This is a genomic window from Mesorhizobium sp. CA15, assembly GCF_020165215.1.
Lineage (GTDB): Bacteria > Pseudomonadota > Alphaproteobacteria > Rhizobiales > Rhizobiaceae > Mesorhizobium.
Genome location: NZ_JAIUHQ010000010.1, coordinates 1 through 187,920, shown reverse-complemented (window position 1 = coordinate 187,920; position 187,920 = coordinate 1). Strand labels below are relative to the sequence as shown.

Below are 187,920 nucleotides of genomic sequence, written 5' to 3'. Positions count from 1 at the left end.
TTCCTCTACCCCGTCGATCGGGGGAGAGGTGTCGAGGCGAAGCCGAGACGGAGTGGGGGGTCGACCAGCGCTACATTAGCCAATGCATGCGCAAAGCTGCCATGCACGCTATCGCCAACCTGCGCTTACTGGTCGCCGTTGTTGCCCTTGGTCAGGATATCGTCGGCGAGCGAGATCGCGGTCCGGCGATCGGCCTCGCCGGCCGCGGCGAAAGCCTCTTCCTGCATGTTGCGGATCCAGGGCTGGTCGGCCGCCGGAGCCCGCGCCAGCGCCGCGGTCATCATCGCCAGGCCGCGCACGACCTTGCCGCTCTGGAACAGTAGATTGCCGAGCGTCGCCTGCGCGCCGGCATGGCCCTTCTCGGCCGCGAGCTGCAGCCAGCGGCCTGCCTGCTTGACGCTGGCCTTCACGCCACCCTCGCCCTTGAGGAACATTTGGCCGATCTCGAACTGGGCGTTTGGATTGCGGTAGTTAGCGGCGGCGCGCATGTAATATTCCTGCGCCGCGACGTCGTTTTCCTCGACCGGGGTGCCGGGAATGCCCTTGCGAAGATAGTCGCCGAGCGCCACCAGCGCGTCCGACACATAGCTTTCTTCCGGCGAGCCGGGCTCGACATCCTGATCGACGATTTCCGAGAAGAACTTGAAAGCGGCGTAATCGTCGCGCGTCACGCCGTCGCCTTCGGCATACATGCGCGCAAGCTTCCAGGTGGCGCCGATCTGGCCGTTCTCGGCGGCGTATTTATAGGCCTCGACCGCCTGATCCTTATGGCCGCTCTTGTAGGCGGAGAACCCGAACTGGAACACCGCCCAGGGGCTCGACTGCGGCTTCACGCCGGTCTTGTCGTCGAACACCTTGTCGTCGAAGGCCATGGCCTGCCCGACGGCGCCCAAGGTCGCCAGAGCGACCAGTGCCGAAAAGACAGACGACCTCAACACCTCAGATGTCCGCATAGCAGTGCGTTTCTTTGGCGGCGCCCGGATGGGTCACCGCGCCGTCGCGGGCCGATCCTACGGCCTGCGCATATTTCCAGATCGCGCCGGACTGATAGTCGGTCTCGCGCGCCTTCCAATTCTTTGCCCGGGTCGCCAGTTCGGCGTCCGACAAGGCCACCTCGATCGTGCCTTTCACGGCGTCGATCGAGATCACGTCGCCGTCCTGGATCAGCCCGATCGGCCCGCCGACCGCCGCTTCCGGCCCGACATGGCCGATGCAGAAGCCGCGCGTGGCGCCGGAGAAGCGCCCGTCGGTGATCAGCGCCACCTTGCCGCCCATGCCCTGGCCGTAGAGCGCCGCCGTCGTCGACAGCATCTCGCGCATGCCCGGACCGCCGCGCGGCCCCTCGTAGCGAATGACGAGAACCTCGCCTTCCCGGTAGTTGCGCTGCGTGACCGCCTCGAAGCACTCTTCTTCCGAATCGAAGCAGCGCGCCGGACCGGAGAATTTCAGTTCCGACATGCCCGCGACCTTCACGATCGCGCCTTCGGGGGCAAGGTTGCCCTTCAAGCCCACAACGCCGCCTGTCTTGGTGATTGGCCGATTAGCGGGACGCACAACATCCTGGCTTTCATTCCAGGAAACGTGCTCCATATTTTCGGCCAAAGTGCGGCCAGTGACCGTCAAGCAGTCGCCATGCAGATAGCCGTGGTCGAGCAGCGTCTTCATCAGAAGCGGAATGCCGCCGGCCTCGAACATATCCTTGGCGACATATTTGCCGCCCGGCTTGAGGTCGGCGATATAGGGCGTCTTCTCGAAGATCGCCGCCACGTCGAACAGGTCGAACTTGATGCCGGCCTCATGCGCGATCGCCGGCAGATGCAGCGCCGCGTTGGTCGAGCCGCCGGTCGCCGACACCACGGTCGCCGCATTCTCCAGCGCCTTGCGCGTGACGATGTCGCGCGGCCGGATGTTCCTGGCGATCAGCTCCACGACCTTTTCGCCGGAGGCGAAATTGAAGCGGTCGCGCATCTCGTATGGGGCCGGCGCGCCGCAGGAATAGGGCAGCGCAAGACCGATCGCCTCGGCAACGGTCGCCATGGTGTTGGCGGTGAACTGGGCGCCGCAGGAACCGGCCGAAGGACAGGCCGCCTGCTCGATCTCGAGCAATTCGGCGTCGCTGATCGATCCGACCGAATGCTGGCCGACCGCCTCGAACACGTCCTGCACGGTGATCTGCCGGCCGCGATAGCTGCCGGGCAGGATCGAACCGCCATAGATGAAGATCGACGGCACGTTGAGGCGCACCATCGCCATCATCATGCCGGGCAGCGACTTGTCGCAGCCGGCGAGCCCGACCAGCGCATCGTAGCAATGGCCGCGCATGGTGAGCTCGACCGAATCGGCGATGACCTCGCGCGACACCAGCGACGACTTCATGCCCTGGTGGCCCATGGCGATGCCGTCGGTGACGGTGATGGTGCAGAACTCGCGCGGCGTGCCGTTAGCGGCCGCAACGCCCTTCTTCACCACCTGCGCCTGGCGCATCAGCGAGATGTTGCAGGGGGCAGCCTCGTTCCAGCAACTGGCGACGCCGACCAAAGGCTGCGCGATCTCGGCCGCCGACAGGCCCATGGCATAAAGATACGAACGATGCGGCGCCCGCGCCGGACCTTCGGTCACGTAGCGGCTGGGCAGCTTGGCCTTGGAGATTGCCTTGGCGTCCATCATCGTCCTTGCCGCACACCCCGCGGCCCGTCCCATCGCCGCGCCAACCTGGCACGCATCCCGGGACATATCTCGGGTGCTCCGGGTTTATGGCGGGAAATGGGCAGTCCCCTCTCTCTGACTTCTACAGCAGGGGTTGTTCATAAACTGTTGCTGAAACGTCACAATCCTATCGGGGGCTAGTGGTGCAGCGGATCTGCAACAGCGTGCGGGAGGGCGAAGCCATAGTGGCATTCACGCAACGAAAAAGGCCGGACATTGCCCGGCCTTTTTTATTGCATTTTCAGCGGCTTAGAACTTGATCTTGATTCCGCCCGAAATCGCCGTGACCAGATCGTTACCGACGTCATATGTAGCGTCTTCGCCTGCGGTATAGCCATTCTCGTCGGTGAGTGTTCCAGAGTGGCCGCTGGTCATGACGCCGATGGCACCGGCCAAGCGAAGCTCGACGTTTGGCTGAGGCGTATAGGCGACGCCGCCGCCGAGCGTCCAGGTATCGGTTTGGACACCATAGCCATGTGAGGTGCCGCGATCCCAAGTGAGCTGACCAGCGGCACTCCATTGATCATTGAACTTGTGGCCGATACCGCCGGAAACGGTCCACCCGTCACGATACATCAGGTCAAGCGAAGTCGGTCTGACAGCCGGGTTCGTCACGCCGCTGTTACATGCCGCACCGAGCGCCTTCGATTGATCGGTACAAATCGGGACGATCTGGAGAACGCTCCAATTCACCCATTTGACCGAACCGAAAGCGAGCCAACCGGGCGCGATACCCGACTGCAGTTTGAACTCAAGCGTGTCCGGCATGGATTGCGTTGGGGCGTAGATTGGGGTGGAGACGACGCCACCGATGTCCAACGTGCCAGAAATGTTGTCGAGCTTCACCTGCGAATTGTAAACAAGGCTGGCACGCAATGCGATGTCCGGGATTTCATACGCAATACCCGCACGCCACCCCCAACCGCTGCTGTCAAGATCGACACGCCCGACCATGGGGCCAAAGCCGATATTTGTTAACCCTTCCTTGAAGCCGTAGACCTTCTGATAGAATACACCGCCGAGGAACCGAAGCTGGCCTTTGCCCGCGTCAAACTTGTACGAGCAGGTCGCGGCGTAATTGTCGCTCTTGATGTCGGTTTCAATGTTCGAAACCGCGCCGTTCCAGTTACTACCTGGCGCGGTATGGGCGCCCCAAGGCTGCGAGTAGTCAAACATGCAGTCGACACCCTGAACAACCTGGGCTTTGACCCCGATGCGCGGCACCCAATAAGGCTCCGCCCCGTCCGCCGTCGAGCTAAAGCCCGGGCCCAGCGGAGCACCGCCTGGACCAAGTGCATTTTTGTACTTGCGATCCGGCATCACATATGTGGCTTCCGCTTCCGTCGCGACCGGCGCCGGATCGAACAGCAGATCGATGTCGTAGCCGCCGCGTTCGAGGCCGCCGGCATGCGCGGGATGCATCGCGCCGCCCATCAAAGCGATCGAAAAGCACCCTGCCCCCAGCAGCGCTTTGACTCGCAAAATGTTCATGGAAATCCCTCCCCAAAATACAAGTGGCTCAAGCTAGAACCAATTCGGGTTAATGACGCAACAACGATTTCAGAAGCTGTACATGTACATCTTGACAGCACGTATTTTTGCCATGGTCATCGACGCCGCAATCAGCGCCTAAGTCGCGCGAACCGGCGTCAAAGGATCGAAAAAATCCGGGGAAACTGCCAAAAACGGGTTAAAAACAGCCGGTTTTGGGGCTGACGGCCCCCATTGTTACATTATGGCAACAATGGGGCGCAAACTTTCCGTTTACGTCAAAATTAACGTAGCGGCAGCCGCATTTTCGAGGCAGCTAACGTACCGGAAAGCGCCTTCGGAGCGGCGGCGAATCTTGCCGTTCAGCCGGCGTCGCGCACCCTGGTCAAAGCCACCGAAAGCTTCTCCTGCGCCTCGCGATATTCGGCGAGTTTCTCGCGCTCTGCCTCGACCACTTCTTCCGGCGCGTTGGCGACGAACTTTTCATTCGAAAGCTTCTTGTGCAGGCGGGCGATCTCCTCGGTGACCTTCGCCAGTTCCTTCTGCAGCCGCGCGGCCTCGGCCTGGAGATCGATCAGGCTGCCGAGCGGCAGGCTTACCGTCGCCTCGTTGATCACGATCTGCGCCGAACCTTGCGGCGGCGCATCGCCGAGCGCGATATTGCCGACACGCGCCAGCCGCTTGATCGCCTGCGCGTGGCGCTCCAGCCGCTCCTGCGTCAGCGTGTTGGCGCCGATTACCGTCAGCGGCGCGATTGCCGCCGGCGGCACATTCATCTCCGAGCGCACCGAGCGGACGCCCGAGACGAGATCGACCAGCCAGTTGATGTCGGCGGCGGCCTCCTCATCCTCGAAATCGGGCGACGGCCATGCGGCGTGGCAAAGCAGCGACGAGCGCTCCTTGCCATCGCCCGCGGTCTGCGCCCAAAGCTCCTCGGTCATGAACGGCATCATCGGATGCAGGAGCTTGTAGATTTCGTCCAGCACGAAGGCGACGCAGGCCCGGCTCTCGGCCTTGGCGGCCTCGTCCGTGCCCATGAACACCGGCTTCAACAGTTCCAGGTACCAGTCGCAGAACAGGTTCCAGACGAAGCGGTAGGCAGCGCCCGCCGCTTCATTGAAACGATAGCTGGTGATGCCTTCAGTGACGGCGCGCGCCGCCCGCGTCAGCTCGGTCAGGATCCAGCGGTTGACTGGCAGCTTGGCGTCGTTCAGCCAGAACTCGTCGTTGCGCGCGACGTCGTTCATCTCGGCGAAGCGCGTCGCGTTCCACAGCTTGGTGCCGAAATTGCGGTAGCCGGCGATGCGCGCCGGATCGAGCTTCACGTCGCGGCCTTGCGCCGCCATGACGGTCAGCGTGAAGCGCAGCGCATCGGCCCCATATTCGTCGATCAGGTCGAGCGGATCGATGACGTTGCCTTTCGACTTCGACATCTTCTGCCCGTTCTTGTCGCGCACCAGCGCGTGTACATAGACGGTGTGGAACGGCTCCTCGTCCATGAAGTGCAGGCCCATCATCATCATGCGGGCGACCCAGAAGAAGATGATGTCGAAGCCGGTCACCAGCACGTCGGTCTGGTAATAGGTCTTGAGCTCCGGCGTCTGGTCGGGCCAGCCGAGCGTCGAGAACGGCCACAGCGCCGACGAGAACCAGGTGTCGAGCACGTCCTCGTCGCGGGTCAGGATCTCGCCCGGCTGGAAGTTCTCGAGCTTGTCCTCGACCCAGGCCTTCCACGGCCCTTCCAGCGCCAGGTAATATTCGATTGCCGCAGCGAGCGCCTCTTCCTCGGTTTTCTCGACGAAGACGTGCCCGTCCGGTCCGTACCAGGCCGGAATCTGGTGACCCCACCACAGCTGGCGCGATATGCACCAGGGCTGGATGTTCTCCATCCAGTCGAAATAGGTCTTTTCCCAATTCTTCGGCACGAAGTTGGTACGGCCCTCGCGCACCGAGGCGATCGCCGGCTTGGCGAGCTCGGCGGCGTTCACGTACCACTGGTCGGTCAGGAACGGCTCGATCGGCACGCCGCCGCGGTCGCCATGCGGCACGGTGTGCCGGTGCGGCTCGATCTTGTCGAGGAAGCCGCCGGCCTCCATCAGCTCGACGATCTTCTTGCGGGCAGTGAAGCGGTCGAGCCCATCCAGCTCGTCCCACACCGCCTGGCGCTCCGGCGTGACCTCTAGGCCGGCCAGGAAGTCCTCATTGTCCTTCAGCTTGATGGCCGCTTCGACCGTCAGGATGTTGATCGCCGGCAGTTTGTGACGCTTGCCGACCTCGAAGTCGTTGAAGTCATGCGCCGGCGTGATCTTGACCGCGCCGGAGCCTTTTTCCGGATCGGAATACTCGTCGGCGACGATCGGTATCTTGCGGCCGACGATCGGCAGCACGACGTTGCGGCCGACCAGACCGGAGAAGCGCTCGTCATCGGGATGCACGGCCACGGCCGTGTCGCCGAGCATCGTCTCGGGACGCGTCGTGGCGACCGTGATGAAGGTCTTCGGGTTCTCAGGGTCGAACGCTTCGCCGTCGATCGGATAGCGGAAGTGCCAGAGATTGCCGTTCACCTCGTGCTGCTCGACCTCGAGGTCGGAAATGGCGGTGAGCAGCTTCGGGTCCCAGTTCACAAGGCGCTTGTCCTTGTAGATAAGGCCTTCCTTGTAGAGGGTGACGAAGACTTCGAGCACGGCCTTGGACAGGCCTTCGTCCATGGTGAAGCGTTCGCGCGACCAGTCGGCCGAAGCGCCGAGCCGCTTCAGCTGGTTGAAGATCGCGCCGCCGGATTCGGCCTTCCACTCCCAAACCTTCTCAATGAACTCTTCGCGCGTCAGATCGCGGCGGTGGATCTGCTTTTCCATGAGCTGACGCTCGACCACCATCTGCGTGGCGATGCCGGCGTGATCCATGCCGGGCTGCCAGAGCACGTTCTTGCCGCGCATGCGCTCGAAGCGCACCAGAATGTCCTGCAGCGTATTGTTGAGCGCATGGCCCATATGCAGCGAGCCGGTGACGTTCGGCGGCGGGATGACGATGGTGAAGGCTTCGGCCCCTTCCTCCGCGCCGGCGCCGGCCCGGAAGGCGTCTGCCTCTTCCCAGATTTTGGCGATCTTCGGCTCGACGGCTTTGGCGTCGTAGGTCTTATCAAGCATGGAGGAGGTCCGAACTGTCGGGAACAAGCGTCCGGTGTAAATCGGAAGGTCTTGGCCGAGTCAACCGCGAGAGCAGCGATCGCTTTCCACAGATAGGTCTGCCGCGGCCAGCGGCAATGCCGGCTAAGCCAGGACAGACGCGTTCATCCAAGCACCTTAAACAAAAGCGCCGCCCCAAGGCGGCGCTTGTCAGCCTGCATGTTGCGGCGGTTACTGCGCCCCGCGCGCCACGCGCTCGATCTCCTCGCGTACCAGCCTTTCGACCAGCGTCGGCAGGTTGTTGTCGAGCCAATCCTGCAGCATCGGCCGCAGCATCTCCTCGGCCATCTCGTCGAAGCTTTTCTTGCCGCGGCTGGCAAAAGCATCGGAAAGCTCGCCAAAGGCTGCTGCGACCTGCCGGCCCGTATGCTCGGAAAGGATCGCGGGCCGGGCCGGCTGCGCCTCCGGTTCGGAGGCCCGGGACGCGCCTACAGGCGCGGAATCTTCGAACGCCGGCTCTTCCTTCTCGACCTTGGCCTTCGGCGCGGCTTCCGAGACCCGGATGGCCGGTCTCGCGGTGACCGTGCTGCCGCCGACCGCCGCTATTTCGCGCCGCCAGTCGGCGACAATGGTCTCGGCCGTCTGCGGCGCATTTGCCGCGGCTGGCTTGCCTGCGGCCGCTTGCGCGCCCGGCGGAGTACTCTCAAGCTCAACCGTCGGCGCAGCCGTAGGCGCAGTCTTTACCGGCTCGGCGCGGGCGGCGCGCGGCAGCACTGGATCGGTCGCCGCAAGCTGGGCCTGGACCTCGGCCAGCGTCGGCGGCTTGCGGGTGTCGGCATGCAATTCGGAACGAAAGGCATCAACCTCGACAACCGGCGCGCCAGCCGCGGCCGGCTCCAAATCCTGGCGCAGCTCGCCGGCCTCGGCCGGTTGCTTGCGCCCGGTGTCGCTGTCTTCGATGATCCTTCGGATGGAAGCCAGTATCTCTTCCATGGAAGGTTCGCGCTGCGCGCTGCTTGCCGTCGCCATCGTCACATCCGCCGCCCTAGTGACCTGTCCAAGAACTTGACCTGTTCCAGAACCGACCGTTCAAGAACTTGACCCGCCCAAGAATTCCGTCCTGCCCGGGCCGGAATTCGAATCAATGGAAACAGCGTAACCGACCGATCGTCATCCGAGAATCCCCAATCTGGGGACACGTTGGATTTCAACAGATTAGGCGGCGCGCAGCCGAATGAGTCTCCCGGAAAGACAAACGCCGCGCGTCCATCGGACACGCGGCGCTCGCAGGAAGCATGCTGTCGGCAATCAGCGCCCGTCGGGCGTGCGCAATCCGATCCACTTGTCCTTGACGGCGTTGTAGTGCTCTTCCGGCCGGTATTTGGCGACTGCCAGGCCAAGACGGTCGACCGACAGCCGGCCCATCGCCGACAGGATGGCATAGCTCGCCACCACCACGTCGCGCTCGGAACTGGCCTGGTTGATCTTGGCAGTGATGACGGCGTTCTGCGCGTTCAACACGTCCAGCGTCGTGCGCTGGCCGACATTGCGCTCCTCGATGACGCCGTTGAGCGCCAGTTGCGCGGCATCGATCACCTGCCTGTTGGCATCCACGCTCTGGCGCGCGGCGACATATTGCGTCCAGGCCGAGACCACGGCCTGGCGCACCTGGTCGCGGCTGACATCGACCTGGATGCGCGCCTCGCCCAGTGATTCCTTGCTCTGCCGCACCAGCGCCGAGGTCCGGCCACCCGAATAGATCGGAATGGTGAGCGAAGCGCCGATATTGGCCGATGTCGAACTACCGTTAGGACTGGTGATGGAACTGGGAACGGTGTGGGTGTAGTTGTCCGAAACGCCGGCGGAAGCCGTAAGCTGCGGCAGCAGTGCGCCTTCCGACGACTTCACCGCAAAAGCCGCGGCATCGACGAGGTGCTGTGTGGCAAGAATGGCGGGATGTTCGGCGGAAGCGATGGCCAAGGCGGAATCGACGCTACCCGGCAGCAGCTTGCCAAGCGGCGAGGCTGCCTTGAGCTTGCCCGGCTCGTCGCCGACGATCTGGTGATAGGTGGCGGCGCTCGCCAGCGCCGTCGCGCGGGCGGCGCTCAGCTGCGCCACGGCCGTCGCGCGCGAGGCATCGGCCTGGGCCACGTCGGTGCGGGTGCCCTCGCCGACCTCGAAGCGCGAGCGGGCGGCGCGCGCCTGCTCGGTCAGGAACTGCAGGTTTTGCTCGGTCAACGCCGCGACCTGGCGGTCGCGAATCACGTCCATATAGGCGCTCGCCGCATTGAACAGGATATTCTCTTCGGTGTTGCGCAGGCTTTCGACCGAGGCCTTCACCTGCGATTCGGCGGCGGCGACATTGTTCTTGGTCTGAAACCCGTCGAACAGCGTCTGGTTGATCTGCACTCCGAAGCTGCCCGTCGTTAATCTCCGGCTGGTGCCAAAGCCATGTATGTTGGTGTAGTCGATGTTAGCCGAACCGGTGACGGTCGGGCGCCAGCCCGACTTGGCGATGGCCACGCCCTCATCGGTGACGCGAACGCCGGCGCGGGCCGCGTTGAGCTGCGAATTGTACTGATAGGCTTTGGCGAGCGCGCCCGTGATGGTTTCGGCGGAGGCGGCCAGCGGCGAAAGCGCGGTGGCCGAAACAAGGATAGCTACTAAAATACTCTTGCGTAGAGGCGGCACGTTATATCCCTCATTCGTTTTGCATGGGAACCACGCCACGCCAACCTACCCTTACGGATCGGCCAGCGCCGCGTTGTTTATCGTTCCCCCGCTGACGGCCTCCCAAAAACACCCGGTTAACCAAATCAGCAACGATTGTCAGGCGCAAGCGATCATGACAGCGCCTTCGCTGCAAGGCAAAAACGCTCAGAATTCAAATGCGTGAGCACGTTCGAAGCCCGGTAGTGGCTTAATTGCCGCATTAAAGGCACGCCTTCCGGTTACGACCCCCCCTGCCTTGACAAACAGCCGGGCCACGCCAGAGTTGCCACGCCCTTCGACCGCAACCAGGCGTCCATCTTCCGCGAGCTGGTCGAGCAATGCCTGCGGCACTTCTTCGACGCTGCCGCCGATGAAGATGACGTTGTAGGGCCCTTTGGCGGCATGCCCTTGCGGCAGCGGCCCGGTAACGACCGTGACGTTTTGGCAGCCAAGGCTGGAAAGTGTTGATTTCGCGGCCTCCGCCAGCGCTGCATCGCTCTCCAGCGCGACGACGGAACGCGCGAGCCTGGACAGCAACGCGGCGGAATAGCCGGTGCCGCAACCGACATCGAGCACCGAATCGCTCGCGTCGATCTCGGCCAGCTGCAAAAGCTTGGCGAGCGGCGACGGCTCCATCAGGTAGCGTGCGCCGCTGCCATTGGCGCCGTCGGAAATGCGGATGTCTTCGTCGATATAGGCCAGATCCTGCTGTCCGGCGCCGACAAAGGCCTCGCGCGGAACGGTTAGCATCGCTTCGATGAGCGGCGCGCTGGTCACGTCTGTGGTGCGGATCTGGCCGTCGACCATCTTCACGCGGCGTTCGGAGAAATCAGCGTTCATGTCCCAACAATCCGCTCCCCGCGCCAGGCGCGCGGCCAAAACTTCAACCGGAACCCCGCTCCGGCGCGATTGCGCTGGAGCCCGCAAGCATCTGGAGGCCTCGCCCGGAATCGAACCGGGGTCCAAGGATTTGCAGTCCTCTGCGTAACCACTCCGCCACGAGGCCTCGCAATGCTCCCGGCGTTCCGAGCGAACTCATTATGTTGGCGCTCAAAGGTCGTCAAGCGCTCGCGCGTCATTCCCGGCGCTTTCGCATCGAGCGCCAAAGTGGTGATTACCAATCGGTTTCATGGGTCCGGAATCACTGCAGCGGAGCCGCGGCGTGCTCTCAGTCTGGGCGCCGCCGGCGTTCCCACCAGACGACGAAACGCCGCCGGTGGCGTCGGATCATCGCGAATTCATAGGATAGAACCAGGAGACCGAGCGGAATCATCCAGAAACCGAGAATCGGCAGAAAGCCCAGAAGCCCGCCGAGCGTAAGCAGCATGCCGATCGCGATTCGCCAGCCGCGCGAGCGCGGCATGGTGAACTCGCGGCCGAAGATCGAAATCTTCCGCGCCGGGGCGTTGTCATCATCCGCTGCGGTCATTCAAGCCAGATCCCATCTGCTGCCTAAGCCATATCAAGACGACAACCGGCCGCCTTGTTCCGCGCCGGTGTGAAGCCCTTCATATGTGGGCGCGCCGGACGATGGCACAAATAGCCGCATCAAAAACTGGAGAAAAATTGCGAAATGCTTCTTTGCAAAGCCGAAAGGTGTTTGCTATAGGCTGCGCCACTCACGTCAGAGCCTCCGTTCCCCGGTAGCTCAGTGGTAGAGCAACCGGCTGTTAACCGGTTGGTCGCTGGTTCGAATCCGGCCCGGGGAGCCAAGTTCCACTCGGAACGCCTTGTATCTCGACGTTTTCAAAGCCCGGCCTTTCCCAGCGGTCCACATTCCGGCACGCTCGAGGTTCAACCTCAACGTAATGTCCGTCAAGCGCATCCACGACTGTGCCGAAACCGTCTAATTGTTGTCTGTTTCCAGATGCTGGCGATGCAGAATTGAGGGCAGGCGCCCGCCAAAAACCCGCCGCCCATGGCAAGGCAGCGGGTTTTAAACGGCGGCCGCATCCATGCGGAATCGACCGCCTCAACCCGTCACCCGAGCGCATTGGGATCATTCCCTAGCGGGAGAACGGTGTGATGTGCTCATAGAGGGGAGGCTTCAGCCTCCCATCTTCTTGGCCATCGCGCAGAAGTCCGCGTGCGCCTTGTTGATGGTTGCGTCGCCGCAGTCTTTCAAAATCGCTGTACGCTCATCCGGCTTCATGGCCATCCAGGCAGTCTTGAAATCCGCCTCGGTTCTCAATGTTTTCATGCCAGCGTCGGTGAAGAACGGCGACATCTTGGCCGGGTCGTCGAGCGCAGACGTGCCGGTGCTACTACCGGCCATCGCGGCACTACCCATCATTGCGAGCGCAACTGCGCTCATGCAGAGCATCTTGATTTTCATTTGAATATCCTCCGGTTAGGTCCCAATGAAATGTGACCGTGACGAAAGAACGCGCAGTCATTCGAGACGTTCCCACGCGTTGCAAACAACCAAGGCGGTTGCGCCCGAATTACAGTGACGGTGCAGCCTCACATTGCTCCAGGAGCGCTGGCTCTGATCATTAGCCACCGTAATTCCGCCAAATCTGAAGCCTGGCATCTCGATTGCTCACCAATTGAACTAACGCAGACAACGACGTTAGGCCCAACGGAATGGGCATTCAGTCCAAATTGCTGGTCTTCACGAGGCCAAATAACCTTGCGAAGGAAAGGCAGGGGCAAAATGGCCTGGAAACGAGCGATTGCTGTCAAAGACTGGTCTTGCGCCATGAGTGACGAGATTGGCCGCGTGGTCTTGGCCATAAACTCGACCGAAGGTGAAACGACCTACGTTCTGATGACAACCTTCCAGGCGGCGAAAATGGCTCAGGAGCTGCGGTCGCCGAAGATGGTCCCCCGATACGACATGTAGCCAGTCCAGCGGGGTTCCTAACGCATGATTGTTGAATTCGCAGGTCCGGCTGGGTCAGGCAAAACGACATTTGCGCATGCGCTTTATGAACAGTTGCGGGCTCACGGACACCCTGCACGGATTGTTCTCACTGACCGGCGGGTTGTTCACCGATCCATGCTGGACCCCGGCGGCATTGTCACTGCGATGTGTCGAGTCGCTCGCGCGGCTGCACGCTCGATTGGCATGGCCTGTCGCCCATCCGCAAATGCCGTCGACTTCAGAATTCGCGCAAACCTGGTGCACACACTGCCTCCCAGAAACGTGATCTGGCGCATCAGGCTAAGTCAGTACGTTCTCCGCCTTGCCCGCGCATGGCGCCAATCTGCCGCGAGCGAGGAAATTCTTATTTTCGACGAAGCCTTCGTTCAGGCGGTTTCGATGCTCGCCTGCTTCAGTGGAACAGCAGATGAGACGTGCCTTGCACACGCGCTGGATTTCATCCCGGAGTCGGACGTGGTGGTTAGAATCGACGCCTGCGAGCAACTTCTCATCGAGCGGCTTGACCGGAGACAGAAGAGCCACACCTTTGCCGAGCGTTTGTTCGAAACCGGATTGGACAAAAGGCTTCAGTCGGCCACCGTCGTGGCGCGCGTATGCGGCTTGCTGACGGCACGCGGCCGGTCGATCATTGATGTCGACGCCAACAATCAACGTGCACTAACGCTGGCGATCGACGAAATCGAAGAGGAAATCTTGGCGAGGTACAAACGCAGCTTGCACTCAGCAGCCTATCCGCCAATCCCGTTGGATTGAGTGGCGGCCTACAACGGACTTCCATTCACCGTCGGCGAAGACGGCTGCAGCCGCCAAACGTCTACACCCGCACGGGCAGTTCGGTCACCGTAGTTCCAGGAACAACCGTCGATTTATTGGCAAGGCGGGTCTTGGTTCCCACTGGCTGGCTAGGCATCCTCCATTCGTATGGCAAGAATCTTGGGTCGGGCTGATAGGCTCGATCTCAGCCGGAGCGTTGCGAGCCTTGCTGGTCAGGCCCGGCCTGACTGGTTCTACCCCGCCAGCCTTGCCGGGCCGCTTCGCCGAGGTGACGACCCGCTGTCGTCGCCGGCTAGGCCTCGTCCTCTTCGATGCCAATGCTGTCCCCATCGCCATGGACCTTTTTCCGGTCCCATTCGTTGGTGTTGTCGGGCGGCAGCATTTCGGATTTCGCGTTGCTTGTCCTTGCACGGCTTGGGACCTGTCAGATCGCGCGATGATTTAGGGTCGATTGAGCTTATCCCCGCGGTCGAACAGAATGCCAACGGCAGGCGGGCTCGAATGTCCTGCTGTGGGATGCAGCCGCCTGACTTGTAAGCGTTCGCCGCTGCTTGCCAGGGCCGGCGGCCCCGGTGCGAGGCTAGCAAGCCAGGTGGCTTGGGAGCGCGGCGGTTCGCCGTCGATGTCCGTCGTCGCCTTCATTCAACAGTTCCAGCAGCGCGGTACAATCGATCAGATCGTGAAACTGGGCGCTTGGGTCAAGCCGAAGGCAGGAGCCGTAAGATCGCAGGCTTCGCAGCCCCTGCATTTTTTGCAGCCTGGCCCGACGTTCCGCTTCTCCCGGCAATGGCCGAGTTGAGCTTTTGTCCTTTTCCATCGGAGACTGCATGAGCAGCCCCTCCCTGACGTTTCGGTCGCAGCGACGATCCTATTACTCGCGCAGCGACGCTGCCATCATCCATTTGCAGGCCAATGCCTCCGGCGGGACTGAGGTGAACCCGGCATCCGGCGACAGGAACCTTTGCGGAAAACACCCGTTGACCCTGCTGCGAGAGGGGTCGACGATATCTGGGATCCGTTGCCTTGGACGCAAAAACTGACAGAAAAGAGCGCGAAACCGCTCCCGCCGAAGAATCGCGTGCTCAGCCGCGGTCCGATCGGCAGCAACGCCCGCCGGGCGACGACAAGCGCGTCGAAGACAGACCCGTAGAAGACAAGCGCGACGACGAGCAGGCGCAAGACAGGCAGGCGAATGACGGTTCGCCCGACGGCAACAAGCCCGGTCTCATCAAACGCCACCCCTACATAGCCACGCTCATCGCGATCCTCGTCTTGTTGGTCGTCGCGGCGGTGATGATCTGGTGGATCAACGCACGGCACTATGAATGGACCGACGACGCCTTCATCGACGCGCGAACGGTAACGGTCGGCGCGGAAATTGCCGGGCGCATCACCGACGTTGCCGTGACCGACAACCAGCCGGTCGAGGCCGGCGCCGTGCTTCTGCGCATCGACGACAGCGACTACCAGGCCTCGCTCAAGCAGGCACAAGCCGGCGTGGCGGCGGCGCAGGCCGAGATCGCCAACGTCCAGGCCCAGACCCAGGCGCAGAACGCCAAGATCGATGTCGCCGGAAAGCAGGTGGCCCAGGCGCAGGCCGCGTTCGAATTCGCCAAATCCGAGGACCAGCGCAACCGCGAGCTGCTCGCCAAGGGCACGGCGACGCAACAACAGGCACAGCAGGCCGCTTCGACCTTGCGCCAGGACCAGGCAGCGCTCGATGCCGCCAACGCCAATGCCGAGGCGGCGAAAAGCCAGGTTGCGGTTCTGCAGGCACAAGGCAAGAGCGCCGAGGCCAAGCTTCGGCAGGCTGAAGCCACCGAGGATCAGGCCAGGACCACTCTCGCCCGCACGATGATCACGGCGCCCGTGGCAGGCCATGCCACCAACATCCCGGTGGCGAAAGGCACCTATGCGCAGCCCGGCCAGGTGCTGATGATGTTCGTGCCCAAGGACGTCTGGGTGAAGGCGAACTTCAAGGAGACGCAGCTCGACCTGATACGGCCGGGCCAGCCCGTCGACATCGCCATCGACGCCTATCCGGAAAAGACCTTCCATGGCCATGTCGACAGCGTCCAGGCCGGCAGCGGCACGGCGTTCAGCCTGCTCCCGGCCGAAAACGCCACCGGCAATTTCGTCAAGGTGGTGCAGCGCGTGCCGGTCAAGATCGTCTTCGACCAGCCGCCAGGCGTCTATCTCGGTCCCGGCATGTCTGTGGTGCCGACGGTCAAGGTCAGATGAGCGATGCCGCAACAGTCCAGGGCGACCAAAGCCGGTCGGCGGCCGGCGGGCGCAACCCATGGCTCATCGCGATCGTCGTCTCGATCGCCACCTTCATGCTGGTGCTCGACACCTCGATCGCCAATGTCGCGCTGCGCAACATTGCCGGCAGCCTGGCCGCCGGCATGGATGAAAGCACATGGGTGATCACCACCTACCTCGTCGCCAACTCCGTCATCATCCCGGTCAGCGGCTGGCTCGCCAGCGTCATCGGCCGCAAGCGCTATTACATGATCTGCGTGGCCACGTTCACGCTCGCATCGCTGCTGTGCGGGCTGGCCCCCAATCTGCCGACGCTGATCGCCTTCCGCATCCTGCAGGGACTCGGCGGCGGCGGCATGGCGCCGAGCGAGCAGTCGATCCTCGCCGACACTTTTCCGCCGGAGAAGCGCTCCCAGGCTTTTGCCCTCTATGGCATTGCGGTCATCGTTGCGCCAACGGTCGGCCCGACCATCGGCGGCTGGCTGACGGACAATTTCTCGTGGCACTGGATCTTCTTCATCAACGTGCCGTTCGGCATCATGTCGCTGGCGCTCGTGCAATGGCTGGTCATCGAGCCCGACATTCTCGAGCGCGAGCGCCGCGAGCGGCTGCGCAAGGGGCTGAAGGTCGACTGGATCGGCTTCATCCTGGTGGCGATGGCGCTCGGTTGCCTCGAAGTCTTTCTCGACGAGGGCCAGCGCAACGACTGGTTCGCCTCGACCTTCATCACCACCTTTGCCGTGATCTCGGCGGTGTCGTTCCTGCTGCTTGTTCCTTGGGAGTGGACGAGGCGCGATCCGATCGTCGACATCCGCCTGCTTTTCAGCCGTCAGTTCGGCATGTCGTTCCTGGTCATGATGGCGGTGGGCGCGGTGCTCTTCAGCACCACGCAGCTTTTGCCGCAGCTGCAGCAGACGACCTTCGACTACACCGCTACCCTATCCGGCCTGTCGATGATGCCGGGCGGCATCGCCATGCTGATGCTGATGCCGATTTCGGGCTTTGCCGCCGGTATCGTTCAGCCGCGCTATCTCATCATGCTGGGCATGTCGGTGGTCGCGGTCGCGCTCTGGCACACGACTTCGCTGACGCCCGATGCCAGCTTCGGTTTCTTCGCCTATGCGCGCGTCTATATGATGATCGGCCTGCCGTTCCTGTTCATCCCGATCTCGACCGCCGCCTATGTCGGCCTGCCGCCGCAGAAGACCGATCAGGCGTCCTCGCTGATCAATGTCGCGCGCAACCTCGGCGGCAGCATCGGCGTGTCGCTGTCCAACACGGTGATTGCCCAGAACGCCCAGCTCCATCAGTCGGTGCTGGTCAGCCACACTGCACAGTCGAGCGACACCTATCAGCAGACGCTTCGCCAGGTGACGGACCATTTCGTCGCCGAAGGCTCGCCGCTGGCGGAAGCCAGGCAACAGGCCGTGGGTTGGATCGGCCAGGAGATCGGCCGCCAGGCTTCGCTGCTCGCCTATGTCGATGTCTTCTTCTATTGCGCAGTAGCGACGGCGCTGCTCGTGCCGCTCGCCCTGCTGTTGCGGCCGCCGAAGTCTGGGACAGCCAAACGGCAGGACAGCCCCGCCGTGTAACAGAGCCGCTTGCAAAAGGATGCTTGTGCGTCAATGTCGGGCGATGGTGCGGCAATTTGGAGGGGACTATGCGCAACATCACAATACTGGCATTGCTGGCGATAGCCGCCGTCTACGCGACCGCGGCCAACGCCTTGGACAGCGGCAACACGCCGGTCGTGGTGACGCCGCTGGCGGCGAAGACGACGACCGCATCGGGCCAGCCGATCACGCTGCCGCAAAAGAATGTCGAGGTTCAAGTCTCGTCATACCAGATAGCCCCCGGCGCTACCCTGCCGGTGCACAAGCACCCCTTCCCGCGCTATGCCTATGTCGAGCAAGGCACGCTCAGGGTCGCCAATGTCGAGACCGGTGCCGCCAACACCTACAAGACCGGCGACTTCATCGTCGAGATGATCGGCCAGTGGCACCAGGCCACCAATATCGGCACCGATCCGGTGAAGCTGCTGGTGATCGATCAGGTCGAGCAAGGCGCCAAGAACACGATCCTGAAACAATAGCCGGCGAGGGGCCCGCTTCAGAGCGGGCGCCCTCCTTCCACCTTATCTCCAGGCGCCCACGAGTTGCCGCGTGGTGGCGTTCAGGCGGTTGAACGCATTGATCAGCGCGATCTGGATCACCAGGGCGGCGAGCGCCTTGTCGTCATAGTGACGCGCGGCCTCGTCCCAGACGTCGTCCGGCACCGCGTCGGAGCGGTCGGCCATGCGCGTCGCGGCTTCAGCAAGCGCAAGCGCCGCGCGCTCTGCGTGATTGAAATAAGGCGTTTCGCGCCATGCCGAAACGGCGAAGATCCGCTCGTCCTTCTCGCCGGCCTTCTTCAATTCACGCGCATGCATGTCGACGCAGACGGCACAGGCATTGATCTGGCTGACACGCAGATGAACGAGCTTGCGCGTCACATAAGGCAAGCCGCCGGCTTCGGTCGACTTGTCGAGCGCCAGCAGCGCCTGCAGCGCGCCGGGAATGAGCATCACCGGGTTCTTCAATCTTGCTTCCATCGTCGGTCTCCTTCAGACGTTTTTCTGCGAGCCCCGGATGCAGACGCATCAGGGGACTTGCACCACATGCCGGCGCAAATGTCGGGATCAGCCCAGCCGGGCGGCAACCTGCTCAAGCCGCTCCAGGATGCGCGGCCAACCGCTTCCCATGCCTTTGTAGCCAGGCTCGTCCTGCGGCCTGAAGCCGGATTGCTCCATCCGTACCCGGGTGGCATCGCCTTCTGGCGTCAACGACCATGTTACCACCGTCTTCAGGCCACTGTCGGACTCGCTGCCGTCGCCCCAGCTGTAGGCGAGCAGCCTTGGCGGTTCGACCCTCAGCACCACACAGTTCGTCACGCCCGACCAGCCGGGCACGGGCTTTGCGCGAAAGGTGAAGCGATGGCCTTCGACCGGCGCGAAGTCGTTCTCCATCAGCCATTCGGCAACGAGATGCGGAAACGTCAGCGCACGCCAAATCTTGTCGGCGCCGTGTGGAATGAGCCGCTCGACAACGATCGATTTGGTTTCATCCTTCGTCGGGTCTTTGGCGATACCGTCCATGGCATCCTCCTTGTCCAATTGTTCCAACAATTTCAGCAAAGCCGCGAGACAGCGCTTCCAGTGACGGCTGGCGCGTCGACAGCTCTGCGCATCACGCGGCCTGAAGCCCGATTGTTCCACGCGCAGATGGGTGCCGGTTTCGGTCGGCGTCAGCGTCCAGGTGACGACAGTCCTCAGGCCGGTCTTTGTGCGATCCTCTTCACCATCTCCAGGCGGCACGCCGTCCTTCCCATTACATCAATAACTCACCAGCTATGGGTCATCTATAACCTGACAGTTATGAATGTCAACGGCATTCTGCACCAAGCCCCGATAATCACCGCCGGACCCTGGATCGATCGTTGCGGCTTTCGCGGCAATCGCCGCGATGCTAGGGCTGGCGATCTGTTGAAATATGGATGGACATTGGTGACCCACGCCCGACTCCCCCTGATCGAAATCTGCGTCGAAGGCATTGACGGGCTGCTCGCCGCGCAGGCCGCCGGCGCCGACCGGGTCGAGCTCTGCGCCAGCCTGATCGAAGGCGGCATCACACCGAGCCTGGGCACGGTGCGCGCCGCGCTCGAAAGCGCGACCATTCCCTTCCATGTCATCGTGCGCCCGCGCGGCGGCGACTTCCTCTACAGCGAGGCCGAATACCGCTCGATGCTTGCCGATGTCGAAACGCTGCGCGAGCTGGGCGTCGCCGGCGTCGTCGTCGGCTGCCTGACCGCCGACGGCGCCATCGACGAGGCGCGCATGAGCGCATTGGTTGAGGCCGCCGGCCCGCTCAACGTCACCTGCCACCGCGCCTTCGACATGACGCGCGATCCGGCTGAGGCGCTCGAAGCCTTGATCCGCTGCAAGGTCGGCCGCGTGCTGACCAGCGGCCAGCGCGACACGGCGGTCGAAGGCGTCGGGCTTCTGGCGGAACTCGTTCGCCAGGCCGGCTCGCGCATCATCATACTCGGCTGTGGCGCACTCGCCCCCGACACAATTGGCGAGGTCCGCAGGCGTACGGGACTGACCGAGATGCATTTTGCAGCACTTGCGGACGTGCCGAGCGCCATGCGCTACCGCAACCCGAATGTAGGCATGGGCGGCAACGACCTCGACCGCGAATACCGCAACACGGTGACCGATCAAGCCAAGGTGGCTGCGATGATCGCGGCCGCGAGAGCTTGATGGCGCAAGTGATGAGCAAGGAATTGCTGCCGATCGAACGCGTCTCACCCGCCGACGAGCCCGCGATCCTCGCGCTCAACAACCAGCATGCGGCGGAGCTGTCCTGGCTCGAGCCGGAACGGCTTTCCTTCCTGCTCGGCGAGGCTTTCTACACCCGCCGGATCGGCGCGCTCGAAGCCTTCATCCTATGCTTCGACCAAGACGCAAGCTACGACAGTCCGAACTTCCTCTGGTTCCGCGAGCGCTATACGCGCTTTGTCTATGTCGACCGTGTGGTGGTTGCGGCCGGGGCGCGCGGCCGTGGCCACGCCCGACGACTTTACGAGGATCTGTTCGAGCATGCCCGGCGCGCCGGCCAAGCAATCGTCACCTGCGAGGTCAACGCTGATCCGCCCAATCCGGCTTCCGACGCCTTCCACGCAGCGCTCGGCTTCGCCGAAGTCGGCGATGCGGTGATCCACGGCGGCAAGAAGTCGGTGCGCTATTGGGCGAAGCCCGTCGCCTGAAGGAGAGCCTGCGTAGTGTCTCACGCGGGCAATGGCGGCTGGCGTTTCGCAGACGCTTTGGTCGATGGACGATCTGTGCGAGAAGATGGAAGCCATTGCGCCTAAGCCAGGAAAGCGTGGTCCCTATCAGAAGCAGGAACAGCGAGTTTCATGAAAGCGGAGTATAAGGGTCATAGGATTGTGCACGCCGATAAACTCGCGTTCGATCTCTCTACATGGCGTCCGTCCGATCCAACTGATTTTTCGGTCACCATTGATTTCTACGCGGGAGAAGAGGGCAAAGAAGGGTCGGATGCTTTCACGGCCACGGTGTGTTCGCCGACATGGTTTCTTCGGTCCCACACAGAAGCGGTATTTTCTGGTGAAAGCGTGATTTTCATGCGGACGTTCGATCACCTTCAACTGGAAAAATTTCTCGTCGGTCGATGTGCTTCGGCTAAGGGCAATAGCTGGAATGAGATAGCCTTTGAGCTTTCGCGGGTCGGGCTATGGGAATTCGAATACAAGCTCTGAATTTCAAACTGAGACACTACCAGAGCCTGAGCCCGCTGGTCAGCAAAACAAGCAACAGCTAATATAGCCGCTCCGCTGTTTGGGGACGACATCATGGCGAGCAATGTCTTCCGCTTCGACGAGAGCTGGGACATCCCGGAAGGCACCCCGCAGGAAGTGTGGGACGTGCTGTCGGACGCGCAGCTTCTGCCGCTCTGGTGGGGCGATGCCTATAAGGAGGTCGAGCCGCTCGACAGGAAGGGCAAGGGCGTCGTCGGTGCGCGCGCCAAAGCGAGAGCGCGGGGCGCCCTGCCCTATGAGCTGAACTTCATCATCGAGGCGGCCGAGCTCGACTCCGGCCGGCTGGTGGTGGTGAAGACCTTCGGCGATTTCGACGGCTTGTGGCGGGCGGAGCTGTCGCCGTCCGGAGGAGGCACCCATGTCGATCTTACCTGGCAGGTCACGGTCGAGCGGCCGCTCCTCAAGCTGCTGGCGCCGATTCTGAGACCAGCCTTCGCCTGGAATCATCGCTGGACCACGCCGCGCGGCGAAGCCGGGCTTCGCCGCTATCTCGCCGCGCAGAAGGCGGCCACGCCAGGCTGAGAGCGCTCACCAATTGCGGTTGAGCCACCCGCGCGCGGGCTTTTCAACGATGTAGTAGCTCGCGAGCGCGCAGGCGAACGCGGCCGCCAGCATCGGGATTGTCGCGCTGCCGCGCTCATCGACGAATTTGTAGAAAGGCTGCTGCCACAGATAAAGCGAATAGGACCAGAGCCCCAGCATCACCATCGGCCGCGACGACAACGGCCCCGTCAGGTAGCCCCCCGCCAAGTCGAGCGTGTTGACGGCGAGCGCCAGCAGCGGCACGCCGACAAGATAGTGGATCGTGGTCGGCACCGGATCGAGGAACAGCAACACGCCGCCAACCGCCGCCGCAAGCGCCACATGCTGGTTTTGCAGGAAAGCCGGCAGCCGCCCGTCGGCCTTGAGCAGGCAGATCGCGGCCGATAGCAGGATCGAGGCGATATGCACGTCCGTGCGCCAGTAGGTAGTCTCGTAGCCCATGCCGAGAACCCCGTACGAAATGGCGCCGTTGGCCATCGCCAGCAGCGCCAGCACCACCAGCAGCCGCACGACATTCGCCCGACCGGTAACCACCACGCTGATCAGCGCCAAAAGGATATAGGAATGCTCCTCGACGCAGAGCGACCAGATGTGGTCGAGCGCGCCGGCGCGGGTGATCAGGACGCCGGCGTAATTGTAGGTGAAGGTCAGCGCCGTCAGCGCCGCTTTCCACTTGAAGGCGATGAAGGTTCCGGTCAGGCCGATCATGGCGGCAATCACGAAGATTAGCAGCGCTGGATAGATGCGCGAGAAGCGGCGCTTGAAGAATTTCTTCAGCGGAAAGCGCTCGATGAACAGGATTTCACCCATCAGCCGGCCGCTCAGCACGAAGAAGAACTCGACGCCGAGCACGCCGAGATTGAGCCCTGGGACCGGAAAGAAATGGCCGACCAGCACCATGGCGATCGACAGGCCTCGCCAACCGTCGAGATAGGCCAGTCTTGCCCTGGCTTCCCTGTCGGTCGCGGCCCGCGGCAGGACAACGGACGCTGCGGAGATGTCGGTCATACCGTGCCTTCGCGACTCGAGGTCCGCATGCGAAACATTGCCCGCAGCCTGGACCATCTGGTATTCCCGCCAGATTTATTTTGCAGTGCGGGATAACTTTGTGCAAGCGCGAAGCCGCAATTCGACAGGCGTTTGCGCCTAAACCATTGCCGCAGCGAAAGAAAAAGGGGCCGCGAGGCCCCTTCTTTCATGCATGGCGTCGCCGTTCAGGCGTTGGCTGCGGCCACGGCGCGCTTGGCCATCACCGCGATCAAATTGGCGCGGTAATCGGCGGAAGCATGGATATCGCTCATCAGCCCCTTTGCCGACACTTTGAGGTCGCCGAGCGCCGCGACATCGAAATTCTTCGCCAGCGCTGCCTCGATTTCCTTGGAGCGGAAGACGCCGTCCTCGCCGGCGCCTGTCACTGCCGCCCTCACCCCGTCCTTGCCCTTGGTCACGAACACGCCGACGATGGCGTAGCGCGAAGCCGGGTTGCGGAATTTCTGGTAGGCCGCCTTGGCGGGAGCGGTAAAGCTCACCGCCGTGACGATCTCGCCGTCCTTCAGCGCTGTCTCGAACAGGCCCTTGAAGAATTTGTCCGCCACGATCTCGCGCTTGTTGGTGACGATCGTCGCGCCCAGCGCCAGCAATGCCGCCGGATAGTCGGCCGCCGGATCGTTGTTGGCGATCGAGCCGCCGATCGTGCCCTTGTAACGCACCGCCGGGTCGCCGATCAGCGATGCCATATGTGCAAGCGCCGGGCAGGCCTTCCTCAGCTTCTCGTCGGTGGAGACGTCGTAATGCGTCGTCGCGGCACCTATGGTCACGGTCTTGCCGGACACCTTGACGCCCTGCAGGTCCTTCAGCCGCGAGACGTCGACGAGGTCCGACGGTGCCGCGAGCCGCGTCTTCATCGCCGGGATCAGCGTCATGCCGCCGGAGAGCAGCTTGGCGTCGCCGTTCTTCAGCAGCCTTGCGGCGTCGGCGACGGAGGAAGCGCGATGGTAGTTGACGGAATACATGTCTCTTTTCTCCCTTCGGGGAAAAAGCGAATAGGGAGTAGCGAATAGCGAGTAGGATTACTTATTCGCCGCATCGCTCTCCTCTTCCCTGTTCGCTACTCCCTATTCGCTATTCGCTTTTCAATGCTTCGCCCGAATGGCCGACCACACCGTGGCGGGCGACGCCGGCATGGCGATGTCGACGACGCCGAGCGCATCGGTGATGGCGTTGATGACCGCCGGCGGCGAACCGATGGCGCCGGCCTCGCCGCAGCCTTTGACGCCGAGCGGATTGCCCGGGCACGGTGTGTTCGAGGTCGAGACCTTGAAGGACGGCAGGTCGGCCGCACGCGGCATGGTGTAGTCCATGTAGCTTGCCGTCAGGAGTTGGCCGCTGGCGTCGTAATGCGCGCCTTCCAGCAACGCCTGGCCGACGCCCTGGGCGATGCCGCCATGCACCTGCCCTTCGACGATCATCGGATTGATGATGTTGCCGAAATCGTCGGCCGCGACGAACTGGATGATCTCCGTCATACCGGTTTCCGGATCGATCTCGACCTCGCAGATGTAGCAGCCAGCCGGGAAGGTGAAGTTGGACGGATCGTAGAAGGCCGTCTCCTTTAGCCCTGGCTCCATGCCCGCCGGCAAATTGTGGGCGGTGTAGGAGGCAAGCGCCACCTGGAACCAGGGCAGGCTCTTGTCGGTGCCCGCGACCTTGACCTCGCCATTCTCGATGACGATGTCGCCCTCGTCAGCCTCCAGCAGATGCGCGGCGATCTTCTTGGCCTTGGCCTCGACCTTGTCGAGCGCCTTGACGATGGCCGACATGCCGACGGCGCCGGAACGCGAGCCGTAAGTGCCCATGCCCATCTGCACCTTGTCGGTGTCGCCATGCACGATCGAGACGGAGTCGATCGGCACGCCGAAGCGCTGGGTGACCAGTTGCGCGAATGTCGTCTCATGGCCCTGGCCATGGCTGTGCGAGCCGGTGAGCACCTCGATCGTGCCGGCGGCATTGACGCGCACCTCCGCCGATTCCCAGAGGCCGACGCCGGCGCCGAGCGAGCCGACCGCCGATGACGGCGCCAGGCCGCAGGCCTCGATATAGCAGCTCATGCCGATGCCGCGCAGCTTGCCCTGGTTGGCGGCGTCGGCGCGACGCTTGGTGAAGCCGGCATAGTCGGCGGCTTTCATCGCCGCATCGAGCGAAGCGTTATAATCGCCGGCGTCATAGTTCATGATCACCGGCGTCTGGTGCGGGAAGGACGTGATGAAGTTGCGGCGTCGGAGTTCCGCCGGCGACACGCCAAGCTCGCGCGCCGCGGTCTCCATCGTGCGCTCGAGCACATAGGTGGCCTCCGGCCGCCCAGCTCCGCGATAGGCATCGACAGGCGCCGTGTTGGTGTAGACGGCGCGCACATTGGCGTGGATCGCCGGGATGTCGTACTGGCCCGACAGCAGCGTCGCGTAGAGATAGGTCGGCACGCAGGACGAGAACAGCGACATGTAGGCGCCGAGATTGGCTATCGTATCGACCTTGAGAGCGGTGATGCGGTTGTCCTTGTCGAAGGCCATCTCGACGGTCGAGACATGGTCGCGGCCATGCGCGTCCGACAGGAAGCTCTCGGTGCGGTCGGCCACCCATTTGACCGGAACGCCGGTCTTCTTCGATGCCCACAGGCAGACGATCTCTTCCGGATAGATGTAGATCTTGGAGCCGAAGCCGCCGCCGACATCCGGCGCGATCACGCGCAGCTTGTTTTCCGGAGCGACGTTGTAGAAGGCGCTCATCACCAGCCGCGCGACATGCGGGTTTTGCGACGTCGTCCAGCAGGTATAGTGGTCTTCCGCCTTGTCGTAATGCCCGAGCGCCGCGCGCGGCTCCATCGCATTCGGCACCAGCCGGTTGTTGACGATCTTCATGCGCGTGACATGGGCCGCCGACTTGATCGCCGCGTCGGTCGCCTTGGCGTCGCCGAGCTCCCAGTCGAAGATCAGATTGTTCTCGGCCTCGGCATGGATCTGCGGCGCGCCGGGTTGGATCGCCTTCGTGGCATCGACCACGGCCTTCAGTTCCTTATAGGTGATCTCGACCGCTTCGGCCGCGTCGCGCGCCTGGCCCTTGGTCTCGGCGACGACGACCACCACGGCGTCGCCGACATAGCGCACCTTGTCGACCGCGAGCGGCGACCACGCGCCCATCCTCATCGGCGTTCCGTCCTTGGAATGGATCATCCAGCCGCAGATCAGATTGCCGATGCCGTCGGCCTTGAGCTCCTTGCCCGTCAGGACGCCGACGACGCCCGGCATGGCCTGCGCCTTCTTAACGTCGATTTTCTTGATCTGCGCATGCGCGTGCGGGCTGCGCACGAATACCGCATGCTTCATGCCGGGGACCACCATGTCGTCGACATAGCGGCCGCCGCCGGTGATGAACCTCTTGTCTTCCTTGCGCGCCACGCGGGCGCCGACGCCTTCGATACCCATTGCGGAAATTCCTCCGGAATTTAGGGGAGTAGTGAGTAGCGAATAGTGAGTAGGAAAAGATTGGAGTAGGGGTCGGTCACAAAGACGCCGACCATTCGCTACTCACTATTCGCTACTCACTACTCACTCATCTCACGCTGCCTGCTTCGCCTTGCCCTTGGCGCCCTTTGACATCGCCTCCGATGCGGCGAGGATCGCCTTCACGATGTTGTGGTACCCCGTGCAGCGGCAGATATTGCCGTCGAGCTCGGCGCGCACAATCGCTTCGTCGAGGCCTTGCGGGTGACGCGCGATCATGTCGGTCGCGGCCATGATCATGCCCGGCGTGCAGAAGCCGCATTGCAGCCCGTGATGCTCCTTGAACGCGGCCTGCACCGGATGCAGCTCGGCGCCGTCGGCCAACCCTTCGATGGTGACGATGCTCGAGCCCGAAGCCTGAACGGCGAGCATGGTGCAGGACTTCACCGCCCGGCCGTCGACATGCACGACGCAGGCGCCGCATTGCGAGGTATCGCAGCCGACATGCGTTCCGGTGAGGCCGAGATGTTCTCGCAGGAAATGCACCAGCAACGTTCGGTCTTCGGTACTACCGCTGACCCGTTTCCCATTCACAGTCAACGACACGTCCGACATGCAGCCTCCCTGGGTATTAACCTTGGTCCTCACCTTGCCGATGCCGTGCCTGTGCTTCGGCAGCGCGCTATTTGCGTACCGTACAACGGGCAAAACAGTGCTGCCAGCGCTCCGCCCCTTGTACTTTCGGTCATGGCCGACAAGCTGTTGAGCGTGCCGCCCGGCCCATTGCCAAATCAGGGATTGAGGGCAAAGATGCCCTCGACGCGAAGCGTGCCTGACACGCATAAGAAAAGACACGCATAATAAGCGTTGGAGGAAATTGCGGAGAAGGCGGCTGGCCAGTTCTAGCACACGCTATGCATCGGGCCTTTCGGCGCTCACCACGGATGAGCCCGACCCGAACGTTTTTGCTCGGGCCATCGCGGCCGAAGCGGCGATCGTCGACGCCGGCTTCGCGCTTTTGTTCTTCTCCCAGAGCCTGGTCGACGCCGCGGCGCTCGCGCAGGCGTTGAAGGTACACGCGCCGTCGCTTGCCTATGCCGGCTGCTCGACCGCCGGCGAGATCACGCCGCAGGGGCTGGAGGAAGGACATGTCCTTGCCCTGCTTCTGCCGTCGGCATCGTTTTCGACCGTCGCCACCATGGTCGAGAACCTCTCCTCGTCGGGCATGGACCGGATCACCGGCGAGGTCGCCTCGCTGCGGCGCCTGCTGCGCGGGCGCGTCGGCCAGGATCGGGCCAAGAACATATTCGCGCTCTGCTTCATCGACGGGCTGTCCTATGCCGAGGAAGCGGTTACCTCGGCCATCCACTGGGGGCTGGACGACATTCCGCTGATTGGCGGCTCGGCCGGCGACGACCTGAAATTCGAGACGACGAGGCTGATCGCCAACGGCACGGTCGCGTCCGACAGCGCCATCGTCGTGCTGGTCGCGACCGAGATCCCCTTCCACGTCTTCAAGACCGACAATTTCATTCCGACCGACGAGAAGCTGGTGGTGACGGCGTCCGACCCGGACCATCGTGTCGTGCGCGAGTTCAACGCCACCAACGCGGCGGAAGAATATGCCGCCTCCGTCGGCATCGTGCCGCAGACGCTGACGCCGCTGAGCTTTGCCTCGCACCCCGTGGTGGTGAAGGTCGGCGGCGAATATTATTGCCGCTCGATCCAGCGCATGCACCCTGATGGCTCGCTGTCCTTCTTCTGCGCCATCGACGACGGCGTGGTGCTTTCCATAGCTCAGCCCAAGAACATGGTGGAAGCGACGCGCACCGCTCTCCAGGACGTCGAGCATCGTCTCGGCGGTATCGACATGATTCTCGGTTTCGACTGCGTGCTGCGCCGGCTCGACGCGCGCAACCGCCAGGTTTTTCGCGATATCTCCGAGCTCTATCGGACCAATAAGGTGATCGGCTTCGGCACCTATGGCGAGCAGTATCGCTCGATGCACCTCAACCAGACCTTTACCGGCATCGCCTTCGGCGAGCGCCAGGCGGCCGAGTGAGCGCCGATGCCGCTTCGCGACATCGACGACCTCGAAAGGCTGAAGAAGATCAACGCCGCGCTGGTCAGCCGCGTCGAGCGCTCGATGGACCAGCAGGGCAACGCCTTCTCGCTGTTCCAGACCGCGATCTCGCTGGAAAACCGGGTGCGCAACCGCACCGAGGAACTGCACGCGACGCTGCGCCGGCTCGAGCAGTCGAACATCGACCTCAGCGCGGCGAAGGAGAGCGCCGAGCTGGCGAACCTCTCCAAGACCAGGTTCCTGGCCGCAGCCAGCCACGATGTGCTGCAGCCGCTGAATGCCGCGCATCTGTCGGTCTCGGCGCTGGCAGAGGTCCAGGCCAGCGATGAAGGCAGGAAGCTGGTGCGCCAGGTCGAGCGCTCGCTGGAGACGATGGAAGACCTGCTGCGCACGCTGCTCGACATCTCCAAGCTCGACGCCGGCGTGGTGCAGCCCGAAATCGTCGACGTCAGCCTGGAGGCGCTGTTTTCCTCGCTGCGCTCGGATTTCCTTCCGGAAGCGGCAAAGAAAGGCCTGTCGCTTAAATTCCGCCCCGTCAATGTCGCGGTGCGTTCCGACCGCACGCTGCTCAGGCGTATCCTGCAGAACATCCTCTCCAACGCGCTGCGCTACACCCGCTCCGGCGGCGTGCTGGTCGGCACAAGGCATCGCGGCGACACCATCCGCATCGACGTCGCCGACACTGGCTGCGGCATCCCCGAGGACCAGCGTGAGGCGGTGTTCGAGGAATTCCACCGCGGCACGTCCACGCTTGCCGACGCCGGGCTCGCCGGCGGGCTCGGGCTCGGCCTCGCGATCGTGCGCCGCATGGCGGCCGCCCTCGGCCATCCGGTGACCTTTTCCTCCAAGGTCGGGCGCGGCACCATCTTCCATATCGATGTGCCTGTCGGCATGGCCGCGGCCGAGCCGGCGATGGCTGCCGCCGACATTGAGCGGCCGCGCGGCTACGGCCTGTTCGGCACCAAGGTGCTCTTGGTCGAGAACGACGCAGACGTGCTCTCAGCAATGACCTCGCTGCTCGAGCGCTGGCAATGCCTGGTGCGCGCCGCGACCTCGACAGACGATGCGCTCGACCTGCTCGGCGACACCGCCTGGGTCCCCGACATCATAATCGCCGACCAGCATCTCGACGGCGGCGACCTCGGCACGTCAACGATAGCCGAAGTGCGCGATTATCTCGGCCGGACCGTGCCGGCGCTGATCGTCACCGCCGACGGCTCCGAGCCCGTCGCCAAAGCCGCCCGCGCCGCCGGCATAGAGCTGATGCGCAAGCCGCTGAAGCCGGCGCAACTACGCGCGCTGCTGGCGCATTTGCTGGCTTAGAAATACCGCCTCAAAATCCCGCCTGATCCCGAAACAGTTCCGCATTGTCGAGCTTCGACACCTCGATCACCGCTTGCGTGCGGCTGTAGACGTTGAGCTTGCGCAAAATCTCCGAGACATGCGCCTTCACCGTGGTCTCGCCCACCTGCAGCTCGTAGGCGATCTGCTTGTTGAGCATGCCCTGGCGCAGCATCTGCAGGACCCTGAGCTGCTGCGGCGTCAGCTTCGCCAGGCGCTGCACCATGTCGGCGCGGTCGGTGCTGTCGGGCTCCGGCGGCTGGCCCTCGTAATTTTCCGGCACGTAGACGGCGCCATCCATCACCGAGCGGATAGCGGCGGCGAGATCGCTCTTCCGGGCCGATTTCGGGATGAAGCCGGCCGCACCATAGGACAGTGCCTCGGAGATGATTTTCGGCTCCTCATAGCCCGACACGATCACCACCGGCAGCCGCGGGTAGCGGGTCCTGAGCTGCAGCAGGCCCTCGAAGCCATGCACGTCGGGCATGCTCAAATCAAGCAGCGCGAGGTCGAACGGCTTGGCGTCGGCGAGGAGCTCGATCGCTTCCGTGATCGAGCGCGCCTCGACCGTGTCGACATCCGGATAGGCCATCTGCACCGCGCTGTGCAGCGCCTCGCGAAACAGCGGGTGGTCGTCGATGATCAGGAAGCGGGCGCGGTCGCTGACGGGGGTCATTGCACGGGTTCAGGCTTCGGTTCGGTTTCAGCAGGCACAGGATAGTCTCGTGACCATGGCCAGATTATTGGCAAATAGTATACGCCCAATGATACGGCCTATTGTCGCTGAAACGACAGGCCGACGTGCCGGGACGCCCGAGTCTTGCCCGCCCGGCAAAATCGGCGGAAGGTGGATGCGATTCATGCCAACGCAGAGAAAAACCATGCCAGAGTTCGTCCTTCCGCCCCCGGCGATTGCTTCGGTTGCCGTCGCAGGCTCGGTGGAGCGGTTTGCCGTGCGCCGCATCTTCTGCGTCGGCCGCAACTACGCGGCGCATGCGCGCGAGCTCGGCAATGACGAGCGCGACCCGCCCTTTTTCTTCACCAAGCCCGCCGACGCGGTTGTCGACAGCGGCGCCGAGATCCCCTACCCGCCGCTGACCTCGAACCTGCATCACGAGATCGAGCTGGTCGTCGCCATTGGCAAGGCCGGCTTTCGCATCGCGCGCGCCGGCGCGCTCGCCCATGTCTGGGGTTATGGTGTCGGCGTCGACCTGACCCGCCGCGACCTGCAGGACCAGGCGAAGAAGGCGGCGCGTCCCTGGGACTGGTCGAAGGCCTTCGACCAGTCCGCGCCTTGCGGACCGCTGGTCCCGGCCGCGAAATCGGGACATCCGGGGAAAGGCCGCATCTGGCTCGCCGTCAACGGCGCGGTGAAGCAGGACGGCGACCTGGCCGAGCTGATCTGGCCGATCGCCGACATCGTCTCGATCTGCAGCGAGGCGGTCGACTTGCAACCAGGAGATCTGATCTTCACCGGCACGCCGGCCGGCGTCGGCGCGGTCCAGCCGGGCGACAGGATCACCGGCGGCGTCGACGGCATCGGCGAGATCGAGGTGACCATCGGGCAGCCAAGGCGATGAGCGACCTCGTCCTCCACAATTACTACCGCTCCTCCACCTCCTACCGGGTGCGGATCGCGCTGGCGATGAAGGGGCTGGACTACACCTATGTGCCGCATCATCTGCGCCACGGCGAGCATCTCGAGCCCGCTTATCTCGCTGTCAATCCGCAAGGTCTGGTGCCGGCGCTGGTGCTGGATGGCGGCCGGCTTTTGACGCAGTCGCTGGCGATCATCGAATATCTCGACGAGATTGAGCCCGAGCCGCCGCTGCTGCCGAAGGATGCGCTGGGCCGGGCACGGGTGCGGATGCTGGCGCAGATGATCGCATGCGACATCCACCCCGTGAACAATCTGCGCGTGCTGACCTCGCTGCGCACCTTGTTCGGCGCCGGCGACGAGGACGTCGTCAACTGGTTCCGGCACTGGGTGAACGAAGGTTTCCAGCCGCTTGAAAAGATTCTCGCCTCCTCGCCCGAGACCGGCACGTTCTGCCACGGCGACGCGCCGGGCCTCGCCGACATCTGCCTCGCCGCCCAGGTCACCAACAACGCCCGCTTCGGCGTCGACATGGCGCCCTATCCGGTGATTGCCCGCGTCAACGCCGCCTGCATGGCGCTGCCGGCGTTCCAGAAGGCCGCGCCGCAGAACCAGATCGATGCCGAGTAGCCCGGCTTAGCGCCCTACCTTGGCGTCAGCGTCCAAAATGCAAGCGCCATCACTGGCAGAATCGATTTCCGGTCGACCGCTCGCGGAATCGGCTATCGTCATCTCAAAACGCGGGAGTTTGCCAATGAAAGCTGTCGTCTTCGAGAAATTCGGCGAGGCGCCGACGATCCAGACCGTTCCCGATCCGAAGCCCGCCCCGGACGGCGTGGTCATCAAGGTCGAGGCTACCGGTCTTTGCCGCAGCGATTGGCATGGCTGGATGGGCCATGATGACGGCATCACGCTGCCGCACGTCCCCGGACATGAGTTGGCTGGCGTCGTCGTCGCCGCCGGCAAGCAGGTCGGCCGCTGGAAGGCCGGCGATCGCGTTACGGTCCCCTTCGCCGTCGGTTGCGGCCGCTGCTTCGAATGCACGTCGGGCAACCATCAGGTCTGTGAGCATCAGACGCAGCCGGGCTTCACCGGCTGGGGCTCATTCGCCGAATATGTCGGCATCGAGCACGCCGACACCAATCTGGTGCGCCTGCCCGAAGAGATGGAATTCGCCACCGCCGCCAGCCTCGGCTGCCGTTTCGTCACCTCGTTCCGCGCCATCGTCGACCAGGGCCGGGTGACGCCGGGCGAATGGGTCGCGGTGCATGGCTGCGGCGGCGTCGGCCTCTCGGCGATCATGATCGCCAGTGCCATGGGCGCCAATGTCATCGCCATCGACCTCACCGACGAGAAGCTGGAATTCGCTAAAAAGATCGGCGCGGTCGCGACCATCAATGCCTCGACGACGCCGAACGTCGTCAAGGCCGTCAAGCAGATCACCAATGGCGGGGCGCATATGTCGATGGACGCGCTCGGCCACCCGACCACCTCCTTCAACTCGATCTCAAACCTGCGCCGTCGCGGCCGCCACGTTCAGGTCGGGCTGATGCTGGGCGAGCATGCCCGCCCGCAGGTGCCGATGGACAAGGTAATAGCCTTCGAGCTCGAGATCCTCGGCAGCCACGGCATGCAGGCCTACCGCTATTCCGCGATGATGGAGATGATCCGCACCGGCAAGCTGAAGCCCGAATTGCTGGTCGGCAAGAAGATCAGTCTCGAAGAGGCGCCGGCCGCGCTGATGGCGATGGGCGGCTTCGAGGGCATCGGCATTGGGGTGGTGACGAAGTTCTGAGCAATTCCAGGAAAAGTGTGAAACGGTTTTCCGTCCGGAATTGCGTCAAAACAAATCCGTAGGCGCTTTACCGCGCGAACTTCTTCGCCCCGAACACGCAGGCCACGACGCCGAGCGTGACGACCACCATCATCGGGCTGACCTTTTCGTGCAGCAGACTCGCCGCCAGCGCCAGGCCGAAGAAGGGCTGCAGCAGCTGCAGCTGCCCGACGGCGGCGATGCCGCCTTGTGCCAGGCCGCGATACCAGAACACGAAACCGATCAGCATGCTGAACAGCGAGACATAGCCGAGACCGATCCAGGCGCTCGAACCGATGGCGGCGAAGGATGGCGGCAGTGTCGCGAAGCTCAACGCCAGCATCACCGGCAGCGACAGCGCCAAGGCCCAGCAGATCACCTGCCAGCCGCCGAGCTTGCGCGACAGCTTGGCGCCTTCCGCATAGCCCAGACCGCAGACGATGATGGCGCCGAGCATCAGGCCGTCGCCGACCGGCGACGCGGTCACGCCTTGCGCCAGAGCGAAGCCCGCCACTAAAGCGCTTCCCAGGCACGAGAACAGCCAGAAAGCCGGGCGCGGACGGTCGCCGCCGCGCAACACGCCGAAGATCGCAGTCGCCAGCGGCAGCAGGCCGACGAAGATGATGGAATGCGCCGAGGTGACATGTTTCAGCGCCAGCGCCGTCAGCAACGGGAAGCCGACCACGACACCCAGCGCCACGACGACGAGCGAGATCAAGTCGCTGCGCTCCGGACGCTTCTCGCGAAACAGCAGCAGCATCGCAATCCCGAGCAGACCGGCAATCGCCGCCCGGGCCGCCGTCAGGAAGGTCGGGTCGAAATCCATCACCGCCACCCGCGTCGCCGGCAGCGATCCGCTGAAGATCAGCACACCGATGAAGCCGCTGAGCCAGCCGTCAAAACTCTTTTCCATCATATGCTCCGTTTGCGCTTTCGTACCGGTGCGGGCCATGGTGTTGCCAGAGACAATGAGGTACAATTCTACAAAACTGTAATGGTCGGCAGGGAAGTACAGATGGACGCATCAGGCCCAAATGGAAGCGGCGCCACCCTTGTCGAAACCGTCATGGCGGCAATCCGCCAGCGCATCGCGGCGCGCACGCTGACGCCCGGAGCCCGTCTGCCGTCGATACGGGCCATGGCCAGATCCATGCAGCTTTCAAAATCGACCGTGGTCGAAGCCTATGAGCGCCTCGCGGCGGAAGGCACGATCCGTTCGCGGCCTGGCTCCGGCTTCTACGCCGCCGGCCAGCTCGCGCCATTGTCGCTCGCCGAAATCGGCCCACGGCTGGACCGAGCCGTCGACCCGCTCTGGGTGTCGCGGCAATCGCTCGAAGCCGGCGAGGAGATGCTGAAACCCGGCTGCGGCTGGCTGCCGGCGTCCTGGATGCCGCAGGCCGCCTTGCGCCGGGCGCTGCGCAGCGCAGCCCGCGCCGACGACGTGACGCTTGCGGACTATGGCACGCCGTTCGGTCTGCCGCCGCTGCGCCAGTTGCTGGCAAGGCGCATGGCCGACCATGGCGTCGAGGCCTCGCCGGACCAGATCATGCTGACCGACTGCGGCACCCAGGCGATCGACCTTCTGTGCCGCTTCCTCATCGAGCCCGGCGATGCGGTCCTGGTCGACGATCCCTGCTATTTCAACTTCCATGCGCTGCTGCGCGCACATCAGGCCAAGGTTGTCGGCGTGCCTTACACGCCTTCGGGGCCGGACATCGAGCTTTTCGCCGAGGCGCTCGCCGAGCACCGGCCACGCCTCTACATCACCAATTCCGGCATCCACAACCCGACCGGCGCGATCCTGTCGCCGGTCATCGCGCATCGGCTCCTGAAGCTCGCCGACCAGGCGGACCTCACCATTGTCGAGGACGATATCTTCGCCGACTTCGAGCATAGCCCTGCTCCGAGGCTCGCGGCCTTCGACGGGCTGCAGCGCGTCGTCCAGATCGGCTCCTTCTCCAAGACGCTGTCGGCCTCGGTGCGCTGCGGTTTCATCGCCGCGCCACCCGACTGGATTGAGGGCCTGACTGATCTCAAGATTGCCACGACATTCGGCGGCACCCGGCTGGCGGCCGAACTGGTGCTGACCCTGTTGAAGGACGGAAGCTACCGCAAGCATGTCGAGCAGCTGCGCACGCGCCTGTCGCGCGCCATGGCCGAGACCGCCGGCAGGCTGAAGGCGATGGGCATCGTGCCTTGGATCGACCAGCCTGCAGGCATGTTTCTCTGGTGCCGCCTGCCCGACGGCATCGACGCCGCCGACGTCGCACGCCATGCGCTTTCGGACAATGTCGTGCTGGCGCCCGGCAACGCCTTCAGCCTCTCGCACACCGCCGGCCACTTCATGCGCTTCAACGTGGCGCAATGCGAAGACCAGCGCATTTTTAGGGCCCTTGACAAAGCGATGGCGGCATCCCGCCGCAAGGCGGCGTAGCGCGACTGTCGATTGCCCAAGCGATCTCGCGGGCTCAATCCGGATGCCGGTTGCGCTTGCCTCCCGCCCTCCGGTCCTCGACAATTGACAGGCCTGGTCGCGCAAGGCATGGATAAACAGACCTGTCTCACTACCGCTGCTATCATGACCAAACCGACCAAAACCGACAAGCGCCAGCACATCGTTAAAACCGCCTATGCGTTGTTCAAGCGCGTGGGCTTTCACGCCACTGGTATCGATCGCATCATCGCCGAAGCCGACGTGGCCAAGATGACGATGTACCGGCACTTTCCCAGCAAGGATGATTTGATGGTCGAGGTCCTGTCATACCGTGCGGAGCGCTTCGAGCATCAACTCGACCGTCTCGCAGAACAGGCGGCCACGCCCGAACGGAAAATCAGCATAATCTTCGACTGGTACGGTCGCTGGTTCCACAGCGCCGACTTCCACGGCTGCCTGTTTGCGCATGCCCTGGCCGAGTTCGGCGATCCGGCGCACCCGGTGTTCCAGGCCGCCGCCAGGCAGAAGAACGATCTCAAGCGGCGGATGCGGCTGATCCTCGAAGAAATGATGCCCCCCGAAGAGGCCGACAGCATTTCCGCTGCCCTGCTGATGCTGATCGAAGGCGCGACGCTGATGGCCCGGATGGGGCAGCCAGACTTGGCCATTCGCGACGCCCGCAAGGCGGCAATGGCCATCCTCGCCGCGCGGGGGAGACCGCAATGAGCGCGACAGTCATCGGCCTGGCATTGTTCGCCGCGATCCTGCACGCCAGTTGGAATGCCTTCTTGCGAACCGGCAGCGACAGGCTGTGGACCGTCACGGTCATGAGCTTCTCGGCAACGATCGCCGCCGTTCCGCTGGCGCTCTTTCATCCCCTGCCGGTGTCATCGGCCTGGCCCTATATCGTTCTCTCGGCATGCCTTCAGGTCGGCTACAGCCTCTTTCTGGTGGCAGCCTACCGTTACGGTGAATTGGGGCAGGTCTACCCGATCGTTCGCGGCTCGGTGCCGCTCCTGGTAGCGATTGGCGGTTTCGTTCTGGCGGGCGAGCGCCTGAGCACGCTTCAGACCCTTGGCGTCGTTCTTGCCGCGCTCGGCATCATGAGCCTTTCGCTTGGCAAGGGGCGCGCGGCAACCACATCGATCCTCTATGCCCTGGCGACCGGCGCGATCATCGCCGCCTATGCGACAGTCGATGCCATCGGCGTCCGATCGGCGGGAAGCTCAGGCGCCTACACGGCCTGGGTCCTGTTGGTCTACGGCGCGCTGCTGCCGGTCACCTTCATTCTCTGCCGCGGCAAGCTCACCGTGGACTTTCGTTCGCCCGACGCGCTGAAGGCGCTTGGCGGCGGGATTTTCGCCCTGATTGCCTATGGCGCCGTGGTTGCGGCCTTCGCGCTCGGGCCGGCCGGTCCGATCACGGCCATCCGCGAGACGAGCGTGGTTTTCGCGGCGCTGATTGGACGGCTTTTCCTGGGAGAACCGCTGACGCCGAAGCGCATTGCGGCCTGCGGCGTTGTCGCGCTAGGCGCGATCTGCCTTGGCTATCATGGATGACTACGGCCGAGAGGGTGTTTCGAAATTCGCTCTGGCGATGTCCGCCGGAGTAGAATTTCCAAAAGGCCTCTAAGCGCCTGCCCGTTTGCGGCGCTCATACATCATCACCAGCGTCTCGGCGGTCAGCGCCGGCTTCTGCTCACCTTCGATCTCGACGGTGTTGGCGGCCTTCATCAGATACTGGCCGGGGCCGCGATCTTCCATGGAAAGCAGTGTGGTGCGCAGCCTGATGCGCGCCCCGGCCTTGACCGGCGCCAGGAAGCGCACCTTGTCGAACCCGTAATTGAAGGCGGCCTGGGTGTTTTCCGGCACGATGCCCATCTCCAGCGCCAGCGCGCCGATGATCGACAAGGTCAGATAGCCATGCGCGATCGTGGTGCGGAATGGGCTCTGCCGTTTCGCCCTTTCCGGATCGACATGGATCCACTGGTGGTCGCCCGTGCACTCGGCGAACTGGTCGATGCGCTGCTGGTCGACCGTCGTCCAGTCGGACACGCCGAGCTCCTGCCCGGACATCATGCGCAACTGCTCGAAGGTCGGCGGCGTTCTCGGCCGTGTTTCCGTCATTCCGGCTTTCCCATCACTCTTGCTGTCTCCCGACCATGAAGCGGCGGCCTCTGTCAATTCGCCGCCCCGCGATTTTCGCCGGTAGAGTTGATGCTTTGGGGCAGGCCGAGAACGCTCGGACGCCTGCGCCGGTTGCATCGCATGTCGGTCGGTGATGGGTCCGAAATCGCCAGGTAGCCTATTTCTTTTCGTAGCCGGCGCGGATTTCCGCCATCGCATCCCGGATCCGGTCGCGCAGGATCTCGACCGATTCGGTGCTGGATTTGCGCACAAGGTCGGCCACTTCGCTGGCATTCTTCAGCGTCGTCTCGAACGACCTGCGGGCAAACTCCGCCTGCTTGCTCATCAGGTCCTGCGGATTGCCGGGCGTCTGATAGTTCTGCGCCATCCGCGTGATCTCATGCAGGGCATTCTGGACCATCTCATGCTGCCTCGCCAGCACCGAGGATGCGCCGGCCGCACTTGCCCTCGCCGATTTTTCCAGGGCTTCGAGGTTCTTGCGGTGATGGTCGAGGATCGCCTGGACGTCGACATTCGGTAGCTTGAGGTCGCGGCCGAACCTGCTGAACATGTCGAGGAACGAGTCCGGTTCCGGTTGTCTTGCCATGCTCTGCCTCCCTGCCGGCCGCCATAGGGCGCCCTTGAACGAGAATAGTGCTCCGTGGGCCGGCGTCAATTGACGAGGAATAGCCGCTCCGCCGTATGGAGCGCCAGCCCGGCAAGCCCGCCGACGATCATGCCATTGAAGCGGATATATTGCAGGTCCCTGCCGATGTTCAGCTCGATCAGCCGCGTCAGTTGCGCCAGGTCCCAGCGCTTGACCTGGTCGGCGATGAATGTCGACACCCCGCTCTTCTGGCTCTCGACGAACGAAGCCAGCGCCACGACAAAACCCTGGTTCATATCGGCCCTGATCTGGGCGTCGTCGGCCAGATGCCTGCCGATTTCGACGAACATGTTGGCGAGGTGCTCGCGGATCGTCGAATTCGGCGCATTGACGTCCTGCTCGATGAACAGGCGCAGGCTTGTCCATGCATCGCCGGCCAGCGCCCGCACCTCCGGACGTCCGAGGAAATCGCGCTTCAGCTTCTCGGCGCGCCTTGCATATTGCTTCGAGGTCCTGAGCCGCTCGATGAAGCCAAGTACGAAGCCGTCGAATTCGGCACGCATCGGATGGTTGGGATCGGACCGCACCTCATCGAGCAGCGAGCCTGCCGAAGCGACGATCTTCTTCAAGAGATAGGCGTCGGCGCGAAACAGGTTGAACAGCGACGGCAGTTCCTCGCGGATCTTTTCACGCATCGTCGCCAGCGCCTGCTCGTCGTTGAGGAAACGCCCGACGACCCGGATGAATTCGTCGAAAAGCTTCTGGTGGCGACGATCGTCGGTCAGCGCCGACAAAAGATCGGCCGCGAGCGGCGCCAGCGGCACCTTCTCGATCTGCTCCAGCATGCGGCTGGTGACGAAGTCACGGAGGCCTGATTGTTCCACCGCCGTCAATGTCTGCGGCACCAGGCGTACGACGAATCGCGACAGATCGGAGGCGCGTTCGGCGTCGGCCAGCCAGTCGGCGACCAAAGCGGCGAAATCGACGTCGGTGAGCTTCTCGCGCACCGGCTCCGGCGCCAGGAAATTGGCCTCGATGAAGCGGCCGAGATTATCGGCGATCCGGTGCTGGTTCTCCGGAATGATGGCCGTGTGCGGGATCGGCAGCCCGAGCGGCCGCCGGAACAGCGCCACCACGGCATACCAGTCGGCGAGGCCGCCGATGGTCGCCGCCTCGGCGAAGGCCGCGACGAAGCCGAGCCACGGATGGCCGCCCTCGAAGGACTTGGCGAGCGCAAAGACGAGGATGCACAGCGCGAGCGCCGCGGCGGCGACGAACTTGGTCCGCCGCAAGGCCGAGAGCTTCGCCTTGGCATCGGCGTCGAATCGAACCGGCGCGGGGGCCGAAGCTGACTGTGACATGGAAAAGGCCGTTTCCTGTTTGCACCCGCTTCTATCTAGTGTCCGCGCCGGCAAAACGCTCGTTCGAAGCGCGGGAGCACGATATGCGCCGGCATGCACAAAAAGTTGACACGATTATTCAGCTATGTGCCGGTCCAGTCTGGAATTGTTCCAAACTATGGGCCATATTCGGCTTCAAGCTAATATTTCGCGAGGATATCATGCGGCTCACGCGCCAGACCAATTATGCGATGCGCATCCTGATGTATTGCGCCGCTAACACCGAAAGGCTGAGCCGCATCCCCGAGATCGCCGCCGCCTATTCGGTGTCCGAGTTGTTCCTCTTCAAGATCCTGCAGCCGCTGGTCGAGGCCGGCCTGGTCGAGACCGTGCGCGGCCGCAACGGCGGGGTGCGGCTCGGCCGCTCGGCGGAACAGATCAACCTGTTCGACGTCGTGCGCGTCACCGAAGAGAGTTTCGCCATGGCCGAATGCTTCGAGAACGACGCAGCCGAATGCCCGCTGGTCGACAGTTGCGCCCTGAATTCGGCGCTGCGCGAGGCGCTCAACGCCTTCTTCGCCGTGCTTTCCCGCTATACGATCGCCGACCTCGTCGCCGCGCGCCCGAATGTGCGCAGCCTGCTCGGCATCGACCTTCTCGAGCAGCGCGCCCCAGCGGCGTGATCGGGCCCTGGCGGCTTGGTTCTCGAGGAAGGCTCGTCAACTTCGTCATCCACGGGCAGAGCGGGAGCGAAGCGGACGCGGCGACCCGAGGATCCATTCCGTTACATCGAACAAAGAATACAGCGATCCAGAAGAGGCACTGGCTCTTTAGGGTCGCTATTTCTGCATCGTCGCGGCGCACGAAGGTCACGGAATGGATTCTAGGGTCTGCGCGCGTCGCTGCGCTCCTTGCTCCGCCCTAGAATGACGAAGTCATGAGCGATGGCGCCCCTCTCGCCGCCAAGCCTACGCCGCCGATTGCGGCAGCACGAACGGCATGTTCGCGGCAGGCAGTGCGCCGACCGTCAAGCGGCAGTCGAACACCCTTTCGATCAGCTCGTCATTGAGCACGTCCGTCGGCGACCCCGCGGCGGCCAGCTGGCCGCCATGCAGCACGAAAATCCGGTCGGCATACATAGCCGTCAGATTGAGGTCGTGCAGGATCGCTACCACGCCGCCGCCGCGCCGGGCAAAATCGCGCGCGATGTCCATGATGATGAGCTGGTGCTTGATGTCGAGGCTGGAGACCGGCTCGTCGAGGAACAGATAGCGCGGCCGCCCTTCGAGCATCGGTGCCCAAACCTGGCAGAGCACGCGGGCAAGCTGCACGCGCTGCTGTTCGCCGCCGGAAAGTTCCTGGTAGAAACGGCCGGCAAAACCGTCGAGATCGACACGCGCCAGCGCCCGTTCGGGCAAACGCGCATCCTCGCCGGGCAGCACGCCGGAGCGTCCGCCGATCAGGCCGAGGCGCACGATCTCGCGCACGGTGAACGGGAAGGACAGCGTCGTGGCCTGCGGCAGCACCGCGCGCAGCGTGGCTGCCTCGACCGGCTTCATGACCGACAGGTCGCAGCCGTTGAGGGTGACGGTGCCGCCATAGGCGAGCTCGCCCGTCAGCGCCTTGAGCAAAGTCGTCTTGCCGGATCCGTTTGGCCCGACGATGGCTGTCACCTCGCCGGGCCGCGCCGCGAAATCGACATGCGAAACGATGCGCTTGCCGCCGATCGCCACCGAAATGTCGCGCGCTTGGATCATGGCGAACTCATAGATCAACGACGCCGCGCTTGCGCAGCAGGATCCAAAGGAAGAACGGCGCGCCGGCGACCGAGGTGACGATGCCGATCGGCAGTTCGGCGGGCGCGACGATGGTGCGGGCGACCGCGTCGGCGATGAGAAGCAGTGATGCGCCGAGCAGGGCCGAGGCCGGCAGCAGATAACGGTTGTCCGGCCCGATCGCCAGCCGCAGGACATGCGGCACGACAATGCCGATGAACCCGATGCCGCCGCTGACCGCGACCGAAGCGCCGACCGCCGCCGACACCGCGACAACAGCCGTGTATTTCAGCCGCTGCACCGCAATGCCGAGATGGCCCGCGGTCGCTTCGCCCAGCGCCAGCGCGTTGAGGCCGCGCGACAGGAACGGCGTCGCCGATAGCGCCAGCGCGATCACCGGACCCACGGTGCCGATCTTCGGCCATGTCGCGCCGGCAAGCGAGCCGAGCTGCCAGAACGTCAGGTCGCGCAGCTGCCGGTCGTCGGCCATGAAGATGAGGATGCCCGTCGCCGCCATAGCAAGAGCGCTGATGGCGATGCCGGCAAGCAGCATCGTCGCGACCGACGTCCGTCCCTGGCGCGTGGCGATGGCGTAAAGCAGCAATGTCACCGCGAGCCCGCCGAAGAATGCCGCGAGCGGCAAAGCGAGCGTGCCCAGCGCAAGCGTGACGGGCGCAAGCCAGGTCGTGCCGACCACGATGATCGCCACCGCACCGAGACTGGAGCCGGCGGAGACGCCGATCAGGCCGGGATCGGCAAGCGGGTTGCGGAACAGCCCCTGCATCACCGCGCCGCAAACAGCCAGCGCCGCGCCAATCAGCACGCCGAGCAGCACGCGCGGCATGCGGATATCATAGACGATCAACTGGTCACGCGCGGCCAACGCCGCGTCGGCAGGCATGGTGCCCGTAAACCAGCCGCGGATGACGCGGACTGCGGAGGCGTCGGAGGCCCCCGATGTCAGCGACAGGAATACGGAAAGGGCCAGCGCCAGGCACAAGAGCGCTATGACGAACCTTGCCCGGGCCGAGCGGTCGCCATCGGCCGCCATCATCCTGCCCGCGCCGGCAATGGACTGTTCGGCCATCGCCACTCAGTCCGCGACCTGGTTGCCATAAAGCGAAACGGCAAGATCATGGATGGCTTCGGCCGTGCGCGGCCCGAAGCCGAGCAGGTAGCCGCCCCCCATGCTGATCATCTTGCGGTCGGCGCCCGCCGGTGTTGAAGCGACGGCAGGGTTGGCGAACAGCTCCTCTTCTGAGATCGGCGGTCCGCCGCCCTTCATCGTCAGGATGACGTCCGGCCTGGCGCTGACGATCGCCTCGTCGGTCATCGACTTGTAGCCGGAAAAACCCTCGACCGCATTGACCGCGCCGGCCAGCTTGACGATGCCGTCGGCCGCCGTGTCGCTGCCGGCGGCAAGGATCTTGCCGCCCTGCGTCGACAGCACGAACAGCACGCGCTTGCGATCTTTGATCGCAGCCGTCTGCTTTTCGGCCGCCGTCAGCTTCGCGTCGGTCTCGGCGGCGAGCTTCTCCGCCTTGGCCTCGACCCCTAGCGCTTTTCCCACGACGCGGATCTTTTCGAGAATGCCCTCATGATTGTAGTGGTCCGGCACCTCGACGAAAGGCACGCTCGACTTCTTCAGCACGTCGACCGCCTCCTTCGGGCCGCTGCCCTGCAGCGCCAGGATTCCGGTCGGATTGACAGACAGGACGCCCTCTGGCGACAGCGCGCGCATATAGCCGACATCCGGCAGCTTCGCCGCCGCCTCGGGATAGCTGCTGGTCGAGTCGCGGGCAACGAGGCGGCCTTCCTCGCCGAGCGCATAGACGATCTCGGTGATCGAGCCGCCTATGGAGACGATCCGCGAGCTGTCCGAAAAGACTGTCATGCCTTCGTCCGCCTTGGCCGGCAGTAGGGCGACGGTAAGCAGGACGCCGAGCATCGGCGCGAGCGCTGCGCGGAACCTGAGAACAAAGCGCATTGGGTGCTACCTCATGCAGCGGTCGGATTGGGAATGCGGGGCAGGTTCTCGGCGAGAAAACGCCAGTCTTCCCGCTCGCCTTCGCCTTCATGGCGCTTGCCGAAGAACTGGATGATCATGCCGCCATTGGCGTCATAGGCCTCCAGCGAGGTGACATGGCCATCCTTGGTGGGTTTGCGCACCGCCCAGACTTCGCGGATGTGGTCGGTCCTCAGATGCAGATGGAAAGTCTCATCGAGCACGTTGAGCCACGGGCCCATCGGCTTGACCGATTTGATCGGGCCGGAATGGATCTGGATGCAACCGCGGTTGCCGACGAAGCACATGATCGGCATCTCGCCTGCCGCAGCGTGGTGCAACATGGCGCTGACCGCATCATTGTCGAGCAGCCAGGCATAGTCCTGGCCCACCATGCGCACGGCCTCGCGGCGGCTGAGCTTCAGCGTCTTCAGCATGCCGAAGAACTGATGCACGTCGGTAAGCCGGCTCCAGCGGTCGCGCAGATCGCCGATCGAGGCAGCCGCGCCCTGCCCTTCATCCTCTCCTTCCGCGGCGCGTGGGAGGATCGCGACGGTCGGTTCCTGGTTCGACGATTCGAGGCTCGCCACCAATTTCTGGTAAGCGTAGAGATTGGATGCGGGCTTCAGATGCACCTTGTGCACTGCCTCGCCCGCCGCGTCGAAGAACTGCAGGCTGCGTCGGATCTCGCCGCCGTCGCGCTTTTCGACGGCAAAGCCATGCGCCCAGGCCTTCGGGAAGATGCGCAGGTCGATGTTCTCGCCAAGCACCATGGCGTTGTGGTTGCCGGTGACGACCTTGTCGTAGACGCCGATCTTCTCGTGCACAGCGCTTTCGTTCCGGGTCAGCGCCATCACCTCGCCGACCGCCTCGAGGCCGGTCAAAAGGTCGTTGACGCGCGGCTCGACACGGACAGTGCCGAAGCCGCAGTGCGCTGCAACCAGTTCCGCTTCCGAAATGCCCAGTTGCGCCGAGAGATCGCGCTCCCGCATTTTCGGATTTTCTTCTCGCGCCCGCCGGATTTCCTCCGGCGATGGCTTCACGCGCTGGTCCATTTCGTCCACCTGTATCGTCTGATCTCTGCTCGTCTGCCGCCCGCCGGTTCCGATCACTTGTTGAGGATCAGCTTGCCCTGGCGGGTGATCTTCAGGCGGTAGAGCGCGCCGTGATGCTCGATGCCGATCTCGTGCTCGCCCTGGAACAGCGTGTTGCTGGAGAGCGTCCTCACCGCCAACGGTACCCTTTCGTAATGCATCTGCGTGTCTTCCGGGCGGCGGACGCGATAGCGGAAATCGTTGGGATTGTGCGTGTTCATCGGGTCGGTCCTTTCCTCTGACGGCCACCTTGGCCGCAGCCTCATAAAATGGCGATTCAATTCTTGACTATAATGATCATGTTTACTAGTCGTGCATTACCGGAGTAAATGAGTCAAGATTTAAGACGCCGGATGTGATCAAAAATGCGAGCGAGCCACCGGCCAGCCAGCTGCGAGCCTGAAATCTGGGAGTTGGGGCATGGGGTTGGTGACTTGGGGACGGACGGGCCTGGCGCGCGACAGCGCGGATCCCGGCTTCCGATCGATGGTAAGCGGCATTGCCGTCTTGATGGCCGGAGCGGCGGCGATCGCGCTCAGCGCGCACGCCGCCAAAGCGCAGCAAGCCGCGCAGCCGGTCAACCAGCAGCAGGCCGATCAGAAAAAGAACGCTGACGAGAAGGCCGCGACCGAAGGGACGCTTCTCGACAAGATCCTCGTCATCAGCCGCACGGGCGAAACGGCGATCCAGTCGCTGGCTTCCGCCAGCCATGTCGACCAGGAGCAGCTCGACCGCCGCATGGCGACGACGCCGAACGAGATGCTGCTCGGCGTACCCGGTGTCACCGTGCAGGCCGACGCGCGCCGCGTCAGTTCCAGCATCAACATCCGCGGATTGCAGGATTTCGGCCGTGTCGCGGTGATCGTCGACGGCGCAAGGCAGGATTTCCAGCGCTCGGACCATGGCACGCAGTCGACCTTCTATGTCGATCCCGAGCTGATCAAATCCGTCGACGTCATCCGCGGCCCGACCGCCAACACCTATGGCTCCGGCGCCATTGGTGGCGTCGTCTTCTTCGACACAAAGGACGCGGCGGATTTCCTCAAGCCGGAAGAGACCTGGGCCGGATCACTGACCGGGCGCTATGACAGCAACGGCAAGGGCTGGACCACCAGCGCCACCGGCGCCTACAAGATCAACGAGAACTGGGATGTTCTCGGCAACATCGTCTACCGCGACTACGACAACTATAAGAACGGCGGCGGCGACACCGTTGCCGGCACCGGTTTCAATGTGCTGAGCGGCCTGCTCAAAACCACCATACGCCCGACCGAAAACAGCGAATTGAAGCTCGGCTGGGTTGGCTCCAAGGACGGCTGGACCGAGACCAGCGGCGGCGTGCCGGCGAATGACGTCGACCTCAAGTCGAACGCTTTCACAGCTCGCTACAACATCACCGACGATGTCAGGAGCTGGCTCGACCTCCACATCAACGCCTCCTACAACAGAACCAATCTCGACCTGACGACGCTTACCGCGCAGAACCGCTTCGATCCGGTCACCGGCCTGCCCGTGCTGCTGCCCGCCGGCTCGCTGTCCACCTTCGATGTCGGCACGACCGGCATCGACATCTGGAACACGTCGCGCTTCGAGACGGCGAGCGTCGCCCACGAACTGACCTATGGCGGTGACCGGGTCGGCGACGACGTCGATACCGGCGGCACGGCCGGCGGCGACTCCTTCTACACGCCGTCGGGCAAGCGCAACGTCTCCGGCGCCTACATCCAGGACAAGCTGACTTGGGAGTGGCTCGAGGTCATTGGCGGCCTACGCTACGACCATTACAGCCTGGAGGACGACACGAATGAGACCTCCGGCGACCGGGTCTCGCCGCGCATCACGGTCGGCGTCTCGCCCTTCGAAAGCGCCGGTCTCGCCGGCCTGCAATTCTACGGCACCTATGCCGAGGGTTATCGCTCCCCCTCGCTTACCGAGACGCTGATCAGCGGCAACCATCCGGCCGGCGTCAGCTTCCCGTTCCTGCCCAATCCGAACCTCAAGCCCGAGACCGGCAAGACCGTCGAGTTCGGCGTCAACTACCAGCAGAACGACATCATCGAGGGCGGCGACGCGCTGCGGCTCAAGGCAGCCTACTTCCACAACAATGTCGACGATTATATCGACGGCGTGACGCTCTCGCCCTTCGATCCGACCAGCGGTTGCCCGTTCGGCCCGGGCATTCCGATCTGCTTCCAGTACCAGAACTTCGCCAAGGCCAAGATCAATGGCTTCGAGCTGGAAAGCGTCTACGACGCCGGCTGGGGCTATGCCGGCCTGTCGGCCTCCATCATCGATGGCCACACCATCTCCTATGAAGGCGAGCGCGCCGACCTCGCGACCATCCCCTCCTCGCAGGTGACGGCCCAGCTCGGCCTGCGCTTCCTCCAGGACAAGCTGACCGTCGGCGGCGAGGTCCAGTACAACGGCAAGCCCAAGGGCAATCCGGTTGCCAAGGATTTTACGCTGGTCAACGCCTTCGCCAGCTACCAGGCGACGGATAATCTCAAGCTCGACTTCCGCGCCGACAATCTCTTCGACGTCAAATACACCAATCCGCTCAACGGAAGCACCACCGCCGTCCTCTACGAGCCCGGCGTCACCCTGAAGCTGGCGGCAACCATGCGTTTTGGGGGCTGAGGAATGAAAAGCTTGACGGCATCGTTTGGCCTGCTGACCTCGGCGCTGGCGATGTCGCTCGGCCTGGCGCCGGCGTGGGCCCAGTCTGCGCCGACTCCGGCCCGAGGCGCTTTCGGCGTATAGGGATGGGATTGCATCCGGCCATTCCGCATGGCGCCGTGGCGTGGCCTGCTTCCGATCCACCGCCATGGGCGGCAACCGATCTTGATTTGACAATTCCTTCTCGCGTGCGGCAGGTCTCGGCGCGAGACATGCAGGACATCAATCACCCTTCCGATGCAGGCAATGAACCGGCGATCAAGCCGGACGCGCCGCTCATGCAGACGCGGCAATCCGCGGGAGACCGCAGGTGGGCAGTGGCGATCATCGCCTCCGGCCTGCTCCATGGCGCCGCCGCGGCGGCGTTCCTGATCGCACCCGCGGGGACATTCGATCCTGCAGACGCGATCAGGGCCGAGGGCACCGACCAGTCCGGCACCAACGTCATCGGCAGCGCCTTGGACGACCAGGCTTCCGGCGCGGTGGATGTTACGCTGGTGCCGGATCCGCAGCCGGTGAAACGCCAGTCTGTCCAGCCCGTTCCGCCGGCCGAGGCGCCGCAGCCGGCAAGTGAGCAAGTGGAGCGCCAGCCTCCGCCGGAAGCCGTCAAGGAACAGGCCTCTACACCAGATATCCTGGCGGCCGCCGCACCGCGCCAGGATGATCAGAGCGTCCCCACGGGCAGCAAGCCGACGCCCGCGATCGAGCCGCAAAGCACACAAGCGCCCCCTGCCGAGCCTGAGCAGTCGCCGGCCCCGAGCGCGACATCGAGCGCATCAGCCGCGCCGGCGCGGCCAAGCGAAACCGTTGAACCGCGAGGCACGGCGGATGGCGATACGCGCGACGCGCCGGTCGTCGCCAGCAAGGGCAAGAAACACGCCGCCGGCAATGCTCTGGAATCCCGCTACAGTGGTGAAATCCAGAAGAAGCTTGCCCGCGCCAACCGTCGCGTTTCCAAATCGATCCAGGCCAAGGCTCGCAACAATGCCAGGGTGGTTTTCGTCGTCGCGGCCGACGGCAGCGTCAGCGACCTGCAGCTCGCCGAAAGTTCAGGATCCGCCGAGCTCGATCAGTTCGCCTTGACGCTGGTGCGCAAACAGGCACCGTTCCCTCCCATTCCACCCGAGACCGGAAAATCGAGCTGGGTGTTCAAGGCGCGGATCGGCCCTTTTTAAAACTTTCGCCATCTCAAGAATTCGTGCATTTCGAAAGGAAACCAATGTATATCGCCATGAACCGCTTCAAGGTCCAGAACGGCTCGGAAGAAGCCTTCGAGAATGTCTGGAAGAACCGTGATTCAAGCCTCTCCGGAATGCAGGGTTTCAGGGAATTCCACCTGCTGCGCGGCCCGGTCAACGAGACCGAGGGCTACACGCTGTTCGCCTCGCACACGGTCTGGGCAAGCCAGGAGGATTTCGTCGCCTGGACGAAATCGGAGAACTTCCGCGCCGCCCATCGCAATGCCGGCGGCTCGAAGGTGCACTATCTGGGCCACCCGCAGTTCGAAGGCTTTTCGGTAGTCGAAGGCGCCTGAACATGCCTTTGCCAACGAGACTGTTTCGCGCCAGCTAGTTCCTCGACACAGGGATTCTCAAAGTTGTCGGCGGGTCAACCTCGTCATCCCAGGGCGAAGCAGCCGCGAAGCGGCGTCGCGGAGACCCTGGGATCCATTCCGTGACCTTATCGACGGGTGCAGCGCAGCAGAATTCTGCACCGCTGCAACGCTCATATGTAACGGAATGGATCCTCGGGTCAACGCTCGTCGCTTCGCTCCTTGCTCCGCCCGTGGATGACGATCGCGATGAGCGTTCCGGCCAATCGCCAAGGCATGTAACTGCCTACGCAGACATAGCCGACTGGCCAAAATCGCCGTGCTGGGGAACTATGCCGCCGCCAGCAAACTGGCATTGCCGCCCGCCGCCGTGGTGTCGACGCAGACCGCGCGTTCATGCGCGTAGGCCGCCGGGTTCAGCACCTCGCTGACCAGCGGCACGATCGGCCCGGCGCGCTCGGCAATCACCTTGCGCACGATCCGCGCCGCCTCCGGCGTGCCGGAAAAAGCGACGACATCGACCCGCAGCGAACGCGCCTCGACCGGATCGGGCCGGCCGTCGATCGCCGCGAGTGGCAGGCCCTTGCCGGTCAGCGCCGACAGCGCCGCTGGCGCGCCCGGCGCCACCGCCAGAACCGCATTGCCGGCCGCAAGCGCCTGGATCGTCTGGGCCAGCAGCGTCTCGGCATCCGGGCCTAGACACAGCACTCGGCCACGCGGTGCCAGCGACAGTGTGTTGGCCTCGCCGGTGGGCCCGGGCAGGTCGACCTGGCCGAAATCGAGGCTGGCAGCGGCAGCGATCGCCGCCGCGCCCTTGCCGCGCAGATGCTTGCGCAGAATTGCAACGCGATCCGGCCGCGTCGACCACCCGCCCAGCGCCGGATCCGGCAGATTGTCGGCAAGCTCGGTCGCGGTCACCTTGTGGCCCTCGCCAAGCTCGGTGCCGGCCTCAGGCCCCTTGCGGAACCGGCGCAGATAATGGGGTCCTCCGGCCTTCGGGCCGGTGCCCGAAAGCCCCTCGCCGCCGAAGGGCTGCGAGCCGACGACGGCGCCGATCTGGTTGCGGTTGACATAGATGTTGCCGGCATGGATGCCGTCGACGAAATGCTGGACGCGGCCTTCGATGCGCGTGTGCAGACCGAAGGTCAGCCCATAGCCCTTGCGGTTGATGGCGGCAATCACCGCGTCGATCTCGTCGGCATCGAAGGTCGCAACATGCAGCACCGGTCCGAACACCTCGCGCTCCATTTCCTCGATGCCTTTGACGCGGAACACATGCGGCGCCACGAAACGGCCGGTTGCCGGCGCTTCCAATCTCGCGATCAGCCTGCCTTCCAGCCCCTTCTTCTTGCAATAATCGCTGATCGACGCTTGCGCCTCATCGTCGATGACGGGGCCGACATCGGTCGAGATGGCCCAGGGATTGCCGACATTGAGCGCTTCCATCGCGCCCTTCAGCATTTCCAGCATCTTCTTCTCGACGTCCTTCTGGACGTAGAGCACGCGCAGCGCCGAGCAGCGCTGGCCGGCGCTCTGGAAGGCGGAGGCGAGGATGTCGCGCACCGCTTGTTCCGGCAGCGCGGTGGAATCGACGATCATCGCATTCAGGCCGCCGGTCTCGGCGATCAGCATCGCATCGGGCGCCGCGGTCTCGGCCAGTTGCTTCTCGATCAGCTTGGCGACCTCGGTCGAGCCGGTGAAGCAGACGCCGGCAATGCGCGGGTCGGCCGTCAGCGGCGCACCGACCGAGGCGCCATCGCCCGGCAAAAGCTGAATGACGTCTTCCGGCACGCCGGCCTCGCGAAGCATTTCCACGGCGCGGAAGGCGATTAGCGGCGTCTGCTCCGCCGGCTTCGCGATCACCGAATTGCCGGTAACCAAAGCCGCCGCGATCTGGCCGGTGAAGATCGCCAGCGGGAAATTCCACGGCGAGATGCAGACGATCGCGCCGCGCGCCTGCGTGCCGGCTTCGGCATTGGCCGCCTCGGCCGCGTAGTAGCGCAGGAAGTCGACCGCCTCGCGCACTTCGGCGACGCCGTCGGCCAGCGATTTGCCGGCCTCGCGGGTGGCGAGAGCGAAGAACTCGACCGCATTGGCCTCGTAGAGGTCGGCGGCGCGATTGAGGATCGCGGCGCGCTCGGCAACCGGACGCTTCGCCCAGGCGGGTTGCGCGTCGACGGCGATGCGCACGGCGGTCGCCACCTGCTTGGCTGCCGCCTCATGCACCGTCCCGACGATCTCGTCGGGCTTGGCCGGATTGACGATTTGGCGCGGCTTGCCGTAGCCGGCGGCGCGCGTGACCGGCTTGGCGTGCCAGCGATCCGCGCCGGCGAACGCCGCCCGCGCCTTGTCGATAGCCGCGAGCGTCACCGGATCGGTGATGTCGAAGCCCTTGGAATTGCGGCGCCCGGCGCCGAAGATCGCGGCCGGGCGCGCGATCGCCGGATTGGCGGCCGGCCCCTGCGTCTCGACCACCGCGAGCGGATCGCGCGCGATCTCCTCGGGCTCGACCTCCTCGTCGGTCAACTGGTGAACGAATGAGGAGTTGGCGCCGTTTTCCAGCAGACGGCGCACCAGATAGGCGAGAAGGTCCGAATGCGCGCCGACCGGCGCATAGATGCGGCAGCGCGTGCCTTCGGCCTGCCGCACCGTCTCGTGCAGCGCCTCGCCCATGCCGTGCAGGCGCTGGAACTCGAAGCTGTCGCGGTCCTTCGCCATCGATAGGATGGCGGCAACCGTGTGCGCGTTATGTGTGGCGAATTGCGGATAGATGCGGTCGGTCATCGACAGCAGCTTCTTCGCGCAGGCGAGATACGAAACATCGGTGTTGGCCTTGCGGGTGAAGACGGGATAACCGGACAAGCCAAGCATCTGCGCCCGCTTGATCTCGGTGTCCCAATAGGCGCCCTTCACCAGCCGCACCATGATTTTGCGATCGTATTTCCTGGCAAGCGCATAGAGCCAGTCGATGGCGAAGGCCGCGCGCGGGCCATAGGCCTGGATGACGACGCCGAAACCGTCCCAGCCGGCAAGCTCCGGCTCGGCCAGCACGCGTTCGATGACGTCGAGCGACAGGTCGAGCCGGTCCGCCTCCTCGGCATCGATGTTGAGGCCCATGCGCGAATGCCGGGCGGCAAGCGCCAAGGACAGCAGCCGCTCGGCCATCACCGGCAGCATCGTCTCGCGCTGCGCCACCTCGTAGCGCGGATGCAGCGCCGAGAGCTTGACCGAAATGCCGTGATTGTAACGGATGTCGGGACCGTTCGACCCGGCATCGAGCGAGGAGATCGCGTCGGCATAGGCGCGGTGGTAGCGCAGCGCGTCGGCTTCGGTGCGGGCCGCCTCGCCCAGCATGTCGAAGGAATAGAGGTAGCCCTTCTGCGTCATCGGCCGGCCGCGCTTGACGGCCTCGGCGATGGTGCGGCCAAGCACGAACTGCTCGCCCATCTCGCGCATTGCCGCGGCGACCGCCTTGCGGATCACCGGCTCGCCAAGCCTGCGCACCATGGCGCGCAGCGTGCCTTCGATGCCGCCCTCGCCTTCGTCGAGCACGCGGCCGGTCAGCATCAGCGCCCAGGTCGAGGCGTTGACGAAGATGGAGCTCGAGCCGCCCGAATGCGCCGACCAGTCATGCGGCGCGATCTTGTCGGCGATGAGATCGTCCATCGTCTCGGCATCGGGCACCCGCAGCAGCGCTTCGGCCAGGCACATCAGCGCCACGCCTTCCTTGGTCGACAGGCCGTAGGCCGAGAGGAAGACCTCCATCAGCCTTGGATCGGTCGAGCCGCGCACCGCACGCACCAGATCGGCCGCGCGCACCGAGATCGCCTTGCGCTCTTCGGCTGACAAGCCCGCCGCCGCCGATAGGCGCTTCACCGCCTCGTCTTCGTCGGGCAAATAATTGGCGCGGATCTGCTGGCGGATGGCGTCGAGCGGCATGTCGGGGTCCATGAAAGCGAGCGTGAGCGAACGGTCTGGCGGTCGCCGGACCGAATGGCGCAAGCTAGCACAGCTGCGGATTCCAGTCGGTCCAAAGAAATCGACATGGCAGACTGATCGATCTAACATATAGCGACTAGTCCCATCATTTCGACTGCAATTTTGATGACCGAAGACCAATTGGACCGCATTGACCGCAACATCCTGTCCGCGCTCGGGCGCGACGGTCGGCTTTCGATGTCTGAACTCGCTTTGAAGGTGGGCTTGTCGAAGACGCCGGTGCAGGCGCGCGTGAAGCGGCTGGAGAAGGACGGCTACATAAGAGGCTATCGCGCGGTCATCGACCGCGAGCGCATGGGCGAAGGCCATGTCGCCTTCGTCCAGGTGAAGCTGTCAGACACCCGCTCGGCAGCGCTCGACGCCTTCAACCGCGCGGTGCAGGGCGTGCCGGAGATCGAGCAATGCCACATGATGGCGTCGAGCTTCGATTATCTGTTGAAGGTCCGTACCACCGACATCGCCGCCTACCGCCGGGTGCTCGGCGAGCGCATCTCCGCCTTGCCCCACGTCGCCCAGACGTCGACCTTCGTGGCGATGGAGACGGTGAAGGATCGCTAACCTACTCGGACAAGGTCTTGAGGAAAGCCACCAGCGCGGCCCGCTCGCGCTCGGACAGGTCGAGCGGGTGCACTTCGGAGACCCCTTCCACGCTGGGCGGCGCCTTCGAATAATGCGCCACCACCTCCTCGAGTGTCGCGAACTGGCCGGCATGCATGTAGGGCGGCCGGCTTGCGGCCCCCCTGAGCGACGGCGTCTTGTAGGCACGCGTGATTTGCGGACCGTCCTTGACCATGAAACGCAGCTCGCGGCAGGCGCTCTCGTCGCCGTCGCGGAACTTGCCGAGACAGTTGAAAGGATCGGCCCCGACCTGCGCCACGGCATCGACGCGCCCGCGGTCAGGCGGCAGGCCGTCGACCGGCGGCACGCCGGTGTTGTGGAAGGAGTTGTCGGTGAAGCGCGGGCCGTTGTGGCAGGTCACGCAATTGGCCTTGCCGATGAACAGCTTCAGCCCAAGGACTTCCTCCGGCGAGAATGCCGCGTCCCCTTCCGGCTTGGCGCCGGTCGCCAGATCGATGGCGAAGCGGTCGAAGCGCGTCTGCTCAGGCTCGATCGAGCGCTCGAAGGCGGCGATCGCTTTGCCGATATTGGCGAAGACGCGGTTGACGTCGTCTTGCCGGCCGGCAGGCATGGCGTTCCACGCGGCCTTGTCGGCATCGCTGCCGAGCGGGGTGGCACTGGCCGGCACGCTGGAAAGGTCCGGCAGCGGTCCGAAGATGCGCTCATAGCGCTCGCCGAACCGCTTCTTGATATAATGCGCGAAGGCGGCCCGATTGCCGGCCTGCTCGAGCGGGTTTTCAAGCGGCGTCAGCGCCTGCGCCCACAGGCTGTCGCGCCTGCCGTCCCAGAAGAACCATGGATCGCGCGCCACGCCCGCCAGCGGCATCGTGCGGCGGTTGGTGTGGCCGACGCCGACCGCCTGCGGCAGGTCGTCCTGGAACTGACGGTCGATCTTGTGGCAGGTCGAGCAGGACACCGTGCCGTCGCGGCTCATGCCGGCATCGAAGAACAGCGTCGAGCCGAGCGCGGCAGCCGCCGGCACATCCGCATACTGGTTGGTGGTGTCGAGTTTGAGCGAAGGCAGCGTGTTCAGCGCCAGCGACGCGATGGTCTTCTTCTCGGCGTCGCTGAACTGCGGCTCGCCGCAGCCGCCCAGCAAGGCGAGAGCGGCTAAGGCCGAGAGGCTCGCAACGCTGATCAGCCGCCTCATCGCCCGCTCACAACACGATGTTGAAGACGACGGAATCGGAGCCCGCCGCCGCCGAGATACCGAAGTGCAGCTGCCACCAGCCGCTCATCGTGAACTTCACGCCATCGATGCGGTAGCGCCCCTGGCCCAAATAGTCGGTCGCCTGCGGACTGGTCGGCAGGCCGTGATCGTGCCGCGGCATCCCGCCGGAAACGGTGATGGCCGCTCCTTCCACCGGCGCGCCGGCGGCGGTCTTCAGCGTCAGCAGCCAGGACTGCAGCTCGCCCTGCCGGACGACGCCGCGCTCCGGCTCGAAGCTCGCGACGAACAGGCCGTTCGCCGTCTTTTTCGAGCGCGACAGGTCCGGTCCGGGCGCCGATTGCGGCAGCGTCAGATAGACTGCGGCCACGATGCCGACCAGCAGCACGGCAAGACCGAGACCCGCAAGAATGTAACGCCATATCGATGCCAAGCCCGTTCCTCTTCGGCTGCTAACGTCGCGGGCCGCTTGTCGCGTCCCGCCCTGCCTGTGGGAAATCGCTTCTGGCGCAAAATTCGCCGGTAGCCAAGCATGGCGCTGCCGGCCGCAAAAAGCTACAGCAACAATATCTTAGGAAGGGATAAGTCCGCATGGTCAATGGTATCGCATCGATCGGCGAATGTATGCTGGAACTGTCGGGCCAGGCCGGCCCGAACTGGCGGATGGGTTTTGCCGGCGATACCTTCAACACGCTCTGGGCGTTGCACGCCTTGAGCCCGGATCGGCCCGCGACCTATGTGACGGCCTTCGGCGACGATCCCTTCTCGCACGACCAGATCGCTTTCTTTGCCGAGAACGGCATCGGCATAGGCAACAGCCCGGTCATTGCTGGCGCGCGCCCCGGCCTTTATGCCATAACGCTGACAGGAGCCGAGCGCGCCTTCACCTACTGGCGAAGCGACGCGGCCGCGCGCCAGCTCGCCTCGGATCCGACAGCACTGGCAAAAAGCCTTGAAAACCAGGCGCTCGTCTATTTTTCCGGAATCACCCTGGCAATTCTGGACGCGGCGGCGCGCCAAACCCTCCTCTCGGCCGTGGCGACTGCCCGCAAGGCCGGCTCGCTCGTCGCCTTCGACCCGAACTACCGGCCGCGTCTGTGGTCGAGCCGCGAGGCGGCGCAGGCCGCGATCCTCGAAGCGCTTGCGGTGGCCGACATTGCGCTTCCGACTTTTCCGGACGAGCAGATGCTGTTCGGCGATGAGACCCCGGAGGTCACAGCCAAGCGCCTGGGCAAGCTGACCGGCGAGGTCGTGGTCAAGAATGGCGAGCAGCCGGCCCTGATTGCGCTGAACGGCGCTTCACAAGCTGTCGACGCGGTGCATGTGGCTGTCCCCGTCGATACCACGGGGGCCGGCGATTCCTTCAACGGCGGCTATCTCGCCGCCCGGCTTGCCGGCCACGCGCCTGCCGACGCGACACGCCGGGCGCACAAAGTCGCCGCCGCGGTGGTGCAGGTTCGCGGCGCGCTGGCGCCGTTTGAGACCTTGCGGATCGCCTTCGGTAGTTAAGCGCTATCGAAGCTTGGGTGGACTTCACTTCAATATTGGAAAACTTTAGGGCAAGCGGAACCGATATTCCGTCACCTGATGATAGATCTGCCCGGGCCACAGCGTCGCCTGCGGGAAATAAGGCCGGTTCGGCGCGTCCGGCCATGTCTGCGCTTCGAGGCAGAGGCCTGAAAACGCCTTGTAGCGGCGGCCGTCGAGCCCTGGCGATGTCGGCGCGACGAACTGACCGCTATAGAGCTGCAGTCCTGGTTCGGTGGTCCAGACTTCCATCTCGACGCCGGAATTGGCGCCTTGCACCCAGGCAGCCTGGTGCAGCGGCCCGCGGCTGGAGGCCAGGCAGTAATTCAGGTCATAGCGAAGCTGCTCGCCTTCCATTTCCATGCGCAGCGGCCGAGCCTGCCGGAAATCGTAGGGCGTGCCGTCGACCGGCTTTACCACGCCGGTCGGGATCATCTCGTCATCGACCGGCGTGTAGGCGCCGGCGTTGAGCATCAGCCGGTGGTCGAGGATGTCGCCGGCGCCGCCGTCGTCGAGATTGAAATAGGAATGCTGCGCGAGGTTGCAGAGCGTCGGCTCCTCGCAGGTCGCGGTCAGCTCCATGCTGAGCGTGCCTGGGATCTTCAGCCGATACGTGCAGGTGACGTCGAGCGCGCCGGGAAAGCCCATCGCGCCGTCCGGATCGTGCAGCGTCAGCGTTACGAAATCGCGGCCATGCAGCGAGACGGCCCATGGCCGGCGGAAAAAGCCTTCCGAGCCGCCATGCAGCGTGTGCTTGCCGAGAAAATTCTGCTCGGCCTGGAAGCGGTTGCCGGCGATGGTGAAGCGGCCGCCGCCGATGCGGTTGGCGAAGCGGCCGACGACGGCGCCAAAGAAGGCGCGGTCGGTCTCGTAGGGCTCGAATCGGTCGTAGCCCAGCACCAGCGGCGCGTCATGGCCGCTCAGCCTGAGGTCCTGAATGATGGCGCCGAGCCCGATGATGTTGGCCGTGATGCCGCCGCCGCGAATGGTGAAGCGGCGCACGGCCTCGCCCGCCTGCGTCGTGCCGAAGACCTCGCCGTCTTTCATTGCCATGCCCGAAATGTCATTTCCGATCCGTGGATTTAGGCCGGCTGCGTATCATCCGGCAAGCGCAGGCTAAGGCAATTCCAGGAAAAGTGCGCAGCGGCTTTGCGCCAAGACAAGGCGATAGAGCAGTCCACCGTTGTCTGAAACGGTGGACTGCTGGGCGCGCCTGCCCCTGTTCCGGGGATCGATATCAGAGCCCTAGGCCGCCGAAGCAGGCATATTTGGTGTCGAGATAGTCCTCGATGCCCTGATGCCCGCCTTCTCGGCCGAGACCGGATTCCTTGACGCCGCCGAACGGTGCCTCGGGCGTGGTGATCAGGCCTTCATTGACGCCGACCATGCCGTATTTCAGGCCTTCCATGACGCGGAAGGCGCGGCCGAGATCGCCGGTGTAGAAATAGGCGGCAAGGCCGAACTCGGTGTCGTTGGCCAGCGCGATCGCCTCTTCCTCGGTCTCGAACTTGAACACAGGCGCGATCGGCCCAAAAATCTCCTCCTTCATGAAGCGCATGTTCGGCGTGGCGCCAGAAATCACCGTCGGCTGGAAGAACGAGCCGCCCAGCGCATGGCGCTTGCCGCCGGCGACGACCTTGCCGCCCTTCGACGTCGCATCGGCGATGAATTCCTCGACCTTCTCGACCGCTTTCTCGTCGATCAGCGGCCCCTGCTGCACGCCTTCCTCGAGGCCCGAGCCGACCTTGAGGTTATTGCTGGCGGCGGCGAGCTTCTCGACGAATTTGTCATAGATGCCCGCCTGCACGAGGAAGCGGTTGGTGCACACGCAGGTCTGGCCGGAATTGCGGTACTTGGCCGTGATGGCGCCGGCAACGGCGCGATCGACATCGGCGTCGTCGAAGACCAGGAACGGCGCGTTGCCGCCAAGCTCCATCGACACTTTCTTGACCGTCGAGGCCGACTTCTGGATCAGGATCTTGCCGACCTCGGTCGAGCCGGTGAAGGTGATCTTCTTGACCAGCGGGTTGGCGCAGATCTCGTCGCCGATCTCGCCGGCCGAACCGGTGACAACGTTGACGACGCCTTTCGGGAAACCGACCTCCTCGACAAGCGCGCCCCAGGCGAGGCCCGAATAAGGCGTCTGCGAGGCCGGCTTGACCACCGCGGTGCAGCCGGCGGCCAAAGCCGGGCCGATCTTGCGGGCAAGCATCGAGGACGGGAAATTCCACGGCGTGATGGCGGCGATGACACCGACCGGCTCCTTGGTCACCAGGATGCGGCGGTCGCCCCATGGCGACGGAACGATGTCGCCGTAGACGCGGCGGCCTTCCTCGGCGAACCAGAGGATATAGCTGGCGGCCGAGCCGATCTCGCCCTTGGATTCGGTGAGCGACTTGCCCTGCTCGATGGTCAGCAATTCGGCGAGCACGTCCTGATTGTCCATCATCGCGTCATGCAGCTTGCGCAGGAGCTTCGAGCGCTCGAGCGCGGTGGTCTTGCGCCAGCCCTTGAAGGCTTCCTCTGCGGCTTCGATCGCGCGGCGGGTCTCGGCCTTGCCGGCCTTAGGCACGGTGCCGATCTTGAGGCCGGTCGCCGGATTGTTGACGTCGATGGTCTGGCCGCTGTCGGCCTGCACCCATTCACCATTGATGAGGTTGGCCTGGCGCATGAAATGGCTGGTTTTCTGAAGCATGGTCTGGCCTCCGTTCGGCGCGCTGATCGGCCGTTTTTCTGGATATCCGTTGAAGCGTGCTTCAAGAGCCGCACGCCGGCGCATTGCTCTTACCTAGGGAAAGGCGGGCAAGCAATCACAAGATGGCATATAGGGGTTGGGCCAGCAAAAGCGAGCCGCGTTCAGCGGCTCTATCCGAAGACGTGGATCACCACCGTCAGCCAGAACGAGGTGGTTACCACCGCGCTTGCGGTGGCAAGCGTCATCTGGTTCGAGGCCAGCGCCTGGCCGGTGTTGAACTGGACGGCGATCAGATAGGAATTGATGCCCGAAGGCAGTGCCGCAACCACCACCGCGACCTTGGCCGTCAGCGGCGGCAGGCCGAGCAGCCAGACGAAGGCCAGCACCAGCGCCGGCATCAGGAATAGCTTCAGCACCGACAGCGCCAGCGCCGGCCTGATATTGCCGGAGATGCCGAAGCGGCACAGGCTGAGCCCCATGGCGAACAGCGCTACCGGACCGGCCGTGTCGGCGAGCGTATTGACCAACCGTTCGACGAGATCCGGCAGCGGCGCGCCGGTGAGGCGCCAGGCGAGCCCCACCAGGATGCCGATGATCAGCGGATTGAGGAACAGGCGCCTGAGGAAGTTTTTGACGACGCGCAGCGGATGCACCGTCTCGCCGCTGCCGCGCCCGAACATCTCGAACAGCACGATCGAGGCCATCATCATGATTGGCAGGTGGACCGAGACCAGCAGCGACAGCACCTCGAAGCCGCTGGCGCCGAATATGCCGAGGACGAAGGGCGCGCCGAGCAGCACCACATTGGAATAAGCCGAGGACACGCCGCCGACGATGCCCGCGCGTGCATCTCGCTTGAAAACGCGCGTCATCATCAGATGGCCCGTGGTCCAGGTGATGGCGGCGGCCGCAAAATAGGCGCCCCACAGCGACCAGGGCGTTACGCCATGGAAATCCGATTTGACCATGGTCCGGAAGAGCAGCAGTGGCATCGCCATGCTGACGGCGAATTCCGAAATGCCCTCCCCGCTCGCCGGCTTCAGATAGAAGGTGAGCCCGGTCAGATAGCCGAGCGCCACAAGGCTGAAGACGAAGAGGACGGTTTCGGTAAGTGGAGTCATTTCTTGGGCGGAGACATTTTTCCCGTGATAGGCGGGCCCTGAGTGCGGTGCAATCGCACCGAACGGAACGGCGCTCCATTTGCTCTGCTGCCCCGCTGCTTGTCTTTCAGCCTGCTTTGCGGTCCCTATATGCCAATCACCACCTTGCCTTTGCGGGCTGCCATAGGACTTCCGATGCTGCGACTTGCCCTGGCGCTCTTCCTGCTTGCCGTTCCCACGCTGGCTCACGCGACCGATGCGGGCTGGGCGTTGCTGCGCGACGGCGGCCATGTCGTTCTGCTTCGCCATGCCTTCGTCACCGGAGCTGCCGACCCGGCCAATTTCGACATCGACAATTGCGCCACGCAGCTCAACCTGTCGGAGCGCGGCAAGCAGCAGGCAAGCCGCATCGGCGCGCTGTTCGCGGCGCGCTCGGCGCCGATCGATCATGTGCTCTCCAGCCGCTACTGCCGTTGCCTTGATACTGCCCGCATCGCTTTCGAATCCGAGCCGCAGCCTTTCGCGCCGCTCGATCTGCTCAAAACCGACCCGGCCGAAAAGGCCGCGCAAATGGCCGCGATCATGAAGGAGATCCGTGGCTATTCCGGCTCCGATAATCTGGTGCTGGTCACGCATGTGGAAAACATCGAGGCGCTCACCGGCGTAGCGCCGCGCGAGGGCGAGGCCGTGGTGGTGGCGCCGGACGGTGATGGTCTCAAGGTGCTCGGACGGGTCACGTTCTGACTAGGCGTGGTTGGCCATCCCATTCTTCAATAGCCAAGCGTTGATCTCGACCTTCCACGTTTCGATCATATCCCTGAAGGCATCCTCGGTCAGCTTTGACAGATAGGATTGTCCCTGCTCACCGAGCGCCGTAAACGTGTAGGCGATACAAGCCTGCGTGCCGTCCGGGCCACTATCAAGACAGGTTACTTCGACAAATCCGAAACGCGATCCCGGCGTCACCCTAACATAGCGCACGCGGTGTTCTTTCGGCTGCCAATCCGTGCAAGCCCAGAGCGTGAGCTCGTCACCCTGGCCGGTTCGGAACACCATCCCTTCTTGCGTCTCGCCGTTTCGCGGATGCAGAAATTCAGGATTCCAGCCATCGACCCACAGCGTTTCTCCCATCGGCGTGAACAATGGGAAGACGCGCTCGATAGGACCGGCAAGATCGATCCTGTGGCTGCGCTCAAGATGGCTCGTCACTGGACTTCTCCCTCATTTCCATCAACCCGTGGCTATCCGCCGCGCGGAGCTCCAGTCCGTAGATGCGCTTCAGCTGGTCGATTGTTTCGAGCGTCGCCGGTGAAAACGGCGCCTGCCCCTCGAAGGCATGCAGCACGATGCCCTCGATGAGATCGCCAAGACTCATGTCGCGATGCTCGGCCAGAGCCTTGAGCACCTTCACAAGCTTTTTCTCCAGCCGCACGCCAGTCTGTAGGCGTTCTATGATCATAACGTTTGTTACCATGGTACATTGGTACAAACAACAGCTGCGATCGCTGACAATGTTGCCGAAATGTCACAATGGAAAGAAGCCGCAAATCCGCCGCGACAATGCCGCTTGCGACAACCCGTCGCAGGGTCTATAGGCGCGCTCCCGGTCACGAAAACCGAAGCGAGCACAACGGTTGGAGCTTTCGTCTCCGCCCGCGCAGCCGGCTCTGCCGCGCTGTGTACGGCGCCGTTTCGGGTGTTGGGATCGCCGATGTAGCTCAGAGGTTAGAGCGCCGGATTTAGGTCCGGAGGTCGAGGGTTCGAGTCCCTTCATCAGCACCACGGATAGCTCAGTTTGGTTAGAGCATCAGATTTGTCATCTGACTGTCGAAGGTTCGATTCCTTCTCCAACGGCCTGATAAGCCGACACCTTCAGGTGGTGTTATCCAAAACGGTCCGGGGACCGGAATGCGAGGACTTCACGGACGGCAAGGATTCGGCCTCGCCGGGCTGCGACGTCCTGCGCCATCGGCTCGCGGCCAGGCCCGCGGTGACGATCAAGGCGCGACGCGGCCGGCAAAGGAAGCTTCGGCTTCCGGCGCCCGCTTCGCCGCCCCGCGATCCGCTCCCGCGGGCCCGCCACGCGCCGATGCCACCGGTCCCCGGATCATTCGTGCCCAGGACAATGAAGTACGACGACGTGAAACGAGAAACGAAAGGATGATCGACGCATGACGTGACGCCTCACATGGGGCCATGCCCGACAGGAGTAAGACAATGAAGACCATTCTCGAAAAGCTTCTTGGACGCCAGCGCGTCCTCGTGAAGGAAAATGAACGTGCCGTCGCCCTCTACAAGGGCGAGATCCAGGCGATCCTGATGCCGGGCGAGCATTGGCTCGCCAACCGGCGCGGCAACCTGGAAATCTCCAGGCACGACCTGAAGAACCCGGAATTCGTTTCGGCTTACGAGAAGGCGTTGTTCGACAAGCTCCCGGATGTGGCCGCGCGTCACCTCACCGTCATCCGCACCGGGCGTACCGACGTCGCCGTCGTCGAGCGCGACGGCGCCTTGCATGCCGTGCTCAACCCGGATCGCAAGCTCGTGCTGTGGACGGATGCCGGCCCGTGGAAGGTCACGTCCGTCGACACGGCGGCCGATCTCGCCGTCGATCCGGCCTTGATGCGCCGGATCGGCCAGGCCCGGAAGACGGAACATGTGTTCCTCTATCCGGTCGTGGACGGCCAGGTCGGGTTGCTGTTCGTGGATGGCGTCTACACCCGCACGCTTGCCGCGGGTGTGCACGCCTTCTGGAATTTCGGGCGCATGGTCCAGGTGAAGGTCGTCGACATCAAGCGCCAGTCGCTCGATGTCGCCGGGCAGGAAATGCTGACCAAGGATCGCGTGACGATCCGCGTCAACATCGCCGCCGAATACCGGGTCGTCGATCCGGTGACGGCGGTGAGCACGGTGAAGGACTTCTCCGAAGCCCTCTACCGCGCCCTGCAGTATGCCTTCCGCAAGACGCTTGGCGCGCTCACGCTCGACCAGATCCTCGACAAGAAGGTCACGGTCGACGAGGACGCGGCTGCCAAGGTGCGCGACGACATGGCCGTGATCGGCGTCGAGGTCAGCGATATCGCTCTCAAGGATGTGATCCTGCCGGGCGACATGCGCGAGATCCTCAACCAGGTGGTTTCGGCCGAGAAGCAGGCCGAGGCCAACGTCATCCGCCGCCGCGAGGAGACGAACGCCACCCGTTCGCTGCTCAACACGGCCAAGGTGATGGCCGAGAACCCGGTGATGCTGCGACTGAAGGAGCTCGAGGCTCTCGAGGCCATCGCCGGCAAGGTCGAGCGGCTCACCGTCCACAACGGAACGGGCGGGTTGCTCAACGACCTGGTCAAGCTCCGCGACTGATGCATGTCGCCCAAAGTGGTTCCGGCTTTGGGAAGACGGCATGCGACACAAAGCTGACGCAGCGTCAAATGGGAGGGGCCGCCGGGCAGGCCGGCGGCCCTTCTTGCGCTCCCAAAGCCCACATCCCATCTGCCCCGGCGCGTCAGGCCTTTTCCTGCCGGGAAAAACCGATTAGACAGCGCCCAAACAAGATGCGGACAGATTCCGCCCGCAACCCGAAGGAAGAGCCCTTGTCCACCACGTTCGAGAAAGTCGCCAAGATCATTGCCGACACCAGCGAGATCGATATCGACACCATTACGCCCGAGAGCCACACGATCGACGATCTCGGCATCGACAGCCTCGATTTCCTCGACATCGTCTTTGCCATCGACAAGGAATTCGGCATCAAGGTGCCGCTCGAGAAGTGGACGCAGGAGGTCAATGACGGCAAGGCTTCGACCGACGATTATTTCGTCATGAAGAACCTGTGCGCCAAGATCGACGCTCTGGTCGCGGCCAAGAACGCCTGATGTCCGCAGAGCGCGCGAACTTGACGCGCTCAGCGCGTGACCCCGAAATCGGCATCGATTTTCGGAAGGGATCATGCGCAAGATCAAAAAGCCGCCTGACCCGCAACAGCCACCCATGAGTTCCCACGACGTCGTCATTACCGGCATCGGCCTTGTCTCGTCATTGGGAGAAGGCCCCGACGCGCACTGGCAGAAGCTGACGCACCCTGGTTTCCAGCCGGTGCTCGAGGCAGAGCGCTTCGCGCCCTACACCATCCATCCCCTGCCCGAGATCGACTGGAACCTGCAGATCGCCAAGCGCGGCGACCAGCGCCAGATGGAAACCTGGCAGCGTCTCGGCACCTACACCGCCGGCCTGGCGCTCGACGATGCCGGCATCAAAGGCAATGACGAGCTTTGCGCCACCATGGACATGGTGGTGGCGGCCGGCGGCGGCGAGCGCGACGAAGCCGTCGATGCCGCGATCCTTGCGGCCTCCGAGAGCCGCAACGACCGCGACGTGCTGCTCAACGAGAAGCTGACGACGGAACTGCGGCCGACTTTGTTCCTCGCCCAGCTCTCCAATCTGCTCGCCGGCAACATCTCGATCGTCCACAAGGTCACCGGTTCGTCGCGCACCTTCATGGGCGAGGAAGGCGCCGGCGTCTCGGCCGTCGAGACGGCGGCCGCGCGCATCCGCTCGGGACAGTCGACCCATGTTTTGGTCGGCGGCGCCTTCCAGACCGAGCATTCCGACATGCTGCTCGGCTATGAGCTTGCCGGCTACCTGCATCGCGGCCCATGGAAGCCGGTCTGGCAACGCCAGGGCTCAGAAGGCGGCGGTGTGGTGACGGGCTCCGGCGGCGCCTTCCTGGTGCTCGAGCAGCGCGAGCACGCAAAAAACCGCGGCCGCAAGATCTACGCCGAGCTTGGCCCCGTCGTCTCCGGCCGCGCCAGGCGCCGGCAAGGCGAGTTGAATTCAGAGATTGCTGCGCTGCTGAAGCAGGCCGCCCTTCCCGACGGGGATCTGCTCACGATTTCCGCCGCCTCCGGCGCCCACGCCGCTACTGCGGCCGAAAAGGCTGTTCTCGAAGCCAACCCGGCTTTGGCAGTGCGCGCCTTCTCGACGTTGACCGGCCACATGAAGGAAGCGCAATTCCCCTTTGCGGTTGCGCTCGCGGCGATGGCTGTCGACCGCGGGGCCGGTTATCCTGCCTTCGATGCCACGGTGGAGCGCCCATTCGAAGGCGCCCCCGATCCCGTCCTTGCAACCGCGATCGGCTATCACCAATTCGAGGGCCTGGGGCTGGTTAAAGCCGCTTAGATCGGTTTTTCGCAATTCCCGGACGGAAAACCGCTACACACTTTTCCTGGAATTGCTCGATAACGAGGCAGACAAAAGCATGGCCAATCTTCGCGACCACATGGGCAGGCCTATCGTCGCCGTTACCGGTATCGGCGTGGTGACCTCGCTCGGCGTCGGCAAGGCCGACAATTGGGCGGCGCTGACCTCGGGCAGATCCGGCATCCATCCGATCACCCGCTTTCCGGTTGACCACCTCAACACCCGCATTTCCGGTATGGTCGACTTCCTGCCCTCGAGTTCGAAGGGCGCCAGCCACCTAACCTACGAACTGGCCGAGACGGCGGCCCAGGAGGCCGTCTCGGAAGCTGGTTTGGAGTCCGGCGATTTCGGCGGCCCGCTGTTCCTGGCCTCGCCGCCGGTCGAGCTCGACTGGATCGACCGCTTCTCGCTTTATAATTCCGACAAGCAGGACGCCGGTGCCGAAAGGTTGCTGCGCGTGGCGCGCGGATTGAAGGAGCTGGATGTCTTCGAGACCACGCAGTTCGGCTCGATCGCCGATCGCCTGGCCGACCGCTTCGGCACGCGTGGTCTGCCGATCACGCTGTCGACCGCCTGCGCCTCGGGCGCCACCGCCATCCAGCTTGGGGTCGAGGCGATCCGGCGCGGCGAGTGCGACAAGGCGCTGTCGATCGGCGCCGACGGCTCGGCCACCGCCGAAGCGCTGATCCGCTTCTCGCTGCTCTCGGCCCTTTCCACCCACAATGATATCCCCGAAAAGGCCTCAAAGCCCTTCTCCAAGGATCGCGACGGCTTCGTGCTGGCTGAAGGCTCCGGCGCGCTGGTGCTGGAATCGCTGGAAGGCGCCCTTGCGCGGGGCGCGACAATCCTCGGCATCATGCGCGGCTGCGGCGAGAAGGCCGACGATTTTCACCGCACCCGCTCCAAGCCCGACGGCTCGCCTGCGATCGCGGCGGTGCGCGCCGCTCTTGCCGATGCGGGCCTCGGGGAAGACGAGATCGACTACGTCAATGCGCACGGCACCTCGACGCCCGAGAACGACAAGATGGAGCACCTGTCGCTGTCCACCGTCTTCGGCGAGCGCATCGGCTCGATGCCGATCTCGTCGAACAAGTCGATGATCGGCCACACCCTGTCGGCCGCCGGCGCGGTGGAGGCCGCCTTCTCGCTGATGACCATGCGCGAAAGCGTCATCCCGCCGACGATCAATTACGACAATCCAGATCCGGCCATCGTGCTCGACGTCGTGCCGAACAAGAAGCGCAACGCCGAAGTCGGCACGGTTTTGTCGAATTCCTTCGGCTTCGGCGGCCAGAACACCTGCCTTGTCATGGCGCGGGAACCGGTCTAAGCGGACTTTTTCCGCTCTTACAGACCCGACAGGCCACATGCGCGCATTGCAACTTATCGAGGACCGCCGCCTTGAAACGGTGGACCTGCCGCCTCCCCCGCCGCCTTCGCTGGGCGAAGTGACGCTCCGCATCAAGGCGGTGGCGCTCAACCATATCGACGTCTGGGGTTGGCGCGGCATGGCGTTTGCCAAGCGCAAGCTGCCGCTGGTCGTCGGCGCCGAGGCCGCCGGCGAGGTCGAGGCGGTCGGCCCCGGCGTCTCCAACCTGCTGCCGGGACAATTGGTGTCGATCTACGGCGCGCGCACCTGCGGGCTTTGCCGCGCCTGCCGCGAAGGCCGCGACAATCTCTGCGAGCATGTTTCCGGCGTCCATGGCTTCCATCTCGACGGCTTTGCCCAGGAAAAGATCAACCTGCCGGCGCGTCTTCTGGTGCCCGCGCCTCCCGGCGTCACCGAGATCGGCGCGGCGGTCGCGCCTGTCACCTTCGGCACGGTCGAGCACATGCTGTTCGACAACGCCAGGCTGGAACCGGGCGAAACCGTCCTCGTCCATGCCGGCGGCTCCGGCATCGGCTCCGCTGCCATCCAGCTCGCAAAGAAGATGGGCTGCACTGTCATCACCACGGTCGGCTCGAACGACAAGATCGACAAGGCCACGGCGCTTGGCGCCGACCATGTCATCAACTACCGCGAGGACCGTTTCGAAGGCGTCGTGCGCAAGCTGACCAAGAAGAAGGGTGTCGATGTGGTGTTCGAGCATGTCGGCGCCGATACCTTCGCGGGCTCGATGCTGTGCTTGAAGCGCGGCGGTCGCCTCGTCACCTGCGGCTCGACCTCGGGCGTGTCGACGCAGGTCAACCTGATGCAGCTCTTCCAGCAGCAGCTGAAGCTGCTCGGCTCCTTCGGCTGCCGCATGGAGAACATGGCCAATGCCATGCAGAAGATGGCGGCCGGCCTCGTTGCCCCGGTCATCGATACCGAAGTCGGCTTCGACGACATCGACGCCGCGCTGAAGCGCATGGAAGGCCGCGACGTCTTCGGCAAGATCATCCTGCGCGTTTCCTAAGACAGGATGGTCGGCAAGGTGTTCAGGAAAGCCCGCCGGGACTTCATGTTCCGCTACGGCCGGCGGCTGCGCCAGCTGGAGCATTGGGTGGTCGCCAAGCTCGCCATCGTGTTGCTCTCGCTGCTGCGCCTGTTGCCGCCGGACAGCGCGCTCAACTTCGCCGACCGTGTCGCCCGCCGCATCGGCCCGATGGTCGGGCGCCACCGCGTTGCGGTCAACAATCTGCGCCTTGCCTATCCGCAAAAGAGCGACGCCGAGATCGAAGCCATCGCGCGCGACATGTGGGGCAACATGGCCCGCCTCGCCGCCGAATACATCTTCCTCGACGCGCTGTTCGACTTCGATCCGAACGCTTCGAAGCCGGGCCGGGTGGAGGTGCGCGGCGTCGAGCATTTCCACGAGATCGCCGGCGAGAAGAAGCCGCATATCCTGTTCACCGGCCATCTCGGCAATTTCGAGTTGCTGCCGGTGGCCGCGGCCACCTTCGGCATGAACATCACGGCGCTGTTTCGCCCGCCGAACAACCCCTATCTCGCCGATTACATCCACTCGACGCGCCGCTCCTCGATGGGCGCCCTGCTGCCCTCCGCCGCCGGCGCATCTTTCGCCCTTGCCGCCATCCTCGAAAAGGGCGGCAATATCGGCGTGCTTGTCGATCAGAAATTCTCGGGCGGCGTAGACACGACCTTCTTCGGGCGCCCATGCCAGAGCAATCCGATGCTCGGCATGCTGGCCCGCCACTATGACTGCGATGTCTACCCCGCCCGCTGCGTCAGGCTGCCGGGCAACCGCTTCCGCCTGGAAATCGAGGACAGGCTGACCTTGCCGCGCACCGAAGGCGGTAGCGTCGATGTCAGCGCCACCACCCAGCTGCTCACCGATGTGGTCGAGCGCTGGGTGCGCGAGGACCCCGGCCAGTGGATGTGGTTCCACAAACGCTGGGAAATCAGCGGCCGCCGCCGTAAGCGCGGACAGTCGAAGGCGACAGTCGGCCTTTAGGTCAGTTGGTGACGACAATCCGCGTGTTGCCGAAGCCGACTTCCTTGACCATCGAATAAAAGGCCGCGGCGTTAGCCGGATGCAGGCGCACGCAGCCATGCGATGCCGGTCGTCCGAGATTTCTCACCGACCCGGTGCCGTGAATGGCGTATCCGCCATGGAAGAACACCGAATAGGGCATCGGCGAGTTGTCATACTTGCGCGAATACCACATCCGGGCGGTCCATTGCGGCCGGTAGCTGCCGCGCGGCGTGAAGTAGCCCTTGCGCGCGGTCGACACGCTCCAGCGATAAACCACCTGGCCGTATTTGCTGACGGTCATGGTCTGTGACGAGACGTCGATATTGGCCACCAGCGCGGCCGCCCGGCTTGCGATGGACATGCCGAACAACGCGGTTGCCAGCACGGTTGCCATGAGAACGAACTTTTTCATGCGATCAAACCCCTTTGATTGCCCCTGCCATTCGCGCGGTTCTTCCATCTTTTTGCCGGCAGATGCGTTAAGTACCACACACTCCTTGACGAATCCGCCAATGCAATGCGGTGAATTTGAACGATTTTCGCGGTATAGTTGCTGCCGCACCACGCACCCTCTGAAGTTTAGGCGAGGCGTTGGTCCATGCTTCGGTCGTTGTGTGGCAATGAGCGACTGGTCGCTTGCAAAAGCACCGCGTTCCTTCTTCAATCCGCCGGATGAATGAACGACTTCTCAAGGCGGTCGAGGATCGGGCCGACGACCTCGTTGCGCTGACCGCCGACCTGATCCGCTTTCCGACCGTAAACCCGCCGGGCGAAGCCTACCGGCCATGCGCCGAGTTTCTCGGCGCGCGCCTGAAGAAACTCGGCTTCGAGACCGAGTTTATTCGTGCCGAAGGCGCGCCAGGCGACAGCGACCGCTACCCGCGCGTCAATGTCGTTGCCCGTTTCGAGGGCCGCTCGCCCGGCCCCTGCGTGCATTTCAACTCGCACATCGACGTGGTCGAGACCGGCGACGGCTGGACCGTCGATCCCTTCGCCGGCGTGGTGAAGGACGGCAAGGTCTATGGCCGCGGCGCCTGCGACATGAAGGGCGGTCTGGCGGCCTCCGTCATTGCCGTCGAAGCCTTCATGGAAGTCTATCCCGATTTTCCCGGCGCCATCGAGATATCAGGCACGGCGGACGAGGAATCGGGCGGTTTCGGCGGCGTCGCCCATCTGGCGAGGCTCGGCTATTTCTCGAAGCCGAAAGTCGACCACGTCATCATCCCCGAGCCGCTGAACAAGGATCGCATCTGCCTTGGCCATCGGGGCGTCTGGTGGGCCGAGATCGAGACCAAGGGCGAGATCGCGCATGGCTCGATGCCGTTCCTCGGCGACAATGCAGTACGCCACATGGGCGCCGTTCTGCGGGCCTTCGAGGAGGAATTGTTCCCGGCGCTCGACCGCAAGATGACGCGCATGCCGGTGGTTCCGGAAGGCGCCAGGCGCTCGACCATGAACATCAATTCCATTCATGGCGGCCAGACCGAGGATTTCCGGCCGGGGCTCCCCTCGCCCAACGTGCCCGATTGGTGCCGGCTCACCATCGACCGGCGTTTTCTGCTCGAAGAAGACATCGCCTCCGTCAAAGGCGAAGTCACCGGCATCCTCGAACGGCTGAAACGCGAGCGCGAGAAATTCGACTACGAGATCCGCGATCTGATGGAGGTGCTGCCACTGATGACGGAGCGCGACGCGCCGGTGGTGAAGGCCGTCGCGAAGGGCATCATGGAGGTCTTCGACCGCGAACCGGATTATGTGATCTCGCCCGGCACCTACGACCAGAAGCATGTCGCGCGCATCGGCCACCTCTATGACTGCATCGCTTATGGCCCGGGCATTCTCGACCTCGCCCACCGGCCGGACGAATGGGTCGGCATCGCCGACATGTTGGAATCGGCCAAGGTGATGGCTATCGGCCTCAATGTGCTCTTGCGCGGTACAACCGGCTGATCCGCAAAAACATTCCGCCTGGCGCCGCCCGGCAGCACGAAACGCAATTTACTCGCAGGCCAAATCACGCTTCTATCCGCCAGCCTGAGCACGTTTGAGCAATGGGAGTTCAGCGATGAAATTGTGGAAGACCATCCTGGCCGCGGCTACGCTGTCGCTTGCCGCCGCCACGTCGGCCCTTGCCGCACGCACCGACCTCACGCTCGGCATCGTGCTTGAGCCGCCGCATCTCGATCCGACCGCCGGCGCGGCCGCGGCCATCGGCGAAGTCACCTATGCCAATGTCTTTGAAGGGCTGACGCGCATTGACGACAACGGCCAGGTTCAGCCCGGTCTCGCCGAGAGTTGGGCCGTCTCCGACGACGGCAAGGTCTACACGTTCAAGCTGCATTCCGGCGTGAAGTTCCACGATGGCTCGGCCTTCGGCGCCGCCGACGTGAAATTCTCGCTGGACCGGGCGCGCGCCAAGGATTCGCTCAATCCGCAAAAGCCGCTGTTTGCGCATATCACCGATGTCACAGCGGTCGATCCGGCGACGGTGAAGGTCACGCTCGACGGTCAGCAGGGCGATTTCCTCTATGACATGGGCCAGGTTGCGGCGGTAATCGTGGCGAAGGCATCGGCCGACGGCAACAAGGACAAGCCGATCGGTACCGGTCCGTTCAAGCTCGATCATTGGGCCAAGGGTTCCGAGATCACGCTGGTCAAGAATCCGGACTACTGGGGTACGCCCGCTGCGCTCGACAAGGCGACGTTCCGTATCGTGCCCGACGCGGCCGCGGCTGTCCCCGCATTGCTCTCGGGCGACATCCAGGCTTTCGCCAACATGCCCGCACAAGACGCGCTTGAGCAACTTCAGTCCGATCCGCGCTTCAGCGTCGTGATCGGCTCGACCGAGGGCGAGACGATCCTGTCGATCAACAACAAGAAGCCGCCCTTCGACAAGCTCGCGGTGCGGCAGGCGCTCGCCTCCGCAATCGATCGCAGCGCCATCATCGCCGCGGCCTCGAACGGTCTTGGAAAGCCGATCGGGTCTCATTTCTCGCCAGGCGATACGGGCTATGTCGATCTCACCGGCGTCTATCCGCACGACATCGCCAAGGCCAAGGAGTATCTGAAGGAGGCGGGGCTGGAGAACGGCTTTTCGGCCACGATCAAGCTGCCTCCCGTACCCTACGCACGCGACGGCGGCCAGGTGATTCAGTCCCAACTGAAGGACATCGGGGTCAATCTGCAGATCATTCCGGTCGAATGGGCGGAGTGGCTGAGCCAGGTCTTCACCAACAAGGACTACGACCTGACGATTGTGTCCCATGTCGAGCCAAACGACATCGATATCTATTCGCGGCCCGGCTACTATTTCCAGTATGACAATCCGAAGTTCAACGATGTCATTAAGGAGCTCGGCACCACGGTCGACAAGGACAAGCGGCTGGAGTTGCTGGGCGAGGCGCAGAAGATTCTCGCGCACGACGTGCCCGCCGTCTACCTGTTCGAGCTGCCCAAGATTGGCGTCTGGGATGCCAAGCTGCAGGGCATGTGGACGAACTGGCCGATCGAGGCTGACGATCTGACCAAGGTGAAGTGGACGGATTGAGGCCGGCGCGATCGCCCGATCGCCTCCCATGACCGCCTATCTCCTGAAACGCATCATCATCGCCGCGCTCACCCTGGTGCTGGCCTCGATCGTCGTATTCGCGGTCATGGAGATCCTGCCCGGCGACCCGGCGCGCCTGATGCTGGGCCTCAATGCCAGCGCCGATCAGGTCGAGGTGCTGCGCAACCAGATGGGGCTGAACGCGCCACTGGTGCTGCGCTATCTCCACTGGGCGGCAGGCTTGCTCAGCCTCGATTTCGGCCGCTCCTACACCTATTCGGTGCCCGTCATCGACCTGGTGCGCGAACGCGTCGTCGTCTCCCTGCCGCTGGCGCTGATCGCGCTGGCGCTCTCGACCATCATCGCCATTCCGGTCGGCGTGTTCTCGGCCAGCCGTCAGGGCCGCGCGGGCGACACGCTCGTCATGGGCGCGGCCCAGCTCGGGGTCGCGGTGCCGAATTTCTGGTTCGCGCTGATGCTGATCTACCTGTTTGCCGTCTGGCTCCGGCTGGTGCCGGCCGGCGGCTTTCCGGGCTGGGGGGCCGGTATCTGGCCGGCGCTGAAATCCCTGATCCTGCCGGCCATCGCTCTTGCGCTGCCGCAGGCGGCGATCCTGGCGCGCGTCGCCCGCTCCGCGCTGATCGAGGTGCTCAACGAGGACTATATCCGCACCGCGCGCGCCAAGGGCCTGCCCTACCGCGCCGTGCTCTGGCGCCACGCGCTGCGCAACGCCATGATCCCGGTGCTCACCATCCTCGGCCTGCAATTCGCCTTCCTGCTTGCCGGCACCATCATCATCGAGAATGTCTTCTACCTGCCTGGTCTCGGCCGGCTGATCTTTCAGGCGATCACGCAGCGCGACCTGATCGTGGTCGAGAGCATCGTCATGCTGCTGGTCGCCGCCGTGATCCTCATCAACCTCCTCGTCGATTTCTCCTACGCCCTCGTCGACCCGCGCCTAAGAGCAATTCCAGGAAAAGTGCGTAGCGGTTTTCCGTCCGGAATTGCGCCAAAACAAATACTGAGAGCGGTTCAGCGATTCCGCGAGACGCGGAACCGCTCGAGAGGCCGGCAATGACCATGCGCGTCGACCTGCCCGAGGAAACGCTTGCCGGCGTGCTGGCCAAGGCCTTCGGCAACCGCTCCTTCCTGATCGGTTTGATCATCACGCTGCTGGTTGTGGCCGTCGCGCTCCTCTCCTTTGCCTGGACGCCTTACGACGTCACCAGGCTGGTGATCGCCGACAAGACGCAGGCGCCCTCCTGGGCGCACTGGTTCGGCACCGACCATTTCGGCCGCGACATCCTGTCGATGATCATGGTCGGTGCCCGCAATTCGATCGCCGTGGCGCTGGTCGCGGTCGGCATCGGCATGGGCATCGGCGTGCCGCTCGGCGCCGTCGCCGCGGCGCGCGGCGGGATAGTCGACGAGGCGCTGATGCGCCTCAACGACCTGGTCTTTGCCTTTCCGGCGCTGCTTTCGGCAATCATGATCACCGCTATCTTCGGCCCGGGCGCCGTCAACGCCATCATCGCCATCGGCATCTTCAATATCCCTGTCTTCGCGCGTGTCGCCCGCGCGGGCGCGCTGGCCATCTGGCCCCGCGAATTCATCCTTGCCGCGCGCGCCGCCGGCAAGGGCATGACACAGATCACCGTCGAGCACATCCTGCCCAACATCGCGACGCTGCTGCTGGTCCAGGGCACGATCCAGTTCGCGCTGGGCATCCTCGCCGAAGCCGGGCTTTCCTATGTCGGCCTCGGCGCCCAGCCGCCGATGCCGAGCTGGGGCCGCATGCTGTTTGACGCGCAGACGCGCATGGTGACCGCGCCCTGGATGGCGATCTTCCCCGGCATGGCGATCGTGATCACCGTGCTTGGACTGAACCTGCTCGGCGACGGCATTGCCGACATCCTCGATCCGAAATCGCGGCGGCGTAGATGAACCTGCTCGAGATCGAAAACCTGTCGCTTTCGATCGGCGATACGCCGATCCTGAAAGGCGTCGAGCTGACAATCGCACCGGGCGAGGTCGTGGGCCTCGTCGGCGAATCCGGCTCCGGCAAGTCGATGACGGCGCTGACAATCATGCGGCTGCTGCCGCATCTGGCCCGCGCCGAGGGCCGCGTCGCCTTCGACGGCATCGACATCCTCGGCGCGAGCGAGGACCAGATGTGCGCCTTGCGCGGCGACGATATCGGCATGGTCTTCCAGGAGCCGATGACGGCGCTCAACCCGGTCAAGACGATCGGCGAACAGGTCGCCGAAGGCATCCGCTGGCACACCAAAGCGAGCCGCGCCGAGGCCGAGGAGCGCGCGCGAAAAATCCTCGACCGCGTCGGCCTGCCCGAGGCCAAATTCCCGCTGTCGCGCTACCCGCACGAACTGTCCGGCGGCCAGCGCCAGCGCGTCGTCATCGCGATCGCCTGCGCGCTGAAACCGAAGCTGCTGATCGCCGACGAGCCGACGACGGCGCTCGACGTGGTGCTGCAGGCGCAGATTCTTGATCTTTTGCGCGACCTGGTCAGCGAGAACCGCATGGGGTTGCTGCTCATCTCGCACGACCTCGCCGTGGTGACCGAGATGGCCGATCGCCTGATCATCCTGCGCAACGGCGAAGTGATGGAAGCCGGCGACACCGCCCGGACCTTGTCGGAGCAACAGCATCCCTACACGCGCGAGCTGGCGCTGGCCTCCACGCACGTGCCGGCGCGCCCGAAACCGCACCTTGCCGGATCGGCAAAACCCTTGCTCGAAGTCCAGGGCGTCGGCCGGGACTATCCGGGGCGGCGCAAATCGCTATTCCGGCCGGCACAACCGATCCGCGCCGTCGACGATGTCTCGCTCACCATCGAGCCCGCGCAATCGGTGGCGCTCGTCGGCCGCTCGGGCTGCGGCAAGTCTACGCTTGCCCGCATGATCCTCGCCTTGGACAAGCCAACGGCGGGCACGATCCGCTTTCGCGGCGAGCCCATCACCGGCAAGCCGGAGTCGACACTAAAGCCGGCCCGGCGCGACATGCAGGTGGTGTTCCAGGATCCTTACGGCTCCTTCGACCCGCGCCAGAAGGTCGAGAAGCTGATGGCCGAGCCGCTGCATCTTCTGGAAAAGCAGCCGGCAAAGGCCGAGCGCCGCGAGATGGTCGCGCATGCGCTGCATGAAGTCGGCCTTAGCCAGCGCGACATGGACAAATACCCGCATGAATTCTCCGGCGGCCAGCGCCAGCGCCTGTCGATCGCCCGCGCCATCATCACCCGTCCGAAGCTGGTAGTGGCCGACGAGCCGGTATCGGCGCTGGACGTCTCGATCCGCGCCCAGATCCTCGACCTTTTCGCCGAGCTCAACCAGAAGCTCGGCATCGCCTATCTCTTCATCACCCATGACCTGACGGTCGCCCGCGCCATGGCGGACGAGGTGCTGGTCATGCATGAAGGCAAGATCGTCGAACGCGGCCGGGCGGCCGAGGTGCTCGACCATCCGCGCTCAGAGGCGGCGCAGGCGCTGGTCGCGGCGGCACCCGACCTTCACCGCGCTATCGCGCGCAAAATGCAGGAACAGGGGTAGTTCAGCTCTCCGGCTTCACCAAATCGACGGGGCTGATGTCGAGCAGGTCGAGCGTGCGGCGCAGCAGCTTCACCTCGCTCTCCGCCAGCTTGGAATCGGCTTTGGCGATCTCAGCCATGTGGCGCGCAAGCAGCTTCCGGCGCTCGACATCGAGGTCGCGGAACAGCGCGATCGCCTGCGAGCCGTTGGTCTCGTAGCCATAATCGTTGAGATATTCGATGACGCTGTCGATGCTGGCCTCCGGAATGCCGAAGGCTTCCTTGCAGATATGCCGGAAGACGACCATCTCGCTCTCCGAGACCGAGCCGTCGGCCAGGATCATGCGGAACAGCATCAGCAATTCCGCCGACAGCACAGGGTCGTCCGCCACCTTGCGCACACCCGGGTCACCGTCGAAGATCGAACGTATCTGGTCGAGCAGCGCCATCGCCACCAAGCTCCCTTTGCGAGTCTGATCTGATTGTTAGCTTGGAATCGCTCTTGCGCAAACGGGGCGAGCGTGATGGAAGCTGCGGCTCCCTCCTCGCCTCACTCCAGCCCGATGGTCGACCTTAGCCTGCAGTCCGTCTTCATACTCACTGCCGCCGCTTTTGCGGCGGGTTTTGTCGACTCGATCGCCGGCGGCGGCGGGCTGATCACCATCCCGGCGCTGCTGCTCGCCGGTTATTCGCCGGTGGCAGCACTTGGCACGAACAAATTGCAGGGCATGTTCGGGTCCGGCTCGGCTACCATCCACTACGCCGCCAAGGGTCAGGTCGACCTGCGTCGCCAGCTGCCGTCCGCCGCGCTGGCGCTTGCCGGCGGCGCGGTCGGGGCGCTTTTGGCGACCGTCGTGCCGGGCGATTTCCTGCGTGCCCTGCTGCCGCTGCTGCTGATCGCCATCGCGCTCTATTTCGCGCTGAAGCCGAACATGGGCGACGTCGACCGCGCGGAGCGGCTGTCGCCCTTCCTGTTCGGGCTGAGCGTCCCGCCGCTGATCGGCTTCTATGACGGGCTCTTCGGTCCGGGCGCCGGTTCCTTCTACATGCTCGCCTTCGTCACCCTTGCCGGCTACGGCGTGCTCAAGGCGACGGCGCACACCAAGCTGCTCAATTTCGCCTCCAACATCGGCGGCTTCGTCGTCTTCGCCGCCGTCGGCGTCATCGACTGGAAGATCGGCCTGATGATGGGCGTGGCGCAGTTCATCGGCGCCCGCGTCGGCGCAAGCCTGGCCATCCGGATCGGCGCGAAACTGATCAAGCCGCTGCTGGTGGTCGTGTGCATGGCGCTCGCGATCAAGCTAATGGCAGACCCCGCCAATCCCTTACGCCAACTGGTTGGTGTGTGAGGCCTCCTCCTGTTAGAGTTCTGGTGTTGCGAATCATGTTGGAGGGACCAGACATGAATCTCAGTGCGCCCACCCAGATCGTGTTCATTATTTCGTTGGTTATCGCCGTCATCGGCCTTCTCGCCGCTCTTGGCCTGCTTGCATTCATTCCGATTGCGTCCGTTTGGATCATGCTCATCGCCTATATCGTGCTTGCCGCCGGCTGTTTGATGCGGGGCGCTTGAAATTCGCAGATCTCAGGCAACTCGGAGCGCCCGGCCCTGCCGGGCGCTTTTGATTTTTACGAACCTGTTCTGCTAGGCTCGCGTCATGTCCGACGAGACAGAGCGCCATCGCCAGGATAATCGCTCTCCCGCCCTCCATTTCGAGATGCTGCGGCGCAAGCCTGCTGCCTTGCTTACGGGCATCGTCACGGATATCTGCGGCTACCGCGAGACCCGCCCCGGCCATTTCCGCATCGTCGAATATGCTTCGCTGACCGTGCCGCTGGTGATCAGCTTCGCCGAAGCCTTCGCCATCGGGCTCGGCCACAGCCCGGGCGACAACGATCGCTACGCCAGCTTCGCCGCCGGCCTCTATGCTGGGCCGGTCATGATCGAATCCTTTGGCGGCGCCTGCTGCGTTCAGGTCAATTTCACCCCGCTTGGCGCCAGGCAGTTCTTCGGCCTGCCGATGAGCGAGTTGCGCGATCGCATGGTCGGGTTGGACGATGCGCTGGGCTTTGACGGCATCGCATTGCGCGAACGGCTCGGCGAGGCATCGGATTGGAACGCGCGCTTCGACATTGCCGAGGGATTCATTACCAGCCGCCTTGTCGAGGCGAATGCGCTTTCACCGGAAATCGCCTGGGCCTACAGGGCGGTCATTGCGTCAGGCGGCCGCACCCGCATTTCGACGCTCGCCGGCGAGATCGGCTGGAGCCGCAAGCATCTGGCGGCGAGATTCACCGACGCGATCGGCATCGGCCCGAAGACATTGTCGCGCATCGTACGCTTCAATCGCGCGCTGTCCCTGTCGAAGCGACAGGACGATGACTGGGCCGGCATCGCCGCCGATTGCGGCTACGCCGACCAGGCGCATCTGGTGCGCGAGTTCCGTCAGTTGGCCGGCGAAACGCCGACCGGTCTCGCGGCGTCGATGTAGGCCTGACCCAGGTAACATTTCTTCAAGACGCCGAGACCGCCTTTGCACAGACTGGCATTCATCAACCGACCAGGGAGATTGTCATGCCGACAGCAAACGAAGCACCCCGTCTATACCCGGCTCTGCGCTACAGGAACGCCGCCAAGATGATCGACTGGCTCAGCGAGGCCTTCGGCTTCGAACTGCGCGCCCGCTATGGCGAGGGCGACATTGTCCACCATGCCGAGCTCACCTTCGGGTCCTCGATGATCATGCTGGGTACGGCACGCGACGACGATTACGGCAAGATGGTCGGCGCGCCCGGCGGTGGCGGCGGCAAGTCGATCTACATCGCCGTCGATGACGTCGACGCCGCCTATGCGCGTGCCAAGAAGGCCGGCGCGAAAATCATCCAGGAACTGGTCGACCGCGACTATGGCAGCCGCGAGTTCATCTGCCTCGACCCGGAAGGCAATGTCTGGTCCTTCGGCACCTATTGGCCGAAGGTGGAGGAGGAGGCGTGAACCTCAGCGCGCGATGGCAAAAATCGCGTCGCAGTCGAGATGCCTCTCCAGCTCGGCCGCGACCTCGTCCAGCGCCTTCTCGACATCCGCGCGATAATCGATACCGCCTCCCCTGACGCCAAGGCTCTCCAGGTATGCGGCGCGAAAAGCGTCGGCGGAAAACAGTCCGTGCAGATAGGTGCCAATCACCTTGCCGTCCGCGGAGACCGCGCCGTCCTCGACGCCGTTGAGGATCGTCGAGGGCCGCGCCGTGTCCGGGCCGGTGGTGCGGCCGAGATGGATCTCGTAGCCTTCGAGCGGCAGGCCGAACTGCACTGACTGCGCGCTTGAATTGCGCACAGTCTTCTCAGGCTCCATCACCGTTTCGATGTCGAGCAAGCCAAGACCTTCGGCCTCAGTGACGCTGCCTTCGATGCCGTCGGGATCGCGCACCATGCGGCCGAGCATCTGATAGCCGCCGCAGATGCCGACGACATGGCCGCCGCGCTTGCGATGGGCGAGGAGATCGCGATCCCAGCCGTTCTCGCGGAATTTCAGGAGATCGCCGATCGTCGATTTGGAGCCGGGGATGACCACCAACCCGGCATCTTCCGGCAGCTTCTTGCCCGGCGGCACGAACACCACCTCGACCTGCGGCTCGGCTTTCAGCGGATCGAGATCGTCGAAATTGGCGATGCGCGCCAGCATCGGCACCGCCACCTTCAGCGCCCGCTTCTCGCCGGAAGCGAGGCGTTCGAGCACCACGGAATCCTCGGACGGCAGCCGCCCGGCCGCCTTCAGCCACGGCACGACGCCGAAGCAGCGCCAGCCGGTAAATTTTTCGATCGCGCTGATCCCGTCGTCGAACAACGAGACATCACCGCGGAACTTATTGATGAGATAGCCGGCGATCATGCGCCGGTCTTCCTCCGGCAGGATCAGGTGCGTGCCGGCCACGGACGCAATCACGCCGCCGCGGTCGATGTCGCCGACCAGGATCACCGGCACATTGGCGCGCGTGGCAAAGCCCATATTGGCGATATCGCGGCTCCTGAGATTGATCTCGGCGGGCGAGCCCGCGCCCTCGACGATGACCAGGTCCGCGCCCGCGCCGACCTTCGCCCAGGAATCCAGCACCGCGTCCATCAGCCCGGCTTTCATCGCCTGGTAGTCGCGCGCCCGCGCCTCGCCATAGACTTGGCCCTGCACCACCACTTGCGAGCCGATATCGCTCTGCGGCTTGAGCAGCACCGGGTTCATGTGCACGGTCGGCCTCACGCCGCAGGCCAGCGCCTGCAGCCATTGCCCGCGGCCGATCTCGCCTTCGCCGGCCTTGTCGTCGCCCGGAATATCGGCAACGGCAGCATTGTTCGACATGTTCTGCGGCTTGAATGGCCTAACCTTCAGCCCGCGATTCTTCGCAACGCGGCAAAGCCCCGCCACCAGCACGGTCTTGCCGACATCCGAGCCGGTGCCCTGCAGCATGATCGCTTTCGCCATCAGCCCCTGCCCCCTGAGCCAATGGTCGATTTCTGTGCCAGCGGCCCGCCGCGCCAGAGATAGAGCGCCATCAGCGGTTCCTTGCCCGTGCGCATGGCATGGCTGACATTGGAAGCGTGGTGAATGACCTCGCCGGCGTCGCGCATATGAAAGTTCTCCTCGCCCATCCGCCACTCCGTGCCGCCGGTCAGCGGGATATAGATCTCCTCGGCGAGGTGATGATGGTCGGGATAGACGATGTTGGGCCCAAGGATCAGCAGGCCAGCCGCGACCTCGTCATTGACGAAATGCCCGCGCGTGCCGAACACTTCCAGCCAGCCGTAATTGTCGACAAAACTCTGCCCGAAATCGGCGGCGCTATAGGTCTGCCCCCAGCGCAACTCGTCCCGATGGTCGGCAACAAATCGCGTCAATGGCCCGGCATCAGCCGGAGCCAACTCGGCGATGCGATCGAGATGGCTAAGGCAGACAAGCCCACGCGGCTTGAGAGAACGCGCAGACATGTCCCAGCCGATGCGCGCGACTTCATCCGTCACCAGATCGTTGTCGACGCCCGCGAGACAGGCTTGGAATCGCTCCAGCAACTCATCGAAAAGTGTTGGCACGCAAGAGCTCCGTTCGTCATTCCATGCACAGCCGGTTCTCAACGGCCCGGGTTGCGCGGCGGCATCATTGGTCTAGATTGAACGGCGCGCAAAGCCAAAAACGACAGGCCAGAAGGCCTGAACGACAGGGAGCACGCCATGGACGCGGCAGTCGATGCGGGCACTGGCCAGTTCGAACTCAACGAGGAACAGCGCGCCATCCAGGAGATGGCCCAGGCTTTCGCGGCCGACCGCGTCGCGCCCAATGCGCTCGACTGGGACAAGGCAAAGCACTTCCCCGCCGATGTGATCCGCGAGACCGGGCCGCTCGGCCTCGGCGGCATCTATGTGCGCGACGATGTCGGCGGCTCGGCGCTGGGGCGGCTGGATGCCGTGCTGATCTTCGAGGCGCTTGCCCACGCCGATCCGGCATTCTCCTCTTTCATTTCCATCCACAACATGGCGGCCTCGATGATCGACCGCTTCGGTAGCGACGAGCAGCGCCAGCGCTTCCTGCCGAAACTGACCTCTATGGAGTGGCTGGCGAGCTATTGCCTGACCGAGCCCGGCTCGGGCTCGGATGCGGCTGCGCTGAAGACGCGTGCGGTGAAAAGCGGCGGCGATTATGTCTTGAACGGCGCCAAACAGTTCATCTCCGGCGCCGGCGACAGCGACCTCTATGTCGTGATGGCGCGCACCGGCGGCGACGGCCCGAAAGGCATTTCGACCTTTGTCGTGCCCAAGGATGCGGCCGGCCTTTCGTTCGGCGCCAACGAGCACAAGATGGGCTGGCACATGCAGTCGACCCGCCAGGTCATCTTCGAGGACTGCAAGGTGCCGGCCGAGAACCTGCTCGCCGCAGAAGGCGCAGGCTTCGGCATCGCCATGGCCGGGCTCGACGGCGGGCGGCTCAACATCGCCGCCTGTTCGCTCGGCGGAGCGCAGTCGGCGCTCGACAAGGCGCTTGCCTACACGGCCGAGCGCAAGGCCTTCGGCTCCAAGATCAACCAGTTCCAGGCGCTGCAGTTCAGGTTGGCCGACATGGAAACGGAACTGCAGGCGGCCCGCATCTTTCTCTACGCCGCCGCTTCCAAGCTCGACCGCAAGGCGCCGGATGCCGGCAAATGGTCCGCGATGGCCAAGCGCTTCGTCACCGATATCGGCTTCGACATCGCCAACCAGGCGCTGCAATTGCACGGCGGCTACGGCTATCTGCACGATTACGGCATCGAGAAGCTGGTGCGGGATCTGCGCGTCCACCAGATCCTCGAAGGCACCAACGAGATCATGCGCGTCATCATCGCGCGCTCGTTGATTGGGCGCTGACGCAAAATCGGGAGAAAACGATGGCAACCATCGCCTTCATCGGCCTCGGTAATATGGGCAATCCCATGGCCGCCAACCTCGTAAAGGCGGGGCATGCGGTGCTGGGCTTCGACCTTGTGCCCGAAAACCTTACGGTCGCGAAAGAGCATGGTGTGACCGTCATGGCGAACGCCGTCGCCGCGGTGAAGGACGCTGACGTCGTCATCACCATGCTGCCGGCCGGCAAGCATGTGCTGTCGGTTTATGAGGACATCGCGCCCAAGGCCCGGAAAGGCGGGCTGTTCATCGATTCCTCGACCATCGATGTCGAATCGGCGCGCAAGGCGCATGCCATTGCCGCGAAGCATGGTCATCCGTCGATCGACGCACCCGTCTCCGGCGGCACGGGCGGCGCCGCGGCCGGCACGCTGACCTTCATGGCCGGCGGCTCGGATCAGGCGTTTGCCGCCGCCGAGCCGATCCTGAAGCCGATGGCCGGGCGCGTCGTTCATTGCGGCGGCGACGGCGCCGGCCAGGCCGCCAAGATCTGCAACAACATGATTCTCGGCATCTCGATGATCGGCGTCGCCGAAGCCTTTGTGCTGGCCGAAAAGCTCGGCCTGTCGCACCAGGCGCTGTATGACGTCGCCTCCACTTCCTCGGGCCAATGCTGGTCGCTCACCACCTATTGCCCGGTGCCCGGCCCTGTTCCGGCCTCGCCGGCCAACCGCGACTACAAGCCGGGCTTTGCCGCCGCGCTCATGCTGAAGGACCTGAAATTGTCGCAGGAAGCCGCGCAGAACGCAGGCGCCGTGACCCCGCTCGGCGCCGAAGCCACGCAGCTCTATGCTTTGTTCAACGCGCAAGGCCACGCCGGCGCCGATTTTTCCGGCATTATTAATTTCCTGCGCGGAAATCCGGCATAAGTCTCTGCTTTTGAAGGGTTATTTCCAAGATTTGCCGCTACGAAGCCGGCAAATTTAGATTTGCTTAAGGTCTTGCTAACGCACCGGTAACGATGTGCCTTTAAAACGGACTGCGAGGCGGACATCGCGTCTGCCCGGCGCTCCGGATCAGGTCTCGCGTACCGGAGCCCGTAAATTTCGCAAGTATTCTCGTAGCGAAATGCCATGTGTATCTGGCAAAGCCGCGTTCCCGCAGGGACGCGGTTTTTGCGTTTCGGAGACGCCCTCCACGAGCCGTCCAGGAATGGACCGGGCGCTTAGAGCAATTCCAGGAAAAGTGTGAGCGGTTTTCCGCCCGGAATTGCGTCAAAACAAGGAGATAGGGCATTTCGCCGTTTCCGTGAAACGGTGAAATGCTCTAGCCAGGAGCGCCCGGAGAATATCCGCTTAGCGCTTGCGCAAATCGGCATCCGCGAGATCGAGTGCCCTGGCGATGCGTTCGCAAGCCATGTCGATCGTGTCGCGCGTCCAGATCAGCGGCGGCGAGAGAATCATAGTGTCGCCGGTGGCTCGCAGCATCATGCCCTGCGCGATCGCGTGGTCGCGAACGACGACCGCCGCACTTCCCGATGGCAAATAACGTTCCTTGGTCGCCTTGTCCTTGACGATCTCGATCGCGCCCATCAGGCCGATCGAGCGCACCTCGCCGACCAGCCTGTGCCTGGCGATCCGCTCCTGCAGCGCCTGCGCGAAATAGGGACCGGTGTCGTTCTTGACGCGCTCGACCAGGCCTTCCTTCTCGATGATCTCGAGGTTCTTGAGCGCCACCGCGCAAGCCACCGGATGACCGGAATAGGTGTAGCCATGGTAGAACTCGCCGCCTTTCTCGACCAGCGTCTTGGCGATGCGGTCGCCGACCAGCAGCGCCGAGAGCGGCTGGTAGCCCGAGGTCAGCGCCTTGGCGGTGGTGATGGTGTCGGGCTCGATCCCGAACGTCTGCGCCGCGAACCATTCGCCGGTGCGACCATAGCCGGTGATGACCTCGTCCAGCATCAAAAGCACATCGTATTTGCGGCAGATGCGCTCCACTTCCGGCCAATAGCTCATCGGCGGGATCTTCACGCCGCCCGCGCCCATCACCGGCTCGCCGATGAAGGCGGCGACCTTGTCGGCGCCGGCTTCGAGGATCGCGTCCTCGACCGCCTTGGCCGCGCGGATGCCGAAATCATGGTCGCTTTCGCCGGGCAACGCGAGCTCATAGGCATAGGGCATCATCACATGGACGATGTTGGGCACCGCGCCGCCGAGCTGCTTGTGCATCGGCTCCATGCCGCCCAGCGACGTGCCGGCGACGGTCGAGCCGTGATAGGCCGACTTGCGCGAGATGACGCGGTTCTTCTCGGGCTTGCCTTCAAGCGCCCAATAGTGGCGCACGAGCCTGAGCGCCGTGTCGTTGGCCTCCGACCCGGACGAACCGTAGAAAACCTGGCTGACATGCGTCGGCGCCAGCTCCGCCAGCTTCTTCGACAACAGCACCGGCGTCGGCGTCGAGCATTTGAAGAAGGAGTTGTAGTAAGGCAGCTCCTTCATCTGCGCGTAAGCCGCCTCGGCCAGCTCGTCACGGCCGTAGCCGACATTGACGCACCACAGGCCCGCCATGCCGTCGAGGATTTCGGTGCCGTCGGCATCGTAGATGAACGGGCCGTTGGCATGGGTGATGATGCGCGAGCCCGTCTCGCGCAGCTCCTTATGGTCGGTGAAGGGGTGCAGGTGATGCGCGGCATCGATCTGCTGAAGCTGCTTCAGCGAATAATTCTGATAGGTCATGGATTTGATCTTTCCTCTTGAATCAATCCGGCAGCGGCCGGGGCGGATTCGTCAGAGGAAGCGGGGCGGCGAATAGCCGATGCGGGCGCACAGCCGCAGCAGCTCGGCGCGCAGCGTGCGCGGTGACGGCGTCACCGCGACTCCGAAGGCGCCTGATGTGCTGAAGCGGATCATGGCGGCAGCTTATGCCGGCTGAGGCCTAGAATTCAAGCTGTTCCGGTTAGCGCCCGCTGCAGGAATATGTAGCGCATCGCCGTCTGCGCCGCCTGCGGCCGGCGGTCGCCGCGCCCGCCATGGCCGCCTTCGGTCTCCTCGAAGAACAGCGTCCTGCCGTGACCTGTCTCCTGCAGCCGCGCCGCCATCTTGCGCGCATGTCCGGGATGGACGCGATCATCGGCGGTCGATGTCATCAGGAGCACCGGCGGATAGGCAGCGCCCGCCTTAACATGCTGGTAAGGCGAATAGGCGCCGAGCCAGGCCGCCTCTTCCGGCTTCGACGGATCGCCATATTCGGCGATCCACGAGGCGCCGGGAGGCAGTTCGGTGTAGCGCAGCATATCGAGCAGCGGCACGTCGATGATGACGGCGCCGAACAGCTCCGGCCGCTGGGTCAACGACGTGCCGGTGAGCAGGCCGCCATTGGAGCCGCCTTGGATGCCGAGCTGCGCCGCCGTGGTGATGCCGCGCCGGACCACGTCCTCGGCCACGGCCGCGAAATCGTCGAAAGCGTTCTGGCGCTTGCCCTTGAGCGCCGCCTGATGCCAGGCCGGACCGAACTCGCCGCCGCCGCGGATGTTGGCCTGGACATAGGCATTGCCCTTGTCCAGCCAGAGCTTGCCGCGAATGCCGGCATAGCCGGGTAGCAGCGGCACTTCGAAGCCGCCATAGCCGTAGAGCAGCGTCGGCACCGGCCCTTTCTGGTCGCGCCGCCGCACCACGAAATACGGGATCATCGTGCCATCCTTCGAGCGCGCCTCGAACTGCTCCGAGATATAAGGCGAGGCGTCGAAGCGGGCCGGCTGCGATTTCACGGTTTGGAGTGTCTCGCCATCGTCGTCCGACCAGATGATCGAGCTCGGCGTCAGGAAATCGGTGAAGGAGAAGGAGACGCTCGAGCCGAAATGCTCGACATGGCTGATGCCGACATTGCCGTTGTCGGGCAGCGCTATCCGCTTCAGCGACCAGCTTTCTGCGGCGCGGTCGCAGGCGATGATCTTGCCGCGAACATTGTCCATCAGGTTGATGAACAGCCGGTCCTGCGTCCTGGCGAGGCCGGCGATCGAAACGCGGTGCGCCGGCTCGAGCACGGTCTGGAACGGACCGAAGGCACCGTTCTCGATCCAGCGATCGAAATCGACCGAATAGAGCCCGTCGGGCAGGCAGCGCGTGCCGTCCGGCGCCGTCCAGGGGCTGCGCACGCCAAAGATCAGTTGGCCCTTGAAGACCACCGTGTCGGTGGCGTCGTCAGGCAGCGGGATGCGCCGGTTCTCACCCGAAGCCAGCCGCAGGAAACTGTGCGAAGTGAAGAAGTCGAGCGTCTTGCCGAGCAGCACGTGCCGCTTGTCGCCGTCATATTCGACACCGCCGCCGACCGCGAGATGTTGTTTCTCGCCTTCGAGGATCGGCGTGGCGTCCTCGAGCTCGGCGCCGCGCCGCCACAGCTTGATCACGCGCGGATAGCCGGACTGCGTCTTGTCGTCTTCCTCGAAAGCGGCGGAGACGATCACCGTGTCCTTGTCCAGCCAGGAAAAGCCCGACTTGGAAGCGGGAGCGCGAAACCCGTCCTCGACGAAGGATTTCGTCACGATATCGAATTCGCGCATCTCGCTGGCATCGCCGCCATCGGGCGACATGTAGAGCAGGCAGCGGTTGAAATCGGGATAGAGCCGGCTCGCCCCGCCGAACACCCACTTCACGCCTTCCTTCGCGGAAAGCTGATCGAAATCGTCTCCCAGTCGGGCTTGTCGGTCTTGTAGGACGCGACCGTCGTGCGCCGCCAGAGACCCAGCGCATTGGTCTTGTCCTGCCAGAAATTATAGACATAGCCGGCAAGCGCGGTCCCGACCGGCATATTGTCCTCGGCGGTCATCAGGTCGAGCACGGTCTCGAACGCGGCCTGATAGGAAGGATCGCCCTGCAGTTCGGCGACCGTCAGCGCATTCTGGCGATGAACCCAGTCCAGCGCTTCCTTGCCGTTGCGATCCTCAAGCCAGAGGTAGGGATCGTTGGCGGTCAATTCGAGCTGGGTTTTGGTCATCGTGCTGGTCATGCAGGTCTCCATCCGGCGGCCCCGCCTACATCGCGTTGGCTGCCTTGATATTCAAGAGCCATTGGGGTCGATTACAAAACCCGCCGTCGAACAACTGTCGCCGCCGCCAGCGCCGCGCAGATGGCGCCCAGCGTGACCGGCAGGCCGGCGGCGCCGATGACATCCATGACGCCGCCGGTGAGCGGCGGCACGACGATGCCGCCAAAACCCCACATCAGCGAGAAGGCGGCATTGCCGGCAACCAGCGCCGACCCGGTGAAGCGTTCGCCGAGCTCGATGATCGACATCGTGTAGATGCCGTAGGAAACGGCGCCCCAGATAAAGACGCAAACCCAGATCAGCGGCGTCTCGATCAGCGCCGGCAAAGCCACGCATCCAAGGACGGTCACCGCCACGCAGCCGAACCGCACCAGGCGCGCCGTCAATCTTTCGGCGAGCAGACCGAGCGGCACCTGCATGGCGATGTTGCCGGCGATCATCACGGAAAGCAGCGCCGACATGCGCGCCTCGGGAATGCCGTGATGCGTCCCGTAGACCGGCAGCAGCGCCAATATCGCCTGCTCGAACCCGGCTGCGACGATCACGGCCGACATAAGCAGCCAGGCCATCGGTATGAAGCCCAGCACCGAGACCTTGTTCTCGGCCTCGTCGACCTTCGGCAGCCGCTTCACCACCACGGCCAGGCAGCCGCCGCAGAAGAGGAAGGCAAGAATGCCGACAAGGAAAGGCGGCCAACCTTCCGTGCCGACGCCAAGCAGGCAGAGCGGCCCGGCCGCGAAGCCCGCCGAGATGATGGTTGAATAGATGCCCATGACGCGGCCGCGCCGCGCCGGCGGCGCCAGAGCGATCACCCAGATTTCACTCAAGACATAGAGCGGGTTGGTCACCACGCCGATCAGGAAGCGCAGCGGGAACCACAGATAGACATTTTGCGTCCAGCCGATCAGCGCCAGCACCAGCGCCGAAAGCGCTGCGCAGGTCAGCGCGGTCCGCCCTGCCCCGAACCGGCGCGCCAATCCCGGGATCAGCGGCGAGGACAGGATGAAGCCGACCGGCGTCATCGCCGCCGACAGCCCGATCATCGCCGGCGAAACGCCCTGGCGCTGCAGGATAAAGCTCAGCAGCGGATAGGAAAGCCCTTGCGCAATGGCGAAGACGGAAACCGTCGCGATCACGCCGGTGATCGCCGCCCACTGCACCGTCTCGTCGCTTTCCGAACCCGCCAGCGCCATCATTGCCGCTCCAATCTTCGGAGCCTTAGCCGCTACCGGCGACAGCCGTAAGGGCCAACGGCGGCTAAAGCGCATGCTCCAGCCAGTCCCTGTCAGGAGCGCTGGCGCTGCCAGGATCAGCACAAGGTAGCGGCACCCAGCAAGCATCGAGCCCGACGATGACGGCAGGCAGCCGAGCGGCCGATCGCCTGCGGCCGCCTCCCCTTCCGTCATGTCGCTTCCCTCGCCCTAGTGGTCGCCGCCTCCTCACCGGCTGCATTGCTGCCAGTCCATTATGCCGGCCAAATTCGCATCCTCACGAGGCTTCTCATGACTGCCGCCCTTCATCCCGCCGAGCCGGCACTGGCAACCGATCGCGCCCGCCGTGGCGGCCGCGCGGGAAAGCGCGCCGGCGGCTCGGCCGCCTTCGAGCAGCCCGCCTTCCGGCAGCTGAAGAACCCGCTGACGCCGACCAGGCTGGTGTCCGACGACGAGCTGGAATCGATCCACCTCGCCTCGCTGCGCGTGCTGAGGGAAATCGGCGTCGACGTTCTGCACGATGAAGCCCGCCGAATCATGAAGGCGCATGGCGCCGACGTGCGCGAAGGCTCGGAGCGCGTGCGCTTCGACAGCGACATGATCCTCGAGCTTGTCTCGCACTGCCCGTCGGAATTCACGCTGCATGCCCGCAACCCGGCGCATAATCTGCGCTTCGGCGGCAACAACGTCATCCTGTCGATGATGGCTTCGGCGCCGAACTGCTCCGACCTCGACCGCGGCCGCAGGCCCGGCAACCAGGCCGATTACCGCAACTTCCTGCGCCTGGCGCAGATGCACAACATCCTGCACTGCACCGGCGGCTATCCGGTCGAGCCGATCGACATCCATCCGTCGGTGCGGCACCTGGAATGCATTCGCGACCTCGCCATGCTGACCGACAAGGTCTTCCACATCTATTCACTCGGCAAGGAACGCAATGTCGACGGCATCGAGATCACCCGCATCGCGCGCGGCATTAGCCGCGAGCAGCTGATGCAGGAACCGTCGGTCTTCACCATCATCAACACCAATTCGCCGCTCAAGCTCGACGTGCCGATGATGGAAGGCATCATCCAGATGTCGAGCATGGGCCAGGCCGTGATCGTCACGCCCTTCACGCTGTCCGGTGCCATGGCGCCCGTCACCGTCGCCGGCGCGCTGGTGCAGCAGAACGCCGAGGCGCTCTCCGGCATCGCCTTCGCGCAGATGGTGAAAAAGGGCGCGCCGGTCGGCTATGGCGGCTTCACCTCCAATGTCGACATGAAGTCCGGCGCGCCGGCCTTCGGCACGCCCGAATATATGAAGGCGCAGCTCGTCGGCGGCCAGCTTGCCCGCCGCTATCAAATTCCCTACCGCACCTCCAACACCTGCGCCGCCAACACGGTCGACGCCCAGGCCGCCTATGAAAGCGTGTTCTCGCTATGGGGCGCGATCCAGGGCGGCGGCAATCTGATGATGCATGGCGCCGGGTGGCTGGAAGGCGGCCTGCGCTGCTCCTATGAAAAGACCATCCTCGACATCGACCTTTTGCAGATGGTGGCCGAATTCCTCACCCCGCTCGACCTCTCCGAGGATGCGCTCGGCTTCGAGGCCATCCAGTCGGTCGGTCCTGGCGGCCATTTCTTCGGCACCCAGCACACGCAGGAGCGCTACAAGACCGCCTTCTATTCGCCGATCGTGTCCGATTGGCGCAATTTCGAGACATGGGCCGAGGCGGGTTCGCCGACGGCGATGGAGCGGACCAACAAGGTCTGGAAGGAGCGCCTTGCCTCCTACGAGGAGCCTTATATGGATCCGGCCATCCGCGAGGAGCTCAACGATTTCGTCGAGAAACGCCGCGCCGAAGGCGGCGCGCCGACGGATTTCTGACCATCTGTGTTGAGGATGAATAGTCGACCCCCACTCCGTCGCGCTTCGCTCGCCACCTCTCCCCCGATCGACGGGGGAGAGGAAAGGCGCGCGGCGATTCCAGCTGGCTCCTTTCCTCTCCCTCCGGAGGGGGGAGAGGTGGCGCCGCGAAGCGGCGACGGAGTGGGGGAAGGCGCTGTTCAAACGCGAAGCCGTCGCAAACGAGGCACGACCAAGCGCGCAAGAAATCTCCGGCAAGCCGGCAATCAAGCGGAAGCTTTGCTTTGGCTTGAATTGAAGTCACGCAAGCTCGGCGGCTATCGCTTTACGCGCCAGTTTTCCATCGGACCGTTCTTCGCCGACTTCGCTTGCCGCGAGCGTTGGCTCGTCGTCGAGGTCGATGGATCCCAACACGCCGACAGCTCATATGACCGCCGCCGCGACCACTTCATGCAGGCTCAGGGCTACTCGATCCTGCGCTTCTGGAACCATGACGTCCTGAAACATCGTGCTTCCGTCTGTGAAACCATCCTCGCCGCGCTCGACGGCAGGCTGGCCGAAAACATCGCGGCATCCGATCTCCGCTTTGTTTTCACACCTCGATCCCTCGATTCAGTATTTTCAAACACGGATCTATCTGCATGAAATCCCACGTGAAAGCGGTTGTCATCGGCGGCGGCGTCGTCGGCTGCTCGGTGCTCTATCATCTCGCCAAGGCTGGCTGGACCGACATCATGCTGATCGAGCGCTCGGAGCTGACCTCCGGCTCGTCCTGGCATGCGGCGGGCGGCTTCCACACGCTGAACGGCGACCCGAACGTCGCCAAGCTGCAGGCCTATACGGTCCAGCTCTATAAAGAGATCGAGGAACTCTCCGGCCAGTCCTGCTCGCTGCATTTGACCGGCGGCGTCATGATGGCCGATACGCCTGAGCGTATGGACTTTCTGCGGCTGGCTCACGCCAAGGGCCGCTATCTCGGCATGGATACCGAGCTGATTACGCCCTCGGAAGCCAAGGCGATGTTCCCGCTGATGGATGAGACGAACTTCGTCGGCGCCATGTGGGATCCGGTCGAAGGTCATCTCGACCCTTCGGGCACCACCATCGCCTATTCCAAGGCGGCAAAAAAGCTCGGCGCCGAGATCGTGCTGCGCAACCGCGTCGTCGACCTCACTCAGCAGCCGGACGGCACCTGGAACGTCGTCACCGAGCAGGGCACGGTCCATGCCGAGCACGTCGTCAATTGCGGCGGCCTGTGGGCGCGCGAGATCGGCCGCATGGTCGGCGTCGAGCTGCCGGTTTTGGCCATGGAGCATATGTATCTTTTGACCGAGCCGATGCCGGAGGTCGAGGAGTTCAACAAGTCGACCGGCCGCGAGATGATCGGCGTGCTCGACTTCAAGGGCGAGATCTACACCCGCCAGGAGCGCAACGGCGTCCTGCTCGGCACCTACGAGAAGGCCTGCAAGCCGTGGTCGCCGGTCAACACGCCGTGGGATTTCGGCCATGAGCTCCTGCAGCCCGACATCGACCGCATCGCTCCGTCGCTGGAGATCGGCTTCAAGCATTTCCCCGGCATCGAGAAGGCCGGCATCAAGCAGATCATCAATGGCCCCTTCACCTTCGCGCTCGATGGCAATCCGCTGGTCGGCCCGGTGCAGGGCCTGACCAATTTCTGGTGCGCTTGCGCCGTCATGGCCGGGTTCAGCCAGGGCGGCGGCGTCGGCCTCGCGCTCTCCAACTGGATGGTGCATGGCGATCCGGGCTTCGACGTCTGGGGCATGGATGTCGCTCGCTTCGGCGAATGGGCGAGCCTGCGCTACACCAACGCCAAGGTGCGGGAAAACTATTCGCGCCGCTTCTCGATCCGCTTCCCGAACGAAGAACTGCCCGCCGCCCGTCCGGCGCAGACGACGCCACTCTACGACACCATGCTCGCCAACAACGCCGTCATGGGCGATTCGTGGGGCCTGGAAACGCCGCTCTGGTTCGCGCCGAAGGGCACGGAGCCGAAGGACATCGTCTCCTTCCACCGCTCCAACGATTTCGGCCCGATCGGCGAGGAAGTGCGCGCCACGCGCGACAGGGTCGGCGTCACCGAGATCGCCAACTTCGCCAAATACGAGGTGTCCGGTCCGGGCGCGGAAGATTTCCTCAACCGGCTGATGACCAACCGCATGCCGAAGGTCGGCCGTATCGTGCTGACCCCGATGGTCAACGAATTCGGCAAGCTGATCGGCGACTTCACCATCGCCAAGGCCGGCCCAAGAAATGGAGAAGAGCGCTTCATGATCTGGGGCTCGTCCGCAGCGCAGAAATATCACATGCGCTGGTTCGAGAAGCACCTGCCGAAGGATGGCTCGGTGCGCATCCACCGCTTCGACCAGACGCTGGTCGGTCTCTCGATCGCCGGGCCGAAATCGCGCGACCTGCTGCAGAAGCTCGTCGATGTCGACGTCTCGACAAAGGCCTTCCGCTTCATGGACTTCCGCGAGATGGCGGTTGGCGGCGCGCCCTGCATGGTCAACCGCATCACCTACACCGGCGATCTCGGCTACGAGATCTGGATGGCGCCCGCCTATCAACGCCTCGTCTACAAGGCGATCAAGGAAGCCGGCGCGGAATTCGGCATCGTCGATTTCGGCATGCGTGCGCTGCTCTCCATGCGCCTGGAAAAGAATTTTCCGACCTGGTTCCGTGAATTGCGTCCGATCTACGGACCGTTCGAAGGCTCGATGGACCGCTTCATCAAGCTGGAGAAGAACGACTTCATCGGCCGCGAGGCGTCCGCCCGGGAGCATGCCGAAGGGCCGAAGCTGCGCCGGGTCTCCTTCATCGTCGACGCTGCCGATGCCGACGTGATGGGCGACGAGCCGATCTGGGCCAAGGTCGGCAAGGATTACGGCACAGTCGAGAAGCCGCATGGCTACGGCGCGCCGCGCTTCGACACGTCAGGCAAGGAAGTGCGCGGCTCGAAGGCCGCCGAAGGCGCTTCGGCCGTGCGCGGCATCGTCGATGGCGACTGGCGCGTCGTTGGTTGGGTGACCTCGGGCGGCTATGCGCATTACGTGCAGAAGTCGATGGCGCAGGGCTATGTGCCGGCCGCTCTTGCCGAGGACGAAAGCGCCGGCCTGTTCGAGATCGAGATTCTCGGCCACCGCCGCCCGGCCCGCATCAATGTCGAACCGCCTTTCGACCCGAGCGGCGAGAAGATGCGAACCTGAAACCCGAATTGTTGGATTGCGTCGGTAGCTATGGCATGGTCCGAGCCCACTACCGGCGCATCAGCATGAGAAGATCGTCCCTTTGCGGCAACTAGAGAAATGGACCGATTGGCTCTGCGATGAACGGGTCGGCCCATTCAGCGCGGCGGTTGCGTCGGTCCTCCTCTACTGCCTGACCCAGATCGTCATGATGGCCCTGCTGTCCCATGTTGCGGGCACGGGCGTCGGTGTCGACGATGCAGAGCAATTGACGGAAATGCGATTCCTGGCCGCCGGCTACGGCAGCTCGCAGCCGCCTCTATACACCTGGCTGGCGACGCTTGCGGCCTCGCTGGTCGGAACCAGCGTCCTTGCCCTCAAGATCGTCAAATACGGCCTGCTGGCCGCGGGGCTGGTCGCCTATTTCACCGCCATACGCCGCCTCGGCTACTCGAACCGTGCCGCGGCGGCCGGCATGTTCGGATTGCTGCTGTTTCCTCAGATCTTCTGGGAGATGCAGCACGCCCTCACCCACTCGGTCGCCATATTCTGTTTCACCTCGGTGCTGCTTCTGGCGCTGGTCGAGGTGGAGAGGCGGCGATCGGCCGTTGCCTATGCGTTTTTCGGCCTGGCGACGGCGGCCGCGATGCTGTCGAAATACAACATCGTCATCTTCCTTGCCGCCCTGTTCCTGGCATCTCTCTCGGTTCGCGAAACGCGTGAGGCGATCTTCGACCGCCGTTTCGCAATCAGCGTGGCGGTGGCGGTCCTTGCCTGCCTGCCGACGCTTTATTGGAGCCTGACACATCTGGAAGACCTGCTCGCGCACCAAGGGGGCCTGGGCGTCGCCGAAGGCGGCAGCGTTGCGAAAACGGCGCTTCTCGGCATCCGCAGACTGGTCAACGCGATCGTCAATTTCGCTGGATTGCCGGTCGTGATTTTTGCCGTCGCCTACGTCCTGGCGACAAGAAAACGGACGGATCCGCCTCAGCCGGTACGGTGGCCGGAAAAGCTGTTGTGGCGGGCGATCGTCCTTGGTTTTGTGGTCATGGTCACAGTCGTGTTGGCGGCCGGCATCACCCAGTTTCGCGACCGCTGGATGCTACCGATCTTCATCCTCTTGCCCGCGGCGCTCGCCATGCGCTTCGACGCCATGGGCCAGAAAGGCCGAAAGACGCAAGCCACCATTGTCTTCGTCGGCGCTCTCCTTGCCATATTGGTGCTGCCGCTGAGCTGGTACATGCATCTGCACGGCGGCGACAGCCGCGGCAGCATCGTGCGCATGGATTACCGCTCGCTTTACGACCAGATCAACGCCGACGGACCGGTCAAGACCGTGGTCTCGAGCTGGTTCTGGGTCGGCAATCTGCGCCTGGTCGATGCCGATCTCATCGCGCTCGATGACGAGACGCCGGACTTCGCCAGGTCGATCCGCGAGCCGGCGGTGCTCGTGCTTACCGATGACAGGGAATCGTCCTCGGAGGTTTTCGAAGAGTTGGCGAAGGTCGGCTACGTGATGGACACCATCCACCGCACGATTGAAGTGCCGCAGGCACTCGGCTTTCCGCCCCGCAAGGTCACGATTACCAGACTGCACAAGAAGCCCGCGCAGTAAGCTTCAGGTGGGACGAATGGACAAGCTAGGCTTCGGCCGCCATCGCAAGATCATGCCCTTCGAGCCAAGCTCGGTCGAAGCGCTGCGCGAGGCCTCGCGTGAAAAGGCGGCCTCGCTCAACCAGCATCTGCTGGGCTATGGCGCGACCGCCGAAGCCGAGTGGGCGACGGCGGGCGTCGCCGCGCCGGACTTGGCCGAAATGCGCAGATACCGGCTGGACCGCATCCGCGCCGAGCTGAAACGCCGCGACTATGCCGGCGCCCTGCTCTACGACCCGGTCAACATCCGCTACGCGACGGACTCGACCAACATGCAGCTCTGGGTCGCGCACAATTCGACACGCCACTGTTTCGTCGCCGCGGAAGGGCCGGTAGTGCTGTTCGACTATTTCTCCTGCGAGCACCTGTCCGACCATTCGGGCGTCGTCGACGAGGTGCGCCCTGCGGTATCGTGGATATATCTCTACAGCGGCGAGCTCACCGAGCAGAAAGTCCGGCGCTGGGGTGCCGGTATCGCCGAGCTCGTTGCCGAGCATGGCGGCGGCAACCGCCGCATTGCCGTCGACCGCATCAACCCGGAAGGCGTTGAGGAACTCGCCCGCCGCGGCATCGCGATAGGCAATGGCGAGGCGGTGATGGAGAATGCGCGCCTCATCAAATCGCCGGACGAGATCCTCGCCATGCGCCGCGCCATCGTCGCCTGCGAGGCCGCGATTGGCGAGATGGAGACAGTGCTGAAGCCCGGCATCTCCGAAAACGAGCTCTGGGCGGAACTGCATCGCGGCAACATCGCGCGCGGCGGCGAATGGATCGAAACGCGTCTTTTGTCATCGGGACCGCGCACCAATCCCTGGTTCCAGGAATGCTCCTCGCGCGTCATCGAGAATGGTGACCTCGTCGCCTTCGACACGGACCTGATCGGACCCTACGGGTTCTGCGCCGATCTTTCGCGCACATGGCTTTGCGGCGACGGAAAGCCGTCGAACGAGCAGCACGACCTCTTCCGCATCGCCGCCGGTCAGATCGCTCATAACACCGAACTGATGCGGCCGGGCATCTCCTTTCGCGATCTCGTCGAACGCTCGGCGGTGCCGCCGGACGACTGTTATCCGACGCGCTACGGCGTGCTCTATCACGGGGTCGGCTTGGCGGACGAATATCCGACGCTGCCGCATGCCGGCGACTGGACCGACGACACGCCGGACGGCGTGCTCGAACCCGGCATGGTGCTTTGCGTCGAAAGCTATATCGGCAGGCTTGGCGGGCGCGAAGGCGTCAAAATCGAGGAGCAGATCCTGATCACCGAAACCGGCAACGAGAAGCTTTCAGCCTACAAGCTGGACGAGCGGCTGCTCTGATCCGCTTTCGACAGCCGCGACGGCGTCGCGCATCGCGGCAACGATTTTTTCCGGCGTCGTTCGGGCGGTGATATAGGGCAGGCCCTTGCGCCGCGCCGTCCAGCCGACCACCTTCACGCCTCTCGCCGCCGGCTCGAAACGTTGCGCCAGCGCCCAGCTTTCGCAGTCGATGGCCGCGACCTCGGCCCTGCCTTCCGCGACGGCCACAATCGACGACCGGTGGCCGCCGCTTTCGCCGCGCGAGGCGAAGATGTCCAGGCTTTCGCCCATCGCCTCCAGGTCGCGCTGCAGGCCGATCAGCCCGGACATCGAATCCGGATTGTTGAAGGTGAAGCGCCTGCCGCGGAGAAGGTCGATCGGGATGAGGGCCTTGCCGTCCGCGGGCGAGGCAATCCCCGGTCCGCCATCCGCCGGCATCACCAGCGCGCTGGAATAGAGCTCTCCCTGCCCGCCCTCGAACGCATCGTAGCTCGGCTGCGCAACCACCTGCACATGCCGCGCAAGACCGAGTTCCATCGGCCCCCAGCAGGTTTGCCCGAAGAGCAGCGCCGGGCTCAGCCAGAGCTGGTGAAAGTCCAATTCTTCCGGGGGCAGCGTCGCCGGGTCGGGTGCGATCGGCTTGCCGGCGCCGTCGAGTATGCCGCCGGGAACTCCTGGCAGCTCGCGATTGCTGCGCACGACCGCCTCCGGCGCATCGATGCCCCTTTGCCGGAAAGCATCGCGGAGCCGCGCCCATTGCGCGTCGACTTGGCCACGCGCTTCGGACCAGTCATACATAGGCAGGGCCGCAACGAACTTGCTCATGTCGAATAGCTTTCAAAGGCAAGCGGCCTTCGGCGCCTGTGTTCCGCCGCGCAAAAAGCGTCGCGGAAAGTCGAAATTACTCCTTCGGCGGCTCGGCGGGAACCGGCGCCGTGCCAAGTCCGCTGACATTGCGCGCCCTGACGCGCGGCTTGAAGGCGCGGCCCGGTTCCGGCGTGCGCCGCAGCACCGGATGAACGATCGGCTCCTTGGCCCTGAACGCATGGGCCTTCAGCATCGCAAAATAGTTCGGATAGGCATAACCGTTGTTCATCCGCAGCCATTCCTCGCGGCGCTCGCGAAAGAGCTTCGGCAGCCGGTACCAGGCAATGGTCGGGCTCTTGTGATGAACGAAATGCAGATTGTTGTTCAGGAACAGGAAGGAGAGCGGCGAGCGCTCGACGATCACCGTTCGCCCCTCCGGATGCTCCGACCACTGGTGCTCGGCATAGGTGCGGATCGAGATCAGCGACTGGCCGAGCCACACCGGCACCAGGATATAGAGCCACAGCGGGATGCCAAAGCCGAACGTGACGATCGGCGCCACAATCGCGAGGCCGACGGCATGCAGCAGCCAGGCCTTGCGGATCGCTTTGTCGCCGGCAAGGATCTGCTTGGCATCGTCGATGAAGAAACCGACCGAGGACAACCACGGACCGAGGACGAGGCGGCCAACCATGGTGTTGTTGATCTTGAGCAGAAGCTTCATTGTCGGCGGCAGGCCCTCATGCATCCAGAGCGCCTGATAGTAGCTCTCCGGATCGTCGAGCGGATCGGTCAGGCGCTCGTCTGCATGATGGCGAAGGTGGATGGTCTTGAAGCGGCGGAACGGCCAGACCATGCCGATGGGCAGGAAGACGAAGGCTTCATTGATCCTGGCGTTGCGGGTCGGATGACCGTGCAGCACTTCGTGCATGATCGACGATTGCAGAGCCAGGATAAAGGGCAGGACGGCAAGCGCCAGAAGCGGATGGGATGGCCAGACAAGGAAACCGGTGGCGAGCCATGCGCCGTAGCAGAAGACTGTGAGGGAGACTGTCGGCCATTCGACAGCCGGTGTGCTGCTAGGTCTCTTTTTCGTGCCGGTATTCACGCTTGCCATGCTCTCGACCACTGCCCCCCAGTCGCCGGAACCAACTCGATTCCTGACAACATTGTGTCAGTAGCCTGCCGTTACATCAACGCGACAATGCGCACAACCCGTTGCGAATGCGCATTTTTGGCGGCATATGTTATACATTGTAAACAGACATCGGGATTCATTTCCGCCTGAGCCACGTTCAAAACGGCTCCGGCGCAAATTTTTCCTCTCCGACACGGAAGCAGCGTGATGGACAAGCGCGATCTGTCGATGACCTTTCGGGAGCGCCTGAAATTGCTCTTGACACGGTCCGACCTGAACCAGTCGGCCTTCGCGACGGCGGTCGGCATCGACCGTTCGGCGCTGTCGCAGCTCCTCTCCGGCGCCTCGACCCGCCTGCCCCGCGCCGAGACCCTCCTCAACATAGCCGCCGAGTTCAAGGTATCGCTCGACTGGCTGCTGGGCCTGAGCCAGGACGAAGGTGTCACCGGCGAAATCAGAGAAAGCCTGGAGATCGAAGAGGCGCCCGACGGCTTCGACCGCACGCTTTTGGCCAAATGGCATGCCGAGGCGGCCGGCACCAAGATCCGCTATGTGCCCGCGGGCATTCCCGACCTTCTGCGGACCGAGGCACTGGTGGAATATGAGGCCGGCATTGCCAACAAGAGCCGTGAGGCGCAGGCAGGCGAAACGCAATATCGCATCGACTACAACCGTCGGCCGGAGACCGACATGGAAGTCTGCATGCCGCGCCACACGCTGGAGATCTTCGCGCGCGGCCTCGGTGTCTGGGATCGTTTCCCCGAGGCCGAACGGCGCAAGCAATTGCTGCACATGGCGGCGCTGCTTGACGACCTTTATCCGACCTTTCGCCTGTTCCTCTATGACGGCCGCATTCGCTATTCGATCCCCTATACGATCTTTGGCCCCTATCGCGCCGCGATCTATGTCGGCGACATGTATCTCGTGTTGAGCGCCACTCAGCCGATCCGCACGCTCACCAGCCATTTCGACAACCTGATCCGGGCCGCCGACATCAACGCGCACGAGGCCGCGAGCTTTGCGCAAAAGCTGGCCGCAATGTCCTTCCCATCAGGCTCTGCCTGATCGCGCGCATTGATATCGTCTTCGCCGCCCGTCATCGTTCCAGGGAAAACCCCATGGCCTTTCGCGGCCGCAAATTCGTTGACTGGACATAAAGACTTCTTTATATCGTTATTTGAATTTGAACGCGAAAGCCATTCCAGGCAGGAAATTCAGGGCCATGACCGCGACCAACCCGATTGACGCACTGCTTGCCGAAAAAGGCGTGCTTTTGGCCGATGGCGCCACCGGCACCAATCTGTTCGCGATGGGTCTTGAGGCCGGGGAAGCGCCTGAGCTGCTCAATGAGACGGCGCCCGAGACCATCGCCAGCCTGCATCAGAACTTTGTCGACGCCGGCGCCGATATCATTCTCACCAACTCCTTCGGCGGCACTCGCCACAGGCTGAAGCTGCATCACGCGCAGGATCGCGTCCACGAGTTGAACAAGCGCGCCGCCGAGATTGCCCGCTCCGTCGCCGACAAGGCCGGCCGCAAGGTGATCGTCGCCGGCTCCGTCGGCCCGACCGGCGAATTGCTGGTGCCGCTTGGCGCCATGACCTATGACGAGGCGGTCGAGGCCTTCGCCGAACAGATCGAGGGCTTGAAGGCCGGCGGCGCCGAAGTCGCCTGGATCGAGACCATGTCGGCGCCGGACGAGATCCGCGCCGCGGCTGAGGCCGCCATCCGGGTCGGCCTGCCCTATACCTACACCGGTTCCTTCGACACGGCCGGCCGCACCATGATGGGCCTGCTGCCGAAGGATATCCACGCCGTCGCCGATGGCCTGTCGCAGGCCCCTCTCGGCGTCGGCGCCAATTGCGGCGTCGGCGCTTCCGATATCCTGGCTTCGCTGCTCGACATGACCGATGCGAAGCCGGACGCGACCGTGATCGTCAAGGGCAATTGCGGCATTCCGGAGTTCCGCGGCGCAGAGATCCATTATTCCGGCACGCCGGAGCTGATGTCCGATTATGTGCGGCTGGCGGTCGATGCCGGCGCCAAGATTGTCGGCGGCTGCTGCGGCACCTCGTTCGCGCACCTTGCTGCCATGCGCAAGGCGCTGGACGCGCACACCAAGTCGACCCGCCCGACCGTCGAGACGATCGTCGAGCGCATCGGCCCGATGCGCAACAAGGCGGCGACGGCAAACACCGCCGAGACCAGCGAAGCCCGCCGCGAGCGCCGGCGCAGCCGCGCCTGATACGTTTTCTACTTGCTGTTTTCAGCGTAGCGCGACAGCGCGGTATTGAGATCGGTGCCGGCACTGCCCTGGTTGTCGGCGCCCATCGTCATCAGGGCGCCCGATGCGCCGGGGTCGCTGATCTGCTCAAGCATCGAGCGAAAACGGTCGTTGTTGAGGGCCGAAAGCGCTGTGTTGCGCGCCGCGTCGACATCGTTCCTGATTCGCGCGGCTTCCGCTGAAGCAGCGGACGGTCCGCGCACCGGGGCATTGGCCGCCGTCGAGTTCACGTTCCCCATTGTCGTGATATGCACTGCTGATCCCTCAAACCCTTGTCAGCACCGACTAACAGAAGCTCGTTGCGGCGAGGTTCCGGAAAACCCGTGCAATTTAACGATCGAAAAAAGGCCGGCAGGATCTGTCCCGCCGGCCTTTCCTTCAGTCCGCAATGGCCTACTTGTTGCCGTCCAGCGATGAGGCCAGCCGCACCAGCGACAGGAACTCCGCCCGATAGCCGAATGGATCGGCGCCGCGCGCGGCATTGGCGATCTCTGCGATGCGGTCATAGCTGAAATTCGCGGTCTGATCCTCGTCGCGCAGCTTCTGCCCGAAGGCCGCGACGGCAACCGAAAAACGTTGGTCGGCGCCGGCCGCATCGAAGGACGAGACCTCATTGGCGGCGGTCACCGGCGTGGTGATGAGCTTCGAGACGTTCTCGTCCGGCAGCTTGTAGCGGATCTTGACGAAGGCATATTCGCCGGCATTGGCGACGCCGCCATTGTCGACCTTGGCCTGGCCGTAGCGCAGCGGATCGACCTGCTCGCCACCGCTGCCTTTAGGCGTGATCTCATAGACCGCGGTCACCGAATGGCCCGAGCCGATATCGCCGGCATCGACGCGGTCATTGTTGAAATCCTCGCGCTTCAGCGCGCGGGTCTCATAACCGACGAGACGGTATTCGGAGACCGTGGCTGGGTTGAACTCGACCTGAATCTTGACGTCTTTGGCGATGGTGAACAGCGTCGAGGAGGCATCCTCGACCAGCACCTTCTCGGCTTCGGCCAGCGTGTCGATATAGGCCGCCGTGCCATTGCCGTTCTGCGCGATGGTCTGCATCATCTGGTCGTTCAGATTGCCGCGGCCGAAGCCGAACACCGAGAGGAACACGCCCGTCTTGCGCTCCTTCTCGATCAGCCGCTTGAGGTCGTCGTCATCGGTCTGGCCGACATTGAAGTCGCCGTCGGTGGCAAGCATCACACGGTTGACGCCGTCCTTGACGAAGGATTGCTGCGCAAGCTTGTAGGCCTCGCGGATGCCTTCTTCGCCGGCCGTCGAGCCGCCGGGCGCCAGATTGTTGATTGCCGCAAGGATCTTCTGCTTTTCCGCCCCCTTGGTCGGCATCAGCACCGTGCCGGCATTGCCGGCATAGGTGACGATCGAGACGGTGTCGTCTGGCTTCAGCTTGCTCACCAACAAGCGGAAGGCGGATTTCAGCAGCGGCAGCTTGTCGGGCTCGTCCATCGAGCCCGAGACGTCGATCAGGAAGACCAGATTGGCCCTCGGCTGCTCAGCCGGCTTAACGTCGAAACCCTTGATCGCGACATGCATGAGCTTGGTGTGCTCGTTCCACGGCGTCGGCATGACGGTGACGGTCGAGTTGAACGGCGTCTTGGTCGAATCCGGTCCCTTCCAGTCATAGGGGAAGTAGTTGATCATCTCCTCGACGCGGACCGTGTCCGGTTCGGGCAGACTGCCTTCCTTCAGCGAGCGCCGCACGAAAGAATAGGAGGCGGTATCGACGTCGATCGAGAAAGTCGAGACCGGATCCTGGGCTGTTTCATGCACCGGATTGGTTTTGAAATTCTCGACGCGATCGCGGTTTTCCTCCTGCGGCTGCAGTTGGTCGACCGGCATGGGCGCGGGCTGCACCATCAGCTTGGAATCGGCGACGGCGGGCGGAGACGCCGGAACGGCGGCCGCGCCGCCTGCCGGCGCCTTGTCGGCCCGCTCAGCCTCATCGACGCTAGGCGGTGTCATCGACATGATCACTCTGTTTGACGACCCGTCCTTGCCGCCGGCCGCGAGTTGGCCGCTCTCCGCCGGCGCAGGCTGCAGGGCGCGCTTGCTCTCCGGCGCAGCCTCCTGCTTGAGCAGGCCGTCGACCTCTGTCGCCGGCTTCGGCGCCGCCACTTGTGAATTGGCCCGAGTCTCGGCGTCGGCGTCTGTCTTCTTCTCCTTGGCCGGCGCCGCTGCCAGCGGCTCGTTAATCGCGGGCTGTTCCAGCGCAGGCTTCTGCGCCGCTGGCTTGTCGGCCAAGGTCTCGGTGACCGTGCCGTTGCCGCCGACGACGGGCGGGTGGTCCTTCAGCATCTCGAAAGCGGCATAGCCGGCGATAGGCAGCGCGACCAGCGCGGTGATGGCCGGCGTGGCGATGAGTTTCCGTTGCATGATGTCTCTCCAGAGCATTCTTGCTCGCTCCGTGAGACGAAGGCCTGCGAACGTTCCTTGGCGAACAGGCGAGATTTTTTTGTCGAGGTCGAAAGCCTGCATCGCGGCGGCGAACGCGCGCGCCTTCGCCTCGCCGTCCGGCGCCGGTACCGCGATATCGCGCAGCCTTTCGAGTTCGTTGTCGTCGACCATGGTCACACTTCCCCGGCTGAGCGCATCAGCAGCTTCAGCCGTTTCTTCGCTTCATGGATGTGCCAGGACACCGTCGTCTCCGAGATCGCCATGATCTCGCCCGCCGCCGCGTGGTTGAGACCTTCGCCATAGACCAGCAGCACCGCGTCGCGTTGCTTGTCGGGCAGCATCCGCACCGCCGCCCACAGCGCCTCGGCCGGATCGTCGATCTCCGCCGACGCGTCGCCCGCGATCAGCGCATAGGCGCCGTAGGCATCGGTCTTGGCGTTGTCGCGGGCGCGCTTGCGCATCATGTCGCGCGAAGCGTTCAGCGTCATGGCATAGAGCCATGTCGTGAAGGCGCCGCTGCCCTGATAATCGCGGATCGCGCGGCCGAGCCGCACGCAGACGTCCTGGGCGATGTCCTCGGCGTCGGCTTTGCGGCCGCACCAGCGAAAGGCGGCGCGATAGACGAAGCCGTAATGCCTTTCGAGCAATCTGCCGAAAGCACCCCTGTCTCCGCCCCTCGCCCGCCCGATCAGTTCGGCATCGGAGGCTTCGCCGTCGTCCAGCATCATCGCCATCATTTGCCTGTTGGACGAAGGCTAATGGCCAATCCTTGGGGCGATGGAAAGATTTTTTTGCGGAGGCGCATTTCCTTCTGCCCGTTCACGGGGAGAAGGTGCCCGAAGGGCGGATGAGGGGCAGCGCGAACATTCGAAGGCTCGCGCTGCACGACGCCCCCTCCGCGATCTGCGAAAGAAGGCTAACCCAGCGTCTCTTTGAAAAACGTCGTCAGCCGCTTCCAATGCCTCTCAGCGCCCGCCTCGTCATAGACGCTGTGGTCCTTGACGCACCAGCCGTGGTCGACGCCGACATAGTTTTCGATGACGTGGTCAACCTCTGCCACCCTGAGCGCCTCTGCCAGCCGCGCCGACTGCTCCGGCGGGAAGCTGCGGTCGACGCCGGCGACGCCGACATAGACGCGCGCCTTGATCGAGGCCGCCCTGCGGTGCGGGCTGTCGGCCGCGTCGCTGGCGAGATTGCCGCCATGGAAGCTCGCCGCGGCAACGATCCGGTCCGGATAGCTCGCCGCCGCGTTTAGCGCCCGCGCGCCGCCCATGCAGTAGCCGACGACGCCAGTCGGTCCGGCGATCCCCTCGGCGGCCAGAGCATCGAGGAACGCGCTGCCGTCGCGGATGGTCATGCCCTGCGTCGTGCCGCCGCTCAGCATCAACAGCAGGGCCTTGGTCTTTTCCTCGGCAAAGGCGGTTTTGGGATCGAACGGACCATAGGGCGCATAGCGGTAGAAGAGATCGGGCACCAGCACGGCATAGCCATGCTCCGCGAGGCGCTCGGCCATCTGGTCGAGCGCCGGGCGCGGGCCGAAAATATCCATATAGAGGATGACGCCAGCCTTGGCCGGCGCGGCTGGACGAAACAGCCGTGCCTTCGCCGTGCCGTCCAGGGTCTTGATCTTGATGTCCTGCCTCGTCATTGCGCGCTCCGCCGGTTGCCAGGCGATAGATATCCGCACCGCCCGGCAGGGCAAGCCGCAACCTCTCGATCGCGGTCAAGTTTCCGTGCGGTTCGGAAGAATGCCTACAGTCCGGCGAACGCCGCCATATGGAAAGCCTGAACATCGGCCGGATAGCGATACTCAGCGCCATAAGGACAGGCGTTGCGGTCGAGGCAGCCGCCGGCGCGGCAGGGCGCACCATCCGTGCCACGCACATGCACCAGGCACGCCCCGTGCGCAAAGCCATCCACCGAATATGCGCCGACCGGACAGCATTTCAGGCAGGGTTTTTCGACGCATGCGTCGCAAAGGTGAATCGGCTGATGAGCTTCTGGAAGAGAAATCTCGTCCTCGAACAGCAATGCGGCGCGATAGGCATGCCAAAGTCCATAGGTCGGATGCATGAGGATGCCGAGCGGCGACGGCTTCAGCCCCTCCGCCCGCATCGCCCATTGCTGGAACGGCAGATAGGGCCGGTCCGAAGGCGACACCGCGCGGGCGCCGAATTCTTTCGCCACCGCGCCGATCACCTCGCGCGACCAACTGTCGAGTGGGTTGGCGATGTCCCTCGCCTGTCGTTCCCGCCAGCGCTGGAAATGCGGCCAGGGCGCCGCGCCCGCCTGTCCGACAAGCAGCACGGATTTGGCCGGCGCGCCGGAAGGCCCGGCTGGCGCCACCTCATCGTCACCGAAGCTGAAACCGCCGCGGAGAATCAGGCCGTTGGCCGCGAGTGCGGCCGCAATCTCCTCGACCGTGCCGCGGAAAAAAGTCATCCCTTCCGGTCCGGGTCGGAGAACGCGCTCCGCCAGACTTCCTTGTGGATGATGTCGGCCACTTTAGCCCGGCCTGACTCGGGCTCCTTTCACGTGAAGGCGTCGGCCATCGAGCCCTTCTTCCTGGCGATGAAGTCCTTCAGCGCCTCGTCGATGGCCGGATCGAGATGCGGCGCCTCGTAGCTTTCCAGCCAGCGGCGTGCGAGCTCGTTGGCGCGCTGCGGGGCGGTCTTCTCGCCTTCGGCCAGCCACTGCTCGTAGGAATTGTTGTCGGCGATGCTGGAACGGTAGAAGGCCGTCTGGAAATTCGCCTGCGTGTGGTCGCAGCCGAGATAGTGGCTGCCCGGACCGACCTGGCGGATGGCGTCCATCGCCTGGCCGTTTTCCGACAGGTCGACACCTTCGGCAAACTTCTGCTGCATGCCGAGCTGGTCGATATCCATCATGAATTTTTCGTAGCAGGACGCGAGACCGCCCTCGAGCCAGCCAGCCGAATGCAGGACGAAATTGGTGCCGGCAAGGATCGTCGAGTTGAGCGTGTTGGCGCTCTCATAGGCTGCCTGCGCGTCCGGGACCTTCGAGGCGCAGAGCGAGCCGCCGGTGCGGAACGGCAGGCCGAGCCGGCGCGCGAGCTGCGCGGCGCCGTAGGAAACCAGCGACGGCTCCGGCGTGCCGAAGGTCGGCGCGCCGGACTGCATCGAGATCGACGAGGCGAAGGTGCCGAACAGCACCGGCGCGCCAGGCCTGATCAGCTGGGTGAACGAAGCGCCGGCGAGCACTTCGGCCAGCACCTGCGTAAGCGTGCCGGCGACGGTTACCGGACTCATCGCGCCGGCCAGGATGAACGGCGTGACGATGCAGGCCTGGTTATGGCGCGAATAGACTTTCAGCGCGCCTAGCATGGTCTCGTCGAACACCATCGGCGAGTTGGCGTTGATCAGGCTGGTCAGCACCGTGTTGTTCTCGACGAAGTCGTCGCCGAACACGAGCTTGGCCATCGCCACCGTGTCCTCGGCCCGTTCCGGAGCCGTCACCGAGCCCATGAACGGTTTATCCGAATACCGGATATGCGAGTAGATCATGTCGAGGTGGCGCTTGTTGACCGGCACGTCCACCGGCTCGCACACCGTGCCGCCCGAATGGTGGATCGAGGGCGCCATATAGGCGAGCTTCACGAAATTCTGGAAATCCTCGATCGTCGCGTAGCGGCGGTTGCCGTCGAGGTCGCGCACGAAGGGCGGGCCGTAGACCGGTGCGAATACGGTCGCGTTGCCGCCGATCTGCACCGAGCGCTCCGGGTTGCGCGCGTGCTGGGTGTAGATCGAAGGCGCGGTCTTCAACAGCGAGCGGCAAAGACCTTTCGGAAAATGCACGCGCTCGCCCTTGACGTCGGCGCCCGCGTCCTTCCAAAGCGCCAGCGCCTCGGCATCGTCGCGAAAAATGATGCCGATTTCTTCCAGCACCGTGTCGGTATTCTTCTCGATCAGCGCCAGTCCTTCCTCGTTGAGGACCTCGTAGACGTTGATCTTGCGCTTGATGTAGGTGAGCTGTGTGCCCGGACCGCCGCCCGAGCGCGCCGCGCGCCGGGCCGCCGCGCCGCCGCTGGCACCGCGCCCACGCCGTGCGTTTGACGCTTCCTGGTCGACTGCCGCGTTCTCGCTCATGATCGTGCTTCCTATAAAACCTGGTCTGGATTGGCTCGCGGCCCGTAACCGCCGCTTCTCGCCGGATCGTAACCATGCACCCTATTGGAAACGGCCCGCCAGCGCCAACGCCTGTCGCAAAATCGACAAGAAAAGCGCCAACTTTCCAGTCGCTTTCCTTTTGCGGGAAGTCGCAAATCAGCTATGGCTAGCTTGCCCTCGCGGGTTAGGTATTGGCGCATTGATTTTTAGGCTGCCGCAGTCATTCCGAGCAGCAAGGAGCCCGAGAAAATGTCCGACGACGAGATCATCCTTTCCGAGCTTTCCGACGACGAGCTCGTGCAGCAGATGCACGACGACCTGTATGACGGCCTGAAGGAAGAGATCGAGGAAGGCACCAACATCCTTCTCGAGCGCGGCTGGGCGCCTTACAAGGTGCTGACCGAGGCGCTGGTCGAAGGCATGCGCATCGTCGGCGAGGATTTTCGCGACGGCATCCTGTTCGTGCCGGAAGTGCTGCTCTCCGCCAACGCGATGAAGGCCGGCATGGCGATCCTGCGCCCCTTGCTCGCCGCCACCGGCGCGCCCAAGCAAGGCAAGATGGTGATCGGCACCGTCAAGGGCGACATCCACGACATCGGCAAGAACCTCGTTGGCATGATGATGGAAGGCGCCGGCTTCGATGTCATCGACCTCGGCATCAACAACGCCGTCGAGAAATACCTGGACGCCATCGAGCAGCACCAGCCCGACATCATCGGCATGTCGGCGCTGCTCACCACCACCATGCCCTATATGAAGGTCGTGATCGACACGATGAAGGAAAAGGGCATCCGCGACGACTATGTCGTGCTGGTCGGCGGCGCGCCGCTCAACGAGGAATTCGGCAAGGCCGTCGGCGCCGACGCCTATTGCCGCGATGCTGCGGTGGCGGTCGAGACCGCCAAGGACTTCATGAAGCGCAAGCACAACGTTCGCGCTTCCGCCTGACCCAAGGCATCAGGATGGATCGACAAGAAAAGCCGCGCCTTGCAGCGCGGCTTTTTTGTACCCAGATGATAGGCGAGGCTGCCGATCAGTTGACGGTGTCTTTGACCGCCCTTGCCGTCGATTTGACGTCCTTGCCGACGCCCCGGATGGTGTTGGCGCAGGCCGTGAGTGCAAGCGCGCAGGCCAGGATGGCGATCGGCGCGATGCGTAGCAGTTTCATGGACGGTGTCTCCCTCGACAGATATTAAGCCCCGCAGCGAAAGCCGGCCCGACTTGGTCAAGACGCAAAAAACGGAACCGAATCAAACAGACAGGCTGCTCGTCATCGCCTGCGGGATGATTGCGCGCGAAGTTTTGGCCGTCAAGCAACAGCTAAAGCTCGACCATCTCGATCTGACCTGCCTGCCGGCCGAGTTCCATTTCTATCCGGACCGCATCGCGCCGGCGATGGACAAGGCGATCGAGAAGGCCAAGGCGGAAGGCTACCGGCACATCTTCGTCGGCTATGCCGATTGCGGCACCGGCGGCCTGCTCGATCGCGTCATCCAGAAGCACGGCGTCGAGCGCATGGCGGGGCCGCACTGCTTTGCCTTCTACCAGGGCATGGACGCCTACGCCAAGGTCGCCGACGACGACATGATGTCGTTCTACATGACTGATTTCCTCTGCCGCCAGTTCGAGGCCTTCTTCATCAAGCCGCTCGGCCTCGACCGGCATCCCGAGCTGATCAAGGATTATTTCGGCAATTACGAGAAGCTGATCTATCTCGCCCAGACCGACGATCCGGAGCTCGACAAGGTCGCCGAGAAAGCCGCCGCCATGCTTGGCCTCGCCTATGAGCGCCGCTCGACCGGCTATGGCGACCTGACCGGCGAGCTGGCGCGGACGGCACAGGGCGCCGCCCGAGACGGCTAGCCGTCACGCCTGTTCCAGCGCTGCAAGCACATCGGCGAAGCTGGTCCTGCAGACGAAGCCCAGCCGCTCCCTCGCCCGCGACGGATCGTAGACGCGGTCGATCGAGGAAAACATCGTCCAGCCCTTCCTCGCATAGAGCCTCGAATAATTCGGGAAATAGCGCGCGACGACCGTCGGCGCGTCGGCGATCAGCTCGGCGCAATCCTGCGGCCGGAACGGCGTCGGCGCCGAGATGATGAAGATGTCGAAGCCAAGGCTCGGCGCCTTCTCCAGGGCCGCCACATGGGCTTCCGCCGCATCCTCCACCGTCAGTCGCCGGAACAGCAACTCGTTGGCCTTGGTGTTGGCATCGGACTGCTCGATGGCATGCGCCATGTCGTCCGCCTCGGGAAAGAAGCGTGCCGTGCGCAGCACCACGACCGGCAGTCCGTGTTCAAGGTGGTAGAGGCGGCACAGATGCTCGGCCGAGAGTTTCGTCACGCCATAGATGTTGCGCGGTTCCGGCGACATCTCTTCCGTCAGCCAGGCGGCCTTGCGCGCGCCGCTCTGGAAGCCGGCGCGGATCGCCTGCGCGATCATGAGCGACGTCGTCGAGGTGAAGACGAAGCGTTGCACGCCGCAGGCCACGGCAGCATCGAGCAGATTGAGCGTGCCTTGCACATTCGTGGCGATAAAGGCTGTGTTCTCATGGTGCTCGATATTCGGCTTGTGCAGCGCCCCACTGTGAATGATGGCCTCGATGCTGTTCTCACGGACGGTCTTCAGGACAAGATCGCGATCCGCGATCGAGCCGACGACCTGCGTGCGCGCCGAGGCAACCGGATCGAGACCGACCACCTCATGGCCGAGCGCTTCGAGCCTTGGCTGAAGCGCGCTGCCCAACCAGCCGGACGATCCCGTGAGCAAAATTCGCATCGATCAACCGCCATTTTCTAGAGCATGATGCCGAAAAGTGTGGAGCGGTTTTCGGACGACATCATGCTCTATCTCTTTGATTTGGAGCCGGATTCAGATTTCAGGTCGACCCGACCTGAAATCATCCGGCTCTGGCTGACGCTGTAAAGCACGGATGACAGGTGAGCGCGAACCGGTAAGTTGTGCGCCAGCGATAGAAAGAACTTTGTTCCAGCTATTGATTTGAGGAAACACGTTCATGATGGCTCGCCTGTTCCTTGCCGCCCTCGGTGTCGTAGCCCTCACTTTGCCGTCCCTTGCCGACGGCGAAGTGCAGAAGCTGATCACCGCCGCCGACAAGACGCGACTGGATAGATATGGCGAGACGCGCAAGGCGGCTCTCGAGGCGGCAAAAGCCAGCGATCCGTCCGAGGTCAAGCAGTTGGACGAACTGCTCGCCAGACCTCTTGTCGCCTTCTCCGACAAGGATCTCACCGGCAACTGGAAGTGCCGCACCATCAAGGCGGGCGGCCTGAGCCCGCTCATCATCTATGGCTGGTTCAAGTGCAAGGTGACCGACGACGGCTCCGGTTGGCGCCTCGCCAAGATCAGCGGCTCGCAGCGCACAACCGGCCGCTTCTTCGACGACGGCGAGAAACGCTCCATCTATCTCGGCTCGTTCTCGGTCAATGATGACAAGGCCAAGCCCTATGGCAGCGGTCCCGAAAGCGACCAGGTCGGCTACGCCTTCCGCAACAGCGCCACCGAGTGGCGGATCGAATTCCCGGCGCCCTATTACGAATCGAAACTCGACATCATGGAATTCAAGCGCTGAGCCCGTCCTCTGCTGCCTCGTTGAAACGGCGCCGTCACACCAAGGATTAACCTGCTCCGCATAGCATGCGCGCGATTTCAAGCGGGTGGGTGCCGTGGCAGCGTCGGACTCGAATACGCGACCGATCGTGGTCGTCACCGAAGGTGGCCCGCATATCTGGGCCATCATCAATGCGCTTGCCGACCGTGTCGGTCCCGTCAGCGTCATCCTCGAATCCGCCGAATCCAAAAAGCGCCTGCTCATCCGCCGTGCGCGACGTCAGGGCTGGATCTCGGCCATAGGCCAGCTCGGCACGATGGTGCTGACCAGGCTCGGCAAGCGGTTCCTCGCCGGTCATGCCGAGAGGCTGATCGCCGAGGAGAAGCTCGACACTGAACCGCGGCAAGGTCAGGTGATCATCCATGTGCCATCCGCCAACGGGCCCGAATGCCTCGAGGCGGTCGCCAGGATCAATCCGGGCGTGGTGCTGCTTGCCGGCTGCAGGCTGTTGTCGAAGGAAACGCTGGCAAGAATGCCTTGCCCAGTGCTCAACTACCATGCCGGCATCGCGCCGAAATATCGCGGCATGAATGGCGGCTACTGGGCGCTGGCCTTCGGCGATCAAGGGAATTTCGGCACCACCGTTCACCTGGTCGATGCCGGCGTCGACACCGGCGGCGTGCTGAAGCAGGCGCGCGGCAGGCCCAAGACCGGCGATACGATCGCCAGCTACGCGCTGCGGCAGGCAGCCTTTTCGCGCGATATCTGCGTCGAGGCGGTCGGCAATGCGCTGGCCGGCAGACTGGAAACGATCGATACGGGCCTGCCATCGAAGCAATGGTATCACCCGACGATCTGGTTCTATCTCTGGACCGGCCTGACCAAGCGCGTCTGGTGATCAGTCGCAACGGATTTCAGCATTCGCTTTGCGCCATCGCCAGCGTCGCTTTTGAAGGCGCGCGCGTCGTCCCATAACAAGCGGCTCAACCACGCATGCGGCAATGCTCCATGACTTCGAGGAGTTGAGAATTCATGGCCGATCTGATCGTCGTCTACTGGCGCGACATCCCAGCCCAGGTCATCGTCAAGAAGGGCCGGCAGAACGCCAAGCGCGAATTGCCGCTGCGCTTCACTGAGGCGATAGACATGTGCGCCATGCGCACCGGCGCCGGCGGCACCGACGACTATCTGGCGGAATGGCGCAAGGCCGACCCGGTTCCGGTCGGCGACGACATCGAGGCCGAGGTTGAGAAAGCCTATCAGGAACTCGACGCGAAATATGACCGAGAGCGGCTGGTCGCTCTGGTCAAGGCTGGCGGGAAAGAAAATGTCTGAGCAACAGCCGGCGGTCACCCAGGCCACCTTGGTCAAGAAGGCCGCGCCGAAATCCGATTACAAGCCTGCCGACGTGTCGCCGCAGCGCCGCGTTCAGCGCACTTTTGCCGTGCGGCTTTGGTCGGTCCGGCACTCGCGCTTGCTCGAATGGTTCTACAGCCGGTTCGCCGACGTCTTCCTGCTCTTGCACCCTCTTTGGAAAGGCATCGGCTACGGCCGCGTCGAAGCCCCGGTGAAATTCGTCGAGAAGCGGGTCAAGGGCTTCATGTTCGACTGCCGCATGTGCGGCCAGTGCGTGCTCTCCTCCACCGGCATGTCGTGCCCGATGAACTGCCCCAAGCAACTGCGCAACGGTCCTTGCGGCGGCGTGCGCGCCAACGGCAATTGCGAGGTCGAGCCGGACATGCCCTGCGTCTGGGTCAAGGCCTGGGAAGGCTCGCGCAACATGGTCCACGGCGACAAGATCCTCACCGTGCAGAAGCCGGTCGATCAGTCGCTGCGCGAAACCTCGGCTTGGCTCCGCGTGACCGCGCAGGCCGCCGCCGCGCGCGAAGCGGCCAAGAATCCCGGAGCTTCGGCATGACCATCCGCCAGATCGACGAGAACCCGGCCGGCATCCACCTGCCGCTCGAGCCCCTGCCCGGCCACACGTCGCGCGGCCGGCTGGAGCGCGTGCTCCGCCGCGGCGAGTTTGCTGTAACGACCGAGCTCAATCCGCCCGACAGCGCCGATCCCGAAGACGTCTACAATCGCGCCAAGATCTTCGACGGCTGGGTCGACGCCATCAACGCGGTCGATGCCTCGGGCGCCAACTGCCACATGTCCTCGGTCGGCATCTGCGCGCTGCTCACCCGCATGGGCTACGCGCCGATCATGCAGATCGCCTGCCGCGACAAGAACCGCATCGCCATCCAGGGCGACGTGCTGGGCGGCGCCGCGATGGGCGTCGCCAATATGCTGTGCCTCACCGGCGACGGCGTGCAGGCCGGCGATCAGCCCGGCGCCAAGCCGGTGTTCGACCTCGATTCCATGTCGCTGCTCGAAACCATCCGCATCATGCGCGACAACGGCAAGTTCCTGTCCGGCCGCAAGCTGACGACGCCGCCGCAGGTTTTCCTCGGCTGCGCGGTCAATCCCTTCGCGCCGCCCTACGACTTCCGCCCGATCCATCTCGGCAAGAAGATCGCCGCCGGCGCGCAGTTCGCGCAGACCCAGTACTGCTTCGACGTGCCGATGTTCAAAGCCTTCATGCAGAAGGCGCGCGACCTCGGCCACACCGAAAAGCTCTTCCTGCTCTGCGGTGTCGGCCCGCTCGCCTCCGCCAAGACCGCGAAATGGATCCGCTCCAACGTGCCGGGCATCCACATCCCCGATGCGGTTATCAAGCGGCTGGAGGGCGCGCAGGATCAGAAGAAGGAAGGCAAGCAGCTCTGCATCGACATCATCAACGAGGTGAAGGAAATCCCGGGCGTCGCCGGCATCCATGTGATGGCCTATCGCCAGGAAGAATATGTCGCCGAGATCGTCGATGAATCCGGCGTGCTGAAAGGCCGCCAACCTTGGAAGCGGGAGATCCGCCGCGACGACCAGCTGGTCGCCGACCGGCTCGACCACCTGCTGCATGACGAGATAACCGAAACCCAGGTGGATATGGTGAAGACCGCGCATTGATGTATGTCGCCCCAAAGTGGGAACCGGTTTGGGCAACGACATACATGAACTTAGAGTCTAAGAGCCCGGACGGCACGCATTCACTTGAACCAAATCAGATAACGATATAAAGAAGTCTTTATATCCCGACGGAGAGATCGCATGACCCGCACCATCGTCGCCTCGGCGACCCGAGAAATCGTCATCGGCTTCGATCAGCCCTTCTGCGTGATCGGCGAACGCATCAACCCGACCGGCCGCAAGAAGCTCGCCGCCGAGATGGTGGCCGGCAATTTCGAGACCGTCATCAAGGATGCGCTGGAACAGGCCGCCTGCGGCGCCACCATGCTCGACGTCAATGCCGGCGTCACCGCCGTCGACCCCAATGCGACCGAGCCGGCGCTTCTGGTGCAGACGCTGGAGATCGTGCAGGGTCTGGTCGACCTGCCGCTGTCGATCGATAGCTCGGTCAGCGCCGCGATCGAAGCCGCGCTGAAGGTCGCCAAGGGCCGCCCTCTGGTCAACTCCGTCACCGGCGAGGAAGAAAAGCTCGAGGCAATCCTGCCGCTGGTCAAGAAATACAACGTTCCGGTCGTCGCCATCTCCAACGACGAGACCGGCATCTCGATGGACCCGGACGTCCGCTTCGCCGTCGCCAAGAAGATCGTCGAGCGCTGCGCCGATTTCGGCATCCCGGCGCATGACGTCGTCGTCGACCCGCTGGTGATGCCGATCGGCGCGCTGGGCGATGCCGGCCGCCAGGTATTCGCGCTGCTGCGCCGGTTGCGCGAAGAGCTCAAGGTCAACACCACTTGCGGCCTCTCCAACATCTCCTTCGGGCTGCCGCACCGCCACGGCATCAACGCCGCTTTCATCCCGATGGTGATCGGCGCCGGCATGACCTCGGCAATCATGAACCCGGTCCGTCCGCAGGAAATGGAAGCCGTGCGCGGCGCCAATGTGCTGAACGGCACCGACGAGAACTGCACCAACTGGATCCGCACCTACAAGGATTATAAGCCGGCCGAAGGCGGCCAAGCGGTTGCGGCTCCGACGGCCGTCAATGCGCCGGGCGAAGGTAACGGCAATGGCGGCCGGCGCCGCGGCGGCCGCGAAGCCCGCATGGCCAGAGGATAAGCGCGCAATCGTGAGCCGCACCGCAAACAAGGCTGGTCCGATCGCATCGTGGATGCGGCCGGACAGCTCTGCTTTGCGTTCAGGCCACGCCCAATATGGCGTCGAACAACGCCATTCCCGCCCACGATCCGAAAATGCCTGTCACGCCGCCGACGATGAAATCATCGTCATAGGCGGGCCAGAACGCGTGCAGCAGCAGCGCACCGACGATCGCGCCGAGGATCCCGGTGGCGAGATATTGCGGATTGCGCAGCCACGAGCCCTTGATCACGCGCACCATGGTGAACGCGGTGAAGATGGCGGAGAGCAACAGATCCGACATGGTTGGCCCCTGGACCAACGGACTCTCCGCCCAATAGTAAAACGATCCGTTAAATGGCATCGGCGATTGCCATCGAGACACGTGCCAGCATGAATCCTCCCCCCAACATCACCGATCCGCTCGTGCTGTTCATGCCATCCGGCAAGCGCGGCCGCTTTCCGGTTGGCACGCCGGTGCTCGATGCCGCGCGCCAGCTCGGCGTCTATGTCGAAAGCGTTTGCGGCGGCCGCGCCACCTGCGGCCGCTGCCAGATCGAAGTGCAGGAAGGCAACTTCGCCAAGCACAAGATCGTCTCGTCCAATGACCACATCTCGCCCAAGGGCGCCAAGGAAGAGCGCTATGAGCGCGTGCGCGGCCTGCCCGAGCGGCGCCGCCTCTCCTGCTCGACGCAGATCCTCGGCGACCTCGTCATCGACGTGCCGCAGGACACGGTCATCAACGCCCAGACCATCCGCAAGGACGCCGATACCAGGGTGATCGCCCGCGATACGGCGATCCGCATGTGCTATGTCGAGATCGAAGAGCCCGATATGCACAAGCCGCTCGGCGACCTCGACCGGTTGAAGATCGCCCTGTTGAAGGACTGGGGTTTAAAGAACCTCGAATTCGACTTCTATCTCATGCCGCAGGTGCAGGGCATTCTGCGCAAGGGCAACTGGACCGCCACCGCCGCCATCCACAAGGACGCCGACAGCGATATCGCGCGCGTCATCGCGCTGTGGCCCGGCCTGAAGAACGAGGCGTACGGCCTTGCCTGCGACATCGGCTCGACCACCATTGCCATGCATCTGGTGTCGCTGCTGTCGGGACGCGTCGCCGCCTCTTCCGGCACGTCCAATCCGCAGATCCGCTTCGGCGAGGATCTGATGAGCCGCGTCTCCTACGTGATGATGAACCCGGACGGCCGCGAAGGCATGACGGTCGCCGTGCGCGAGGCGATCTCCGGCCTCGTCGACAAGGTCTGTGCCGAAGGCAATGTCCAGCGCAACGACATCCTGGATTCCGTCTTCGTCGGCAATCCGATCATGCATCATTTGTTCCTCGGCATCGATCCGACCGAGTTGGGCGGCGCGCCTTTCGCGCTTGCCGTCTCAGGCGCCGTACGCATCAAGGCCTCCGACATCGGTCTGAAGCTCAACCAGGGCGCGCGTCTCTATATGCTGCCTTGCATTGCCGGCCATGTCGGCGCCGACGCGGCCGCCGTCACCCTGTCGGAAGGCCCGCATCGTCAGGACGAGATGATGCTGATCGTCGATGTCGGCACCAACGCCGAGATCGTGCTCGGCAACTCCACGCGCGTCGTGGCGGCCTCCTCCCCGACCGGCCCGGCCTTCGAAGGCGCGGAGATCTCCGGCGGTCAGCGCGCGGCGCCTGGTGCCATCGAGCGCGTTCGCATCGACCCCGAAACGCTGGAACCGAAATATCGGGTCATCGGCTCGGAACTGTGGTCCGATCAGCCTGGCTTCACCGACAGCGTGCAGGCCACCGGCGTCACCGGCATCTGCGGCTCCGGCATCATCGAAGTGGTGGCGGAGATGTATCTCGCCGGCATCATCTCGGAAGACGGCGTCGTCGACGGATCGCTCGGCCTGCGCTCGCCGCGCATCGTGCCCAACGGCCGCACCTTCTCCTACGTGCTGAAGGAGGGCGAGCCCAAGATCACCATCACCCAGAACGACGTGCGCGCCATCCAGCTTGCCAAGGCGGCGCTCTATGCCGGCACCAAGCTTCTGATGGAAAAGCAGCACACCGACCATGTCGACCGCATCCATTTCGCCGGTGCCTTTGGCTCCTTCATCGATCCGAAATACGCCATGGTGCTCGGCCTGATCCCGGATTGCGACTTGGACAAGGTCCAGGCCGTCGGTAACGCCGCCGGCGCCGGCGCGCGCATGGCGCTGCTCAATCGCGGTTACCGGCGCGAGATTGAGGAGACGGTGAGCAGGATCGAGAAGATCGAGACGGCGCTTGAGCCGAAATTCCAGGAGCACTTCGTCTACGCCATGGCGCTGCCGAACAAGGTCGACCCCTTCCCGAAACTGGCGGCCGCGGTGAAGCTGCCGCCGCGCAAAGCGCTGAGCGAGGACGGCACCGCCGGTGACGCTACCCCACGCCGGCGTTCACGCGAGGAGCGCGCTGCACGGCGCGGTCGGGACTAACGTTCAGTTCATTCCGCTGCCCCTGCGGCCGCGGCATTGACTGCCTTGACGGCGCCCTTGGGACGTTGCGGATGCAGCAGCCTGATCAATGGCTTTTCGACGATCAGATATAGCATCGCCGAGAGCGCCAGCGTGGCGACCAGGATCGTCGCCGGCTGCATCGCTGCCGGCAGGCCGGTCCTCAGGACGACGCCAGTCGTCAGGACGCCGACCACGACATGCCACAAATAAATCGAATAGGACGCATCGCCGAGAAATGTGGGCAAGGCAGCCGGCTTGAATGGCCGCGACCGTTCGGCAAAAACCGCACCCGCCACGATCAATGCGGCCGGAAGTCCCCAGCGCAAGGCCCGCGGCAAATCGGCATCGAATAGCGGGCCGGCCGCAAGCAGAAGAAATCCCGCGCCAGCCATCGCCAGTCCCACCCCGAGCGGCAGCCTGGCGCCTTGGAGCCACATGCGCCCCACAAAGACGCCGGCCGCGAACTCGATCACGACGGGATCGGTGAAGGCATGCGCATATCCGGCCGGAAGGACGAAATGCAGCGCGACGATGGCGACAAGCGCGCCGGTGAGGACGCCGAACCGCCACCGCTCGCCCAGGAACAGGACAAGCGTGAAAACGAGATAGAACATCATTTCATAGCAAAGCGTCCAACCCTGTATGACGATGGGATGCAGCGCGCCCTCCTGCAGGACCGGCAGGAAGAACAGCGAACCAGCGAAATTCGGGACGCTGAAGAAATGGCCGTAGAAGAATTGCGGCTTGAGCAGGATGCCCGCCGCGGTCAGCAGCGTGACGATCCAGTAGAGAGGCACGATGCGGGTGATCCGGCGCCCCATGAAGCGCCAAGGATCAGCCGGCCTGCCGGCCGTCGTCACCCACATGATGAAGCCGCTAATGACGAAGAAGATGTCGACGCCGGCGGCCCCGACGTCGAACGGACCGCCGAACTGCTCGCTGACGTGAAAGCAAACAACCGCGCAGGCGGCGAGGCCGCGCAGATATTGGACACTATGGATGCTCGTCACGATGCCTTGATCCGATCGCATCATGCTGCGATGCACACGCCCCACGCCGCATTGCACAATAACAATGCAGCCGCTTGCTGCTGTCAACCGCTCATGACAGCTATCCGGATAGGAACCGGCATAGCAGCCCTCTAAATTCGTTTGCATGCAAATGTTTCCGGATTCGCGCGATCCGGAAACCGAAACGCTGTTTTCGCGAAATCGATCCGATACATGCGTGACGCATTTAACGCGCATCGAACGGCGGCCGACCATGCATGTCGCCCAAAAGTGTTTTTGGGAAACGACATCCATGAAAGCAGATCCTCGGCTGCCGCTGGTTCTTCAAAGGGAGATGAAAATGTCGATGTACGATAATCTCAGCCGCTTCGGTGTCACCATCAGGCAGGCTCATGCCAGGAACAAGGCGATCCGCGCGCTGAACAGCCTGCCTGCGCATGTCCAGAAGGATATCGGCTGGCCGGCCTCGCCGCCGAGCGACCCGCAGGCAGCCCTTCATGCGCTGCTTCTGGGCACGCCGCGCTGATGACCTTCGCCGACAAATGCAAGCTGCTCGGCAAGCGCCGGGGCCGCGACGCGGCCTCGGTTGCCGGCGACAACAAACTGCGCTCGGCGCTGCTGTCGAAGCGGCGCTAGAGCAATTCCAGAACAGTGCGCAGCTAGGCTCGACAATTCGGCGTAGCCTTCCGCCCGAAATCGCGCAAACAAAGAACCGGCACCATCCGATCACGCCGATGTGCCAGCGTGATCCTTGACATTTTTAACTGAGGTACAATCTTCGCAGAGCGGGGGAATTCTCTTAGTCGGCTCTGCCGAAGTGCGTGTATCTGCATGCCCAGTTTGAAAAGCCATCTCGTTTCGTTCGTTCTCAGGCACAGCCGCAAGAAGGCGTTTTCCAGTCCCGAGAACCTGCAGCGCTGGATCGCCTACGCCCGCAAGACCGAGGACTATCATCCGCCGGCCTTGCTCAGGGCACGGCTGGACATCACCGAGACCGAGATCGACGGCTTTCCCGTCTATGAGATCGCGCCGAAGGCGGGCGAAAGCCGGCGCATCCTCTACATGCATGGCGGCGCCTATGTCTTTCAGATCACCTCCTACCATTGGGGGCTGATCGCCGAGATGGCCGAGCGTCTCGGTTTCGGCATCACCGTGCCGGTCTACCCCATCGCGCCGGAGCACAATTTCCATGACATGTTCGGCATGGTCGGCAACGTCTACCGGCGCATGCTCGAAGAGACTGAGGCGCAAGACATCGTCTTCATGGGCGATTCCGCCGGCGGCAACATGGCCGTTGTGCTGACCATGATGGCCGCCGAGGAGGGGCTGCCGGCACCGTCGCGCCATGTGCTGATCTCGCCCGGTCTCGACGTTTCGCTTGCAAATCCCGAAGTCTTCGAGGCCGAGCGGCAGGATCCATGGCTGGGTATTGCGGGTGGGCTGGAAGCGGTGCGGCTCTACAGCGCCGGTTTCGACCGCACCGACTGGCATATCAGCCCGCTCTACGGCAACCTGTCCGTGCTGCCCAAGACGCTGCTGCTGACCGGTTCACGCGACATGCTGACGCCAGATAATCTCATCTTCGCCGAACGCGCGCGTGCTGCCGGTGTCGAGGTCGACCTGGTCTACGAGGAAGGCATGTTCCACGTCTGGCCGCTGATCGAGATGCCCGAGGCGCGCCGCGCTCGCGATTCCATCGTCGATTTCCTCAGCGTTCCGGCGCCAGCCCGAGCCCGCGCTCGACGCAGGACGAAAGCAGCTTTCGCAGCCCGCTCCGCGCCCGCGGCCGAATAGTTCAGAACTTGCCGGTTTCCCGGAACACTTCGAACGTCGCCCGGATATGGTCGGCCACGGCCTTCACCGGCGCGCTCGCATCAGGCGCCACCACCATGGCAAGATTGTAGGTGCCGATCTCGGGCATGCCGTCCTTGGCGCCCAGCGAGACCATGTCGTCGCCGAGGAAGGACTTCGGCAGCGGCGCCACCGCGAGGTCGGCCATGATCGCGGCGCGCTGGCCGGCCGTGTGTGCGCTCATATAGGCGATGCGGTAGTTGCGGCCCTCGCGCCCGAGCGCTTCGAGCGCTCCCGCCCGCCAGGCGCAGCCTTCTTCCCACAGCGACACCGGCAGCGGCTCGCGCAGATGCGCGCAGCCGCCCTTGGCGCCCGCCCACACGATCGGCTCGGTCAAAAGCACCTCCGCGCCGATCGCGCTGGTCTTGTAGGAATTGGTGAGCAGCGTGATGTCGAGCGCGCGGTCGTCCATGCGGCGCCGCAGATTGATGCTCTGGTCGATGGTGACGTCGACGGCGATCGAGGGATGCGATTGGGCAAAACGCTTCAGCACATGCGGCAGCACGCGCTCGCCATAGTCGTCCGGGGAACCGAGCCGCACCACGCCGACAATGTCGGGAATGATGAACTTCGACACCACCTCGCGGTTGATCGACAAAAGCCGGCGCGCATAGCCGAGCAGCATCTCGCCATCCGTGGTCAGCGTCACCGAACGCGCGTCGCGCGCAAAGACGGAACGGCCGAGGATGTCCTCGAGCTTCTTGATCTGCATGGAGACGGCCGATGGCGTGCGGAACACCGCATTGGCGGCGGTGGTGAAGCTGCCGGTCTCGGCAATCGCCACGAAGGTGCGCAGCACATCGAGGTCAAGCAGCGGCAAGGGATGATTGAGCGGGGCGTTCATGGCAGTCTGCCTTCAATTTTTCTGATGCAATCGATCATTCCATTTCGTTTGATTGAACATCACTCCAGGCGCATAGTCAACTCGATCGATACAGGATGCTGCCAAAAGCAGCCATGAAACGACCCTGACACAGTCCTGCAATCGACGTGAAATGAAGCTGAAACAGACCTGGTTTAACGCAATGACGGGCGCCCCTCCCTGCCCGCATAGAGGAGAAAGAATGTCTATCCTGTCTTCCATCGGTCGGCTTGCGACCGAATTCAGCGCGGCCCGCGCCCGCTACCAGACCGAACGCGCGATCCATGCCCTGCCGATCGAACTGCAGAAGGATATCGGCTGGCCGGAAGCCGCCGATGCCAAGACCGGCTTGCGCCTCGGTGTTGGAAGCTGGGCCGGAGCGAAGTAACCGAGTGTGTATGAAGTTCTGAAGGCCTGCCCCGTCAGCTCGGCAGGCCTTTCGTTTGTTTAGAGCCTTTTATTTGTGTTCAAACGACTTTTCCAGCCATGCGGCCGCCGCATGACGCATATGAGCCACCCGCATAGCGGATTAACAAACCAATTAACCCACCGAAAATAATGGAAAATTTTGGGCACGCTGCCCAAGAATGTCGCAAACCATGTCGCTTTTCATATCAAGCGCTTCGCTTTTGCGATTCAGTTTTTGCTGAACTGAGCCTATATCACCGTCAGCCAAAACGAGCTGCCCCACTCCATTAAGCGAAGGCGACCCGTCTGAGCAACCAAATGGAGATGACGATGAAGCTCTTTGCCCGCCTGTTCACCCGCCGTGAAATGAACCTGACAACCGCTATGGAACGTCAGCGTCTTGCCAAGACCATGCCCGGCCAGACCGGCGCCATGGCTGCTGCCCGTCTCGGCTTCGTCGCCTGAGACAATTCGGCATGCTGAATTCAACGCCGCCCGGCTTGCCGAGGCGGCGTTTTCATTGGGCCATTGCCACCTGACGTCGGCGAAGAGACGCCCTGCAGTTGCACGAATTGCCCATTTGCGACCCATGTCGCAAATTTAATCTTCACTTAGCCGCCTACCCGATTGACAGGAATGATTTTTCCTGTTGTCGCTATGCTGTTCGCGACATCCTGTTCGCGTCATGGCTGCGTGAGGTTTCCCGTGAATGCCGTAAAGCATCCGATCAAGAGATCGTTTGTATTCTTCCTCATTCCCGATTTCACCATGATCGCCTTTGCGACGGCGCTCGATCCGCTGCGCTCGGCCAACCGGATGCTCGGCTACGAAGCCTATCGTTGGCGGCTGGCCAGCATCGACGGCAAACCGGTGCGCGCTTCGAACGGCGTCGAATGCGCCGTCAACACCTCGCTCGAGGAAGAGCGCAAGAAGATGGCCGGGCCGGATCGGCCGAACATGGCGATCGTCTGCAGCGGCATCAATGTCGAGCGCTACCACAACAAATCGGCCTTCGCCTGGCTGCGCGAGGAGTATAATCGCGGCGTCGCCGTCGGCGGCCTGTGCACCGGCGCGCATATCCTGGCCGCCGCCGGCCTCTTGTCCAACAAGCGTTGCGCCATCCATTGGGAAAACCTGCCGGGCTTTTCCGAGGCATTCCCGAAGGCCAATGTCTTTGCCGACCTCTTCGAGGTCGACCAGAACGTCTATACCTGCGCCGGCGGCACCGCCGCGCTCGACATGATGCTGAAGCTGATCGGCGACGATTTCGACGAAAGCCTCGTCAACCGCGTCTGCGAGCAGGTGTTGACCGACCGAGTGCGCAGCCCGACCGATCGCCAGCGCCTGCCGCTGCGCGCCCGCCTCGGCGTTCAGAACTCGAAGGTGCTCACCATCATCGAGCTGATGGAAGCCAACCTAGCCGAGCCGCTGTCGCTGATCGAGATCGCCGACCATGTCGATCTTTCCCGCCGGCAGATCGAGCGCCTGTTCCGCACCGAGATGGGCCGCTCGCCCGCTCGCTACTATCTGGAGATCCGACTCGACCGCGCCAGGCACCTGCTCATCCAGTCGTCGCTGCCGGTGGTCGAAGTGGCGGTGGCCTGCGGCTTCGTCTCCGCCTCGCATTTCTCCAAATGCTACCGCGAGCTCTACGCCCGCTCGCCGCAGCAGGAGCGCGTCGACCGCAAGCAGTTGCTGGCGGCCTGAGCGGGCAAAGGCGCAGTCGTCTAGACGGACTGCCCCTGCGCGGTCCGCATTGCCTCGATGCGGATGTCTTCGGTAAGCTGCGCCTTGAGCGCGGAGAATTCCGGGCTGGTCTTCAGCGTGTAATGGCGCGGATGCGGCAGGTCGACCGGGACATCCGACTTGATGCGGCCGGGCCGGGCGCTCATCACGATCACCCGCGACGCCATGAAGATCGCCTCCTCGATGTCGTGGGTGACAAACAGCACCGTCTTCTTGCGCCGCTCCCAGATACCGAGCAGCAGTTCCTGCATCAGTCCGCGCGTCTGGTTGTCCAGCGCGCCGAACGGCTCGTCGAGCAGCAGGATCGCGGGATCGTTGGCAAGAGCGCGAGCGATCGCCGTACGCTGCTGCATGCCGCCCGACAGCTGTTTCGGCCAATGGTTCTCGAAACCCCTCAGACCGACGAGATCGATATAGGAGGCGACGACTTCGTTGCGCTCACGCTCGGGCCTGCCTTGCTCGCGCAGGCCGAAACCGATGTTCTCGGCGACCGTCAGCCAGGGAAACAGCGTGTAGGACTGGAACACCATGCCGCGGTCCGGCCCCGGCCTTGTGACCGCCTTGCCGTCGAGCAGCACGCGGCCGGTACTCGGCGCTTCCAGTCCGGCGACGATCCTGAGCAGCGTCGACTTTCCGCAGCCGGATGGCCCGAGGATGGTGATGAAATCATTGGCCGCGACCGCGAGATCGACCGGCTGCAGCGCCCGCACCGGCTGTCCGCCCCTGACCCCGGCAAAGGTCCGCGAGACGCCTTCGATGAGAAGCTTGCTCACGCCAGGCTCCATGGATAGAGCCAGCGGTTGAGCGCCTTGAAGGCGAAATCGGACAGAAGCCCGATCAGCCCGATGACGATGATGCCGAAGATGATCTGTCCCGTCGCCAGCCGCGATTGGCTGTTGATGATCATGTAGCCGATACCTGACGACGAGCCGATCAGCTCGGCGACGATGACATAGGTCCAGGCCCAGCCCAGCACCAGCCGCAGTGTTTCGGCGATCTCCGGCGCGTTGGCCGGCATGATGACGCGCTTGACGATGCCATTGTCGGTCGCCCCCAGCGTGTAGGCGGCTTCGACAAGGTCCCGCCTCGTGCCGCCGACCTTGACCGCGACGATCAGGATGATCTGGAACACCGAGCCGACGAAGATAACCAGGAGCTTTTCGAGTTCCCCGATGCCGGCCCATAGGATGAGCAGCGGAATGAAGGCCGACGCCGGCAGGTAGCGCGCAAAGGACACGAACGGTTCGAGGAAGGCTTCGACCGGCTTCCAGGCGCCCATGGCGATGCCGATCGGCACGGCCACGATCGACGCCAGCACGAAGCCGCCGAAGACGCGCCAGATAGTGATCAGGATATCGAGCCAGAACCGGTCTTCGACGAGCAACCGCCAGCCATCCTTCAGCATCGACAGCGGATCGGCAAGAAAGATCCGGTTCACATGGCCGCCGAGCGTGATCCACGCCCAGAACGCCACGAACAGGACAAAGAAGGCGACGCCGAGCACGGTTCGCGTGCCCGGCGCAACGGGATGCAAGGGGCGCAGCATCAGGAAAAGTCCTTGAGAGGAGGGATCGGCGGCGTCACGCCGCCGATCGGGCGATACGCGATCAGTCGGCGATCGCGCTGGTGTCTGCAAGCGTCGACACATCCGGCGCTTCCTTGATCAGCCCCATCTGCAGCAGCAGCTCTGCCGCGGTCTTGGAAAAGTCCTGAAAATCCTTGGTGAAGAACTGCTTGTTCTCGGCCTTGTCGGCCCATTTCAGGTACTTGGCCGACTCCTCGAACTCCTTGGCTGACTGCTTCACGTCGGCGCCCATAATCTCGTAGGATTTCTGCGGATCCTTCTTGATCATGTCGAGCGCGTCGAAATAGCTGTCGGCGAGCGCCTTGGCGGCATCGGGATTGGCCTTGAGGAAGTCCGGCGTGCAGCCGACCGTATCCATCACCATCGGATAATCGAGCGTGGTCGCCAGGATGTGGCCCTGGTCGGCCTTGTCGCGCACGGCTGAGATGAAGGGCTCGTAGGTGACGGCGGCATCGTTCTGGCCGGCGAGGAAGGCTTGCGCCGCCGCGTCCGGCTCCAGGTTGACGACTGTCACGTCCTTGGTCGACATGCCGTTCTTGTTGAGCACCCAGGCGAGCAGGAAATAGGGCGAGGTTCCAGGCGCGGACGAGGCGACGTTCTTGCCCTTGAGATCGGCGACGGTCTTTATGTCGTTGCGCACGACGATGCCGTCGGCGCCATAGGATTTGTCGAGCTGGAAGATCTGCTTGGTGGCGACGCCGCTGGCGTTCCACACCATCCAGGTCTCGACCGTGGTCGCCGCGCATTGCAGGTCGCCGCTGGCGATGGCCAGCGGACGGCTCGCCTGCGGCACTTTCTTGAGCGTGACGTCGAGCCCGTGCTTTTCGAAAAGCCCGGCCTGCTTGGCCAATGTCAGCGGCGCGAAGCCGGTCCAGCCGCTGATGCCGATGGTGATCGACGTCGCCGCCATCGCCGGCGCGCTGAGCACGGCGGCCGCCGTCAGCGCCGCCGCGAAAATGGTGGTTCTTACCATTGTGGTTCCCCTTTTTGCGGTGAGCGCGAATTGTCTCACAGACCCCAAAAGGCTTGTCAATGAAGCGGAAGCCGCACTCGACGATGGTCCAATCCGACGCCCGCCGGCGGACTTTGAGGGGCTTCTCGATTGCTCACGGCGTGCCCCAGCCGCGGTTGCGCCACATCTTCTCGCCCGCCAAGCAATCCGCGGCCGGCCCGTTGTCGGCGAGCACGACCGGCGGATGCGCGGCCTCTTGCGCCGCCCATTGCAGCGAAGCGGGACCGGCAAGCTCGAGCACCAGCTTGCGGCGGATCGCTTCGGGAAACTGCGTCCAGTCGTTGACCGGGATCATGAAGGCGCCCGGTCCGCCGATGACGCAGTCGCTGTAATAGCGGTCGAGATTCTCAACGTCGAAGGCGCCGCTGAAACCGCCGCGCGTCATCAACGGCAGCCCGTTGATGGTGATGCCTTGCTTGACCACCTCGTCGCGCGTGAGGTCGACCGGCGCGCCCTGATTGTTGGGCCCGTCGCCAGAGATATCGATGACGCGCTTGGTTCCCTGGAATCCGCTCTCGGCGAACAGGTCGCTGCCGAAGCTCAGCGCGCCGGAGATCGAGGTCCGCCGAGCGCTGTCGGGCGGACGGGCATCGAGTTGCGCCACCACCTTCTCGGCATCGGCGCGGTTGGCGATCACCGTCCACGGCACGATGACGCGCTGCCAGGTCGTGCCTGCCCACTCGACATAGGTTACCGCGATCTTGCCGTAGGCGCCGTCGGCGATGGCCTTCAGCACATTGTCATGCGTCAGCGCCGCGGCATAACCATGACGCTGGATCTCAAGCTCGGCCGGCGACATCGACAGCGAAACATCGACCGCCAGCACCAGCTCGACATCGACGGGCTCGGCGGGAGAAGCTGCCGGTGTCAGCCAGAGCGCCAGCGCCAGCGCGGCACTGCCTGAAAAAATATGCCTTGCACGGGCATAAGCAGACATGGAGCAAGGTTAGGCGAAAATCGCCGCGCGCAAAAGCCGGGAATCCGGGCATCGGATTCCGCCGCCGCGGGACCGCTCAAAAATACCGCGCGAGATTCGAACGGATGCGTTCCAGCACGCTGTCACCGGAAAGATCGGGCACGAATTTCGCGCCCGTGATCGCTTCATAGGCCTGGATATAGACCGCCGAGGCCTGGTTGACGATCTCGTCGGGAATTTTGGGGATCGGATCCGTGTAGGGATCGCAGCGCGCCGACACCCACGACCGGATGAAATCCTTGTCGAAACTCTGCGGCCGCCCGCCGCTTTCGAACGCCTCATCGTAGCTCGCCGCGATCCAGTAGCGGCTGCTGTCGGGCGTGTGGATTTCGTCCGCCAGCACGATGGCGCCGTCCGGCGCGGTGCCGAATTCATATTTGGTGTCGGCCAGGATCAGGCCGCGTTCGGCGGCGCGCTGCTGGCCGCGGGCGAACAGCTGCTGCGCATAACGCGATACGGTGTCCCACTGCGCCTGCGTGAGCAGCCCCTGTTCGATGATCTCGGCTTCCGACAGCGGCTCGTCATGGCCGCCGCTGGCGGCCTTGCTGGTCGGGGTGATGATTGCTTGCGGCAGCTTTTCATTGTCGCGCAGCCCATCGGGAAAGGTGTGACCGTAGAAGCTCCGTTCGCCCTTCCTGTATTTGGTCAGGATCGAGGTGCTGGTGGTCCCCGCCAGATAGCCGCGCACCACGATCTCGACCGGCAGCATGTCGAGCCGCCTGCCAACCACGACATTGGGATCGGGATATTCCAGCACGTGATTGGGACAGATGTCGGCTGTTTCCTCGAACCAGTAGCGCGCCGTCTGGGTGAGGACCTGCCCCTTGAATGGGATCGAGGCCAGGATCGTGTCGAACGCGCTTAGACGATCGGTGGCGATGATGATGCGGCGCCCGTCCGGCAGATCGTAATTTTCGCGCACCTTGCCATTGTAACGGTTGGGCAGTTCGGGAATGAAGGCGTCGGACAGGATGCGCATGGGGCGTGTTGCTTTCGCGGGCTGCTGATGGGCCACATAAGCCGCTGGCCCCCGGCACATCAAGCCAAGCTTGAAGGCCTTCCGAGGAAGGCCAAGCTTTTCCGACCAGTTGCCGCTATTGCGCCGGTTGTCAGCTCCGCGGCTTGAGGTTCTCCGGGTCGTAGAGCGGCTTGTAGCCGACACCGGCCACCTCGACCGGATAGGTCTCGCCGAAATATTCCACGTTGAGGCTGCGGCCTTCCTGACAATAGTCCCAGGGCAGATAGGCGAGCGCGATGTTCTTGCCGATGGTCGGGCCATAGGCGACCGAAGTGGTGAAGGAGCGGCGGCCGAGCTCGTCGACCAGCGTCTCGCCGGTGGCGGGATCGAGGACCGGCATGGTGCCGACCGGATATCGCGCGACGCCCTTGGCGTCCTTGTTGTCGGTCATTACCAGCGTGCACAGCATCGCCGGCTGATGCTCGCGGGCGCGATACTCCAGATGCTTGGCCTTGCCGCAGAAGTCGTTGTCCTTGACCTTCGGGCGGGCGAGGTCGGCCTCAAGCAGATTGTACTCGGTGAGCAGATCGGCGTTCTGCAGCCGCAGGCTCTTTTCCATGCGGCGCGTGTTGGCATAGGTCTCGACACCGAACGGCATGACGCCGGTGGAGCGCAGCGCGTCCCAGACGGCGAGCCCATCCTCGTAGCGCATATGCAATTCCCAGCCCTGCTCGCCGACATAGGAGATGCGGAAGGCGGTGACGTCCTTGCCGCCGATGCGGATCGGCTTGATTGCCGCGAACGGGAAATTCTCCGGCGTCAGCCCGTTCGGATCCTCGACCACCTTCTGCAGGGTCGTGCGCGCATTCGGTCCCCAGATGCCGATGGTAACGTATTTCTCCGTCACGTCGGTGACGGTGACGTCGAAGCCTTTGTCCTGCGCGGTGCGCTGCATGTAGCGGAAGTCGCGCGGGCCGGCGTCGGCGCCGTCGATCAGCCGGCACCGATCGGCCATGCGGATGACGGTAAAGTCGGCGCGCACCATGCCTTCCTCGTCGAGGAAGTGGGTGTAGATGCCCTTGCCGATATTGTTGTCGCCGCCGATCTTGGCCGCGCACAGCCATTCCAGCAGCGCGACATGGTCGGGTCCCTCGATGTCGTACATCGAGAAATGCGACAGGTTGACGATGCCGCAATCCTCGCTCATCGCCAGGTGCTCGGCGTTGGAGACGCGCCAGAAGTGGCGGTTGTCCCACTCGTTCTCGCGCACCGGCACGCGGTTGCCATACTTCTCCAGCAGATGCTCGTTGGCCGCGTAGCCATGCGCGCGCTCCCAGCCGCCCAACTCCATGAAATAGCCGCCGAGCTCCTTCTCGCGCTCATAGAACGGCGAGCGGCGGATGTTGCGGCCCTTGGAGAAAGGCTCGCGCGGATGCACCGCCGGATTGTAGACCTTCATCGCCGTTTCCGTGCAGCGATCCCAGATGAACTGTTCGCTGGTCTGGTGCGGGTAGAAGCGCGAATAGTCTATCGCGTGATGGTCGATCGAAGTACGGCCGTCGGTCATCCAGTCGGCGATCAGCTTGCCCATGCCCGGGCCGTCCTTGACCCAGATGGCGACGGCATACCACAGCCCCCTCACCTTCTGGCTTTCGCCCATCGACGGACCGCCATCGGTGGTCACCTGCAGCAGGCCGTTGAAGGAATGGCCTTCATTGTAGCCGAGCTCGCCGAGGATCGGCGTCAGCTCCATGGCGCGCTCCAGCGGCGCCATGATCTGCTCCATGTCGAGGTCGCGCTGCGACGGCGAGAGCCGCGCCTGGTCTTTTTCGAGAAGATCGCGCGGATGGCACAGACGCGGATTGGTCTCCTCGTAATAACCCCATTCGATCTGGCCGCCCTCGGCGGTCTTCGGGTCGCCGGTGTCGCGCATATAGGCAGAGTTGCCCTGGTCGCGCAGCAGCGGCCAGCCGATCTCCTTGCCGGTGCCGGCGAACTCGTTGTAGGGGCCGAAGAATGTCAGCGGATGGTCGATCGGCATGACCGGCAGGTCCTCGCCAACTAGCGCCGCGGTGAGCCGGCCCCAAATGCCGGTGCAGACCACGACATAGTCGGCCTCGATCGTGCCGCGTTCCGTCACCACACCCTTGATGCGGCCGTTCTCGACGACCAGCTCCTTGGCCGAGGTGTTCGCGAAAGCCTGGAGCTTGCCGGCCGCGACACCTTGGTCGACAAGCTTGCCGGCAACCGTCTGCGAGCGCGGGATGACGAGGCCGGCATCCGGATCCCACAGCCCGCCTTGCACCAGATGCTCCTCGATCAGCGGGAATTTTTGCTTGATCTCGGCCGGCTCGATCAGCCGCGCGCGAGTGCCGAAGGATTTTGCCGAGGCGATCTTGCGCTTGATCTCGTCCATGCGGGCGTCGTCGCCGACACGCGCCACTTCGAGGCCGCCGACGCGGGCGTAGTGGCCCATCTTCTCGTAGAAATCGATCGAGTAGAGCGTCGTCCAGCAGGACAGGAAGTCGTGGCTGGTCGTGTAGCAGAAGTCCGAGGCGTGCGCCGTCGAGCCGATGTCGGTCGGGATACCCGACTTGTCGATACCGACGATGTCGTCCCAGCCGCGCTCGATCAGGTGGTGGGCGACGGACGCGCCGACGATACCGCCCAGGCCGACGATGACGACCTTCGCCTTTTTCGGAAACTCTGCCATTGCCCGCGACTCCGGAATGATGGACGGGCGCGTTTGCGCGCCTTTCGAATGGCGCACAATATGCAGAGGTCGCGGATTGAGCTACCGCCTGTTTGCGACACGCCGCAGGTACGGCGCGACCCCTCGCGCTGAGATGAATTGGCTAGGCGAAGGCCCAGATGTCCTCGGCCTGGAAGCCGACCTGGTAGCCGGCGGTCTTGAGCTTTACCACGACCTGGCCAATCTCGGCCGCAGGCAGCGCGCCGACCTCGATCTTGATCATGCCCGGACGATAGCGGCCAAGGTCAAGCTGTTCGAACACCATCCAGTCGGCGCCTTCGCAGTCGACCAGGAAAACGTCTATGTGGGTGATGCCGTTGCGGTCGAGCAGCGTCTGCAAGGTCTCCGACGACACTTCGATATCCTTCAGATGCGGCGCGAACTTGTTGAAGTTGGCGTCGGTCTCGCCCCAGGCGTTCTTGCCCGACATCAGATTGGTGTCGGTGACCGACGAGCAGCCGATGAACTCGATCGGCAGCGTGCCGGCTTCAAGCGCCGCGGCATCGAATGTATGGACCGTGATCGTGCCCTTGGTCCTAGTCACCGCCACCGGCTCTATGACGAAGCGGCTGGCATCCGGATAGTTGGCGCGAAGCCGCTTCTGATTGTAGGGGATCGGCTCGACCAGCATGGCGCGCGCCCCCGCAATGCGATGCAGCCAGGGCGTCACGTCGTCGAACAGCGCGCCGTCGCAGGCGCCGACATTGACCATCTGGAACGGCCGGCCCTTGCCGCCGAACCGTGCCTTAAGCGCCGCCTTGGCGAGGAATTTCGTGCCGTGCAGAGAGGGGCCGCGATCGAGCAGGCCGGCCGGAAGGCCGAGCGACAGAAGAACGCGCGCGAGACTGGAAAGCGAGTTCATGACTTGTCTCCGGTAATGACCTGCAGCGCGGCGCGGTGCCTGCCCTGGCTTGCCGATGCCCACAGTGCCGTCAGCGGCGCGGCAAGCAGCAGGAAGGGCGGCAGAAGATTGGGGAAGTAGATGCGGCTGTCGTGGATCGGGAAGACGGTGAACTTCGCCAGCACGCCCAGCACAAGCGCCGCCAGCAGGATGCCGGCGCGGCGGTCGAGCCGGAAGCCGGCGCGGCTCAGGCCGTACCAGCCCGCTAGTGCCAGAACCGACACGCCGACCCAGCTGTTGACGTTGATGGCGCGCACCACCGAGGCGGCGAAGGCCTTGAGATAGGCGGTCACCGAAAACGGCGGCTCGAACCCGTCCATGTTGTAATGCTGCTCGATGCTGGAGAACCAAAGATGTGGCCACCAGCCGGGATGCTGGGCCCAGTGCGAAATGGCGAAATAGGCGACGAAAGAGGCCGCGAAGCCTGCCAGCGCGCCCCATGCCTTCTCACGGAAAGCGACGAGCAGCGCCGCGAAAATGGCGAGGAAGACGATGTTGTCCGGCCTGGCCATGAATGCGAGGAAGAGCAGGACCGCCGTCGCCGCCTCGCGCTTGCGCACATAGGCGAAGACACCGCCAAGAAACAGCGCCGAGCACAGAAGGTCCGGCGTCGAGGCCCGCGCCGCATCGCCGAAATCGGCCATGATCAGCAAAGCGCCGACGACAGGCGCCAGCGCCAGCGCGCCTACCGCGCGCAGCCAGGCGAGCGTGATGGCGCCGAACAGAAGCACCGAGAATACTTGCACCAGCCGCATCGCCTCGACCGGCGAGACGACATGGCTGAGGCCAGAAAGAATTTCGGCATAGAGGAACTTGATCCGGTACATGCCGAGCAGCGAATGGAAATCGGCGGCGTTCTGCGCCATATGGCTGCGGAAGCCGCCGCCGTCGCCCGTCAGCGTCTTGTAATCGCCGGCCGACATGCCGGCCTTGACCGTGCCGTAGGCATAGTCATGCAGCGCCTGGGGATCGGGATAGGCGCTTTCCTCGGCGATCGCGAGATAGGGCAGCATGTCCCAGTTGGCGTCGGGCATGAACCAGGCGGTCGCGGCGGTCAGCAGGATATAAAGCGAGAAGGCGACCGCCCCGATCGACGCGGCCCATTTCGCGTAAGCCCCCTCGCCCCATGCCAGGCCGGCGCCGGTCAGTCGTTCCAGCGGATTGGTCGGAGCGGACGGCCTGGTCAGCATTCTCGCGGCCTCTATTTACCGACCTGGCTTTTCACGAAGTCCTTCACGATCGCCACGATGCCGCGCGACAACAGGCTGTCGAAGGCGTCGACGAAGCGGTCGACATGCTCGGGTTGGCAGATCAGCGGCGGCTCGAGCCGGATGACGTTGCGGTTGTATTCGGTGAAGGCGACGAGCACGTCGTAGTCGCGCAACAGCAGCGAGCCGACGAAGCCCGACAGCGAGCCCTTCAGCTTGTCGTCGAGCACGCTTACCAGCGGGCGCAGCACCATCGGCAAGGTCTGCGAGAAATCATGGAACTCGAGCCCGATCATGAAGCCCTTGCCGCGCACGTCCTTGATGATCTTCGGATACTTCTCCTTCAGCGCCTGCAGCCGCTGCAGAAGGTAGTCGCCGGTCGAGGCGGCGTTGTCGATCAGCCCTTCGTCATAGAGCACGTTGATGCCCTCGATCGCGGTGACGCAGGCCTCGCCCATGCCGCCGAAAGTCGCCATGGCGTGGATCATCGCCGTCTTCGGCGTGCCATAGGCCTTCATGTAGACGTCGCGCCTGGCGATCATCGCCCCGACCGCCGCCTTGCCGGCGCCCAGCGATTTCGCCAGCGCCGTCACGTCGGGCACCACGCCGTAATGCTCGAAAGCATAGAAGCGGCCCGAGCGGCCATAGCCGCACTGCACTTCGTCGGCGACCCACAGCACGCCATAGCGGTCGCAAAGCGCGCGCAGCTTCTGCCAGTATTCCGTGGGCGCCTGGATGATGCCGCCGCCGCCCTGGATGGTTTCCAGCACGATGACGCCGATCTCCGGATCGCTCTTGAACAGCCGCTCGACCGCGTCGATGTCGGCGAAAGGAACGCGCACGACATTGTCTGCGACCTTGAAATCGGCGCGGTAGAGCTGGCCGTCGGTGATCGCCAGCACGCCCTTGGTCTTGCCGTGGAAGGAATTCTCCGCATAGACAATCTTCGGCCGCTTCGGACCTGCGGCGCGCTCGGCAAGCTTCACCGCCGCTTCCATGGCTTCCGAGCCGGACGAGCCCAGAAACACCATGTCGAGGTCGCCGGGCGAGCATTTGGCGATGTTGTGCGCGAGGGCCGCCGCATATTGCGACATGAAGGCGATGGCGATCTCCTGGCGCTTCTCCTCCTGGAATGTCTTGCGGGCTTCCAGGATGCGCGGATGGTTGTGGCCAAAGGCCAGCGAACCGAAGCCGCCGAAGAAGTCGAGGATCTTGCGGCCATTCTGGTCGATATAGAACATGCCCTCGGCGTGCTCGATCTTGACCTTGTGAAAGCCGAGCAGCTTCATGAAATGCAGCTGTCCAGGGTTGAGATGAGCCTTGAACAGGTCGGTGATGCGGGCGACGTCCATCGCCTTGGCCTGCTCGACGCTGATCAGATCGGGCTTGGCGATTGCTGTGGGCGAAAGCGCCGGCGCGTCGACCAGCGTGCGTGTTCCGGTATGTTCCGGCTTGGCCATGACGGTCATCTGAAAAATCTCCCCCTCGCGCTCTATTCGGCGGGAACCTGTCTGGTGGCGACGGCGTGGCCGTCCATCTTGGCGCGATATTCGTTGTAGGCGGCGATCAGCATGTCCTCGTCGCGATATTGCGGCACCCAGCCAAGCTGACGCTCGGCCTTGGAAACATCGAGCACGCATTCCTCGTCCGCGATCAGATACTGTTCCGGATCCATGATCGGCATGTTCAACCAGTCGAGCAGGTCGAGCGTGCGCTTGACCGCCCAGCCGGGCGTCGGCAGCAGGATCGACTTGGAGCCGGCATGGCGGATCAGATCGCCGAGCAGTTTTTTGACCGGCGGCGGATTGAGCGAGCCGAGATTGTAAGCCTCGTTCGGCACGCCGGCTTTCCAGGCCGCGCGGGCGGCTTCGGCGCAGTCGAATACCGAGATGAACTGGTAAGGGTTCCTGCCCGAGCCGATCATCGGCACCGGAAAATTCCAGTCGATCAGCTTGAACAGCTTTTCCAGGATGCCGAGACGGCCGGGCCCGATGATCAGGCGCGGCCTGAACAGCGAGATCGACATGCCGCGCTTGCGCCATTCAGCGGCGAGCTCCTCGGTCTTGAGCTTCGACAGCCCGTACTCGCCGAGCGGCGCGACCGGATGGTCCTCGGTCATCGGCAGCACGACCGTGTGGCCGTAGATCATGTCGGTCGTGTAGTGGACCAGCTTCGAAGCGCCGGCCTTGTCCATCGCCTGGATAATATTCTCGGTGCCGTGGAAATTCACCGGGAAGAAGAAATCGTGCCGCTTGGCGCGCACCTGGATCGGCGACAGCATCTTCGCCGACAGGTTGTAGACCATGTCGTCGGTCCTGAGGCCGACCGCCGCGACTGAGACCGGATCGGTGACGTCACAGGTGACGAAACGCATGGAGCGGTAATGCGGCAGGTCGCTCTTGACGATATCGGCGACGACGACGGTCTCGCCATCGGCGGCGAGCTTGGGGGCAAGGTGGCGGCCGACGAAGCCGTCGCCGCCGAAAATCACATGTCTCATCGAACGATCTCGCTTATGCCGATCTTGTCGGGATTGATGGATGCTGTCTGGTCCTCATGCCCGCGCCTACCCATTTCCCGGCCACTTTGCGCGATCAGCACCGTGCCGACGCAGATGCAGGCGATGCCGGCGATGCGCCAGCCATTGAGGTCCTCGCGGAAGACGAAATAGGCGAAAATCGCCACGGCGACATAAGCGAGGCTGAGGAACGGATAGGCGAAGCTGAGCTCGACCTTGGACAGCACGTAGAGATGCGATGCCATCGAGATGACGAAGGTGCACAGGCCGAGGAACACCCAGGGGCTGAACACGATCTGCAAGAGCTTGACGAGCGGATTGACGCCCTCGAAGGAGACCGGCCCCATCGACATCATGCCCTGCTTCAGCATCAGCTGCGCTGCGGCATTGGTCATGACCGTGAAGAGAATGAAGATTATGTATTTCATTGTTGCCACCCCGCCTCTTGGGCGGCCCTATTACAAACCCACAAAGATTTCGTGAAGCTTCGACGATGCTTTGAGTGAATCACGGTATAACCTTTCATTTACCATGATTTATCTGACCTTTATCTATTCTGCGGCTTCAAAAACACCTTTCGTTGCATCCAGTCTTTTTGCCGTCCGTATCCAGAAGCTCGACAGAAAAGCAGGGTCGCGAAGCGCCTCCAGCTGCTGCCATTGCGGGAACGACGCGGCGAATGTCTCAGGTCCCATGCGGGCGTCCTTGTAGGGGTTCACCGCGCCGCCCGCCTCGATTGCGATGCGGTCGAGTCCGGCGAGCAGCCGCAACGTTCTTTCACCCCGGTTGGGGAAATCGAGCGTAAGCGTGTAGCCGGGCCGCGGGAACGACAGCAGCGCCGGCGAGCGGACATCGCCGAAGCGCTTGAGCACGGTCAGGAACGATCCCTGCCCTGCCCGCTGTGCCGCGTCGAGCAGCACAGGCACGATGCGGCGCGCATTCGCCTCCGGCACCACGCTTTGGTGCTGGAAAAGCCCGCGCGGCCCGTAGAGCCGGTTCCAGTCGCGGACCCCGTCGAGCGGAAAGAAAAAGCCTTGATAGCCTGCTTGGTGCGGAGCCTGGGACCTGCCCTTCTTCCAGCGGTAGGCCGCGTTGAAGACGGTGAGGAAGGGCCGATTGAGGATATTGAATGGTGGCTGCACCGGCACGGAAAACCGGCTGCCGGCGCGCGCCGCCGCGTGCGAGCCGTGTTCGGCATGGTTGCCCGTGAACAACAGCCCGCGACCGTGCCCATGTCCGCTGGCAAGCTGGTCGATCCAGGCGACGGCATATTCGTTGGCCTGGTCGGCAGCCTCGGCAAGATCGAAGAATTCGCCAAGATCGCGAAACCGCGTCGCCCTTTCCACTATGTCGAGCGAGGGCACCCGCATCAGCTTGATCGATGCCGACAGGATAAGCCCGGTCAGCCCCATGCCGCCGATCGTCGCCCCGAATAGTCGGATATTGTCGGTCTGCGAGCAGCGATAGGTCCGGCCGTCGGACCGAAGCAGCGTCAAAGCCTCGACATGGCAGCCGAAGGTGCCGCGCCGATGATGGTTCTTGCCGTGGACGTCGTTGGCGATCGCGCCGCCCAGCGTCACGAACTGGGTACCTGGAACCACGGCCGGAAAGAAGCCGTAGGGCGCGGCATGAGCGATGATATCGCAAAGCAGCGTGCCGGCATCGGCCTCGAGCACGCCGGTCTCGGCGTTGAAGGAACGGATGCGGTTGAGCGGCCGCATGTCGACCACCATGCCGGCATCGTTCTGGCAACTGTCGCCGTAGGAGCGGCCATTGCCGTATCCGAGCAGCGACCCGGTCTTCGCCTCGCCGCGCTTAAGCAGGGCGATCGCCTCGTCCGCCGGGATCGCCTTGCGCGCCGGCGGCGTCGCCAGTCCGAAGCTGCCGAAGCGCTCGTGCCTCATCACCAGCCTCCGGCGACGAGGAAGACCGCCCCGATGGCGACGACGATCTGGCTGCGCCAATCGCGGATGATGAAGACGACCGGGTCGTCATGCATCTCGTCGCGCCGGGCGAGGATCCAGACACGCATCGTCAGGTAAAGCACGATCGGCGCCAGCGGCCATATCAGCCAGGGATGCGGATAGAGTTCGCGCACCGCCGGGCTGTCCATATAGAGCGCCAGGACCAGCGCCGAGGAAAAAGCCGACGCCATGCCGGCCTGCGCGACGATCTCCTGGTCCTCGGTGCGATAGCCGCGGCCGGCGATGCGCTCGCCGGGCGGGATGGCCGTGGTGCGCAACTCGACGAAGCGCTTCACCAGCGCCAGCGAGAGGAAGAAGAAGATCGAGAAGGCAAGCAGCCAGAAAGAGACGTCGACGCCGGTGGCGGCCGCGCCCGCCAGTACGCGGATCGTGTAGAGGCCCGCAAGCGTCAGCACATCGATCAGAAGCATGCGCTTGAACGACAGCGAATAGGCGGTGGTGACGGCCAAATAGCCGGCAAGCACGCCAAGGAATTCGATCGGAAGGAAGAGGCCCGCGGCGATGCCGATCGCAAGCAGCGTAGCGATCGCGCCGAGACCGAATGGGATCGACAATGCGCCGCTGGCGAAAGGCCGGTTGCGCTTGGTCGGATGCTTGCGGTCGAGCGCGAGGTCGAAGAAATCGTTGAGGATATAGATGGCGGACGCCGCGGCGCTGAAGGAGGCGAACGCCAGCAGGCATTCCCAGATCATGTTCGGGTTGAAATATTCGTGCGACAGCACCATCGGCACAGCGATCAGCGCGTTCTTCAGCCACTGATGCATGCGCAGCATCTTGATGTAGATCCTCAGCGCCGGCTTCGGCGCGGGTATGGCCTCGGCTTGATGCGCCGCCTGCCAGCGCCGGGCGCTGCGGTCGGGCGCCACCACGAGCGCGTTGCGCGCTGCATCGAACACTTTGAGGTCGTGCCGGCTGTTGCCGGCATAGTCGAAGCCTGCATCGCCATAGGCGGCGACAAGTGCCGCGCCTTTCCTGCCGGAGGTCATGTTGTGCGGACCGTCGGTCGCCAGCACATGATCGAAAATGCCGAGATGCGCCGCGATCGCCTCCGCGAATTTGCGCGGCGTTCCCGTCGCCAGCACGATCTTGCGGCCCTCCCGATGCTCGGCGCGCAGCCGGTCAAGCAGATCCTGGCGGTAAGGCAGCGAGGCCGGGTCAATGTCGATGCGGCCGGCGATTTCCTGCTTCAGCCGGGCCGGCCCGCCGATCAGCCAGAGTGGCAGGAGAAAGACATAGAGCGGGTTCTTCTTGAGCAGGATGAACAGGCCTTCCCACAGAAGGTCCGTTGCGATCAGCATACCGTCGAGATCGACCGCAAGCGGAATTGCGTTCCTGTCCGACCTCGCGTCCATTGCCCTGCCCCGATCGAGCGCGGATCCCAAAACTCCGATCACGGAAAGATCACGCGCCAACTCAACCCACGCCGTATGCCGGCGTCCTCGGGTCGGATATAGCGGGTCATGACGCAGCGAACGTTAAAACGTCCGGTTGCAGAGCATTGTCCTACCGGTTTTTCGCCATCGTCGTTAAGTGTCGGCTACCGGAAACGATAAAAGGCCGGACATCGGTCCGGCCTTTGCCAATCCTGCGGCGCCACTCTCTGTGGCGAGAGTTACTTGATGCGGGCCGCGCCGCCCGAGATTTCGACCGTTTCCGAGCCGGTCAGGGCTTCGAGGTCACCATTGGGCAGAGTGACGAAGCAGCCGCTCGAGCAGAACTCCACCGTCTCGCCGGCGGCAAGCGTCAGCTCGCTCTTGGCGCCGCCTTCGGTCACGACCAGGGTCCGCGTCTGAGCGTCCCTGTTGATCGCGCTGGCGGCGAAAGCCGAACCGCCCAGGGCCAGGAAAGCGATGGCGGCAACGACAGACTTCCACATTGCATTTCCGGTGTTTGCACACCGCCTCTGTTCAAATTTGCAAGGCATTCTCGCCCTTTGCATCGAAGCTTATATGAGATGTTACCTGAACCGCAACTGAATGCCGCATTCATGCCACAATCGGTTTGGGAAGGCGGCGTGCCGCCATTTGGAAGCCGGCCTCATCCGAATATCGATGAACCTCAGCTTGGATCCGGCTTGCGGCCCCTGCGCTTCATCTTGGCCAGCCGCTCCCGCTCGGCCGCGGCTTCAGCCTCAAGCCGCTGGCGTTCGGCGAATTCGGCCTCGATCTTGTCGTCGTCGATCGGCCAAGGTTCGTGCTTCTTGCTCTCGACCACGGCGCGCGGCGTCGATGGGATCTCGATCTGCTCCTCCTCGAAGATATCGAAGATGGCGAAGCGGATGTCGTTCTGCACGACGCTGCCGTTCATGATATCGGCGACGAACACGCGCATTTCGAATTCGAGCGCGGCCGAGCCGAAATTGGCGAAGAGGACGAACGGCTCGGGATTCTTCAGCACCATCGGATGGGCGCGCGCAATGTCCGTCAGGATGGCGTGGACGCGCTTGACGTCACTGCCATAGGCGACGCCGACCTTGATGTCGATGCGCCCGAGCTTGTTGCGATGCGTCCAGTTGCCGACCGCATTGTTGATGAGGTTCGAGTTGGGCAGGATCACCGCCTGGCGCTGGAAGGTCTCGATCTCGGTGGCGCGGACGCTGATCTTGCGCACCGTGCCGCTGACGTCGCCCGCGACGATCCAGTCGCCGACCTTGAACGGCCGCTCGGCAAGCAGGATCAGGCCCGAAACGAAATTCGACACGACGTTCTGCAGGCCGAAGCCGATGCCCAGCGAAAGGGCGCCGGCCACCAGCGCCAAGTTGGAAAGATCGATGCCCGCGGCCGAGATGCCGACCAGTGCGGCGACCGCCACGCCGGCATAGCCGACACCCAGCCGGATCGAGTTGCGCACGCCGGGATCGACCTTGCCGCGCGCCATCACCGAGCCGTCCAGCCAGCCCTGGAACCAGCGCGTCAGGAAATAGCCGATGACGAATACGACGATGCCGCTGAGGATGCCGAGAAAGGAGATGGTCACCGAGCCGATCGTGACGCCGGTCGCCAGCTTGTAGGCCCAGGCCTCGATATCGCCGGGCTGAAAGCCCCACATCAACAGGATCAGCGGCAGGAACACCACCACGATCATCAGATTGATGGCGATGCTGACCACCAGGCCGAGCTGGTCGAGGGCGGTATCCTCGTAGCTGGAGTTTTCCGAAAGCCATCGTCCGACCGAAGTGTCGGCGAAGCCGCCCTCCTCTCCGATCGCGCGTGCCGACAGGAAGCCGATATAGGCCGTCACCAGCACGGTGCCGGTCACCACGACCTGGAACGAGACGAAAAGCGCCAGGCCGATATAGCCAAGCAGCGCCGCCGCGATGGTGAACAGCCCGAGCCCGATGGCGATGAAACGAAGCCAGGCCGGCCAGGGGCGCCATGAGCCGTCGGCCGCCCTGAACGGCCGCAGCAACCCCATCAGCACAAGGATGACGCCGACGATGATGCTGGCGACAACGCCCCTCGCGATCGTCAGCGAAAGTGGCGAACCCATCTTCTCGTTGACGACCGACAGGAAGTAATTGAACCCGAGTACCAGCGCCATGGCGGTCGTCAGTCCGACGAGCCAGCGCGCGGAACCGGTCGCGACCGGGATCAGGCGCCAATTGGGCAGGCGCGGCTCTAGCGCAGCGTTGGTCAGCCGGTTGACGCAGAACACCATGGCGATCACCGTCAGCAAGGCATTGAGGAACGTGCCGATATCGCCGCGCAGCACATTGTAATAGTTGAAGAAGAACACGGCCGAGGCGAAGAAGACGCCGAGCGCCAGGGTCGGCAGCAGCGTCGACCAGAACGCCACCGACAGCCGGCTGAGATAGGAAGGATCTTCCACGGTCGGGTCGGCCTCGAATATTCGGCCGAACAGGCGCCTGCCGCCGATCAAAAGCACGGCCGCCAGCGCCAGCGCCATAAGCGTCGCCGCGAGGATCGCCTGGAACTTGAACCTGACGGCGAAGCTCGCCCAGGACGACACCGCCTTGTAGAGGCCCGTGAACTGGTCATGCGCGTCGGAAAAGGCCTGCGGGCTCAGTGCGTCCGTCAGGTCGTAGTGCTTGGTGATGACGCTGCGGAAAAGCTCGCTGCGCATGACGGCGATCCTGTCGACCAAGCCGTTGACGCGGATCGACAGGTTTTGCGCGCTGGCGACGACCGCGTTGATCTGAGCTTTTTCCGTGGCGAGCGCGCTGCGTTCGTTGCTCACGATCACCGGCTCCGGGGGTTGCCCCTGCGCCGGCGGCTGGCCGAGAACCTCCGCGCGATTGTTGATGTCGGTGAGGCGCTGCCGGAATGCCAGGGCGCTGTTCAGCGCCGCCCGCGAAATATCCTCGAGCTGCAACCGGATGTCGACGAGCCCCGCATCGTCCTGGTCGGGGTCGCTCAGTTTCTTTTCCAGGCCGTCGGTCCTGGCCGTCAGGTCCTGGATGGCCTTCGTCTGGTCGGCGATGAGTTGCGACGAGCCATGGCCGATCGCCTGCGCCGACGCGTCCAGCGCCGGCTGCGCGAAGACAGCGACGATGACGACCAGAAGCAGGCGCAGCAGGCGGAAGAACATGATTTTGTTGGCGACTCGCGGCCGAAAAATTCTCGAAATTTCCGCCCTTGATAAAGACCGGCATATCGGGCGGCAAGCCGTCCCGATCGTGCCGGCGATAGTCGGCCTGTCGAAAAGCGATGGCGCAATCTTGGCTTTGCGCTTCCCGCCTGCTCTATAGTCTGCCGCCTCGCACCATAAGGACGATAGGAAGAATGGCGGAATATTCAGCCTTCTCGCTGCTCAAGAACGCGCTGACCGGCAACAAGGATTGGAAGCCCGCCTGGCGCAAGCCGGACCCCAAGGCTTCCTATGACGTGATCGTCATCGGCGGCGGCGGCCACGGTCTTTCGACCGCCTATTATCTCGCCAAGGAACACGGCATCACCAATGTCGCGGTGCTGGAAAAGGGCTGGCTCGGCTCCGGCAATGTCGGCCGCAACACCACGGCGGTGCGCTCCAACTATCTCTTGCCGCAGAACACCCGCTTCTACGAACATTCGATGAAGCTGTGGGAGAATCTCTCGCACGACCTCAACTACAACGTCATGTTCTCGCAGCGCGGCTGCCTGAACCTCGCGCACACGCCAGCCCAGCTCGACGACTATGCCAGGCGCGGCAACGCCATGCGCCATCTCGGCGTCGACGCCGAGCTGATGAGCGTCGACCAGATCAAGCGGCTTGTGCCGGCGCTGGATGTCTCGGGTTCGGCGCGCTTTCCCGTCCTTGGCGGGCTGATGCAGCCGCGCGCCGGCACGGCCCGGCACGACGCGGTCGCCTGGGGCTATGCGCGCGGCGCCGACCGGCGCGGCGTCGATATTATCGAGAATTGCGAGGTCACCGGCTTCCTGCGCGACGGCGACCGCATCACCGGCGTTTCGACGACGCGCGGCGAAATCCGCGCCAAGAAGGTCGCGCTTGCGGTTGCCGGCAGCACCGGCCGCGTCATGCAGCTTGCCGGCATCTCGCACATGCCGATCGAAAGCCATGTGCTGCAGGCCTTCGTCTCGGAATCGCTGAAGCCTGTCGTCGACACCGTTCTCACCTTCGGCATGGGCCATTTCTACATCTCGCAATCCGACAAGGGCGGCCTGGTCTATGGCGGCGACCTCGACGGCTACAACAGCTACGCCCAGCGCGGCAGCCTGCCGATCGTCGACGAGGTGATGAGCGAGATGGTGGCGCTGTTTCCCGGCCTGGCGCGCGTGCGCATGCTGCGCTCCTGGGGCGGGCTGTGCGACATGACGATGGACGGCTCGCCGATCATCGCCGCCGGTCCGCTGCCGGGCATGTATCTCAATTGCGGCTGGTGCTATGGCGGCTTCAAGGCGACGCCGGCCTCCGGCTGGTGCTTTGCCTACACCATTGCCAAGGACGAGCCGCACGAGTTCAACGCGCCCTTCACGCTCGACCGTTTCTACCGCGGCCTCGTCATCGACGACAAAGGCCAGGGCGCGACGCCCAGATTGCACTAGGGTTTGGATTGAAAAATGCTAATCACCTGTCCCTATTGCGGCCCGCGCGACGTTATCGAATTCACCTATCAGGGCGACGGCAACCGCGAGCGGCCGCAGCCCGCCTCGCAGGATCTCGACGCCTGGAACGCCTATGTCTACGACCGGCTGAATCCGGCCGGTGACCACAACGAGATCTGGCAGCATTCCGGCGGTTGCCGCGCGCATCTCAGGGTCGTGCGCAACACAATCACGCACGAAATCCTCAGCACCGCATTCGCCCGTGGCGGCCACAAGACGGAGAGCCGCTCGTGAGCCCGCGCCGCACAGAGACCGGCGGCCGGATCGACCGGCTGCGCACCATCCGCTTCACCTTCGACGGTGCGCCCTATACGGGCCATGCCGGGGACACGCTGGCCTCGGCGCTGCTTGCCAATGGCGTGACGCTGTTCGGCCGCTCCTTCAAATATCATCGCCCGCGCGGCCTGCTTGCCGCCGGTGTCGAAGAGCCGAACGCGCTGGTGACGGTGCTGCGTGGCGAGGTGCGCGAGCCCAACATCGCCGCCACCATGGTCGAGATCTATGACGGGCTCGTAGCCGTCAGCCAGAACCGTACCCCCTCGCTCGCTTGGGATATCGGCGCCCTCAACCAGCTCGGCGGCAAGCTCCTGTCGGCCGGCTTCTACTACAAGACCTTCATGGGGCCGGTGATCGGCCCGCTGAAGGGCACGCGCTTCTGGATGTTCTGCGAGCATTTCATCCGTCGCGCCGCCGGCCTTGGCAAGGCTGGCACCGCTCCCGATCCGTCTCGCTACGAGCGTATGAACGCATTTTGCGACGTGTTGGTCGTCGGCGCCGGTCCGGCCGGCCTGATGGCGGCGAAAGCCGCCGCCGACCAGGGCGCCCGCGTCATCCTCGCCGATCTCGAAGCCCATTTTGGCGGCTCCGCCAACTGGTCGGACGAAACCATCGACGGCATGCCTGCCGCCGAATGGGCCCAGCGCACGGTCGCGCAGCTCGGAGGCAACGACAATGTGCGGCTTTTGCCGCGCACGACGGTGTGGGGCTATTACGACGGCAACACGCTGGCCGCCCTCGAACGGGTGACCGATCATAAGGAAACGCCAGCCAAGGGCGAGCCGCGCCAGCGCTACTGGGCGATCCGCGCCGGCACGGTGGTGCTCGCCACCGGTTCCTTCGAGCGGCCGCTGGTGTTTCCGGGCAATGACCGTCCCGGCGTCATGCTGGCGCATGCGGCGGAACGTTACGTCAATGAATATGGCGTGCTGCCGGGACAGCGCATCGCGCTCTTCACCAACAACGACAGCGCCTACCGCTCGGCCGTTGCGTTAAAGAAGGCCGGCGCGACCATTGTTGCCATCGTCGATGTCCGCGCCGACGTCTCGAACGACATGCGCCGGCTCGCCGGCGAGGCCGAGGCCGAGCTGCTGGACGGCCACGCCGTGGTTGCGACCGAGGGCGGCAAGGCCCTCACCGGTCTCAAGGTGCAGCGCTTCGACGCCATAAGCGGTGCGCTCAGCGGCGATGCCCGCAGCATCCATGCCGACAGCCTTTTGATGTCGGGTGGCTGGTCGCCGACCATTCATCTCGCCAGCCAGGCGGACGCCAAGGCTGAATGGGACCCGGCCAGGCAGGCCTTCCTGCCGCCCAAGCCGACGCAGCGCTGGATCGGCGCAGGCGCCTTCACCGGCAGCTTCTCCACCGCCGAAGCCATCGCCGAGGGCCGCGCGGCCGGCGTTTCGGCCGCCGGCGGAATGGCGGCTCCCGCAGCCCTGCCGATCGTCGAAGCCGCCCCCGGCGATCCAGATCCGGCGCCGGTCTTCGAGATCAAGGCCAAGGGCAAGAGCTTCGTCGACTTCCAGCATGATGTCACCGCCGAGGACGTGCGGCTCGCACATCGCGAAGGCTTCGTATCGGTCGAGCACCTGAAGCGCTACACCACGCTCGGCATGGCGACCGACCAGGGCAAGAACTCCAATGTGCCTGGCCTTGCGATCATGGCCGAGGCGCTCGGCAAGCCGATCCCCGAAGTCGGCACGACGCGCTTTCGCCCGCCTTACACGGCGGTTTCGATCGGCTCCCTTGCTGCCGAGCGTTTCGGCGACCTCAAGCCCGAGCGCCTGACGCCGATGCATGACTGGCACATCGCCAATGGCGCGACCATGTATTCGGCCGGCCTATGGTACCGGCCGATGATCTACGGCCTTCCCGGCGAGACGGTCGAGCAGGCCTATGTCCGCGAGGCCAGGGCAACGCGTGAAAGCGCCGGCATCGTCGATGTCTCGACGCTGGGCAAGATCGCCGTGCAGGGGCCGGACGCGGCCGAGTTTCTCGACCGCGTCTACACCAACATGTTCTCCACTTTGGCCGTCGGCAAGGCCCGCTACGGCTTGATGCTGCGCGAGGACGGGCTTGCCTTCGACGATGGCACCACCTGGCGGCTCGGCGAGCAGGAATTCCTGATGACCACCACCACCGCCAATGCCGGCAAGGTGATGCAGCATCTGGAATATTTCCTTGACGTCATCTGGCCGGAGCTGAAGGTCACCGTCACCTCCGTCACCGACGAATGGGCGGGCGCGGCGATCGGCGGACCGAACGCGCGCGCCATCCTCGCCGCTTGCGTAAAAGATACCGCTGTCGACAACGCTACGCTGCCCTTCATGGGTATCGTCCATGGCCGGATTGCGGGCGTGCCGGTGATGGTCTGCCGGCTGTCCTTCTCCGGCGAAATGGCGTTCGAGGTCTATTCCGGCGCCGGCTACGGGACTCATGTCTGGCAGGCCCTGATCGAGGCCGGCAAGCCGTTCGGCCTTGTGACCTACGGGCTCGAGGCGCTTGGCACGATGCGCATCGAGAAGGGCCATGTCACCGGCGCAGAAATCGACGGCCGCACCACGGCGCGCGACCTCCATCTCGACTGGATGCTGTCGAAGAAGAAGCCGTTCATCGGCTCGGCCATGATGGACCGCGAAGGCTTGATCGCGCCTGACCGGCTCGAGCTGGTCGGACTGATCGCCCTCGACAACCGGCCGCTCAACGGCGGCGGCCATATCGTCGAGGAACTGGACGAGGACAATCCGCACGACTCGCTCGGTCACATCACCGCCTGCTGCTATTCACCGGCGCTCGGCAAATATATCGCGCTGGCTTTGGTCAAGGGCGGCAAGGCGCGTCATGGAACGCGCGCCTTCGTCTCGGATCCGTTGCGCAACCGGTTTGGGCCGGTCGAGATCGTCTCCAACCATTTCTACGATCCGGACGGGAGCCGCATGCATGGGTGAGCAGCATTTGCCCGAACGCCAATCGCCGCTCGAGCCTGATTATCATCCGGGTTCGCACGGCAACTTCGAACATGGCGTCGATGTCATTCTGTCCGAGACGCGGCCGGGCTCGATCCTGCAGCTCGCCGCATGGCCGGGTGAAGAGAAGCAGCTGATCGAAATTATCGGCAAGCTCACCGGTCTCGCTCTGCCCGACGGGGCCGGCGGCGGCGTGAGCAGCGGCGCCCGCGCCGCCTTCGGCTTCGCGCCGGGAAAGTTCACCGTGGTCGACGAAGCGGAGGGGCTTGCTCAAGCCTTCGCCGGCGCCATCACGCCGGCCATCGGTACGCTGACCGATCTCTCGCATGGCCGTACCGCGATCCGCATCGCCGGTCCGAAGGCTGAATGGGTGATGGCGAAGTTCTTCGCTATCGATTTCGCCTTGCCGGCCTTTCCACTCGGCGCCGGACGTTCGACCAACCATCACGACATCTTCGCCCAGATCCATCGCAGCGGCCCAGACCAGTTCGACATCTACGTCTTCCGCTCCTTCGCGCGCTCCTTCTGGAAGGCCTTGTGCCACGCCTCGGAGGAAGTCGGTTACGAAGTGCAATAGCCCGCTCGGGCGTTGCTGGCTTAGCATTGGTCAGGCGGCATCTGGCATTATCGACGGCTACAACTGCTGCTTGAGCGCTGGGCTAGCAGGCGCGATAGGTAAGGAATCACGGGCGTTTGCCAGGGCAAACGTCCGCTCAGGCAACCCGTTCGACCATACCCTTCCATGACTGTTGAGACTTCGGCGACGGCCACGACCCGCTTTGCTCCGGCGGAGGGTCCGTCGATGCTGTTGCCGGCAACCGTCGCTTGCGGCGTGTTCATGACCAGTCTCGACCAGAACGTCGTGGTCACCGCGCTGCCCGGCATCGGCGAGAGCCTCGACCGGCCGCCAAGCCAGCTTGGCCTTTTGATCACCGTCTATGTCGCCAGCCTCATCGTCACCATGCCGCTCGGCGGCTGGCTGGCCGACCGTTTTGGGCTGCGCAACGTCTATTGCTTGGCGCTGCTCGTCTTCGCCGGCGCCTCGGCCTTGTGCGGCCTTTCGGAAAACATCTGGATGCTGGTTGGCTCGCGCGCCCTGCAAGGCTGCGGCGGCGCGCTGATGGGCACGCTTGGTCAGGTCGTGATCCTGTCGAGCTTCCCGCGCGACCGCACGCTGAAGATCAACATGTATATTTCACTCGCCGGCCAATCCGGGCCGCTGGTCGGGCCGCTCGTCGGCGGCGCGCTCACCACTTACGTCTCCTGGCGCTGGATCTTCTACATCAACATCCCGATCGCGCTGACCGCGGCGCTTCTGGCCGCCTCCCTGTTTCCGACGACAACCAAGCCGGTGCGCACGCCATTCGATTTGCCGGGCTTCCTGCTCGTCGGAAGCGGCATGGGATTGCTGGTCTTCGGCATGGATTCGCTTGCCGCCAAGGATGCCGCGAACAGCTTGATCGGCATCGAGCTCGGCCTGGCGATCGTCATCCTGACGGTTGCCTCCTTCTATTGCCTGCGCGCCCGCAACCCCCTGCTCGATCTCAACCTGCTGCGCATCCGCACCTTCCGCATCTCCTTCCTGACCGGCGGGGGACTGGACACGATCGGCCTGAGCTCGGTGGTCTTCCTCTTGCCGCTGATGTTCCAGCTCGGCTTCGGCATGAGCGCGGTGCAGGCCGGATCGCTGACCTTCGTCGCCGCGATCGGATCATTGCTGATGCGCTTCTTCATGCCGCGCCTGTTGAACCGCTTCGGCTTCAAGCGCGTGCTGGTCATCAACACGCCGATCATCGCCCTATTGGTCGCGGGCTTTGCCCTGATGCAGGAGAGCCTGCCGACCTGGATCGTGCTTGCCTATATTTTCGCCTTCGGCGTCTTCCGCTCGGTGCAATGGGCCTCGACCGGCAATCTCTCCTATTCGGACATCGCGCCGGAGCAGCTCGCGCGCTTCAGCGCGCTCTATTACATCCTGTGGCAGCTGGCGGTGGCGATCAGCGTCGGCCTCGCGGCCGCGCTGCTGTCACTGCTTGCCGGCGGCGGCAAGGCCGGCATCAACGACTACCGCATCCTGTTCGTCATCGAAGGATTGATCACCCTTTGCGCGCTGTCGGCCTATCTGAGGCTGACGCCGCAGGACGGCGCCCATGTCAGCGGCCATAGCGCGCATATGAGCACCGACTGACGCCTCAGCCGACGCTACTTCGCGAACGTCACCCAGTCCTCGAGCGGCGCGCGGTCGGTGCGGAACTCGTTTTCGGGCTTCGAGGTGTCCTCGTAGCCGAGCGCCATGCCGCAGACGACGATCTCCTCGTCGGGAATATCGAGCACCGGCCTGATCTGACGGTGATAGGGCGCAAAGGCCGCCTGCGGGCAGGTATGCAGTCCCCTGCCCCGTGCCGCGACCATGATGTTCTGCAGGAACATGCCGTAGTCGATCCACGACCCTTGGTTCAGCCTCCGGTCGATCGTGAAGATCATGCCGACGGGAGCATCGAAGAAGATGAAATTGCGGTCGTGCTGGGCGCGCATCCTGTCGACCTCGCGGCGGCCGATGCCCAGCACGCCATAGAGCCCGAAGCCGTTGGCGCGGCGGCGGGTGAGATAGGGTTCGAAGAACTGGTCGGGATAGTAGCGGTACTCGTCCCACTCAGCCTTTTCTGCGCGGATGCCGGAATTGAGGATGGCGTCGCTGATGCGCTGCTTGACCTCGCCCTTGGTCACATAGACGCGCCAGGGCTGCATGTTGGTGCCCGAAGGCGCGCGGGCGGCGACCGCCAGGATCGCGCGGATCGTGTCGTCATCGACCATATCGGGCAGAAACGCGCGCACCGACCGGCGCGACAGGATCGCGTCGTCGACGATCGCCGCGTCCATGGCGATTCGGCTATTCTTCTCCAGCATGGGCCGTCCCTTCGCGCATGGCCGGAACTGCAACCGGTTCCATGGCGACCATCCGCAGACACTAAACTGTATTGGTCCCCGACCGGACGTCCCCACTCGCCGTTCGTGATCGTGGCTTTGCCTCAACCTCAAAAATCGCGCAAGTAAATCTTGCGGGGTATGAAAATCCCCTTGATTTTTTCATGACTTTACCGCTTCATGAAATTTACATAGATTTTTTCACGAGATACGCTTGAGCTCGACTACTGCCAGATCGGAGCAGGACAATGGCGACCGGCTGCTGGCCGGCGACATCCGTGCGCTTCGCAAGGCGCGCGGCCTCACACTGGCCGAGATCGCCCTCAAGCTCGGCCGGTCGGTCGGCTGGGTCAGCCAGGTCGAGCGCGGCCTCTCGGTTCCCTCGCTGGGTGACTTGCGGGCATTCGCCAGCCTCTTCGATGTTCCGATCAGCCTGTTCTTCAGCCATGACGCGCCTGTCGAGCAGGAACGCGGCGTGGTCGTGCGCGCCGGCAGCCGCCGTTCGCTTGGCACAAGCGAATCCGGCCTGGTGGAGGAGCTTCTGTCGCCCGATCTCGGCGGTAGCTTCGAGATGCTGCGCTCGGTGTTCGCGCCGGGCGCGGAGCTGGAAACAGAAACGCGCCGCCCGACGGAAGAAGCGGGCTATGTCGCGTCGGGCACATTCGAGATCGAGATCGACGGCGTCTGGCATCGTCTCGGCGAAGGCGACTCGTTCCGCTTCGAGGGCAAGCCGTTCCGCTGGCGCAATCCCGGCGCCGAGCCGGCAGTGGTCATCTGGGTGGTTTCGCCACCGGTATACTGACAATGCATGTCAACCAAAAGTGCGAAGCGGTTTTGGGATAACGACATGCATCAAAAACAAAAATCGAAGCGCGAAGCGCTGAGACTCTGGAGGAAGAAATGGCCGGTTTGCCGACCACGGCACGCGTGGTGATCATCGGAGGCGGCGTCGTCGGCACCTCCTCGCTCTATCACCTCTGCAAGGCGGGCTGGACCGATTGCGTGCTTCTGGAAAAAAACGAGCTGACCTCAGGCTCGACCTGGCATGCCGCCGGCAACGTGCCGACCTTCTCCTCGTCCTGGTCGCTGATGAACATGCAGCGCTACTCGACCGAGCTTTACCGGGGTCTGGCCGAAGCGGTCGATTATCCGATGAACTACCATGTAACCGGCTCGCTCCGGCTCGCCCATACCAAGGAGCGCATGCAGGAATTCCAGCGCGCCAAGGGCATGGGCCGCTACCAGGGAATGGATATCGACGTCGTCGGCCTCGACGAGATCAAGCGCCGCTACCCCTTCATCGAGACGCATGAGTTGAAGGGCGCGCTCTATGACCCGAGCGACGGCGACATCGACCCGGCTCAGCTGACCCAGGCGCTGGCCAAAGGCGCGCGTGACATGGGCGCCAAGATCATCCGCTTCTGCCCGGTCACCGGCGTGCGCCGCGAGAACGGCGAATGGGTGATCGCCACCCCGCAAGGCGAGATCCGCTGCGAGATCGTCATCAATGCGGCCGGCTACCGCGCCGCCGAAGTCGGCAAGATGTTTGGGCGCGACGTGCCGATGATGGTGATGAGTCATCAGTACATATTGTTCGAGGAAATCCCCGAGCTTGCCGCGTGGACGAAGGAACAGGGCCACAAGCTGCCGCTGCTGCGCGACGTCGACACGTCTTATTACTTGCGCCAGGAAAAGAGCGGCATGAATCTAGGCCCCTATGAGCGCAATTGCCGCGCGCATTGGGCGACCCACAACGATCCGATGCCGGAGGATTTCTCCTTCCAGCTTTTCCCCGACGATCTCGACCGCCTCGAGCATTACCTCGCCGACGCCGTCGCCCGCGTGCCGATCCTCGGCACCGCCGGCCTCTCCAAGGTGATCAACGGCCCGATCCCTTACGCGCCGGACGGCAATCCGCTGATCGGGCCGATGCCCGGCGTGCCGAACGCCTTCGAGGCCTGCGTGTTCACCTTCGGCATCGCGCAAGGCGGCGGCGCCGGCAAGGTGCTGGCCGAATGGGTCACCGAAGGCCAGACCGAATGGGATATGTGGTCCTGCGATCCGCGCCGTTTCACCAGCTTCGCCTCGGCGCCCGACTATTGCGTCGCCAAGGGCATGGAGATCTACGGCAACGAATACGCCATCCAGTTCCCGCGCCATGCCTGGCCGGAGGGGCGCAACCGTAAGCTGTCGCCGCTGCATGATCGCATCAAGGCGCTGGGCGGCCAGTTCGACGCCTATAATGGCTGGGAGCGCGCGACTTGGTACGCACAACCCGGCGATGATACTTCCGAAGAGTCTACCCTCACCTTCCGCCGCGACGGCCCGTGGCAGCAGCGCGTGCGCGAGGAATGCCTTGCCGTGCGCGACGCCGCCGGTATCCTCGACCTGCCCGGCTTCTCGCGCTTCAATCTCGAAGGCCCTGGCGCGGCCGAATGGCTGGCGCTGCAGGTCACCGGCCTGGTGCCGAAACCGGGCCGCATCGGCCTGGTCTATTTCGCCGATGACAAGGGCCGCATCGTCACCGAGATGTCGGTGGTGCGTCATGGCGAAGACCAGATGACGCTGATCACTGCGGCTGTCGCGCAGTGGCATGATTTCGAATGGCTGAAGTCGCGCATGCCCGCCGACGCGGCCTTCACGCTGACGGACCGGACGGAGGAATACTCAACGCAAATCCTTGCCGGCCCGAACTCGCGCAAGATCCTTGCCGAAGTCTGCGACGCCGACCTGACGCTGCCCTGGCTGACGCATCAGGAAACGACCATTGCCGGGCGCTGGGCGAAGCTGGTGCGCGTCTCCTTCGCCGGCGAGCTCGGCTGGGAGATCCACACCAAGGTCGCGGACACGGCGACCGTCTTCGACGCCGTCTGGGCCGCCGGCCGGAAGCACGGGCTGGAACCCTTCGGCATGTATGCGCTGGATTCGCTGCGGCTGGAAAAAGGCTACCGCACCTGGAAGGGCGACCTCTCGACCGACTATTCGATCCTGCAGGGCGGCCTGGAGCGCTTCGTCAAATGGGACAAGCCAGACTTCCGCGGCAAGGCGGCTCTCCTCAACGAGAAGCAGCAGGGCGTGAAGAAGCGCTTCGTCACTTTGGTTGTCGAGAACCCCGGCGACTGCGACGCACCCTATATGTCGACGCTCTGGCATGAGGGCACGATCGTCGGCGAGACGACGTCGGGCGGCTGGGGCCACCGCGTCGGCAAGTCGATCGCGCTCGGCATGCTGCGCACGGATCTCACGGAGCCGGGCACGGCGGTCGAGGTCGAGATTTTTGGCGATCGCTTCAAAGCCATCGTCCAGAACGACGAGCCGCTGTGGGATCCGAAGAATGAGAGGTTGAGAGCCTGATGCCGAAGCCATCAAAACGCATTACCGGTATCGTGCCTTCCGGCAAGGACGGCTGGGAGGTCCATTTCGCCGCCTGGAATCGCAAGCAGGCCGGCGAAGACATCATTGTGCTCTCGGTCGGCGACCATGATTTCGACACGCCGTCGGAAACCATCGAAGCCTGCGTGACTGCCGTGCGCGGCAGCAACCATCACTACACGCCGCTGCCCGGCCTGCCGCGCCTGCGCAAGGCGATGGCCGCCGCCGCGACCGTTTGCGCCGGCATCCTCACGGAACCCGACGAGGTCATCGCCACGCCTGGCGGCCAGGCAGCGCTTTACGCCGCCGTGCAGGGCGTGCTCGACCCGGGCGACCACGCCATTGTAGTCGCGCCTTACTACGCCACCTACCCCAACACCTTCAGCGCCGCGGGCGCCAGCTTCACGGTGGTCGAGACACCGGCCGAAGATGGATTTCAACCTCGCGCAGACATGATCCGCGCCGCGCTCAAGCCCAACACCCGCGCCATCCTGATCAACACGCCGAACAACCCGACCGGTGCCGTCTATTCGCGCGAACGGCTCGAACGGCTGGCCGAAATCTGCAAGGAGCACGATCTCTGGCTGCTGTCGGACGAGGTCTACTGGACGCTCGGCGGCGGCGAGCACATCTCGCCGCGCTCGCTGCCCGGTATGGCCGAGCGCACCCTGGTCATCAACTCCATGTCGAAGAGCCACGGCATGACCGGCTGGCGCATGGGCTGGCTGACCGGGCCGAAAGCGATGATCGCGCTGATGACCGACCTCAATCTGGTCACGACCTACGGCCTGCCAGCCTTCATCTCCATCGCTTGCGCCGAGGCGCTTGAAAACCACTATGGCGTGAAGGATATCGCCGAGCGTTACGCCGCGCGGCGCGCGATCTTCCTCGATGCCATACGCGGAGCCAACGAAGTCACCGTGCGCGGCTCCGAAGGCGGCATGTACATCATGCTCGATGTCTCCGCGGTCGAACCCGACGACGAGAAATTCGCCTGGGCGCTGCTCGACGAGGAAAAGGTCGGCGTGATGCCCGGATCGAGCTTCGGCGAAGCCGCCGCCGGCCACATCCGCATCAGCCTCTGCCAGCCCGAATCCATCCTCAAGGAAGCAGCGCTTCGCGTTCGCCGCTTCGCTTCCAACTATCGCCGCGAGGCCGCATGACCAAGACCATCCCGGCCAAAGCCCGCGCGGTAATCATCGGCGGCGGCGTCTCCGGCTGCTCGGTCGCCTATCATCTGGCCAAGCTCGGCTGGACCGACATCGTGCTCTTGGAGCGCAAGCAGCTCACCTCAGGCACCACCTGGCATGCGGCCGGGCTGATCGGCCAGTTGCGCGGCTCCCAGAACATGACGCGGCTGGCGAAATATTCGGCCGATCTCTACGTCAAGCTCGAGGCTGAGACCGATGTCGGCACCGGCATGCGCCAGGTCGGCTCGATCACTGTCGCGCTGACCGAGGAGCGCAAGCACGAGATCTATAGGCAGGCTTCGCTCGCCCGCGCCTTCGATGTCGACGTGCGCGAGATTTCGCCGCGCGAGGTCAAGGAGATGTACCCGCATCTCAACGTCTCGGATGTGGTCGGCGCCGTGCATCTGCCGCTCGACGGCCAGTGCGATCCCGCCAACATCGCCATGGCGCTGGCCAAGGGCGCGCGCCAGCGCGGTGCTTCCCTCATCGAGAACGTCAAGGTCACAAAGGTTCATACGAAGAACGGCCGCGTCTCCGGCGTCTCCTGGGCGCAGGGTGAGGAGCAAGGCACGATCGAGACCGACATCGTGGTCAACTGCGCCGGCATGTGGGCGCGCGAGTTGGGTCGGCAGAACGGCGTTACGATCCCGCTGCATGCCTGCGAGCATTTCTATCTCGTCACCGAGCCGATCCCCGGCCTCTCCCGCCTGCCGGTGCTGCGCGTGCCGGACGAGTGCGCCTACTACAAGGAGGACGCCGGCAAGATGATGCTCGGCGCCTTCGAGCCGGTGGCAAAGCCCTGGGGCATGGACGGCATCCGCGAGGATTTCTGCTTCGACCAGTTGCCCGAGGACATGGACCATTTCGAGCCCATCCTCGAAATGGGCGTCAACCGCATGCCGATGCTGGGCACCGCCGGCATCCATACCTTCTTCAACGGCCCGGAGAGTTTCACGCCGGACGACCGCTATTATCTCGGCGAGGCGCCGGAGCTTTCCGGCTACTGGATGGCGACGGGCTATAACTCGATCGGCATCGTCTCCTCCGGCGGCGCCGGCATGGCGCTGGCGCAATGGATCAATGACGGCGAGGCGCCCTTCGACCTGTGGGAGGTCGATATCCGCCGCGCCCAGCCTTTCCAGAAGAACCGCCGCTACCTCAAGGAGCGCGTCTCCGAAACGCTCGGCCTGCTCTATGCCGACCATTTCCCCTATCGCCAGATGGCGACCTCGCGCGGCGTGCGCCGCTCGCCCTTGCACGAGCACCTGAAGGCGCGCGGCGCCGTCTTCGGCGAGGTGGCGGGCTGGGAGCGCGCCAACTGGTTCGCGCGCGAAGGCCAGGAGCGCGAATACCGCTATTCCTGGAAGCGGCAGAACTGGTTCGACAACCAGCGCGAGGAACATCTCGCGGTGCGCAACGGCGTCGGCCTGTTCGACATGACTTCCTTCGGCAAGATCCGCGTCGAGGGTCGCGATGCCTGCGCCTTCCTGCAGCGGCTCTGCGCCAACGACATGGACGTGGCGCCGGGCAAGATCGTCTACACGCAGATGCTCAACCAGCGCGGCGGCATCGAGAGCGACCTCACCGTGACGCGGCTTTCGGATACGGCCTATTTCCTGGTCGTGCCGGGCGCCACGCTGCAGCGCGACTTCGCCTGGCTGAGAAAGCATGTCGCCGACGAGTTCGTCGTCATCACCGACGTCACCGCCGCCGAAGCCGTGATCTGCGTCATGGGTCCGGAGGCGCGAAAACTGATCCAGAAGGTCAGCCCGAACGACTTCTCCAACCAAGCCAATCCGTTCGGCACTTTCCAGGAGATCGAGATCGGCATGGGTCTGGCCCGCGCCCACCGCGTCACCTATGTCGGCGAGCTTGGCTGGGAACTCTATATCTCGACCGAGCAGGCGGCCCATGTCTTCGAGGCGATCACCGAAGCCGGCGCCGATGTCGGCCTGAAACTCTGCGGCCTGCACACGCTTGATTCCTGCCGCATCGAAAAGGCCTTCCGGCATTTCGGCCACGACATCACCGACGAGGACAATGTGCTGGAGGCGGGCCTCGGCTTTGCGGTGAAGACGAGCAAATCCGGCTTCATCGGCCGCGACGCTGTGCTCAGGAAGAAGGAAGCCGGTCTGTCACGCCGGCTGGTGCAGTTTCGTCTGAAGGACCCGCAGCCGCTCCTCTTCCACAACGAGGCCATCCTGCGCGACGGCAAGATCGTCGGCCCGATCACATCAGGCAATTACGGCCACCATCTCGGCGGCGCGATCGGGCTTGGCTATGTGCCTTGCCAAGGCGAGAGCGAGGCGGATGTGCTGGGCTCATCCTATGAGGTGGAGATCGCCGGCGAGCGTTTCACGGCGGAAGCCTCGCTGAAGCCGATGTACGATCCGAAGGCGGAACGGGTGAGGATGTAGCTTTCCTCTCGCGGCTTCGGGCAGGATTGCCCGCAGGCGTGACCAAGAGTCGCTATTACTTGTCCGGCATGGTTGACGGATCGCGAGCACCGTGTCGGATACCGACAATCACAATTTCGGCGGCGGAAGGCTCATAATAGATCAGGTAGGGATAAGGCCGCACGACAATCCGGCGCATCGGCCTTTCGTCTGTAGCAACGCCGGCCAAAGGATGTTCAAGCAATAGATTGATGACTGCGTGGAGTCTGGCTTGGATCCGCTTCGCCCCTTTGGGTGACTGCAACGCGATATTGCCGAGAACCTCGTCTAACTCGGCTAACGCCGCCGGCGTGTAACGAAGCTTCACAGGCCGTGCTTCGCCCAAACAGCGCGGACTTCCTCGTCGGTTGCAAATTCACCACGCGCAGCCTGCGCTCGGGACATTGCGAGCGAGGCTTTTTCCTCTCGGCTCAGTTGGTGAATAGGTTCGTCCCCCACTTCACCCGCGAGGCGCAAGAGGACACGTGCGTACTCGTCCTGCAATTCAGGAGGCAAGGTGCGAACACGTTGGACTGCATGCTCGAAAAGCTTGGTCATGCCCTTATTATGCACTTCATTTCCGCATAAAAAAAGGCGTTCGCCACAATCCCGCAGGATAGCTGAAGGCCCCTAAAACCGCTCAAGCGTCCTGCGGACTTTGACCAGAAACCCCGCCCGGCTCTTCGGCGTCGAGGCATCCATCAGATAGTGCGCCAGGAAAAACGTCTTGCAGCGCGTGGCGCATAGCGCCCGCATGCCGCGTAAAATCGTCTTGCGTCCCGGCTGGCCGACGACCACGCTCCACCAGGTCGGCGCGCCGCAGGTGGTGATGACGCCGACCTTGGTGACGTGTCGCATCAGCGACGTGATGCGTCCCTTGCCGGCCGGCAGCTTGAAGGCGATCTCGGTCGCCCACACGCGGTCGAACCAGCCCTTCAGCATCGCCGGCAATCCGTACCACCAGGTCGGGTAGATGAAGAGAATCGCCTGCGCCCATTGCAGATGCTCGAAATGCGGCGTTAGCGCCGGGTCTTGCGGAGCCCGGTCGTTGTAGAAGCGCCGCTCATCGCAACTCATCACCGGATCGAAATTCTCGGCATAGAGATCGAGCAGCCGTACGTCCCAGCCCCGTCCTTTCAGCACCTCCACCGCCATGTCACGGATCGCCGCGCAATAGCTTTCCGGCACCGGATGGCAATAGACCACCAGCACGCGCATCAGAAGGCGTCCATCGTCGCCGCGACCTTCGCCATGAAGACTTTGCGCGTCTCGTCTGTGGATAGGTTCATCGAATAATGCGCGAGATAGGAGACGGGAGCGCCTGGCTTGATGGTCGCCCGCAGCATGCGCTTGACGATCTTGCGCGGCGGGTCGCCCATCAGCATGGCGCGAAAGCGGCTGCCGCCATAGGTGGTGATGGCCGCGAGCTTGCGGATGTTGTGCAATGTCGGCTGCACTTTGCCGTCGACCAGCTTGAACGACACGCCGGGCAGGAAGACGCGGTCGAAAAAACCTTTCAGGATTGCCGGATAGCCATAGTTCCAGACCGGAAACGACAGCACCAGCGCTTCGGCATTCTTCAGCCTTTCGACATAGCCGGCGACCGCGTCGTCCGGCCCGCGCGGGTCGTGGTAGCCGAGCCGCTCGGCGCGTGTCAGCCTTGGGTCGAAATCCTCGGCATAGAGGTCGCAGTCGTCGACCGCATGCCCCGCCGCGGCGAGCCGCTCGACGATCGTCTTGTGCAGGCCGGCGTTGAAGCTGGTCTCCACCGGATGAGCGTAAAGCACGAGGATTTTCATCACCCCGCCTTCTGCAATCCCTTGAACAGGAACGTGCGGCCGGAGCGATAATCATAGTCCGGGTTTTCCCAGGCGATCATCTTGCCGGGATTGAGCAGCCCTTGCGGATCGGTCTGGCGCTTGAAGGCAAGCTGGATCTCGTCGGTCTGCTTCATGCCGCCCTCTTCCAGCGTGTAGCGGTGCGGGTTGAAGATCGGGCAGCCATTCTCCTCATGCAGGCGGATGATTTCGTTGAGCCGCGCCTCGGTGGTGAACTTGACCAGCGGCAGGCCGAAGCAGGTGATGTTGCCGTCGAGCCGCACGAATTCCAGATGCGAGAACACCTCGCCCGTGAACATCGCGTCCATCTTCTCGACCAGCGCCAGCTGGTTGGGGAACGGATAGAGCGACTGCAGATAGGTGATCGACGGGTCGACGCGCAGTGCCCGCAGGGTCGTGTGGTTCCAGGCAAGCTCATAGGCCGGCGGCAGGCCCTTCTTGTCCTCGTCCGTCGCGGTCGCCGCATTGAAGATGACCTCGCCGCCGGCGCGCCGGGTGAAGGCCAGGAAGGCGTCGAGCCCATGCTTCGCGACCATGATGACGCAGATGCTTTGCCCCTCGCCCAGGAATTTCTGGTGTCGCTTGAAATAGAGCTGCGGCACGGGTGCGGCGATCGGCGTGATCAGCTTGGTCAGGATGCCGTCCTGGCAGGCCAGCGCGTTGCCGTAGCGGGCTGCACCCATGAATTTGTCGAAGCCGACGATAACGTCGATCCAATCATAGGCGGCGGTCAGCGGCATCTCGACCTCGGTGATGATGCCGTTGGTGCCGTAGGCATGGGTCACCTTGTGCAGATCTTCGCCGGTGAGTTCGAGCGCCTTGGGCTCGGCCTCCATGGTGACGACGCGTAGGCGCAGCACATTGCCGAAATCGCGCAAGCCGCCGAAATTGATCGAGCCGACGCCGCCCGAACCGCCAGCGATGAAGCCGCCGATCGAGGCGGTGTTGTAGGTCGAGGGCGAGAGCCTCAACTCCTGTCCGGAATGCGCCCGCGTCGCCTTGTCGATGTCGGCCAGCACCGCGCCCGGCCCGGTCACCACCCGCCCCGGCGCGATCGTCTTGATCTCGTTCATCTCGGCGAGGTTCAGCACCACGCCGCCCGACAGCGGCATCGCCTGCCCATAATTGCCGGTGCCGCTGCCGCGCGGCGTCACCGGAACGCCGTGCCTGTGGCATGCGGCAAGCACGCGGATGACTTCATCTTCGTTCTTCGGCGTGACGATCAGGTCGCCTTTGATGTGATCGAGTTGCGCCTTCAGCACCGGGCTGTACCAGTAGAAGTCGCGGCTCTTCTGCTGGACGATGGCCGGATGGTCGTCGAGCTTGATCCCTTCGAGATCGCGCTTCAGCGCTGCGATATCCATCATCACACCATCAGTTCGTCGAGTTCGGCATAGTCGGGCAGTTGGCGTTCGATCGCCCTGCCGTCGCGCACCACGATGCGATCCGATTCGGGCCGCGACAGCAATTCGGTCCAGCTCCGCCCCTTGAAGACAACGAAGTCGGCGCTGCCGCCGGCGGCCAGCGTGCCGGCGCCGTCGAGCCGCGTCACTTCGGCCGGCGTCGCCGCTACAGCCTTCGGCCAGTCGCCGACCGGGTGATCGAAATGCAGGATGCGCGTCGCCATGCGGTAGACCTCCAGCATATCGAGATCGCCATAGGCGTAGAAGGGATCGCGCGTGTTGTCGGAAGCAACCGCCACCTTGATGCCGCGCGCCTTCATCTCGTGCAGCAGCGTCACGCCGCGCCAGCGCGGGGTGGTGTGATCGCTGCGGCGGTCCTGCAGATAGAGATTGCACATCGGCAGCGACACCACGGCAAGCCGCGCCTTCGCCACCTTGTCCAGCGTGTCGAGCACCTCGAGGTCCGGCTGGCGCGCCAACGAGCAGCAATGGCCGACCAGGATATTGCCCTCGAAACCGTTCCACAGCGACGCCTCGGCGATCTTCTTCAGCGAGATGGCCGCGACATCGTCGGTCTCGTCGGCATGGAAATCGAGATCGAGCCCATGCTCGATCGCCTGGGCGAACACCTTGTCGAGCAGTTCCTCGAGATCGGGTACCATATAGGTGACGACGCCGAGCACGCCCTTGGCCGCGGCGACGCGCTTCGCCAACCGTTCGAACCAGGCCTTGTCGCGCACGCCTTCGATGCCGAGCAGGCAGGCCGCCTGCAGCTCGATGCGCCCGCGCCATTTTTCCCGCATCGTTTCAAACACCGGCCAGGAGATCTCCTCCTGCGGCGGCACGCTGTCGAGATGCGTGCGTATAGCCTTGGTGCCATGCGCGTAGGCCGAGCGCAGCGAGAAGTCCATGCGGCGCGCGACATCCTCGGCGCTCCAGCGCGTGGTGCGGTCGGCGCCGGTGGCATTGAGCGCGCCCATGAAAGTGCCGTCCGGATTGGGCTTTCGCGGCCAGATATGGCCCTTGTCGATATGGGTATGGCAGTCGACGAAGCACGGCATCACAATGCGGCCGGCAAGGTCGATCGCGCCGGGGTGCGCCTCTGCCCGGTCGTGCGCGGCAAGATCGGCGATCTTGCCGTTGGTGATGATAATGTTGGCAAGCGCAAACCCATCCGGATCGAAGGCGGCGGCAAGATCCGGCGTGAGCGATCGATGAAGCCGAACGTTAACCAGGCGATAAGAACCAGAGGTTGGTATCAAGGTCTGGCCCCCGCTGTCTTATGCAGAACTGGTGCCCAAATGGGCGCCTCACTATTCTCAATTGCATCGCGCACCTTACCGCTCCTGTTTCAGCGCGCTCTCGTGCCAGCGGCGCAGGATGAGATGCGACACCAGCGACAGCACCAGGAAGATAAGGATGCCGGTGAGCGAGATCAGGATCAGCGCCGCGAACAGGCGCGGCGCGTTGAGCCGGTAGCCGGCCTCGATGATGCGGGACGCGAGCCCCGATGACTGCCCCTGCGCGCCGGCGACGAATTCCGCCACCACCGCGCCGATCAGCGACAGGCCGCCGGCGATCTTCAGCCCGCCGAGGAAATAGGGCATCGCCGCCGGCAGCCGCAGATAGCGCAATTGCTGCCAGCGCGTCGCGCCGTTGAGCTTGAACAGGTCCCGCAGGTTCCGATCGACCGAGTTCAGGCCGAGCGTGGTGTTGGAGAGGATCGGAAAGAAGGCGACGATCCAGGCGCAGAGCAGCAGTTTGACGGTCTGGTTGTCCACATAGATGTTGATCAAAGGGAAGATGGCGACGATTGGCGTCACCTGCAGCACGATGGCGAAGGGGAAGAACGACATCTCCACCCATTTCGATTGCGCGAACAGCACCGCCAGTCCGACGCCACCGATCACGGCGAGAGCCAAGCTGAAAAAGGTGATCCTGAGCGTCACCAGCAGTGAGGAGAACAACAGCCCCGCATCGTTGTGCAGCGTCTGCAGCACCACGGCCGGCCGCGGCAGGATATATTGCGGGATCTCGTTCCAGACGCAGATGCGGTCCCACAGCACGATCGCCAGCACCATGATCGCCAGCGGCAGCACCCATTTGCCGATGCGCTCCAGCCGCTCCTGGCGGGCGCGGCGCGCCTCTTCCGGATCGAGCGTCAGGACATTGTCTTCAATGGCCGTCATTTTGCGATCCGGCGGTTGAGTTGATTGCGTCGACCAGCACGCCCGAGGCCTGCCGGCAAAGCGCAGCATAGCCCGGCGAGGTGCGGAACGCCTCGTCGCGCGGATAGGGCGCGTTGATGGGGAGTTCGCCATGGACGCGGCCCGGCCGCGCGGCCATGACGACGACGCGGCTGGATAGGAACACGCTCTCGAAGACGCTGTGGGTGACGAAGACGACGGTGAAGCGCTCGTCCTGCCACAGCTCCAAAAGATCGTTGTTGAGCTTGAAGCGGGTGATCTCGTCGAGCGCGGCGAAAGGCTCGTCCATCAGAAGGATGCGCGGCTTCGTCACCATGGCCCGCGCGATCGAGACGCGCATCTTCATGCCGCCGGAAAGCTCGCGCGGCACGGCGTTCTCGAAGCCGGTGAGGTGGACGCGCGACAGCATCTCCATCACGGCCGGCTCCGCCTTGGCGCGTGACACGCCCTTCAGCCTCAGCGGCAGCCAGACATTGTCGAAGACGCTGGCCCAGGGCAGCAGCGTCGGCTCCTGGAAGACGAAGCCGATGTTCGAGCGGTCGATCGAGCCGCGCCAGTCGAGCTGGCCGGAGGTCGGCGTCGAGAGACCCGCGATCAACCTGAGCGCCGTCGACTTACCGCAACCGGAGGGGCCGAGCAGGCTCAGGAAATCGCCTTCACGGATCGCCAGGTCGACCTTGCTCAGCGCCGTCACGCCGTTGGAAAAAACCTTGCCGACATTGCGTAATGCCAGCAGCATCGGAGCCTCGCCCGATGCCGCCGGCGTCTCAGCCACTTTCTCCTGGATCATCTCAGGCCGGCCGCCTTACTTCTTCAGCTCCAGCCCGACACCTTTGTTGATGAAGGCCAGCGTATAGGCCTTCTTGATGTCGAGACCCGGCTGCGCGACCTTGGCCTTGACCATCTTGTCGTAGAAACTCTGGATGCGGGCTTCGTTCATCGTGCCGATGCCGAGCTTTTCCGAATCGCCCGAATCGACAATGCCGAACTTCTTCAACTGCTCGATCGAGAAGGCGATCTGCTCGTCCGTCATGTCGGGATTGTCCTTCTTGATCATGTCGTTGGCGGCCTTGTTGTCGCCATAGAGGTACTTGTACCAGCCCTTGGCCGAGCCATCGACGAAGCACTGGACCACCTCCGGCCGCTTGTCGATCGTATCCTGCATCACCTCGATGGTCGTCGCATAGGTGTCCCAGCCATTGTCGGCAAGCAGGAACTGGTTCGGCGTGAAGCCTCCCTGCTTCTGCACCGCGAACGGCTCGGAGGTCACATAGCCTTGCTGAATCGACTTCTTGTTGGCGATGAAGGGCGCCGGATTGAACGTGTAGGGCACGCGCTTGGCGGCGTCGAAGCCTAGATCGGTGACCATCCACTGGAAGAAGGTCTGCGCGCCTTCGTCACCCATGATGTACTGGTCGGCGTTCTTCAGGTCTTCCCACTTGTCCAGCCCCTCTCCCGGATGGGACATGATGACTTGCGGATCCTTCTGGAAATCGGCGGCAACGACGCGCATCGGAATACCCTGCTGCACGGCATCGAAGGCCGACAGCAGGTTGCCGCCCATGTAGAAATCGATCTTGCCGGCAAGCAGCATCGGCCGGCCGCTGACCTGCGGGCCGCCCTGCATGATGGTGACATCAAGGCCGCAGGCGGCATAGGTGCCGTCGGCGATCGCCTGGTAGTAGCCGCCATGCTCCGGCTCGGCCAGCCAGTTGGTGCCGAACGTCACCTTTTCGTTTGCGGCCGCACCCAGCGTGCCCGCCGCCAGCAGGGCGACGGCGCCCGCCAGGATCTTTCCTTGTCCGATCATAAACTCACCCTCTCTTGGCTCCGGCGCGCAACGCGCTGGCTCGACACCATTGATTCAAGAAGCAAGACACATGCCACCGCCAGGGCCGCCTGCTCGTGCGGCAGTCGTTGCCGAGACCGGACGGGTCATGCCGTACGCGAGGCATCGTGCCTATTTTTTGGACGCCTGTCCATAATCGCTCCTGGCGGCGTCCACGGCATCTTGAATGTTTCATGAATCCGCCACTAGGCTGTCGGCCGACAGGAGAATGCCATGCTCAAATACCTCGCCCCCAAGTCGATCAAGCCGCCTTTCGCCCGCTACAGCCACGGCGTCGAAATACCGGCCGGAAAGCGCCTGGTGCTCTGCTCGGGTCAATTGGGAATCGGCCCCGACGATGCCGTGCCGGAGGACGCCGGCGCGCAGGCCGAGCTCTGCTTCAAGAACATCGCCGCGATTCTGAGCGAGGCCGGGCTGACCTTGAACGACATCGTGCGCATCAACGCCTTCGTCATCGGCCGCGAGCACCTGCAGGCCTATATGGATGTCCGCAACCGGCTCTTTTCCGATCCGGCGCCGGCCTCCACGCTGATGATCGTCTCCGGCTTCGCCCGCCCGGAATTCAAGGTCGAGGTCGAAGTTCTGGCAGCGGGCTAGCTGTTTCAGGGGATAGGCTCTAGACCTTCAGGCCGGACGGCAGACCAATCGGGAGACGAAACGTGACGACAAGACGCGTGTGGTGGGGCGATTACCGGACGACCGAATACGCCTCGATCGACGCCGAAGCGACCATCGCCGTGCTGCCGGTGGCGGCGATCGAGCAGCACGGCCCGCACCTTCCGGTCTCGACCGACACCTCAATCATGGCGGGCATGCTGGAGACGGTGATCGCGCGCCTGCCCGACGATCTCGACATCCGCATCCTGCCGGTGCAGGCGGTCGGCAAGTCGAACGAGCACCTGCATGCGCCGGGAACGCTCACCTTGCCCGCCACCACCTTAGTCGACGCCTGGACCGAACTCGGCCTGTCGGTCGCCCGCGCCGGAGTAAGAAAGCTGATCGTCGTTAACTCGCATGGCGGTAATGAAGAGATCATGGGCATCATTTCGCGCGAATTGCGCGTGCGCGCCAAAATGCTGTCGGTGAAGACGAGCTGGCAGCGCTTCGGCCGCCCGGCCGGCATGTACACCGAGCTCGAGGACCGTCACGGCATCCATGGCGGCGATGTCGAGACCTCGCTGATGCTGCACTTCCGGCCTGACCTCGTCGACATGAGCAAGGCGGAGAATTTCGTCTCCAATGTCGGCCGCGCCGAAAAGGAATTCGCCCTGCTGCGCCACACCGGCACGCATGCCTTCGCCTGGATCGCCAGCGACCTCAATCCGAACGGCGTGGTCGGCGACGCCTCCATCGCCACGGCCGAGAAGGGCCGGCTGACGGCGGAAATGCAGGCCGACGGTTTTATCAACCTGGTCAGGGATGTGCGCAAAGCGAAGCTTGCCGAGTGGCTGTCGTAGTGGCTGGTCCGCTTTGACTTAGGCGTCGATCCCCAGTTCGAAGGGTATCCCTTCGAACGCGTCGGCGCCGCGCCCGATGGCCTCGATCGCCGCGATCATGCGGCCGTCGCGCTCAAGCAGCGTGTCGGCGACGGCGATCAGCCGTGGATTGGGCGTAGCCGTCGGCGAGAGAAAGCGCAGCGTTCGGGCGAGCTCCATCTCGTCACGCTTGGGCGCCAGCGCCGCGGCGATGATGTAGGCCGACGCCGTCGAGCGGCTGACGCCGGCATAGCAATGCACCACCAGCGGCTTTACCCGGTCCCAGCGATAGGCGAAATCGAGCAAGGCCCGCACATGCTCCTCGCCGGGCATCGTCATGCCTTCCTGCGCGACAGCGATGTCGTGCATGACCAGATGCAGGTGGTTTTCCGACAGGATCGAGGCCGGGCGGACCACTTCGGTGCCTGCGGCGAGCAGCGACAACAACCGCTGCGCACCGGTCCTTGCCACGGCCTCGTCGACCTTCGACAGCGAACAGACGTGGATCATTGCCCGAACTCCTTTGGCGCATCCTTGCGCCGCGCGGCCCACGTGGCAAGGGCGCCTTCGAGGCGTTGCCATTCCGCTTCATTGCCCGGCAAACCGACACGCAGCACTTGAGGCCGCTCGGCAAAATGGCGGACCAGCACGCCGCTCGAGCCAAGTGCCGAAAAAAGGCCTGCGGCCTCGGGAAACGACAGATAGCGGAACAGGCTGGTGCCGCCGGCGACCGGAACATCGAATCGGCCAAGCAGCGCGTCGAGCCGCCCGGCATCCTGCGCCAGGCGTTGCCGCACATCCGCCTGCCACGCCGCATCCGACAAGGCGCGGATGCCATATTCGAGCGCCGGGCCGGCGACCGCCCAGGGCCCGAGCTGCACATCCAGCCGCTCGGCCGTCAGCGGATCCGCCAGCGCGAAGCCGAGCCGAACACCGGCGAGGCCGAAGAATTTGCCGAAGGAGCGCAGCACGACGATGCCCCCCTCCCCGACATCGCCGGCCAAGCTTTGCTCGATCGGGCCGACATCCATGAAAGCTTCGTCGACGACCAGCAGCCCGCCCTTGGCGCGAAGTCGCGCCGCAAGGTCGAGCAGACGGGCCTTTTCGATCACCCGCCCGTCCGGATTGTTGGGATTGACCAGCACCGCAAGGTCCGCCTCGGCCAGCGCGTCGAAATCGCTGACCTCCGCGACCGCATGGCCGGCGATAGCCGCGGCCCGGGCATGTTCGGCATAGGTTGGGCCGAGCACCAGCGCCTTGCCTGGCCGCAGCAGCGAAGCGACGCGCGGCAGGAGAATCTGCGTGCCGGGCGCCGCCGCCACATGCGCCGCCGACGGCGCGCCATAGGCCCTGGCCGCAATTTCGGCCAATTCGCGCAGTTGTCCTGCCTCCGGCAATCGGGACAGCGCTGTGGCGGGCAGATCGAAAAGCGGATAGGAGTGCGGATTGATACCTGTCGAGAGGTCCACGAAAGGTTTTGGCGCATGAGGAAAAAGCGCGTTTGCCCGGCCAAGGCTGCCGCCATGATCAACCGCTGCAATCGCTCCGCTTAGAAGTTTCATGTCCGTCCTGATCGCTTTCCTATCACTCGCCATCGAACGCGCCCTCGGCTACCCGGACTGGCTGTTCGGCGCCATCGGCCATCCGGTCACCTGGATCGGCAGGCTGATATCCTTTCTCGATCGCCGGCTCAACCACGCTACGGATTCCGACGAATTGCGTCGCCGCCGCGGCGTCCAGGCCTTGCTCGTCATTCTGCTGGTGCCCGGCCTGATCGGCCTGGCGCTGCATGTCCTGCTCTGGATGATGTTCCCCACGGGCCTCGTCATCGCCGCCATCCTCGGTTCCTCGCTGCTGTCGCAGAAGAGCCTCGCGGAGCATGTCGAGGACGTCGCCGATGCGTTGGAGACCGGCGGCCTGACCCTCGGCCGCATCGCCGTATCGCGCATTGTCGGCCGCGATCCGGAAAAGCTCGACAAGGGCGGTGTCGCGCGTGCCGCGATCGAAAGCCTGGCCGAGAATTTTTCGGACGGCATTGTTGCGCCCGCCTTCTGGACCGGCATCGGCGGACTGGGCGGAGGTGCTGCCTACAAGGCCGCCAACACCGCCGATTCGATGATCGGCCACCGCACGCCGAAATACGAAGCCTTCGGCCGTGCGACCGCCCGCTTCGACGATCTCATCAACCTGCCCGCATCGCGGCTCACCGGCCTGCTGATCGTGCTGGCGGCATTTCTCGTTCCGGGCGCCGATCCGCATGGCGCCTGGCAGGTGATGCGGCGCGACGCCAGGAAGCATCGTTCGCCCAATGCCGGCTGGCCGGAAGCTGCGATGGCCGGCGCGCTGGGCCTGTCTCTCGCCGGACCGCGCAGCTATGGCGGCGAAGTCGTCGAGGACGCCTTCATGGGCGAAGGCGGCCGCCGCGAGGCCGAAAGCACCGACATCCGCCAGGCGCTCAAGCTCTATCGCGTAGCCGACTGGCTGCTGCTCGGCCTATTCGCGGTCGTCTCGGCGATCGTGATCTACCTGACCATCTTGATCGGCGGCTAAAACTCAATTCCCTGCTGCGCCTTCACGCCGGCGGCGAAATGGTGCTTGGTCAGCCCCATCTCGGTGACGAGATCGGCCGCCTCGACGAGGAGCGGCTTGGCGTTGCGGCCGGTGACGATCACATGCAGGTCGCCCCGGCGCGCCTTCAGCGCTGCGACCACCTTTTCCAGGTCGAGATAGTCGTAGCGCAGCGCGATGTTGAGCTCGTCGAGCACAACGAGGCTCATCGAGGGATCGGCCATCAGCTCCAATGCCTTGGCCCAGGCGGCTTCGGCGGCGGCGATGTCGCGCTTCAGGTCCTGCGTCTCCCAGGTAAAACCCTCGCCCATCGCATGCCACACGACTCGGTCGCCGAAGGCCGCGAAAGCATCCTTCTCGCCGGTATGCCATTTGCCTTTGATGAACTGCACGACGCCGACGCGCTTGCCATAGCCCAGCATTCTCAGCGCCAGGCCGAAGGCGGCCGTGGTCTTGCCCTTGCCCGGCCCGGTGTTGACGATCAGCAGCCCCTTTTCAACCGTCTTGCCGGCCACTTCGGCATCCTGCACCGCCTTGCGCTTGGCCATCTTGGCCCGGTGACGCTCGGCGTCCTTGTCGTCAATGGTCTTGTCTTCGATTTCGGCCATGTCACTTCACCTTGAGTGGCAATCCCGCCACTATCATGAGAACGCTGTCGGCAGCGGCCGCCACCTGCTGGTTGAGCCGACCCGCAGCGTCGCGGAACCGGCGCGCCAGCCCGTTGTCGGGCACGATGCCCAATCCGACTTCGTTGGAGACCACGAACCATGGCCCGCGCGGCCGCGACAGAGCATCCTTGAGCCGCCGGCATTCGGCCTCGACGTCATGTTCGGCCAGCATGTGGTTGGTGAGCCATAATGTCAGGCAATCGATCAGCACAGGTTGGTGGGTCGGCAAAGCCTCGATGGCGCCAACCAGATCGAGCGGCGCATCGACGGTGACCCAGCCTTCGCCGCGCCGCGACCGATGCAGCGCGATGCGCTCGCGCATCTCGTCGTCATAAGCCTGCGCCGTGGCAATGTAGGTCCAGGGCGATGGGTTAGCGGTCGTCAGGCCCTCGGCATGCGAGCTCTTGCCCGAACGGGCACCGCCCAGGATGAAGGTCAGCTTCCCATCGGAAGCTCTATTGCCGCTCGCGGCTGTCGCGCCGGTCATTCTTGCCTTCCAGGTTGGAATCGTGTTGCGGCCCAGAGGCCGACGGTGCGCGAACCTTAAGCAGAAGCGCAACCACCGGCAAACCCAATTCCGCCACCGCCCGGCGCGATTGCGGCGCGACTTGCGGTGCTACGAGCCGGCAATCCGCGCCGCGACCAGCTGCTGCAGCCGCCACAAATGCGTATCGTGGATGCCGCGCTGCTCGAGATTCTTCACGGTGTTGTAGAGATAGTCGGCGCCCGAGCCCCAATGGCCGCAGGAGGTCGCCAGCCTTTCGACAACCGCTTCCTCGCTTAATGGACCGGCATAGGTAGTGCCCTGGCGGTTGATGACGAAGGCCAGCGCCCGCAGCGGGCCGCCATCGCTCGTCATATCTAGCAGGCGCGGATGATAGCTGGTCGGCTTCAGTGTCACCTCTCGCCGCAGGATCTTGTCGAGTTGCTCGCGCCTGTCGCCGTCGCCGAGCCGAAAGGCGACGCCTTTGCATTGTCCGCCACGGTCCAGCGCCATCATCAGGCCCGGACTTTCCTTGGTGCCGCGCCAGCGCGTCATGTTCATGCAGAAGGATCTGTGCCAGCCGCGCAGCAGGGCCACGCGCTCCTCGACATGCTCGATCTCGGGCTTCCAGATCAGAGAGCCGTAGCCAAACAGCCAGAGCGGTTCGTTGGCCAGGAGTTGAGCCTCCAGCTCACGCGTCATTGCCGCATAGTCGCTGTCATCCAGATGCGCCGCATCGGGATCCGGTCCCGCATCCTCGACCGCGCGGAAGCAGCGGGCGACCAGTTCCTCGGTAAGCGACATGGTTCTTGGCAGCATGCGCGCGACCTTAAGGTTCCTGCGCGACCGAAACTATGCGGGCGCCTCGCGATTGACAACGCCTTGGCCCGGGTGTCGGCTGTCGGCAGCCACGGAGAAGCCGATGCAGCCCGATCCGAGCGAACGCGCGCCTTACAACGGCCTGACCAGTCTCCAGCCGACCTTGCCGTCCGCCTCCTACTGGGGCGCCGACGAGTATCGTCGCGATCTGGACGCCATCTGGTACCGAAGCTGGCTGATGGTCTGCCGCGAGGCCGATCTCGCCGAGCCCCTCTCCTTCCGCACGGTGCGCATCGACACCCAGGAGATCGTCGTGCTGCGTGACGAGACCGGCGCCTTGCGCGCCTTCCACAACACCTGCCGGCATCGCGGCTCGCAGCTTTGTCAGGAGAGCGCCGGGCGGCTGAAGGCCAGGCTGCTGACCTGCCCCTATCACGCTTGGTCCTATTCGCTGCGCGGCGATCTCGTGCGCGTGCCGTCGAAATCGCTGCCCGAGGGCTTCGACAAGGCCGATTATCCGCTCTACCGCGTGGCGCTCTCGGTTTGGCGCGGTTTCGTCTTCGTCAACCTCGCCGAGCATCCCGACGGCTCGGCGGAAAGCGCCTTTGACCGCGCCTCCGGCGATCTTTCCAACTGGCCGCTGGAGACGCTCGTCACCGGTCACCGGCTCACCAGGGTGATGAACTGCAATTGGAAGGTCTTCTGGGAGAACTTCAACGAATGCCTGCACTGCCCGGGCGTGCATAAGGATTTGTCGCGACTGGTGCCGATCTACGGCCGCGGCCTGATGGCCAGGCATGACGATCCCGAATGGGCGCGCCACTCCGACAATGACGCGCCGGAATTCTCCGGCCGGCTGCGCCCCGGCGCCGAAACCTGGTCGAAAGACGGCCATGTCCATGGCCCGGTCTTTTCCGGCCTGACGCCGGCCGAGCGCGCCGCCGGCCAGACCTACGCCACCTCGCTGCCCTCGATGTTCATCGTCGGCCATGTCGATTACATGCGCACCGTGCGGCTGGCCCCGCTCGGTCCCGAGCAGACCGAGCTCACCGCCGAATGGCTGTTCGCCCCGGAAGCGTTGGCTGAGACCGATGTCGAAAACATCGTCGCCTTCGGCACCCAGGTGCTCGAAGAAGACGCCGTGATCTGCGAGATCAACCAGAAGGGGCTGCGCTCGATGCGCCACGAGGCCGGCGTGCTGATGCCGGAGGAATACGATCTGCACCGCTTCCACGATTGGGTGCGCGGCCGTCACGCAGCGTTCAAAACGCCTTCGGCAGGTAGTGCCAGGTGACGAAGCCGCAGAAGGCGGCCAGGATGCCGAGCGTGACGAACACCGAGCCCAGCCCGAAGAAGGCGAGCACCACCGAATAGACGAGCGGCGGCGTCAGCTCGGAGAAATCGAGATAGGTGCGGTAGACCGCCGCCATCTGCGCCTTCTCGTAAGAGCGTACTGAGCGCAAGAAGGCGGTCGAGCCAAGCGCGTCGAGCGCGATGGTGAAGAGCGCGCCGCAGAGCAGCAGCGCGCCCGTGAGCAACGGCGCCGCCTCGCCGATTCCGCCCGCGGCAAACAGCATGGCCGACATGGCGAAATAGGCGAAAGTCATGACCTTGCGCCCGCCAAAGCGCTTGCCGGCCCTGCCCCAGAAGATCGCCGCGAACAGGAGCGCGTTGCCGGCCGAAACCAGCAAGCCGCCGGCGAGCTCGCCCTGGCCGGTAATCACCATGAACAGCGGGCCGTAGACGAAGAACGTCGTCCAGAAACAGGAGCGGCCGAAGGCGATCAGCCAGGCAAGCCTGAGCCTTGGCTGTTTCACGAAGCGGCCGATATTGGCAAGTGGATTGGCGGGCCGCGACTTGCCGGGCCGGATCGACTGGTTATCGCTCAGCCGGTAGAACCAGAACAGGCAAAGCAGCGCGAACGCAAACACGACGACCGCGCCATGCGCGGCATAGATGCCGAAATGGGTGTAGAGGAAGATGCCGAGCGTCGGCCCGCCGGTCCAGGCGAACATCGACCATGCCATGCGCAGCGATTCTGCCTGCATGAAGTCGGTCTTGCGTATGTGATCCATGATGTAGAGGTTGAGCGTGATCGACAGCGCGCTCGCCCCCATGACGCGGCACAGCATGCCGGCAATCTGGCCGGGCAGCGAGTGGGTGATGAAGAAGGCGGAGCCGAGCGCCAGCAGCACGCAGCCTGCCGTGTAGACCCAGCGCCGCGCGAAGCGGCGAATGAGCACCGGCATGAACAGCGTGACCGAGAGGCCCATCAGGGACACGATCGTGTAGAGGACCGAGACGATCCGCTCATTGTGCAGGATCTCGTAGGCCTGGATCGGGATCACGCTGGAGATCGTGGCGCGGGCGAAGGATTCAACCGCATAGAGTGAGGCGAAGGTGCGCGCGTCCGCCGGCCGCAGGGCCGGAAGCCAGATCGGATGGCGCACATGGGTGGACATCGGCCCTCCGAAACGTGAATCCCGCGCCCGAATCTGGCCGGGCCAGCTGCCGGCCAGTAGCAGGAAACCGACTCCGAAAGGCCGAAAAGCGAAGCCTGCCAAAGGCTTTCCAGCTCTGGCCTAAAGCGAATTTCATGGCTGCCATGAACCGCATTGATGGCCGCCTGCTTCTGTCGTCCACTTGAACCGTGATAGTCGTTTGGCAGGACTGAATCGGATCGAGATGATGAGCCTTCAAACGACGAGCAGCCCTGTTCAGGACGCGCCAAAGCACGGCCGCATCCAGGCCATCGACATCCTGCGCGGCATCGCGCTGATCGCGATGGCGAGCTACCACTTCACCTGGGACCTCGAAAACTTCGGCTACACCGCGCCCGCCCTCACCGCCTTCGGCTGGTGGAAATTCTACGCGCGCTGCATTGCCTCGACTTTCCTGTTCCTGGTCGGCGTCAGCCTCTTCCTCGCCCACGGCCATCAGATCCGTTGGCCAGGCTTCTGGAAGCGCTTTGCCATGGTGGGCATCGCAGCGGCCGCCATCTCGGCAGTCACCTACATCGTCACCCCGGACGGGTTCATCTTCTTCGGCATCCTGCATGAGATCGCGCTGGCGAGCCTGCTCGGCCTCGCCTTTCTAAGGCTGCCCTGGCTGGTGACGGCGATCATCGCCGCGGCGGTAATTGCCGCCCCTTACTATCTGCGGTCGGAGTTCTTCGACCATCCGGCTCTGTGGTGGGTCGGCCTTTCCGCCACCAACCCGCGTTCCAACGACTACGTGCCGCTCTTCCCGTGGTTCGGCGCGGTGCTTGCGGGCATCGCCACGGTGAAGCTCGCTTCCGCATCGGGCTTGCTCGCCCGTCTGGGAAGGTGGCTGCCCGGCCGCTGGTCTAAGCCGCTGACCTTCATCGGCCGGCACAGCCTCGCCTTTTACCTCATCCACCAGCCGCTTCTGTTCGGCTCGGTGTGGCTGTTCTCGCAGGTCATGCCGGCAGTCCCTCAGGATCGGGAAGCCGGCTTCCTGCCGGCTTGCCAGGCGCAGTGCGAACAACAGCGGGACAGCAAGTTCTGTACGAGCTATTGTGGCTGCATGCTGGACACGCTGAAGGGCGAAGGGTCGCTCGACAAGCTCTACGCCAACGATCAGTCCAGCGTCTGGAAATCGCATCTGGCCGACATGGCGGAGACCTGCACCGCCGCGACGCAGGACCAGATGGAGGGAGGGCAGCAATGACGGGCATCACAAAGCCCAGACACGGGATCATTCCCTGGCCGCCGGTGATCTATGTCGCGGCGATTGCGGCGAGCATCGTCCTCGGCATGCTCTACCCACTGCCCTGGATCGGCGACATTCTCGGCGATCTCCTGTTCGGCGTCGGCTGGGTGGCGCTGTTCGGCGTCGCCATGCTCTGGGTCACGGCCATCCGTGTCATGATGCGGGCCAAGACGACATTCGACCCCAACGCCGAGCCCGATCATCTGGTGACGTCGGGCCCCTTCGGCATCACCCGCAATCCGATGTATCTCGCCAACACGCTGCTGCTGATCGGCGTCGCCTTCATCACCGGCATCGGCTGGTTCCTGCTCTTTGCCTTCCTCGCCGCCTTCGCGACGCAGAAGCTGGCGATCGAGAAGGAGGAAAAGATCCTGGCGGAGAAGTTCGGCAAGAAATACCGCGATTACGCCAAGCGGGTCCGGCGTTGGATTTGAGGCTGCTTCCGCAATGACGGCTGCCTGATGCGATCAGACTGCACACCTGGGCGATCGGCAACCGCGCACCTCGGCGATTTGGCAGGAGCATCCGCGACTTCGTCATTCTATGGCGGAGCAAGGAGCGAAGCGACGCGGCGCAGACCATAGAATCCTGTGTGTTGGTTCTGGTGTATGGTTGAAGTGGGAAGGAGACCGAATGAATCCTGGTCGTCCTTTCGGACAGGCCGTGGCATGGCTCGGTCCCTTCCCACCGGTGAACCATCAACCTGAACAGTTGCACGGGGCTGTTCCAAGCAGACCCCGCACCACAGGAAGAGGCGTGGACATGATAATGCAGAACTATGTCGGCTGCGACATCTCAAAACAGTGGCTCGACTTTTTCGATGAGACAAGCGGCCGTCTTCGGCGCATCGACAACCAGGCCGACACGATCGCGGCCTGTGTGGCGGGGCTTGATCCCAGCCGCGACTTCGTCGTCATGGAGGCGACAGGCGTCCATGACCGGCTGTTGCGCCACGCGCTGGCCAAGGCCGGCGTGCCGTTCTCGCGGCACAACCCGGCGCACACCCACCACTATGCCAAGTCGACGCGACGGCGCGCCAAGACCGATCCTCTCGATGCCAGGATGCTGAGCGACTACGGCCGCCGCTATCAGCCTGAGGCCGAGCCGGCGCCGCGCGAAGAAGTCGAGCAGCTTCAATCGCTTGCCCGCTACCGCGATCAACTGGTCGAGATGCGGGCAACGGCGAAGAAGCACCTCGCCGAGGCCTTCAATGAGATCGTCATTGCCGATCTGGAAGAAACGATCGCCTACCTCGACACGCGCATCAAGGCGCTCGAAAGTCAGATCGCCGACGTCATTCGTCAAAACCAGGACGCCGCTCGCGACCAGGCGCTGATGGTCTCCGTGCCCGGTGTCTCCAAGGTCGGCGCATTCTCGCTGCTGGCGCTCCTGCCCGAGCTCGGCAAGCGCTCACCCAAGGCAATCGCTGCACTGGTCGGCCTTGCCCCGTTCGACAACAAGAGCGGCAAGCTCAATCGCAGGAGCCAGATTCAGGGCGGGCGATCACGTGTGCGCCGCCCTCTACATGGCAGCCCTCACTGCCATTCGAACCTGTGAGCGCTTCAAGACCTTCTACACCGCACTTGCTGCCCGGTCGGGCTCCAAGAAGCTCGCTATCATCGCCGTCGCAAGGAAGCTCCTGGTCGTCCTCAACGCTATCATTCGCGACAAAACCGCATTCGCGTGAACACAGTTGCCATTCCGTGACATCGAGGCGTAGCAAGGGTGCAGAATTCTGCTTCGCCGCACCCTTCGATCGAGGTCACGGAATGGATCCTCGGGTCTACGCGTCCGCTTCGCTCCCGCTCCGCCCGTGGATGACGAAGCTGAGAGGCACCGGCTAATCTCGAACGTTTGCGATAGTTGCCCTGCAAATCCCCTGCTCACCGCGCTTCACGTATTCACGCCCAACTCGGCCAGCCGCTCCACGCAGGACTCTTCGGCCTGGTCCAACTCGGCCAGCGTCTCTTCCAGGTCGCGCCGCTTCTGGCGCAGGTCCTCGCGCTTCTCCTCGATGCGCTTGATCATCAGCTTGAGCTGGCCGACCTCGCCGGGCGGCTCCTTGTACATCTGAATGATCTCGCGGATCTCGTTGATCGAGAAGCCGAGCCTTTTTCCCCGCATGATCTGACGGATGAGATGCCGGTCGGACGGCCGAAACAGCCGCGTGCGGCCGCGCCTTACCGGCTGCACCAGTCCCTCGTCCTCGTAAAAACGCAATGTTCGCGTCGACACGTCGAACTCGCGCGTCAGCTCGGTGATCGTGTAATATTCCCGCATTCCCGCTCCCAAGCCCGGGCATCGCGCTTGAAGCGTCGCCCTTCCCTCCGATGATACCCATCCAGCGCCGGAATCGGCACGTGACCCCGCGGCAACCCTCGCACGGCACTTACGTAAAAGTCAATTAATGGCGCTTTATTGCTTTAGCGAATGCTGAACCACCAGGTAGCCAAGCCAAGGAAAGCAAAGAAGCCGACGACATCGGTGACGGTGGTGACGAAGACGGCGGAGGCCACGGCCGGATCGATCTTGAAACGGTCAAGCAGCAGGGGAATGAGAATCCCTGCCAAGGCGGCCGCGAACATGTTGATGATCATCGCCGCCGCGATGATGCCGCCCAGATTGGGATCGCGGAACCAGAAACCGGCGACCATGCCGATAAGCACGGCAAACACCACACCGTTGATGAAACCGACACCGACCTCGCGGCGGATGATGCGGGCGGCGTTGTAGATATCGAGGTCCCTGGTCGCCAGCGCGCGCACGGTGACGGTCATGGTCTGCGAGCCGGCATTGCCGCCCATGCCGGCGACGATCGGCATCAGCACCGCCAGCGCGACCACATGCTCGATGGTGCGGTCGAACAGGCCGATGACCGAAGCCGCGAGGAAGGCGGTCACAAGATTGACCAGCAGCCAGGGCACGCGTGAGCGCGAGGTGGCGAGCACCGTGTCGGACAATTCCTCGTCGCCGACGCCGCCCATGCGCAAAAGGTCCTCTTCCGCCTCTTCCTGGATGACGTCGACCACGTCGTCGATGGTCAGTACGCCGACCAGCCGCCCGTTCTCGTCGACCACGGCGGCGGAGAGCAAATTATACTGCTCGAACTCGCGTGCCGCCTCTTCCTGGTCCATGGTGGCCGAGATCGCATGCAGTGTCTCATGCATGACATCCTCGACCTTGACCGCCCGCTTGTTGCGCAGGATCTGGTCGAGATCGATGGCGCCGAGCAGCTTGAAGCTCGGGTCGATGACGAAGATCTGGCTGAAGCGCTCGGGCAGGTTTCTGTCCTCGCGCATGTAGTCGATGGTCTGGCCGATGGTCCAGAACGGCGGCACGGCGACAAACTCCGTCTGCATGCGCCGGCCGGCGGTCTCTTCCGGATAGTCGAGCGCGCGCCTGAGCCTGATGCGCTCGGTGAAAGGCAGTTGCGACAGGATTTCGTCCTGGTCTTCCTTCTCTAAGTCCTCGAGGATGTAGACCGCGTCGTCGGAATCCAGCTCCTGCACCGCCTGCGCGATCTGCGCATTGGGCAGATTGTCGACGATGTCGAGGCGGATCGCTTCATCGACTTCGGTCAGCGCGGAGAAGTCGAAATCGGAGCCGAGCAGTTCGACCAAAGCCCGGCGCTGTTCGGGATGAAGCGCCTCCAGCACGTCGCCGAGTTCCGACTGGTGCAGGTCATCGACCTCGCGCTTGAGGGTGATCGTGTCGCGGTCGACGATCGCCGCGCCGATCTGGGCAAGGAAGGAGGCGCGCACCGCGCCGTCCTCGCCATAGATGTCGGCGTGATGCTCCTCGGCGGGCGCGGCGCCGGTCGTCTGTGTGTCCTGGCCTTCCACCAGCGCCTCCCGCAACGAGGAATCCTGAAACGAGGTCTAGTGCATGATCCCGAAAAGGGGAAACCGCTTTTCGGAAAATCCAAACCCTGTTCGGCAGATAGCGCGGCAACAGGATTCGTCTTGGAAAGATGTCGCTCTAGCGCGTGGAATAGCCGAAGAAATGTGACGGTCGCCTTCGCCTCGCAACCTCCCGGAAGTAGCGTGGAGCGCCCGGGTGGCGGGTGCGACAATCGCTTCAGCCGGCGCGACAGCGCATGTCGCTGGGGAAAGAGCACCCCTTCCCTATTGAGGCAGAATTGTCATGATGCATGATCCAGCAGGATCAGCGCATCGCCAATCGGTCCGGGGACAACGCTGGCCTTGAACATCAAGTCCGCAAAGACGAACGAGGGCAATGCCGAGCGGCGCGTTCGCGTGGTCGTCGCCGAGCGCAATCCTTTCGTCGTTTCGGCGCTGCGCGAGATGCTGGAATGCGACGGCCGCTTCGATTTGCTCGGTGTCGTGCACAGCGGCGCGCAATTCCTGGAACTGGCCGCCGCCACGCAATTCGATGTCGCCGTCGTCGGCTGGAAGCTGGCCGACATGGACGGCGCCGATGTGCTTACGGAAGTCCAGAGCCGCGAGCTTGGCGTGCGCATCGCGATCTTCTCCAACGACCACGACATCGGCATCCTGAAGCAATGCGTACGCCTGGGCGCTCAAGGCTACTGCTTCCAGTTCGACGATCCGCCGGTCATCTTCGAGACGATCCTGGCGGTCGCCCACGGGCGCATCTGCATTCCGTATATCGACATCAACAAGGTCAACGACACACCGTTGTCCAGGCTCACCGTGCGCGAGCGCGAGTTGCTGGCGGTGCTTTCCGACGGCTGGACCAATTTGCAGATCGCAACGCGGACCGGGATTTCCGAGAACACGGTGAAGTATCACCTGAAGAATCTCTACGACAAGCTGGACGTCCGCAACCGCGCCATGGCCGTCGCGCTCTATTCGAGCGAAAAACGCCGCACTTCCAAATCGCCTATCGGGTAGGCCAACCGGGTAGGATCATCCCACCCTCAAGGGCAAACAACTTACCCGGCAAGGTGTTGTTGCAAGGCCTCATCGAAACGAAACTGCCTCCAATATCCCAACGATCGGAGGAGTTTCGCGCATGGCTGGGTTTACCCATCTCTTTATCCCAGGACCCACCAACATTCCGGAACAGGTCCGGCAAGCCATGAACCTGCCGATGGAGGATATGCGCGCCTCCTCCTTCCCCAACCTGACGCTACCGCTGTTCGAGGACATCAAAAAGGTCTTCAAGAACGAGACCGGCCGCGTCTTCATCTACCCCTCCTCAGGCACCGGCGCCTGGGAAGCGGCGATGACCAATGTGCTCAGCCCCGGCGACAAGGTGCTGATGTCGCGCTTCGGCCAATTCTCCCATCTGTGGGTCGACATGGCCGAGCGGCTCGGCTTCGATGTCGATGTCATCGATTGCGAATGGGGCACTGGCGTCCCGCTCGAGCTCTATGTCGAGAAGCTTCGGGCCGACAAGGCGCACCGCATCAAGGCTGTCTTCTGCACCCAGAACGAGACCGCGACCGGCGTCACCAGCGACGTCGCCGGCTGCCGCGCCGCGCTCGACGCGGCGAACCATCCTGCCCTTCTCTTCGTCGACGGCGTTTCCTCGATCGGCTCGATCGACTTCCGCCAGGAGGAATGGGGCGTCGACTGCGCCGTCAGCGGTTCGCAGAAAGGCTTCATGCTGCCGGCCGGCCTCGGCTTCCTGTCGGTCAGCAAGAAGGCGCTTGCCGCTTCGCGGGTGGCGACACACCGGCACTGCTACTTTTCCTTCGAGGACATGATCCGCGCCAATGACGCGGGCTATTTCCCCTATACGCCGGCCACCCAGTTGCTGCGCGGCCTGCGCGCCTCGCTCGACCTGATTGCCGAGGAAGGGTTGGAAAACATCTTCGCCCGCCACCATCGCCTGGCCGAGGGCGTGCGCAAGGCCGTCGACGCCTGGGGCCTGAAGCTCTGCGCCAAGACACCGCAATGGCACTCCGACACGGTCAGCGCCATCCTGGTGCCGGAAGGCATCGACAGCGCCAATGTCGTCAAGCGCGCCTACCAGCAATACAACACCTCCCTCGGCGGCGGCTTGAACAAGGTGTTCGGAAAAGTCTTCCGCATCGGCCATCTTGGCTGGCTGAACGAGGTTATGGTCTGCGCCTCGCTGTCGGCCGCCGAAATGGCGCTGCTCGATTGCGGCGTGCGCCTGGCGCCCGGCTCGGGCGTGGCGGCGGCGATCGAGCATTTCCGCCGCACGGCCGATGTGCCGGTCGCCAGAGCGGCGTGAGGGGTACCATGAGCCACACCATCAACCATCTGAAGAAGCTGAGGCTGCAGCGCAGCGAGCTCGCGGTGCCGGGCTCCAGCCCGGAGATGATCGACAAGGCGGCCAACAGCGCCGCCGACTTCGTCTTCCTCGACATCGAGGATGCGGTGGCGCCGCCCGACAAGGAACGCGCCCGCAAGAACATCATCCAGGCGCTGAACGACATCGACTGGCGCGCCAAGGGCAAGACCGTCTCGGTGCGCATCAATGGGCTCGACACGCATTACATGTACCGCGACGTCGTCGACGTCATGGAGCAGGCCGGCGACCGGCTGGACACGATCCTGGTGCCGAAGGTCGGCGTGCCGGCCGACCTCTATATGGTCGAGGCCATGGTCAACCAGATCGAGATGGCCAAAGGTTTCAAGACCCGCGTCGGCCTCGAGGCATTGATCGAGACGGCGCTGGGCATGGCCAATGTCGAGGCGATCGCCGCCACGCCGGGCCGGCTGGAAGCCATGCATTTCGGCGTCGCCGACTATGCCGCAAGCAACAAGGCGCGCACGGTCAACATCGGCGGGCTCAACCCCGACTATCCCGGCGACCAGTGGCATTTCGCCCTGTCGCGCATGACGGTCGCCTGCCGCGCCTACGGCCTGCGCGCCATCGACGGTCCATTCGGCGATTTCTCCGATCCGGAGGGCTACAACGCGGCCGCCAGGCGCGCCGCGGCGCTCGGCATCGAAGGCAAATGGGCGATCCACCCTTCGCAGATCGCCTTGGCCAACGATGTGTTCTCGCCGCCGGAGAAAGAAGTCACGCGGGCCAGGCGTATCCTCGAGGTGCTGAAGGAGGCCGAGGCGCTCGGCAAGGGCGCCGCGGCGCTCGACGGCAAGATGATCGACGCGGCGTCGGAGCGCATGGCGCGCAACGTGCTGGTGGTGAGCGAGGCGATCGAGCGCGCCGGCCAGGCGCATAGCGCGGCGCACTAAAAAATTACTGGGAGGACATGATGGACATCCACGAATACCAGGCCAAGGAACTGCTTGCCCGCCACGGCGTGCATGTGCCGCGCGGCGGCCTCGCCTACAGCCCCGAACAGGCGACCTATCGTGCCAGGGAGATCGGCGGCGCCAAATGGGTGCTGAAGGCGCAGGTCCATTCCGGCGCGCGCGGCAAGGCCGGCGGCATCAAGCTCTGCTCGAACGACGAGGAGATCTCCAACGCGGCAGAAGCCATGCTCGGGCGCAAGCTGGTGACTCAACAGACCGGCCCCCGCGGCAAGCTGATCTCGCGCCTTTATCTCGAGGAGGCCGTCGACATCGCGCAGGAGCTCTATCTCGGCTTCGTCCTCGACCGCAAGGAAGAGCGGGTCATGATCGTGGCGTCGGCCGCCGGCGGCATGGAGATCGAAGAAATCTCCGAGAGAAAACCTGATTCCATCATCCGCGCCACCGTCGATCCGGGCGTCGGCATGCAGGGCTTCCAGGCGCGCGAAATCGCCTTTGGCCTCGGGCTCGAGAGCAACCTGATCGGCAAGGCGACCGAAACCATCCTCGGCTGCTACCAGGTGTTCCGCGACTACGACGCCTCGATGCTGGAGATCAATCCGCTGGTGGTGACGCGCGACGGCAGCCTGGTCGCGCTCGACGCCAAGATGTCGTTCGACGAAAACGCGCTGTTTCGCCGGCCGGAAATTTCCGAGCTGCGCGACAAGAGCCAGGAAGATCCGCGCGAGACTTTCGCCAGCGACCGCGGCCTCTCCTATGTCGGGCTCGAAGGCAATATCGGCTGCATCATTAACGGCGCCGGCCTGGCCATGGCGACGATGGACATGATCAAGATCGCTGGCGGCGAGCCGGCCAATTTCCTCGACATCGGCGGCGGCGCCTCACCGGAGCGGGTAGCAAAGTCCTTCCGCGCGGTGCTCGGCGACAAGAATGTCGAGACCATCCTGGTCAACATCTTCGCCGGCATCAACCGCTGCGACTGGGTGGCGGAAGGCGTCATCAAGGCGATCCGCGAGGTCGGCGTCGACGTCCCTCTGGTGGTGCGCCTTTCCGGCACCAAGGTCGAGGAAGGCCGCAAGATCCTGGCCGATTCCGGTGAGGCGGTGATCGTCGCCGACACGCTGGCCGAAGCCGCCGAAAAGGCCGTCGCCGCCTGGCGCGAAGCCGCCAAGAACAAAAAAGCAGCCTGAGGGAGGTCGAGAAATGGCAATCCTGCTCAACCGCAGCACGCGCGTCATCGTGCAAGGTTTCACCGGCAAGATCGGCAGCTTCCATGCCGACGACATGAAGCGCTACGGCACCAAGCTGGTCGGCGGCGTCACCCCCGGCAAGGGAGGCCAGACGCATCTCGGCCTGCCCGTCTTCAACACTGTCAAGGGCGCCGTGCGCGAGACCCGCGCCGAGGCGAGCATCGTCTTCGTGCCGCCTCCCTTCGCCGCCGATTCGATCATGGAAGCCGCCGATGCCGGCATCAAGCTTTGCGTCTGCATCACCGACGGCATCCCGTCGCAGGACATGATGCAGGTCAAGCGCTACATGCGCCGCTACCGCTTCGAGGACCGCATGCGCCTCGTCGGACCGAACTGCGCCGGCGTCATTACGCCCGGACAGGCGTTGATGGGCATCATGCCGGGCAGCATCTATCTGCCCGGACGCGTCGGCATCGTCGGCCGTTCCGGCACGCTGGGCTACGAGGCGGCCTCGCAGATGAAGGCGCTGGGCATCGGCGTGTCGACCAGCGTCGGCATCGGCGGCGATCCGATCAACGGCTCGTCCTTCAAGGACATCCTGCAGCTCTTCGAGCGCGACGACGATACCGACGCCGTGGTGATGATCGGCGAGATCGGCGGCCCGCAGGAAGCCGAAGCCGCGATCTGGGCGCGCGATAATATGAGGAAGCCGCTGATCGCCTATATCGCCGGCCTCTCCGCGCCGAAGGGCCGCCGCATGGGTCATGCCGGCGCGATCATCTCCGCCTTCGGCGAGTCGGCGCAGGAAAAGGTCGAGATCCTCAAGGAAGCCGGCGTCGTCATCGTGCCGACCCCCGCCTCCTTCGGCGAGGTGGTGGCCGATACGCTGGCGCGGACGAAGAAGGCTGCTTGACGGCAGACCAGGCGAGAATCGCGACAGGATGTGAAGCCTGTTTCGGGCCGGCCTCCTCGATGGTCGTCGGCCCGTGCGCTCGGCGCTGCCCTATGAAGGGCAATCCCAGGAAACGTACGCCGCGGCCGTCGGGATTGTCTGAAAACAACTGCTTAGCAGCGCAGCGGCAAATCGGCTGACGATCGGGAAAGCGGCTTTGGAACAGAGCAAACCCATCAAGTTTCGTGAGGACGAGCGCAGCTTGCTGTTACGCCTGCTGCTTCAGGTCGCAAGCGCGCGCGAGCCCGAGATCGCCGCAGTCCTGAACGGACGCAGGTCACTCGTCTCGCTGGCTCCCGAGCAGCGCATCCCGGCGCTCCAGGCGAGCGGCGTGTGGTTCCAGTTGCTGACCATTGTCGACGAGTTGCTTGCCATGCGGGCCCGGCGCGAGCTCGAGCAAGGCGCAGGCGCCGACGAAGTGCCTGGCTCCTTCGCCAGCGTGATTGCCGAGATGGCGGCCAGCGGCCACTCGGCGGACGATGTCCAGGCAATGCTCGACGAACTTTGCGTCGGCCCGACCATGACCGCGCATCCGACGGAGGCCAAACGCGTCACGGTGCTGGAAATCCACCGCCGCATCTATCGCAAGCTGACCGAGCTCGACCAGCCGCGCTGGGCGCCGCGCGAGCGCGATCTTTTGGTCGCCGATCTGGAAAGCGAGATAGAGCTTCTGTGGATGACAGGCGAGCTGCGGCTGGAGCGACCGACGGTCGAGCGCGAGATCGCCTGGGGACTGCATTTCTTCCGCGAAGTCATCTTTGAGGCAACGCCACAGCTCTATGGCAAGCTTCAGAGCGCCTGCGAGCGCCACTATCCGGGCGAGCCGATCCGAATTCCTTCCTTCATGCGCTATGCCTCCTGGATCGGTGGCGACCGCGACGGCAATCCGAATGTGACAGCCGAAGTCACCGCCTACGCCATGGCCGAATACCGCAACACCGCCATAGGCTGGTATCTTGCGCAGTTGCAGCGGCTGGTGTCGGTGCTCAGCGCCAGCACGAACGTCATCGAGCTGCCGGCCGGCTTCAGGCCGGTGCTGCAGACAGCGCTGGATAAGAGTGGAGAGGCGCAAGAGATAGCCGCCCGCAACCCTGACGAACCGCTGCGCCAGTTCGCTTCGGCCGTGCTGGCCCGGCTGGTCGCCACCCGTGACGGCGGCAAGGCGGCCTACCCCTCGGCGGAGGCGTTTCGCGCCGATCTCAACGCCCTCTCATCAGTCCTCGAAGCGATCGGCGGCCGCGCGGTCGCCAGGCGTTTCATCCAGCCGCTCGTTTGGCAGGTCGGAAGCTTTGGCTTCCGCACGGTCTCGCTCGACATCCGGCAGAACTCCACAGTCGTCAACCGGGTGCTGGCCGAGCTGTTTGCGCTGATAGACGCCGCCGATCCGATCGCCGCCGGCACGCCGCAATGGTCGGCGCGCATCCGCGCGGCGCTCAGCCAGGGCGAGCGGCTGGAGATCGACGAAGCACGGCTCTCGCCGGAGGCAGGTGAACTGCTGTCGACATTCGCTGTCATCCGCGAACAAATATCCAGCGCGGATGCCGACGCCATCGGCTCTTTCGTGCTCAGCATGACCCGCTCGGCCGACGATCTGCTCGCGGTCTATCTGCTGGCGCAATATTGCGGGCTCTCTACCGCGCCCGGCGGCGACGGCTCGATCAGGCTGCGGATCGTGCCCTTGTTCGAGACCATCGCCGACCTGCAGGCTGCACCTGGCGTCCTGAACGCATTGCTCGACGTTTCCCTTGTGCGGCGTACGGTGCGCGATTTCGGCGCGCGCCAGGAAATCATGCTTGGCTATTCGGACTCCAACAAGGATGGCGGCTTCCTCGCTTCCAATTGGGAACTGGCAAAGGCGCAGAAGCGCCTCGCCGCGATCGGGCGCAAGCACAAGGTCAGGATCGGATTCTTTCACGGCCGCGGCGGCTCGGTCAGCCGGGGCGGCGCGCCGACCGGCCGCGCGATCGCGGCGCAGCCGCAAGGAACGGTCGGCGGAACCATGCGGGTGACCGAACAGGGCGAGGTCGTTTCGTCGAAATTTGCCAATCGCGGCACCGGCCTCAACCAACTTGAGGTTCTCGCCGCCGCCGTGCTAGCGCACGGGATCCGATCGCCCGGCGATGCCAGGCAAAAGGAATCGCCGGAGTTCGACGAAGCGCTGGAAGCGCTCGCCGGCATGTCGCAGGCGTCCTATGCCGGATTGATGGCCGAGCCGGGCTTCCTGGATTATTTCAATCAGGCGAGCCCGGTCGCCGAACTGGCGCTCTTGAAAATGGGCTCACGGCCGGATCGCCGTTTCGGCGCCAGCGGCATTGCCGACCTGCGCGCCATTCCATGGGTGTTCGCCTGGAGCCAGAACCGACATCTCTTGACCGGCTGGTACGGCATCGGCAGCGCGCTGAGCGCGTTCGTCACGGTGCGCGGCGAGGCCGGGCGCGAGCTTCTGACCCGCATGTTCGAGCACTCGCGCTTTTTCCGCCTGATCGTCGACGAGGCCGAAAAGACGCTCTACCAGTCCGACATGGAGATTGCACGGCTCTATGCCGACCTGGTGTCCGACAGCGATGCGGCGGCAAGAATCCACGCCCGCATCGCCGCCGAATACGAGCTGACGCGACGCCTGATCGGCGACCTTACGGGAGGCGACCTTTCCGCGCGCTTTCCGATGTTCAAAAGGCGTTTCGACAATCTGCGCCGGCAGATGCACGACATCCACCGGCTGCAGGTCAATCTGCTGCGCGAAGTTCGGGCAGGCACAGGCGCAGATCAAAGGCGGGCGACCGACGCCCTACTCGTCTCGATCAACTGCATCTCGGCCGGTCTGGGGTGGACGGGATAGGGTGTTTGGCCAGACTGCGGGTGTTGTGCCTGATTTGAGCCAATCACGAGTGGGCGGAAAAGTCCGCAGATCCATCTGGCAGAATGACGAACTCGAATGTGAGTTCATCCCGTTCATCGCCTCGGCCGTCATCCTTGATGGCGAGGATTTTTGTAGCAGCGAACAGGCCGTTCACGTTTCGCCAGACGACGACTTGGCCAATGTTGGGTGATCTGGCGCGACTTGAAAAATCATACACCGAAGCGTCTCGGATTTCAGAGATTTCAGCCGCGCCCCGTGCCAGCGCGATGCTTTCGACGGATGGTGCATCCCGGTATGCATGAATGCTGCGATTGCTGGCTTTCGACCATCTTGTCTCAAACAAGCAAAGGCCCTCGCCGATAAAAAACCGGTGATCGTTGTTGGAGTAGTCGAAAGTCACTGCGCCACTCAGCCGCCGGTCTCGATAGGCCTCGTCGTTCCCGGCGGGCTCAAGGAGCTTTTGTTGGTGGCGTGCGTGGTGAGCATCAATGAAGCGTAGCGCCTCTGCCGGCGACATGACCACAATGCCAACCGAGTCTCGCAACTGCTGATAGCGGCGGAGTATTCCCCCATCATCGGTGACGAAAATATCGCGGCCGGCCAGCTTATGGCCGACAAGGTGGTCGAGATCGGCGAGTTTGTTTGCGTACTTGCCGGTTTTCGGCGTGAGGCCAGGGAATACGATTCCCTTTACCTCAGCCAGCAAAGACTGGTGCTGAGGGCCAACTAGAACGTCGGCGCCGTCGAACTGCGATTGATCCCAACGCGCCACCGTGCCAATGACAGGGATCATCGCTATGTGGTGCATCATCTCGGTGCGGCGCCCATCGTCTTGTCGCGGCCGAAATCAATTTCAACCCTCGTTGTGATAGCCAAGTTGACGGCTCCAGACAGGGCGTAACGCATAAGGTCCCGCAGTTCATCGACCGAAGTAGCTGTTTGGCTACCGCTGTCGAACAGACCCACAACGCAGTTTGTGTCTATTGTGATTCTGGGAGGGGATAGTTGATGCATGTTTCACCGGTAGCACGGAACCGAGTCGTGGGCATGGGACGCCGTCTCGTGGATTGAGGGGCGGCAGCAAGATAGCTTAGCCGAACCTCGCAATGTCGGCCCGCGTCAGGCGTAAGGGCTAAGTTTCAATCAGTTCGCAAAAGGTGGATTGAACAGGGATTGAAAAATCAAAAGGCCACGCAACTCGACGATTACACGGCTTTTTGAGAATTTTGGTGCGGTCGAGAAGACTCGAACTTCCACGGGTTGCCCCACAGCGACCTCAACGCTGCGCGTCTACCAATTCCGCCACGACCGCACGTGGTAGGAGCCGGAACCGTCCGGCCCGGGGCCTGTAGCAAATCGTTTCCGGCGAAACAAGTGCGCCGAGCGGAATATTCGCGAATGCGTATCAGCCACAAGTGCGCAGAGGTTTTGGGAGGACGACGTGCATTAGACAAAGCGGCTGGCACAAGCCTCCGCGGCTCGGCTTCACACTGGCGGAACTGGACGTTTTGGCCGATTGTCGCCATATGAGAGGAGCATCGAGAAAGTTCCATGACAGAACGCAGCCAGATCGCCACGTCGTTCCTTCCTTTGCCTGGTTCGGCGCCGGTGGAATGGGTGATCGAACCTGGCCTTACGTCCTATCCGGACGCGCTGGCCTTCATGGAGGCGCGCGCCGAGGCGATCCGCAGCGGTGCTGCCGACGAGATGGTCTGGCTGGTCGAGCATCCGCCCCTCTACACCGCCGGAACCAGTGCGCGAATTGAAGACCTGATCGACGCCGACCGCTTTCCGGTCTTTGCCGCAGGCCGCGGCGGCGAATATACCTATCACGGTCCTGGCCAGCGCGTGGCCTATGTGATGCTTGACCTGAAGCGCCGGCGCGAGGATGTGCGCGCCTTCGTCGCGGCGCTCGAGCAATGGATCATCGCCACGCTCGCCGCCTTCAATGTGCGCGGCGAGCGGCGCGAGGACCGCGTCGGCGTCTGGGTGGTGCGGCCGGACCGGCCCGCCCTGCCGGACGGCACGCCCGCCGAAGACAAGATCGCGGCCATCGGCATCCGGCTGCGGCGCTGGGTGAGCTTCCACGGCATCGCCATCAATGTCGAGCCGGATCTCGGCCATTTCAGCGGCATCGTGCCCTGCGGCGTCTCGGACCATGGCGTGACCAGCCTTGTCGATCTCGGGCTGCCCGTCACCATGGCCGATCTCGACCTCGCGCTGAAAGCTGCGTTCGAGGATGTGTTCGGACCTGCCGCCGTTCCGGTCGCTGAGCCCGCTCGCAAGGCTAGCTAAGCCGCTCCGCCTAGGGTGTGTCGACATTCAGGTCAGGCCGAGTCGAAAATGGCGGGGTCCCAGAACCGGAGCGGAGCGTACTTTTCGTACGTGAGCACCGGAAGCGCAGGAAGCCGCCATTTGCAGACCGGCCTCACCTGAATGTCGACACACCCTACATGAGCTGCGCCGAGGCCCACAGCATGCCGTAGCCATGGATGGCAAAGACGGCG

The 187,920-nt window shown here is 63.8% G+C and carries 171 protein-coding genes, 5 tRNA genes and 2 pseudogenes; 87 read left to right on the top strand and 91 right to left on the bottom strand.

The annotated features are described in order from the left end of the window. Window positions 1–125: 125 nt before the first annotated feature. From LB515_RS18000 to LB515_RS17960, 9 genes are all read right to left on the bottom strand, one after another. A complete protein-coding gene (locus tag LB515_RS18000; RefSeq protein ID WP_095765008.1) occupies window positions 126–953 on the bottom strand; it encodes a tetratricopeptide repeat protein in 828 nt (275 codons plus the stop codon). Then, window positions 940–2,664 carry a dihydroxy-acid dehydratase gene (ilvD, locus tag LB515_RS17995; protein WP_224708498.1) on the bottom strand — a complete coding sequence of 575 codons (1,725 nt, stop codon included), beginning with the start codon at window positions 2,662–2,664 and terminating at the stop codon, window positions 940–942. Before ilvD ends, LB515_RS18000 begins: the two co-directional genes overlap by 14 nt. Before the next feature lie 291 nt (window positions 2,665–2,955). Next, window positions 2,956–4,197 (bottom strand): OmpP1/FadL family transporter, encoded by a 1,242-nt coding sequence (locus LB515_RS17990; protein WP_224708497.1) that lies wholly within the window; start codon window positions 4,195–4,197, stop codon window positions 2,956–2,958. A gap of 362 nt (window positions 4,198–4,559) precedes the next feature. Then, on the bottom strand, window positions 4,560–7,343 hold the full coding sequence (locus LB515_RS17985) for a valine--tRNA ligase (RefSeq protein WP_224708496.1): 2,784 nt from the start codon (window positions 7,341–7,343) through the stop codon (window positions 4,560–4,562). Between the two features lie 210 nt (window positions 7,344–7,553). Continuing rightward, entirely contained in the window at window positions 7,554–8,351 is a 798-nt protein-coding gene (locus tag LB515_RS17980; protein ID WP_224708495.1) for a PopZ family protein, read from the bottom strand. A gap of 279 nt (window positions 8,352–8,630) precedes the next feature. Beyond that, window positions 8,631–10,013, bottom strand: coding sequence for a TolC family outer membrane protein (locus LB515_RS17975; RefSeq protein WP_095765004.1), 1,383 nt, complete (start codon window positions 10,011–10,013; stop codon window positions 8,631–8,633). Between the two features lie 186 nt (window positions 10,014–10,199). Further along, window positions 10,200–10,874 carry a protein-L-isoaspartate O-methyltransferase family protein gene (locus LB515_RS17970; RefSeq protein ID WP_224708494.1) on the bottom strand — a complete coding sequence of 225 codons (675 nt, stop codon included), beginning with the start codon at window positions 10,872–10,874 and terminating at the stop codon, window positions 10,200–10,202. Between the two features lie 92 nt (window positions 10,875–10,966). Continuing rightward, window positions 10,967–11,040: transfer RNA gene (locus LB515_RS17965), tRNA-Cys, on the bottom strand. A 162-nt stretch (window positions 11,041–11,202) separates the two neighbouring features. Then, window positions 11,203–11,463, bottom strand: coding sequence for a hypothetical protein (locus LB515_RS17960; RefSeq protein ID WP_095765002.1), 261 nt, complete (start codon window positions 11,461–11,463; stop codon window positions 11,203–11,205). Window positions 11,464–11,671: 208 nt separating this feature from the next. Here LB515_RS17960 and LB515_RS17955 point away from each other — a divergent pair. Continuing rightward, window positions 11,672–11,746 (top strand) — tRNA-Asn (locus LB515_RS17955). Window positions 11,747–12,081: 335 nt separating this feature from the next. Here LB515_RS17955 and LB515_RS17950 read toward each other — a convergent pair. Next, complete coding sequence (locus tag LB515_RS17950) at window positions 12,082–12,369, bottom strand: hypothetical protein (RefSeq protein WP_095765001.1); 288 nt, start codon at window positions 12,367–12,369, stop codon at window positions 12,082–12,084. A gap of 534 nt (window positions 12,370–12,903) precedes the next feature. Here LB515_RS17950 and LB515_RS17945 point away from each other — a divergent pair. The 4 genes from LB515_RS17945 to LB515_RS17930 all read left to right on the top strand — a co-directional run bounded on the left by LB515_RS17945 (window position 12,904) and on the right by LB515_RS17930 (window position 18,049). Continuing rightward, on the top strand, window positions 12,904–13,674 hold the full coding sequence (locus LB515_RS17945) for a hypothetical protein (RefSeq protein WP_140840505.1): 771 nt from the start codon (window positions 12,904–12,906) through the stop codon (window positions 13,672–13,674). A 1,044-nt stretch (window positions 13,675–14,718) separates the two neighbouring features. After that, the gene (locus LB515_RS17940) at window positions 14,719–15,936 is read left to right on the top strand and encodes an HlyD family secretion protein (RefSeq protein ID WP_224708493.1); all 1,218 of its coding nucleotides are present in this window, start codon (window positions 14,719–14,721) and stop codon (window positions 15,934–15,936) included. Next, window positions 15,933–17,549, top strand: a complete 1,617-nt coding sequence (locus tag LB515_RS17935) for a DHA2 family efflux MFS transporter permease subunit (protein ID WP_224708492.1) — start codon at window positions 15,933–15,935, stop codon at window positions 17,547–17,549. Before LB515_RS17940 ends, LB515_RS17935 begins: the two co-directional genes overlap by 4 nt. 68 nt (window positions 17,550–17,617) lie before the next feature. Then, a complete protein-coding gene (locus LB515_RS17930; RefSeq protein WP_224601737.1) occupies window positions 17,618–18,049 on the top strand; it encodes a cupin domain-containing protein in 432 nt (143 codons plus the stop codon). 42 nt (window positions 18,050–18,091) lie between these two features. On the opposite strand, the gene LB515_RS17925 is transcribed toward LB515_RS17930, so the two are convergent. The 3 genes and pseudogenes from LB515_RS17925 to LB515_RS28335 all read right to left on the bottom strand — a co-directional run. Then, window positions 18,092–18,547 (bottom strand): carboxymuconolactone decarboxylase family protein, encoded by a 456-nt coding sequence (locus tag LB515_RS17925; protein ID WP_224708491.1) that lies wholly within the window; start codon window positions 18,545–18,547, stop codon window positions 18,092–18,094. 87 nt (window positions 18,548–18,634) lie between these two features. After that, window positions 18,635–19,090, bottom strand: a complete 456-nt coding sequence (locus LB515_RS17920) for an SRPBCC family protein (RefSeq protein WP_224708506.1) — start codon at window positions 19,088–19,090, stop codon at window positions 18,635–18,637. 81 nt (window positions 19,091–19,171) lie between these two features. Continuing rightward, a pseudogene (locus tag LB515_RS28335) lies at window positions 19,172–19,267 on the bottom strand (polyketide cyclase); the annotation flags it as partial. Between the two features lie 231 nt (window positions 19,268–19,498). Between LB515_RS28335 and LB515_RS17910 the strand changes: the two are divergent. The 4 genes from LB515_RS17910 to LB515_RS17895 all read left to right on the top strand — a co-directional run bounded on the left by LB515_RS17910 (window position 19,499) and on the right by LB515_RS17895 (window position 21,855). Then, the gene (locus LB515_RS17910; RefSeq protein WP_224543622.1) at window positions 19,499–20,254 is read left to right on the top strand and encodes a copper homeostasis protein CutC; all 756 of its coding nucleotides are present in this window, start codon (window positions 19,499–19,501) and stop codon (window positions 20,252–20,254) included. Then, on the top strand, window positions 20,254–20,760 hold the full coding sequence (locus LB515_RS17905) for a GNAT family N-acetyltransferase (RefSeq protein ID WP_224522633.1): 507 nt from the start codon (window positions 20,254–20,256) through the stop codon (window positions 20,758–20,760). Before LB515_RS17910 ends, LB515_RS17905 begins: the two co-directional genes overlap by 1 nt. A gap of 150 nt (window positions 20,761–20,910) precedes the next feature. After that, window positions 20,911–21,273, top strand: coding sequence for an Imm8 family immunity protein (locus LB515_RS17900; RefSeq protein ID WP_224708490.1), 363 nt, complete (start codon window positions 20,911–20,913; stop codon window positions 21,271–21,273). 93 nt (window positions 21,274–21,366) lie between these two features. Continuing rightward, window positions 21,367–21,855, top strand: a complete 489-nt coding sequence (locus LB515_RS17895; RefSeq protein WP_140840512.1) for an SRPBCC family protein — start codon at window positions 21,367–21,369, stop codon at window positions 21,853–21,855. A 6-nt stretch (window positions 21,856–21,861) separates the two neighbouring features. Here LB515_RS17895 and LB515_RS17890 read toward each other — a convergent pair whose 3' ends face one another. The 4 genes from LB515_RS17890 to LB515_RS17875 form a co-directional block, all read right to left on the bottom strand. Beyond that, on the bottom strand, window positions 21,862–22,884 hold the full coding sequence (locus LB515_RS17890; protein WP_140840514.1) for an acyltransferase family protein: 1,023 nt from the start codon (window positions 22,882–22,884) through the stop codon (window positions 21,862–21,864). A gap of 206 nt (window positions 22,885–23,090) precedes the next feature. Next, window positions 23,091–23,888, bottom strand: coding sequence for an FAD binding domain-containing protein (locus tag LB515_RS17885; protein WP_140840516.1), 798 nt, complete (start codon window positions 23,886–23,888; stop codon window positions 23,091–23,093). A 120-nt stretch (window positions 23,889–24,008) separates the two neighbouring features. Further along, window positions 24,009–26,354, bottom strand: a complete 2,346-nt coding sequence (locus tag LB515_RS17880; RefSeq protein ID WP_224708489.1) for a xanthine dehydrogenase family protein molybdopterin-binding subunit — start codon at window positions 26,352–26,354, stop codon at window positions 24,009–24,011. A gap of 132 nt (window positions 26,355–26,486) precedes the next feature. Beyond that, window positions 26,487–26,987, bottom strand: a complete 501-nt coding sequence (locus tag LB515_RS17875) for a (2Fe-2S)-binding protein (protein WP_140840520.1) — start codon at window positions 26,985–26,987, stop codon at window positions 26,487–26,489. A gap of 262 nt (window positions 26,988–27,249) precedes the next feature. On the opposite strand from LB515_RS17875, the gene LB515_RS17870 reads away from it, so the two are divergent. Next, complete coding sequence (locus LB515_RS17870; protein WP_224636216.1) at window positions 27,250–28,434, top strand: FIST signal transduction protein; 1,185 nt, start codon at window positions 27,250–27,252, stop codon at window positions 28,432–28,434. Between the two features lie 6 nt (window positions 28,435–28,440). Next, a complete protein-coding gene (locus tag LB515_RS17865) occupies window positions 28,441–29,778 on the top strand; it encodes a hybrid sensor histidine kinase/response regulator (protein WP_224708488.1) in 1,338 nt (445 codons plus the stop codon). Between the two features lie 10 nt (window positions 29,779–29,788). Here the strand turns inward: LB515_RS17865 and LB515_RS17860 are convergent, their stop codons facing one another. Further along, window positions 29,789–30,472: a response regulator gene (locus LB515_RS17860; protein ID WP_224708487.1), complete on the bottom strand. Its 684-nt coding sequence runs from the start codon at window positions 30,470–30,472 to the stop codon at window positions 29,789–29,791. A 205-nt stretch (window positions 30,473–30,677) separates the two neighbouring features. Between LB515_RS17860 and LB515_RS17855 the strand changes: the two genes are divergently transcribed. The 3 genes from LB515_RS17855 (at window position 30,678) to LB515_RS17845 (ending at window position 33,188) form a co-directional block, all read left to right on the top strand. Then, window positions 30,678–31,376: a fumarylacetoacetate hydrolase family protein gene (locus LB515_RS17855; protein ID WP_224708486.1), complete on the top strand. Its 699-nt coding sequence runs from the start codon at window positions 30,678–30,680 to the stop codon at window positions 31,374–31,376. Then, window positions 31,373–32,023 (top strand): maleylacetoacetate isomerase, encoded by a 651-nt coding sequence (gene maiA / locus LB515_RS17850; protein WP_224708485.1) that lies wholly within the window; start codon window positions 31,373–31,375, stop codon window positions 32,021–32,023. Before LB515_RS17855 ends, maiA begins: the two co-directional genes overlap by 4 nt. A gap of 124 nt (window positions 32,024–32,147) precedes the next feature. Then, window positions 32,148–33,188, top strand: coding sequence for a zinc-dependent alcohol dehydrogenase family protein (locus LB515_RS17845; protein WP_224708484.1), 1,041 nt, complete (start codon window positions 32,148–32,150; stop codon window positions 33,186–33,188). Window positions 33,189–33,255: 67 nt separating this feature from the next. On the opposite strand, the gene LB515_RS17840 is transcribed toward LB515_RS17845, so the two are convergent. Continuing rightward, window positions 33,256–34,119 (bottom strand): DMT family transporter, encoded by an 864-nt coding sequence (locus LB515_RS17840; protein WP_224708483.1) that lies wholly within the window; start codon window positions 34,117–34,119, stop codon window positions 33,256–33,258. Between the two features lie 102 nt (window positions 34,120–34,221). On the opposite strand from LB515_RS17840, the gene LB515_RS17835 reads away from it, so the two are divergent. The 3 genes from LB515_RS17835 to LB515_RS17825 all read left to right on the top strand — a co-directional run bounded on the left by LB515_RS17835 (window position 34,222) and on the right by LB515_RS17825 (window position 37,199). After that, complete coding sequence (locus LB515_RS17835) at window positions 34,222–35,640, top strand: PLP-dependent aminotransferase family protein (protein ID WP_224708482.1); 1,419 nt, start codon at window positions 34,222–34,224, stop codon at window positions 35,638–35,640. A gap of 144 nt (window positions 35,641–35,784) precedes the next feature. Next, window positions 35,785–36,366: a TetR/AcrR family transcriptional regulator gene (locus LB515_RS17830; protein WP_224708481.1), complete on the top strand. Its 582-nt coding sequence runs from the start codon at window positions 35,785–35,787 to the stop codon at window positions 36,364–36,366. After that, window positions 36,363–37,199 (top strand): DMT family transporter, encoded by an 837-nt coding sequence (locus LB515_RS17825; protein WP_224708480.1) that lies wholly within the window; start codon window positions 36,363–36,365, stop codon window positions 37,197–37,199. The genes LB515_RS17830 and LB515_RS17825 overlap by 4 nt, the downstream gene beginning before the upstream one ends. A 69-nt stretch (window positions 37,200–37,268) precedes the next feature. Here the strand turns inward: LB515_RS17825 and LB515_RS17820 are convergent, their stop codons facing one another. The 3 genes from LB515_RS17820 to LB515_RS17810 all read right to left on the bottom strand — a co-directional run bounded on the left by LB515_RS17820 (window position 37,269) and on the right by LB515_RS17810 (window position 39,734). Next, on the bottom strand, window positions 37,269–37,766 hold the full coding sequence (locus LB515_RS17820) for a MaoC family dehydratase (RefSeq protein WP_140627184.1): 498 nt from the start codon (window positions 37,764–37,766) through the stop codon (window positions 37,269–37,271). Window positions 37,767–37,944: 178 nt separating this feature from the next. After that, window positions 37,945–38,373 carry a phasin family protein gene (locus tag LB515_RS17815; protein WP_224708479.1) on the bottom strand — a complete coding sequence of 143 codons (429 nt, stop codon included), beginning with the start codon at window positions 38,371–38,373 and terminating at the stop codon, window positions 37,945–37,947. 65 nt (window positions 38,374–38,438) lie between these two features. After that, window positions 38,439–39,734, bottom strand: a complete 1,296-nt coding sequence (locus tag LB515_RS17810) for a DUF445 domain-containing protein (RefSeq protein ID WP_224708478.1) — start codon at window positions 39,732–39,734, stop codon at window positions 38,439–38,441. Between the two features lie 200 nt (window positions 39,735–39,934). Between LB515_RS17810 and rirA the strand changes: the two genes are divergently transcribed. Continuing rightward, window positions 39,935–40,396 carry an iron-responsive transcriptional regulator RirA gene (gene rirA / locus LB515_RS17805; RefSeq protein WP_224543590.1) on the top strand — a complete coding sequence of 154 codons (462 nt, stop codon included), beginning with the start codon at window positions 39,935–39,937 and terminating at the stop codon, window positions 40,394–40,396. A gap of 285 nt (window positions 40,397–40,681) precedes the next feature. Here the strand turns inward: rirA and LB515_RS17800 are convergent, their stop codons facing one another. Genes LB515_RS17800 through hemP form a run of 5 tightly spaced genes read right to left on the bottom strand, consistent with a single transcriptional unit; the run spans window position 40,682 to window position 44,808 of the window. Further along, window positions 40,682–41,470, bottom strand: coding sequence for a heme ABC transporter ATP-binding protein (locus LB515_RS17800; RefSeq protein ID WP_224708477.1), 789 nt, complete (start codon window positions 41,468–41,470; stop codon window positions 40,682–40,684). Between the two features lie 7 nt (window positions 41,471–41,477). Continuing rightward, window positions 41,478–42,575, bottom strand: coding sequence for a FecCD family ABC transporter permease (locus LB515_RS17795; RefSeq protein WP_224708476.1), 1,098 nt, complete (start codon window positions 42,573–42,575; stop codon window positions 41,478–41,480). 6 nt (window positions 42,576–42,581) lie between these two features. Next, on the bottom strand, window positions 42,582–43,475 hold the full coding sequence (locus LB515_RS17790) for a hemin ABC transporter substrate-binding protein (protein ID WP_224708475.1): 894 nt from the start codon (window positions 43,473–43,475) through the stop codon (window positions 42,582–42,584). Between the two features lie 11 nt (window positions 43,476–43,486). Further along, window positions 43,487–44,548, bottom strand: a complete 1,062-nt coding sequence (locus tag LB515_RS17785; RefSeq protein WP_224708474.1) for a hemin-degrading factor — start codon at window positions 44,546–44,548, stop codon at window positions 43,487–43,489. Between the two features lie 53 nt (window positions 44,549–44,601). Then, entirely contained in the window at window positions 44,602–44,808 is a 207-nt protein-coding gene (hemP, locus tag LB515_RS17780) for a hemin uptake protein HemP (RefSeq protein ID WP_095765558.1), read from the bottom strand. A 199-nt stretch (window positions 44,809–45,007) separates the two neighbouring features. Here hemP and LB515_RS17775 point away from each other — a divergent pair, with 199 nt between their 5' ends. The 3 genes from LB515_RS17775 (at window position 45,008) to LB515_RS17765 (ending at window position 48,797) form a co-directional block, all read left to right on the top strand. Continuing rightward, window positions 45,008–47,224 (top strand): TonB-dependent hemoglobin/transferrin/lactoferrin family receptor, encoded by a 2,217-nt coding sequence (locus LB515_RS17775; protein WP_224708473.1) that lies wholly within the window; start codon window positions 45,008–45,010, stop codon window positions 47,222–47,224. Window positions 47,225–47,475: 251 nt separating this feature from the next. Further along, entirely contained in the window at window positions 47,476–48,438 is a 963-nt protein-coding gene (locus LB515_RS17770; RefSeq protein WP_224708472.1) for an energy transducer TonB, read from the top strand. Between the two features lie 44 nt (window positions 48,439–48,482). Next, window positions 48,483–48,797, top strand: a complete 315-nt coding sequence (locus LB515_RS17765; RefSeq protein WP_224625968.1) for an antibiotic biosynthesis monooxygenase family protein — start codon at window positions 48,483–48,485, stop codon at window positions 48,795–48,797. 348 nt (window positions 48,798–49,145) lie between these two features. Here the strand turns inward: LB515_RS17765 and putA are convergent, their stop codons facing one another. After that, a complete protein-coding gene (gene putA / locus LB515_RS17760) occupies window positions 49,146–52,754 on the bottom strand; it encodes a bifunctional proline dehydrogenase/L-glutamate gamma-semialdehyde dehydrogenase PutA (protein WP_224708471.1) in 3,609 nt (1,202 codons plus the stop codon). A gap of 165 nt (window positions 52,755–52,919) precedes the next feature. Here putA and LB515_RS17755 point away from each other — a divergent pair, with 165 nt between their 5' ends. Then, window positions 52,920–53,372, top strand: a complete 453-nt coding sequence (locus LB515_RS17755) for an Lrp/AsnC family transcriptional regulator (protein ID WP_040981793.1) — start codon at window positions 52,920–52,922, stop codon at window positions 53,370–53,372. A 1-nt stretch (window position 53,373) separates the two neighbouring features. On the opposite strand, the gene LB515_RS17750 is transcribed toward LB515_RS17755, so the two are convergent. Together LB515_RS17750 and LB515_RS17745 are read right to left on the bottom strand one after the other, a co-directional pair. After that, the gene (locus LB515_RS17750; RefSeq protein ID WP_224708470.1) at window positions 53,374–54,582 is read right to left on the bottom strand and encodes a cytochrome-c peroxidase; all 1,209 of its coding nucleotides are present in this window, start codon (window positions 54,580–54,582) and stop codon (window positions 53,374–53,376) included. Between the two features lie 7 nt (window positions 54,583–54,589). Then, window positions 54,590–55,033, bottom strand: a complete 444-nt coding sequence (locus LB515_RS17745; protein ID WP_224609327.1) for a FixH family protein — start codon at window positions 55,031–55,033, stop codon at window positions 54,590–54,592. A 158-nt stretch (window positions 55,034–55,191) separates the two neighbouring features. Between LB515_RS17745 and LB515_RS17740 the strand changes: the two genes are divergently transcribed. After that, window positions 55,192–56,109 carry a sugar kinase gene (locus LB515_RS17740; protein WP_224708469.1) on the top strand — a complete coding sequence of 306 codons (918 nt, stop codon included), beginning with the start codon at window positions 55,192–55,194 and terminating at the stop codon, window positions 56,107–56,109. 45 nt (window positions 56,110–56,154) lie between these two features. Here LB515_RS17740 and LB515_RS17735 read toward each other — a convergent pair whose 3' ends face one another. The 3 genes from LB515_RS17735 to LB515_RS17725 all read right to left on the bottom strand — a co-directional run bounded on the left by LB515_RS17735 (window position 56,155) and on the right by LB515_RS17725 (window position 59,943). After that, complete coding sequence (locus LB515_RS17735; RefSeq protein WP_224708468.1) at window positions 56,155–57,180, bottom strand: aldose epimerase family protein; 1,026 nt, start codon at window positions 57,178–57,180, stop codon at window positions 56,155–56,157. Window positions 57,181–57,364: 184 nt separating this feature from the next. Further along, window positions 57,365–58,822 (bottom strand): NAD-dependent succinate-semialdehyde dehydrogenase, encoded by a 1,458-nt coding sequence (locus LB515_RS17730; protein WP_140846156.1) that lies wholly within the window; start codon window positions 58,820–58,822, stop codon window positions 57,365–57,367. 170 nt (window positions 58,823–58,992) lie between these two features. Then, the gene (locus LB515_RS17725; RefSeq protein ID WP_224708467.1) at window positions 58,993–59,943 is read right to left on the bottom strand and encodes an AEC family transporter; all 951 of its coding nucleotides are present in this window, start codon (window positions 59,941–59,943) and stop codon (window positions 58,993–58,995) included. Window positions 59,944–60,117: 174 nt separating this feature from the next. Here LB515_RS17725 and LB515_RS17720 point away from each other — a divergent pair, with 174 nt between their 5' ends. After that, entirely contained in the window at window positions 60,118–60,666 is a 549-nt protein-coding gene (locus LB515_RS17720; RefSeq protein ID WP_095764970.1) for a histidine phosphatase family protein, read from the top strand. On the opposite strand, the gene LB515_RS17715 is transcribed toward LB515_RS17720, so the two are convergent. Both LB515_RS17715 and LB515_RS17710 read right to left on the bottom strand, forming a co-directional pair. Then, on the bottom strand, window positions 60,667–61,131 hold the full coding sequence (locus LB515_RS17715) for a hypothetical protein (protein WP_224708466.1): 465 nt from the start codon (window positions 61,129–61,131) through the stop codon (window positions 60,667–60,669). Continuing rightward, the gene (locus LB515_RS17710; RefSeq protein ID WP_224708465.1) at window positions 61,115–61,381 is read right to left on the bottom strand and encodes a hypothetical protein; all 267 of its coding nucleotides are present in this window, start codon (window positions 61,379–61,381) and stop codon (window positions 61,115–61,117) included. Before LB515_RS17710 ends, LB515_RS17715 begins: the two co-directional genes overlap by 17 nt. Before the next feature lie 248 nt (window positions 61,382–61,629). Between LB515_RS17710 and LB515_RS17705 the strand changes: the two genes are divergently transcribed. The 8 genes from LB515_RS17705 (at window position 61,630) to LB515_RS17670 (ending at window position 68,513) form a co-directional block, all read left to right on the top strand. Further along, window positions 61,630–61,704, top strand: a tRNA-OTHER gene (locus LB515_RS17705). A 1-nt stretch (window position 61,705) separates the two neighbouring features. Then, window positions 61,706–61,773, top strand: a tRNA-Thr gene (locus LB515_RS17700). A 366-nt stretch (window positions 61,774–62,139) separates the two neighbouring features. Continuing rightward, on the top strand, window positions 62,140–63,282 hold the full coding sequence (locus LB515_RS17695) for a slipin family protein (RefSeq protein ID WP_224708464.1): 1,143 nt from the start codon (window positions 62,140–62,142) through the stop codon (window positions 63,280–63,282). A gap of 230 nt (window positions 63,283–63,512) precedes the next feature. Further along, window positions 63,513–63,794, top strand: coding sequence for an acyl carrier protein (locus tag LB515_RS17690; RefSeq protein WP_040981809.1), 282 nt, complete (start codon window positions 63,513–63,515; stop codon window positions 63,792–63,794). A gap of 115 nt (window positions 63,795–63,909) precedes the next feature. After that, window positions 63,910–65,097 (top strand): beta-ketoacyl-ACP synthase, encoded by a 1,188-nt coding sequence (locus LB515_RS17685; RefSeq protein ID WP_224708505.1) that lies wholly within the window; start codon window positions 63,910–63,912, stop codon window positions 65,095–65,097. 79 nt (window positions 65,098–65,176) lie between these two features. Next, window positions 65,177–66,448 carry a beta-ketoacyl-ACP synthase gene (locus LB515_RS17680; protein ID WP_095764965.1) on the top strand — a complete coding sequence of 424 codons (1,272 nt, stop codon included), beginning with the start codon at window positions 65,177–65,179 and terminating at the stop codon, window positions 66,446–66,448. Window positions 66,449–66,485: 37 nt separating this feature from the next. Beyond that, entirely contained in the window at window positions 66,486–67,514 is a 1,029-nt protein-coding gene (locus tag LB515_RS17675; RefSeq protein ID WP_224708463.1) for a zinc-binding dehydrogenase, read from the top strand. A 6-nt stretch (window positions 67,515–67,520) separates the two neighbouring features. Continuing rightward, window positions 67,521–68,513 (top strand): lipid A biosynthesis lauroyl acyltransferase, encoded by a 993-nt coding sequence (locus LB515_RS17670; RefSeq protein WP_224708462.1) that lies wholly within the window; start codon window positions 67,521–67,523, stop codon window positions 68,511–68,513. 1 nt (window position 68,514) lies between these two features. Here LB515_RS17670 and LB515_RS17665 read toward each other — a convergent pair whose 3' ends face one another. Next, a complete protein-coding gene (locus LB515_RS17665; protein WP_140846163.1) occupies window positions 68,515–68,946 on the bottom strand; it encodes a L,D-transpeptidase in 432 nt (143 codons plus the stop codon). Between the two features lie 260 nt (window positions 68,947–69,206). Here LB515_RS17665 and LB515_RS17660 point away from each other — a divergent pair, with 260 nt between their 5' ends. From LB515_RS17660 to LB515_RS17640, 5 genes are all read left to right on the top strand, one after another. Beyond that, entirely contained in the window at window positions 69,207–70,484 is a 1,278-nt protein-coding gene (locus tag LB515_RS17660) for an acetylornithine deacetylase/succinyl-diaminopimelate desuccinylase family protein (RefSeq protein WP_224708461.1), read from the top strand. Window positions 70,485–70,599: 115 nt separating this feature from the next. Then, window positions 70,600–72,081 carry an ABC transporter substrate-binding protein gene (locus LB515_RS17655; RefSeq protein WP_224708460.1) on the top strand — a complete coding sequence of 494 codons (1,482 nt, stop codon included), beginning with the start codon at window positions 70,600–70,602 and terminating at the stop codon, window positions 72,079–72,081. Between the two features lie 28 nt (window positions 72,082–72,109). Next, entirely contained in the window at window positions 72,110–73,159 is a 1,050-nt protein-coding gene (locus LB515_RS17650; RefSeq protein WP_224708459.1) for an ABC transporter permease, read from the top strand. After that, entirely contained in the window at window positions 73,156–74,025 is an 870-nt protein-coding gene (locus LB515_RS17645) for an ABC transporter permease (RefSeq protein WP_224708458.1), read from the top strand. The genes LB515_RS17650 and LB515_RS17645 overlap by 4 nt, the downstream gene beginning before the upstream one ends. Next, window positions 74,022–75,644 carry an ABC transporter ATP-binding protein gene (locus LB515_RS17640; RefSeq protein ID WP_224708457.1) on the top strand — a complete coding sequence of 541 codons (1,623 nt, stop codon included), beginning with the start codon at window positions 74,022–74,024 and terminating at the stop codon, window positions 75,642–75,644. Before LB515_RS17645 ends, LB515_RS17640 begins: the two co-directional genes overlap by 4 nt. Window position 75,645: 1 nt before the next feature. Here LB515_RS17640 and LB515_RS17635 read toward each other — a convergent pair whose 3' ends face one another. Then, window positions 75,646–76,077 carry a TerB family tellurite resistance protein gene (locus LB515_RS17635; RefSeq protein ID WP_095765555.1) on the bottom strand — a complete coding sequence of 144 codons (432 nt, stop codon included), beginning with the start codon at window positions 76,075–76,077 and terminating at the stop codon, window positions 75,646–75,648. A gap of 108 nt (window positions 76,078–76,185) precedes the next feature. On the opposite strand from LB515_RS17635, the gene LB515_RS17630 reads away from it, so the two are divergent. The 4 genes from LB515_RS17630 (at window position 76,186) to LB515_RS17615 (ending at window position 78,617) form a co-directional block, all read left to right on the top strand. Beyond that, window positions 76,186–76,971 (top strand): TSUP family transporter, encoded by a 786-nt coding sequence (locus LB515_RS17630; protein WP_224708504.1) that lies wholly within the window; start codon window positions 76,186–76,188, stop codon window positions 76,969–76,971. 53 nt (window positions 76,972–77,024) lie between these two features. Continuing rightward, on the top strand, window positions 77,025–77,195 hold the full coding sequence (locus LB515_RS17625) for a hypothetical protein (RefSeq protein ID WP_224708456.1): 171 nt from the start codon (window positions 77,025–77,027) through the stop codon (window positions 77,193–77,195). 85 nt (window positions 77,196–77,280) lie between these two features. Next, window positions 77,281–78,114: a helix-turn-helix domain-containing protein gene (locus LB515_RS17620; RefSeq protein ID WP_224708455.1), complete on the top strand. Its 834-nt coding sequence runs from the start codon at window positions 77,281–77,283 to the stop codon at window positions 78,112–78,114. Window positions 78,115–78,197: 83 nt separating this feature from the next. Further along, window positions 78,198–78,617 (top strand): VOC family protein, encoded by a 420-nt coding sequence (locus LB515_RS17615; RefSeq protein ID WP_224708454.1) that lies wholly within the window; start codon window positions 78,198–78,200, stop codon window positions 78,615–78,617. Between the two features lie 3 nt (window positions 78,618–78,620). Here LB515_RS17615 and LB515_RS17610 read toward each other — a convergent pair whose 3' ends face one another. After that, on the bottom strand, window positions 78,621–80,096 hold the full coding sequence (locus tag LB515_RS17610; RefSeq protein WP_224708453.1) for a cobyric acid synthase: 1,476 nt from the start codon (window positions 80,094–80,096) through the stop codon (window positions 78,621–78,623). Next, window positions 80,096–80,701, bottom strand: a complete 606-nt coding sequence (locus tag LB515_RS17605; protein ID WP_224708452.1) for a dimethylsulfonioproprionate lyase family protein — start codon at window positions 80,699–80,701, stop codon at window positions 80,096–80,098. The genes LB515_RS17610 and LB515_RS17605 overlap by 1 nt, the downstream gene beginning before the upstream one ends. Before the next feature lie 138 nt (window positions 80,702–80,839). Between LB515_RS17605 and LB515_RS17600 the strand changes: the two genes are divergently transcribed. Together LB515_RS17600 and mmsB are read left to right on the top strand one after the other, a co-directional pair. After that, entirely contained in the window at window positions 80,840–82,006 is a 1,167-nt protein-coding gene (locus LB515_RS17600; RefSeq protein ID WP_224636173.1) for an isobutyryl-CoA dehydrogenase, read from the top strand. Window positions 82,007–82,026: 20 nt separating this feature from the next. Next, window positions 82,027–82,911, top strand: a complete 885-nt coding sequence (mmsB, locus tag LB515_RS17595) for a 3-hydroxyisobutyrate dehydrogenase (protein WP_224636171.1) — start codon at window positions 82,027–82,029, stop codon at window positions 82,909–82,911. Window positions 82,912–83,337: 426 nt separating this feature from the next. Here the strand turns inward: mmsB and LB515_RS17590 are convergent, their stop codons facing one another. The 4 genes and pseudogenes from LB515_RS17590 to LB515_RS17570 all read right to left on the bottom strand — a co-directional run bounded on the left by LB515_RS17590 (window position 83,338) and on the right by LB515_RS17570 (window position 88,218). Then, window positions 83,338–84,717, bottom strand: coding sequence for an aspartate aminotransferase family protein (locus LB515_RS17590; RefSeq protein ID WP_224708451.1), 1,380 nt, complete (start codon window positions 84,715–84,717; stop codon window positions 83,338–83,340). Window positions 84,718–84,768: 51 nt separating this feature from the next. Next, a complete protein-coding gene (locus tag LB515_RS17585; RefSeq protein ID WP_040969798.1) occupies window positions 84,769–84,891 on the bottom strand; it encodes a hypothetical protein in 123 nt (40 codons plus the stop codon). A gap of 32 nt (window positions 84,892–84,923) precedes the next feature. After that, a pseudogene (locus LB515_RS28190) lies at window positions 84,924–86,986 on the bottom strand (prolyl oligopeptidase family serine peptidase). Between the two features lie 71 nt (window positions 86,987–87,057). Beyond that, window positions 87,058–88,218 (bottom strand): MFS transporter, encoded by a 1,161-nt coding sequence (locus tag LB515_RS17570; protein ID WP_224708502.1) that lies wholly within the window; start codon window positions 88,216–88,218, stop codon window positions 87,058–87,060. 309 nt (window positions 88,219–88,527) lie between these two features. Here LB515_RS17570 and LB515_RS17565 point away from each other — a divergent pair, with 309 nt between their 5' ends. The 5 genes from LB515_RS17565 (at window position 88,528) to LB515_RS17545 (ending at window position 96,259) form a co-directional block, all read left to right on the top strand. Continuing rightward, on the top strand, window positions 88,528–90,105 hold the full coding sequence (locus LB515_RS17565) for a trimethylamine methyltransferase family protein (protein ID WP_224708450.1): 1,578 nt from the start codon (window positions 88,528–88,530) through the stop codon (window positions 90,103–90,105). Window positions 90,106–90,243: 138 nt separating this feature from the next. After that, window positions 90,244–90,729, top strand: coding sequence for an endonuclease domain-containing protein (locus tag LB515_RS17560; RefSeq protein WP_224708449.1), 486 nt, complete (start codon window positions 90,244–90,246; stop codon window positions 90,727–90,729). Then, on the top strand, window positions 90,726–93,308 hold the full coding sequence (locus tag LB515_RS17555; RefSeq protein WP_224708448.1) for an FAD-dependent oxidoreductase: 2,583 nt from the start codon (window positions 90,726–90,728) through the stop codon (window positions 93,306–93,308). Before LB515_RS17560 ends, LB515_RS17555 begins: the two co-directional genes overlap by 4 nt. A gap of 190 nt (window positions 93,309–93,498) precedes the next feature. Further along, window positions 93,499–94,902, top strand: a complete 1,404-nt coding sequence (locus LB515_RS17550) for an ArnT family glycosyltransferase (protein ID WP_181174729.1) — start codon at window positions 93,499–93,501, stop codon at window positions 94,900–94,902. A 16-nt stretch (window positions 94,903–94,918) separates the two neighbouring features. Then, the gene (locus LB515_RS17545) at window positions 94,919–96,259 is read left to right on the top strand and encodes a M24 family metallopeptidase (protein ID WP_140840083.1); all 1,341 of its coding nucleotides are present in this window, start codon (window positions 94,919–94,921) and stop codon (window positions 96,257–96,259) included. Here LB515_RS17545 and LB515_RS17540 read toward each other — a convergent pair. After that, complete coding sequence (locus LB515_RS17540) at window positions 96,227–97,063, bottom strand: phosphate/phosphite/phosphonate ABC transporter substrate-binding protein (protein WP_140840081.1); 837 nt, start codon at window positions 97,061–97,063, stop codon at window positions 96,227–96,229. The genes LB515_RS17545 and LB515_RS17540 overlap by 33 nt on opposite strands. A 76-nt stretch (window positions 97,064–97,139) precedes the next feature. Continuing rightward, window positions 97,140–98,162, bottom strand: a complete 1,023-nt coding sequence (locus tag LB515_RS17535) for a fatty acid desaturase (protein WP_140840079.1) — start codon at window positions 98,160–98,162, stop codon at window positions 97,140–97,142. A 228-nt stretch (window positions 98,163–98,390) separates the two neighbouring features. On the opposite strand from LB515_RS17535, the gene LB515_RS17530 reads away from it, so the two are divergent. Together LB515_RS17530 and bmt are read left to right on the top strand one after the other, a co-directional pair. After that, window positions 98,391–99,248, top strand: coding sequence for a helix-turn-helix domain-containing protein (locus LB515_RS17530; protein ID WP_140840077.1), 858 nt, complete (start codon window positions 98,391–98,393; stop codon window positions 99,246–99,248). A 157-nt stretch (window positions 99,249–99,405) separates the two neighbouring features. Further along, a complete protein-coding gene (gene bmt / locus LB515_RS17525; RefSeq protein ID WP_140840075.1) occupies window positions 99,406–100,428 on the top strand; it encodes a betaine--homocysteine S-methyltransferase in 1,023 nt (340 codons plus the stop codon). 8 nt (window positions 100,429–100,436) lie between these two features. On the opposite strand, the gene LB515_RS17520 is transcribed toward bmt, so the two are convergent. The 6 genes from LB515_RS17520 to LB515_RS17495 form a co-directional block, all read right to left on the bottom strand. Further along, on the bottom strand, window positions 100,437–100,721 hold the full coding sequence (locus LB515_RS17520; protein ID WP_224522689.1) for a hypothetical protein: 285 nt from the start codon (window positions 100,719–100,721) through the stop codon (window positions 100,437–100,439). Between the two features lie 139 nt (window positions 100,722–100,860). Beyond that, window positions 100,861–103,047, bottom strand: a complete 2,187-nt coding sequence (locus tag LB515_RS17515; protein ID WP_224708447.1) for a vWA domain-containing protein — start codon at window positions 103,045–103,047, stop codon at window positions 100,861–100,863. A gap of 2 nt (window positions 103,048–103,049) precedes the next feature. After that, window positions 103,050–103,610, bottom strand: coding sequence for an RNA polymerase sigma factor (locus LB515_RS17510; RefSeq protein WP_224708446.1), 561 nt, complete (start codon window positions 103,608–103,610; stop codon window positions 103,050–103,052). Between the two features lie 182 nt (window positions 103,611–103,792). Beyond that, window positions 103,793–104,524 carry a dienelactone hydrolase family protein gene (locus tag LB515_RS17505; protein WP_224708445.1) on the bottom strand — a complete coding sequence of 244 codons (732 nt, stop codon included), beginning with the start codon at window positions 104,522–104,524 and terminating at the stop codon, window positions 103,793–103,795. 104 nt (window positions 104,525–104,628) lie between these two features. Beyond that, entirely contained in the window at window positions 104,629–105,318 is a 690-nt protein-coding gene (locus LB515_RS17500) for a 4Fe-4S dicluster domain-containing protein (protein WP_224708444.1), read from the bottom strand. Between the two features lie 89 nt (window positions 105,319–105,407). After that, on the bottom strand, window positions 105,408–106,982 hold the full coding sequence (locus LB515_RS17495) for a trimethylamine methyltransferase family protein (protein ID WP_140840065.1): 1,575 nt from the start codon (window positions 106,980–106,982) through the stop codon (window positions 105,408–105,410). Between the two features lie 270 nt (window positions 106,983–107,252). On the opposite strand from LB515_RS17495, the gene LB515_RS17490 reads away from it, so the two are divergent. Beyond that, entirely contained in the window at window positions 107,253–107,951 is a 699-nt protein-coding gene (locus tag LB515_RS17490; protein WP_095764935.1) for a corrinoid protein, read from the top strand. Window positions 107,952–108,036: 85 nt separating this feature from the next. Here the strand turns inward: LB515_RS17490 and LB515_RS17485 are convergent, their stop codons facing one another. Then, a complete protein-coding gene (locus LB515_RS17485; protein WP_041003961.1) occupies window positions 108,037–108,171 on the bottom strand; it encodes an entericidin A/B family lipoprotein in 135 nt (44 codons plus the stop codon). A gap of 53 nt (window positions 108,172–108,224) precedes the next feature. Here LB515_RS17485 and LB515_RS17480 point away from each other — a divergent pair, with 53 nt between their 5' ends. Continuing rightward, on the top strand, window positions 108,225–108,866 hold the full coding sequence (locus tag LB515_RS17480) for a DUF1638 domain-containing protein (RefSeq protein WP_095764934.1): 642 nt from the start codon (window positions 108,225–108,227) through the stop codon (window positions 108,864–108,866). A gap of 3 nt (window positions 108,867–108,869) precedes the next feature. Here the strand turns inward: LB515_RS17480 and LB515_RS17475 are convergent, their stop codons facing one another. Further along, entirely contained in the window at window positions 108,870–109,781 is a 912-nt protein-coding gene (locus LB515_RS17475; RefSeq protein ID WP_224708443.1) for an NAD-dependent epimerase/dehydratase family protein, read from the bottom strand. A 238-nt stretch (window positions 109,782–110,019) separates the two neighbouring features. On the opposite strand from LB515_RS17475, the gene LB515_RS17470 reads away from it, so the two are divergent. The 6 genes from LB515_RS17470 to LB515_RS17445 all read left to right on the top strand — a co-directional run bounded on the left by LB515_RS17470 (window position 110,020) and on the right by LB515_RS17445 (window position 114,696). Beyond that, entirely contained in the window at window positions 110,020–110,595 is a 576-nt protein-coding gene (locus LB515_RS17470) for a DUF4893 domain-containing protein (protein WP_224708442.1), read from the top strand. Window positions 110,596–110,689: 94 nt separating this feature from the next. Further along, window positions 110,690–111,472 (top strand): formyl transferase, encoded by a 783-nt coding sequence (locus tag LB515_RS17465; protein ID WP_224545513.1) that lies wholly within the window; start codon window positions 110,690–110,692, stop codon window positions 111,470–111,472. Between the two features lie 134 nt (window positions 111,473–111,606). After that, on the top strand, window positions 111,607–111,909 hold the full coding sequence (locus LB515_RS17460) for a virulence factor (RefSeq protein ID WP_041003951.1): 303 nt from the start codon (window positions 111,607–111,609) through the stop codon (window positions 111,907–111,909). Further along, window positions 111,902–112,492 carry a methylenetetrahydrofolate reductase C-terminal domain-containing protein gene (locus LB515_RS17455; protein WP_224522699.1) on the top strand — a complete coding sequence of 197 codons (591 nt, stop codon included), beginning with the start codon at window positions 111,902–111,904 and terminating at the stop codon, window positions 112,490–112,492. Before LB515_RS17460 ends, LB515_RS17455 begins: the two co-directional genes overlap by 8 nt. Next, window positions 112,489–113,580, top strand: a complete 1,092-nt coding sequence (locus LB515_RS17450) for a methylenetetrahydrofolate reductase (protein WP_140840055.1) — start codon at window positions 112,489–112,491, stop codon at window positions 113,578–113,580. The genes LB515_RS17455 and LB515_RS17450 overlap by 4 nt, the downstream gene beginning before the upstream one ends. A gap of 141 nt (window positions 113,581–113,721) precedes the next feature. After that, the gene (locus LB515_RS17445; RefSeq protein ID WP_095764928.1) at window positions 113,722–114,696 is read left to right on the top strand and encodes a methyltetrahydrofolate cobalamin methyltransferase; all 975 of its coding nucleotides are present in this window, start codon (window positions 113,722–113,724) and stop codon (window positions 114,694–114,696) included. Between the two features lie 79 nt (window positions 114,697–114,775). Here the strand turns inward: LB515_RS17445 and LB515_RS17440 are convergent, their stop codons facing one another. Beyond that, window positions 114,776–115,018 (bottom strand): hypothetical protein, encoded by a 243-nt coding sequence (locus LB515_RS17440; RefSeq protein ID WP_224626007.1) that lies wholly within the window; start codon window positions 115,016–115,018, stop codon window positions 114,776–114,778. 53 nt (window positions 115,019–115,071) lie between these two features. Here LB515_RS17440 and LB515_RS17435 point away from each other — a divergent pair, with 53 nt between their 5' ends. Next, window positions 115,072–117,177 (top strand): ASKHA domain-containing protein, encoded by a 2,106-nt coding sequence (locus tag LB515_RS17435; protein WP_224708441.1) that lies wholly within the window; start codon window positions 115,072–115,074, stop codon window positions 117,175–117,177. Window positions 117,178–117,185: 8 nt separating this feature from the next. Here the strand turns inward: LB515_RS17435 and LB515_RS17430 are convergent, their stop codons facing one another. Continuing rightward, window positions 117,186–118,208 carry an acyltransferase family protein gene (locus LB515_RS17430; RefSeq protein WP_224708440.1) on the bottom strand — a complete coding sequence of 341 codons (1,023 nt, stop codon included), beginning with the start codon at window positions 118,206–118,208 and terminating at the stop codon, window positions 117,186–117,188. A gap of 340 nt (window positions 118,209–118,548) precedes the next feature. Here LB515_RS17430 and LB515_RS17425 point away from each other — a divergent pair, with 340 nt between their 5' ends. Then, window positions 118,549–118,734, top strand: coding sequence for a hypothetical protein (locus tag LB515_RS17425; protein ID WP_095765549.1), 186 nt, complete (start codon window positions 118,549–118,551; stop codon window positions 118,732–118,734). 305 nt (window positions 118,735–119,039) lie between these two features. Then, window positions 119,040–120,002 (top strand): alpha/beta hydrolase, encoded by a 963-nt coding sequence (locus tag LB515_RS17420; protein ID WP_140840050.1) that lies wholly within the window; start codon window positions 119,040–119,042, stop codon window positions 120,000–120,002. 1 nt (window position 120,003) lies between these two features. On the opposite strand, the gene LB515_RS17415 is transcribed toward LB515_RS17420, so the two are convergent. Further along, window positions 120,004–120,903, bottom strand: a complete 900-nt coding sequence (locus tag LB515_RS17415; protein ID WP_095764924.1) for a LysR substrate-binding domain-containing protein — start codon at window positions 120,901–120,903, stop codon at window positions 120,004–120,006. 220 nt (window positions 120,904–121,123) lie between these two features. Between LB515_RS17415 and LB515_RS17410 the strand changes: the two genes are divergently transcribed. The 3 genes from LB515_RS17410 to LB515_RS17405 all read left to right on the top strand — a co-directional run bounded on the left by LB515_RS17410 (window position 121,124) and on the right by LB515_RS17405 (window position 123,036). Further along, window positions 121,124–121,309: a hypothetical protein gene (locus tag LB515_RS17410; protein ID WP_095764923.1), complete on the top strand. Its 186-nt coding sequence runs from the start codon at window positions 121,124–121,126 to the stop codon at window positions 121,307–121,309. Window positions 121,310–121,659: 350 nt separating this feature from the next. Beyond that, window positions 121,660–121,794, top strand: coding sequence for a hypothetical protein (locus LB515_RS28180; protein ID WP_263483928.1), 135 nt, complete (start codon window positions 121,660–121,662; stop codon window positions 121,792–121,794). 303 nt (window positions 121,795–122,097) lie between these two features. After that, a complete protein-coding gene (locus LB515_RS17405; protein WP_263482302.1) occupies window positions 122,098–123,036 on the top strand; it encodes a GlxA family transcriptional regulator in 939 nt (312 codons plus the stop codon). A 20-nt stretch (window positions 123,037–123,056) separates the two neighbouring features. On the opposite strand, the gene LB515_RS17400 is transcribed toward LB515_RS17405, so the two are convergent. From LB515_RS17400 to LB515_RS17330, 15 genes are all read right to left on the bottom strand, one after another. After that, entirely contained in the window at window positions 123,057–123,848 is a 792-nt protein-coding gene (locus LB515_RS17400; protein WP_224708439.1) for an ABC transporter ATP-binding protein, read from the bottom strand. Further along, a complete protein-coding gene (locus LB515_RS17395) occupies window positions 123,845–124,621 on the bottom strand; it encodes an ABC transporter permease (protein ID WP_224636142.1) in 777 nt (258 codons plus the stop codon). Before LB515_RS17395 ends, LB515_RS17400 begins: the two co-directional genes overlap by 4 nt. 61 nt (window positions 124,622–124,682) lie before the next feature. Beyond that, a complete protein-coding gene (locus LB515_RS17390; protein WP_224600951.1) occupies window positions 124,683–125,633 on the bottom strand; it encodes an ABC transporter substrate-binding protein in 951 nt (316 codons plus the stop codon). 133 nt (window positions 125,634–125,766) lie between these two features. Next, window positions 125,767–126,609, bottom strand: coding sequence for a DUF1194 domain-containing protein (locus LB515_RS17385; protein WP_224708438.1), 843 nt, complete (start codon window positions 126,607–126,609; stop codon window positions 125,767–125,769). Window positions 126,610–126,685: 76 nt separating this feature from the next. Further along, complete coding sequence (locus LB515_RS17380; protein WP_095764920.1) at window positions 126,686–127,627, bottom strand: phosphoribosylaminoimidazolesuccinocarboxamide synthase; 942 nt, start codon at window positions 127,625–127,627, stop codon at window positions 126,686–126,688. Window positions 127,628–127,757: 130 nt separating this feature from the next. Next, the gene (locus LB515_RS17375; RefSeq protein WP_224708437.1) at window positions 127,758–130,319 is read right to left on the bottom strand and encodes an FAD-dependent oxidoreductase; all 2,562 of its coding nucleotides are present in this window, start codon (window positions 130,317–130,319) and stop codon (window positions 127,758–127,760) included. Between the two features lie 142 nt (window positions 130,320–130,461). After that, a complete protein-coding gene (locus LB515_RS17370) occupies window positions 130,462–131,220 on the bottom strand; it encodes an FkbM family methyltransferase (RefSeq protein WP_224600948.1) in 759 nt (252 codons plus the stop codon). After that, window positions 131,217–132,449 carry a hypothetical protein gene (locus LB515_RS17365; protein ID WP_224600947.1) on the bottom strand — a complete coding sequence of 411 codons (1,233 nt, stop codon included), beginning with the start codon at window positions 132,447–132,449 and terminating at the stop codon, window positions 131,217–131,219. The genes LB515_RS17370 and LB515_RS17365 overlap by 4 nt, the downstream gene beginning before the upstream one ends. 11 nt (window positions 132,450–132,460) lie before the next feature. Further along, on the bottom strand, window positions 132,461–133,936 hold the full coding sequence (locus LB515_RS17360) for an aspartate aminotransferase family protein (RefSeq protein WP_224600946.1): 1,476 nt from the start codon (window positions 133,934–133,936) through the stop codon (window positions 132,461–132,463). 23 nt (window positions 133,937–133,959) lie between these two features. Next, window positions 133,960–134,967, bottom strand: a complete 1,008-nt coding sequence (locus tag LB515_RS17355; RefSeq protein ID WP_224545499.1) for an NAD-dependent epimerase/dehydratase family protein — start codon at window positions 134,965–134,967, stop codon at window positions 133,960–133,962. Beyond that, complete coding sequence (locus LB515_RS17350) at window positions 134,964–135,413, bottom strand: EamA family transporter (RefSeq protein WP_224636135.1); 450 nt, start codon at window positions 135,411–135,413, stop codon at window positions 134,964–134,966. Before LB515_RS17350 ends, LB515_RS17355 begins: the two co-directional genes overlap by 4 nt. A 123-nt stretch (window positions 135,414–135,536) precedes the next feature. After that, window positions 135,537–136,889: an FAD-dependent oxidoreductase gene (locus LB515_RS17345; protein ID WP_224600944.1), complete on the bottom strand. Its 1,353-nt coding sequence runs from the start codon at window positions 136,887–136,889 to the stop codon at window positions 135,537–135,539. Further along, on the bottom strand, window positions 136,889–138,322 hold the full coding sequence (locus LB515_RS17340; protein WP_224600943.1) for a UbiA family prenyltransferase: 1,434 nt from the start codon (window positions 138,320–138,322) through the stop codon (window positions 136,889–136,891). The genes LB515_RS17345 and LB515_RS17340 overlap by 1 nt, the downstream gene beginning before the upstream one ends. A gap of 260 nt (window positions 138,323–138,582) precedes the next feature. Beyond that, window positions 138,583–138,846: a hypothetical protein gene (locus LB515_RS17335; RefSeq protein WP_224600942.1), complete on the bottom strand. Its 264-nt coding sequence runs from the start codon at window positions 138,844–138,846 to the stop codon at window positions 138,583–138,585. A 182-nt stretch (window positions 138,847–139,028) separates the two neighbouring features. Then, a complete protein-coding gene (locus tag LB515_RS17330; RefSeq protein ID WP_224600941.1) occupies window positions 139,029–141,518 on the bottom strand; it encodes a mechanosensitive ion channel family protein in 2,490 nt (829 codons plus the stop codon). A 194-nt stretch (window positions 141,519–141,712) separates the two neighbouring features. On the opposite strand from LB515_RS17330, the gene LB515_RS17325 reads away from it, so the two are divergent. From LB515_RS17325 to LB515_RS17305, 5 genes are all read left to right on the top strand, one after another. After that, window positions 141,713–142,972, top strand: coding sequence for a sarcosine oxidase subunit beta (locus tag LB515_RS17325; RefSeq protein WP_224600940.1), 1,260 nt, complete (start codon window positions 141,713–141,715; stop codon window positions 142,970–142,972). A 15-nt stretch (window positions 142,973–142,987) separates the two neighbouring features. Continuing rightward, window positions 142,988–143,266: a sarcosine oxidase subunit delta gene (locus LB515_RS17320; RefSeq protein ID WP_095764908.1), complete on the top strand. Its 279-nt coding sequence runs from the start codon at window positions 142,988–142,990 to the stop codon at window positions 143,264–143,266. After that, a complete protein-coding gene (locus LB515_RS17315; RefSeq protein WP_224708436.1) occupies window positions 143,263–146,256 on the top strand; it encodes a sarcosine oxidase subunit alpha in 2,994 nt (997 codons plus the stop codon). The genes LB515_RS17320 and LB515_RS17315 overlap by 4 nt, the downstream gene beginning before the upstream one ends. Window positions 146,257–146,263: 7 nt before the next feature. Further along, complete coding sequence (soxG, locus tag LB515_RS17310) at window positions 146,264–146,851, top strand: sarcosine oxidase subunit gamma family protein (protein ID WP_224708501.1); 588 nt, start codon at window positions 146,264–146,266, stop codon at window positions 146,849–146,851. A 225-nt stretch (window positions 146,852–147,076) separates the two neighbouring features. Continuing rightward, complete coding sequence (locus tag LB515_RS17305; RefSeq protein WP_224708435.1) at window positions 147,077–148,459, top strand: MFS transporter; 1,383 nt, start codon at window positions 147,077–147,079, stop codon at window positions 148,457–148,459. A gap of 14 nt (window positions 148,460–148,473) precedes the next feature. On the opposite strand, the gene LB515_RS17300 is transcribed toward LB515_RS17305, so the two are convergent. Continuing rightward, window positions 148,474–149,178 carry a nitroreductase gene (locus LB515_RS17300; protein ID WP_095764905.1) on the bottom strand — a complete coding sequence of 235 codons (705 nt, stop codon included), beginning with the start codon at window positions 149,176–149,178 and terminating at the stop codon, window positions 148,474–148,476. A 232-nt stretch (window positions 149,179–149,410) separates the two neighbouring features. Here LB515_RS17300 and LB515_RS17295 point away from each other — a divergent pair, with 232 nt between their 5' ends. The 4 genes from LB515_RS17295 (at window position 149,411) to LB515_RS17280 (ending at window position 156,175) form a co-directional block, all read left to right on the top strand. Beyond that, entirely contained in the window at window positions 149,411–149,998 is a 588-nt protein-coding gene (locus tag LB515_RS17295; protein WP_224600936.1) for a helix-turn-helix domain-containing protein, read from the top strand. Window positions 149,999–150,096: 98 nt separating this feature from the next. After that, window positions 150,097–152,550, top strand: coding sequence for an FAD-dependent oxidoreductase (locus tag LB515_RS17290; protein ID WP_224708434.1), 2,454 nt, complete (start codon window positions 150,097–150,099; stop codon window positions 152,548–152,550). Then, window positions 152,550–153,731 carry a pyridoxal phosphate-dependent aminotransferase gene (locus LB515_RS17285; RefSeq protein WP_224545488.1) on the top strand — a complete coding sequence of 394 codons (1,182 nt, stop codon included), beginning with the start codon at window positions 152,550–152,552 and terminating at the stop codon, window positions 153,729–153,731. Before LB515_RS17290 ends, LB515_RS17285 begins: the two co-directional genes overlap by 1 nt. Next, entirely contained in the window at window positions 153,728–156,175 is a 2,448-nt protein-coding gene (locus tag LB515_RS17280; protein ID WP_224708433.1) for an FAD-dependent oxidoreductase, read from the top strand. Before LB515_RS17285 ends, LB515_RS17280 begins: the two co-directional genes overlap by 4 nt. Before the next feature lie 55 nt (window positions 156,176–156,230). On the opposite strand, the gene LB515_RS17275 is transcribed toward LB515_RS17280, so the two are convergent. From LB515_RS17275 to LB515_RS17235, 9 genes are all read right to left on the bottom strand, one after another. Further along, window positions 156,231–156,521, bottom strand: coding sequence for a type II toxin-antitoxin system RelE/ParE family toxin (locus LB515_RS17275; RefSeq protein ID WP_224601904.1), 291 nt, complete (start codon window positions 156,519–156,521; stop codon window positions 156,231–156,233). Next, on the bottom strand, window positions 156,518–156,751 hold the full coding sequence (locus tag LB515_RS17270; RefSeq protein WP_095764901.1) for a hypothetical protein: 234 nt from the start codon (window positions 156,749–156,751) through the stop codon (window positions 156,518–156,520). The genes LB515_RS17275 and LB515_RS17270 overlap by 4 nt, the downstream gene beginning before the upstream one ends. 72 nt (window positions 156,752–156,823) lie before the next feature. Then, window positions 156,824–157,411, bottom strand: a complete 588-nt coding sequence (locus LB515_RS17265; protein ID WP_224708432.1) for an NAD(P)H-dependent oxidoreductase — start codon at window positions 157,409–157,411, stop codon at window positions 156,824–156,826. Next, a complete protein-coding gene (locus LB515_RS17260) occupies window positions 157,411–157,992 on the bottom strand; it encodes an NAD(P)H-dependent oxidoreductase (protein ID WP_224708431.1) in 582 nt (193 codons plus the stop codon). The genes LB515_RS17265 and LB515_RS17260 overlap by 1 nt, the downstream gene beginning before the upstream one ends. After that, on the bottom strand, window positions 157,992–159,395 hold the full coding sequence (locus tag LB515_RS17255) for an FAD-binding oxidoreductase (RefSeq protein ID WP_224708500.1): 1,404 nt from the start codon (window positions 159,393–159,395) through the stop codon (window positions 157,992–157,994). Before LB515_RS17255 ends, LB515_RS17260 begins: the two co-directional genes overlap by 1 nt. 2 nt (window positions 159,396–159,397) lie before the next feature. Beyond that, window positions 159,398–160,696, bottom strand: a complete 1,299-nt coding sequence (locus LB515_RS17250; protein ID WP_224708430.1) for a cytosine deaminase — start codon at window positions 160,694–160,696, stop codon at window positions 159,398–159,400. 75 nt (window positions 160,697–160,771) lie between these two features. Further along, entirely contained in the window at window positions 160,772–161,623 is an 852-nt protein-coding gene (locus tag LB515_RS17245) for an ABC transporter permease (RefSeq protein ID WP_224600928.1), read from the bottom strand. After that, window positions 161,610–162,431 carry an ABC transporter ATP-binding protein gene (locus LB515_RS17240; protein ID WP_224600927.1) on the bottom strand — a complete coding sequence of 274 codons (822 nt, stop codon included), beginning with the start codon at window positions 162,429–162,431 and terminating at the stop codon, window positions 161,610–161,612. The genes LB515_RS17245 and LB515_RS17240 overlap by 14 nt, the downstream gene beginning before the upstream one ends. A gap of 15 nt (window positions 162,432–162,446) precedes the next feature. Beyond that, the gene (locus LB515_RS17235; protein ID WP_224600926.1) at window positions 162,447–163,451 is read right to left on the bottom strand and encodes an ABC transporter substrate-binding protein; all 1,005 of its coding nucleotides are present in this window, start codon (window positions 163,449–163,451) and stop codon (window positions 162,447–162,449) included. A 252-nt stretch (window positions 163,452–163,703) separates the two neighbouring features. Between LB515_RS17235 and LB515_RS17230 the strand changes: the two genes are divergently transcribed. After that, on the top strand, window positions 163,704–164,087 hold the full coding sequence (locus tag LB515_RS17230) for a RidA family protein (protein ID WP_140541985.1): 384 nt from the start codon (window positions 163,704–163,706) through the stop codon (window positions 164,085–164,087). 62 nt (window positions 164,088–164,149) lie between these two features. Beyond that, window positions 164,150–164,947: a creatininase family protein gene (locus LB515_RS17225; RefSeq protein WP_224600924.1), complete on the top strand. Its 798-nt coding sequence runs from the start codon at window positions 164,150–164,152 to the stop codon at window positions 164,945–164,947. Window positions 164,948–164,965: 18 nt separating this feature from the next. On the opposite strand, the gene LB515_RS17220 is transcribed toward LB515_RS17225, so the two are convergent. After that, window positions 164,966–165,475 carry a tyrosine phosphatase family protein gene (locus tag LB515_RS17220; protein ID WP_224600923.1) on the bottom strand — a complete coding sequence of 170 codons (510 nt, stop codon included), beginning with the start codon at window positions 165,473–165,475 and terminating at the stop codon, window positions 164,966–164,968. Next, a complete protein-coding gene (gene cobD, locus LB515_RS17215) occupies window positions 165,472–166,527 on the bottom strand; it encodes a threonine-phosphate decarboxylase CobD (protein WP_224600922.1) in 1,056 nt (351 codons plus the stop codon). The genes LB515_RS17220 and cobD overlap by 4 nt, the downstream gene beginning before the upstream one ends. On the opposite strand from cobD, the gene cbiB reads away from it, so the two are divergent. Beyond that, window positions 166,526–167,515 carry an adenosylcobinamide-phosphate synthase CbiB gene (gene cbiB, locus LB515_RS17210; RefSeq protein ID WP_224708429.1) on the top strand — a complete coding sequence of 330 codons (990 nt, stop codon included), beginning with the start codon at window positions 166,526–166,528 and terminating at the stop codon, window positions 167,513–167,515. The two genes, cobD and cbiB, sit on opposite strands and share 2 nt — an antisense overlap. Here cbiB and cobO read toward each other — a convergent pair. The 3 genes from cobO to LB515_RS17195 all read right to left on the bottom strand — a co-directional run bounded on the left by cobO (window position 167,512) and on the right by LB515_RS17195 (window position 169,504). After that, a complete protein-coding gene (gene cobO, locus LB515_RS17205) occupies window positions 167,512–168,141 on the bottom strand; it encodes a cob(I)yrinic acid a,c-diamide adenosyltransferase (protein ID WP_095764889.1) in 630 nt (209 codons plus the stop codon). The genes cbiB and cobO overlap by 4 nt on opposite strands. Window position 168,142: 1 nt before the next feature. Further along, window positions 168,143–168,688 (bottom strand): bifunctional adenosylcobinamide kinase/adenosylcobinamide-phosphate guanylyltransferase, encoded by a 546-nt coding sequence (gene cobU, locus LB515_RS17200; protein WP_224708428.1) that lies wholly within the window; start codon window positions 168,686–168,688, stop codon window positions 168,143–168,145. Between the two features lie 129 nt (window positions 168,689–168,817). Continuing rightward, the gene (locus tag LB515_RS17195) at window positions 168,818–169,504 is read right to left on the bottom strand and encodes a gamma-glutamylcyclotransferase (protein WP_224522743.1); all 687 of its coding nucleotides are present in this window, start codon (window positions 169,502–169,504) and stop codon (window positions 168,818–168,820) included. Between the two features lie 103 nt (window positions 169,505–169,607). Between LB515_RS17195 and LB515_RS17190 the strand changes: the two genes are divergently transcribed. After that, entirely contained in the window at window positions 169,608–170,798 is a 1,191-nt protein-coding gene (locus LB515_RS17190; RefSeq protein WP_224708427.1) for an aromatic ring-hydroxylating oxygenase subunit alpha, read from the top strand. On the opposite strand, the gene LB515_RS17185 is transcribed toward LB515_RS17190, so the two are convergent. Continuing rightward, window positions 170,767–171,966, bottom strand: a complete 1,200-nt coding sequence (locus tag LB515_RS17185; protein ID WP_224600917.1) for an MFS transporter — start codon at window positions 171,964–171,966, stop codon at window positions 170,767–170,769. The two genes, LB515_RS17190 and LB515_RS17185, sit on opposite strands and share 32 nt — an antisense overlap. A 226-nt stretch (window positions 171,967–172,192) precedes the next feature. Here LB515_RS17185 and LB515_RS17180 point away from each other — a divergent pair, with 226 nt between their 5' ends. The 3 genes from LB515_RS17180 (at window position 172,193) to LB515_RS17170 (ending at window position 174,793) form a co-directional block, all read left to right on the top strand. Next, window positions 172,193–173,194 carry a heparan-alpha-glucosaminide N-acetyltransferase gene (locus LB515_RS17180; RefSeq protein WP_224600916.1) on the top strand — a complete coding sequence of 334 codons (1,002 nt, stop codon included), beginning with the start codon at window positions 172,193–172,195 and terminating at the stop codon, window positions 173,192–173,194. Further along, window positions 173,191–173,670: a methyltransferase family protein gene (locus LB515_RS17175; RefSeq protein WP_224600914.1), complete on the top strand. Its 480-nt coding sequence runs from the start codon at window positions 173,191–173,193 to the stop codon at window positions 173,668–173,670. Before LB515_RS17180 ends, LB515_RS17175 begins: the two co-directional genes overlap by 4 nt. Before the next feature lie 328 nt (window positions 173,671–173,998). Beyond that, window positions 173,999–174,793, top strand: a complete 795-nt coding sequence (locus LB515_RS17170) for an IS110 family transposase (protein ID WP_224708499.1) — start codon at window positions 173,999–174,001, stop codon at window positions 174,791–174,793. 336 nt (window positions 174,794–175,129) lie between these two features. Here the strand turns inward: LB515_RS17170 and LB515_RS17165 are convergent, their stop codons facing one another. Then, window positions 175,130–175,516 (bottom strand): MerR family transcriptional regulator, encoded by a 387-nt coding sequence (locus LB515_RS17165; RefSeq protein WP_027168973.1) that lies wholly within the window; start codon window positions 175,514–175,516, stop codon window positions 175,130–175,132. Between the two features lie 143 nt (window positions 175,517–175,659). Continuing rightward, a complete protein-coding gene (gene mgtE / locus LB515_RS17160; RefSeq protein WP_224600912.1) occupies window positions 175,660–177,078 on the bottom strand; it encodes a magnesium transporter in 1,419 nt (472 codons plus the stop codon). Between the two features lie 360 nt (window positions 177,079–177,438). Between mgtE and LB515_RS17155 the strand changes: the two genes are divergently transcribed. The 6 genes from LB515_RS17155 (at window position 177,439) to LB515_RS17130 (ending at window position 185,392) form a co-directional block, all read left to right on the top strand. After that, the gene (locus LB515_RS17155; RefSeq protein ID WP_224545470.1) at window positions 177,439–178,110 is read left to right on the top strand and encodes a response regulator transcription factor; all 672 of its coding nucleotides are present in this window, start codon (window positions 177,439–177,441) and stop codon (window positions 178,108–178,110) included. A 121-nt stretch (window positions 178,111–178,231) separates the two neighbouring features. Next, window positions 178,232–179,422, top strand: a complete 1,191-nt coding sequence (locus LB515_RS17150) for an aminotransferase class V-fold PLP-dependent enzyme (protein WP_224600911.1) — start codon at window positions 178,232–178,234, stop codon at window positions 179,420–179,422. A gap of 8 nt (window positions 179,423–179,430) precedes the next feature. Beyond that, the gene (locus LB515_RS17145; RefSeq protein WP_095764881.1) at window positions 179,431–180,393 is read left to right on the top strand and encodes an HpcH/HpaI aldolase/citrate lyase family protein; all 963 of its coding nucleotides are present in this window, start codon (window positions 179,431–179,433) and stop codon (window positions 180,391–180,393) included. Window positions 180,394–180,413: 20 nt separating this feature from the next. Continuing rightward, entirely contained in the window at window positions 180,414–181,601 is a 1,188-nt protein-coding gene (locus tag LB515_RS17140; RefSeq protein WP_224600910.1) for a malate--CoA ligase subunit beta, read from the top strand. Between the two features lie 13 nt (window positions 181,602–181,614). Beyond that, window positions 181,615–182,514, top strand: coding sequence for a succinate--CoA ligase subunit alpha (sucD, locus tag LB515_RS17135; protein ID WP_095764879.1), 900 nt, complete (start codon window positions 181,615–181,617; stop codon window positions 182,512–182,514). Between the two features lie 196 nt (window positions 182,515–182,710). Next, window positions 182,711–185,392 carry a phosphoenolpyruvate carboxylase gene (locus LB515_RS17130; RefSeq protein WP_224708426.1) on the top strand — a complete coding sequence of 894 codons (2,682 nt, stop codon included), beginning with the start codon at window positions 182,711–182,713 and terminating at the stop codon, window positions 185,390–185,392. Between the two features lie 43 nt (window positions 185,393–185,435). Here LB515_RS17130 and LB515_RS17125 read toward each other — a convergent pair whose 3' ends face one another. After that, the gene (locus LB515_RS17125) at window positions 185,436–186,224 is read right to left on the bottom strand and encodes a hypothetical protein (protein ID WP_224708425.1); all 789 of its coding nucleotides are present in this window, start codon (window positions 186,222–186,224) and stop codon (window positions 185,436–185,438) included. Between the two features lie 416 nt (window positions 186,225–186,640). Then, window positions 186,641–186,725 (bottom strand) — tRNA-Leu (locus LB515_RS17120). Between the two features lie 239 nt (window positions 186,726–186,964). Between LB515_RS17120 and lipB the strand changes: the two genes are divergently transcribed. Further along, window positions 186,965–187,708 (top strand): lipoyl(octanoyl) transferase LipB, encoded by a 744-nt coding sequence (gene lipB, locus LB515_RS17115; protein ID WP_224708424.1) that lies wholly within the window; start codon window positions 186,965–186,967, stop codon window positions 187,706–187,708. Window positions 187,709–187,920 lie beyond the last annotated feature (212 nt).

What these genes read in the sequence shown, in the direction of transcription:
- LB515_RS17825 (WP_224708480.1), top strand. Translation starts at nt 36,363, where the DNA reads ATGAGCGCGACAGTCATCGGCCTGGCATTGTTCGCCGCGATCCTGCAC.
- LB515_RS17800 (WP_224708477.1), bottom strand. Translation starts at nt 41,470, where the DNA reads ATGATCCAAGCGCGCGACATTTCGGTGGCGATCGGCGGCAAGCGCATC.
- LB515_RS17725 (WP_224708467.1), bottom strand. Translation starts at nt 59,943, where the DNA reads ATGACTCCACTTACCGAAACCGTCCTCTTCGTCTTCAGCCTTGTGGCG.
- LB515_RS17670 (WP_224708462.1), top strand. Translation starts at nt 67,521, where the DNA reads ATGGTCGGCAAGGTGTTCAGGAAAGCCCGCCGGGACTTCATGTTCCGC.
- LB515_RS17905 (WP_224522633.1), top strand. Translation starts at nt 20,254, where the DNA reads ATGGCGCAAGTGATGAGCAAGGAATTGCTGCCGATCGAACGCGTCTCA.
- LB515_RS17970 (WP_224708494.1), bottom strand. Translation starts at nt 10,874, where the DNA reads ATGAACGCTGATTTCTCCGAACGCCGCGTGAAGATGGTCGACGGCCAG.
- LB515_RS17860 (WP_224708487.1), bottom strand. Translation starts at nt 30,472, where the DNA reads ATGACCCCCGTCAGCGACCGCGCCCGCTTCCTGATCATCGACGACCAC.
- LB515_RS17320 (WP_095764908.1), top strand. Translation starts at nt 142,988, where the DNA reads ATGCTAATCACCTGTCCCTATTGCGGCCCGCGCGACGTTATCGAATTC.
- cobO (WP_095764889.1), bottom strand. Translation starts at nt 168,141, where the DNA reads ATGGCCGAAATCGAAGACAAGACCATTGACGACAAGGACGCCGAGCGT.
- LB515_RS17750 (WP_224708470.1), bottom strand. Translation starts at nt 54,582, where the DNA reads ATGAGGCGGCTGATCAGCGTTGCGAGCCTCTCGGCCTTAGCCGCTCTC.
- LB515_RS17175 (WP_224600914.1), top strand. Translation starts at nt 173,191, where the DNA reads ATGACGGGCATCACAAAGCCCAGACACGGGATCATTCCCTGGCCGCCG.
- LB515_RS17390 (WP_224600951.1), bottom strand. Translation starts at nt 125,633, where the DNA reads ATGGTAAGAACCACCATTTTCGCGGCGGCGCTGACGGCGGCCGCCGTG.
- LB515_RS17440 (WP_224626007.1), bottom strand. Translation starts at nt 115,018, where the DNA reads ATGTCGGATCTGTTGCTCTCCGCCATCTTCACCGCGTTCACCATGGTG.
- LB515_RS17345 (WP_224600944.1), bottom strand. Translation starts at nt 136,889, where the DNA reads ATGAGGCACGAGCGCTTCGGCAGCTTCGGACTGGCGACGCCGCCGGCG.
- LB515_RS17230 (WP_140541985.1), top strand. Translation starts at nt 163,704, where the DNA reads ATGCTCAAATACCTCGCCCCCAAGTCGATCAAGCCGCCTTTCGCCCGC.
- LB515_RS17445 (WP_095764928.1), top strand. Translation starts at nt 113,722, where the DNA reads ATGACCCGCACCATCGTCGCCTCGGCGACCCGAGAAATCGTCATCGGC.
- LB515_RS17380 (WP_095764920.1), bottom strand. Translation starts at nt 127,627, where the DNA reads ATGCGCATCCTGTCCGACGCCTTCATTCCCGAACTGCCCAACCGTTAC.
- LB515_RS17810 (WP_224708478.1), bottom strand. Translation starts at nt 39,734, where the DNA reads ATGTCACAGTCAGCTTCGGCCCCCGCGCCGGTTCGATTCGACGCCGAT.
- LB515_RS17710 (WP_224708465.1), bottom strand. Translation starts at nt 61,381, where the DNA reads ATGATCATAGAACGCCTACAGACTGGCGTGCGGCTGGAGAAAAAGCTT.
- LB515_RS17510 (WP_224708446.1), bottom strand. Translation starts at nt 103,610, where the DNA reads ATGGCGATGATGCTGGACGACGGCGAAGCCTCCGATGCCGAACTGATC.
- LB515_RS17655 (WP_224708460.1), top strand. Translation starts at nt 70,600, where the DNA reads ATGAAATTGTGGAAGACCATCCTGGCCGCGGCTACGCTGTCGCTTGCC.
- LB515_RS17730 (WP_140846156.1), bottom strand. Translation starts at nt 58,822, where the DNA reads ATGCTTCAGAAAACCAGCCATTTCATGCGCCAGGCCAACCTCATCAAT.
- LB515_RS17235 (WP_224600926.1), bottom strand. Translation starts at nt 163,451, where the DNA reads ATGATCGGACAAGGAAAGATCCTGGCGGGCGCCGTCGCCCTGCTGGCG.
- LB515_RS17640 (WP_224708457.1), top strand. Translation starts at nt 74,022, where the DNA reads ATGAACCTGCTCGAGATCGAAAACCTGTCGCTTTCGATCGGCGATACG.
- LB515_RS17685 (WP_224708505.1), top strand. Translation starts at nt 63,910, where the DNA reads ATGAGTTCCCACGACGTCGTCATTACCGGCATCGGCCTTGTCTCGTCA.
- LB515_RS17475 (WP_224708443.1), bottom strand. Translation starts at nt 109,781, where the DNA reads ATGCGAATTTTGCTCACGGGATCGTCCGGCTGGTTGGGCAGCGCGCTT.
- LB515_RS17570 (WP_224708502.1), bottom strand. Translation starts at nt 88,218, where the DNA reads ATGGCGCTGGCGGGTTCGGAAAGCGACGAGACGGTGCAGTGGGCGGCG.
- lipB (WP_224708424.1), top strand. Translation starts at nt 186,965, where the DNA reads ATGACAGAACGCAGCCAGATCGCCACGTCGTTCCTTCCTTTGCCTGGT.
- LB515_RS28180 (WP_263483928.1), top strand. Translation starts at nt 121,660, where the DNA reads ATGAAGCTCTTTGCCCGCCTGTTCACCCGCCGTGAAATGAACCTGACA.
- LB515_RS17470 (WP_224708442.1), top strand. Translation starts at nt 110,020, where the DNA reads ATGATGGCTCGCCTGTTCCTTGCCGCCCTCGGTGTCGTAGCCCTCACT.
- LB515_RS17930 (WP_224601737.1), top strand. Translation starts at nt 17,618, where the DNA reads ATGCGCAACATCACAATACTGGCATTGCTGGCGATAGCCGCCGTCTAC.
- LB515_RS17305 (WP_224708435.1), top strand. Translation starts at nt 147,077, where the DNA reads ATGCTGTTGCCGGCAACCGTCGCTTGCGGCGTGTTCATGACCAGTCTC.
- LB515_RS17290 (WP_224708434.1), top strand. Translation starts at nt 150,097, where the DNA reads ATGGCCGGTTTGCCGACCACGGCACGCGTGGTGATCATCGGAGGCGGC.
- LB515_RS17195 (WP_224522743.1), bottom strand. Translation starts at nt 169,504, where the DNA reads ATGCTGCCAAGAACCATGTCGCTTACCGAGGAACTGGTCGCCCGCTGC.
- LB515_RS17765 (WP_224625968.1), top strand. Translation starts at nt 48,483, where the DNA reads ATGTATATCGCCATGAACCGCTTCAAGGTCCAGAACGGCTCGGAAGAA.
- LB515_RS17935 (WP_224708492.1), top strand. Translation starts at nt 15,933, where the DNA reads ATGAGCGATGCCGCAACAGTCCAGGGCGACCAAAGCCGGTCGGCGGCC.
- LB515_RS17495 (WP_140840065.1), bottom strand. Translation starts at nt 106,982, where the DNA reads ATGAGCGAGAACGCGGCAGTCGACCAGGAAGCGTCAAACGCACGGCGT.
- LB515_RS17950 (WP_095765001.1), bottom strand. Translation starts at nt 12,369, where the DNA reads ATGAAAATCAAGATGCTCTGCATGAGCGCAGTTGCGCTCGCAATGATG.
- LB515_RS17890 (WP_140840514.1), bottom strand. Translation starts at nt 22,884, where the DNA reads ATGACCGACATCTCCGCAGCGTCCGTTGTCCTGCCGCGGGCCGCGACC.
- LB515_RS17960 (WP_095765002.1), bottom strand. Translation starts at nt 11,463, where the DNA reads ATGACCGCAGCGGATGATGACAACGCCCCGGCGCGGAAGATTTCGATC.
- LB515_RS17350 (WP_224636135.1), bottom strand. Translation starts at nt 135,413, where the DNA reads ATGAAATACATAATCTTCATTCTCTTCACGGTCATGACCAATGCCGCA.
- cbiB (WP_224708429.1), top strand. Translation starts at nt 166,526, where the DNA reads ATGTCCGTCCTGATCGCTTTCCTATCACTCGCCATCGAACGCGCCCTC.
- LB515_RS17490 (WP_095764935.1), top strand. Translation starts at nt 107,253, where the DNA reads ATGTCCGACGACGAGATCATCCTTTCCGAGCTTTCCGACGACGAGCTC.
- maiA (WP_224708485.1), top strand. Translation starts at nt 31,373, where the DNA reads ATGAGCGACCTCGTCCTCCACAATTACTACCGCTCCTCCACCTCCTAC.
- LB515_RS17265 (WP_224708432.1), bottom strand. Translation starts at nt 157,411, where the DNA reads ATGCGCGTGCTGGTGGTCTATTGCCATCCGGTGCCGGAAAGCTATTGC.
- LB515_RS17455 (WP_224522699.1), top strand. Translation starts at nt 111,902, where the DNA reads ATGTCTGAGCAACAGCCGGCGGTCACCCAGGCCACCTTGGTCAAGAAG.
- LB515_RS17945 (WP_140840505.1), top strand. Translation starts at nt 12,904, where the DNA reads ATGATTGTTGAATTCGCAGGTCCGGCTGGGTCAGGCAAAACGACATTT.
- LB515_RS17325 (WP_224600940.1), top strand. Translation starts at nt 141,713, where the DNA reads ATGGCGGAATATTCAGCCTTCTCGCTGCTCAAGAACGCGCTGACCGGC.
- LB515_RS17375 (WP_224708437.1), bottom strand. Translation starts at nt 130,319, where the DNA reads ATGGCAGAGTTTCCGAAAAAGGCGAAGGTCGTCATCGTCGGCCTGGGC.
- LB515_RS17565 (WP_224708450.1), top strand. Translation starts at nt 88,528, where the DNA reads ATGACTGCCGCCCTTCATCCCGCCGAGCCGGCACTGGCAACCGATCGC.
- LB515_RS17990 (WP_224708497.1), bottom strand. Translation starts at nt 4,197, where the DNA reads ATGAACATTTTGCGAGTCAAAGCGCTGCTGGGGGCAGGGTGCTTTTCG.
- LB515_RS17125 (WP_224708425.1), bottom strand. Translation starts at nt 186,224, where the DNA reads ATGATGCACCACATAGCGATGATCCCTGTCATTGGCACGGTGGCGCGT.
- LB515_RS17985 (WP_224708496.1), bottom strand. Translation starts at nt 7,343, where the DNA reads ATGCTTGATAAGACCTACGACGCCAAAGCCGTCGAGCCGAAGATCGCC.
- LB515_RS17500 (WP_224708444.1), bottom strand. Translation starts at nt 105,318, where the DNA reads ATGACTTTTTTCCGCGGCACGGTCGAGGAGATTGCGGCCGCACTCGCG.
- LB515_RS17485 (WP_041003961.1), bottom strand. Translation starts at nt 108,171, where the DNA reads ATGAAACTGCTACGCATCGCGCCGATCGCCATCCTGGCCTGCGCGCTT.
- LB515_RS17855 (WP_224708486.1), top strand. Translation starts at nt 30,678, where the DNA reads ATGCCAGAGTTCGTCCTTCCGCCCCCGGCGATTGCTTCGGTTGCCGTC.
- LB515_RS17245 (WP_224600928.1), bottom strand. Translation starts at nt 161,623, where the DNA reads ATGACGGCCATTGAAGACAATGTCCTGACGCTCGATCCGGAAGAGGCG.
- LB515_RS17740 (WP_224708469.1), top strand. Translation starts at nt 55,192, where the DNA reads ATGGTCAATGGTATCGCATCGATCGGCGAATGTATGCTGGAACTGTCG.
- LB515_RS17535 (WP_140840079.1), bottom strand. Translation starts at nt 98,162, where the DNA reads ATGGCAAGCGTGAATACCGGCACGAAAAAGAGACCTAGCAGCACACCG.
- LB515_RS17165 (WP_027168973.1), bottom strand. Translation starts at nt 175,516, where the DNA reads ATGCGGGAATATTACACGATCACCGAGCTGACGCGCGAGTTCGACGTG.
- LB515_RS17540 (WP_140840081.1), bottom strand. Translation starts at nt 97,063, where the DNA reads ATGAGCAAGTTCGTTGCGGCCCTGCCTATGTATGACTGGTCCGAAGCG.
- LB515_RS17255 (WP_224708500.1), bottom strand. Translation starts at nt 159,395, where the DNA reads ATGGATATCGCAGCGCTGAAGCGCGATCTCGAAGGGATCAAGCTCGAC.
- LB515_RS17555 (WP_224708448.1), top strand. Translation starts at nt 90,726, where the DNA reads ATGAAATCCCACGTGAAAGCGGTTGTCATCGGCGGCGGCGTCGTCGGC.
- LB515_RS17820 (WP_140627184.1), bottom strand. Translation starts at nt 37,766, where the DNA reads ATGACGGAAACACGGCCGAGAACGCCGCCGACCTTCGAGCAGTTGCGC.
- LB515_RS17775 (WP_224708473.1), top strand. Translation starts at nt 45,008, where the DNA reads ATGGGGTTGGTGACTTGGGGACGGACGGGCCTGGCGCGCGACAGCGCG.
- LB515_RS17845 (WP_224708484.1), top strand. Translation starts at nt 32,148, where the DNA reads ATGAAAGCTGTCGTCTTCGAGAAATTCGGCGAGGCGCCGACGATCCAG.
- LB515_RS17270 (WP_095764901.1), bottom strand. Translation starts at nt 156,751, where the DNA reads ATGACCAAGCTTTTCGAGCATGCAGTCCAACGTGTTCGCACCTTGCCT.
- LB515_RS17785 (WP_224708474.1), bottom strand. Translation starts at nt 44,548, where the DNA reads ATGGACCAGCGCGTGAAGCCATCGCCGGAGGAAATCCGGCGGGCGCGA.
- hemP (WP_095765558.1), bottom strand. Translation starts at nt 44,808, where the DNA reads ATGAACACGCACAATCCCAACGATTTCCGCTATCGCGTCCGCCGCCCG.
- LB515_RS17365 (WP_224600947.1), bottom strand. Translation starts at nt 132,449, where the DNA reads ATGCTGACCAGGCCGTCCGCTCCGACCAATCCGCTGGAACGACTGACC.
- mmsB (WP_224636171.1), top strand. Translation starts at nt 82,027, where the DNA reads ATGGCAACCATCGCCTTCATCGGCCTCGGTAATATGGGCAATCCCATG.
- LB515_RS17405 (WP_263482302.1), top strand. Translation starts at nt 122,098, where the DNA reads ATGATCGCCTTTGCGACGGCGCTCGATCCGCTGCGCTCGGCCAACCGG.
- LB515_RS17300 (WP_095764905.1), bottom strand. Translation starts at nt 149,178, where the DNA reads ATGCTGGAGAAGAATAGCCGAATCGCCATGGACGCGGCGATCGTCGAC.
- LB515_RS17645 (WP_224708458.1), top strand. Translation starts at nt 73,156, where the DNA reads ATGACCATGCGCGTCGACCTGCCCGAGGAAACGCTTGCCGGCGTGCTG.
- LB515_RS17330 (WP_224600941.1), bottom strand. Translation starts at nt 141,518, where the DNA reads ATGTTCTTCCGCCTGCTGCGCCTGCTTCTGGTCGTCATCGTCGCTGTC.
- LB515_RS17150 (WP_224600911.1), top strand. Translation starts at nt 178,232, where the DNA reads ATGGCTGGGTTTACCCATCTCTTTATCCCAGGACCCACCAACATTCCG.
- LB515_RS17355 (WP_224545499.1), bottom strand. Translation starts at nt 134,967, where the DNA reads ATGAGACATGTGATTTTCGGCGGCGACGGCTTCGTCGGCCGCCACCTT.
- LB515_RS17600 (WP_224636173.1), top strand. Translation starts at nt 80,840, where the DNA reads ATGGACGCGGCAGTCGATGCGGGCACTGGCCAGTTCGAACTCAACGAG.
- LB515_RS17835 (WP_224708482.1), top strand. Translation starts at nt 34,222, where the DNA reads ATGGACGCATCAGGCCCAAATGGAAGCGGCGCCACCCTTGTCGAAACC.
- LB515_RS17660 (WP_224708461.1), top strand. Translation starts at nt 69,207, where the DNA reads ATGAATGAACGACTTCTCAAGGCGGTCGAGGATCGGGCCGACGACCTC.
- LB515_RS17170 (WP_224708499.1), top strand. Translation starts at nt 173,999, where the DNA reads ATGATAATGCAGAACTATGTCGGCTGCGACATCTCAAAACAGTGGCTC.
- LB515_RS17650 (WP_224708459.1), top strand. Translation starts at nt 72,110, where the DNA reads ATGACCGCCTATCTCCTGAAACGCATCATCATCGCCGCGCTCACCCTG.
- LB515_RS17620 (WP_224708455.1), top strand. Translation starts at nt 77,281, where the DNA reads ATGTCCGACGAGACAGAGCGCCATCGCCAGGATAATCGCTCTCCCGCC.
- LB515_RS17260 (WP_224708431.1), bottom strand. Translation starts at nt 157,992, where the DNA reads ATGAAAATCCTCGTGCTTTACGCTCATCCGGTGGAGACCAGCTTCAAC.
- LB515_RS17625 (WP_224708456.1), top strand. Translation starts at nt 77,025, where the DNA reads ATGAATCTCAGTGCGCCCACCCAGATCGTGTTCATTATTTCGTTGGTT.
- LB515_RS17735 (WP_224708468.1), bottom strand. Translation starts at nt 57,180, where the DNA reads ATGGCAATGAAAGACGGCGAGGTCTTCGGCACGACGCAGGCGGGCGAG.
- LB515_RS17360 (WP_224600946.1), bottom strand. Translation starts at nt 133,936, where the DNA reads ATGACCGTCATGGCCAAGCCGGAACATACCGGAACACGCACGCTGGTC.
- LB515_RS17545 (WP_140840083.1), top strand. Translation starts at nt 94,919, where the DNA reads ATGGACAAGCTAGGCTTCGGCCGCCATCGCAAGATCATGCCCTTCGAG.
- LB515_RS17280 (WP_224708433.1), top strand. Translation starts at nt 153,728, where the DNA reads ATGACCAAGACCATCCCGGCCAAAGCCCGCGCGGTAATCATCGGCGGC.
- LB515_RS17615 (WP_224708454.1), top strand. Translation starts at nt 78,198, where the DNA reads ATGCCGACAGCAAACGAAGCACCCCGTCTATACCCGGCTCTGCGCTAC.
- LB515_RS17505 (WP_224708445.1), bottom strand. Translation starts at nt 104,524, where the DNA reads ATGACGAGGCAGGACATCAAGATCAAGACCCTGGACGGCACGGCGAAG.
- LB515_RS17370 (WP_224600948.1), bottom strand. Translation starts at nt 131,220, where the DNA reads ATGAACTCGCTTTCCAGTCTCGCGCGCGTTCTTCTGTCGCTCGGCCTT.
- LB515_RS17770 (WP_224708472.1), top strand. Translation starts at nt 47,476, where the DNA reads ATGCAGGACATCAATCACCCTTCCGATGCAGGCAATGAACCGGCGATC.
- LB515_RS17240 (WP_224600927.1), bottom strand. Translation starts at nt 162,431, where the DNA reads ATGATCCAGGAGAAAGTGGCTGAGACGCCGGCGGCATCGGGCGAGGCT.
- LB515_RS17530 (WP_140840077.1), top strand. Translation starts at nt 98,391, where the DNA reads ATGGACAAGCGCGATCTGTCGATGACCTTTCGGGAGCGCCTGAAATTG.
- LB515_RS17590 (WP_224708451.1), bottom strand. Translation starts at nt 84,717, where the DNA reads ATGACCTATCAGAATTATTCGCTGAAGCAGCTTCAGCAGATCGATGCC.
- LB515_RS17925 (WP_224708491.1), bottom strand. Translation starts at nt 18,547, where the DNA reads ATGGAAGCAAGATTGAAGAACCCGGTGATGCTCATTCCCGGCGCGCTG.
- LB515_RS17885 (WP_140840516.1), bottom strand. Translation starts at nt 23,888, where the DNA reads ATGTATTCCGTCAACTACCATCGCGCTTCCTCCGTCGCCGACGCCGCA.
- LB515_RS17675 (WP_224708463.1), top strand. Translation starts at nt 66,486, where the DNA reads ATGCGCGCATTGCAACTTATCGAGGACCGCCGCCTTGAAACGGTGGAC.
- LB515_RS17450 (WP_140840055.1), top strand. Translation starts at nt 112,489, where the DNA reads ATGACCATCCGCCAGATCGACGAGAACCCGGCCGGCATCCACCTGCCG.
- LB515_RS17815 (WP_224708479.1), bottom strand. Translation starts at nt 38,373, where the DNA reads ATGGCAAGACAACCGGAACCGGACTCGTTCCTCGACATGTTCAGCAGG.
- LB515_RS17875 (WP_140840520.1), bottom strand. Translation starts at nt 26,987, where the DNA reads ATGTCGGACGTGTCGTTGACTGTGAATGGGAAACGGGTCAGCGGTAGT.
- LB515_RS17790 (WP_224708475.1), bottom strand. Translation starts at nt 43,475, where the DNA reads ATGCGCTTTGTTCTCAGGTTCCGCGCAGCGCTCGCGCCGATGCTCGGC.
- LB515_RS17285 (WP_224545488.1), top strand. Translation starts at nt 152,550, where the DNA reads ATGCCGAAGCCATCAAAACGCATTACCGGTATCGTGCCTTCCGGCAAG.
- LB515_RS17335 (WP_224600942.1), bottom strand. Translation starts at nt 138,846, where the DNA reads ATGTGGAAGTCTGTCGTTGCCGCCATCGCTTTCCTGGCCCTGGGCGGT.
- cobU (WP_224708428.1), bottom strand. Translation starts at nt 168,688, where the DNA reads ATGACCGGCGCGACAGCCGCGAGCGGCAATAGAGCTTCCGATGGGAAG.
- ilvD (WP_224708498.1), bottom strand. Translation starts at nt 2,664, where the DNA reads ATGGACGCCAAGGCAATCTCCAAGGCCAAGCTGCCCAGCCGCTACGTG.
- LB515_RS17920 (WP_224708506.1), bottom strand. Translation starts at nt 19,090, where the DNA reads ATGGACGGTATCGCCAAAGACCCGACGAAGGATGAAACCAAATCGATC.
- LB515_RS17410 (WP_095764923.1), top strand. Translation starts at nt 121,124, where the DNA reads ATGTCTATCCTGTCTTCCATCGGTCGGCTTGCGACCGAATTCAGCGCG.
- LB515_RS17695 (WP_224708464.1), top strand. Translation starts at nt 62,140, where the DNA reads ATGAAGACCATTCTCGAAAAGCTTCTTGGACGCCAGCGCGTCCTCGTG.
- bmt (WP_140840075.1), top strand. Translation starts at nt 99,406, where the DNA reads ATGACCGCGACCAACCCGATTGACGCACTGCTTGCCGAAAAAGGCGTG.
- LB515_RS17180 (WP_224600916.1), top strand. Translation starts at nt 172,193, where the DNA reads ATGAGCCTTCAAACGACGAGCAGCCCTGTTCAGGACGCGCCAAAGCAC.
- LB515_RS17460 (WP_041003951.1), top strand. Translation starts at nt 111,607, where the DNA reads ATGGCCGATCTGATCGTCGTCTACTGGCGCGACATCCCAGCCCAGGTC.
- LB515_RS17795 (WP_224708476.1), bottom strand. Translation starts at nt 42,575, where the DNA reads ATGGCCGAACAGTCCATTGCCGGCGCGGGCAGGATGATGGCGGCCGAT.
- LB515_RS17435 (WP_224708441.1), top strand. Translation starts at nt 115,072, where the DNA reads ATGGCATCGGCGATTGCCATCGAGACACGTGCCAGCATGAATCCTCCC.
- LB515_RS17420 (WP_140840050.1), top strand. Translation starts at nt 119,040, where the DNA reads ATGCCCAGTTTGAAAAGCCATCTCGTTTCGTTCGTTCTCAGGCACAGC.
- LB515_RS17900 (WP_224708490.1), top strand. Translation starts at nt 20,911, where the DNA reads ATGAAAGCGGAGTATAAGGGTCATAGGATTGTGCACGCCGATAAACTC.
- LB515_RS18000 (WP_095765008.1), bottom strand. Translation starts at nt 953, where the DNA reads ATGCGGACATCTGAGGTGTTGAGGTCGTCTGTCTTTTCGGCACTGGTC.
- cobD (WP_224600922.1), bottom strand. Translation starts at nt 166,527, where the DNA reads ATGAAACTTCTAAGCGGAGCGATTGCAGCGGTTGATCATGGCGGCAGC.
- LB515_RS17340 (WP_224600943.1), bottom strand. Translation starts at nt 138,322, where the DNA reads ATGGACGCGAGGTCGGACAGGAACGCAATTCCGCTTGCGGTCGATCTC.
- LB515_RS17145 (WP_095764881.1), top strand. Translation starts at nt 179,431, where the DNA reads ATGAGCCACACCATCAACCATCTGAAGAAGCTGAGGCTGCAGCGCAGC.
- LB515_RS17585 (WP_040969798.1), bottom strand. Translation starts at nt 84,891, where the DNA reads ATGATCCGCTTCAGCACATCAGGCGCCTTCGGAGTCGCGGTGACGCCG.
- LB515_RS17665 (WP_140846163.1), bottom strand. Translation starts at nt 68,946, where the DNA reads ATGAAAAAGTTCGTTCTCATGGCAACCGTGCTGGCAACCGCGTTGTTC.
- LB515_RS17385 (WP_224708438.1), bottom strand. Translation starts at nt 126,609, where the DNA reads ATGTCTGCTTATGCCCGTGCAAGGCATATTTTTTCAGGCAGTGCCGCG.
- LB515_RS17190 (WP_224708427.1), top strand. Translation starts at nt 169,608, where the DNA reads ATGCAGCCCGATCCGAGCGAACGCGCGCCTTACAACGGCCTGACCAGT.
- LB515_RS17880 (WP_224708489.1), bottom strand. Translation starts at nt 26,354, where the DNA reads ATGGGTATCGAAGGCGTCGGCGCCCGCGTGGCGCGCAAGGAAGACAAG.
- LB515_RS17395 (WP_224636142.1), bottom strand. Translation starts at nt 124,621, where the DNA reads ATGCTGCGCCCCTTGCATCCCGTTGCGCCGGGCACGCGAACCGTGCTC.
- putA (WP_224708471.1), bottom strand. Translation starts at nt 52,754, where the DNA reads ATGCCGCTCGACGCCATCCGCCAGCAGATCCGCGCCAATTATTTGCCC.
- LB515_RS17830 (WP_224708481.1), top strand. Translation starts at nt 35,785, where the DNA reads ATGACCAAACCGACCAAAACCGACAAGCGCCAGCACATCGTTAAAACC.
- LB515_RS17630 (WP_224708504.1), top strand. Translation starts at nt 76,186, where the DNA reads ATGGTCGACCTTAGCCTGCAGTCCGTCTTCATACTCACTGCCGCCGCT.
- rirA (WP_224543590.1), top strand. Translation starts at nt 39,935, where the DNA reads ATGCGGCTCACGCGCCAGACCAATTATGCGATGCGCATCCTGATGTAT.
- LB515_RS17550 (WP_181174729.1), top strand. Translation starts at nt 93,499, where the DNA reads ATGGCCCTGCTGTCCCATGTTGCGGGCACGGGCGTCGGTGTCGACGAT.
- LB515_RS17980 (WP_224708495.1), bottom strand. Translation starts at nt 8,351, where the DNA reads ATGGCGACGGCAAGCAGCGCGCAGCGCGAACCTTCCATGGAAGAGATA.
- LB515_RS17865 (WP_224708488.1), top strand. Translation starts at nt 28,441, where the DNA reads ATGCCGCTTCGCGACATCGACGACCTCGAAAGGCTGAAGAAGATCAAC.
- LB515_RS17755 (WP_040981793.1), top strand. Translation starts at nt 52,920, where the DNA reads ATGACCGAAGACCAATTGGACCGCATTGACCGCAACATCCTGTCCGCG.
- LB515_RS17515 (WP_224708447.1), bottom strand. Translation starts at nt 103,047, where the DNA reads ATGGTCGACGACAACGAACTCGAAAGGCTGCGCGATATCGCGGTACCG.
- LB515_RS17720 (WP_095764970.1), top strand. Translation starts at nt 60,118, where the DNA reads ATGCTGCGACTTGCCCTGGCGCTCTTCCTGCTTGCCGTTCCCACGCTG.
- sucD (WP_095764879.1), top strand. Translation starts at nt 181,615, where the DNA reads ATGGCAATCCTGCTCAACCGCAGCACGCGCGTCATCGTGCAAGGTTTC.
- LB515_RS17220 (WP_224600923.1), bottom strand. Translation starts at nt 165,475, where the DNA reads ATGATCCACGTCTGTTCGCTGTCGAAGGTCGACGAGGCCGTGGCAAGG.
- LB515_RS17185 (WP_224600917.1), bottom strand. Translation starts at nt 171,966, where the DNA reads ATGTCCACCCATGTGCGCCATCCGATCTGGCTTCCGGCCCTGCGGCCG.
- LB515_RS17610 (WP_224708453.1), bottom strand. Translation starts at nt 80,096, where the DNA reads ATGGCGAAAGCGATCATGCTGCAGGGCACCGGCTCGGATGTCGGCAAG.
- LB515_RS17840 (WP_224708483.1), bottom strand. Translation starts at nt 34,119, where the DNA reads ATGGAAAAGAGTTTTGACGGCTGGCTCAGCGGCTTCATCGGTGTGCTG.
- LB515_RS17425 (WP_095765549.1), top strand. Translation starts at nt 118,549, where the DNA reads ATGTCGATGTACGATAATCTCAGCCGCTTCGGTGTCACCATCAGGCAG.
- LB515_RS17140 (WP_224600910.1), top strand. Translation starts at nt 180,414, where the DNA reads ATGGACATCCACGAATACCAGGCCAAGGAACTGCTTGCCCGCCACGGC.
- LB515_RS17415 (WP_095764924.1), bottom strand. Translation starts at nt 120,903, where the DNA reads ATGAACGCCCCGCTCAATCATCCCTTGCCGCTGCTTGACCTCGATGTG.
- LB515_RS17680 (WP_095764965.1), top strand. Translation starts at nt 65,177, where the DNA reads ATGGCCAATCTTCGCGACCACATGGGCAGGCCTATCGTCGCCGTTACC.
- LB515_RS17895 (WP_140840512.1), top strand. Translation starts at nt 21,367, where the DNA reads ATGGCGAGCAATGTCTTCCGCTTCGACGAGAGCTGGGACATCCCGGAA.